This is a genomic window from Sphingobacterium athyrii, from assembly GCF_003071065.1.
Taxonomy (GTDB): Bacteria; Bacteroidota; Bacteroidia; order Sphingobacteriales; family Sphingobacteriaceae; genus Sphingobacterium; species Sphingobacterium athyrii.
In genome coordinates, this window is the sequence record NZ_QCXX01000009.1 from 115,343 (window position 1) to 346,028 (window position 230,686).

Below are 230,686 nucleotides of genomic sequence, written 5' to 3' on the forward strand. Positions count from 1 at the left end.
CAGAACCTTAATAGGGATATACCCCTGTTAACCCCCTGTTATACCCCTGTAAACCCCCTGTAATATCGCCGTTAATAGATAGGCAGGTATTAATCAGTGGTTAACATGCTCTTTCATTATGCAAAATGATCGAAAAAGATTGATGAAATAGATTACATCCATTCGGATGGTCAATTTGTAAGGGGAAATCAATAATCTGAATCCGTAAATATCCGGTTTTACTTTAGGGTCGTGCATTAAACTAACTATTAACGCCACTTAATAAGTGGCGTTAATAGTTAACAATTGTAATAGTTTATTAGCTATTTTATCAGTAGTGTAAGTGTATTCGCTCACTATCTGATTTTACAGCGGTATTAGAGGGTTTCTTTAAGCCATGTAAAGAATTCTCTCTGCCAGACCTGCGCGTTCTGCCCAGACAATACCCAGTGGTTTTCATCAGGGAGATAAACAAGTCTGCTCTTTATTTTTTTCAACTGAGCAAGTTGAAAGGCTGCTAAACCCTGTCCTATTGGAACACGATAATCTTTTCCGCCTTGAAAAATCAGAATAGGCGTATGCCAGTTGTTTGCTTTTTCAATCGGATTAAATTCGGTATAGGATTTTTCATTTTTGTTATCCCAGTATGCTCCGCCTAATTCATGATTTGCAAAGAATAGCTCTTCTGTGGTGCCATACCAACTTCTCATGTCAAATAAACCATTGTGCGCTATGAAAGTTTTAAAACGGTTTTGATGTACGCCAGCCAGTTGGTAAACCGAATAGCCGCCATAACTGGCTCCGATTGCTGCACGGCGAGCTGTGTCAACATATGATTCCTTGGAGATATCATCTATTGCAGCTAAATAATCTCTGATCGGCTGACCGCCCCAGTCTTGGGAGATCGCTTCGTTCCATTTGACTCCCCAGCCCGGCATACCTCTACGGTTTGGTGCGATAACAATGTAGCCTTGGGATGCGATCAACTGTAGGTTCCAGCGAAATGAATAAAACTGGGTGAGTGCCGATTGTGGTCCACCTTCGCAGTAAAGTATTGTTGGATATTTTTTTGCGGGGTCAAAATTTGGCGGATAAATTACCCATGAAAATAAATCTGCGCCATCAGATGATTTTGTAATCCGTTTCTCAATTTTATTTTCAGCAATTGTTGCATACTTGTCATCATTCACCTTGGTGATGGCTGTCAAAGATTTATTTTTGAGATCGAAGCTGAAAATTTCGGTCGCACGTGTAAACTTTGTCAATGTGACGATCAATTTATCCCCAGTTTGCCCTACAATACCTGTAATATCAAAATCTCCGGTAGAAATTTGCTGGATCTTTGGAAGATTTTTCGATTTGACATTCGAAGGTACTTCCAGTTCGAATAATTGTACGGTGCCTTTGATTGCAGCAGTAAAGTAAATCTTACGATTGTCGTTGCTCCAGATAAAACTGTTGATTGTGCCATCCCAATGTGAAGTCAAATTTAAACGGATAGCGTTGTTTTTATCAAATAAGATGATGTCATTTTTATCAGATTCGTAGCCCTCAGTTTTCATGCTGAGCCAAGTCAGACTTTTTCCGTCCGGCGAATAAGCTGGTGCGATGTCATAACCATTCATGCCCTCAGTAAGGTTAGTCGTGGTTCCGGAAGAAATCTCATAGCGGTAGATATCCGTATTCGTGCTTACAGCATAATCTGTTCCGAAGTTTTTCTTGCAAACATATAATACCGCTTTACTGTCAGGAGACCAGATAAAATCTTCTGCACCGCCAAAAGGTGCCTGTGGACTATAATAGGGCTGATCTTTGAGCAGGTCTACCGGTTCTCCTATTTTACCATTGCTATAACTGGCAATAAAAGGATGATTGAATTTACCATCATTGAAGGTATCCCAATGACGGTAATCTAAATTATCATAGATATAGGCATCAGACTTCGGCAATTCTGGATATTTGTCAGTACTGTGGTATTTTTTGATCAATACGGGACGGCTAAAAAGAATATGCGTTCCATCCGGAGAAAATTTAACATTCTCCAAAGCCATCTCACCGGATGTCAGTTGTACTGCTTCGCCTTTGGTCAGATTTTTTTTCCACAAATGACCTTTTGATAGGTAGATCACATCGCCATTTTTTTCGATTTGAACTACCGTTTCCCCTCCCTTTTGATCAGTTAATTGGCCAGTCGTACCATTGGTCAATGAAACTGTAAAAAGATTCTTCTCACTTGCATTGCTTTCCAGGTTGTAATTGGATACACCGTATACCAACGTTTTACCGTCTGAGGAAAGTCCTTCAGCAGATACCCGTCCGAGCTCCCAAAGCTTACTGGGGGTAATAGGTTGTGGGTTTTCTGTAACCATTTTAAAACTGGATTTTCCACCTTTGCTTTCTTGCGCATTGCTAAGGTTGCATGCCATAATCGCTAATGTAAATATTGTAAGTTTATTCATCCGCATAAATTATTTATAAGTGTTGTCCCATCGGTATAAATGAGCTCGTTTCACTCGGTTTGTTTATTCATTATTTCATTTTCCCTTTAAGGCATTCATGCTGCCTTCGGCGGTTTCAATGGTGATGAAGCTATCAGATTTATTCATCGAGTGGATGTTTTAAGCGGTATTCATGAGCTCGCTTTGCTCGGTTATTCACTCTCCAGTGCGATTGAATAAATCATGTATAATGCTGAAAAATATCCCTGCAAGTTACAGATTTTGCGAGTAAATGCTAAGTAAAGCATAAAAATAGCCGCCTTATTTTTGAAAAGGCGGCTATTGGGAGACGTAGGTTTACTTTTTAATTAATATTCGGATAATGACCCAGTAAATTTTCAGATGTTGTCTATTGATCAGCATGGTTGTTGTCAAATTGATACCAGTTAATTTTTGTAGAAACACGCATCAGGATTGCCAAAATGATGAAAATACCAATTGTCCCTGCAATGAGTGAGTAGTCCCGAAGTTGCATAAGTAGGTAGATGAACAGATAAAAAGTACCTAAGATAGCTCCGAACAAAAGGGCCGTTTTAGGATCTTTGGTAATCGCTTTGATAAAACTTCCAATAAGCAATACAGTTGCGATCGATGCAATTAGATAGGCCGGATTAAATCCGATATGCTCTGATAAAGCTAATAGTAATGTGTAAAAGAGTACCATGGCGGCTCCGATCAGTACATATTGAATAATATGTATTCTTTTTTTCTTGATTATTTCGGTGAATAGAAGCGAAGTGAAGGTCAATAAGATGATCAATATACCATATTTAGCAACCCTGGTTGTTTTTTGGTAATTGTTGATGTCTGGCAGAAAATTTATAGTAATCATATCCGAATTCACCAAGATGTCGCTGGGTATAATGGGGCTGGATGCAGTACTCGTAGCAGCTTGTGTAAGTTCAACGTCATCTGTTAAACTTCCCTTGTGCTTTTCGAAACGATAGATTGGAAGGATATCCCCTGACCACTGTTGTGGTAACTTACGACTAAAAGAAGGAATTTCCCAAGATGCTGAGAAATTAGTTTTGTCAATTGTTCGTTTGGTTGGTAAGAATGCGCCGACAAAGCTCGGATTGGCCCAATTCCCTCTAGCGGAAATATTTGTTTGATCACTGAGCGGTACAAAATTCAAAGATTTAGATCCTTTGAGGTTTAGTGTGATTTTGAAGTGGTTTTCATTTTCGTTGGGGCTGACAGAAATGGGGCAAACTAAATTTTGACTGAATAGTTTGAGGTTGTTAAAATCAGGATCAAAAGTCAACTCTTGCCCATTCCAGCTAAGGAGAGGGCGTTTGCCCAGTCCTTTAAAATCTTGTATGCCAAATACAAGCCGGCTTCCTGTCCAATCTATCCTTTCGGCGGGAATTTCCAGTTTTGTTACATCAATTTTATTGAAACGTCCGTCTATCGAAATACTGCTATTATATACTACGGAGTTATAGATGCCACGTGATAATTGTTGTGGGCTGATGTCCGTGGTGATATTAGCGTTTTGGGGGAGGATAAAGATCCATTTTGTCTGTTTGTATTCTAATGTCGTAGCATCATTAATTTTTTCAATTGGCTTCTGAATAGTTTCGCGGTAGGGGATTGCTAAGACCGGGCCGGAAATAACTTGTTCTTGCCCCCAGTTAAGAGCGATGTCTTCGGACACACTTTGTTCTCGCGTTTTGCGTTCCTCAATCAGATCGCTGATTAGTGTCAGCGGTATGAGCAAGAGGAGCGAAAGAAATAGAATGACAAATAACTTTAGGACAGTTGAGTTGCTAATTTTATCAAATAGCGAATTTTGCGCTGTACTGAATGACGTGTTACTATTGTGATTTTCCATGATTTCATTTGTTTAAGTTTATTTGAATATTTTTACTATATAATGCAATTTGGAATTCAGTAAGTTGGTAATGAAGTATATCCTTAAATTCTATATGGTGAAATTTTTGTAAGGATCGCCCCTTGTGAAAAGTTTTTTTGTAATATTTGAAATGTTCTGGAAAAAGGATGCCTCCGATAACGATCATTCCGATCAGATAAAGGCTTATTTTTCCATTTCCCAATAAAAGATATTGCATTGCAATTTCATCTTGTATTTCGGTTCCTGTTTCCGTTATAATATGAAACACATCGTGATTTTCCAATTTAGCCATAACATCAAATCCCTTACTCAAGTAAAAGAGACCTAAACCATGACCGATGCTACCAAGAGGGTAGGCTAGAAATTCTTCTTTGCTAATTCCCCATGCTTTTTTGTTCCATTTAAAAATATTTGCATACACGCTGGAAGACCAGTTGTAGAGGTGCAGCATAAGTTTTAATCGAGTTCCTTTCATTTTTTTTGTTGTTTTAAAAGTACTTTGATTTTCAAAGTGATTGAATAAAAAAATTATTTGTATTGTTGTTTTATTAAATTTTCTAATGCAATAAGATGATTTTCAAATGCTTTTAATCCTTTTGTCGTTCTTTTATATCGGGTATTGGGTTTGCGGTCAACAAAACTTTTTTCCACGACAATATATTCTTCTTTCTCCAATGTTTTAAGGTTAGAAGCTAGATTACCATCGGTTACATCCAACAATTCTTTCAGAGAATTGAAGTCGTATTCTTCATTCGCTGCAAGAACACTCATAATCTGTAAGCGGACTCTGTTTTCAAATACTTTGTCATATAAAGAAAGATCCAATTTCACGATTCGTACTTTTTGTAAACGATAAAACCATAGATGATATGTAGCGCACCAAAACCCAATCCCCATAATAGCAGTCCGTGGTCAGGAAGACATAGTGCCAGTAGTCCTAAGGATATCTCAAGTATGCCTAACCACCTCACCTCAGTAAAGGTATAAATGCTACCAGCAGCCAAAGCTACACCATAGAAAATAAGCAACATCCCTGCAATCAAATGATAATAACCCTGAGCAAGCAGGATTAGCACCAACAGGCCTCCAGTTAGCAATGGGATTGAAACTGCAAATAAAAGAGATTTGCTCGTAATGTTCCAAATAGACTGTCGACTTTTCTTCGCTTTTTTACGTGCCATGAGCCATCCGGTCAATAGTGAGAGAGCAAGAATGAAAATAGCAAGTATTAGAAAGATATTTAATAACGTTAGATCGCCTGTGAATTGATTGTTCAAGGCTTCAGTATTGGTCGTAATGTAGTAGCCAAGTAAAGTGCCTAATAAAGCATAACAGCCAATGAGTACACCTGACAATCCGCTTATAGAAACAAATTTGGAGGATTTTTCCATCAATGATCTAATCTGTCCAAGCTCTTTAAATAAATCTTTCTGTTCCATAAAAGTACTTTGATATTCAAAGTAAATGAATAATAATGAATTATGCAAGAGGAGAATAGAATATTGAAAAAAAATAAAAAAAAGAGTATAAAATACTTGCAAGATATAGGTTTGGTTTCTATCTTTGTGGCATCAAAAGAAATCCTAATGCGGAAGTGGCGTAATTGGTAGCCGCACCAGACTTAGGATCTGGCGCCGCAAGGCGTGGGGGTTCGAGTCCCTTCTTCCGCACTTGATGTCCTCCCGAACTTAAAACCTCGGGAGGATTTTTTTATGAATGCGATATAGCTAAAAAGAGTATGAATATTTCACACGAGAATGTAGATGCAATCAATGCGGTAATCAACGTCGCATTAGCACCTGAAGATTATAATCCTCAAGTCGACAAAGAGATTAAAGCGCAAGCTAAAAAGGCAAAATTACCGGGTTTCCGTCCAGGTCAAGTTCCTGTGGGACATATCAGACGTACCTATGGTAAATCTATCTTATTTGATGAGATCAATAAATTGGTGAACGATAAAATCACGAATTATATTTCAGAAAATAAATTAGAGGTTTTGGGTCAGCCGCTTCCTTTGGAAGACGATGCGCAATATAGCTGGGATTATAAAGACAACTTCAATTTTAAATATGAGATTGGTCTAGCACCTGCTTTTGATTTGCCTTTTACAGCTGAGACTGAGTTTGCTGTTTACGATATCAAAGCTGACCAAGAGACTTTGGCGGATCGTATCAAAAACTTACGTCGTAGCTATGGAAAGATGACCAATCCAGAAGTATCCGAAGAAGGTGATGTATTGTATGCAACCTTAAAACAAGATAAAGAGGAAGGTCTTGAAAAAACAACTTCAATCCGTACGGATATCGTTGAAGATGCGAAAATCAAAAAATCTTTGGTAGGTCTTAAAAAAGACGATACTGTTAAAATTGATGTTAAGAAAGCTTTCAAAACTGAAGATTTAGCACGTATCTTGGGCATTACTGAAGAAGAAGCTACAGCTTTGGATGTAACTAAATTTGAGTTGACTGTTAAAAATATCAACCGTTTAGAAGAGGCTGATCTTAATCAAGAGTTTTTCGATAAATTATTTGCTGAAGGTGAAGTCACTGAAGAAGCCCAATTTACGGAAAAAGTAAAGGAAGAAGTAGAAAACTTATTTAAGCAAAACTCAGATCAAAAACTACGTAATGATATGTATACTTTTGGTATGGAGAAAGTAGACGTTACATTCCCTGAAGAGTTCTTGAAAAGATGGTTGAAAGCTACTAACCCTAGCATTTCTGAGGAGGAGCTTAACGAAGGTTTTGCTGATTTCTTGAATAACTTGAAATGGACAATCATAGAAAACCGTGTTGTTACTGAAAACGGTCTTGAAGTTAAATATGATGAAGTAATCAATTTAGCGAAGGAACGTATTTACGCACAAATTAAAATGTACAATATCAACGAAGAACCTTCTGATGAGCAATTGAACCAATTTGCAATTCAATTGTTGCAAGACAGAGAGCAGGGTAATCGTTTATTCGAAGAAGCTAAAGCTTTAAAAGTATTTGATCACCTAAAAGGTTTGGTGAAATTGAATAGCAGCGATATTGAATTTAAAGAATTCGAAAAATTAGCGTAAGCAATTTTAAACAAAAAAAAGGCTTCCAAATATCTTGGAAGCCTTTTTTTTTGTGTCATCGATCGCTTTTGTTTTATCTTTTTGGATCTCAATTGAATTTGATTGATGGGTTGTAGTATTCTCCAATCACTCACATACTTTGTCGCTAATAGTAAATAGTCCAGATTTGTCACTACTTATATTTTAGTTCTCTACTGTTAGTTTGGTTGGCTTTTCTTTACCTCTGTTTGTGCAGGAACAATGCTGTTATTTTTCTTTCCTATAGGAAACAGCCGCTTTATAAATTCGGAGAACGAGTTGAACTCTTGCCGATATAATAGTCCAAAGGCGCTGATGTATTCCCCGTCATTTGGACTAAGAAGAAAATTTCTTGTATTTAAACGGTTTGATGCCCGAAGGACGAGACGACCGTCTTTGCGTAAATAAAACATTGCCTCTGCATCAGTAGAGACACGGTCTGAGAATACATTCAAGTCAGTTAGGGCCTGACTTCGACGGTCTGAAATACCGCCAGTAAGAACCAGTCTGTCATTAAATAAACGAAGCGAAGCGGATGCATCATTCAGTGACTTGATATTGATGTCAAAGAAGTTGATATTGAGTGATTGCGCGATAATATTATTGATTTGATTGAACGCAATTTCGGTTCCTGCAGATAGTAATGTGTTATTTACCTCTTTTCCAAAATCACTTTGTGTGCCGGGAGTGAAGCTACGCCTTACAATCAAACTAAGTGCTTGCTGGTTAACATTGTTGGCATCAGAAAAATATCCCTGCAACTCATCCTTGACACCTGGGTTTTGTGGGAAATTGATATCAAATGTAATGTCTGGCTGACTCAACTGCCCTTTTAAAATCATATCTGCCTGCGCTAATACACGCTCAGGGTTTTCTTCCCTTCCTGCAGCATTATAGAGTGGCGCTAAGCTTGTTCTTTGTTGGTAAATTGCATTGATATTAATATTTGCCTCAGCTGGGTTACCCGCCCATCGCACGGTACCGCCTTCCTTTAAATCAAAAATTTTGTTGATGTAATCCTGTGCCGTGAAATTAAACTTCCCGCTGTTAATGATAAAGTCACCGAACATTTCAAAATCTCCAAGCGAAGATATCCGCATATTGAGGTTACTATTTCCCTTTCCGGATAATTCACCCATACTAGAAAAAAGGTTGATTTCGGCATTTGGTGTGATCAGCAGATCCATGTTCATTGTTAGCCCGCCAAAATCACGTTTCTTTTGATTTTTCTTGATTTTGGTGGAATCTTTTTCAATGAAATAGATAAAATCACTATCCGAGATTGTACTGGCGCTATTAAAGGGTATATTGATGACAGTATTTTCCTCTGACTTAGCACGTATATTGATATTCATTGCAGATGTCAGACCCTTGAACTGGAAATTTCCGGAAGCATATGCGGTACCATAATAGATGTTATTATCTTTTATGGTTGTATTCAATATCATGAAATTTTTTGCTTCAGCAGTTACATCTATATCAGGATCACTTAGCTTATTGAGGTCAACAACGCCGTCGATTGTAGCCACATTATTTTTCTGATCATATATTTTGAGCCCCGTAAGGAATATTCTATTGTTGGTCACATTGATTTCATCGGAAAGGCGATAAGGCGTCTTTAGGTAATTGATAACCATTGACGCATTGTCAAGCTTTCCGGTTCCGCTAATTTTAGGATTTAGGATATCGCCCGCAATCGCTAAGTCTGCATTTACTTTGCCCTTAATATTTGATACCAAGCTTCGTAGAAATGGTTGAAAAACGAATACGTCTGTATTTACTAAAGTAGCTTTAAGGTCAAGCTTATTACTTTCGCTTAAATGATTGTAAGATCCAGTGAGTTGAATGAGTTTATCACCTTCCTCTATTTTACTATCGAGTTTGACGAGTTGGTTCTCCGGATCGTAATTGGCACTGAGTGCTAATGCGCCAATCGGAATATTGTTGTAAAGGATAGGAGAGGTCGTAATATTGGCGACGACAAATGGGGATTTAAAAACCGAGTTGACTTCGATCTTTCCATTTAAGTTACCTGATAAATTAATCCCGTGGGGCTTCGTAATCCCATTTAGGGAGGTGAGATTGAAGTCCTGGAATTTTAAATTGATTTGATCTGAAATGTTATTTGACAGGATGCCATCTATATGTACTTTTTGCTCGGCATGGCTTAACGTGAGTTTCTCGAAATACCATTTTCCCTTTGAAATTTTCAATTGCGCATCGTTATTTACAAGCCATTGTTCTTTGTTTATCAATATATTAGATGGATAGAAATTGATGAAGGCTGGCTTTGCATGTGCAAATCGAATAACACCATTTAGATCTAAACTATTGCTTGCTTCCAATTCTGACATCTTAATGTTGAACTGTAAGCTGTCATTGACCAAGGTGTTTGAAATATTAACATTCTTGATATATGTGCTATCGGTAAAATTGATCTGATCTATAGACGTTTGTAACTCCATATTGTTTAAATTGGCGTTTTGGTCTATAATCAGATGGGTGAGACGAATACCGTTATATTTGAATTCAGGGGCATAAAAGTTAAAATTTGCAGTTTGCTTCTCGCTGGCAAATTTGGCATTCAACGTTGCCCCACTATCCAGAGAAATATCTTTTCTAAAGAATGTCGCAATGGGTCTGAATGATTTGATATTGACATTAAGGTCAAAATCCTGACGGTTGAACTCGCTCTTTTCAAATCCTATTGCCGGAGCGTAGCGCATGGCGAGAGCCTTAAAATAGGGGACGATCGTATTTAGATCTATTCTCCCCTTGAGATCTATATGTCCAATAGCGGATTGTAGTGTAAGCGACCGCGCCTCTTGATCTCCTTCTGCAAGGAAATTAATATTTTTAATCGCAAATTTACCTTTGGAGGAAGTGAAACTTACACTGTCAGATTTAAATTCCCCTGTAATGTCATTGATGTTGTCTCCAATTAAGCTCGTATGGAATTTAGTATCAATAATATTGATTGAGTCCCCATGGAAGAAATTGAGCTTTTTTAAATTAGCCTGTTGGATATCAGCATCCAGATGATAGTCCGGACGGCTGGACCAATCTATGTCAGTGGTGAACTTTAATCTGAGGTTTGGGTCGTTTACTTCCCCTGAGCCAAGAAATAATTGTTTGTCTATATTTCCATTTACTCGTATTTGCTGATAGGTATATTGCTTAAAATTGAAATTAGTGAGATTGCCGGCGACATTCAGCTTTAGGTGCTTGGGATCGGTACCTACTCCATCAAGCTGTAGGTCGAAGCCCGAACTGCCGAGATCTTTTACCTTTGTTATTTTACCAAGATCAAATGTTGGTGATTGAAACTTACCAGCATATTTGATTTCTTTACGTAGATCCAATGTTCCGTCAGCTGTAACATCGCCGATAGCTGTGGTGAAGCTTCCTTTTGTTTTAAAGTTGTTATACTGACCATTTAGACTGCCTTTGAACGCGAATTTATTGAAAAGGGCAACCACTTCAGGAAGTTTGAAGTTTTTTAAATGGCCAAGCTCGCGGATAACATTTTCAAGATCGCTATATTCAGAGGCAATTAAAACCTTGGGAACAATAAACTCTGTTTTGTCAATATCAGGTAGGCCGATAATTTTGAGATTACCCGCTAACTTCGTGTTTTTCCCGATGGTCAAATCTACCTGTGAAGCATTGATAGCTGAAACGGTACCTTCCAGATCGGATTTTTTAATCTTTACATCAAACTTGACCTGGTGCATGGGCGAAGAAAAGAAAGCGATATCTTCTGAGTGTATGTGCGAGTCGCGCGCCTGTATCTTTACATTGACTTTGTGAATAAAGTCCGAAAAATCCGAAAAATTAGTATAGCTTAATTTTAAATAATTCTTGAATGTGGAACGGTTGGTTGTAAGCATAAGGTCAATCAGTTCAATGCTTTTGGTGCTGACTGAGGCATGGGCCAGGAGCCCTTTGATAACCAAACCTTTTTTCTCGTTAAGATTGAATGTTTTGATATCCGCTGAGATTTGATTGGAATCAATTTTTATATTCTTAAAGTGTGCATTGAGTTTGGATATACCCAGATCGCCAAAGTCCACAACTTTATTGTAGTGTTTTTGTTTGTGATTAACGTAGTTAAAGGAATTGTTATTGATGATGAGTTCTTTAACATCAAAAATTATTTTTTTTGAGCTTTTCTTCTTTTCCTTTTTCGGTGGGTTGAAATACCGGATTAAAAATGAGATGTTGCTGCTGTCCTTAAATTGTTCGAAATTACTTTCCGTATTCTCAATTTTCAATTTGTTGATGACTACTTTATTTAATTCTATCAGTTGCGATAGATTGACACTGGCTTCAATTTTTTCGGACTTTATTATTTTTTTGCCCTCCTGTGTATAGATTTCGAATCCTTCTATAACAAGGGATTTGAAGGGTTTAAAATAGATGCTTTTTAAATTGATTTTGGTATCGAGCTCGTTGGATAAATAGTTGACAGCCTTTTGCGCAACAAAGTTTTGTACGGGCTTTAGCTGTAGCGATAATGCCAATGCAAGCAGTATAATGAATATACTACCCAGGACTATTGACATTATTTTAATTATTTTTTTGATACTTTTGTATTCTAATTTATTACCTCTAGCTATGGCTATTATTTTAGGAATTGAATCCTCTTGTGATGAAACCTCCGCTTCTATTTGTATTAACGGTGAAATTCATTCAAATGTTATTGCGACTCAGGCAATCCACGCAAAATATGGTGGAGTAGTTCCCGAGTTAGCTTCACGTGCCCATCAACAAAACATTATTCCTACGGTGGACGAAGCCATTCGTCAAGCAAAAATAAGCAAAAATCAAATAGATGCAGTGAGTTTTACACGTGGACCTGGATTATTGGGCGCTCTTTTGGTCGGAACTTCTTTTGCTAAATCATTTGCGCTTGCACAGAATGTCCCGTTAATCGATATAAATCACATGCAGGCGCATATTTTGGCCCATTTTATTGAGGAACCAAAGCCAAGTTTTCCTTTTTTGTGCCTTACCGTTTCGGGAGGACATACACAAATTGTCTTGGTAAAAGATTACTTTGAAATGGAGTTATTGGGCGAGACACTTGACGATGCGGCAGGGGAGGCCTTTGATAAAACAGCTAAGGTTTTGAATCTCCCTTACCCCGGTGGGCCACTTATCGATAAATTTGCAAAGGAGGGGAATCCCAGTTCCTACAAATTACCCGAACCGCAGATACCTGGACTCAACTTTAGTTTTTCCGGATTAAAGACAGCTATACTTTACCTTGTTCAAGATCAGCTAAAATTGAATCCTGATTTCTTGACAGAAAATATGGCAGATCTATGTGCCAGTGTGCAATCCCGCATTGTTTCTATCTTATTGAACAAATTGAAAAAGGCTGCGAAACAAACTGGGGTAAAGGATATTGCCATAGCGGGTGGTGTTTCAGCAAATTCAGGACTCAGAAAGGGATTGATCGAAATGGGAGAGCAATATCATTGGAATGTTTTTATCCCAAAATTTGAGTATTGTACAGATAATGCAGCGATGATCGCCATCGCTGGATATTATAAATATCTGAAAGGAGAGTTTGTCGGGCAGGATGTCGCTCCGATGGCTAGGATGCATCTTTAAGAGTAAAGAATTGTTCCTTTAATGAATTGGATTAAGGGAACAATGTCTTGTTTTATAAGGGTGAACTATAGCCATAGGCTTGCGCAGCTGAGCTAAATTTATCTTTCTTGGGTTGATAGAAATTTAATTCATAACCCTCAGCACCCCAAAAGATGCTCACAAAACTAACACCAATTTCTGAACGCAATACGGTGAGAACCTGAAAAGCCTCATTATCAAATTGTCCGCCATCATCGACTCGCCAAGTACTAATGTCATCGTAAGTGGCCGGAAAATCCAGATTAATCAGCTGATCTTCTTTAGCATAGGAGAATACAGCTAGCGCTGAGTCCTGCTGATTTTCAAAAACTGTTAGATTGAACTCAGCTTTGTCTTTCAGTACAGCAATGGTTGTACTTTTATTGATTTTCCTATTGTATTTTTTTTCAAGTTTTTCTTTAATTTCCGGACTTGTTTCATGCTGAACTTTTGTAAAAGGTTCAATTTTATATTCATTCACGAACGACTGATTGACGAGCATTCCGAAATCTCCCGACTTAATTTCATTTTTTATCGTAAACAATGAACCTTCACTATTTGCAAAGTTTTGGGCTGTTTGTCTGCCATTACTCTCTTTATTATCCGTTTTGTTCTGTATAAATTCCAGTGGGCTAACTTGATCTTCGATAATGACATAATTGTATTTTTCGGGACTTTCCATCGCCTGATCCATAGGAAGGGCAATTAGTGAATCTTTTTGTTGATTCAAAAAGCCAAAATAAGGTGAAATCATCTGTTCTTTATTTTCACTCTTAACCGATGGTTTGGATTGGTTTTGACTGTTGTCACAACCATATAATGTTAGTAGAAGAATAGCTAAAAAAAGTGATTTCATAAGCGTGTGCAAAAATTTTATGAAATATAAGGGTTTCGCGCATCATAATGAAAAGATTTAAGCTTTAATGTTATGATGAACTCAAAATTGAATATCTATCGCAAAGAATGGCTGGATGTTATCTTTGCAGGCCGCAACAAAATGTATGGTGCTTATGAATTGCGGAATTTGTCAAATAGAGCAACGAATGTGGGGCTGGCCATCGTTGTTTCTTTTGCGTTCCTTTTGATTGCGGGGTCCTATGGCTATAGCAGATACTTTAAGAAAGCTATACCTGATACAATTACTACAATTGAAGTTCTAACTCCCGAGGATCTCAATGAAATTCAGAAGGAGGCTGACAAAAAAGAGGAGGTGAAAGAAGAGCCTATTTTAATGCAGGAGAAAGCACCGCAACAGATAGCACAGGATCTTTCGAAGTTTGATTTGGTGCGTATGCCCGAGCCGAAGATTACAAAAGCAAGTAAAGTGACAGAGGATGTTGCTACGCAGGATGAGCTGAATAAACCCAATACAATGACTGCTCGTATTACATTAAAGGCGAATGCTGCCGGAACACATATTGCACGAGGTGAATTTGGTTCGTCTAAAAAGGATGGCGGAATTACCGGGCATAAAGAGGGGGCCGTGTCAGGAGGAGGAACAGATGGAAATGCTGACCAGCCTTTTATTACGGTGGAAATCATGCCCACTCCGGTGGGCGGACTGCCAGCTTTCATGAAATGGGTTTCAGAAAATTATGGTTTTCCACAGTCAGCTTTGGATCAAGGAGTATCGGGCGTGATCGAAGTCTCTTTTGTTGTAGAGCGGGACGGATCCTTGACTGATATTGCTGTAAAACGCGATATGAAGTTCGGAACGGGGGAGGCTGCGATCAACCTATTGAAAAAGGCGAGAAAGTGGAAACCAGGTGTTCAGAACGGACGTGCTGTGCGGGTGGCTTATACATTACCTATCCGTTTAAGCGCAGTATCCCAATAATATCTTTCTTAACTTTATTTAACAGATGACGTTTTAAACTTTTGGTGGTCAAAAACACTCTTATAGATAAATAGGTTGAAAAGATGACCTATTAAATTGATAGATTGTTGATTTATAAAAATAGAGAGATGAAAAAATTGATGTTAAGTTTGGCGTTATCCGGATTAATGTTAACAGGTTTCGCGCAGGAGAAAGAGGATCTTAAATCAGATACCAAAGAAATGAGTGCACCAATAAACAGGCATTCGAAAGATAGAAAGCATGATGGCTTAAAAAATAAAAATCCCGAAGAATTGGCTAAGATCAAGACAGATCGCATGGACCAAAAGTTGAAGTTTACAGATCAACAACGTAAAGAGGTGTATGCATTTCATTTGAAGCAAGCACAGGATCATAAAAAAATAGCAGCAGAGCGTAAATTGTATCGCGAAAAAATGAGAAGACAACGTGCTGCTGATCATAAAAAAATGATGGCTTTATTGACTCCGGAGCAACAAAAGACATTGAAGGATTCTTACGCTGAGAACCATAAAATGCACAAAGAGCATTGGAGAAAGGATCGACAAATGCGGAAAGGAGATTTTCAGAAAGGTGTGAACGAGAAAGCAGTTGACGCTGAAGCGAAAACAACATAAGGTTAATAAAAAGAATAGTTTTCATATTAATAATTGGTGAGTGTTAGTTGAAAGGGGGATCATAGATCCCCTTTTCTATGTTGATATCAATCAAGTTAACACAGCATTTGGCTTTATGAATCTTTATTTTTTTGCTGTTCCTTCCATTGTCTAGAAAAGGATTTTTCCGCTAGCTTCGGTAGCTCCCGTTGATCGCCCCAGGTTTTCTTAAAAAACTTTCTAAGGAAAAAGTTCTTGAATTTTCCACCAAAAAAATCAATTAGTTTTCGGCGTTGTATTCCGTATGTGAACCAGCTCCAGACTTTTTGTTCCGTTTTCGTCGATAAGCCCTGTTCCACCGAATCCTTTCGGTTGACAAGAAGCATGCGTTGAATATCGATACCTACAGGACACACTTCAGTGCATTTACCACAGAGGGTGGACGCATAGCTTAAATGTTTAAACTCCTTCATCCCATTTAAATGAGGTGAAATTAAAGACCCAATTGGTCCCTGATAAGTTGTTTCATACGTATGGCCGCCGATATTTTGATAAATAGGACAGACATTTAAACATGCTCCACAGCGGATACAATATAGCCCCTGACGTTGTTCTTTCTGCGCAAGGAGATTACTGCGTCCATTGTCAAGCAGGATAACATACATTTCTTCGGGGCCATCAGATTCATAAGACTGTTTTGGTCCTGTGAGTAGGGTGTTATAAACTGTTAAGTTTTGACCTGTACCGTGAGTGGATAAAAGTGGCCAAAATACTTCTAGATCCTGTAGCGTGGGGATGATTTTCTCTATACCCACCACAGCAATATGTGTTTTTGGAAAAGTGGAGGTCAGACGTGCATTCCCTTCGTTTTCTGTAATCGCTATACTCCCTGTTTCAGCGACTAAAAAATTAGCTCCTGTAATACCTACTTCTGCTGCTAAATATTTGTCTCTTAATAATTCGCGAGCTTTCAGTGTCAAATGTTCTGCGGATGCATCTAAGGGAGTATCAAATTTTTCATGAAAAAGCTTAGCGATGTCTTCCAGGCTTAAATGCATTGCAGGTGTGACAAAATGGTAGGGTTTCTGGTCTAGGAGCTGAATAATATATTCTCCAAGATCAGTCTCAATGGCTTCTATGTTTTTGGATTCCAGAAAATGATTTAATTCAATTTCTTCCGTAGCCATAGATTTAGATTTTACAATCGACCGTGTTCTTTTTCGTTCGATTATTTTATAAATCTCCTCACGCGCTTCGTCGGCATCATTTGCCCAGATTACTTTTCCGCCACGTGCGGTGAAATTTGCCTCAAATTGTAATAGATATCGATCGAGATTTTCCATTACTTTCCATTTGATCAAATTTGCTTTGGTTTTGGAGTTATCGAGGTCCGCAAATTTGCTTTTCCCTTTTTCGAAAGCAATACTGTATTTGTCGATATTGTAATTGATAATATCGCGATGTTTGGTGTCAAATGCTTTCTGTGCACTTTCCTTTAAAAACGTATTTGCCGTACTCTCTGACATCTAATCTGCTGATTTTTCACAAAAAAAGTTGGTCGTTTCCTACCAACTTTTAAATATAGTGTTAATAAATTGTTTCTCGAAAAGCGAGCTTGAAATTTATTCTTTTATATTAATATTTAAGCTCAATTCATCCAATTGTTCTTGGTGAATAGTTGATGGAGCATCAATCATGATATCTCTTCCGGAGTTGTTTTTTGGAAAGGCAATCACGTCACGGATCGTATCTAAGCCAGCTAATAGCGATACAAGTCTGTCAAAGCCAAACGCTAAACCACCGTGTGGAGGAGCGCCATAGGTGAATGCTTCCATCAAGAAACCAAATTGTTTCTGTGCTTCTTCCGGACTAAAGCCCAGGTGTTTAAACATAAGGGATTGCAGCTCTCTGTCATGAATACGGATAGACCCGCCGCCCACTTCTACACCATTTAAGACAAAGTCATAGGCATTTGCTCTCACCTCGCCAGGATTAGTATCCAATAATGGAATATCTTCTGGTTTTGGTGAAGTAAATGGGTGGTGCATCGCATGAAAACGGGCGCTGTCCTCGTCCCATTCCAATAGCGGGAAGTCAATGACCCATAGCGGAGCAAAAGTATCTTTGTCCCGAAGACCGAGTTGGGAAGCAACCTCCAAGCGCAATTCATTCAGTTGTTTACGAACTTTATCCTTGTTGCCAGCCATAATTAATAATAGATCTCCAGGTTTCGCGTGGAACTTGTCTGCAATCGTCGTTAACTGCTCTGGCGAGAAAAACTTGTCTACCGAAGATTTCACTGAGCTATCTTCGTTGACACGTGCATATACTAAGCCTGTCGCGCCGATTTGTGGACGTTTAATAAAGTCTGTTAAAGCGTCCAGTTGTTTTCTGGTATAATGTGCACAATTTTCGGCATTAATACCAACAACCAGTTCCGCTGCATCAAATACAGGGAACCCTTTTTCTTTTGCAACGTCATTTAATTCGACAAACTGCATTCCGAAACGAATGTCAGGTTTGTCCGATCCGTAAAGACGCATGGCATCGGCATAAGTCATACGCGGTACAGATCCAAGATCAATCCCTTTGATCGTTTTGAAAATATGCTTTGCAAGTCCTTCAAAAATATTTAGCACGTCTTCCTGTTCTACAAAAGACATTTCACAGTCGATTTGAGTGAACTCCGGTTGGCGGTCAGCACGTAAGTCCTCATCGCGGAAACACTTAACAATTTGAAAATAGCGATCAAAGCCAGATACCATTAATAATTGTTTAAATGTTTGTGGCGACTGAGGTAGTGCGTAAAATTCGCCTGGATTCATGCGGGATGGTACCACAAAATCCCGCGCTCCTTCAGGCGTGGATTTGATGAGATAAGGTGTTTCTACTTCTAAAAAATTCTGAGCGTCAAGATAACGGCGTACTTCCTGCGAAGTTTTGTGTCTTAAAATAAGATTCTCTCGTACCGGATTCCGACGTAAGTCCAGATATCTGAATTTCATGCGGATATCATCGCCACCATCGGTTTCATCTTCAATTGTAAATGGAGGTAACTTTGCCGCATTTAATATTTCAAGGTTTGAAACCTTGATTTCAATATCTCCCGTAGAGATTTTAGCATTTTTATTGGAACGTTCAATAACCTCTCCGGTTACCTTTATGACATATTCTCTTCCCAGTTCACGGGCACTAGTGCGTAAAGTCGCATCATCATCTGCATTGAACGTTAATTGTGTGATACCATATCGGTCTCTAACATCGATGAAAGTCATACCGCCCAAATCGCGGGATTTCTGAACCCATCCACTTAGGGTAACCGTTTTCCCTAAGTCAGCCAATGTTAATTCTCCACAAGTGTGTGTTCTGTGCATATCTTAATAAAATAAAATTTATGCAAAATTATTGGTTTTACTCGACAATAACGAATTCTACAGTTCTTATTTCAGTCAGGTTCTCCCACTTTCAACCACGCTTTCAATTTTTCATTTTCTAGCGCTCCACTTTCTCCCATTTTTCTAAAAAAAGGGAGTAAAATTATATTTCTAAAGAGGAAAATTTTACAATTCGTTCCCGTTTTATGCAAAAATATACGGAAAAACATAAGGCGATATCTTAATGTGAGATGTACTTAGAATGTTTGTTTAACTGGTTGTAAATAAGGTTTTATAGGGTGATTGAAAAGTGGGTTATGTATTTTCTTGTAGCGATTTTTCGATGTGGAAAACTTTTTTATGTGGGAAAGTGGGGGAAAGTGGGAGAAAGTGTATACTTTTACATTTAAATTAGAATAGGATAATTGACGATATGACTCAGTTGATCGGAGAATTCGAATGCAAGTTAGACGCCAAAGGAAGGATGGTGTTGCCGGCTGCGCTCAAGAGGCAGATGCCTCATGTTGAGCGTGATGGGCTTGTTGTGAATCGCGGTTTTGAGAAACATTTAGTTTTTTATCCACGCGAAGAGTGGGATTTGATGACAGCCAAACTGGCGAAGTTAAATCAATTTGATCCAAAGGTGCGGGCATTTGTGCGTGCTTTTACGCGTGGTGCGACAGAGTTGACATTGGATGCGGCGGGGCGTGTGTTGTTGCCAAAAAGCTTATTGGAATTTGCGGGTATAACAACAGAGTTGGTCTTGGCCTGTCAATTCAATAAAATTGAAGTTTGGTCTAAAGAAGGTTATGATGATCTGATGGGTGATAGTGGGGTTGAAGATATATCGTCTTTGGCGGCAGAGGTAATGGGGGATAATAATTTTGGGATATAATAATATGGAGAATGTGTATCATGTTCCGGTCATGTTGCAGGAATGCATGGATGCTTTGGCGATCAAGCCGAATGGCGTTTATGTGGATGTGACATTTGGCGGTGGTGGCCACTCTCGTGAAATATTGAAAAGATTAGGGCCGGAGGGAAAGCTGTTTGCTTTCGATCAGGATCCTGATGCCTTAGGAAATGTGATTGATGATCCTCGTTTTACGTTGATTCATCAGAATTTTAGGTTTTTAAAAAATAGTCTCCGTTTGTATGGTGTGCGTGAGGTGGATGGGATTTTGGCAGACTTAGGTGTTTCGTCGCATCAATTTGATGCTGCGGATCGCGGTTTCTCCATTCGTTTTGATGCTGATTTAGATATGCGTATGGATCAAGTGGGGGACTTGGATGCAAAAGCGGTATTGGCTACTTATGCGGAAGAAGACCTGCATCGAATTTTCGGTATGTATGGTGAAATCATGAATGCAAAGTCGCTGGCGAAAACAATTGTAACCGCGCGTTTGGCACAACCTATACATACTGTTGCTGAATTGAAGGAAGTTATTCAACGGATGGTTCCAAAAGGGAAAGAACATAAGTATCATGCGCAGGTTTTTCAGGCGCTGCGTATCGAAGTTAACCGCGAACTTGAGGCTTTGCAGGAATTTTTATTGCAAACTGTTGACGTGTTGAAAAGCGAGGGGAGATTGGTGGTGATGTCTTACCACTCTTTAGAGGATCGTTTGGTGAAAAATTTTATGGCCAAAGGGAAGTTTAAAGGCGATGTTGAGAAAGACTTTTTTGGAAATGAAATCAAACCGTTCCATGTGTTAAGCCGTAAAGCAATTACGGCATCGTCACAGGAATTGGCTGAAAATAATAGATCGCGCAGTGCGAAACTGCGTATTGCTGAAAGGTTGGATTTGTCTTAAAAAATGGAGCGAAAAGATGAGCAGGAATACGATAAGACAGAAAGAATTGAGTGAAGAAGTTCAGGAGGAACTACAAGAAACTGTCGAAGAAAAGGCGGAGCAAACAGAAGCGTTTATTAAAACGCTTTTTACCGTTGGAGACCTTTCCTTAAACAAAATATTGGAGTATTTGCCTTTTGGAGCTTTTATCGCCTTTCTGATGCTGTTGTATATCTCCAATCGTCACTTCGCTGAGCGAACTATTCGGAGCATCGATAAAGTGAGCAAGGAAGTCAAAGAATTAGGCTGGGATCATAAGTCGCTGTCGGCAGAACTTATGAAAATGTCCACACAGACAGAGATTGCGAAACGTGTAGACTCCTTAGGTTTGAAAGAGCGGGTGGAGCCACCGATCAAGATTGAAGTTGTAGAGAAAAAAGAAGAAAAATAGAGAGAGTTATGAGTATCAGAAACACGATCCTTGTTCGCGTCTATTTTGCCTTTGGACTTATTGTGCTACTTGCATTTATGGTGTTTGGGAAAATGCTGAAGTTGCAATATGTAGATGGGCAACATTGGAAAGCATTGGCGGATAGTCTTTCTATTCAGGAGCGCGAAGTTGAAGCTGCCCGGGGGAATATCTATTCCAACGATGGTAGTCTGTTGGCGACTTCCGTTCCAGAGTACGAACTTCGTTTTGATGCTATGGCTGTACCTGAAGAGGATAATGATTATTTCAATCTCAAAGTTGATTCTCTGGCGATAAAATTGGCTGATTTTTTTAAGGATAAATCATCCCGGCAATATTTGACATTATTAAAACAGGCGCGAAATAAAAAACAGCGTTACTTGCTGATCAAGCGTAATGTCTCGCATCAGGATTTAAAGAAGGTGAAACAATTTCCTTTGTTTAAGGCCGCTCGCATTGGAAAAGACCGTTATCCAAGTAGTTTGATTACGGATAGACAGAATAAACGGATCTTACCTTTTGTGAACCTTGCGGCTCGGACTATCGGTTACAAAAATGTAAAGGAGAATATCCATGTCGGTTTAGAAGGGGCATATGGTGAGTACATTGATGGGAAAAGTGGTAAGCGATTGATGCAGCGTATTGCTGGTGGGGTTTGGATTCCAGTTAATCGGGATATTGAAGTGGCACCAGTTGATGGTTCTGATATTATATCGACCATTGATGTGAATATGCAGGATATGGCACAGCGTGCTTTGGAAAAACAAATGATCATAAGTAACGCGGATGAAGGTTGTGTTGTGATGATGGAAGTCAAAACCGGGGAAGTGCGTGCCGTTGCAAATTTCATGCGGGATAAAGACGGTGTTTATCGTGAAAAGTTCAATCTTGCGATTGCACAAAGTGCCGATCCGGGGTCAACGTTTAAACTTGCTTCTTATCTGGCATTGATTGATGATAAGAAAATTGATTCAAGTACAACTATAAATATCGGGAATGGTAACTGGCCGATTTACAAGCATACCATTCGTGATTCGCATGCGCCCAAAAAATCTATAGTCTCGGCTAAGCGGGCTTTTGAGGAATCTTCGAATGTTGGGGTTACAAAATTTGTATATCAAGCGTATAAGGATAATCCGGATCAATTCACGTCAAAATTGCATTCGTTTGGATTTGGGAAAACCTTAGATCTACAGATTCCCGGCGAAGGGGTTCCTTTGGTGAAGACTTCGAAAAGTAAATCCTGGAGTGGGTTGTCCTTAGTACAGATGGCCTATGGATACGAAATGAAGATTACTCCTTTGCAGACATTGACATTTTATAATGCGGTGGCTAATAACGGTAAATTGATCGCACCGCTATTTGTGAAAGAGATTAGACATTTAGGGAATACAATTCAGCGTTTCGAGGCAAAGGTTATCAATGAAAAAATTGCATCAGATCATGCATTGGCGGAAGTAAGAGGGATGATGGAAGGGGTGATGACAGAAGGAACGGGAAGGAGTGTTGCAAGTCCATTGTATACTTCAGGGGGTAAGACGGGAACTGCTCAGATGGCGGATGGTTCCAGGGGTTATGGCGCCAGAAGGTACCAGTCATCTTTTGCGGGTTATTTTCCGGCTGAAGATCCGAAATACTCGATTATCGTTGTGATTCGGAATCCGAGAAATGGATATTATGGAGCATCAATTGCGGGACCTGTTTTTAAAGAACTTGCTGATATGGTTTATGCGAATGATATGGAGATGAAAGGGAAAAAAACATTCAAAGCGGTGAATTTGGGCGGAAGAATGCCCTTGACCTTGCAAGGCTCTAGAGAGGCAAGTAAAAAGGTCTATGACAAATTAGGTATTAATACAGTGAATTGGAATATGGTGGCCAGGGGCGAAATAGATACATCAAACCGAGGTGTACCCTTTGTGGATTTGAAATATAAAGAAGGAATTGTTCCCAATGTTGTAGGCATGGGATTGATGGATGCATTATATGTGATGGAGAATGCAGGGTTTAAAGCCCATGTATTTGGAAAGGGAAGAGTGGGGGCACAATCTTTGGCTGCAGGCCAAAAACTTCCATTTGGAACAGCGATAAATTTAGAACTTAAGTAATGATGGATTTAAAAAAAGTATTGCATGCTATCCCTGTTCAGCAGGTGGTAGGAAACCTCGAAGAGGTCGATGTGCACTCTTTGTGCTTTGATTCCAGAAAGGTGGAGTTAGGAAGTTTGTTTATCGCTGTGCGTGGTGTTCAGACCGACGGGCATTTATTTGTGGATAAGGCGATCACTTCGGGAGCAAGGGCAGTTATTGTTGAAGAACTTCCTGCTGAAACTTTGGATTCTGTAGCCTATATTTTAGTTGCAGACTCTGCGTATGCGCTGGGAGTAGCTTCGGCTAATTTCTATGGTAATCCATCGGAGCAGCTTAAATTGGTTGGTGTGACAGGAACCAATGGGAAAACCACTGTGGCGACATTGTTATTCCAATTGTTTACCGAGTTGGGGTATCATGTCGGTTTGCTGTCTACGGTACAGAATCAAATCGGTTCAAAAATAATTCCTGCAACACATACGACACCCGATCCGATCCAGTTGAACCAGTTGTTGCGGAATATGGTGGATGATGGCTGTGACTATGCTTTTATGGAGGTCAGTTCACATGCAGTGGTGCAAGAGCGTATTGCAGGGTTGGTGTTTGCCGGGGCAATATTTACAAATATTACACATGACCATTTGGATTTCCACAAGACTTTTGACAATTATATCAAAGCCAAGAAGAAATTCTTTGATGATTTGGATGCACACGCATTTGCGTTAACCAATGCTGACGATAGAAACGGTCAGATCATGTTGCAAAATACGGTTGCCCATAAAAAAAGTTATGGCTTGCGTTCTGGGGCTGATTTTAAAGCTAAGGTCATTGAAAGCCATTTTGACGGCATGTTGATGAGCATAGATGGGCAAGAAGTGTGGGTCAAATTGATCGGCGACTTTAATGCTTATAATCTATTGGCCGTGTATGCTGCTTCGATTTTATTGGAGCAAGAAACGGTAAAGGTATTGACCGCTTTAAGTACATTGAAAGGAGCAGAAGGCCGTTTTGAAACGATGAAATCTACATCAGGTGTTTTCGGTATCGTGGATTATGCCCATACACCGGATGCTGTAGAAAATGTCTTAAAAACAATAAATTCTTTGCGACGTCCGGAACAAAAAATTATTACAGTGTTGGGTTGTGGTGGTGACCGGGATAAAACGAAGAGACCGGAAATGGCGGAAGCAGCTTTACGTTATAGCGACCGTTTTGTGATTACATCGGACAATCCGCGCACGGAAGATCCCTATCAGATTATCAAAGATATCGAGGCTGGTGTTGGAGCTGATCAAAAGGCGAAAACACTTTCAATAGCTGATCGTAAGGAGGCGATTCGTACAGCCTATCAACTGGCAAATCCGGGTGATATTATTTTGGTTGCTGGAAAAGGACATGAAAAATATCAAGATGTGAATGGTGTAAAACAGCATTTTGATGATAAAGAAATTTTAGAGAACACATTTAACGAAAAATAGAAATATGTTGTACCATCTATTTACGTGGCTTAGCGAATATATTCATATACCTGGAGGCGGGTTGTTCCAATACATCTCCTTTAGGACGTCTATGGCTGTAATCGCTTCATTAATTATTACCACGGTTTTTGGGGGGAAATTGATCCAATTCTTGCATAATAAACAAGTTGGGGAGACAATTCGAGATTTGGGGCTTGAAGGTGAAAAAAAGAAAGCTGGTACACCTACTATGGGAGGTATAATAATCATCGCCGGGATATTGATCCCGACACTATTATTTGCCAAATTGACCAATATCTATGTGATTATCATGATTATAACGACATTGTGGATGGGTGCGATAGGTTTTTTGGATGATTATATCAAAGTCTTTAGACATAATAAAGAAGGATTGGCAGGTAAATTTAAAGTTGTTGGTCAAGTTGGTTTAGGGGCGATAATTGCCTGTACAATGTATTTTCATCCGGATATTGTGGTCAGAAAGGGTGTTGATAAACCGACATCTACTAAACCGGTGGAAGTTGTTATCAATGAGGGGACAGGAGAAAAAACATACGCTGAAAATGTAAAATCTTCTAAAACAAATATCCCGTTTTATAAAAATAATGAATTTGACTACGCCAAGGTTTTCAAGGTGTTTGGCTTGCAAAGCGACTATCTGACTTTTATCGTTTTTTTAGTTGTCGTCATTTTTATCGTTACCGCAGTATCCAATGGTGCTAATATTACCGATGGTATTGATGGGCTGGCAACGAGTACTTCGGCGATCATTGGGGTTACTTTGGCAATTTTGGCTTATGTATCGGGTAACGTAATCTTTTCTGATTACCTCAATATCATGTATATCCCCAATTCGGGAGAACTTGTAATATTTGCTGGGGCATTTGTTGGAGCTTGTGTAGGTTTTCTATGGTACAATACGTATCCTGCACAAGTTTTTATGGGAGATACAGGGAGTCTGGCAATCGGTGGTATTATAGCGGCGTTTGCTATTTTGATTCGTAAAGAGTTATTGATTCCAATTTTGTGTGGTGTGTTTTTGTTGGAAAATCTTTCGGTCATCTTACAGGTTTCCTATTTCAAATACACCAAAAAGAAATATGGTGAAGGAAGAAGGATCTTTTTAATGTCGCCTTTACACCATCACTTCCAAAAGAAGGGTTACCATGAAGCGAAAATTGTCACTCGTTTTGTCATTGTGGGAATAATTTTAGCCATTCTGACAATAGTAACATTAAAAATTAGATAACGATGTCAAATATATCAACAACATATTACCCTCAATCAGGAAGCCTTGTCATCTTAGGTGCGGGCGAAAGCGGCGTGGGAACTGCAATTCTTGGAAAGGAAAAGGGATATGATGTATTTGTGTCCGATAAAGGACTGATAGCGGATCATTATAAAGAGCAATTAAAAGCTGAAGGGATTGCTTACGAAGAGGGTAATCATGACGAAGTTCGGATATTGAATGCAGCACTTGTTGTTAAGAGTCCTGGGATTCCAGAAACAGTGCCATTGGTGGTTGCCTTAAAAGAAAAAGGGATTCCTGTGATAGCAGAAATAGAATTTGCTGCCCAATATACTACGGCCAAGTTAATTTGCATTACAGGGTCTAATGGAAAGTCAACAACAACCATGTTGACTTACGAAATGCTAAAGCATGGTGGTCTTAATGTTGGTTTGGCCGGTAATATTGGAAAGAGCTTCGCGCTTCAAGTAGCGCGTGAAAATTTTGATTGTTACGTGTTGGAAATATCCAGCTTTATGTTGGACGATATGTATCATTTTAGAGCAGATATTGCTGTAATACTTAATATCACTCCGGATCATTTGGATCGTTATGACCATAAAATGGAAAATTATGTGGATTCTAAATTCAGAATGATTCAAAATCAGACGGAGAAGGATTATTTTATATACTGTCTGGATGACCCTGAGACAATAAAAGGTTTGGAAAGACACCATAGTAAAGGGACATACCTGCCTTTTACACAAGAACAGCTTGTTGAATTGGGCGCTTATTTAACGGCCAATAAAACAATGATTATTAATACACCAAATAACGATACATTCACTATGAGAACTGAGGAATTGTCATTGCAAGGGAAGCATAATATTTATAATAGTATGGCTTCTGGATTAATTGCAAAAGTACAGGAGTTGAGAAATCAAGCGATGAAGGAAAGCATGGGATCGTATGTGAATATTCCACATCGTCTTGAACATGTTGCTTGTATCGGAGGAGTCAATTATATCAACGATTCGAAAGCCACCAATGTCAATTCCGTATGGTATGCTTTGGAGAGTTTTTCGACGCCAATCGTATTGTTACTGGGTGGTGTGGATAAGGGAAATGACTATAGCATGCTGACCGATTTGGTAAAGGATAAAGTGCGCGCAATTGTGTGTTTGGGAAAAGATACTGCAGCAATTCATAAAGCTTTTGAACAAGATGTTGAAATCATTGTCAACAGTACTTCCATGCATGATGCTGTTGTCTTGTCTTCACATTTAGCCAAAAAGGGAGATACGGTATTATTGTCTCCAGCCTGTGCGAGCTTTGACTGGTTTAAAAACTATGAAGATCGTGGCGATAAATTTAAAGCAGCTGTAATGGAATTATAATAAATGGTACAACCATAAAAGGGAGAAGGATATGTTACAGAACATAATGTCTAAATTAAAAGGTGATCGCTGGATATGGATCATTGTGATTATCTTATCGGGATGGTCACTTTTGGCCGTATATAGTTCGGTCGGAACCTTGGCCTATAAAGAAGGCAAGGGGACAGAAATGTATCTGTTGAAGCATTTTTCGATCATCGCCATTGGATTTGTTTTGATGTATCTCTCGCATAAGCTGGATTATCGATATTATGCGGGTATTTCTAAAATCTTAATGGGGATCACAATACCTTTATTACTATTTACTTTATTGTTTGGAAGTAGTGTAAATCAAGCCAGCCGTTGGCTGACGATTCCAGGTATTGGGATGACTTTCCAGACATCCGATTTGGCCAAATTATCATTGATTGTTTTCCTGGCACGGATGCTGTCTCGCAAGCAAGAGGAAATCAAAGATGTGAAGAAAGCTTTTCTTCCTATTATGGGATCAGTATGTGGTGTTTTCGTACTGATAGCATGGGCCAACATGTCGACTGCGATTATGTTATTTGGTGTTAGCGTATTGTTGTTGTTAATTGGTCGAATATCCTTTAAACAGATCGCAATTGTTTCTGCAGGTGTGGTTTTGTTGGGAATTATTGTAGTCTCCATCGGACCGAGACGAGCAACGTACTATAGTCGGGTAAAGACATTTTTGGGTGTAGAAAAGCAGGACGAGTCAGCTAGTCCGGTCTCATTTCAGGATGATAAGAACTATCAGGCCAATAACGCCAAGATTGCAATCGCGACGGGAGGACTCTTTGGTAAAGGTCCGGGAAATAGTGTTCAACGAAACGTATTGCCGCATCCCTATTCCGATTTTATCTACGCAATTATCATTGAGGAGTATGGGACAGTTGGTGGGGTAATCCTGCTATTCCTGTATTTGGCTTTTATGTATCGATGTATTCGCATCGTCACGATGAGTCCCAAAGCTTTTGGGACATTCTTGGCCGCAGGCTTAGGATTTAGTTTGACGATACAAGCGCTGGCGAATATGGCGGTAGCAGTAGGGCTAGGACCAGTGACAGGTGTGCCGTTACCGTTAGTGAGTATGGGGGGGACATCCATTTTATTTACAAGTGTCGCCCTGGGGATTATCCTGAGTGTGAGCAGAAATATTGAAGAATTAAAAGGTAAAGAGCAGCTGGACGAAAAGCCGAAACCTAAGAAAGTGGTGATCGGTTCAATTCCGGCCTAAACAATATATTGAGCATGGCAATTCGCGTAATAATAAGTGGGGGTGGTACCGGAGGACATATTTTTCCGGCGATTTCAATTGCAAATGCATTGAAGACAATGGACCCTGCAAATGAAATTTTATTTGTAGGTGCCAATGGTCGTATGGAAATGGATAAGGTGCCTGCTGCAGGTTATACTATTGTTGGACTTGATATTCAAGGAATCAATAGAAAGCAGCTTTGGAAAAATATCCTATTGCCATTCAAATTAATGAAGAGCCTGAATAAGGCAAAAAAAGTAATCCGGGATTTCAAACCGGATGTCGCCGTAGGCGTTGGTGGTTTCGCTTCAGGGCCATTATTGATGATGGCAAATAAATTGGGGGTTCCGACAGTGGTACAAGAGCAGAACTCTTATGCGGGCGTAACAAATAAAAAAGTTGGTGCCAAAGCAGCAAAAATCTGTGTAGCGTACGAGGGTATGGAACAGTTTTTTCCAGCTGATAAAGTATTGTTGACAGGAAATCCCATCCGGAGAGAGTCCGTTGCAATTGAAGGCAAAAGAGCTGCGGCATTGGAATTCTTTGGATTGGATCAACACAAAAAAACAATCTTAGTGTTGGGCGGGAGTTTAGGCGCCAGAACATTGAATGAAAGTGTGGTCGCTTATTTGGATTCGCTCTCCAAAGAGGATGTGCAGGTGATTTGGCAATGTGGAAGTTTTTATATCGACAAACTACGTCTGGAACTTGAAGGAAAACTGCCGACGAATGTGAAGATGATGGCATTTCTTCAAAAAATGGATTATGCCTATGCTGCTGCTGACGTAATTATTAGTCGGGCAGGAGCAGGTACCATTTCCGAACTCTGTGTTGTCGGGAAACCAGTTATTCTGGTTCCTTCACCTAATGTAGCGGAAGACCATCAGACTAAGAATGCAATGGCTTTAGTCAACAAAAATGCTGCGTTGTTGGTGAAGGATATTGATGCTGCACAACAATTAATTCCAGCGGCTTTGAATTTATTCAAGAACCTGGAGCAAGTAACGCAATTGAGTGAGAATATAAAAAAACTGGGCAAGCTGGATGCGGATGTTCAGATTGCAGAGCAAGTATATAAATTGGCAAATAAGAAATAGATGATGAGTATGAATCTAGATGCAATAAAACAAGTTTACTTGATCGGAATAGGCGGAATCGGAATGAGTGGCCTTGCACGCTATTTTAAGCATTTGGGCTGTGAAGTGAATGGATATGACCGTACGGAGACCGAATTGACCAAGACTTTGGCCAAGGAAGGTATTTCGATCACATATCAGGATGAGGTGGGTTCCATTGATCCTATTTTCCATCAGCCAGCGGCTGCTACATTAGTGATATATACACCTGCAATTCCTAAAGATTCAAAGATTAAAGCTTTTTTTGAATCTCAGGGGCACGTGTTATATAAAAGATCACAAGTACTGGGTATCATCAGTGAAAGCCGGTTTACAATTGCGGTAGCAGGTACACATGGTAAAACAACCACGTCTACGATGGTCGCGCACCTGTTGAAAGATTCCGGATATGACTGTTCCGCTTTTTTAGGGGGTATCAGTTCGAACTACGATACCAATGTGCTTTACGGAAACAATAATACAGTGGTGGTCGAAGCAGATGAATTCGATCGTTCATTTTTGACGCTCCATCCGAATATCGCGATCGTGACTTCTTCGGATGCAGATCATTTGGATATTTATGGGGATAAGAGTCATTTACTTGAATCATTCCAGCTGTTTTTGGATAAGGTTGTTGAAGACGGTACGCGTATTATAAAAAAGGGATTGGAATTTAAAGGACAGATCAGCTATTCTGGGCACGAAGTGGCCGACGCATATGCATCCAATGTCCATGTCAGGGAAGGTGAATTTTACTTTGATTATCAAGATGTCCATGGAAAAATTGAGGATATTCATTTGGGTATTCCGGGAATCCACAATGTTGAAAATGCCGTAGCTGCTATTACCGTGGCTCGTTTATTAGGTATTTCAGCGGAGGCAATTAAAAAAGCTTTGACCACATTTAAGGGGGTAAAAAGACGATTTGAATACATTGTCCGTACACCTGAAGTGGTTTATATCGACGATTATGCGCATCACCCTGAAGAATTGCGCGCCTTTTTGACTTCAATGCGCAAATTATATCCGACAAAGAAGCTGAATGTCGTATTTCAACCGCATTTGTTTACGAGAACCAGAGATTTTGTAGATGGATTTGCGGAAGTACTGTCCATGGCGGATAATTTACTCTTGATGGAGATATATCCTGCGCGTGAACTTCCGATTGAGGGGGTTAGTTCAAGCTGGTTATTGGATAAAATTACAGCAAAGCATAAACAGATCGTGACGGCCGAAGAGGTACTGGATTTTGCCCGGAATGAAAAGCCGGATTTGATCGTAACGGTAGGTGCGGGAGATATAGATAAATTGGTGAAACCATTACAAGCTATTTTTGAGCATGCTTAGAAAATTACGTGACATACAATGGAATCGTGTACTTTACTTTACCTTATTTTTTATTGGGGTAATCGTAGTTGTTGTGATTATGACCATTGTTGGTAAACGTGATGAACAACAGCTTTGTAAGGAAGTGAAAATCGTTATAGAGGGTACGGAAGCTTTTATCGATCAAGCGGATATTTCAAAACTGATTGCGCAAAACTATGGAAGTTTTGTTGGAAAGAAAGTCAATGGTATTCCTTTTCAACGTGTAGAAAAGACATTGAAAAAATTGCCTTATGTGTCGAATGCAAGCATTCATGCTGACATGGACGGGACAGTACGGATCAATATAGATCAGCGCGAGGCGGTCATGCGGGTTATCAACAAAAATGGACGTGAGTTTTATGTTGACCCCAAAGGTTTAAAGATACCGACAACATTGAAGTATATTCCGCATATCATGGTGGCGACCGGCAATATTTCCGAAGGGTATAATGAGGCATTGGATACGATTTCAACCCCATTGGTAAAAGATTTGGTGAAAGTCGCGGAATTTATTGGAAAAGATGAATTGTGGAGTAACCAGGTTGTACAGATTTATGTGAACGCGGATCATGATATCGAACTTGTACCCCGTGTCGGAACCCAGCAGTTAATTGTTGGATCGGCCGATTCACTGGAACAAAAATTTGAATTATTAAAAACATTTTATACACAGATCATGCCGAAAGTGGGTATTAACGCTTATGGTGTGGTGAATGTAAAATATGGAGGTCAAATCATCTGTGAGAAACGTGGAAATTGGAGTTTCTCTGATGATCAGACAAAAAAAGTAGCAAATAATACATTATAGTAATACAGCAACAATACAGGAAATTATGAACTCAAAGGCAGCAGAAATTGAAAGAGAGAATCCAATTATCGTGGGACTCGATATTGGTACTACCAAAATTTGTGTTACGGTTGGGAGACGTAGCTCAGGGAACAAAATCGAATTATTAGGTGTGGGCAAAGCCGACTCTGCTGGTGTGAGCAGGGGAGTGGTAGCCAATATCCAAAAGACTGTGGGAAGTATTTTGGAGGCGGTAGAAATTGCCGAAGCACAATCTAATGTCGATATTAAGGTTGTCAATGTGGGGATCGCAGGTCAACACATTAAGAGCATCCAACACCGTGGAATATTTACCAAAACAGATGGTGATGATGAGATCATTCGAAGAGATATCGAACGATTGATCTCGGATATGTATAAACTGGTACTGCCTCCAGGAGAAGAAATTATACATGTTTTACCTCAGGAATTTACGGTAGATAACGAACCCGGTATCCGCGAACCGATCGGTATGGCTGGGCGTCGTATAGAAGCGAATTTTCATATTATTTCGGGAAGAGTTACCGATATTAAGAATATAAAAAAATGTATTGATAATTCGAATCTGGAAGTTGCTGAATTAATCTTGGAACCTTTGGCGTCTTCAGAAGCTGTATTAGATGAAGATGAAAAAAATGCTGGTGTTGTATTAGTTGATATCGGTGGTGGAACAACCGACGTTGCAATCTTCCACGAGGGAATTATCCGTCATACTGCTGTAATCCCATTAGGCGGTAATATTGTGACCGAAGATATTCGTCAAGGCTGTTCTGTATTGCGTTCACAGGCGGAATTACTGAAAACACGATTTGGATCTGCCCTGGCTGATGAAAATAAAGAAAATGAAGTCATTTGTGTGCCCGGATTGAAAGGTCGTGAGCCAAAAGAAATTTCCGTAAAAAACTTAGCCTATATTATTCAGGCGAGAATGGAGGAAATTATCGAACATGTGTATTACGAAATTAAGTCCTCCGGCTATGAAAATAAACTTATCGGCGGCATCGTTATTACTGGTGGTGGGGCTCAATTGAAACATTTGGTACAACTTGTGGAGTATATTACTGGAATCGATTGTCGTGTCGGTTTTCCGAATGAATATCTCTCCAAGAACGAAGTGTTGCCAAAACCGCTCTTTGAAGAATTGAAAAGCCCATTGTATGCAACAAGTATTGGCTTGTTAATCAAAGGTATCCAATCGCACGAAGAAGAAGAAGACAGTCGTAGAGAAGCGCATGCACCAGCGAAGAAAGTGCAGGCGACTACGACTACAAAAGAGGTTTCGGAGCAACAGCAAAAAGAACAAGGATTGCTGTCATGGTTCAAGCGATTTATTAAGGATGGTAACGAGATCGATGACGCAAGTTTTTTAGATAAAAAGTAAGTTTTCCACAATGATTGAAGTTTTCCACAATTTCACAAATGTGGAAAACTTTTGTTGAAATTATATTATTATTACATTACATATAGTGGGTTTGGTTCAATTTGATATCGTGTTCATTATAAGTTAAATAGGGATAAGTTATGTCAATACAGTTTGAAATGTTAAAAGAACAATCTTCAATAATCAAGGTTATTGGGGTTGGTGGTGGTGGCGGCAATGCCGTAAACCACATGTATAAACAAGGAATTAGTGGAGTAGATTTTATCGTGTGTAATACGGATGCGCAAGCGTTGGAATTAAGCCCGATCCCAAATAAAGTTCAATTGGGAATAAGTCTAACCGAAGGTATGGGTGCTGGAGCTGATCCTGATGTAGGTGAAAATTCCGCTATCGAAAGTATTGAAGATATCAAACGCATGTTAGGTACCAATACCAAGATGTTGTTTATTACCGCCGGTATGGGTGGTGGTACAGGTACCGGAGCAAGTCCTGTTTTGGCTAAGGCCGCTAAAGAATTGGGTATTCTTACTGTTGCGATCATTACTACACCATTTACATTTGAAGGTAAACGCCGTCGCTCACAAGCGGAGGAGGGGCTTTCGGAATTGCGTAAATATGTAGACTCTTATCTTGTTATCTCCAACGATCGCTTGCGCGAAATCTTTGGAAATTTAACGATGACAGCAGCTTTCGCAAAAGCAGATGATATATTGACTACTGCTGCAAAAGGTATCGCCGAAATTATCACTATCCCCGGTTATGTAAACGTCGATTTTAAAGATGTTCGCACAGTTATGAATGACAGTGGTGTAGCGATTATGGGTAACGCGATTGCCGAAGGCGAAGATCGTGCATTACGTGCGGTAGAAGGTGCTTTAGCTTCACCATTGTTGAAAGACAATGAGATTGAAGGCGCTCGTTATATCCTGTTGAATATTACCTCTGGAACAAAAGAAGTGACGATGGATGAGGTAGCAATCATTACGGATTATATTCAGGAAAAAGCCGGACTATCTGCTGATTTGATCTGGGGTAACTGTATCGACGAAAACTTTGAAGATGAGCTGTCCGTAACAATCATTGCGACAGGTTTTCAGACTTCAGAAGAGCGCGATAAAGAGCGTGAAAATACAAAAGTATCTATGCCCTTGACACCTGAACCGGTTAATTCTTTTGTGAGACCTGTTTCACAGGTTGCTCCAAAGGAAGCACCAGTTGCCAATAGCTTTGTCACTCCGGTTCAACGTGTGGATACACCAGCTCCTTCAGCAAATACATCGACAACCAATAATTTGCAGTCCGACTTGTTTACTTCTCCGAAAAATGTTGTCCAACAACAGGTTGTTGTCGAAGAACCGCAAGTGATACGCCATGATTTAGGTTTTGACGGCGCTTATGAAGAGGAAACTTCATTTACTGAAAGTGATTTTCAATTAAAAACTTCACCTTCTGTTTTCCAATTTCAGATGCCAACGGTATTTGATTCATATTCAGCTCCGTCTGCATCAGACTATGACGAAAAGCCGACGTTCTCTTCCAGCACAACAAATGAGCAGGTTGAAGTTCCTCAGGTAGAAGAAGAGCAGGTTTCATTTGAAGATCAATTGGTACGCACCAAAGAGCGTATTCTGAGATTGAAAGAATTGAGTATGAAATTGAAATCCTCCAACGGTCTTCATGAGTTGGAAAATGAGCCGGCTTATAAAAGAAAGCAAATGTCACTGGAGGATACGCCGCATTCTTCTCAATCACAGGTGTCTCGCTTTACACTGTCGTTTGAAGATGGAAACACGGAAATTCGTCCAAACAACTCTTTTTTACACGACAATGTAGATTAATCGAATTGAGATAAAATACTAAAAAAGCCATCCGATCAGATGGCTTTTTTAGTATCTTTAAATTCCGATAGAATACAATTATATAAGCTATGACTACAAAATTAAATAACCCTGTATGGGTCATGAGTTCTGCCTTTGATAAATTGTCATTGCCAGAATTGATTCAGACAACAAAAAAAATTGGTGCCGGTGGAATTGACCTTTGTGTTTTTAGAAAGGACGGCACGCGTGAAGACCATACAGCTACGCATTTGGACTATGAAGGATTTACACCAGCTAAAGCTAAAGAGATACTTGAGCTGTTTAATCAGGCGGATCTGAAACTCTCGCTCGGAGCCTTCGAAAATATGATTGGGGGAGATCCAGAACAACGGATCAAAAATCAGAACCATTTATTAAAACTGATTCGGATAGCACATTTGCTGGGAGGTGATGAAAATAATGTTAAAGTCGGGACTTTCGTCGGTTATAATCATGAATTGGGAAACCAGCTGGATGGATTTCAAAAAAATCTGGAAGAATACAAACGTGTATTTGAGCCGATTGTTAATTATGCTGAAAGCCTTGGGGTAACAATACTCTATGAAAATTGTCCAATGGAGGGCTGGCGTTCTTCACGTTATAGCTCTACCTATAATAACCTACCCGCTGTTTTAGCTGCCCGTAAATTGATGTATGCGATGGTGCCTAGTAAGGCGCATGGCGAAATTTATGATCCTTCCCATGATGTTTGGCAAAACACAAACCCAATTGATGTTATTCGCAATACCGATATGAGTCGATTACAGCGTATACATGTGAAGACCACACGCAATTTACAGACGACCGCTCGCATAGATTGGGGTGGGATGTATCCCATGCAACATGTGGATGCTGAACTAGCAAAGAAAGCAAATGTAAGCATTCCTGGGCATGACTGGGATAGGCATCATTACGAAGCAATGCTTCCGGGCTTTGGTGGCTCAGATAGTATGGACTGGCGAGGCTTTGTGGATCTACTCCGGGAACGCGACTTCAAAGGCCCTTTTGAAATAGAAAATGAGGCAAAGAATTCAAAGGATACGGGTGATTTCTCCGCAACGGTACAAGGCTTTACGACTTGTCTTAATTTTTTAGCTCCTATGTTATGGGATTTGGAAGCGGAAGTTGGATACTCTTATAAAAAATCAGACCCGTTAAAAGATCTAAATGTAAAAGATATTCCAGTTGTTACAATGAATGATCTAATCTAAAAAAAAATACACTCCAACAATGTTTTAATTGTTGGAGTGTATTCTGAAAAGCTCAATGAGTTCGGGAATGTTAGAAACATTTAATTTTTCAAATATCCTGCTTTTATAGGTGCTTACAGTTGATGGACTTAGCTCAAGTAAGCCGGAAACTTCAATAATTCCTAAGCCCTTGATCAATTGTTTTGCAACATCCACCTCCCTGTTTGACAGACGTACTAAAGGATTTAACTTTGTGAGTTCCGATTTGCTCTGCGTCAGTTTTTGGACATAGAGATCCTGAACGTTACTTGACATGTATTTGCCACGCTCCTGGATAGCCAGTATAGCGTGACTCAATTCTGCCATTGCAGTAGTTTTATTAAGATAACCTACAGCTCCTGCTTCAATATAACGCAACGCATACAACGACTCATCATAGGATGAGAAAATTAAAATTTTAATAGCAGGCTGGATTTGCAGGATTTCTTCGACAACTCGAATATTATTTCCTCCGGGCATATTGATGTCCAGCAATAATAGGTCGAATTCTTCCAGTTTTAACTTTTCTACCACCTCATCGAAATTTTCGGCTTGGAATATTTCCGCCTTTTTTAGCGTTTCCTTGATAATAACGGAAGCACCTAATCGTACAATGCCATGGTCGTCTGCAATAAGAATCTTCTTCATAGATACTTTATCTTATTCTGGGCTTTAATTACCGTATGAAATTTAAAGTACTATCAATATACAATATATCTTGATATTTTGCCCTAGTTAACGAGCAAATATAGTAAATTAAGTTAATAAAAAACTTCAGCGTACCGTTTTAAGCAGTAATTTTAAAAATAGGACTTAAGTTAGAAAATGCAGGACAATAAATGAACTAGTATAAAAAATTAGTATATTTTAATTAGATTTATGTGACAATTACTAGTTTTGGTAAAATTTTAAAAGATTAAATGGTTTAAATATGGGATTTTTAAAAGAATTTAAAGAGTTCGCAATGCGCGGGAGCGTTGTTGATTTGGCTGTCGGTGTTGTTATCGGTGGGGCATTTGGCAAAATTGTTACATCATTGGTTGACGATATTATCATGCCTCCCATAGGATATTTGACGGGCGGAGTCGACTTTTCCTCGAAGAAAATTATACTTAAAGCTGCTGATGAAGCTGCGAAACAAGCCGAAGTTTCCCTTAACTACGGGAATTTTATCAATGTAGTGATCCAGTTTTTGATTGTAGCATTTTGTATATTCTGTGTTATTAAAGGTTTAAATTCTTTGAAACGTAAAGAGGAAGCTGCTCCGGCGGCACCGGCGGCACCGACAAAAGAAGAAACATTATTGACCGAGATTAGAGATATTCTGAAAACGAAATAAGTCAAATTCTTATTTGATGTGAAATAAAACAGAGCAGGCTTATTGCTCTGTTTTTTATTTTGAGGAATTTCTAAAATGGTTTTTTTAGGCTGTCAATGAATTAATTAGCATAGGCTTCTGACTTAAAGTCTAAATGTTCTCAATATTGTTTGTTTTTGTCTAAAATAAACTTTACTTTTGCATTCCTCTTGGGGAGTTTTGTATTAATTGAAGTAAGAACAAATTAGCATAATAGCGTCATGAAAAGAACATTTCAGCCATCGCAAAGAAAAAGAAGAAACAAACACGGTTTTAGAGAGCGCATGAGCTCTGCAAACGGTAGAAGAGTATTAGCTTCACGTAGAGCTAAAGGTAGAAAACGTCTTACAGTGTCTGACGAATACCGTCACAAAGGTTAATCTTTGACAAAGATCGGTGGCCGCTTATAAGAGCTTTTTCTGATAAGATTAAGTCATCGTATGAGAAATACATTTACAAAAGAGGAACGGTTATGTGCGAAGAAGCGTATTGATACGCTTTTTAAAAGCGGTTCTTCTTTTGTTTTGTACCCTTTTAGAATTGTTTTTGTTCTTGAAAAAAACAACGAGATTGATATTTTCCCCCCCTGTCAGTCTATTATATCCGTTTCCAAACGTCGGTTCAAAAAAGCAGTTGATCGCAATACAATTAAACGTATGATGCGTGAAAGCTATCGTCTTCATAAATCCAATGATTTGATTCCTTTTTTGTTGAAACATAATGTAACTTTGTATTTAGCTATTCAATATGTGGGGAAACAGATCTTAGCATATGATGTGTTTCATACCGCGATGGATAAAATGCTAAAAAAATTACAGGATGAATGTGCCGATGCTTATTTGGAAAAAGGGAATTAAACCTTTCTTTAGTTTTATTTTCTTAGCTATTATTCGTTTCTATCAACTATTTATTTCGCCCTTCCTGGGCGCCAATTGCAGATATACACCAACTTGTTCGCAATATGGTAAGGAAGCTATTTTAAAATATGGACCATTTAAGGGCGGCTGGATGGCTTTGAAGCGAATAGCGCGTTGTAATCCATGGGGTGGCCATGGCCATGACCCCGTACCTTGATTTCAATAAAACAATGAATAATTTAATTTTACAAATTGATACCTCGACCACTGTATGCTCGGTTGCTCTCAGTGAGAATGGACAGACTATAGCTGTGATTGATCTGGACGAACCGAACGCGCATGCTGCGAAATTGACTGTTTTGATTGAACAGATTTTGCATAAAACAGAACGTTCTATGCAAGAACTTAAAGCAATAGCGGTTAGTATGGGCCCCGGATCCTATACAGGACTTCGTATTGGGGTGTCTACAGCAAAAGGTCTTTGTTATGGCTTGGATATACCGCTGATTGCAATTAATACATTAGAAGCATTATTTTTAGGCTACAAGGAACAGTTTGGACTGCAGGAAGGGGAAGCCTTTATTCCCATGTTGGACGCACGTCGAATGGAGGTGTATTCTGCAGTTTATAACCATCAGTGTAAACTGGTGAAACCTACTTCAGCAGAAATTATAGATGCCAACTATTACGACGAACTGTTGAGTTCTTATAGACGCGTCCATCTCTTTGGCTCAGGGGCCGATAAATTTGATGAATTGTTTGCAACAAATGATCGTGTGCATGTACAACTGGAATTTAAAGGTTCTGCTGCATTTTTGTCTAAATTGGCATTTGATAAGTTTCAAAATAAAGAGTTTGAGGACGTTGCCTATTTTGAGCCTTTCTATCTGAAAGACTTTGTGGTTATGACGAAGAAAAAGGTTGGCTCATAACCAACCTTTTCTTTTGAACCAAAGATAGATGGCTAGTGAAATTGCAATCATGATCGCAATCGCTATAGGATAGCCATAATACCACTCAAGCTCAGGCATATTTTTAAAATTCATCCCATATACTCCAGCCACAAACGTAATTGGCATAAAGAAAACAGAGAAAATAGTCAAAATACGCATGATTTCGTTGGTATGGTTCGAGGATATGTTAAAGAACACGTTTAATAATTGTGCTACGTTTTCAGATAAGTTTTCATATAGCGTGGATGTACGTATTTGAAGGTCTTTTAAATCCCGCGTGTAAACATCTTTCTTCGAAGAAGAATGGAAATGTTCAATAACCTCTTTGTAAAGAAAAATAACCTTTCTGGCGACATCTATCTGTCGCTTGATAAAATATAGGTTTTTCAGAACAGGCTGCTGTTTCATACGTTTCAGAAAGATCAGTTCTTCGTAAGAATCAATGCGTGTGGATAATTGTTCCAATGTCTTGCTAAAAGTGAACACCGCAGCTGTCGTAATAAATACAGAAAGTTTTCGGCTATTTTTTGTCTTTACGCTCGTAAATTCAATGTTTTTGAGTTTCTCCAGAAATTCGATGCGGCGCTTATGGACGGTGATCACAAAATCACTTCCATAAAAAATGGTTAAACGATCCGTTACTTCTCCTATACTATCCGAATTCTCTTTAAAATTGTCGGACATGACCCGGAGAATAATAAAGGTGTAATTTTCAAATTCCTCTATTTTAGGAAGATGTTCCGGTTCTTTAGAATCTTTAATGGAGGCTTCATTTAGATTATATCTTTCCTTGATGAATGTAAAGTCTTCCGAGGTAGGTTCAAAGATATCAATCCATTCGTAGTTTGCGATTTCCTTTTCAACAATCGTTTTGATCATAAATCTAATTTTACAATACAAGATACTAAACAATTTTGTTAGCTGCCAATAGCTATAGCAAGGTAAATATCATTCTTATTGTTTAGTAATTGGCTCAGGAAGGCCTATAACTAAAAAAGCCATCAAATGCTATGATGGCTTTCCTTAAATTATTATGGCCTTCTTATTTGTTAGAGGACTTATATTCTTCGTTTAACTGTTTGATAACTTCGTTGGTAATTTCCAATGAAGGATCAGCATACAATACAGTAGGATTCGATTTTGAATAGGTCAACACCAGTTTATAGCCGTTATCTGATGCATGTTTTTTCAAAAACTCAGTGATTTTATTGTACACATTGTTGAACTCCTCTGATTCATCTTTAGCTAGAGATGAAGAGGCAGTTTGATCTAATCGTGCTAGTTCATCTTGTTTGCGGGCCAATTTCTGTTCGGTAGCTTGTCTGTCTGCTGCGGACATTGTAGCTGCATTCTTTTGGTAGTCAGCAACCTCACGTTGAAATGCTGCACTTTTAGCTTGAAGATCAGCCTGTGCTTTTTTTACTTTGTTTTCAAGTTTTGACTTGATGTCTTTAAAGTATTGATATTTTTCAGAAAGCGAGTCTGAATTCAGATAGACAATTTTATCCTTGTTATTACCTTGACTCTCTTTGCTTATGGCGCTTGAATCATTTTTTGAAGGCTCGCTTTGCGTTTTAGCACCCTGGTTACATGATACGATTGTTCCAGCCAATAAAAGACCAAAGGAAACTTTCGATACAATTGAAAATATAGTGTTCATTTTTTTATTATTTGCAAATTAATACTGAAACAAACCTAACATAAAAAAATCGAAATTTTAATTTTTAATCCTAAAAAAGTAAAATTATCGACCATTTGAATGTTTCAGATTATCGGCTTAATACTTCACCGCAGACTTGATAAATCGGCCAAAATTTCGTATTTTTGAATATTACATTTAACAGTTTTTCAATGAGCGAAGAAAAGAAAAATGCATCCACCTACTCGGCCGATAATATTCAGGTATTAGAGGGTTTAGAGGCGGTTCGTAAGCGTCCATCCATGTATATTGGTGATACCGGTGTAAAAGGATTACACCACTTGGTATACGAGGTTGTAGACAATTCAATCGACGAAGCTGTAGCAGGGTACTGTACAGATATCTTTGTTACCATCCATAAAGACAATTCAATTTCTGTTCGGGATAACGGTCGTGGTATCCCTACTGGAATCAACAAAAAAGAGAATAAATCAGCGTTGGAGCTCGTGATGACGGTATTACATGCTGGAGGTAAGTTTGACAAAGATACCTACAAGGTCTCTGGTGGTCTACATGGTGTGGGGGTATCTTGTGTGAACGCATTGTCAACACTTTTGAAAGCTGAGGTACACCGCGATGGAAAAATATACCAACAGGAGTATCAAATCGGTAAGCCTTTATACGATGTTAAAGAAGTTGGGGTTTCGGATAAGACGGGTACAATTGTAACATTCCATCCGGATGCAACAATATTTACACAAACCACGGTATATAATTACGATACCTTGGCCAATCGCCTTCGCGAGCTCGCATTCCTAAACAAAGGCGTTAGCTTAACGTTAGAGGATGAGCGTGAAACGAATGAAGACGGTTCAGAAAAGAAAGAAACTTTTCATTCTGAAGGCGGCCTGAAGGAATTTGTTAAATTCTTGGATGGTACACGTCAGGCATTGATTCCTGAACCTATCTATGTCGAAGGAATTAAACAAGGTATTCCTGTAGAGCTGGCATTACAATATAACGATACCTATTCTGAGAACGTACATTCTTATGTGAATAATATCAATACGATCGAAGGAGGTTCACACGTAGCAGGTTTTCGTAGAGGTTTGACACGTACCTTAAAAGCGTATGCGGATAAGTCAGGTTTACTTAAAAACTTGAAAGTCGAAATTACAGGTGATGATTTCCGTGAAGGTTTGACAGCTGTAATTTCTGTTAAAGTTGCCGAACCTCAATTTGAAGGACAGACGAAAACTAAATTAGGGAACTCCGAGGTAATGGGGGCCGTAGATGTGGCTGTTGGCGAAATTCTAGGTGTTTATTTGGAAGAAAATCCACGTGAAGCCAAAGCGATTGTTCAAAAAGTCGTCATTGCAGCTCAAGCGCGTGCAGCAGCACGTAAAGCACGTGACTTAGTACAACGCAAAACGGTTATGGGCGGCTCTGGACTTCCCGGAAAATTAGCGGATTGTCAAGATAATGACCCAACAAAATGTGAAATTTACTTTGTCGAGGGGGATTCCGCGGGTGGTACAGCCAAATCTGGACGCGATCGTAAACATCAGGCCATTATGCCGCTACGGGGTAAGATCCTGAATGTGGAAAAAGCAATGGAACATAAGATCTATGAGAACGAAGAAATCAAAAATATGTTTACCGCTTTGGGAGTAAGTGTGGGCACAGCTGAAGATGCAAAAGCGTTGAATCTGGAGAAATTGCGTTACCACCGTATCATTATCATGACCGATGCCGATGTGGATGGTTCCCACATTACAACTTTGATTCTGACATTCTATTTTAGATATATGAAAGAATTGATCGAAAGAGGATATGTATACATTGCGACTCCGCCTTTGTATCTTGTGAAGAAAGGTAAAGAACATGAATATGCCTGGAATGAAGACCAACGTATCAACGCCATACAACGCTTGAAAGGAACAGGTAAAGAGGATAGTGTACATGTACAGCGCTATAAAGGTCTTGGTGAGATGAATGCAGAGCAACTTTGGGATACGACAATGAATCCTGATACGCGTACTTTACGTCAAGTAACAATTGAAAATGCAGCTGAATGTGACCGTATTTTCTCGATGTTAATGGGGGATGAAGTAGCACCTCGCCGTGAGTTTATCGAAAAAAATGCACGTTACGCAAAAATTGATATCTAATACCAATTTTATAAAAAAATAAGAGGTCTGATGAAATTTTCATCAGGCCTTTTTTTATTTCAATTTATTTTATAACTTCATACTGATGAATCATTTATCTGCCGGGGTAAATGTTTATCAGCCAACAGATAGCCAATATTAAATAAAACCTATTATGAAATATTGTAGCAAGATTTTGCTCTTTATAGGTTATTTTATTGGAATAACCTGTATGGCGCAAACAAATGAAAAAATCAACCTTGAAGAGTTATTTGAAAGCTTATCGGAAGAATTACCCGAAGATGCCGATGTAAGCGAATTAAGTGAAAAATGGTCCTACTATCTAAAACATCCGATTGACCTCAATAAGACTGACGGGACAGAATTAATCGAATTACAATTTATAGATCCGCTGCTATTGCAGCGTCTGATCAATCATCGTCAGGTTTCCGGTGATTTTATTAACGTCCTGGAACTCCAGTCTATTGATGGTTTCGATGCGAAGATCCTCAACTTACTGCTGCCTTTTATTAAAGTTGGTGAAACCAGTCCATTTACGGGAAGTAAATTCAAAGATTTTTCGCATGAATTTATGCTGCGTTATGGACGGATCCTGGAAAAGCCAAAAGGGTACCAAATTACAGATACAACGAAATCCCGATATCTTGGCGATCGCAACCGATATACTATCCGATACCGGGCGAATCTAAAAGATAAAATTCGTTTGGCAATTAATATGGAGAAAGATGCCGGCGAACCAATTTTTTACGGTGAACAAAAACTGGGATTTGATTTCTATGGATTAAGTCTATATATTAAAGCCATCGGTCCGGTCCGAAATCTTGTCATCGGAGACTACGCATTGCAGTTCGGCCAGGGACTTGGCATGTGGAATGGCTTGAGCTTTGGTAAAGGCGGACTAGTGCAGAATACTGCACGGCAGGGTATGGGGGTAAAACAATATACCTCGTTGAATGAGGTTGATTTTATGCGGGGAATAACAGGAACATTCCGCTTAGATCGCTTTGAGATCACCCCGTATTTTTCCTATCGGGCCATTGACGGCAATGTTGAAGACAATATTGAATCCCGGGTAATTAAGACGATTGCGAAAACAGGACTACATCGAACCCCAACGGAACAGCGTTATCGAAATGCAGCTCATCAAATGACCTACGGACTGAATGTTTTATGGCGGCACAATCGTTTTAAGGCTGGAATAAATTTTAATCAATCTCAATTGGATGTTGTCAAAGTCAAGGGCACGAGCAAAAGACAGCAATATGATTTCGAAGGAGATGTGCTGCAGAATATCAGCCTTTACACAAATTATACCTTTCGTAATGTGCATCTGTTTGGAGAATATGCCAGTAGTGTAGATGGAGGATCCGCCCTGTTAATGGGAGCAATCGCTAGTTTGCACCCACGTTTATCCACCGTAGTCCTTGTTCGGGACTATAAGAAAAACTACCATACTTTTTACGGACAGGGGTTTGGAGAATCGAGTAACACGGCCAATGAAGAGGGAATCTATCTAGGGCTTGTATACCAATTGGGAAGAAAATTAGTTTGGTCCAATTATATCGATGTGTTCCGATTTCCCGAAGCTAAATATCAGGCTGACAGTAGTTCTCTGGGAGCAGACTTCTTTAGCCAGTTTAGTTATATCTGGTATAAGAAAGGGCAGCTTAGTTTAAGGTATCGAAATCGGTTAAAGCAAACTAACTATATGGGGATGGGGCAGACGGAATCAGGATTGGTAAATAGCTCAAAACAACAGCTGAGACTAGAATTTCAATATAAGCTAAACCGTATCTGGACAATTCGGTACCGGGCAGAAGGTAATTTGTTTCAGAAGGAATATGAAGATAATAGCTTAGGTTATATGTTTTATCAGGATATCTTCTGGAAACCTGATATGGGAAAGATACAATTGAATTCGCGCTTAGCTTATTTTCAAACAGACACGTATGATAATCGGATTTATGCTTATGAGAATGATGTCTTATATGCTTCGGGATTTGGCATGTATAATATGAGAGGCTGGCGTACATATCTTAATTTACGATATCGAATAAACCGTCATCTCGATATATGGACAAAGTATGGAATCTATTATTATCCTGACAATGAGAGAATAGGAACGGCGTTGGATGAGATCATCGGAAATCGAAAGTCCGAAATCAAGGTACAATTAAGATGGCAATTATGACTGAATTGAGTTTTTACCAAAAGCTGGAACGAGTTCCTTTACTAAAGATTGCTACTATTTACGTTGTCGGTTTATTTGCCGCCCCAACGCTGAAGTTTTCGTTCTCCAGCTTTCAATACCTGCAAGATAGCTTGATTTTATTATCGGGTATCATCCTATGTTGCTTCCTATTTAAGGGTGGGTTGTTTAAATACTGCTATCTTATAGGATATTATATACTCGTCCTGTTATTTGGCATCTGGCAATTTTGGCGTAGTGACCCGCTTTATATGGAAAACCATTTTTCGCATTTTCAGCTGGACAGTTATGTCGTCGAAATTGTACAGGAACCCAGCACTAAATCAGAAACCACGAGATTCTCGGTTGAAGTATTAGGTGGTTATATGCAGGATAGTTTCATGGCCACAACGGGTAAGCTGATGATTTCATTGAAGGCTACAACGAAAAGGCCATTGCGGTACGCCGATCGGTTGTGGTTGAAAGGGACCATGTCGGCGGTGCCTCCTCCTTTCAATCCGTTTGAATTTGACTACAGGGAATATTTAAAAGGATCAGCTATCTATCATCAAATTTTTTTGCATCCAAGTAATTATATACGGATTGAAAGAGAAGACTCACATTTTCCGGACGTCATGGTTCTGGCTTTGCGGACACGCGAAAGCTTTCTGAAAAAATTAAGGCGCTATTGTAAGAATGAGGAATATTATTCTATTGCAGCAGCTTTACTGTATGGTTTTCGAGGCGAAATAGACGAAGCAAACATAAAGGCATTTACAAACACGGGAACCATACATGTACTTAGTGTTTCTGGAATGCATGTAGCGGTACTTTTCGGGTTTCTATCACTCGTGTTTAGGTATATCCCTTGGCCACTAAGATTGAACTGGGTACCTGTTGTTATTACTTTTTCTATTATTTGGATCTATGCTTTTATTGCTGGTTTAGATCCACCTATCGTCCGGGCTGCCATTATGATAAGTTTTGTCCTATGTGCACGGCATTTTAAACGAAATAGTTCGACTTTAAATGCCTTAGTTGCTGCGGCATCTATTATTCTGCTCTGTGATCCCCGTGCGATTACAAATGTAGGATATCAACTTTCCTTTCTTGCCGTATTGGGCATGCTGTTATTTTTGCCGATCTTTGAGAAGATCGTTATTGTAAAAAATCCTTTCATACGTTTTTTGAGAGATACAGTTGGTATTTCAATCGCTGCGCAGGTGTTAACGACGCCATTGACACTTTATTATTTTGGACAGTTTCCGACTTATTTCTTATTGGCTAATCTACTCGTTGGCCTTCCTTCAACCGTCACGATGTATCTGGGCTTTTTAATGACGATCAACCCCATTGATTGGTTGAATGAGTTGTTTGGTTTTCTTTTGGAGAATTTCATCGCATGTATACTCTATAGCCTGAAGGCCATCGACCGTTTGGCATTTTCAACAATTCAAATTGATATCATTGACGGTAATCTTCTTTTTCTTTCGTATGCTGCTGTTTTTTCTTTGTTATATGCCTATCAATGGAAAGACAGAAAGTATTGCTATCTTGGGTTTCTTTGTGTCGCGGGGATTGTATTTATAACGATCATCCAACAGATAATAGATGAAAATACAGAGCGATTCCGGATATATAATACAAGAAATGAGCTGACAATAGCCTATTTTAAAAATCAACAGGCTATTATTTATAGCACTTTTGATTCGCTAAATCACAAAGCGCTGCAATATGCCTGTGGTCGGGAAATCCGTGTATGGGCATCCGAAGGAAACGTTCGATTTATTCCATTAAAAAGTAAAAGTGTAAGGAATAATTATCTGGTCGAACTTCCATTCGGAAAAATCGTTGTGATGGAATATTTCAGCAACGAATTACCCTCTGCGGAATTATTGGTTGTCAGAAAGAATGCTATTCAAAAGCTACCAGCTGCAGTAAACAAAATTTTACCTAGAGAGGTGATTTTGGATGGATCCAATTCCTTGAAAAAATCGTTACAGGCACGAACTATATTAGATAGTTTGGGGATGAAGAGTTATCTCATAAAAGATAATTTTGCGTATGTTTGGGATAAGGAGAGCTTATGACTTTAGATAGCATATCAATCTTAAGGCAATATTGGGGCTTTGAATCATTTCGGCCATTGCAGGAAGAAATTATTCAATCGGTTATTTCGGGTAAAGATACACTCGCTTTACTGCCAACAGGAGGAGGAAAATCCATTTGTTTTCAGGTGCCAGCTTTGATGATGGAGGGAATCTGCATTGTCGTGACACCGCTGATTGCCCTTATGAAAGATCAGGTAGCACATTTGCGGAAAAATGGTATTCAAGCCGTTGCCATTTATTCGGGGATGAAAAAGAGAGAGGTGGATATTACCCTGGACAATTGTGTTTATGGGAAAATAAAGTTTCTTTACCTTTCGCCCGAACGTTTGTACAGTGATCTTGTCCGGGAGCGGATCCGATTTATGAACGTTAATCTATTTGCTATAGACGAAGCGCATTGTATTTCGCAATGGGGCTATGATTTTAGACCGCCATACCTGGAGCTGGCAAAACTAAAAGAGCTTCATCCAAAAATCCCGTTTTTGGCACTGACTGCAACCGCGACCGAACGAGTGATCACTGACATCCAGCAAAAGTTAAATTTTCCGAAAGAAAATGTCTTTGTCAAAAGCTTTCTTCGAGATAATTTGGCCTATATGGCTATCGAAGAAGAGGACAAAATGGGACGGATGGTGCGTATTATTCATAAATTGGGGGGATCGGGTATCGTATACGTCCGGAATCGACGGGAAACGCAGGAAATAGCACGTATTCTGATCAATAATGGAATAGCATCAGATTACTATCATGCAGGGCTCTCAGGACAGGAACGCGATCAAAAGCAAGACGCATGGATGACTAATGCTATTCGTGTTATCGTTGCCACAAATGCGTTTGGAATGGGCATTGATAAGCCAGATGTTCGTTTTGTTATTCACCTGGATCTGCCGGATTCGTTGGAAGCTTATTATCAGGAAGCCGGTAGGGCGGGTCGGGATGGGAAAAAAGCATATCCTGTTATTCTGTATCAGGAGAATGATAAAAAAAAGCTTGTTGACACCTTGCAGGCTAGTTTTCCCGATATACCTTTCATCCAGCAAACTTATCACTATCTATGTAATCATTTTCAGGTGCCTTATGGAGCAGGTGAGGGGCTTACGCTGGATTTTGATGTAGTCACATTTGCAAAGAAATACCAATTGCCACTGATACCTGTCATGAATGCCATGAAATTTCTGGAACGTGATGGATGGCTAACATTGTCAGAAGCAGTGACGATACCTTCCCGCTTCAAATTTGAAATTGACAGTACGGAATTGTATAAAATCCAGGTACAATATGCGAAATATGATAAATTAATTAAAGCGATTTTACGAACCTATGGCGGTGTCTTCGAAAATTATATCTTGATTAATGAATACGAGTTCGCCAATAAGCTTGGTATTCCGTACGGTCGTGTCGTCGAGCTTTTAAAATCACTTGAAGCATTGGAGATTGCGAGTTATCTGCCTTCTACCGATTCACCACAGCTGACATTTTTACAAAATCGTGTTGATTATAAGCATCTGTATATCGACCATATATTTATTCGCGACCGTCACCGGGTGAAAGAGGGGGAGGTTAATGGAATGATAGATTATATTGAAAAAGCGCATTGTCGTAGTCAGTCACTACTACTTTATTTTGGAGAGAAGAATGCCGGCTTTTGTCAGGTATGTGATTTATGTTTAATACGTTTACACAAGGAAAATCAGCGAGCGCAAATCAAGGAAGAGATCAAGAGCAGCTTGTTGGCAGCACCAAAGAGACTGCATGATCTGGTTGAAAGTTTAACTCTCGGAACCGAAAAAAGAAGAATAGAGATTATCCGTGATCTGCTTGACGCCGAAGTAATTCGTCTGGAGGAAAATCTCTATTCCTGGAATACCTTATTTTGATTATTTTTCAATCGGAAGGTTGAGTTCTTCTCTGCCCCATTCAGACCATGAGCCATCGTATACCCGGATATTGGTATGGCCTGAAATATAGGATGCAAAGGCAAGTATAGAAGCGGTTACACCCGAGCCGCAGGAGAATATATATTCATTACCTGTCGTTTTAAATTGATCAAATTGCTGCTTGAGTTCGTCAGTTGGTTTATAATAGATATCTTTGAGCAATTCTTCAAAAGGTAAGTTTTTGGAATGGGGGATATGACCACCATTAAGTCCTTTTCTTGGTTCTGGTACTAAACCGCTAAATCTTCCTTTACTTCTGGCATCAAAAATAGCGACATTGGCAGCTCTATAATGCGCTAAAATATAGTCCTTGTCGGCATATAGATTTTTCTGAAAATGAGCTTTAAAATTTCCGCCTTTGTCCTGTTGTTTATAACTGTCCGCGAGTTTATATTTGTTTTTTTTCCATGCAGGAACTCCACCATTTAAAATGTACACCCGATCAAATCCCATTACCTTAAACATCCACCACGCACGTGGACTTGAATAGATTCCCCATCTGTCATATAATACGACTGTACTATTTTGATCAATGCCCAGAGCTTGAACTTCTTTTTCAAAGACCTGTTCAGAGACTAAGGTATGTGGCAATTTCGACGCGTGGTCGGAAAACTTTCCCTCGATATCAAAAAACAAAGAATTTGGAAGCAGTTCTAGCTTTGCATCTTTCGATGATTGACCGACTTTATCTATGGTACAGTCTAGTAGGATTACATTTCCATTTTGGATCAATACATCCTGAAGTTCGGATGCACTGATTAAGGCTGATTTGAATAACATAACAATGATCTTATGGATACAAAATTACAAAGCAAACCTATAAAAACAAAGAGGCTGTTCTTTTGGAACAGCCTCTTTTTATGGATCGAAAATACTAATTACTTAGCGTTTTTATCATTTTCCATTTGCTCTTTCAATTGAGCTAATACGTCTAAGTCGCCTAAAGTAGATTTTTCAACAGAATCTTTTACTTTTTTAACAGCTGAAGACTCAGCTTTAGCGTCTTTTTTACGGTTGTTAGACTCTTCTTTGCGAGCTTCTTCTTTCTCTTCTTCCCAGATACGAGAGTGAGAAATTACCAAACGTTTGTTCTCTTTGTTGAACTCGATGATTTTGAATGAAGTAACTTCATCAACTTTCAATGAAGAACCGTCTTCTTTAACAGAGTGTTTAGAAGGGCAGAAACCTTCAACACCATATTGTAAAGCTACGATATCACCTTTGTCACCAACTTTGATCACAGTACCTTCGTGGATAGAACCTTCAGTGAAGATGGTCTCGAAAGTATCCCAAGGGTTTTCTTCCAATTGTTTGTGACCTAAAGATAACTTGCGGTTTTCTTCATCTAATTCTAAAACAACTACATCTAATGTTTCACCAACTTTAGTGAATTCGTTAGGGTGGTTGATTTTTTTAGACCAAGATAAATCAGAGATGTGGATCAAACCGTCGATACCTTCTTCTAACTCAACAAATACACCGAAGTTAGTCATGTTTTTAACAACAGCTGTTTGTTTAGAACCTACAGGGTAACGCTCAGTAATGTTTTTCCAAGGATCTGGAGTCAATTGTTTGATACCCAAGCTCATTTTACGCTCATCGCGATCTAATGTTAAGATTTGTGCTTCGATCTCGTCACCAACTTTTAAGAACTCTTGTGGAGAACGTAGGTTTTGAGACCAAGACATTTCAGAAACGTGGATCAAACCTTCAACACCCGGGATGATTTCTAAGAAAGCACCGTAATCAGCAACTGTTACGATTTTACCTTTAACTTTAGAACCAACTTCTAACGCTGTATCTAAAGATTCCCAAGGATGCTCAGATAATTGTTTCAATCCTAAAGCAATACGTTTTTTCTCATCATCAAAGTCTAATACAACAACGTTAATTGTTTGATCAAGCGCCAAAACTTCTTTTGGATGCTCGATACGACCCCAAGAGATATCTGTGATATGCAACAAACCGTCAACACCACCTAAGTCGATGAATACACCGAAGTCAGTGATATTTTTAACAGTTCCTTCTAATACTTGACCTTTTTCTAATTTAGCAACGATCTCAGATTTTTGGTTTTCTAAGTCGTTTTCAATTAATACTTTGTGTGATACGACAACGTTTTTGAATTCGTGGTTGATTTTAACAACTTTGAATTCCATTGTTTTACCCACATATACATCGTAGTCACGGATAGGTTTGATATCGATTTGAGATCCAGGTAAGAATGCTTCAACACCTTTGATGTCAACGATAAGACCACCTTTAGTACGGCTCTTAACGAAACCAGTAATGATTGCATCATTTTCCAATGCTTCATTGATAGCTTCCCAAGATTTTTGAGTTTTAGCACGTTTACGAGAAAGTACTAATTGACCGTTAGCATCTTCTTGAGATTCTACGAATACGTCAACTTTGTCACCAATTTTTAATTCTGGTAAGTCACGGAATTCGGATAAAGAAACTAAACCGTCAGATTTGAAACCAACATTTAAGACAACGTCTTTGTTGTTGATAGAAACGACAGTACCTTCAATAATTTCACCTTGGTTAACTTGGTTGAAAGTATCTGCGTATTGTGCTTCAAGTTTAGCGCGTTCAGCTTCGCTATAATTTCCGAAACCTTTGTCATTTGCATCCCAGTCAAATTCACCTTCTGGTGTGATCCAAGTGTTTGATTTGATTTCGTCGATTAAGTTTGAATCAGCTTCTGATTCAATTTTTTCAGTGTCTTTCACTACTTTAGTGTCAGCACCTTGTAGCTCTGCGTTTTTCGCTGCTAATTCTTTTTCTGCTTCTTGTTTTTTTGCCATTAATTAATTTTCTCCTTTTTCCTACGTTGTAGGAGTTGCAAAGGTACAAAAAAACTTTTAATGCAAAATTTTATTTTTCTTATTTTATTGAAAGACTTTCAGTTATACCCAAGTCAGGAAGGTTATAGGCAATTTGGTATTAGGAGCTTCATGTGAATACCTTTCATTCATCAGAATAGGAGGACTTTATGTCTCAATGGCAATATAACTTCTTCTTTATAAGGATGCTGTCTTTTTAGATTTTTTGAAGATTATTCACTGTCTTTCTTAAAGGAATTGAAGATCCGGGGTTTGGCGATCACAATGGTTTGCTTAGACAATGCAATGGCCGCATTTAGTTCATAGCCCAACAATAAGATCAGCGTATTCAGGTAAATCCATAGCATGATCACAATCAGGGTGCCTATAGAACCGTATAATTTGTTGTAGGCACCAAAATGATTAATGTAGAATGTAAAAATCGAAAAAGTTAAAATGGCCAATATGGTAGCCATGGAAGCACCTGGACTAAATAACTTCCATCTGTTTGAGGTAGAGGGACCAAACTTATAGATACAGCTTACAGTGAAAAAATAGATAGCAAAAATAATGATCCATCGCGCCAGCTTTAATAGTGTCGCCCACATACTGGATTTAATACCTGTTGTTTCCTTTAGATAGTCGATTGTCACCCCGGCAATCGTGAATATGGTCATGCCTACAGTAAGGGCAAAGATGATTAGAAATGCCAGTGTAAGCGCAATGAGCCTTTTCCTCAACCAAGGTCTTTTCTCCGTCATTAAAGATGCTTTATTGAAGGCATTCATTAAGGAGGCCATGCCATTTGTCGCAAAATAAGCGGCGAACAGAAAACCGAAAGATAAGAGCCCCCCATTTTGGTTCTTGATAATATCTTCTAGGGTGGTTTCGACTACGAGGAATGCGTTTTTGGGAATAACAACCGCTAGGAAGTCCAGTAATTGTTCCTGAAAATTGTTGATCGGAATATAAGGAATTAACGTAAATAGAAAGATGATACCGGGAAATATGGCCAACAGGAAGCTATATGACAATGATGAAGCCTTGCTTACGATTGAATCTCTGGAGAGTTCCTGAAAGAAAAATACCGCCACTGTATAAAGTGGAAGTGAACCGAATCCGGGCAAAACTACCCGTTTACTCCATTCGATTAATCTAAAATAAGGTTCAAAATTTAATAACCATTGGTGGAATTTCCCCATATCAGTTAAAGTATTTACTCATCTTATCCAGAAAGATCTGTGGGGGCATGCATGGTTTGTTTTTTTCCATATTGACAAATACCAATGTTGTTTCGCCTTGATTGAGTAATTCGCCACTTTCGTTGAACAGCTCGTATTCAAAAATAATACGGACTGCCGGTTTCTTACGTATCGTTACCCGGATTGTTATCAGGTCGTCATACTTACCCGGTTTGAGATATTTTGTTTTCATCTCTGTAACAGGGAGCATCACGCCCATTTCTTCCAGTTCTTTATAGGATATTCCTGTACTTCTCAGCATTTCCGTTCGTGCTATCTCATAAAATGCAGCATAATTGCCATAATAGACATAGCCCATCTGGTCTGTTTCTGCATAGCGGACACGAATCTGATGATCAAATACAAACATTATTTTTTGATATTTCTTGCGTCTAAAGCTTGTTGGAACTTGCGCGCATTGATCAGATGTTCTGCTTCTGTCTTCGCAAAATTATGGTATCCGGAGAAATCATCCTTTGCACACATATAGATATAATCGTGTTGTTTAAAGTTTAGGACCGCATCAATGGCTGCAATACTTGGAATAGAAATAGGACCTGGAGGCAAGCCTCTATAGATGTACGTATTGTATGGGTTGTCGGTTCTTAAATGTTTATTTAAGACTCTTCGGATGGTAAAGTCATTGTTCGCAAAGATCACCGTTGGATCAGCCTGTAAAAGCATTCCTTTTTTTAGACGGTTTAAATAGAGACCGGCAATCATAGGCATTTCGTCTTGATGCAATGCCTCGCCTTTGACAATGGAGGCCAATGTGCTGACCTGTTGTGGCGTTAAGTTAAGTGCTTTGGCTTTCGCAATACGATCGGTATTCCAGAATTTTTTCCATTCATCATCGAAACGGGCAATAACCTTCTCTGGGCTCGTGTTCCAGTAAATTTCGTAGGTATTTGGAATGAAAATGGAAATTAAATTTTCCTTGGTAAAACCAAATTTTTGAGCGGTAGCTTCATCATTCAATACCGCAATAAATTGTGCTGAATCTGCTTCAAAACTTTTGTCTAACAAGGCCGCCATATTTTCTTTTAGCCTTACATTAGCAAACCTGAATTTTACGGGTTCCTGATAACCACCTATTAAATTACCGATCAGACGTCGATTGTTCATTCCCGGAGTTAATAAGTAACGGCCAGGCTTTACACTTTGTTCGTATTTTTTATATTGGGCTGCACGTTCAAATGAAGCGATATCATCCAGAAGACTAGAATCTTGAATTGATTTGAGCACATCCTCGTACGTTGCGCCTTCATGAATATAAAGGTATTTCTTTTCTCCAGAAACATTTGAGGCAAAAAAAGCCTTATAAAATGTCCATGCAAAATAACCTCCGATAACGATGACAATTAATGCAATAATTTTTAACCAACTTGGTATTCCTTTTTTATTTTCCATCAGAATGATTTTTTATATCAATAATGAAACTTTCGCATACATCCGAATTATTTTTATGCAAACAATCCAATGTTTGTAAAGGTTTCAAAAATAATTTTAGAAGCCTAAACTATTACTTTTATTTTCCTTTTTCTGGCCTGCTGGAGGTGTTGTATTTGTCGCTTTGGCAGGAGGATTATTTGTTGTTGTTTTTGCCGGAGCAGCGGGTTTCGCCGCAGGAGGATTTGCCGGTGTAGGATTTCCCTGTGGCTTAGGTGTCGTTGTTCCTCCGGACGTACCAGTTGTAGGTGTCGGTGCCGTCAAGGAAAGGGTTACATCTATTTTAGCGCCTAAGCTCGTTAATCCCTTCTCTATACCCGGAGATTGCGCGCTGATCACGGCTGTTGTCGTATCAGTCACATTTGGATCGTAAGTCACCGTTCCCAGACCAAGTCCGGCGCCGGTAAGCGCAAATTTAGCTTCATTTAGCGGAAGTCCGACCAAATTGGGAATTTCAACTTCATTTGCTCCAAGGCCATTTCCAAGGACAAGATCTATTCGTGAACCTTTCGGGATCATGCGCCCATTTCGAATGGACTGCCCCGCAAATTGAGCATCTAGAACAATATCTCTGGCGATATCTGCGACATAGGAGGTATCACCAATTTTAAGATTGTGGTTTTTCAAAATAGCTGTTGCTTCGATCAAAGTTTTATCTTTAATATTTGGGAAAGAGACCTCCGGTGCTACTTGCGTGATAATTGTTAGGTATATTGTGCGACCGGATTTCACGTGAAATCCCTGCTCAGGATCCTGTTCGATCACCAAGCCCGGTTTGGCATCCATCTGGTAAACGGAGTCAATCTGATATTCAAGTCCCGCATCTTCCAAGGCCTGGATGGCTGCGTTGATATGAAGTCCCTTTATTTTTGGAACTGCAATGGATTCATCATGTTTAGTATATATTTTCAGCCCGACATATACCGCAAGAAATAGGCAGATTATCGCAACAAAAGCGGCAATGAGATTTTTTCTGAACGCGGGCGTCTGAAGATATTGTACGACTTTGGACATTACTGTGTTTGATAAAATGAATTCTGCATGGAACCGCAATATTGAAGCCAGTTTTACAGAATGATTAAATAAAATTATTCCTCACAAAATTATTCGTTTTTCCGTGTATAGCAAATTATATTTGCTATTCGAATCGCTAAAATTTATGAAAGCAAAAATAGCATTAATAACTGGAGGTTATACAGGGGAGGCCGAAGTTTCTTTTAAAAGTTCCGCTTTTGTCTATTCTCAACTTGATCATGAGAAATACGATGTATACCCGATTACCATATCAAAAGGAGCATGGTTTTATACAGATAAAGACGGTCAGCAGCATCCTGTTCTGCGCGAGAGCTTTACATTACCACTACATGGAGAAACGATAAATTTTGACCTAGCTTTTATTATGGTACATGGTGTACCGGGGGAGGATGGACGACTACAGAGCTACTTTGATTTGCTGGATATTCCTTATACTTCATGCGATGCACTGACTTCAGCTTTAACAATGAATAAAGGCTATACGAAAGCGATTTTAAGTGATATTCCTGAATTATATCTGGCCAAATCAGTTTTATTATTTGAATCACAGCGGGCGGAAGCAGTCAGCACCGTGGAAAGCAATCTCTCCCTTCCGTATTTTGTGAAACCTAATGCTGGGGGAAGCAGTATCGGGATGACAAAGGTCAAAGAATCGGCTCAGCTACAGGAAGCTATTGATAAGGCTTTTGATGCCGAAAATACAGGAAAACAGGTTATCGTTGAGGAGTTTGTGACCGGACGTGAATTCTCGGAAGGAATTTTTCGAAATGCAAAGGGAGAATTGGTTGTATTGCCTGCAACGGAGGTTCGTACGACACGTGAATTTTTTGACTTTGAAGCGAAATATGTTCCTGGTCTGACGGAGGAAATTACGCCTGCGGACCTGAGCGTGGAACAGCGAGAGCGCGCGGCACGTATTCTGAAGGAAATTTATGTCAGATTGAACTGTAAAGGTATGGTGCGTGTGGATTTCTTTTTGGAAAATGGGACCGACAAGTTTTACTTTATCGAGATCAATACAATTCCCGGGCAGACAGCACAGAGTTTTATCCCGCAGCAGGTGCGTGCCTTTGGTATGAAAGAAGGCGACTTTTATGGTGAATTGATCGAAAGCGCTTTGCAGCGACATTAACGATGACAGATTTTTTTGAAAAAACCGAAACTTTTACCGTTGGCAAGATTCAACGCAAAAGTTTACTACCTTGGTGGATGAAGCTGTTTTGCTGGATAGTTACAATCAATGCTGTTTTTTTGATTCTGTTAATGGTATTGTCTTTGGTCCAGGGCGAGGCGGTTATTATTGGAATGTACCAGTGGCGGTTTGAAATTGTAAATTTCGAAAATCCAATTGCTGTGCTGGGCAATCTATCCATGCTTTTTAAAGTTGTGGTGGCTTATATGTTTTGGTTCGAGAAAGAGAAGGCTATCAGGTATGGGAAGATAGATGTACTGGTGAGTGTTATTTTTTATAGCATTCTTATCTTCGATGGCCTTATACATTCGGGTGCAATCAGGATACCTGTCGAAGGGCTGTTATTAATTCCGTATTATTTTTGGCTGCATAAAAATGAATATCTCTGGATCAATCGGGAGCAAGAATATACAGTATAGAAAAAACGGCTTTCAGATTCTGAAAGCCGTTTTTCTATTATTTTCTGAAATCAAACCTGGACAAATCGGGTTTGATTTTTTTTGTTCGTTTTAGCTCTTCTTGGTAGAGAAGCTGACCGATATTTTTCAAAAATGGATAAGTGACGGTCTCGTATTCGTAAATACCATCGTTGTAAATACCGTTTTCATTCGACTGAACTACTACGGCAAGGAGAAATTCAACGCCATGTTCAAAATCTACAATATAAGCGTTATCAATATTATAACCATAGGAATCGCCATATTTATTAAAAATTCGGATATTAGGATTCAGCACGGTATCTTTTTCACGGCCATAGAACAGCAATTTGCTATAAGTAGGCCAGAATTCTACGGGGTCATATTTTGGAAAGTCCGATTCAAAAGGATAGCGGGACATGTAGTCATAGAGTAGGTTATAATCTTCCTTTTTTAAATTAAATCTATCTTTACTTTTGAATGCTTCCGGAAATAATAATTTTTTTAGGATCAATTGTTGGTCCTCCAACGCATATACATTTAAACCTTCAAAGCTCCATGGTTCATGGATAAGCTGATCCTTATCATTCATGTAGCCCTTCCCCTGCAGAGTATTGGCTAACTTGATATCATAATCCTTGGGGTCGAATTGCGCTTTTTGCTGATAGAGGATATGATCGCCCTGATAGAAAGTGAACGGGTTGGTATGCTTGGCCCAAATTCCCTTGTCACCAATAGCAAGACGGTTGACAATTCGGCTGTATTTTGTGCCATATTTTTTGAGTTTCGCATTTAATTCGGCACGGCCAATGAATTCGAACAATCTATTTTGAGCATCATTGTCACTGGTCAATAATATTTTTTTGACATATTGGGCGATAGATGGCAGCCCGTTGGCCGCAGATTCATCTATGGATACCTTGGTTTGCTTTTCAAAAGCAGAATCTATGCGCAAGGGGGTATCTCTAGTTAATCCTTCAATATGCAAATCATTAATTTTTTCCAATGCTAAGATTGCCGTTGGTAATTTTACGGTGCTTGCTGGATAGAAATACCAATTGGGATTTAGCCGATAACTATAAGACCTGAAATGCGGGACATTGGATTGATCGCGATCAATTTGAGTGTACAAGATCTGGATCTCGTTTTTGGTCGGATGATTTAATATTCGTTGAAATAGATCAGGGCGACTCTGAAGTAATTTTTCCAGGTATATCGTGTCAATCTTTTGAGCGTAGGTGTCCGACATGACTAGTATAAAAATTAACAATAGATATTTGTGCATGCTTATAGAAAGTTGTATTTCAGCTGCTGAATGTTTATAATTCAGTGGAACAGACTTAAGTGGTTGAATCTGATCTTGTTCTATGCTGTTATTTGTTCAATTCTTCGATTGCTTTTAACAATTGATTTTTTGATACCAGTTTTTTTGCTTTTTCATTTTCCTGAGCATAAGGCGCTAAAGTACTTTTTTGAAGCGGTAAGATCGTGTTCATTTTATCTAATTTAAAATGAGAGATTGTTGGACTTGATATATCCGAAGTCATACTATAAAGCTTGATTTTTTTATCAATTTTTGCAGTATCGATCAAAAACAACCAGCAACTATCTTGTGGAATGCCTCTGATCTTATTTCTCTTCACATCTATGCGATAAATCTCTTTCGTTTGATCGGGTGTCACTGTATATTTTTTACCGTTTTCTTTCCACGATATTTCGCTGGGTTTATCACGCGAACGAAATTTTATTTTGGAATTAGCCACAAGCGTACTGTCGTTTTTTAAAACAATAAAAAATGTGAATTTACTACTGTATGTATTATTAAAAGAATAGAACCGAGGGGTATACGAGCCTGGCGTAGTAACATTTCCATAAGGTGTCCGTATAGTCGTTGGTGGAAGGAACTGTGCGAATACTTGTGTTGAAGTCAACAAAGTAAAAAGAAAAAAGCTTATCACATACATGATACGATACTTCATTATCTTATTTAATTGCAGGTTCAGTTTATTCATGGTATAGAACTATTTTCTTGTATACACTTCAAAGGTATAGTCGAACGCATGCTTATCATCGGCCTGATGTGGTTCCGCAGAAATCAGTTCCCATTCTTCCGATGATAGTTCGGGAAAAAACGCATCTCCCTGAATCGTTGTATGTACACGTGTCAAAAGCACTTTGTTTGCTAGCGGTAAGGCCTGTTGATAGATATTTGCACCGCCAATAATAAATACCTCACGTTCGTCGCGGCAATATAAAAGCGCCTCTTGGATACTATTGGCAACATCAATATCTTCCTCCTGAAAATCGGCATTACGTGTGATGACAATATTCCTTCTGTCAGGTAATGCTTTGCCTATGGCATCAAAGGTTTTTCTACCCATCAGGATAGAGTGATCAACGGTATTTCTTTTAAAATATTTAAAGTCATTTGGTAAATGCCAAGGCATCTGGTTATTGATACCAATTGCATTGTTTTCCGATGCAGCTACGATTAATGTGATCGTTGGGTTACTCATTTTTGTGTCGTGATAATTCGTGGTGTAAATTCTTGGTGGTGCGTTGTGTGGGAAAACTTTTAATGGTTTTCCTAGACCGCAACCGGTGCTTTTATATGCGCATGGGATTCATAATTTAGCAGTTCGAAATCTTCGAATTTAAAATCAAAGATATCGTTGACCTCTGGGTTTATCTTCATTTGTGGCAATGGCTTTGGATCACGGCTCAATTGAAGTTCGGTTTGCTCAAAGTGATTGCTGTAGATATGCGCATCACCCAATGTATGGATAAATTCGGCTGCTTCCATATCACAGACTTGGGCCACCATCATGGTTAATAGGGCATAGGATGCGATATTGAAAGGTACACCTAAAAAAATGTCCGCACTACGCTGATAAAGCTGACAGGACAACTGCGGCTTCATAATCCCCTTCTCTGGCTGTGCCGGAGCGACATAAAATTGAAAGAAAGCATGGCAGGGAGGTAAAGCCATATGTTCGATTTCAGCGACATTCCATGCCGATACAATGATACGACGCGAATCCGGTGAATTTTTTAGCTGATTGATAACCTGCGCGATCTGATCAATGTGACGGCCGTCGGGTGTTGGCCAAGAACGCCATTGCGAACCATATACAGGCCCTAGGTTACCCTGTTCATCAGCCCATTCGTCCCAAATACTTACGCCGTTTTCTTTTAAATACTGAATATTGGTTTCGCCTTTCAAAAACCAGATCAGCTCGTGAATAATTGATCTGAGGTGCAGTTTCTTTGTCGTTACTAAAGGGAATCCTTCCTGAAGGTTGAAACGCATCTGATACCCAAAGACACTTTTGGTACCTGTTCCGGTACGGTCTGTCTTTACAACACCATTCGTATATACATGTTTGAGTAAATCTAAATATTGTTTCATCTGTAAATTTTAATTTTTAAACGTTTAATCCCGAATCGTTGAATACGTAGGTTAAACCTTCTGACACGTCCATCCTTTCAAGATAGTCAAAACTAAGGAAAATCCTTATAACGAGAAAGTCAAAACTCAAAATGATAAGAGGGGTTACTGAAAAAAAATGTAATTTTGCAAAATATTATGGAGAATAAAAAAGTAGCTTTTTATACACTTGGGTGTAAACTGAATTATTCGGAGACATCATCCATTGGACGTTTATTTAAGGATGCGGGCTATGATACCACCGCTTTTAATAGCCGTGCGGACGTTTATGTAATCAATACATGTTCTGTAACGGACAACGCGGACAAGAAGTGTAGAAAAGTGGTCAAGGAAGCGCTAAAGCACTCTCCGAATGCCTATATTACTATTGTAGGGTGTTATGCCCAGTTAAAACCAAGAGAAATTGCGGAGATACCGGGCGTGGATATGGTACTGGGGGCTGCAGAGAAATTTAACATCATTGAGCATATCAATGATTTGACCAAGCAGGAAAAAACAATTGTTTTTAATGGGCCTATTGATGAGACCAACCAATTTGTGTCAGCTTATTCCATTGGTGATCGTACACGTACATTTTTAAAAGTTCAGGATGGATGCGATTATTCCTGTACATTCTGTACCATTCCCTTAGCGCGTGGTGGAAGCCGTTCGGGAAAGATTGAAGAGATCGTCAGACAGGCTGAAGAAATTGCCGCTTCAGGTGTAAAAGAGATTGTGTTGACAGGAGTTAATATCGGTGATTTTGGTATCAGGGATGGAAAGCGCGAAGATCGCTTTCTGGATTTGGTGAAAGCACTGGATGAGGTTGAAGGCATCGATCGGATACGTATTTCTTCTATAGAACCTAATCTTCTTTCAAACGATATCATCGAATTTGTAGCGCAATCCAAAAGATTTGTTCCACATTTTCATATGCCATTACAGTCTGGAAGCAACAAAATTCTGGGTTTGATGCGCCGGAGATATAAACGGGAGTTATATACTGAACGGGTAGAATTTATCAAGTCGTTAATGCCCAACTGTTGCATAGGCGTTGACGTGATTGTTGGATTTCCGGGTGAAACACGGGAGGATTTTATAGATACCTATAATTTTCTGAACGATCTGGATATTTCCTATCTGCATGTATTTACCTATTCGGAGCGCGAAAATACCATCGCAGCACAAATGGAGGGAGCTGTACCCGGAGCGCAACGTAGTGATAGAAGCAAGATGTTGCATATTCTTTCGGAGAAGAAACGTCGCGCATTTTATGAAACACAGCTTGGTGCTCAGGGGGATGTCTTATTTGAAGCAGATGAAAAAGATGGTTATATGCATGGTTTTTCCAAAAATTATGTCAAAGTAAGAACCTTATATGATCCATTGCTGGTCAATGAGGTCGTGCCAGTCAAATTTATGGAAGTTACGGATACCTGCGAAGTAGAGGTAGAAGAGGTTCCTGAAACATTGGCACACTAGTTTTTTAAAACTTATATATCAACAAAAAAGGGCGATCTTATAGAAAATTGCCCTTTTTTGTTGATGTATAGCTCCATATTTACAGCTTTCGATTATCCTTGATTTTCTATCAAATCAGCCATATGGCATGCGCGTAATCATATCTTGAAATAAACTATAGGTTGAATTAATGGGTACTACTCTTCGCAGCATTTAACCAGATCACAGTCCCTAGGATCAAAAGAACACCGACCCACTGCACAGATGAAACAGATTCATGAAGGATAAAATAGGACATGCAGGTGGCCACAGGCAATTCTGCTGAACTCAAAATTCCTCCCAACGAGAAACCTGTTTTTGGTAAGCCATAGGCAAACAGCAAGGGAGGGATAACTGTACCAAATAAAGATAGGATCAACCCAAAATGCAGGAAATTAGTATCAAATTGACCGTTGAACAAATAGTTCGGCGGAAATAACGTGAAAACTAATAGGCAGGCACCAGTTACCATAATTGCGCTTTTTTGGATCGGATGGTAATCATTGCCTACACGGCCATTGACGATCATGAATACAGAATAAGCTGTAGCTGCCAAAAGTCCAAATAACAGCCCCGTTAAGTTGAGGTCCTTTAATCCTTTCTCAATTAATCCTGTTGCCAACAATGTCGCAATCAGGACAATACCAATGCCAATTAGGTTGTTCTTTGACGGTTTTACCTTGAAAAAGATAAGCTCAATAACAACACCGATCCATATGTATTGCATGAGTAGGACAATGGCTAAGGAGGCCGGAACCAGCTGTACACATTTGTAATACAAAATACTTACTAAGCCTGTTGAAGTGCCACTGATTAAAATTTTGATCCATGAAGATTTTTTAGTTGAAGATTGAAAGGTTTTGCGGGAAAATAACTTGATGGCAATAAAGATAAGCCAAAGTATGAGCATGCCAAACAATACCTGAATCCCTGTTACCTCACCTAAAGTAAGCCCTTGGCCATATGCTTTTTTAACAAACGTTGATAATATTCCAAAACTGCTCGCACCTAAAAAGACAGCTAACGCACCTTTTAATTTTTCCATTCGCAAATAAATTAGGGGTCAAAGTTACGATTTCTGAACAATTCTTTTTCTGATCCGACGTTCTTGTAAAGGAAAATGGATAACCGAGTTGAAGACATTACTGGAGATCAGTGGGTAGAGCACATTAACGGGATGGAAATAGTCCTTTGAGCATTTTATTAAAAAAAGAGGGAATGGGTAAATTGTTTTTTACGAAAGCAGCGAAAATATTGTATACAAAGGGTTATTTATTTAAGTTTGTTATACCGGAAAATAAATCGAACATAATGATTGTCAAGTCTTATTTTATCTTTTTTTTAAGCGCGCTATTATTCTTGAGCAGTTGTTCAACAAAGAAAAAAGTACTTACATCCCGTTCACACTCCTCGAGCGGCTCGGTGTTGACTGATGCAAGTTCGGCACGTGGAAAAACCTTTTCGGGATCCCGCCTTGATAATTATGCTTCGCTATTGAATGTAAACACAAAAAAGTTAAATCCGCAGCTTTATTCATTTATTGACGACTGGATAGGGATACCACATCGAATGGGGGGACAGACTAAAAATGGCGTGGATTGTTCGGGGTTCGTTAACCTCTTGTACATTGAAGTTTATAAAGGCAACCTGCCACGAACATCACGTGATATGGAGGGCATTGTGAAAAGAAAAAAGCCTGAAAAATTGGAAGAAGGAGATTTGGTTTTTTTCTCTTTTGGCAAAAATGGAATTGACCATGTGGGCGTGTATTTACACAATAACAAATTCGTCCATGTCTCCACGCGCAAGGGAGTTATTATATCAGATCTGACAGATAGCTGGTATGCCAAAACCTTTGTGGATGCGGGTTCTCCAAAGATCTAACGGACAAAATCCATGTAGGTTTTATGTCATATCTTGATATAAACTTTTATACCCTATATAAATCCTTATTTTTGTCAAAATTTTATAGAAATGACAATAAAGAGTAAAAAGATTTTTCTAGGCCTTTGTATTATTGTGCCATTTTTAATGTATTGTGTTTACTACTACAGCAATATGATTAAAAATGCACCGTTCCGTTTTGCTGATTTTGAATCAATTGAATTTAAATATGGCGAACCGAACCACATGGTCAATGAATATAATTCGAAAACGCGTATCTATAAATATTTAGACAAACAAGATTCATTAATTACGGATACTGTCAAGTTCACAAAAGATGATCTATTGTATTTGCATCGCAAGGCAATGGAACTTGGTTTTTGGAATTTGGATACGGATATGACAGGTCCGGAATGGAAGAAAGATTCTACAAATTCGAAAGTACCTCGCTTTTACCTGGAATATAATTACAAAGATAAGTCCAAGCGTGTCACCTTAGATGCGGATTTTGCGGGTAATCCGAGGATGCATGATGCTGCTAAATCTATGATAGACGAAATAAACCGGATGTTGGCAACGGCTCAGGCTAGATAATAACGCTATTTATACTTATTGAGGAGGGAGAAGCAAAGGAGCTTTCTCCCTCTTTTTTTGTTATTGAATGTTGCCTTTTCTTAAAACGAGCTTTTATTGTTTCTATAGATCAGCTATTTCAGAGGTATGGTTGTGCCATCGGCTTGATTAATGGACATTGGGATAACAACCTGATACGGGCTTCTATTTACAAATTCTTTATATACAATTGATCTTGTCTTAATGGAAATAGGGTACTTTAGCGGCAAAACCAACGTTCGATATGAAAACATTTTTTGCATTGGCTATTTCTTTAGCACTAGCCCAGACAGTACAAGCACAGGAACTTGCAAAGGGAAAAGTTTATCTGGATATAAACAAAAATGGAAAATTGGATAAGAATGAAAAAGGAATAGCATCTGTTTCCGTGAGCAACGGTCGCGAAGTTGTCATTACTGATAAAGATGGTAACTATCAACTGCCGGCCGGAAATGATAATATTATTTTTGTTGTTAAACCTTCGGGATATGCAGTACCCTTAGACGAGAATAATCATCCCAAATTCTATTATATCCATAAGGTCAATGGAAGTCCAGCTTCCAAATATCCCGGCGTGGCGCCTACGGGGAAGATTCCATCTGCAATAAACTTCGCTTTATATCAACAAGAAGAACAACCCAATTTTTCGGCCTTTGTCTTTGGCGACCCACAGGCATACACAGAAGAAGAGCTGGGATTTTTTAAAGATGGTATCATCAATGAAATCGCAGATAAATCTGTCGCCAAATTTGGAATCAGTCTAGGAGATTTGGTCGGTGATGACCTTTCTCTTCAACCAAAATATAAATCGGTTATTTCTACCATGGGGCTACCTTGGTATAATGTTATGGGAAATCATGACATGAATTACGATGCCAAAACTGATAGCCTTTCTGATGAGTCTTTTGAGCGTACTTTTGGTCCCAATAATTACTCTTTTAATTACGGGAATGCCCACTTTATTGTATTGGATGATATCATTTATCCTAATCCTCGTACCGGAAAAGGGTATTTAGGTGGTTTTCGGAAAGATCAGTTGGATTTTGTTGAGAATGATCTAAAACAGGTAGATAAAGATAAATTAATTGTCCTATCGTTTCATATTCCACTGTATCATGAAAATTCAAATGTATTCCGCAACGAAGACAGACAGCGTCTTTTTGATATTTTGGCTCCCTTTCAGCATACGCTTTCACTATCGGCACACACGCATTTCCAACGTCAATATTTTTATGGACAGAAAGATGGCTGGAAACAAGCGCATGCGCACCACGAATATAATGTCGGTACGACATCCGGAGACTGGTATTCAGGTGAACTGAATGCAAAGGGAATCCCTGTTTCCACCATGCGTGACGGTACGCCAAAAGGCTACGCAATTTTGAAAATTGAGGGCAATCAATATCGCTTTGACTATAAAGTGGTGGGTCAACCTGCAAGCTATCAGATTGACGTGTATGGCGCATCAGTAGTGCCCGAAAAGTATACAAAACGATACCCGATCTACGCAAATTTTTTCATTGGCAAAGAAGGTGATAAGGTATCCTACAGAATCAACCAAGGGGACTGGAAAGCGATGGAATATGTGAATGAAAGTGATCCCGCATTCTTAAAATCCTTGGCGAAATACGATACGGCTGAGCAATTGATAACGACGCGCCGTCCATCTAATCCCGAAAAATCAAGTCATTTGTGGATGACAAATTTGCCTAAACTTAAAGCCGGGAAATATCAGTTAGAAATTAAAGCAGTTGATATGTTCAACAGGGAACATTTTGCGACGAAAAGTATTGTTGTGGAATAATTAAATACATAGTTTTTATACGATAAAAGGCAATCTTCAGGTTGCCTTTTCTTGTTGTTGAAATCGGCATATCAATATTTTTGGGACAGACTTAGATTGCTATAGGGGGGATTAAGATGCAGAACGTTAAATTTAAGGTTGACCGAAGTTGTTTATTGAACGGTAAATCCAGTGAAATAAATAGTTTAAATAACTATTTGTCGAATTGTTTTAAGTTTAAAGTTCCCTTAAGATGGACTTAACATAACAGTCCTATATTTGTGTAGAGTAATTTTTGATTCATAAAGAGTTAGGGTTAATGTGTAGATCTGTTGTGAAACACGTCTGAAAATTTAGTTTGTTTTTAAAGTGAAAAGGTAATCTCCCCGGATTACCTTTCACTGTTTTTATGGATCTCAGTTTCTTTTTTACAAATTCAATATATTGATCTGTTGTTTCCGGACAAATTGCCTGAAATCATCCGAAGCCGGATTTTCGAATATCTCAAGGTCGAAATATTTTGTGGCCGCAAAGAAGTGATCAAAACATCGGAGACAATACCCTCATAATATTCCCACGTATGTCATTGACAAAGAAATACAGTTCGATAGGTACACCATGTTCGGTTGATGCCAATTGACGCACCATTAAGGGCATGCATTTGTGTATGCCAACCCTAGCTTGTTAATCCATTGAAAAGTCCAGTTGTAAATTTGGGATTGAGAATCCGTTAACAATTCCCGATGTATTTTGCATCCTGCAAATATACAAAAAGCCGCATTTGCGGCTTTTTGTTATTTTGAATTGAGCGGCTCGCGCTCATGTTTATGTCTAAAGAATATTGCAAAAAGTACTGCGATAATCAGTGTATAGATGGCAAAGGCTAGCCAGATGTCATGCCAGTCCTTGAGCATAATATTATTGTTCAGGGTGCCATCAGGCAACAGTGCGATACTTTTCTCTTTTAAGAAATTCAGGAAGTGCATATCATTGATATTCGTATCCAGGTAGTTGGCCAGATCCTGCCCATTCTGAAAGCTTTTTGTGAAATAATGGTCGATAATCCATCCCGATGCAAAACTGCCGAATACTGCTCCGAAACCATTGGTCATCATCATAAATAAGCCTTGAGCAGAACTACGTATACTTGATGTTGTGGATGTCTCAACAAACAAAGAGCCTGAGATATTGAAAAAGTCAAATGCCATTCCATAAACGATACAGGAAAGTACAATCATCCATAGCCCGCCAGCAGGGTCTCCAAATGAGAATAGCCCAAAACGTAATACCCAGGCAAACATAGAGATCAACATGACTTTTTTGATACCAAATCTTTTTAGGAAAAATGGGATTGCTAGAATAAAAAGTGTCTCTGATATCTGCGAAATCGACATGATGATCGTTGAGTATTTCACAACAAAAGATTCCGCAAATTTTGGATAGAATTTAAATTCGTCCAAAAATACATCTCCATATGCGTTGGTCAACTGCAATGCGGCTCCTAAGAACATGGAAAATATAAAGAACAGCGCCATTTTATAGTTCCCAAATAATTTAAATGCCTCTAACCCCAACAATTGTGTCCAAGATGCACTTTCCTGCTGTAATTTTTTCGGTGGGCATTTCGGTAATGTAAAGGCATAGAGACTCAAGGCTAAGGCCGCTGTTCCCGCAATATAAAATTGGTATGCTGTCGCTTTGTTACCTGTCAGATTTGTGATCCACATCGCTACGATAAATCCAACGGTTCCGAAGACACGGATAGGAGGGAATGCTTTGACCAGATCATAGTTGTTTTCATTCAATGCAGTATAGGCAATTGAGTTGGATAGAGCTAATGTCGGCATATAGAAACACATCGCTGCGAGCATCGCATAAAAAAAAGTATTGGGATCATTGACTTGTGGTAGGTAGAAAAGAACAGCAGCATAAGATAAATGAAGGAAAAAATAGAGTCTTTCAGCATTTATCCAGCGGTCAGCAATGATCCCCATCAATGTTGGCATAAATAGCGAAGCTATTCCCATTGTCGCGAAGATAGCGCCGAATTGTGTACCATCCCATTGCTTTGTGCCAAACCAATAGTTAGCTATTGTAATCAACCATGCTCCCCAGACAAAAAACTGAAAGAAGCTCATAATGGTCAATCTTAATTTAATAGACATAAAACGATATTATTTAGAGTTTTTGTTTCGCTTTAATGAGAGAAGTTATTTTCTTTTGGAAATTTCATCCCTAATCAACGCGGCTTGTTCGTAGTTCTCTTCCGTTAATGCCTGGTTGAGCGCCTGCTCCAATTGTTCATCTGTCAACGAAGAAAAAGGGTTGTTAGCGGATTTGGAAGGAGTCTTCTCTTCGACCTCGACCATACTGGGATCTTGAACCTTGTTGGCTTTGTCCAGATTTTCCAAAAATGCGAATTCATGTCCCTCAATAATAATTCCTGCAGATGACATAATAAATTCATAGGCATAAATTGGTGCTTCAAAACGAACGGCCAAAGCAACCGCGTCGGAAGTCCGCGCATCAATTTCGACCATCTTATTGCCGTCAGAACAAATAATCTTTGCATAAAAAATGCCTTCAATCAGATTGTAGATGAGTACTTCAACGAGTTTAATGCCAAAAGATTCTGCAAAAGACTGAAACAGGTCGTGCGTAAGGGGACGGCTTGGAATCATTTTTTCTATCCGAATAGCGATGGCTTGAGCTTCATGGCTACCAATAATGATGGGCAGTCTTCTGTTGCCCTCCACTTCTCCCAATACAAGGGCGTAAGCCCCAGATTGCGTTTGACTATAGGATAAACCAACGATATCTAATCTGATTTTCTTCATTTTAATTCCAAAGCGGTCTACAAACTTAGATAAATTTGCTTTTATATGCAATTATAATTACGTTCCGTGTGAAACAAATTTATCGATCTCCCTTGCTGATGCCGGCCTTTTTAATTGGGGAAATTGCAATTAGTTAAAGGGTAAATAAAAATCCCCAATCATGTTTTGAATGAATGGGGAGGAAAATATGCGGTAAATCCTAATGACCTTTGTAAGCCTTTAGAGCCTGTGTCAATTTGGGGACGATATCAAAGGCATCTCCAACGATACCGTAATCCGCAACTTTAAAGAATGGTGCTTCAGGATCCTTGTTGATCACGACAATTGTTTTTGAAGAGCTAACACCGGCTAAATGTTGAATAGCGCCGGAGATCCCGATGGCAATATAGAGGTTGGGACTTACAACGATACCCGTTTGGCCGACGTGTTCGGAATGTGGGCGCCATCCTGCATCAGACACAGGCTTGGAACATGCCGTGGCTGCGCCAAGGACATCTGCAAGTTCTTCGATCATCCCCCAGTTTTCCGGACCTTTTAGTCCACGGCCAGCAGAAACAACGATTTCTGCCTCCGGGAGGGAAACTTTATCTGTTGCGCGCACAATTTCTTTAACAATTGTCGAGAAGTCCGTGGAAGCAATATTGGCTGTAAAAGGTTCAACAACGGCAGTACCTCCAGTTTCCTTGGTTTCATAAGCATTGGGATTTAAAGCGATCACTTTGATCGCTGCGGTCAATTCCACTGTAGCAAATGCTTTATTTGAAAATGCGGTCTTTTTGACGGTTAATTTTTCACCTTCGATGGTCGGCAGAGCCAAAGCGCTGTCAGCTAGCGCCGCGTGAAGCTTTGCGGCAATACGGGGAGCAAGTCCTTTTCCAGAAAATGAGTTGGAAAGTACAAGCAGATTCGCTCCTGTACTTTTGACAGCTTCTGCGATAATGCTCGCATAAGCCTGATTGACAAAGGAAGAAAGCTGATCTGTATTGACCGTTAGTACCTTTGATGCACCATAGTTGCCCAGTGTAGCAAGTTCATCCTGTGCGACATTGCCAATCGAGATGGCAATAAGGTCGGTGCCAGTATTATCGGCGATGGCTTTCGCATAAGAAACGACTTCAAAAGCAGACTTTTTGAATTTTCCATCGGTATTTTCTACATATACAAGTATTGACATAGTTTTTTCGGAATTTAATGATTAAATAACTTTGGCCTCATCATGTAACAACGAAACCAGTTTCTCAACTTCTGCCGCATCAACGAGTTTTACAGTGCCGCGTGGAGCTGGAGTCTCATAATTAACAATGTGGGAAAGCGTATCAACTGCGGATGGTTCCAACACATCCAATGGTTTGGTCCGTGCGCTCATAATACCGCGCATGTTAGGTATCTTAGGCTCTGCGACTCCTTCCGCTGTACCAATAACAATTGGAAGTTTGGCGGTTAACACCTCTTTACCACCTTCTATTTCACGTTCAATACTGACAGCATCAGCAGCGATATCGATCTTCTTGGCAATGGATACCGATGGTATATTCAGTAATTCTGCAACGATTGCACCAACTTGCGCCCCATTATAATCAATGGATTCCCGTCCAGTTAAAATAAGGTCAAAAGCATTGTCTCTGGCGTAGTTTGCGATTTGATTGGCAACAAACCAAGCATCTCTCGGAATGGCATTAATACGTACTGCATTGTCAGCGCCTATAGCTAATGCTTTGCGAATGGTCGCATCGGTTGATGCATCTCCAACATTGATGACAGTCACTGTACCTTTTCCTCCTTCAGCTAATTCAACTGCCTTTGAAAGGGCAATCTCGTCATAAGGGTTTATAATAAACTGCACCCCAGTTGTATTAAAGGCAGTGTTGTCATTTGTAAAAGTGATCTTCGATGTAGTGTCAGGGACATTACTTATACAAACTAATATTTTCATATACGATTGGTTTTACCCAAACTTACCATATTTTCTCCCAAATAAAAAGCCCTCAACCGCTTAATATTTTGGTTTACCTGGGGTTTTTGTTATTGTATTATTTTGAATTTATAATGATTTTTCGCTTATTATTTTGTTGTATTTGTAATTTATAGTCTGTTTTATAATTTTTTTAATAAATTTTTCTAAATTCTACATGTATTTTTTCAATAAAAACAAACCGTCAGTATAGTGTCATTTTGTATGCTTGCATAGTATTTTTGATGGCATATATTTGTTGTGGAGTTATTGCTCGATAGCGAAGGACCGAGCGAGCACAAAGAAACCTAAAGTGTTAACTAACACTTGCTCTACGTGAAAAATGCAGGGGAAACAGGTGGATCGATCGGATAATTTATAGTATGGAAACGCGGGCATTATAAAATAATTGTTTACAGATGAGCCCAATTTTAGTTAAATTTGAAATAAAAAAGATATGTCAACACGATTGGATCAACTCAACGAATTTTTGAAAGAGAGCCCTGAAGATCCTTTTTTAAAATATGCCATTGCTGCAGAGTACCTGAAACAAAATAATGAGCAGGAAGCTTTAGACAGATTTGAGAAGCTGATCAATAGCCATCCGGACTACGTCGGAACATATTATCATCTGGGAAAATTATACGAAAAACTGGACAAACAGGAGCTTGCGATCAAAACATATAAACAGGGAATTGATATTGCACGTAAAAGCCGCAATTTCCATGCATTGGGCGAGTTACAAGGCGCTTTATCATTTTTGGACGAAGACGAAGATGATGATTTTTAGTTCTTTCTAAATTTTTGGTATCTAATTTGTTATGAATTTTATGGGTGAAACTATTAGATGCTGATTTTTTGAATTTGGAAAGAGATGAAAAGGTTTATTTGGACAGTAGGAGTGATGGTAATGATTGGATTAGGAGGGTGTGATAATCCGAAACAGAGTGTGGCTGCCTATAAAGATAATTTGCAGGAATTAAAAGGAAGAGACAAAGCTGAAATTGTGATCGGAGAATATAAAGGGGTGATGCCCTGTGCGGATTGCGACGGTATAGAGACCCTTATTTCTTTACATAAAGACAATACCTATAAATACTCGTCCAAATATCTTAACAAAAGCGATGATGTTTTTGTGCGCGAGGGAAAGTGGAAATTGGATGAAAATATAATCACGTTGGATGGTGTCGATTATAAATTCAAATTGGGCAATCATATCTTGAGTCAATTGGATCTATCAGGTAATGATATTACGGGTGATATTTCCAAATACTATGTACTGACGAAGAATTGAAATTTGCCGCGGGATATAACATTTATATAAAAACAAAAAAATCCGAAGAGAATTCTCTTCGGATTTTTTTGTTTTTATCTTCCTACAGTTCTATCTACTTTTTGAACAAAGTTCTTTTAAAGTTGACACAACAAAATCCACTTCTTCTTTAGTATTGTTCTTGCAAAAGGAGAATCTCACCGAAGGCCGGTCAGCATTTGTTTTGATTGCCCCAAGCACATGAGAGCCAATATCGGTCCCCGAGCTACAGGCGCTTCCACCGGAACAGGATATGCCTGCTATATCCAAATTGAATAATAACATATCGGCAAGATCACTGCAAGGGAAAGAGACATTCAGTACCGTGTATAAAGATTTTTCCGGTTCGACAACGCCATTGAATTCGATATCCGGAATAGCATTTTGTAACTCTTCAATCATATATGATTTAAGGGCTTGAATATAAGCTTGGTGCTCATCCATGTGCTCATAGGCAAGTTCCAACGCTTTCGCGAGACCAGCTATCCCATAAACATTTTCGGTGCCGCCACGCATATTCCGTTCCTGGGCGCCACCATAAATCAATGGTTTGATTTTGTTATTAGCGTTGATATAGAGGAAACCTACGCCTTTCGGACCGTGAAACTTATGGGCTGCACCAGTAATAAAATCAATTTTAAGCTGACCCAGATCATGCGGATAATGCCCCATGGTCTGTACCGTGTCGGAATGAAATACGGCATTGTATCGCTGACATAATTCCGATATACGTTGGATATCATTGAGGTTGCCGATTTCATTATTGGCGTGCATAATAGAAACAAAAGTACGGGGATTGCTACTTAAGAGCTCTTCCAGTTGATTAAGGTCTAAATTACCTTTACTGTCTACATTGAGTAAATCAAGATGAACTTTTCCCGCCTTCTCAAGCTCTTCCAGCGTATGCAGGACAGCATGGTGTTCTATTGGTGAAGTGATCGCATGCGTGATGCCAAAGTCCGTGATCGAACGTACGATGGCCATATTGTCGGCTTCGGTGCCCCCCGAAGTAAAGAAAATTTCTGCCGGAGATACATGGAGTAGGTTGGCGATCGTTTTCCGTGCTTTTTCTACGATTGTTTTTACTTGTCTTCCGTGACTGTGAATAGAAGATGGATTTCCAAAGTTGTTATCCATGACATCTACCATTACTTTAATAACTTCAGGATCTAAGGCTGTAGTCGCAGCATTGTCAAAATATACTTGCATGGTGCAAAATTACAAATCTCAAAAGTAAATCAAATGCATTAAATGACTTATTTTAATCAGAATTTGGTCGTTTTTTTAGGCCGTGCTGAAATCGTTGCGACAAATTCCGTCTGAACCGAGGGAGAGTCGATCTTTCCCCGTTTTGGAAGAAATATTTTTTTGAACCTACGTAGATTATGGTAAAGGTGCATGTTGCCTACGGATAATTATAATAAGGAATCCAGCCAGAGCGATTGCTAAGCCAATGTACGCAGCGATATCACCAGTTTTGGTATATGTTGTAATTTCCTCGTTTAAATTGATTTCCTGATTCAATGCGGCGGGTACCCACCATTTTGTCTGCTGTACAATATCACCGCGTTGATTGATAAAGCCGGATATCCCAGTATTTGCCGATCGGGCAACCCAGCGTCTATTTTCAATGGCCCTTAGTTTGGCATATTGCAGATGCTGGTCTTTCCCCGAAGTATTGCCCCACCAGCCGTCATTGGTAATGATCGCGATAAACTGAGCTCCTTTTTTAACATATTTCGCCACATAGTCACCCCAGATGGATTCGTAGCAAATGACCGGGGCAGCACCGATACCACTCTGGGCATAGAAAACCGAAGGCTCGGCCTGTTTCCCATACCCGCCTGTCGTGCCACCAAAAGCTTTAAATAAGGGTTTTAAAAAATTCATCGCCGCGCCAAAGGGCATCTGTTCCACACCAGGGACCAATTTGGATTTATGATAAAATTGCAGTTTGGATGAGTAATCGATCAATGTTGCCGCGTTAAAGTTGTCCTGGTAAATATTAGGCGCAATCTCACGTGCGGTCGTTGTCTTCGCATAATTATATAATTGATAACTCTCTATACCCGATAAGACATTACCGTTTTTGTACCGATCCAAAAATTGCAGAATCCGTTGATAGGAATAAGTCTCACGAAGATTTTCTTCATCAAAATCACCATTTTGTGAAAGGGCGGTTTCAGGCCAGATAAAAAACTCCGTGTTTGGTTTCGCTACGGAATTAGAAAGAGAAAACAAGGTGTTCAATTGTTCTTCAGGACTGATCCGAAACTTGATGTAAGGATTCACGTTCGGTTGTACGACCACGACCTGGGCTGGGTTTTGATGCTCCTCGTAGCTGAAATAACGAACCAAAGAATAGGCAGTGGGAACCACTGTGACCAACAGCAGGCAAAAGATAGGGACAAGTCTGTTTTTGAGCTGGTAGATCCCTTTCCGATTGAGGTAAAGCACAAAAACCAAGATATTGACCAACCAAATCCATATAGATCCGCCGTACACACCGGTCATGTCGTACCATTGGATCAATTGATGAAAGTTGGCAAAACCGTTTCCTAAAGTCATCCATGGAAATGCCAGATCCCAGGAGGCGTGTAGAAATTCATAGCTGATCCAGAACCCCATCAATCCAAAAAGGGACAATAGCAGTGAAGTTTTACGCTTTAATCGATAATACAGGAAAAACGCAAGAGCCATTAAAGCTGCCCCCAGGCAAAAAGGGATCAAGCTGATCAGAATTGCCGCAAAAGGAGGCATAACTGCTGAGATGGAATTATATACCCAGTAAATGGATGCCGTATTCCAGACAACAGCCATTAGACCCGCCGTTAGGAAAATCTTCTTTCCTTTTTTTTTAATTGTTTCGCTACGGATGATGTTTTCCAGTGCAATCAATAGGGGTATAAACCCAATAAAGAGCAGTAGGCTGGAATAGGGGATGGGAGGCCACCCCAACCACAATAAAAAGGCACTTAAAAGTGCCAATAAATAGTTATTCTTCACAATACCCACCTATTTTATAAACTGGATAAAACTTCTCTTTTCTTTTGCTCGTATTCGTCCTGAGTGATCAATTGCTTGTCGAAGAGTGTTTTTAGTTTTTTCAGTTTTAATGTAATTTCATCATCTTCCTCCTCTACTATCGGAGCAACCGGAACGGGAGCCGCCGGCGGTGTAACCGGAGCAGATGCCGCAGGTTGTACCGCGGGGGACGGAGGAGTAATGACCGGTGCCGGTGTTGCCGCCGGAGCTGGAGCTTGCTGGCTGGGTTCAGCCTTCTCAACAACGGTCTCCCGGGAACTGCTTGGCGCAATGACGATCTTTTCCTTTTCAGCGGCCAACTCAGCTTTTTTATAGTTTTCAAGAGCAGCCTTGATATATTGGTAAAGTTTTCTTGCCTGAACTTTTGGAATGTAGTCAATACTTAAATTCTCTCCGGTAAAAGGAATGACAGTGACTTTCGAACCAAAGATTTCCTCTTTGAAGGCAATATCCTTAATATCCTGCCAGCCGAAAATTTCAAAATCCGTCGCCAGCCCCAATTTCGTAAATTCGCACATAAAAATGCGCTTGTTGCTGATGGTGATACTGTCCGGTAAAATTGTTACCGCCGGTTTTTTCTGTACGGCAATATAATCTATTTTTTCTCCTGGAGTAAGCATGTCCTGGACCTTAGTAATCAATTTTTCAATGATTTTTATATCCTGTCCGTCCTGTGCAAATTGTTCCATGTTCATGTCAAATACGTTTTAGTAATCAAAGATTGTCAAAATTTATTCCAATCCACCTACACAAAATACAAATTCTCCTTTAATTGGATTGTTTTCAAAGTGTAATTTTAAATCAGTTAATGTTCCGCGGACATTTTCCTCGTACAGCTTACTTAATTCCCTGGAGATAGAGGCTTGCCTTTCTGCTCCGAAAATAGTAATAAACTCTTCTATTGTCTTGAGGATACGGTGTGGTGATTCATAGAAAATCATTGTTCTTTTTTCTTCCGCCAATGCCTTTAATCGCGTTTGGCGTCCCTTTTTCACAGGAAGGAAACCTTCAAAGCAGAAGCGGTCATTAGGCAGGCCTGAGTTGACCAATGCTGGAACAAAAGCGGTTGCACCGGGTAGGCATTGTACCTCTAGTCCCTCTTTGATAGCCGCCCGGACCAATAAAAAACCGGGATCGGAGATCGCTGGTGTCCCAGCATCTGAAATGAGGGCGATGTTTTGCCCTTCTTTCAGAAATTTGATGATTTCAGAAACCGCTTTATGTTCGTTATGCTGATGGTGCGCAAAGACCTTTTTATCTATCCCAAAATGCTTTAAAAGGGGAGCACTTGTCCTTGTATCCTCTGCTAAGATGATGTCTACTTCTTTCAGAATATTGACTGCACGAAAGGTCATGTCCTCCAGATTGCCAATAGGTGTTGGAACTAAATATAACATGGTCAAAGTTAAGTTTTTTTTACTATATAATATGTGCTAAAACATTCTGCCTCTTTTGGAGTTATTTTCTAATATAAATTCACGTATAAATTATGCAATACATTGAAAAAATACAAGCACATCTTGCTGCAGAAGCAGATTATCTATTAGCGTTTGACAAACCTGCGGTTTCTAAAACGATGCTCCATCTTCCCGGAGAGGCATTTATCGATCAGGTATATGGTAGCAGTGACCGCACACCACAGGTTCTACGCAGTTTAGGGCAGCTTTTTGGAACCGGTCGGTTAGCCAATACAGGATATCTGTCCATATTGCCGGTAGATCAGGGAATAGAACACAGTGCCGGAGCTTCCTTTGCGCCTAACCCGCAGTATTTTGATCCGGAGAATATCGTGAAATTGGCATTGGAGGGCAACTGTAACGCGGTAGCATCGACTTTTGGCGTATTGGGTGCAGTATCGCGAAAATACGCCCACAAAATTCCTTTCTTGGTCAAAATCAATCATAACGAATTGTTGACCTATCCCAACCGTGCTGATCAAATCCTGTACGGAACGATACGCGAAGCCTGGAATATGGGGGCGGTAGCCGTTGGAGCGACTATTTATTTCGGTTCGGAAGAATCTGACCGTCAGATCATCGAAGTCGCAAAGGCCTTTGAAGAAGCACATTCACTTGGTATGGCTACTGTATTATGGTGCTATTTGCGAAATTCAGCATTTAAAACAGGAGACAAGGACTATCATCTGGCAGCAGATTTGACTGGTCAAGCCAACCACCTTGGCGTGACGATCAAAGCAGATATCATTAAACAAAAGCTTCCCGAGCTGAACGGTGGCTTTAAAGCCCTTAATATGGGGAAGAGCAGCTACGGTAAATTAGATGAACGGATGTATACGCAGTTGTCATCGGATCATCCGATTGATCTTTGTCGCTACCAGGTGCTCAACTGTTTCGCCGGTAGAGCCGGGCTTATTAATTCGGGCGGGGCGTCCGGGCAGAATGATATACAAGAAGCCGTAAAAACCGCTGTGATTAATAAGAGAGCCGGCGGGACAGGTTTGATATCGGGCCGGAAGGCTTTCCAAAAGCCGATGCAGGAAGGTGTGGAATTGCTCCATGCGATCCAGGATGTCTATTTATGTAAAGAAGTTACGATAGTATAAGATGTGTAGTGGATAATCACTGTAATTATTGCCAAAAAGCGGCAATTTTCACTATCTTTGTTCACTATTTTTTAAATAACACATTTATATTATGTTGCAATTAAATTATATCCGTGAAAACAGGGATACGGTTATCGAAAGATTGGCTGTCAAGCATTTCAAGGAAATTGGATTGGTCGACGAAATCATCAGTTTGGATGAAGACCGCCGTAAGATCCAAGCGGAATCGGACGCACTTTCGGGCGAAGCTAATGCGGCAGCAAAACAGATTGGAGATCTGATGCGCCAAGGAAAAAAAGAAGAAGCTGAAGCCGTTAAATCCCAATCGTCCGGATATAAAGAGCAGGTGAAGCAACTGTTGGATAAATTAGGAGCGATCGAAATCGAGTTAAATGATAAGATTGTACAATTGCCTAATTTACCGCATCAATCCGTTCCTGCAGGTGTAAGTGCCGATGACAATGAGGTGGTTTTAACCAACGGGGAGATTCCCGCTTTATCAGAAGATGCGTTACCACATTGGGAATTGTTAAACAAATATGATATCGTGGATCTAGAGCTCGGCGTAAAAGTTGCCGGAGCGGGATTTCCGATTTATAAAGGCAAAGGGGCGAAATTACAGCGCGCATTGATCAATTTCTTTTTGGATCAGGCAGCCGAACAAGGGTATGAAGAGGTACAGGTGCCCATTTTGGTTAACGAGGACTCAGCTTTTGCTACAGGGCAGTTGCCCGACAAGGAAGGACAGATGTATTATGTCAACAATGATAATCTATATTTGATCCCTACTGCAGAGGTACCGGTAACCAATATTTACAGAGATGTGATTGTCAAGGAAGCACAGTTTCCGATTAAGCATTGTGCTTATACACCATGCTTCCGCCGCGAGGCAGGTTCCTATGGTGCCCATGTGCGCGGTCTGAACCGTCTGCACCAGTTTGATAAAGTAGAGACTGTGCAAATTGTTCATCCTGAAAAATCGTATGCGGTGTTGGAGGAAATGAGCCTGTATGTACAAGGTTTGCTTCAACAATTGGAACTGCCTTATCGCGTGTTGCGTTTATGTGGAGGCGATATGAGCTTCACTTCTGCGTTGACCTATGATATGGAGGTGTATAGTTCTGCGCAAAAACGTTGGTTGGAAGTATCTTCTGTTTCCAATTTTGAAACCTATCAAGCCAATCGCCTGAAAGTGCGTTTCAAAAATTCAGATGGAAAAATGCAATTGGCCCATACATTAAATGGTTCAGCCTTAGCGCTGCCACGTATTGTCGCTGCGATTTTGGAGAATAATCAAACGGACAAAGGTATCCGGATACCATCAGTTTTGGTACCTTATACCAAATTTGAATATATCGATTAAACGAACGAATTAAATAACAAATTTCTAAATTGGGATTTGTGATAGTAAGAGACTCTACCTAAGCAGGTAGAGTCTCTTTTTTGAAATAACTCGATTTAAAACAACTTTAGAATCGTTATAAATTGTCTTTTTTTTGCCTGCAAAAAATATGAAAATATTTGTGTTAATGATTTCTTAATACATTGTTAATGTTTTGTTAAATATAATTGATTCCGTATAAAATTCTGTTTCTAGTATGTTTGCATTGTTTTTATTCTAAAATGAATCTTGTGTTTGAATTTGCAAGATACTGCTGCCTTTGTTGCGGTATTTTTTGTTTTTACGAGTGAATGTTAAAAAACTTGTAAAAGCAACTTAGGCTTTCTATATTTGAAACCGCTAATAAAAATCGCACTAACTATTATATACTGTAAATGCTGAAAAGAGCAAATTTACAGCTGGATATTTATCTAAGGACTGACTCTACATCTACCTAGAGCCCGCTTTCCCAATAATATTTTCAACTGTTATCCCATGAATGGCGGTACGCTATTTTGCGTATTGTTGTTTATTGTCTAAACAATGTCTGTTTAGACAGTTATGTTAACGGATATAGTTTATATCAATATATAGGATTAGAAAAATAATAAAATTAACTAACTAAAACATGAAACAAACATTACTAAGTTTTCTTGTTGGCGGAATGATTCTGACTTCGGTTGCATTCGCACAAGAAAAGAAGATTAGTGGTCGTGTTACATCTGCTGATGGTAAAGCAATACCTGGGGTGACAGTGGTTGTACAAGGAACTAATCAAGCGACACAGACAGATGCTGATGGTAATTATTCTTTGAATGTACCGGCAGGCAAAGTTGTTGTCTTCCGTTCAGTTGGTTTTGACGATAAAACCATTATTGTTAACAACAACAGCACTGTGTTCAATGTATCTTTGTCAGGACAGGATAATGCGCTGGAAGAGGTCGTGGTGACTGGTATGGGCCAATCGCGTCAAAAACGTGCTTTGAGTTATGCTACACAAGAAGTTAAAGGAGAAAAACTGACTGAAGCAGCTAATAGTAATCTAGCGACGGCATTGCAAGGTAAAGTATCGGGGGTTCAGGTGACACCTTCATCAGGTATGCCTGGAGCATCTGCTAATATTACAATCCGTGGTGCACGTTCCTTTACTGGAAATAACTCACCTTTGTACGTCGTTGATGGATTGCCGATTTCATCGACTTCTGATGTATCAACTGGTAATTCTGTTTCAGGTGCGGATTATTCTTCCAGAGGTTTGGACATTGATCCAAACGATATCGAAAGTATCAACATCTTGAAAGGACAAGCAGCATCTGCATTGTATGGTATGCGGGCTTCAAATGGGGTGATCATTATTACAACGAAGAGCGGCAAAGGAAAACAAGGTAAACCACAGATATCCTATAATTCCAATGTTTCTTTTGACAAAGTATCCGTTCTTCCTGATTTTCAAACGACATACGCTCAAGGGGTCAATGGTAAATATGGTGCTAATACTGGTTATTTATCATCAATGTCTTGGGGGCCAAAGATTCCTGAATTAGCAAATGATGCTATTTATGGAGGTAATGTTGATAACAGTTATACCAAGCAATATGGAAAACACGAAGGAATGTATTATGTACCACAACGTGCTAATGCAGGCTTAGATCCTTGGGCTACGCCTCAAGTTTACAACAATGCGAAAGACTTCTTTAATGTAGGCAATACATTCAACAATTCCTTCAATATTGTACAAGGGTTTGAGAAAGGCAGTTATGCGATGTCTTTGGGAGCTACTAATGCTAATGGTATTGTTCCTTCAACAGGGATGGATCGTTACACGGCTAAATTATCAGGTGAGGCTAAATTGTCAGAAAAATGGACAACTGGTTTTACCGGTAACTATGTAAATTCTCATATCTCAAAACAAACAGGTGCAAATAATGGGATTATTGCTACCTTATATGGAGCACCTGCTTCGTATGATTTAAAGGGTATTCCAAGTTCTTATTTGAACAATCCGACCAAACAAAATACATATCGTGGTACAACTGGTTTTGATGGAGTTTATTGGGCTACAGAACATAACAAATTTACGGAAGATACACAACGTTTCTTTGGTAATGGATTTGGTCAATATGCGACTAATTTGGGCGAAAATCAAAAATTAACATTGAAGTATCAAGCTGGGGTTGACTCATATACTTCTAATTATACCGACCTTTGGGGATACGGCCATGCTAATGGTAAAGGGGAAGTAGAAAACTATCATTTTTCTGTTACTGAGTGGAACTCTTTAGGTACGGCAGCATACAACTGGAAGATCAATGATGATTTGGTATTTGATGCCATGGTTGGTAACGAGATTGTAAACCGCAACAGAAGAAGAGATTACGGTTATGGAATGAATTTTAATTTTCCGGGATGGGATAATATCAACAATGCTTCTACCGTAACTGCTGAACAAACCTTACGTCATACACGCACATTTGGTACTTTTGGTAGCTTAGCCTTGGCTTACAGAAACATGTTGTTCTTAAATGCAACAGGTCGTAATGATATTGTTTCTTCTATGCCTAGAAATAACCGTTCATTCTTCTATCCATCTGTCTCAGCAGGCTTCGTATTTACAGAATTAGATGCAGTGAAAAATTCGGTGCTGACTATGGGTAAGTTAAGAGCCTCGTATGCTGAAGTTGGGCAAGCAGGTGATTATTATGAAAATTATTTTGACAAACCTACTTACGGTGGTGGTTTCTCGAGCGGTACACCTATCCTTTACCCAATTAACAGTGATGGTGTTACTTCTTACACTTCATATCCAATTGTTTACGATCCAAATTTGAAACCGCAAAATACACAGGCGTTTGAATTGGGTACTGATTTGACATTCTGGAATGGTTTAATTAATTTGAACTATACCTTCTCCCGTCAGAATGTAAAGGATCAAATTTTTGAAGTGCCTTTGGCTGCTTCTACCGGTTACTCCAGTTTAGTAACTAATGGTGGTAAGATTCATACGAATTCGCATGAGTTGACATTGGCTGTTGCGCCATATCGTTCAGGAGATTTCAAATGGGATTTTGCATTTAACTTTACTAAAATTGACAACTATGTTGATGAGTTAAAAGAAGGTGTAAACAGTATCTTCATGGGGGGGTTCGTTGAGCCACAGGTTCGTGCGGGTATCGGATATAAATTCCCTGTAATTTATGGTGTTTCTTATTTAAGAAATGATGCCGGTCAAATTATTGTAGATAAAGACGGTCTACCTTTAGCTGGTGAAGAGAAAGTAATCGGTAGCGTCTCTCCAGATTTCAACCTAGGTTTCAATACCAACTTTGAATACAAAAAAATAAGACTTTCGGCGGTATTGGATTGGAAACAAGGTGGACAAATGTATCACGGTACTTCAAACACCCTAAATGTATACGGTGTAACACAGAAAACGGCTGATTTTCGTGATGGAAATGGATTCTTATTTGAAGAAGCTGCTGTTAAAGAAGTCGCTCCAGGACAGTATGCATCAAATGATATCATGATTGACGCAAATCCTACTTTTGATGCAAATGGAAAAGTAAATAACGTATCTACTTATGATTACTTTAACCGTCTGAGCAATATTTCTGAGGCTGGTATCCGAGGAACTTCATTTGTGAAATTGCGTGAGATTGCTGTGGGATATCCTGTATATCAAAACTCAAAGATCAAAGTTGACGTAAATGCATTTGCACGTAACATCATTTTATGGTCTGAGCTGAAAGGGTTTGATCCGGAGGTTTCACAAGGTAATACCAATATGTCGGGAGCTTTTGAGCGTTTCTCGCTTCCGGGAACATCGAGCTATGGTTTAGGTGTTAATGTTAAATTCTAGAATTTAGTATCATGAAATTAAAATTAAATATAGTTGGATTATTGGCCTTAGGCGCTTTGGCTTCACCGATAATCTTTACGGCTTGTTCTGAGGATGCAATGGACAAGATCAATGAGAATGTGAACAAACCAAGTGATGTACAGGCGAAGTTTATCTTGACGGATGTAATCACTCGTACTGCATTTTCAAACGTAGGTGGAGATTTTAATACTTATCTTTCTACCTATGTTGAGCATGAAGTAGGAACAGATAATCAATTGTGGAATGCTGAGCATCGTGAGAATGAGCCGCAACGCGCATCTACTTTTAATAATACTTGGGGTAACGTTTATACAACCCTAAAGGATGCACGTATGGTTATCGAAAAATGTTCGACAGGAGGAAATCAAGAAGGGAATTATACAACGTTGGGAATGGGTCAGGTGATGGCAGCATACAATTTAGCGCTATTGACTGATATGTTTGGTGACGTGCCTTATTCAGAAGGTTTTAAGCCATTGGAAATCCGTAATCCAAAACTTGATAAGCAAGAAGAATTATACAAACAGATTAATGCTTATTTAGATGCGGCAATTGAAAACTTGCCAAAAGGGGATACGCATGCATCTGGAAATGTGGGCTCTCAGGATTTGCTGTATCGTGGAAATGTTGCTAAATGGGTGAAATTTGCCCATGGGTTAAAAGCAAGATATGCGATGCGATTGCTGAAAGTAACGTCAGATAAGACTGCCGCATTAAATTTAGTAATCTCTGAGGTAAATAAATCGTTTGAAAATGCTGGCGAACAAGCTGCTTTTAATGAATATGGAGCAAGTAATTTGAATCCACTATTTGATTTTCAATGGTCGAGAGATGGGTTGGCTGCTAGTAAGAGTTTAGCGGATAAGATGATTGATCGTAAAGATCCGCGTTTGGTCCGTGATTTTTTTACGCCACAAAATTCAAACACTGGTGTGTGGACACAAGTAAATGATATCGCATCAAATGCAGCATCGTATAATTTATTGGCACCGAATGGAGAAAATACTCAGGTCAAATATCATTATTTAACATCAACTTTTGTTTTTTCCCAAACTGCTCCTACTCAATTGTTAAGCTATCATGAGTTGTTGTTTTTGAAGGCAGAGGCGATGCAAAGATTAGGTAAAAGTTCGTCAGAAGTAGAGCCAATATTAAAAGCGGCAGTAACGGCGGCTATTGCGAACTCGGAGAACTCTGTGAATGCTGCATTTGTTGCGCCTACAGTATTGGCTAACGGTATAGTAACAGAAACTTCAGCAACGTTGACCGCAAGTGATGCAGGTAATTATTTTGATAAAAATGTAAAACCATTATTTGCCGCAAATCCATTAAAGGAGATTGCTACTCAAAAATACCTAGCGTTCTTTGGTGCATCTGGCGAATCAACAGAAATGTACAATGATATCCGTCGTTGGAAAGCAAATGGTGAGAACCTGATCGAGTTGAAAAACCCGGGTAAATTCCCATTACGTTTACCATACGGTAACGATGATACGACAACGAACCCGAATGTTCAGGCCGCATATGGTGATGGCGCGTACGTTTACACTGAAAATGTTTGGTGGGCAGGCGGTACTCGATAGTACATTTAATTCAATATAACACAAAAAGCGATTTCGAAAGAAGTCGCTTTTTGTGCTTTTATTATTTCTGATTCTCCGTGACCTCGAACTTGGGGAAATTACAATCCGAGTTGTTATTTTAGGTAGGGAGAATGAACTTTAATCTTTGTAACGCCTCCAAAAAGTTTAATGTTTATAAAGTTTGATTTTTGTTTCGTTTATTTCGTTTATATTTGTAGAATAAAATCTTATGTCATGACTATATTTGAAGAAATACAACGTCCTACGAAATCGGAGCAAAAAGTAGCCAATGCTTCTTATACTACATTAGCGGCTGCGTTATTACAGATCCAGTCCGATAATACTGAGATCGAAATAGAAGAGACGAATGATCGGATCAAAATACCATTTAAAGCACTTCGATTTTTGGGAGATATTCTAAAAGCAATGGGAGAGGGAAAGCCCATTTCTATAGTTCCCGTTGCTACAGAGGTAACTACACAAAGGGCCGCTGAGATCCTTGGCTGCTCTAGACCACATCTGGTTAAACTTTTGGAGGGAGGTGAAATTGCTTATACGAAGGTAGGGAAACATCGCCGTATCCGATTTGAAGATGTCTTGCGATATAAGGAAAATATGAAAGAGGAACAAAAGAAACATATCATCGATATGATGAATGCCGATGAAGAAACCGGTTTGTATGATTCATAGTGTTCGGTTCAAGGCTGTTTTAGATACGAATGTCGTGTTTCCCATTGTCATTCGTGATCTACTTTTTTGGCTAGCCTATTATGAGCTTTATACGCCAAAATGGAGTGCACATATTTTTGACGAATGGAAAGATGTTATGCTGCGCAAAGATGTTTCGGTAGTATAAGCTGAAAAAAGGATACAGCGCGCAAATAATGCTTTCCCAGATGCTCTAGTTAAGAACTATGAGGTACTGATTGAACATTTGAATTTGCCAGATCCAAGAGATTGTCATGTACTGGCAGCAGCAACAAAAACGAATGCAAACGTCATTGTTACCAATAATTTAAAGGATTTTCCAGCAGAGTACCTCACATCATTTGGATTGACAGCCAAGAGTGCAGACGACTTCCTGACGGATATTATAGATTTAAATCCTGAACAGGCAATATTGGCATTCAAAGAAATGGTGCTGAACCGTCGTAATCCAGCTATGAATGAATTTGAAGTATTAGATAGCCTCCGTAAATCGGGTCTAACAGATACGGCAAACTATCTCCATGCATTACTTTAAGGATCACGCAAAATAAAAAAATAATCTCCCTATTGAAACTTTATGATTACCCAAAGAGTGATTCGATTCTGAAAGTAGAATATAACTCCGTTAATATAGATGTGATCCTATCCGTTGGTTAGACTAGCTTATCTGACTATTGAAGAGCAAGCTGGCAGATTATTTTTTATCAGCAGTTTCCTTGGGAATATTCACGGGTGATCTTCGGCTCATAGAGAGATTTGATAGGGGCCAAGTTAAGACCATGTTATTACCAAGTTCGAGCTGCAAGCAGGTTCAGAGCACAGTGAGTCCACGTTGAGTCCACCTGTTAATGTGCTTTCACTGTGCCTGCACGTTTTTTACAAATCGAGAGCAGGACGAGCTTGGGGCGAACTTGTCCATAAGCTATTTACAAGAAGGTGTATTGAAATTTGCAAGATTTATAATTATTATTTCACGGATCTCAAATTTCTGATAAGCATCAATGATTATTTACCTATGGATTGGGGGCTTGTTTTTGTGATTGAGCTATTTTTGTACTTTGGTGTCAGGCCCGAAAGGCCAAAAGAGGATTTTATGGAAAAATAGACCGTACTGCGCTGCCAAATATCATAGAACATTAAAAGACAATCACCACAAAATCCCAATAACTCATTTTTAGGTAATCAGAGAAGTGTTTGTCTATATGACCTTAGAAAAAGTGGGGTATGTTATACAGTAGTCTCCATTTTAGATTTGGCAACTTCATCTTTCTTACACGCGCCAAAGCCTTGACCTAGTAGTGCAATCAATATTGAATATCTTTTCATTGGGTAATATAATTTGTTGAAAAGTAAACACGCCGGATATTTTCTTTATTGTGGGAAATTACACAAAAGTGTAGTTAATGAATAGTCTTTTTCGATTAAACATTAATTATATTACATCATATTAACATATTAAAATCAATATTATGAAAAAAGTTAATTTGATGCTTGTACTCGTTATCAGTACTATTTCTTTGTTTGCTCAAAAACCACCCTTGGTGCCAAATTACCCTGTTCCAGATAATCCAGATGTTTATGCAGAAGATAAAGAGTCTTATGACTTTGGTTACAGATTGGGTAAAATGTATGCTCTAAAGAATGATGTGGACAATTACAAATGGGCATGCAATAGTACTGCTGATTCAAGAAACCAATACCCGTCACAGCAATCCTTTTATGAAAATAAATTATTGGGTATTGTTGCAGGGTGGATGGATAATCGAGTTCCAGTTTCTACAAAATCATACATTGACATTAAAAACTTAATGAGACAACCTCATGAATATAAATGGGATTTAAGTTGGCATAGTGTCTATGGAATTCAAATTGCTAGAATTTGGCTACCTTAGATTATAATGAGGTGTCCCGAATACTTTAGTAGGAGCGCTTCCCTTTGAGGTAAAGTTGAAAGGCGCCAGTTAGGCGTCCAAATTAGCTTAAATTAACTGCGAAATATCAAATTCATCGAAGGCAAGAACAACCTATCTCTATATAAGCGACTATGATTATTAATGGCATGCAAAAAGGGCGATAAAGTAGAGATAGTAAGATTGATAATCATATCCTGAGGTGTAAAAATAGAATCAGTGCTTAATTCAACACCACACATGATTGGAAAACTAAACGTATTTTACAAGTATAACCTTCTTTTCGGAATCTTTTTGTTTCTTATAACATTTACATTTAGAACGAATATGATTTATGGTATTGTTAATAGTGTTGGTGTAGCATCTACTATTATAACCATATGGAATTGGTTCATGCTCTTAAGTTTAGCTATTGCAACTCTTCAAACTTTGGCATTTACTTATAAAAATGGAGGGATTCGATACGTGTTTCTAAGTATACTAGTTATAATTTGCTTGATTATTACATTTATAGGAATGTTCCTTATTCCACCAGGAGCAATTCTGTCATAATTTTCGTAAATTTACCCTATGAACCAACTATCCTATTTGCCTCAACACAAACAAAACGAATTAGCTGAAATCGTGAAGGTAATCTGTGATGTGGCGGATCCGGCGAAAATTATTTTGTTTGGCAGTCACGCGTCTGATAAGTGGGTAGAAGATGAATACGAGGAAAGGGGAGCGACTTATTCTTACATCAGTGATTATGATATTCTAGTTGTGATACTTGGCGGTGACAAGGATAAAGAGCATGATATTGCTAGCAAGATTGAGAATAGAACGCTGAAATATAAGAACGATGTAAGTCCTATTGTACATAGTTTTAACTATGTAAACAAAGGGCTAGAGATGGGGCAGTACTTCTTTAGGGATATCATCAAAGAAGGGATTGTTCTTTTTGATTCCGGAGAATTTATCTTTTCAGACGCTAAGCCTTTGAGTAGAGGCGAAGAGAAGGAAGTTGCGCTTCGAAGCTATGAGAAATGGGTGAATAGCGGTTCTCGCTTTTTGAAAATTACAAAGAACTCTTTGAAAGTAGCTTTGGAAGATGGAGATCCTCTGAATGAAATAATTTTTAACTTAAATCAGGCAGCCGAGAAACTTTATGGCGGACTGCTATTAGTGTATACCGGATATAAGCCCAAAACTCATAAACTAAAAGTATATAGGAAATACTCGAAGCATATTGATGAAAACCTAGATCAAATCTTTAAATATCCTATTGACGATAGTGAAGAATATAGATTATTTGATGTTCTGAATAAGGCTTATTTGGACGCTCGTTATCAGGATGATTACTTTATCGATCCTGAGGATTTGAAAAAATTAATAAGTAAAGTTGATAAGCTAGAAAATATAGTTGTTAGGCTCTGTGAAGAGCGTATCTCACAACTTTAAAGATCTAGGGCTTTCTGTCTCTTCTCAACGGCAAATGTTTGGGGATTTTGATCTTGAAATTAAGTATTTCTGTGGGTTGAATTTCTAAAGCTTTACAGACTGCGATTAAGCCACTTACTGACATATTATTAGTTCCGCGAACAATTCGATAAACTTGGCTATAACTAAATCCAGTACGATCTTGGATATCCTCAAGTGTAATTTCCTTTTCGTTTGAAATAGCCCAAAGTCTTTCTCTAATAATTTCTAAGTTTTCCTTGTCTATGTACTGTTCAGCCATAAACAAATAGACATTTAAAATAACAATATTATTATACCAGATTTGGAATAATAATATTGTTATTCTTATATTTGTATTGTCATTCATCGGTACCAGCGTGAGAAACTGAAAACCAAAATGAATGAAGAATATAAACTTAACAGAATACAGAAAATATTTAGATAGGGCCTCCCTTATTTATTTAAGGATATGGCCGCGTAGTTTCTCACGCTCAACCATTGAGCAAGGGAGGTTTCTTTTCTATTTATCATATATCAAGAGTACATTCTTTAAGGATCCGTTGATTCTAAAAAAATGTCCTCCAGAATAGCCTTATGGGATGATAATCATCCATATATTAGCATCCAATTTTTACTAGTGTGCGTAGCGACCATTATGTTATTGACCTTGTTATAGAAATTTTTCACCGCACTAGAGGTACTGATAATCTTATTTTTTATTCGGTGGTTCGAGCTTGTCTCGGACTCGGGTATTGTTTAATATACAATCCAACAGTGTAATAGAACCTGCTTGAACCACCATTAATACCTTAAAAATGATAAATTTTTATAGGGGTGGGAGAGAACTGTCTAAAGGAAAAGATTCCTCCTGCTCACCAGAAATTAAATCAAAAAAAATCAGGGTTCAATTACCTAAGTTACTAGCCAGTTTTCAACTGTATTTTACCCGTATATTTCTAGTACGTGTTAAGCACTACTTAAGCACAGATATAGCACTATTTACGCAATTGTTGCGTAAGCAAATTTATAAAGGAAAAATGTACTATAAAGGTACTTGTCCAGTGCTACAAAAACGCTTGCAGAGTAGCGATCAAAAAATAACTAAGCGGGAGATTTATTCGAGAGGCCTTCGGGCTTTATTCGGGCAGCCTTCGGGCCTGCTCCGTACCTGCGTCGCCCCTTCATCGGGAGTGCTTCGGCTGCTGTTCGGCTGTTCTTCGGGACGTTCCCGAAGCGCAGTCGAAGCGGACTCGAAGCCGAGCCGAAGCGTAGTCGAACATGTCTCGAACAAGCCCCGAAGAGGTCCCGAAGCGTTGCCGAAGAGCACTCGAAGGGCAGCGGAAAGGGCATCTTCTTCAGACTTTTGCCTGACCAACTTCGCTCCAACTTCTGCCTTTCATGCAGTGGGCCATCAGTCTCCCTCGAATTTTCCTTTGATTTTTCCCGAGGGTGACTCGAAGCCCATCCGAAGAAACTCCAAGCAACGCTGGGGGAAAGGCAGAAGTGGGTCAGAAGTTGGTAGGTACTTAAATGGTCTATTCCTCGGCACGAAAGATACTGTTAATTCACCGTTAAGCTACTGGGAGTGTACCGAAAGGGTACCAAAAAGGTACTGGGAATGTACTAAAGAGCTACTAGAGATATACCAAAGAGGTATCAGACAGTTACAAGCTGTCAGTAACTATGTGGTGGGGCTGAGGTGTAAGCTCTGTAATGTATTAGAAAAATGTGCAAAAACCAATTCGACAATTGGAGCAAGTGACTACTCTTTGAAATTAAAAGGTTTTAAGGTTGTGTGCGCACTTAGTAGGTGTGGTGTTGGTGTTTTATCGTTGAAAAGAAGTTAGATGCTCAAAAGGCTTTAAAATACGTTCTTTCTCTATGCTGTTATAAAAACACCTATCGCTTGTTTTTGACATGCGTGTTTTTAGTTCTAGTTTCTATGTTTAGTTTATCGGCTCAAACGCCCCGCAAGGACAGTGGGGCTAATGAGCTCTCAATCAAATCTCTGAAAGTAGGAGACAGTATTCTAGTGTCGCTGTGGCATCTTCCATTGGAAGTAACTAATCATTCTGCGGCTAGAACTAAAATTTCCCTGCGAGAATATTGAAGTAAAAAGCTGATTATTCTTGATTTCTGGGCGGCATGGTATGGCCCTTGCATTAAAGGACTCAATCAGCTGGATAGTATTAAGGTGGCCTTATCCAATGAGCCTATCGAATTTATACCTGTTTCAAATGAAGAGGAAAAGAAGATGTTGAAAAAAATGATCGATAGCCATTGGGGGATATTCTGTATATGGCGATAGTAAGCTTTCTCGGTGCTTTCCGTATCATGTATTACCCCATCTGGCTGGATCCGTGATGGGAAAGTAATGGCCATTACTAATAGAAATTCCCGAAAATTTACTCGGAAAGGATATACTTCTTTATCTGCTCTGTCACGAACGGGATTGCTTGCGCTACGCACGCAGTCAATATTTGGGAACCTATCACACTAATTAATTTTTATCAGAAGGAAATGAAAACATTACAAAAACAAATGGTCTATGATATCGAGGATATCTATTGGCCCCTAACAAATAAGCAGCTGCTCGGGATTGTGCTGGTCTGCCTAAGTGTATTTTTTATTTCAGGAGGTCTCCTGCTCCAGGCAATAGATCCTACAGCTGGCGTATTGGATATCGGTATGCTGTCCGTACTGCTATTCTGTATTTTGGCAGGATTACTCGCGGTCTACTGCTGCTGTTGGCTGCAGGAAATTCTCTGGCAACCTTTTAATTTCTTCCGTCAGGACCTTAGTTATCATTTTAATCAATTAACATCATGGCAACAATGCATTATTTATTTCTAGGTGTTCTTTCTGTCGCTGTTCTCCTTCTTAGCGGTTTTGGCCATCGTCCTGTAGTGGAACATAATGTACCCTCAAGTCCCTATGAGCAGGTAGCTGTGCATTATGGGGCAAGTGAGCTTAGTTCATCTGTGAACTTTCGGGAACGAATCGTGGACATTGCCCGACACGAGATGGCTGTCAAAGAAGCAACCGGCAATAATGATGGCCCACGAGTCGAAGAGTACCTTGCCTATACTGGCTTTGGTAAAGGCCACGCCTGGTGTGCGGCTTTTGTGTCCTGGTGTTACGGCAAGGCTGGCCTTCCTGCTCCACGCAATGCCTGGAGCCCCGCACTTTTTCCCCTGGCCCGTCGCTATACAAAAGAGCAGATACAGGGCGGCGTTATCCGCCGGGCCGATTTATTTGCAATCTATAATCAAAAGCTTGGACGCATAGACCATGTCGGCATCGTTCAGAAAATGGAGCGGAACTGGATCCTAACGGTAGAAGGTAATGTCAATAACGGTGTATTGTCAAAGCGACGGTCACTGGCTACGATCTATGCATTTTCAAATTGGCTGGATTGAAAGAGGGAAGATAATGAATTGCCGATTGATCTATACCATAGGCTTGATGTGCCTGAGCTCCTGCAAGCTTTATCAGCAAGAAGATAGGGCTGAGCTGCAGTCTTCGCGTAATGAATGGCAGTGGAATGAGTTTGCCCAGCGATGGTATACGCTGCAACGGGATTGCCTTTCTCGATCATGGTATTTCTCCTCGGACAGCGGCTTCCGTTTTCATCCGGATAGTGGTTTGACAGCTGAGACAGGGGAATTGTGGATACAGGAGTCAAAAACTAGGATAAATACACAACATCAGAACATGACAGCTGCTATCAAAGGTTCGGCTCAGAATGGATACCGTACAAAGCAAACGAAAAACAGTTCTCTAGATGCTAATTATTGGTGGTTTGTATTATTGCTTTTGATCCCTGTCGTTTTGCTGTGGAATAAAATAAGAAAGCTATATAGCTAGAACCAGCTTATATAGCTGATTTTGTAAGGTCAGATCTAGATGGATCTGACCTTTTTTTGTGATTATTTGATTATAACCGCTCAATATAAGAAAGATGATTGTACTGACAAATGAGCGGCTGGCAATTACATTCATCGATATATACAATAATTAAGTGACGAAAGGCTGCGGAAGCCCCAAATGACAAAATTTTAGCGATTAATTATTTCGATGGACAATTCATAATGTTACTAAGTGTAGAAAATATTTAAAAAATAATCATCTGGTTTTTAGTTGTTTATATTCATTTGTGAATTTATTGTTATCACAAAGTTATGCTAGCATTGTAAAAGTTAAAAAAAGTTATAATTTTGTATTTAACATTTTTTAACAAGCAGAAACAATCTGGTGAAAAATATGTTACTAACTATAATACATATATAAATTATCGGAAAGTATATTACTAACCATAGTATTTTTTTTCAAAAATTAACATTTTTAATAAACGTAAACATATGAAACACAAATTACTCAGTTTTTTCGTGGGTAGTATGATCCTGACTTCTGTTGCGTTCGCGCAAGAGAAGAAAGTAAGTGGTCGAGTAACAGGAGCTGATGGCAAGCCATTGGTTGGAGTGACGATCGCCGTACAAGGGTCTAACGTTGCGACCCAAACTGATGCGAATGGTAACTATTCGCTATCTGTACCAACAGGAAAGATTATTGTTTTTCGCTCCGTTGGATTTGCGGACAAGACTTTAATTGTTAAAGAGGGGCAATCTTCTTTTAATGTGACTTTGGACGGTTCTGATAATGCTTTGAGCGAAGTAGTTGTGACAGGGATGGGTGTCTCTAAAAACACAAAAGGGCTTGGGTATTCAGTATCTAAAGTTAGTGGAGATGATTTAGTTAAATCAGGAGAAGCAAATATTATACAAGGACTTGCTGCAAAAGCGACAGGTGTTCAAGTTACTTCTTCAAGTGGTACTCCGGGTGCATCATCTAAGATTATTTTGAGAGGTCCTGCTTCTTTTTCTGGTGATAATCAACCTTTGATTGTTGTTGATGGTGTTCCATTAGATAATAGTCTTAATAACATTAAAGCGGGGGATGACCCTTATAATCAAAATCTAGCTGGTGTTCAGACAGCAAATAGGGCTTTGGATATTAATCCTGATGATATCGAATCTGTAACTGTCTTAAAGGGACCCGCAGCAGCAGCGATCTATGGTCAAGCCGCAGGTAATGGTGCAATAATCTATACCACGAAAAAGGGGAAATTAGGCTCAGGATTGGGTATTGTCTATTCGACAGGTTTCGAAGCGTCTAAGGTTAATAAATTGCCTGAGATGCAAACTAGTTATGGACAAGGAGAAGGAGGCGTATCAAAGGTTAGTGCTGATAGCTGGGGCCCTAGTTTAGCTGGTAAACAGTCATATGATAACGTAAAAGAATTTTTTCAAACAGGAAGAATTTTTAATAATAATTTGGCGATTACTTCTGGCGGCGAAAAAACGACTTTTAGATTTTCTGTGGGATCTCACAATAATAAGGGAATTGTCCCAAACTCTTCTTTTAATAGATATACAGGCCGTTTGAGTTCAGAGTCAAAATTAAATGATGCAATTACGGTAGGCGCGACATTGAGTTATACGAATTCAAATACAAGGGCTGTTCAGAATGGTAGTAATCTCGCTGGTACCATGCTTGCTTTACTTCGTACTCCTGCTGACTTTAATTTGGCGGATTATATCAATGAAGATGGTTCTCAAAAACAATACTTTCCTAACTATGATAATCCATATTGGTCCACGGAATTTAATCCTTATACGGAGCAAAATAACCGTGTAACTGGGAATGCTTATGCGGATGTGAAATTAAATAACATATTCACAGTTTCTTGGAAAACGGGATTAGATAATTATTCTACCGAAGGAAAGCAAATATATGCGATTGGTTCTCGTGGAGATGATAATGGTCTTGCCTATGGTGAGATTAAGCGTACTAACGTTAATTTTCGCAACATTTATAGTGATTTATTATTGAAGTTTAATACTAAGATTTCAGAAGATTTTTCAGTTTCTGGAATGCTCGGAGGAAACTTTAATTATGCTCAATATACGACAAATTTTGGGAGAGGTAGAAATTTAGCAATGCCAGGCTATTATAATTTTGCTTCCGCTCAAGAATTATACGTTAGTAATTATGAGGAATATAAAAATAGTAAAGCTATATTTTTAGATGCAACTTTTGATTATAAAAGTATTTTGTTCTTAACATTAACAGGCAGAAATGAATGGTCAACTACTTTTGGTAAAGATTCTAAAGGATTTTTCTATCCAAAGGCGGACGTTTCGTATGTTTTCTCTCATTTGTTAGAGAATAATTCTATTCTGAATTATGGTAAAGTAAGATTTGCTTATTCAAATGTAGGTATTTCACCCAATGTTTATTCTGATCGGTCGTATTTCACCGTTCCTACGATTGCGGATGGTATGACAAACGGTTTTTCATTCCCATATGCTGGGCAGGCAGGTTTTGCTAAATCTAATGTGCAGGTTGCAGAGGAATTCCGTCCAGAGAGAAATAAGGGATATGAAGCGGGGCTTGAAATGAAATTTTTTAATAATCGTTTAGGCCTAGACTTCACATATTATCAACAGCATTCGTCAGACTTGCTAATATCCCAACCAATTGATCCTACAAGTGGTTACGCATATTATTATAATAATGTGGGGGCAATGAAAAATACGGGTTATGAAGTTGGTATAACAGGTCATGTTGTTAAGGCGGAAAAATTCAATTGGCATACCACTTTAAATTGGTCTAAAAATGAAAATGAAGTTACTGAATTGGCAGAAGGGGTAGATAAAATGTCTATCGGATCGGCATTTACCGCTCCTCAGTCTTATGCAATTGTAGGACAGCCATTCGGGGTTTTATATGCTCAGAAGTTTAAACGAAATGCCGAAGGTAGAGTATTAATAAACCCTAGCAATGGATTACCTATTTATGAGGACGAGTTAGGAAATGTTGGAAGTCCTATTCCTACATGGTTGATGAATTGGAATAACGAATTTACTTATAAAGATTTTTCATTGTCCTTCTTATGGGATTTTAGGAAAGGTGGTAAAATTTGGGGTGGAACACAGGCTGGACTTTATAATAGAGGAAAAGCTGCAGAAACAGCAGATCGTGAAAGAATGTATAAAATAGATGGTGTATTTGCTTCTGGGCCTGACGAAGGAAAAGAAAATAATAAAGAAATCGATGCATTAACATATTTCAGAAATTACCTAGGTAATAGTAATTCGGAAATTGCGATTCAAAATGGTTCTTGGGCAAGATTAAGATCAGTAGATTTTAGTTATCGTTTTAAAAATTTCTCGAAATCCATTCAATACATTCAAGTTGGTGTGAATTTACGTAATGTATTATTGATTACGGATTATAAGGGGGTCGATCCAGAGACAAGTTTGACAGGTTCAAATCAAAACTTTGCAGGATATGATTTCTTTAATAATCCAGGAACTAAATCTTATTCTCTTAATTTACGTTTTGGATTTTAATTTTAATATAATATGAAAGCAAATTTTAAATTTTTATATATTCTATGTCTCACAGTCTTCGTGGGCTGTAAGACTGGAGATGATCTGTATTTAAGTCCCAATGATCCCGCTGAGGCGAACCTTGCCACTATGTTAACAGCATTAGAGGTGAATACATTTGCGAATGTAGAGGGTGAGTTGTCTAGAATCAGTAGTATTTTGGTACAGCATTCTGCTGGTATAGATGCCCAATATAATGATATTCAAAATTATCGGATTACCGAAGGTGATTTTGATAATTCTTGGGAAGGACTATATACTGGAACAATGTATAATGCGAAATTGTTAATAGATAAAGCAGGAGCTGAAAGCCCTCATTATGCAGGAATTGGCAAGGTATTAATGGCTATTAATCTTGCTATAGCTACAGATTTATGGGGTGATGTGCCTTACTCTGAGGCTTTTAAATTTGATGAAGGAATAAGAGCGCCGAAGTTGGATACCCAAGCAGATATTTATAAATCTATCGACAATTTGTTGGGAGAGGCTATTGCTGATTTCCAAGCGTCAGAAGATGATAATTTATTCTTACCAACAGGAGATGATGTAATGCTTGGTGGAGATGTGAAAAGATGGGAAAAAGCTGCTTATACATTGAGAGCTAGGTATTTACATCGTACTTCCTCTAAGGTTTCGGGTACTGAGGCCAAAGTCTTAGAATACCTTTCTAAGGGTATTTCCTCAAATGCTGAGAATCTAGAGGCTATCCACTCCGCCGAAGGTGGTGCATTAAATCAATGGGGGGCTTTCAGTAAGTCTCGTGGTGGATATTTAGGAGCTAATAAGTTATTTGTAGATAGGATGCTATCAAAAAATGATCCGCGCTTAAGTTATTTATTGTCAAAAACTGAAGAAGGCGTGTATGCTGGGGGAGATATCAAGGATGCAGATATCTCATCAAGTATTTCTGGACTTGGTATATTCTTTGGGATAGATCCAAAAGATCCGGAGCTACCATTATTGGCTGCAAATTATCCTATTGTTACTTATTATGAAGCAAAGTTTATCGAAGCTGAAGTAAAGAAGAAGCAAGGTGCTGATGCAACCACTATATTAAACGATGCAATTAAAGCAAATGTACAGTATGTATCTGCAGGAGAGCAAAATGGTGCTTCAGTTGCGAATTATTCTGCTGCAACATTACAAGATATTATGATGGAGAAATGGGTGGCGATGTATAATCAATCCATTGAGGCTTATAATGATTATAGAAGGACTGGCATACCCGCTTTGGTATCTCGTCCAGAGGCAGTGGGTGCAGAGTTATCTTATACTCCAAAAAGATATCCTTTTCCAAAAACAACAACGTTATATAATCCAAACGCCAAGTTAATCCCAATGGATGTACCAGTTTGGTGGGGAATGTAAGGTTGCAAAATTATTTCTTTTATAAAAGTTCTAAGGGCTGTATCAAAAAAGTTGATACAGCCTTTTATATTTCTATTTTATTCTATATCAATAAATTAAGTATTATTTTCTTTACATTGTATTCTTTTTTTGAAATTTAAGGAAAGTAATTTACTGATTATTAGGTGTTTGTTATTTTTTCTTTAGCTTAATGTTACGATAAAATTATGCATGCATTGCAAATATTAAAAAAAGTTATAAATTTGTATTTAACATTTTTTAACAGTCAGGCTCCCTCACTTGAAAAAAATGTACAACTAACTAGCATATATGAATTATGGAAAAGTTTTAACAATACTAGCCACATTATTATAAAAAAGATAAACATACTTAATTAAACTAACATAAACATATGAAACACAAATTACTCAGTTTTTTACTGGGTGGTGCTATTTTAACGTCGGTAGCATTTGCCCAAGAAAGGAAAATTACAGGAAGAGTTGTATCTACTTCAGGACAAGCTGTATCTGATGCAACAGTTGTTGTTCAGGGCTCTAATGTTGCTACAAAAACCGATGCGAATGGTAATTACTCAATCTCCGTATCTAAAGGGGGAAAAGTCGTTTTTAGATCGATAGGATTTGAGGACCAAATTGTAACGATTAGCGACCAGGCTACTTTATCCGTTACTTTAAGTTCTTCAAATTCCGCGCTGGATGAGGTTGTTGTTGTAGGTTACGGTTCCGCTCGTAAGGTTGGTTCCGTCGTAGGGGCACTTACAAAAGTTAGTGGAAAAGACATAGGCGGTAAACCTACTGCAAATGCTTTAGAAGCCCTTCAAGGAAAAGTTCCCGGATTACAGGTGTTTACCTCAAATGGAGAGCCATCAACAACACAGTCTATTCGTCTTGATGGTGTAGGTTCGCTAAGCGGAGGCAATACTCCTTTATATGTAATGGACGGAATCCCAATTGGAAGTGGATCTATAGTTTCTATGAACCCAGAGGACTTTGAAAGTGTTACAGTATTAAAAGATGCTTCTGCAACTTCAATTTATGGAGCTAGGGCAGCAAATGGTGTAATTTATATTACTACAAAAAAAGGGAAAGCGGGCGATAGGGCAACAATTACTGCGCGCGCGCAGTATGGATGGAGTAATTTGGCTAATAGAAAACCACAAGAGAGATTCATGACCAGAGCTGAACTTCAAGGCTTGTGGTTGGAAACTGGATATAGAACTCAAGCACAGATTGATGAAATCAATAGAACATATCCTAATGATTTTAAATGGGATGAATATTATTATAAAAAAAATGTACCAATTAAACAATATGACCTAAATATATCTGGAGGGTCAGAGAAAACCCAATATTATATTTCAGCTGGTTATATAGATCAAGAAGGGGTGATGTACCGTTCTAATTTTGATCGTATAACATTAAGAAGTAATATTACTTCTAAAATTAATAACTGGACTACAGTGGGCTTAAATTTGGGAGGAGGGTATGATCGCAGACAAACAAACGGCTGGGGCGCCAATAGTACGAACGGTGGTTTATCTATGTTTGTTCTTCCTTGGTTTTCTCCTTATGATGCAGAAGGAAATGAATATTATGATAAAGCTATTCCGGGATGGGGTAGGTATAATCCTAAATATTTGGCTGATATGAATCCAAGTCCGTCAGGTAATCAACAATTTAACCCTACGGCATTTATCGAAGTAAAGCCTCTATCTGGATTGACACTCCGTTCTCAAGCTGGTATGGATTATTATAATAGTCGAACTTCAATTAGAAGACTACCATCATATGACGGAGCGAAAGGTAAAGGTACTGCTACAGAGGAATATTCACAGGGAGTTTATAGAACTATCACAAATACAGTCGAATATAAAAATATTTTCAAAGATGTACATGAATTTATTGTTTTAGGTGGTCAAGAATATTCTGATTATAGGCAAGATGATTTTTCTGGCTCTTCGGGAGGATTGACAGATGATAGATTAATCCTACTTTCCAATGGGACTATTGATAAAGATGTTAAACAATCTATAGATGAATATGCTTTTCAATCATATTTTGGAAGAATTTCATATAATTTCGATCAGAAATACTTTGTTGATGCTACCGTTCGTAGGGACGAATCGTCTCGTTTCGGTAAAAATCTTAAAGGGGCTAATTTTTGGTCAGTGGGAGCAATGTGGAATGCTAAGAAAGAGACATTCTTACAAAATGTAGAATGGGTGAATGATTTAAGAATGCGTTTAAGTACTGGATCTCAGGGAAATTCGGGGCTTGGTAACTATGATGCGTTAGCTACTGTAGGTACAAATACATATGACAATGCTGTCGGCTGGGGAATATCGACACCTGGAAATCCGAACCTGTCTTGGGAGAAACAACTTAAAACAACCTTCGGAGTTTCAGCAAATCTTTTTGGTCGAATTACTCTGGATGCAGATTATTTCCATCGGACAACAAGTAGTTTATTAATGAGTGTACCTTACCCTTATACTTCAGGTTTTGCAGAGGTGCGATCTAATGCTGGAAATCTTGTCAACAATGGATTTAATTTAGGGCTAAGTGCGCAAATATTTAAGTCTGAAGATTACTATTTGACACCTTATATAAACTTTGGGATCGTTAACCAAAAAGTTACGGAGATATTTCAGGGTAAGGATTATTGGGTAGTGCCTAATACCGGGGTGAGCTGGGCTGTGGGGAAACCTGTTGAGTTTTTCTACCCAGTACAGGCGGGCGTTAACCCTGATAATGGCTTAATGCAATGGTATTTACCAGGTGATAATATTTCACAGTCAACACAAGATCCTAATCGAGTTACCACCATTTTTAATTCAACAGCTCTTCAGCAAAGTACTGGCATTAAGAGATATCCCCCATTCAATGGTGGATTTGGTTTTGCTTCAGGCTACAAAGGGATCTATTTAAATGTTGACTTCGCATTTTCTAAAGGGAAGTATTTAATAAACAATGATAGATATTTCTTCGAAAATCCTTACAACTTTGCGGGAAATAATCAGTGGAGAGATGTTTTGGATTATTGGAAGAAACCAGGTGATATCACTAAGTTTCCAAAATATGGACAAGTCAATCAGTTTGATTCTGGTTTAATTGAAGATGCTTCGTTTTTGCGAATGAAAGGCTTAACAATTGGCTATAACTTACCAAAAAGTGTTTTTAGGGGACAAAACTTTTTTAGAAGTGCGAGAGTTTTCTATACGGGGAGGAATCTTTTAACGTTCACTAATTACTCTGGTCCAGATCCAGAAGTTGATTCGAATCTGACATATGGAGCAAATCCAAATACAAAACAATCGGTTATTGGACTTGAATTACAATTTTAATTAGAGAAAAAATGAAAAATTTTAAAAATATATTAGGCATCATTTTATTAGGAACAGTAGTTCAATCTTGTAATATTGATAAATTTCCCCAAGATAAGATTGAATTAAGCCAATCATTTCAAACTGTTGAGGATGCTAAAAATTGGGATAATGCTACTTTTAGTTTTTTTAGAAGCCGTTCTTATGGTATCTATTCTCAGGTGACTGATGTGCAGGCCGATCAATTAAATGCTGTTCAAGACTTTGGGAATGTCTATGGTGATGAGCATCGTTGGACAAATTTTCTTTCAGACAATTATTCAATCAGAGATATTTACAGAAATTACTATTCTGGAATCAATAATTTAAATACAGCAATTAAAGGCTATTCTACAATTGTGCCGAAAAATGATGCTGAAAAGACCCTTTTAAATCAGTATATAGGTGACGCTCATTTCGCTAGAGCATACTATTATTTAAATTTGACATTACGTTTTGCAAAGGCTTATAATGCGAGTTCTGCGGAGAGCGATTTAGCCGTTCCACTAGTATTAGTACCGGATTTAGAGGCAAAACCAGCTCGCGCTACTGTAGACGCTGTTTATAAACAAATCTTGTCGGATATAGCGATAGCAAAAACTAATTTGATGAGTCAAAAAGGAAAACTTGCAGCTACAAGATTCACAATTGATGCAGTAATCGCGCTGGAGGCTCGCGTAAAATTGTATATGAGTGATTGGGGTGGGGCGGCTAATGCTGCAGTACAGTTAATTAAAGAAGGAAAATATCCGTTAACAACTACACAAGAAGCTTTTAGAAAGCTATGGATTGATGATAGTGGCGACGAAGTAATCTTCCAGCCTGTTGTCTCAAGACCGAATGAATTGCCCAATACTATTTCAACAACTTATGGTTATAGTGCAGCAAATAAAGATTATCGACCTGGTTTTATGCCTTCTCTATGGGTGATCAACAGTTTTAGTAATGCTGACTTCAGGAAATCGGTATATTTTAAAGAGGTTACTGTTGGTGGTCAGTCGCTAGACAAACCGCAAAAGGGTATTGTCGTAAATAAGTTTGCTGGATCACTTGTTACAGGCTTAAATATAGATCTGACCACAAACTATGTAACACCTAAAGTCTTTCGTATAGCGGAAATGTATTTGGTCGCCGCCGAATCTTACTTTAAAGCTGGTAATGAGTTCGAGGCCTTGAAATATCTAAATGAGTTAAGAATCGCAAGAGGGCTCACTGCAGTTTCTTCATCAGGTAATTCGTTATTTAAAGACATTAAAGATGAAAGGACGAAAGAACTAATATTTGAAGGGTTCAGACTTGATGATTTGAAACGTTGGGGAGAGGGCTTTCAACGAAGAGATCCTCAATTGCCATTCGCTAGAACAGGTGCGGAATATGCTGACAAGAAAGTGGAAGCAAATAATCTTAAGTTTGTTTGGGGGCTCCCAGCAAATGATGTTACTATAAATCCAAATATTGTTCAAAACCCTGGATGGTAAACCGCTAAATTATAAGACTAACAAAGGCCTCCTAACTAGGGGCCTTTGTTAGTTTTAAACAAAATGTTTTGCTATTTAAATAGAAATGGTTAGTACAAATAGAGTGCAACCAAAATATAATCTCTATCTATTATTACCAAATCATTAATTTTATGTATACAAATTAATAGTCTAACAATTTATTAATACTAACTTAACATTGAGAATCTATTTTTACGGCATTGAAATAAGAGGGCTTATAATATTTAATAAGAACCTATAATCCTCTTAAGATTCATTCATTATATTAGAGATTATTATAATACCAATGAACCATCTGAACGTAAAACTGTTTATACGGATAAGTTCTGATGATATCCATTGCTACAAAAAAGTTATTCAATGAAAAAAGCACTTTTACTCGCAACTCTGATCGGTCCAGCAGTAGCCATGGCGCAAAATAACAATGCGCCTTCAAGTTATGATCCACATGATATCAAAATCACTGGATACCTTCAGACACAGTTTCAAAAGGCTCAATCACCAGGAATAACTTCGTTCTCCGGTGGTGATTTCTCCAAGAATTCCGACAACCGTTTTATGATCCGACGTGGCCGCCTTAAGATCGACCGCGTGGATACTTATTCCAGTATTGTATTTCAGCTCGATGCGACCCAAGACGGGGTTCAATTAATGGATGCTTTTATCCAACTGCGACATCCTAGCCAAAAAGGCCTGAGCCTGACCGCCGGTCTCTTCAACAGACCCTTTGGCTATTCAATCGTTTACTCGTCTGGCTATCGCGATTTCCCGGAACGTGCACGTGTTTTTCAAACTATCATGCCGCGTGAGCGTGATCTTGGTGGGATGGTCAGCTACCACCCCGGAGGTAAAGTGAAATTCTTGAACTTAGACTTGGCACTGGTTAATGGAAGTGGGCACTCGGCCAAAGACTATGATTCCAAGAAGGATCTGATTGGAAACTTGGCTTTTAAATTCGATAGCCTTGCGGATAAAAGATTGCATCTTGGATTTGGCGGTTCATTCTATAAAGGTTCTGTCCGTAACGATACCAAAACATATTACACGGCCATTGCGGACGGTTATACAGCGCATACCAGTGATGATAATGAGGGAAAAGGGATTGGCAGAAATTACTATGGTGCAAACTTACAGGTTGAACTCGACAATAGCTTTGGGAAATCCAGCTTCAAGACAGAATATGTGGCCGGCGACCAGCCCGGTGTTGCAGGAGGGGCGGATATCAAAGGCCCGTATGCAAGCAGAAGTTTTACGACACAGCCAGCCACGGATTTATACCAACGAAAATTTAACGGTTATTACCTTTGGGTTACACAGGAAATCGCAAAAACAGGTGTGACAGCTTTGTTAGCTTACGATGTGTATGACCCTAATACAAAGGCAAGCGGAATGACCATTGGAATGCCAGATAATTTTACCGCTGACGGTGATGTCAAATTCAGTACGCTAGGTTATGGTGTTGCTTATCAGATTAGTAATCGCTTGAAACTTACCGTCTACAATGAACATGTGACCAATGAAAAAACGAGTTTGACCAATTTTTCTGATGATCTGAAAGACAACGTTTTTACAACCCGATTGCTATATAGATGGTAGGGTAAATGAGACGCAATTTGAGACCTAGTTTTGTTATAGCTCGCCCGATTCATTGGGGACGACCATCCCGATATGAATAGTCTCATATGATATTTTTTCGGATGCGGCTCAATGAAGATGCAGTAATACCTAAATACGAAGCCAACATGGCGAGAGGAACACGGTTTGCCAGTCCGGGGTAAAGTTTTAGAAACAGCAAATAGCGTTCGCTAGCGTCGAGATTCATCATGGTATTTGCTGTTTTTAATTTGCTTTCAATCACAAATCCGTATAGCTTAGCCATTAAAAGGGGCCAGATTTTGATCTCTTTTTCTAACAGTAAAAAATTATGGATAGTAAGACTCCATAACTGTGCATCTGTTACGGATTCAATATAGTCATTGGATGGCGTACGGTCCAAAAAACTTTGAAAATCCCCAATAAAGCGACCTTCGTAGATAAAGTAGCGTGTAAAATCGTCACCTTTATTATTATAATAAAGGGAACGAAATACACCGCTTTCAATAAAGGCTATACGATCGGTAACCTTGCCACAGGTAACGAAATAGGTTGCTTTTGGAATGTGCTTCTTCTCAAAGGCTTGCCTGATTAGTCCTTCCTCCCGCTGATCAAGCTGACCAAATTTTCGGATATATGCTAAAAGCTGCTCCATATGTTCGTATTAATTACCTAAGATAATTAATTCTTCTCGTTGCGGACCAGTGGAGAGGTATTTTACCGGGATCTTTAATTCCTCTTCCAAAAAGGAGATAAATAGTTTCAGTTCTTTCGGAACTTGTGCTTGCTGGTTGATTTTGCTGAATGGGATATCCCATCCGTCTAGGAATTTCCAGACAGGTCGTGCGGAATCATCAACAGATGTTGGTGCGGTTAAGTCTCTTGTCTCACTATTTATTTCATAGGCTGTGCAAATTGGCACTTCGGACATACCACTTAAGATGTCAGCCTTTGTTAATACAAGATCGGTCACGCCGTTTAACATAATGGCATATTTTAATGCGGGAAGGTCTAGCCAGCCAACTCTTCGCGGCCGCTTGGTATTGGATCCGAATTCGCCTCCTTTTTCACGCAGTTCATCGGCAAGGGATCCCGTTATTTCCGTTGGAAACAGACCGTTTCCGACACGTGTGCAATAGGCTTTGGTAACACCATAAATCTTATCAATAAGCTTGGGGGATACGCCTAAACTCACACATGCTGCGGATGCGATGGTATTTGAAGAAGTTACATAAGGGTAGCTACCATGATCGATGTCCAATAAAGTAGCCTGAGCTCCTTCGGCCAATACTTTTTTATTGTTGCTGAGTGCTTCATTGATGATAATTTCTGTATCGGCAATCTGTATTTTTTTTAAAAAATTGCATGCTTCCAGAAAATCGTCATATAATTCCTGCATCATCGGCATATCCTGTCCTAGTGCTTGTAGATCAAGGTACTGCCTAGTTAAGATTTGAAGTACCTCTGCTTCGAAATTGTTGGAGAATATGTCTCCAACACGTACATTTTGTCGAAGTATTTTATTGGAATAGGTCGGTGCAATTCCATTTTTAGTTGTTCCGATAGTACGGTATTGTGGCGATTCTTCGAAATACATATCCCAGTACTTATATGTTGGTAATACTAGGTGGGCCTTCGCTGATAAGAGAATTCGGTGGATTAAATCGGCATCAGACAGAGCGGCTTGAAGCTGTTCCACTTCTGCCCGGAATGCCAGGGGATCGATAACTACTCCGGTACCGATAATATTTTTGATGTGGGGATAAAAGATTCCTGAGGGTAGTAATTTCAGCGTAATCCGTTTATCGTTGTGATAAATGCTATGTCCAGCGTTTGCACCGCCATTAAACCGTGCGATGATGTCATAATCACGACTGATCAGATCAATGATTTTTCCTTTCCCTTCGTCTCCCCACTGGAGTCCAATTAAAATATCCATATTGCTGTTGTTGAATTTATGGAACAAAGCTAGGACATAGCGGAACGGGCACAATTGCCATTTGGCAAAAAAACAGGTGCTGGTGTTTATTTCTTGAAAAATTGCCCGACGAAACGATGTGAGTTTTATCCTTGTTTTTGCCCGAGCTGTTTGATTTTTTGCAGCCACTTATGCCGCTTTGTTGCTTCCGAAGTCTTTATAATTCCAAGGTATGTCACTTTTACAGGCGATATACCACAAAATAGTAAAGTCGAATTTTTGAGTTGATTGACACTCGGCCTGCCATAGATAAGGGCATAATACCAACTCGGTTGATCTAACGTGGTGATAATTCGGGCGGATTTTCCTTTGAGCAATTTGTCCCAAAAAAGAGAGTTTTCACGGTATTGGAACGCAAGACCGGGCAGAAAGAGCCTATCAATAAAACCTTTCATCATAGCCGGAAGACCGCCCCACCAAACGGGATGTACCCAAACTAGATGATCTGCCCATTGGATATCTTCCCAGGCCCGCAGGAGATCCGGTTCAAGTTCAGTTCGTCTCTGGTAACCAAACTGGAGATTGGGATTAAAATTCAGATCCGCGATATTGATGGAACGTACTTCTGCACCCGATGCTTCAGCACCTTCTTTATACGCTGCGGCAATACCAAAATTGAAAGATTCGCTATTCGGGTGACCGTTGATGACAAGTATTTTCTTCTTCATGTTATTCTTCTGATAACACAAAGTTAGCCGCACTCATTCCAGATTTATAGGACAAATGTCTAAAAAGTGATTTCATTGCGAATTCTGCTCAAATGGCGTTGTGTGATGCCCAGATAGGAAGCTAAATACTGTAGTGGTATTTGCTGGACAAATTCGGGTTGATCTCGCAGTAAGACCGTATAGCGTTGTAGGGCTGTTTCTTTCTGCAATTGGAAGATGCGTTTTTCGAGTTCCAGATATTGTTGTTCAGCGATCATTTTGAGGTACTTTGTCCAGACTAGACTTTCTGCGGCGAGTTTGTCAATAGCGCTCTTTTTGATGACCCATAATTCGGCGGGAGAGAGCGCCTGCATGGTTTCAACACTTGGTCCACCAGTGATAAAAGAAGAGTAGGCCGCGATTAGGCTGTTGGGAAATCGGAAACAATAGGTGACCTCTTCTGCGCTTGAGGTACTGTAATACGAACGAAAGATTCCGGATACAATGAAGGCGACCTCATTACAGGGTTGGTTTTCTTTGACAAAAAAATCGTTCTTGTTCAGCTTTTTATATTCAAAAAGCTGAACGATCTGGGTAATTTCTTCCTGATCAAAAAGACCCAAAGACTGAAAGTAAGCTGCTATCATAACAATCAAACTTAGCTAAATTTCTCTTTGATAAAGTGCTTATTGTGCAATCAATTCTTTAATCAATACAATTTGCCCAAGATGATAATAACTATGCTCAATCACTCCTTCGATATTCCTAAGATAGGAACCATACTTCTCATCAAAAAAAGGTTTTTCAAAAACTTCGACATCAAGTTGCTCGATTTTCTCTATGAAGCACGCTGCATTTTTTACAAAATCTTGTATGAGTTTATCCCAATCATCCTTGCAAGTTATTTCAGGTAAGTCAAAACTATATTTATCACTAATTTCCAGTTTTCCCGTTTCAAACGCAGTAAGCAGTCCCCTTAAATAATAATTGATATGATAAGTGAGCGCAGCAATTGTATTTAACTCGTTGATCTGCTGGATAGCCTGTTGCCAACTTATATCCGAGAGTTGTTCCTTATAGTTGGTATTTGCAATCCAATGACCGTTTAGTAAAACTTCTCTGAGCCGATTCGCTATAAAGATATTTCTGTTCATAATGTATTATGTAGTTTATAGATCAGTTTATTCCCCGCTAAATTACATACAATTTCCTTATTCTTCATCTTGGATTAATCTCTTGTTAATAAGACTTTTGTTCTTTTGCTCAAAGTCATTGTTACCAAAAGATCATGTTTGCACTAACCGGAAATGAACCCGATTTTGAAGTTTTTTTTGCTAACTACTTATCTTTGGCGCGTAAAAAATCCCCATAGAAATCAGGAATATTGCTGTGATAAATAGCCTCAGCGACTTCTTCGACCGGATAATCTACTTTAACTATGGTCGTATCTATTCCTTCCTCCGTCAGCGTAACTAATACATAGGAAGCCTTTTTGTCTTTTTCCTTGCTTCGTCCGACAGAACCGCAATTGACAAACAGCACTTCTTCGGCCCGCTGGACGTAGGCCTGATGGGTATGACCCATGACCAGGACATCAATACCTCTTCTGTGCAAATCAACTAACAAGTCTCCTTTAGGGGTGGATTCATGAACATATTCATCATTACTATGAAGACTTGCATGTACGAGGAGAATTTTTCTAAAACGATCACCTACCTGAAACGTTAATTCGAGGTTGTAAGGTAATGTGGATAGCCACTTTTTATGCGAAGAGGAAATCTCCTTTTTACTGAGGTTAATGGCAATTTCACGATTTGCGGTCTCTACCGCATCATGGTGTGGCAAGGGGATAATAGGCTCGTCAAAAGCAATTCTTTGATCATGATTTCCTAGTAAACAGGGAATGTTTTTTTCCTGGATTCGATCAATAACTTCATTGCCCCAGGGTGCGAAGTCGACCAGGTCACCCAAACAGTAGATCTGTGTTGCCCCGCTCTTTTTTATGTCTGCCAGTACTTCGTCCAATGCCACTATATTGGCATGTATATCACTTATTATTGCGAGCTGTATCTTCATTTATTCTACAAACTTAACAATTTGATAGGCGAATTTATGATTATAGATTGTTGTTTTAGGGAGAAAATGAAATAAACATTAAATTCATTGATGCGATGACAAATAATAGCATGAAAAATCATTCGCGCTATATTTTTAAAATAAGCATATGTCCGGTACAGTCTATTGACTGGACATATGCTTGCTGAGGAGCAGCTTGGCTATTAAAGGTTCATTCCTCCGGACACCTCGATGCGTTGGCCGTTGATCCATCTGGCTTCTTCAGTACAGAGGAAAGCAACAACACCGCCGATATCGTCAGGCACACCGGCACGTCCTAAAGCTGTTACACTTGCGATATGTGCATTTGTATCCTTGTTATCACGTACATGTCCGCCACCAAAATCTGTTTCAATAGCTCCCGGAGCGACTACATTTGCCGCAATGCCACGAGGTCCCAACTCCTTGGCTAGGTATCTTGTCAGAACTTCGACCGCACCTTTCATCGAACCGTAAGCGGAAGAGCCCGGAAAAGCGAAACGGGCAAGACCCGACGATATATTAATAATACGTCCGCCGTCGTTTATAAAAGGAAGCGCTTTCTGGGTTAGAAAAAAGACGCCTTTATAATGGATATTGTATACTGCGTCAAATTGCTCCTCTGTCGTGTCCATGAAAGGGGCATATAATGCCGTACCTGCATTGTTGATCAAAAAATCAAAATTCGACTGACCCGTTTGTTCTTTTAGATGATCGGTTATTTGCGCTATAAACTGATCAAAGGATTTGGTGTTACCCGCATCGAATTGAAATGCAGCGGCATGCTGCCCTAAGGCCTGAATGGTAGACACCACATGATCTGCTTCTTCTTTGTTGCTATGGTAAGTCAGTAAGACATCGATTCCTTTTTTAGCAAGATTAATTGCCATGTTTCTTCCCAACCCTCGGCTTCCGCCAGTTACTAAAGCGATTTTATTTTTAGCCATTTTTATTTTGTTTTAAAATTTAATAGTACAAATTTCGCTTTTAAAGTATCCGATGCGTTTGTGAAAAGCAAATGAATATTTGCGAAATTCAAATTATAATGGCTTAGAACGGAAATTGTTTGGGGAAAGCTTGGTCTGCTTTTTAAAGAAATTAGAAAAATGCGCTATTTCTTCAAAACCGAGCGAGTAGGCAATCTCGGAAATATTCCAGTCTGTTTGTTTGAGAAGAATTTTTGCCTCCTGTGTGATTCTGGCACTAATTACCTGGGTGGTTGTTTTACCTGTATTGTCTTTCAGAAGTTTATTCAGATGGTTTACATGCACCGCAAGGCGTTCGGCAAAATCATTTGCTGTTCGTAGCTGCAAACGCTGCATTGGAGATTCTACGGGGAACTGTCTTTCCAATAGCTCAATGAAAAGTGAGGTAATTCTAGTGGCAGCGTTATGGGATGGGTTGCTGATGCTTTTCGGTTGTAGTTTCTGTCCATAATGAATAATTTCGAGAACATAGTTCCGTAAAAGATCATATTTATACGCATAATCGGAAGATAGCTCCTTATTCATTTTTTCGAAAATGTGTTCAATCTCAATACGTTGCTCAGGGGAGATCTGAAAAACGGGAAGTCCCCCCGGCTGAAAGATAGGCAGATCATCCAATATAACGCCACTTTTATTTCGTGCTAAAAAATCATCGGTAAAAACGCAAAAATAACCTTGTTGCCGCTCGTCCTTGGGTATCCAATGATAGGGGACCTTGGGTGTCGCAAATACCAAAGCAGACTCTTCTATTTCAATCACTTTATCTGCATATTCAGCGGTGTTCTTTCCCGTGATTAAGCTGATTTTATAATAGGTCCGTTTATTGTAAGGCATGATGGGTTTTTCTTTCAATGTGACAGCAAGTTCTGCATAGCTAAATACATTAAAATGCCCGATCTCCCGTGCTATTTCCTTAGATATCGTTGCGTTGATTTCATGGTAGAACTGTTCAATTGAGGTTGTTTCCATATTGATTAAATTTGCAAGAATCAAATTTAGATTTTTTTATTCATTAACTCAAAATATCCCCGATCTATCGATTTGGATTGCAGCCAATTTTCATTTTAATGTCAATAGTGCAATTATATTTTGCACAATATAATTTTTCAATCTACATTTGTAGTGTTGAAACAAAAACAAAATAAAATATGAAAACGTTATACACAATAGGCGCTACCGCCAAAGGCGGCCGAAACGGTCAGGTAAAAAGTGAAAATGGTGTATTGGACCTCGAGGTTCGGATGCCGAAGGGTCTTGGTGGTGCAAATGATAATTATGCAAATCCAGAGATGCTTTTTGCGGCCGGCTATGCTGCCTGCTTTGACAGTGCTTTGAATTTAGTAATTCGACAAGAAAAGATACAAACAGGTGAGACAACCGTTACCGCCGTGGTGAGCATCGGTCAATTGGAGAATGGTGGTTTTGGACTTGCTGCAGAGTTGCATGCGAATATCCCTGCGGTTAGCTTGGACATAGCGCAGCAGCTGATTGAGAAAGCGCATCAGGTATGTCCGTATTCCAATGCGACCAGAGGTAATATCGAAGTAAAGTTAACAGTATCAAATAACGAATAATATATGGATCATATAGCCACTGTGCTTACGCTACTTGTACTGGTAGAACATCTTTACATTGTGTGGATGGAAATGTTTGCATGGGAGACTGCAGGACGGCGTAGTTTCGGGAAATCGCTTCCCGATGCACTGTTTAAACCCACAAAAGGACTGGCCGCAAATCAAGGCTTATATAATGGCTTTTTGGTCGCTGGTTTGGCCTGGTCGTTTTTTATCAGCGATCCGGACTGGAGCGATAATGTTCGCCTATTCTTTTTGGGTTGTGTCCTTGTCGCGGGTATTTTCGGCGGTTTTACAGCAGGTAAGAAGATATTCTTTGTACAGGGAATTCCTGCATTGTTGGCGATATTATCCGTTCTTTTTTCAAAATAAATAAACAATTAAATGTCATTAATTACAGACTTACAATGGAGACACGCTGTGAAAGCGTATGATCCAACAAAAAAGGTTTCACAAGAAAATATAGATAAGATATTGGAGGCAGCACGCTTTGCGCCAACATCTTCGGGGCTACAACCATTTAAAGTATTGGTGGTCGAAAATCAGGCTTTGAAAGATGAACTGGCAAAAGGGGCCTTAAATCCTGACTGTATGCGAGAATGTTCTCACGTGCTGGTTTTTGCGGCCTGGGATAAATATACAGAAGAGCGCATTGATAAAGTATATGATTTCACAACAGATGAGAGGGAGTTGCCGCGGGGCCGCTTCGGATCTTATACAGATAAATTGAAATCCATTTATCTAAATGAGGCCGCAGAGCATAATTTTGCCCATACTGCCCGACAAACTTATATCGCATTGGGTTTAGCCTTGGCACAAGCAGCCGAATTGCGGGTAGATAGTACTCCGGCGGAGGGCTTTGATAATAAAGTTGTGGATGAGGTGCTGCAGTTGGATAAACTTGGACTGAAAAGTGTATCGTTAATGTATGTCGGTGTTGCTGACGCTTCTCGCGACTGGATCTCTACCATGAAAAAAGTGAGAATGCCAAAATCAGAATTTGTCGTCGAATATAAATAGGACATTCCTTATTCTTCAGACTTTAAGAAAACAATATCTTTGTAAAATGGATGACTTATTAAAATTGGACAAACAGTTGTGTTTTTCCGTATATGTTTTGCATCGGGAGATCATGCAACGTTATCGTGCTATTTTAGAAGAGGTAGATTTGACTTATCCACAATATATTACGATGATGGCGTTATGGGAAAATGACGAACAAACCGTAAACCAGCTTGGGGAAAAGTTGTTTTTGGATAACGGAACCCTTACACCTTTACTGAAACGGCTGGAAGGCAAGTCATTGCTCACCCGTACCCGAAGCAAAACAGATGAACGGGTAGTGAGGATACAGTTAACTACACAAGGAGCGGAACTGAAAGAAAAAGCGAGTTGCATTCCTATGCAGATCTTTGAAGCCTTAAAGCTGGATTATAGCGATATGCAGCAACTTAAAGCGTTAGCCGATAAAATCGTGACGAACGTGGGTAATAGCTAATATTTTAATGTTAGATTTACGAATTGTATTTTAGCTAAATCAATGGCTAGTCAAATTTTATCAGAAGAATGCGTTTAATTGCAGTTGCGGGTTGTTTTATTTTATTGGTACTACTATTTACAGGTTGCCAGGAAAAGAGAAGGGATGCAGAACTATCGAAGTACGTTGCTTATAGTAACCGCGATAGTGCGCAACTTGAACTTAATCTCTTTGAAAGCCGCTTTCATGGGAAATTACGGTTTTATCGCCCGGGTGGTGAGATTGATTCCGGAGAGATTCAGGGGAATATCAAAAAAGATACGCTGGCTGGTGATTATTACTATATTCCCTTTGGCTGGGGGCAGAAAAAAAGAAGACCCTTTGTTTTGCTTAAGAAAGGGTCTCAATATATTTTAGGAACGGGTACCGAACAGGTATATATGGGAATACCACATTATATACCATCAACGATCAGTTTTCAACAGGCTAAGTATGTTTTTACAGCATCTGCCTATTGAGATCTTCGGCTGAAAGGATATCGCTACAAAATATTGTTCAACCTAATATATTGCAGCAGCATGATGGTCTTACCATCTTTGATTTCACCGCTTTCGATCATAGCTAAAGCATCTTGAATATTTAGCTCTAGTATCTCTATATTCTCTTCTTCTTCCTCTAATCCACCACCATCACCGATCTTCATGCCGTTTGTATATTCCGCAATAAAGAAATGTAGAATTTCGGTGACCGAACCGGGCGACATATACGCTTCAAATATCTTTTTTGCTTCCTTGATCTGATAACCTGTTTCTTCTTCTGTTTCCCGACGGATACAATCCTGTGGCGAATCTTGATCCAATAAACCAGCACAGGCTTCGATTAACATTCCAGATTCATTTCCGTTGATATAGGTTGGAATTCTAAATTGTCTGGTCAAAATAACAGTTTGGTATTCTTTATTATATAGCAGTATTACGGCACCATTTCCACGATCATAGGCTTCGCGGCTTTGCTGTTGTACTGTTCCGTCTGGTTTTGTATATTGATAAGTGACTTTTTTTAAGGTATACCAATTATTGGATAAAATTTCTGTTTTTACAATTTCAATGTCTTTGATTGCCATTTTTAGCGTGTTAAGGTCAAGCTATAAAAGTAAGTAATACGTTCCATATAAAATAGGAAAAAGATAGTTCTGCCTGAACCGTTTTAAGACAATAGTGACCTGTCCATATTTTAAGAATAGAGTTATTTTAGGCCGCGAAAATTTATTCCGTAAAGCCTGTAGGAATCGGTAATCTACTTCTGTGTTAATAAAAGAATTGATCCCCCGATGTTGTGAGATTTAATTTTTAAATTTAACAAAGGATAAAAATGCCCTGAATCAATGGATGGGCACGGCATAATATACAAGTGGAATAATATAATGGAAGAAGGGCTATATTACAAGATTATTAAACCTGATGACCCGCTTTCTCATTTTGTAGATAGTTTTTGGTGTCTAAATAATCACTCAGGTGAGATAAAAGAAACGATAGGCCTACCGGATGGACGGGTGGATCTGTTTCTTTTTTGTTCTCCGGCAGATGGTTTCCGGATTCTATTGCTCGGCCTGGGTACACAGCCGCATGAGCAGGCGTCAATTCCAGTGGATTGCGTAATGTTTTGCATTAGTTTAAAGTTACTTGCAGTAGAATATATTTTACATGAGCGCATAGCTGATATTATAAATTCCGGTAAATTATTGAAGGAAGATTTTTGGGGTTTTGGTGAACAGGATCTACAAGATTTTGATCGGTTTGTTGAAAAATCTACCCAATTGTTGCTGTCAATTTTACCAACAGCTATCGATGAGCGTAAACAGAAATTATTTGATCTTATATACAAAAGTAAAGGCTCTATTCCAGTTTCTGAGCTTTCAGAAAAAGTCTGCTGGACAAGTCGACAGATCAATCGTTATTTTAATCAGTGGTTTGGATTATCCCTAAAAGCGTATTCCAACATTTTACGTTTTCGGGCTTCTTTAGATCACATTGTACAGGGCAAGCTTTTTCCTGAGGAGCATTTCTTTGATCAGAATCATTTTATCAAAGAAATCAAGAAATTCGCAGGAGTGGCTCCTAAGGAATTGCTAAAAAATAAAAATGACCGATTTATACTATTATCTTCCCTGACATCAAAATAGTTTTGTCTTAAATATTTTAAGAACACTATGATGTTAATTGAAAACAAAAAAATTGCCATCGTTGGCGGTGGAATGGGTGGTTTGACCCTAGGCCGATTATTACAGATGCGCGGGGCGAATGTACAGGTTTATGAACGCGATATTGACCGCGGGGTACGTGTGCAAGGATCTACACTGGATCTTCATGAAGGAACAGGTCTTGAAGCGATAACACGCGCCGGACTTATTGACGAATTTTATAAATATCATCGTCCGACAGCTAGTAAGCTACGTATCGTGGATAAGAAACTCCATGTTAAATTTGACGATCATGACCATATCACTGCAGTCGCCGAAAACCGACCAGAAATTGATCGCGCTCCACTACGTGATATCTTATTGAATTCGCTGAATACAGATACTGTGGTCTGGGACCGTCATTTTGTTTCAATGGAAAAAAAGGGAGAAGGCTGGAAATTACAATTTAAAAATGGACAAACGGCTTATGCGGATCTCGTTATTGCCGCTGATGGTGCAAATTCTAAAATACGTCCTTATCTCAATGCGCCCAATCCAATTTATTCGGGAATTACATTGGTCGAGGGAAATATTTATGATGCGCAAAAAAATGCGCCTAAATTATTTGAATTTACAAAAGGAGGGAAGGTGATGGCTTTTGGCGATGAACAATTTATTGGGTATGGAACGAAAGGAGATGGATCCATCATGTTTGTTGCCAGTACAAAAGCGCCCGAACATGTTTTTAACGAGCAGCTTAATGATGCTAATCTTAAACAACAGGTTTCCAATTGGCTAAATGTTAATTTTTCGGGCTGGGGAGGAGGCTGGGAGGAGTTTTTTGCTAACGAAAATGTGTGTTTTATACCTCGGCCGCAGTACTATTTTCCGCTCGATCAAAGTTGGATTACGCAGTCTAATCTCACCATGATTGGCGATGCTGCACACCGTATGCCGCCTTTTGCGGGAGAGGGCGCAAATGTTGCCATGCAAGATGCATTTGAACTTGCGGCATGTCTGACGGAAGGCAATTTTGAAAGTTTAGAACTTGCACTTTCCTATTTTGAAAAACAGATGATCCGACGTGGGGCGGAAGCGACAAAGGATACATTGGAAAATAGTGACAGAATGCATTCGGCAACCGCTTTGCAACAGATGTTGGACTTTTTTGGTGAAACCGAGAGTGGAAAATAGAAAAAAGAAATTAATGCTTCGAAAGAATTATCAAGTCTGCTTTTTATGAAATTTGTTGGTGGTCAGCTTTATTGATAACGTTTATTGATCTCTTTCAATATCTTTTTATAATACTTTGTTTTGTCCGATTCGTCAATAACTACTATCTCCACATCATTAGCTTTGAGCAATTGCATTTTGTCCACAGCGATTTGATGCCATTTTTTTGTGGTATAGTAAAATAGCTTATTTTGAATAAAGTCGCTTTTTCTATAAAACTTGTTTCGTGCACGATAGGTCAATAGCCACCAAAGATCGATTTCTACAAAATCCAGTGAGAGCCCCAAGATGTGAATATCTTGCGTAAAGAACAGATCTATCCAAGATTGTAACCGCAGGTCATTTTTTTGCTTTAATCTTTTTATTAAAGAGGCCTTAAATACCGTGTCCGAAGTATAATTAGTGCCATTGACAACATAATCTCTCATTTTTTGGAGCTGCCCGCAATAATGTTCATAGCCGAGATTGATGGAGCTTGGATTGTCACAGTCGCCATGAATATGCCAAAATGTTTTATCTGCTGTTTCATGCCGACGAAAAACACTGTATGTTGTTTCTCTGACGAGACTTGTATTCAGCTTTGAAGCTGATCCTTCTAAGCTGAATTCATAATTTGTTGTAATGATATTTTTGGTCGGAAGGGATCGGATCAATTGGTGTATTTCATTTTGCTTTATTTGGGAGACGCTGTCCGAGATATAGGTTTTAAGTTCCCTCTCATTAAGCTGCTGCATCTTAATTGCATTTAAAAAAATCTCCTCATATAACATCGGGAAAGGTTTTTGCCCATTTTCCAATCCCGCCAGCTGATATTTTGCTTTAATATTGGTCAATAAATCGCTCCAACTGATTCCGGGAGAAATATTATTGATATCATTTCCAACTAAAAGACTGAATTTATCCATTTGCATTAATTCTTATTGAAAATTTTTTGTTCTATTAAATTGTTTCGCGCATATTTTGATTTATGATAGTATGAATTCTACCATGAAAATTATTGACCGGTCTCTAATTTAATAAAAAAGAATGAAGGAGGTCAAGCGGATCTTTACACTTTCTTTTGTTTAGGGTGGCTAACAAGGAATCTCAAATTTTTGCTTTACTTTCGGGAGCTCATCTATTTATCGGAAATCGAATTTCGAAAACGGTGGGGCTGATGAAAAAGGCTAGGCGAACCGATTTCCTAGCCTTCACGGTATAACTCATCCTATGCTATAACGATCAAATAACAAAAGAGTAGCAGAAATGTTTTTATCCGGTCAAGGATTGATGATTTCCGGTCAATGGTCTCACATCAGTCCGATGTGGCTTTTGTTTTTTACATCAGGAATTAAAAAAAAGTCATCCTTTCACTGATATTCGGTAGTTGTTTCATACCGCTTATATACGTGTAACATTTCATTTTTCAGGTGCTATCGAGAGGTAAATTTGTATAGAAATACGAGCTGCAGTATACATTGCCAGCTTTTATTGAATAAAACTAAATCCGGATTTTAATAAAAAGAAGCGCTGAAAATAGAAATAAATCATCAATAATATAAGAAGACATGGATATTGAAAAAAATCAATTGGTAGGAGCTTCCTATCAAGAGACATCTAATAAAGGCAGTGTTATCAGCCCTATTTTTATCATTATGCATTATGATGGTGCATCTAATGCCACTAGTGCGATTCATTGGATGTTGGATCCCAAGAGCAGGGTTTCGGCCCATGTACATATCAGCCGGGACGGTATAGTGACACAATTGGCACCGTTCAATATTAAATGCTGGCATGCGGGACGGAGTTCATGGGCGGGTTTGAAAGATCTGAACAATTATAGCATTGGGATCGAGCTGCAAAATAAAGGAAATGAAGTTTATACGGAGAAGCAGATTACCGCGGCAATTGAAGTCTGTGAGGCAATCGTTGCCCATTATCCGATTCAGGAAATTTTAGGGCACAGTGATATTGCTCCGGGAAGAAAAGAGGATCCGGGAAAACAGTTCCCATGGATAAAGTTTAAATCACTCATAAAAAAGAATTACTATGGAAATACTTGAGATTTTAGAAAAATTGATTATCCCTATCGTTACGGCTATCGGTGGTTACCTTGTTGGACGGCCTAAACAGCAGGCGGAAGTGGAAGCAACAAATGTGGAGAATGCCGGTAAAGTCATTGACAAATGGGAAGGTTACGCAAACCGGCTCGAAAAAGACATTGAACATTTAAGAGCAATTATTGAGGACCTCAATGAGGGACTCAGGCTTGCCAATGACGATCGCATGGCCTGTTCAAAGACCCTGGCGGAGTTACAGGTGAAATATGATGATCTGATGAAGCTTTATAATGAATTGCAGATTGAGTTAAAAAGAGTGAAAAATGAAAAATATACTTGTATTGACCGTAATGCTACTACTCGTTAGTAGCTGCGGTCTATTTAAAAAAACAGTAAAGACAAGTGAATCTCATATGCTTGAGGCAAGGGGAGAAGCGATGGAATTGTCAAAAATAGATTCCGGTAGCAATCATTTGGACGTTGGGCAATCCTATGTCCGAATTCTGAAACAATCTGAAGATCTTATGCAGATCGAGGGTGAGGAAATTGAGATCAGTCCGGATGGAATTGTACGGATAGGTAAAGGGAGGGTCAATAAAAAACTGACGCTTCATGCGGATAGCGGCAATGTATTCCGGAAGTATATTTCCGGACATAGTCAGCAGGTCATTGAAAATGTACTGCGCAAAGATGAAAAATTAAAGTTAGCGGAAAGAAAGACAAGACGAACGGAACGACCAATGGTAACAAGTATGCTATTTTTTATTACTGGGCTACTTGTCCTGGCAAGCCTTATGATCTGGTGGCTGCGAAGAAAAATCCGACGATAAGGTTGAAGATTATTATACCGATCAAAGAAAGTGTTGAGCTCACTAACTGATGATCGGTATAATTTCTGGGAAAATCATCTTATTTAGCATTGAAACGTTTATGAATGAAATAGTAATTTGCCGCCTGTTTGATATCTTTCCTAAAATCACTATATAGGTCAAATTGGTTACATGCACAGATAATAGATTTTTGTAAGGTATCACTATTAATCTTTAAATACGGTCCAAGTTCCTTGTATATTGTGCTCTTTACTTTAGTTTTTAAGTTGTCTAATTTTTCTGGCTGAAAAATACGCAAGACCACCGCGATTGCTTTGTAGCGATGTTGAATATCTTTATAATTGATATATTCACCCATGATCTGTTGTGTGGATATTCCCATAAATTCACAATAACAATCGATGACTTGACTGATTTTGGAAAGATCGGGTTCATAAATTTTGTCAATTGATCTCAATATTTCCGGATGATTTTCTTTTAAGAAGCTCAAAATGAAAGAGTAATATAATGTGTTCATGCGTTGGGAATTGGCCTTGTTATTTCGTTGTATTTTTGCAACAGTTAATTCTTGTTGTGGAAATAGAACTGACATAAGCTCCATTTCCTGTGCTTGTTTTGAAATAATATTCTGATTTCTGATATCGTCCCGGTTTAATCCGACTGATCCGCCTAGCTGTGCATGCGTTGTGATGAAGCGTTCCATATTTATGTTCCTTTAATTATATGCCTATTTTTCTCTATTTTTTGTTAGTCGTTAATCGAAGCCATTAGTGGGGCATTGCCGTCTAATAAATTTCTCGGATATAATCTACCGATGTAAACTTGATGTTAAACAAAGTTAAACAAAATTGTTAATCATTCAAGGGTTTTGAATTTTATTTTGTACAATTTTTTATGTTTTGTTAGTGTTGTTAAACTTATTTGTTTAATTATAAATATCTTATAATCAGTGTTTAGTGTGTTTTATTTGTTTATTTATTTGTTTAGGTTTAATATCTTGTGTAACTTAGCGTCAGATTGTTATGAATTAGTGTAACATTTATTCTTATCCTATAAAAACATGGAAACTTATCCAGATAATAATTTTGAGGTTTTGCGCTTGGAGATGGGGATTACCAATCGGGAATTCGCGGGTTTATTGGGCGTGCGTGAGCAGGTATATTCCCGGATTAAGAAAGGGGAATATCCAATTGGACTTACCATGAAAACACGGATTCAAAATGCCTTTCCACGAGTTCAATACGACTGGCTGCTGTATGGGAAGGGAGAACGAAACAAACCGGATATATTCGTTGAGTCTGATCCAGTTTTGATGGCCAATGTCAGGAATGGAAGATCAATTGGATATTTTTCCAATGATGTTATGTTTATTGATGAAAATAAGAACAATATATTCTTTGAGGTATCACCCGGACGATATCTAATGCAGACCAAGCTGGTTACCGAGAAGGCAAAAGCCGGTTATCTCTCGGGTTTTTCTGATGCTGAATACATGGACGATTTGCCAGCGCATTTTATTACTGTAAATGAATTTCACAAGGGAGCTTACCGTTCTTTTGAAGTCAGTGGTGATAGTATGACCGACGGAACTGACGCCAGTGTTCTTGATGGTGATATTGTCACTGGACGTTTGATTAAACGTGAGCTATGGCAATCGAAATTCCATACCCATAAATATAGATATTGGGTCATCGTCCATCGATACGAAGGAGTAATCATTAAAGAAATTGCACATCACGATGTCACGAATGGAATTCTTACACTCCGTTCACTCAATTCGGACAAAACTATATATCCGGATTTTGATGTCAGTTTGGATGATGTAGATCAGATCTTCAATGTTGTTGATATCAGCCGCTCACTTTAGGATCAGGTTTAATCGGCTCATCTCTCTTGTATATACCCGTTCGTGATCAGTCCACTACTTTCTCACGGATAAGTTGATCACTGCGAAATTAAACCCATGGACAATAGTTTGTTATCTTTTTGACTAAATAATATAGCAAATAAAACTAATTAAATTAGTTTTATTTGCTATATTTGAACATGAATTGAAGGTGGATGAAGATGTTTTTGTATAATGTTTTAGCGTCGAACAGTATATATAATGCGCTATGACATCTCATTGTACATAAAGAACATTGGTTGCTCATTATTCTTGCATGTTCGTTGCCTTCAATTCTTATAAATCCAAGCGATAAATAAAGTATACGTGACAAACTGGTAAACAGCTGAGAGATAAAAATTCCAAGGAATCCTGGATCGTTCTTTCGGTGTAGCTTGTTAGCTGGGAAGCCATTTACTAATCCATCATATGTTTATTTTTAAAGCCAGGTTTTTTTACCTGGCTTTTTATCCTATACATCTTATACGTTTACGATAGGTTTATACATTTATGATCGGTCACCATGTAGGAGAGCAGATAAATGAACTTTTTTCCTCATTAAAAATAGGACTATTATGAGTAGGATATTACTTTGATTTATCGCTCTTCTCTAATAAGGGAATAAATTTCTCATAGCCTTGTGCTTTCATCTGATCTTTTGGGACAAAACGTAAAGAAGCACTATTGATACAATACCGCAATCCCCCTTTTTCGGTCGGCCCATCATTAAAAACATGCCCTAAATGCGCATCACCGGTTTTGCTTCTTACTTCGGTTCTGCTCATCCCAAAAGACTTATCGTTTTTTTCGGCGATTAAACTATCGCTAATCGGCTTGGAAAAGCTGGGCCACCCACAATCTGACTCAAACTTATCCGTCGAAATAAATAAGGGCTCGCCGGTCGTAATGTCAACATAGATACCTTCCTTAAATTCATTCCAGTAGGCATTGTCAAATGCCTTTTCGGTCGCATTGTTTTGCGTAACATCAAATTGTAATGGCGTCAATTCCTTTTTCAAGATTTTTTTATCTACCTTATTGTAACGAGTGGGCGGGTTTGCTTGCCGGGCTTTTTCAAATAAATCCGCCGGAATATGGCAATAGCCTCCCGGATTCTTTCCTAAATAATCCTGATGATAATCTTCAGCAGTATAGAAATTACGTAATGCGGCAATTTCGACGACAAGTTTGGAGTTGTAGTTTTTAGCAAGCCGTTCGATTTCTCCCCGGATTATTTTTTCATCCTCTTTTTTTGTAAAGTAAATTCCGGTTCTATATTGCGTACCTATATCATTCCCTTGTTTATTCAAACTTGTTGGGTCAATCGTTTTAAAGTATAAGTCAATCAACAATTTCAAATCAGCTTTGGTCGGGTCGTAATTGACTTTTACAGTTTCAACAAAACCAGTATTGCCCTTGGATACTTGTTCATAACTGGGGTTGGCTACTGTTCCATTCGCATAACCAACCTCGGTGGCAGTTACGCCTCTTATTTGTTTAAAATAATGTTCTGTTCCCCAAAAGCAACCTCCAGCAAAATAAATCTCCTTGGTTTGACTGTAATCTACGGTGCTTTTTTCCGAAACTGATGCCTCTTTTCCATATTGTGAAAAGCCTATTTTTACTATCGCGAAGCCAAAAAGGACGAGAATAGTAATGGTCGATATAATTTTCATGATCTTTTATTTGTTAGCTGATTGTAGTAAATTGATTCCATATCCAAGAAATAGTATGTCCTTGAGGATAAAAAAGTCCGTCACCGGAACCCCGTCTACGTATCTCAACATATTGGGGCTTGTAAAAAGATAACTGAGGGTCATTGTAAAAATAATGCATACCCCTATACCGGTATATTTCCTCAGTTGATTGAATTTTAAACTTAGTAAAATGAGCAGGGCAACCAAGATTTCAATGACACCGACAATACTGGAGATTGTTTGTGCACTTAGCAGGCGATACAACCAGGAAGAAAGTGGATGATTTGCTATTAATGGCTTTATGGCCATTGCCTCCGTCGCTGTAAACTTGAATATTCCAAGCCAGAGAAGAAGGAGTACAACGCCGAACGTGGACATGTAAAATCCGTATTGCGATGACAATGTCATGGAATTTTTCGTTTGTGTCATGAGATGCATTTTTCTAAAATTTAAATTGTTATTATTGTTTCTCTATTAGTAGCATGCACGTCAAATTCCTGACAAAAAAATCTTGTTATTTCAGTTTTTCTTTTAATTTATCTTTAAATAGTTGTAAATCAGTTTTGTTGAATTTTTCTGGAGCGTCTTGCGTAAATATTTTTTTCATCAGATCTTCCATTACATTTATCTTACGGTTATAGGCGTTGCACCATTTGCAGATCATGAGATGCGCGCTCAGACGTATTTTTTGGAAAGACGTGATGCTGCCGGCATTTCGCTTTTCAATGAGTAGCGTTGCCTGCCTGCAGGGCATGAAGAGAATATGTATGAGTCGCCTTACCATTGTTTACGAAATCATAAAATGTTAAACCAATTAAATTCCAGACACTCCCGAAGTTGCATACGGCCACGTTGAAGGATCTTCCACAGGTTAGTTGCCGTAATGCCAGTTTCCTGACATACTTTGTCCGCTTTTTTTTCTTCCAGGTAATAAAGCTTTACCGGGATAAGCCATTTTAAAGGCAATTTATCTATACACTCGGCCATTACTTTATTGAAATCATTGTTGTCAAGCAGATTTTCGTCTTTTTCATTCCAGTCTTGTAGGATATCATCATTTTTCCACGATCCTTCCTGATCAAAATATCGGTCCAGGGGAACATTGTCTATGTGTCGATATTTTTTGCGGTAAAATTCAGCAACTTTATTTTTGAGAATAGCCATGAGCCAGGTTTTTACACTGCTTCGACCTTCGAAAGAGGAGTAGGATTCAAATGCGGAAATAAATACATTTTGGACAATATCCTCTGCATCCTGTTTGTCAGATAATAAAAAAAGTGCGCTATCGAGAAGGGTATCACTATAGGCATCAATCCATTGCTGTATGTGCGTCGCACGTTTATCCATCTAATCTATGATAATGGTATAAAATTAGAAATAGTTTTTGATACTCTTTATTTTATCCCAATGGATTAAAAACTTTCGAGGGTTCAGTTTCTTAAAAACTGAAAGACAATTACCAGAAGCAATATAAAAAGTAAGCATATCACAATAAGTGATAGATTGTATTGTTTTCTATTTCTGCTTTTGAAAAAGCGGTTCGCTTTCCAGATAAAATATATATAGGCTAAGAATGGGTAAGTAACACTAAAAATCTGGGCCCAATGGGGGCTAATGGTAAACAATAGGAAGCAGAAGATCAACAAATAAGAGCCCGCCAACGATAGGTGGAATATTTTGAAATAGGGAATAAATGCCTTTATATCAAATAGCTTTTTTTCTTCCGGTGAAAGGCTGTTATATCCAGAGAGTGAGGAGTAACCATATACTTATCCGATAATCAGTTCCACTGTCTGTATTTTTTGGGGATTAAAGGAACTCCCTTAGGAAAATAGAGCCCATCGAAATCAAAATAAAAGAAAGTTCCGGTTTCGGAATGTCTGATTTGCAGAAGAGCTTCTAGATTTTTGGATGTACTGATATACCGGTAATCGAAGTGATCATTTCCTAGTACGGGAGCATTTCCCTGTTGGGTGTTAACTAATACCAGTTGTCCTGGATCGTCTGTTGCTGGTATTAAACTAAATTCATTGTTCAGTACAATTGTTCTGTTTTGAGGAATAAGTATTTGGTTTGCCATACCGGGAGGAGGTATCATACTGCCGCGTAGTTCAATTTTCTGGTTGAATAGTTTGGCAATTGCCTCATGCTCATAAACCGTAGTGCCTAACTTTTTAAAACTGGTATTGTAAACTTCAATGGTGTAACTCGATTCGGGTATACCGTATTTCTGACCAAAAGTACGTTGGATTGCGGTTTTGCTTCCAAGCACAAATCCGATCAGGGTCAAAGGCGCATTTACGTTTATTCCGTATACGAGATCAAAGCTTTCAAATTTGGGTAAGGAGTTTACTGGAGTAAAACCATCATTGGCGGCCAAAACATCGTAGGTTTCATCATCTTTTAGCGCCCAGAGATACTGTTTGTCATCCACACTTCCATTGTCCCAGGAATCATGATTTGGTTCGATTTTTTTGTATGATGTTGTAAGTTGTATCGGCGAACCTGCGGAATTTAAGAGAACAGAATTTCCGTTTACTTTAAAGTGATAATAACTGTCTTTGTTGATTCTTAAAAGACCACATGTTCGATCCAGACGTCCAACAAACTGTTCTTCTCCAGAACGTGCATCAATGACCTGGTCTTCACCTTCATTTTTCGCTATGATATAACTTTGAAAATCTCCAACCACATCATAATTACCGGGGCCGTCCACAAAAGCATCGGGAGGGATAAGTTCCGTTCCCGAAACGTTCAATAAACCTAATTTACCTTCGAATTTGAAAGGAACAAACTGGGAATGCTCCTGAGCATAGGCACAGGAGAAAAATAAAAAAATACTAAAAGTGAAAATAAACTTCATTGTAAACTGACTTTTGACATTCGGCGTCGATCGTGCGCACTTTCAAATTTAAATTTACAAAAATAAATCTATTCAACTATTTAAGTTTTTTACTTATGTCGAATGTCGTTGAGATTAGCTTGCGCGGTAGTGACTGGTGTCACACCACGCTACATTTAATGTTCAAAAAGCCATTTTATTCCTACGACCAACATTACGATTACCGCGATGATGTATTTTACCTTAATCACTTGTTGTTTTCTGTATGCAAGGTAAATTCCCAGTGCCATGATCAAGGCAATTGCAATAATTATCCATCCAAATGAGAAACTGTTTCCAAGTTGAATACTTATCATATTTTTATTCTTTTTAATAATGTGTTTGATCGGATTTGCGGGATCGTGCCTTAGTCTTTTTCAAATGTCACGTCCGTTATCTTGTAGTTGAAATTAGTTTTGTCGCGCTCAGCTTCAGGCTTTTCTAATTCATTATAATGTACGGTGCCGGTCATTTTAAACGTAGTATGTGTGTCGAGATTGGTTTTCTCCCCATTTTTATCAATCACATGGAAATTTTTGAGTGTATAGTTCTTTTGGTCCGCCGGAAGTTCAAATAGAACACTGTTGTTTTCTGTTCCAACCGGTAGTATCACGCTGAATGCTGTAAATTTTTCGGAGCTGATCGCATGTGGTTTTACAACAAAATTCATTGCCATTGTCTTTGATTTACCCGATGAAAAGGTAAAGGATGGAGCGTCGAACTCACCAATGAGCTCAATAGTCTTGTTATGGTTGTCGTAGTTGGATTCCATTGCCTTAATTGTATCTACTGATGTACCATTGCATGATAATAAGGATGTTAAACTCAGAGGTGCAAGTAACAAGGCTGGAATTATTCTTTGTATTTTCATAGAATTATGTTTTTATTGATTTTGATTAGTTTATACTCAATATAATTTTATCCGCGTTTTTTTGTTCTTATTTTTCATAAAAGTACAATAGAATCTGTGGCCTTTTATAGCTGGATTTAAATCCGTTGTGAATAAATTTAAATCCGTAAGCTCTTTTGCTTTTTTTGTTTTTGGCGGGATCAGTTTCCTGTGGTAGCTTGGGCCGTCCGCCCAGGTTTTTAGAAAATGGTGTGGAGTAATTTGAACGGGATCCTGTGTTTTTTGTTAATCTTTAGACCTGAAAAAAATCAGGCTCATGATTAGAGAAACTAAAGTGATAAAGGAGAATACGGTTCGTATATTGTTCCAGAATACCCAAGGATCTTCAATGAGAAGGCGTATCCGATGTATCGCATCCGATGAAGCTGTTGAAATATCGAACGAATCCAGTTGGTTGTTTAGGGGAACGTTCTTGGTGCCGGTAATCATAAGTACACCGATAATATAACTTAAGCATGCGGTCAAAATCAAATAAAATTTCGGCGATGACAGGTCAAAATACAATACTGACGAAACAATTAATAACAATGGCGCTCCCAGAAAGCAGCTGTAAAATACAGGATTTAAGATTTCTCTGTTGATGTTTTGCATCGCCATCAAGTAGGACTTATCATTCAATTTATGAAGCCCTAGATTGACAGAGAATGTATAGGCGAAAAATAGGCCTGATATTAATGCAGAACAAGTTGCTGTTGCTGCTAAAATGATTTCATGTAGTTTCATTGCTTTTGAATTTAAATAGATAACGATTTTTTAGTTTTCTCTACGTAAAATTCGGCATCAATAAGCTTTCAGAATAGAATAAAAACGACAATTCTAGATTTTGCCAAACGTGTTAGGAGTTACTCCTGTAAAGGCTTTGAATACCCGGATAAAGTGTGATTGGTCGGCGTATCCATTCGTATAAACGATATCATTTATCTTGCTGAAATCTTTTGTCTCCAGTTGGTTGAGTGAAGACTGAAATTGGACTATTTTCGCAAATTGCTTCGCGGAGATCCCCGTTTCTTTGAGAAATCTTCGTTCGAGTGTTCGAATGTTCAACTTTTCTTTTTCAGCGATTTCTTTGATAGGAATTATCCCTCTGCTGTCAATGATGTATTGGATTACTTCTCTTACCTGGAAATCAAGTTTGTTCCTTTTCTGTTCAAAATAATCGAGCAGTAAGTTTATGGTAATCCTGATCTTTCCCTCCATAGCTGAGGTCAATAGGATTTCTGAAATGATCTTATTGATATCATTTTTGGGCCCATTAGTTAGATAATGGCAGCTGTCATTGATATCTTGGGGATTGATTCCCCAAAAAGCTCGTAAAACAAATGGATAAAATTGAAAAATAATGATTTGAAAATGACCGTTCACGTGGATGGAGATGGGCTTGATCGTTTGGCCATATAAAAAGATTGTTGGCATTTTTTTTCCATGCGGCTGTATGGTTAAACCATTTTCGGTTTGATGGAATAGAAGTCCGGGGTATCCATCCGCAAAGAACGGCAGGACGGTTTCTGGGGTATCTTTGTTTTCGAATACGAGAATATTTTTGACAAACAAGGCAATGGATTGATCTGGAATAATATTTTGGATATCCATCGTGACAACTGTTTCTGTATGAGATTTTAAATAGGCTTAAATATAAAGAGATTTTTACTGATCTGGTAATCCTGGTTAGGTGCTGACCAAAAATAACACTACAAAAGATTCAATGTTTTTACAAGTTCCCTTGCTGCTGCGCTTCCCGCGCGGTTGGCTCCGATCGTGGAGGCCGAAGGACCATAACCAACCAAATGAATTCGAGGCTCCTTAGCAACCATTGTCGCAAGGCGACCGTTCATTAAGATGCCCCCATTTTCTTCTTTAGGTAATACTGCGTCCAAATGTTTCAATGAACTTTTAAATCCGGTGTTCCATAAGATAATATCAGCCCTTTCTTCTCGGCCGTCTTCCCATTTTACGCCAGTCGCTGTAATTTCGCTAAACATAGGAAATCTCGTGAGTACACCTCGTTTTTCCATCGCTTGAATTTCGGTGGAATAGGGAAGGCCCGTGACCGACACGACCGACAACGGCGGCAATCCCTGTCTGACCCGTTCTTCGACCATCGCCACAGCATTGTGACCGGCCATATCATCAAAAGGTCCTTCACGGAACAGAGGCGGTCGTCGGGTGACCCACGTTGTGGTTGTCACTGCTGAAATCTGATCCAGCAACTGGATGGCCGATATTCCGCCGCCGACAATGATAACGTGTTTATTTCGAAAATAGTCCGTTGTTTTGAAGTCTTTTGTATGCAATTGTTCCCCTTGAAATAAATCTGCTCCGGGATAATATGGAATATAAGGGTTCTCCCAGGTACCTGTGGCATTGATAATGCCTTCCGCGGAAAATAGGGTCTCCGCAGTGTCTATGTGAAAACGTTGCCCATGTAGGGAGACCCGATCCACTTTGACTGGACGATATACCTGTAACCCAAACCTCTTTTGATAGCGATCGAAGTAATTTGGAACAGCAATATTTGCCTGTACTTCAGTCTCCTTGTTTGTCAATGTTTCCTCAAAAGACATGCCCGGCAAGTCATGGATTTTGTTTACTGTGCTTAGCGTCAGCGAAGACCATCGAAACTGCCAGGCTCCGCCGGGGGAAGGGGCTTCATCCAGAATAATGAAGTCACGATTAATTTCCAATCCCAGTTTCTTCAGATGGTAAGCTGAAGAAAGACCGGCTTGGCCAGCACCAATTACTGCGATTTTGGTTTTGTAACGAATGTTATTTATCATTTATAGGAGATCGCTAACGCCAGCCTAATTCAGGTGCGACATGTTCTAAAATAGCGGAAAGCACATGGACATTGTAATCCACACCTAAGGTGTTTGGAATTGTTAAGAGAACGGTGTCTGCTTCTTGGATGGCCTCGTCCTGAGCCAGTTCTTTGACAAGTTGATCAGGCTCGGCGGCATAACTGCGGCCAAAAATAGCACGTTTGTCCGCTTCTATAAAGCCAATCTTATCGGCCCGATCCGACTCCTGCCCAAAATAATACTGGTCTAAGTCATCTACCAACGCAAAAATTGACCGGCTCACGGAAACTCTAGGCTCTCCGGGATGCCCGGCCTCTTTCCACGCTGCTTTATATAAACGTATCTGTTCAGCCTGTTGTATATGAAAAGGTTTTCCATTTTCATCATATTTCAATGTCGAACTTTGTAAATGCATTCTGTTGTGAGCCGCCCATACTGCTGTAGCATTCGATGCCGCTCCCCACCAGATGCGGTCACGTAATCCCGCAGCGTGTGGCTCTAGTCTGAGCAGGCCCGGAGGGTTCGGGAACATCGGGTAAGGATTGGGCTCGGCAAAACCTTTCCCTTTAAGTTTTTCCAGAAATTCCAGTGCCTTCCTGCGTCCCATATCAGCATCAGTTTCCCCTTCAACGAGCTCGTAACCAAAATAGCGCCAACCGTCTATCACCTGTTCGGGTGAACCCCTACTAATTCCTAATTGTAACCGACCTTCCGAAATTAAATCTGCTGCTCCCGCATCTTCCACCATGTATAGTGGGTTTTCGTAGCGCATATCAATTACTCCGGTACCTATTTCAATCGTACGGGTCTTGGCGCCAATGGCAGACAGTAAGGGAAAAGGAGATGCCAGCTGGTTCGCAAAGTGATGGACTCGAAAGTAGGCTCCGTCTATGCCTATTTCTTCTGCTGCTACGGCCAGATCGATGGACTGAAGCAAGGTGTCACTTGCTGTCTGCGTACTGTAAGCCGGATGTTTGGACCAATGTCCAAAAGATAAAAATCCTATTTTCTTCATTCGTCGAGATGGGATTTGATGTTTATCAAATTTAATAAATCTACACTGATCTGTGAGCTGGGGTTTGTCCTATGGATGTCAATAAAATCTGCAACTGGAAGAACTATCCCTTAATTGCCATTTGGCAATTAAGGGAGCTTATAAATGTACTAATTTTGTATATGGCTTACCTGATAATAGAATAGCTATGACACCTGAGAAATTATTAAGACAGATTGATTTTATCAAGGAGATTGATAAACTGAAATACATTCCCTATTTACTTGTTTTCTTTACCTGTAAATCAAAAGTATTGGTATACCCCAAAATTTCGCCCGTGGTGATATGCATGGCAAGATAACTAAGCGGGTAAGTGAAATTATCAGAATTGCTTTCCATTCGAAGGTTTAACGCTGAAATTGTATTTTTGATCTCCTGAAAATTGACAGCATGACGAATAAAGGTATCCCTACTTCCATCTCGATAGTATACAAGTAGTTTTGTTGCACTGAGAACTTGCTCATCCATATTATCCAATGAATTTCCTTCTAACAATTTATCAATAGCTCTATTCATGTCAGGTCTTGTGAAATCGCCTTCCGCTGCGATGACCAGTTGATAGCCATAATTGACGGATAGAATAAAATAGGGTGAATAACCCAATTTCTTGAGATTATTCAGGTCTGACTCCCCGTAATTTGAGAAATAATCAACTTGATCGGTATCCAAGGTTAATCTCCTCACCAATGTGTGTCTGAAAGTACTGTGAGTCTTTTGGACCGTTGTCGAATCACTATGCCTGACAAGATTGAGCACTTTTTCAATATCCCTATTTCGAGGGATATATAATTGTATCTCAGCATAATCTGAAAAATCTCTTGAATTCATTTCTAATGATCCCGAGAGGTTAGTGTTCTTGAATAAATTAGCATAATTCAATATGTTCACATAGGACGGTAAAAAATGGCCAATTTCCTCTTTTGCTGAATTCGCCATGACATAAATAGGAAAGTTTTTTGCTTTGGACTGAATGTTTTCCAAATGCAAACCCTTTGTTGTGTCCTTAAGGTTCCAAAGGCTCCCTAAAAAGAGTTGTTGATCCACTGTTTCATCTACAAAGTGCTCTTTGACCATAAAACTCACTGATTTGCGTTCAAAGACTGAGTCCTTAGGTTTGGGAACAATAACCTTCGTTGTGTCTATTGGCGTGGGCGGCTCTATTTCTGGTTTGATCACAGGATCTTTTGTGCAACTTGAAATTAAGCCCAGTCCAAATACGAATAAAAGTAGTGTCCAATTTTTTAGAAGCATTTTTTAATTTATTAGTTATATAAACAAATATGCTTATAAAATATGTAAATGTTTTTGTTTATTTAAAAATTACACATTTGTGTTTAATTTTTCTATTTTAAATTAGTTTGTGGCTTTTGCCGAAACCTGATGAAGGTGCTATTCATATTTTATTTTTATTTAAACGAATATTAAATCAACTGCTGCGAATTGTAAATGTAAAGTGATCGTAGAAATGGTATTGTATACATTTGTCTCAAGATAAGTGTAAAAGTAGTATAGTAGTACATCTAAAAACCAATATAATGGATACAGCGCAACTTAGCAAATTTGAGCACGACAGCACAATTATCGAGAAGTATGTAAAAAGTTCAGCGTTTGGAAGGAATAAAGTCGTTTATGTACCATTTGTGATCGGTATAGGCTTGCTCTGTTTTCTGGCATTGGCGATTTTTGGAGGATTGATCGAAACGATTGGTATCGGTGTTATTACTTTGTTGTCTGCGATTGTTGTTGTCTGTTTTATTTTGGTTGCGGTCATTAATCGTTCTGCAGGTAAAAAGCTTTCTCAGGAAACGCAGATAGCACCTGTCTGTATTGCAAAGAAGGTTTATGGAAATGATATGCAAAATATTTACTATTGTATTTATAGTACTGGTGAAAAGAGGCATGACGGAGTGTTTATAGATACAATTGCCGAAAAAATTTTCGCTATCCCCGGAAATACCGATGATAAAATAGAAAGAGACCTTTTAGAACTATTTAAGATCGATTTTGCCAACCCCGGAGAATTTGCCAAGAAACTTCCCTTAGCGTTTACCAATGGGGTCGAAGTATGGAGACGACAATTTGCGCTGGGTGCATTATCCAAAGATGCACAGCGACAAATAGAAGGTAACGCCGGGCAGTTTGCTGTGGTGGCGATCAGATCAGAAAACCCACGCATATTAACAGAACAGTTTTCTTAAGAAGCCATTTAAATCAATATACTAACGAAGCCACATTTTTTCTAATGTGGCTTTTATTTTTACTGAGAAATTAGAAAAGGTCATTATATTGTTGTTATACAAAATGTATTGGCTGTTCGTGTGAGACGAGATGTGGCTAGGTAAACAGATCGTTATACCGTAAAAAAGGAATTGTCCACACGATTTTATTCTCAGGAGTCTGAACAGTACTTAAGGCCGCTATTTCGAGCCTGGATAAAACAAAAGGATAGACGAAGGAGGATTAAGTCGATACGATTTAAATTCTTGACTATGGCTATTAGTAAACAATGCATTGGGATAGATATCTCAAAAGCGACATTCACAGCATGTCTGTGTCAGTGTTCAGATGATGGAGAATTAGTGTTCTCCAAGACAGTGGATTTCAGTAATGATAGCAAAGGGTTCAACCAGTTTCTGCGTTGGGCCAAAGGAGTCATTGCGAAAGATGCAGCACTTGTTTTTTTGATGGAGGCTACCGGTGTGTATTATGAGAACCTTGCCCACCATCTGCATAAGATTAAGAAAAGGGTTCATGTTGTTCTTCCCAATACGTCAAAGCACTATTTTTCGAGCCTCAATATCAAGACCAAAACGGATGCTGTTGATGCACGGATCCTGAGTCAATTCGGTGTAGAAAGGATCCATAAAGCATGGAGTCCTCCTCCACCAGTCTTATTGCAGCTGAGAAATCTGACCAGATACCATGTCCAGCTACAGGAGCAGAAAACGGCATTAGGTAACATCAAACATAGTAAGGACTGTTCGCATGCTATCCAGATCTTTATACTAAAAAGCAATAAAAAACTTATTTCTGAGATAGATAAGGAGATTGGCAGATGCATCGGGGAAATCAACAGGCTGGTAAAGTCAGACCTGGGGCTCCATAAAAAAATAGAGAAGCTTGCAACAATAAAGGGGATTGGAATGATCACCATGGTTACCATTCTTGCCGAAACAATGGGGTTTGAACAGTTCGGTAGCGCCAAACAACTTGTCAGCTATGCTGGATACGATGTTGTTCAGCGGGAATCTGGGACATCTGTAAAAGGAAAAACCAGGATCTCGAAAAAGGGGAACAGGTATATCAGGAATGCGCTGTATTTTCCGGCTATGGTAGCTTGTAGGCATAATTCTGTGCTAAAGGAAGCTTACACGAGAATCATCCAGAAAAAGCCGTCAAAAATGGTCGGACAGGTTGCCGTACAGAGAAAATTATTAATCTTAATGTATACACTTTGGAAAAATGATACCGTGTTTATAGAAAATTATAAAGTAAGTAGTCCCGATCCGAAAACCGAGACTACACTAGATAGTTCAGAAGCTGAACTTCTTTAGAATACAAAAATACTTTTTTGTCTAAATATTTGGAATTTAAAACAGTACCTTTTTTCTGTTTGTACGATTTGCACTTCATTTTATGCCGTTGGCTTCTGGGATCAGAAGTGTTGCCTCTTCCTTTTGGACAAAATATGCAGTAGATTTTATTCGATACGAATGACTAAATAAAGAAAAGCATCATGTTGTTAAAAGGGAAAAAGAGTTCGTTTACCGAGCTAAATGTGCCTTTCACCGAAAGTGTCTGGGAGAACTTGCTCTCTTTTTGGAAATTAGGTATTAATAATTTAGCTTCTACAGGTATGGCACATCTTTTTAATGCATTGATTCTCTTGTTATTTGTAGCAATTATAGCGTTGTTTTCAAATACCGGGGAAAAGAAAGATAACGAAGTTTTTCATAATGTTTTACAAGTCTATCGTACGGATTCAGTATCTACAGATGGGCCGAGGTATCCAACAGATTTACAGCAGGTATTAAAGAATAAATAGTAAAGATCTGAAAGACAGATCAACAGGATGTTCACTTACGTGAAAACAGTGATTGAAAGGAATTTGAAAGGCTAAGCAAGTTATTTGCGAGCGATAGAATTTAGTGAAATATAATACAATGAAAAGGGTTGAAATATTTAAAACGAATGTCTGCAAATACAGGGAAGCACAACAAATCGTCACGACGCTTCTGGGGTTGTTCTCCGCATATAAAATTAACTTTGATCTTGATGATGATGAAAATATTTTAAGAATAGAGTCTTCTCAGTCGGAGATAGACGCCAGTAGAGTTATGAAGCAAATGTTTGACTGGGGGTATGAATGTGAACGGATCGTGTAATAATTGCGCTGTGGGGATAGCTTGATATGATCTATAACGACAACAGGAAATAAATATTAAAATTGTATTTTATTGATTTTTAAACTTACTTTCGAAGTTATTATAGGCCATTGCCATGTTTTTTTGTCAAGGAGATCTACTGCATGGAATCGGGCTTATTTATAATATAACATTTGAAATGAAGCGTACAATTTTATTTTTTTTAACCTTACTCATCTGTCATTATTGCGCTATTGGACAGACCAAAGACCGTGATTTGACCATCGGTAAATCCACTACTCTACATTCAAATATTTTAAATGAGGACCGAAAGATCAATATTTACCTTCCGGATAATTATGCGGAAAACGATACGATGACCTATCCGGTTGTGTATGTCCTCGATGGTGGTATGGATGAAGATTTTTTTCATATTGCGGGGATCGTTCGTTTTGATACACAACCTTGGATAGCGCGGTTTCCCAATAGTATTGTTGTGGGAATTGAGGGCAATACCCGTAGACGTGATTTTACATTCGCAGTTCCTGATATTGACTTCTTGGAGAAAGAAGGATTTCAAAAAGCTAGCTTTCCAGCCTATGGTGGATCGCAAAAATATATTACGTTTCTTAAAGATGAATTACTGCCTTACATTGGTAAAAACTATAAGACAAAAACACAAAGAACCGTAATCGGTGAGTCTTTGGCAGGCCTTTTCTCGGCAGAGCTCCTGCTTAAACTGCCTGATCTTTTTGATAATTACATTATTATTAGTCCGAGTTTATGGTGGGGGCAACAGGAGCTTTTGAAAAATACCGAAAGGCTATTAAACGCTAACCTAAGAAAAAACGTGCGGGTTTACCTCGGAGTTCCCAATAAGGATGAAGATCTTAGAATGTATCGTGATGCCGCGGCGTTTTACAATATTCTGAGCAACCATAAAAAGATAGAGGTTATTTTTGACTATATGCCCGATGAATTACATTCAACCGTTATCCATCAGGGGGTGTATAATGCGTTCAGGAAATTATATCCAAAAACAGCTTATTCGAAGTAATCTTCGACAACTTGGGTTAAACACTTTTTGTGGGGCCTTAATGTGCTTTGAATTTATCCAACTATTGTTTTATTAGCGGCCTATGTTTTACCTAGCTTGTAAACGCGATTGTTGAATAAATTCTTTTGGCGTCAAATTGAATGCTTTTATGAATGCTTTTGTGAAATAGGATGCCGAGCTAAATCCCACAAGAAATGCCACTTCGTTAATGCGATAATCCGATTCAATCAGTAACGTGCAGGCACGTTTTAGCCTGTAATTTCGTACATAGTCGCCAGGGGAAGTTCCGCTAATCGCTTTCAATTTTCGTTGAAAATTAGAACGGCTGATTTTAAATATATCCACCAGTGATTCTACATTGAATTGTTCGTCTGAAAGATGTTTTTCGATTTCAGCGTTGAGCTGTGTTAAGAATGCATCATCATGGGCATTTGTGGCCAAAGAAGAATAAGAAGATAATGGTGAAGCATGGAAATTCTCCAATAAATATTTCCGGTTTTGTAGTAAGCTGCTGATTTGTGCTTTTAGAAAGGTCATCGAAAAAGGCTTTTCAATAAATACGTCGGCGCCGGAAAGTAATCCTTCAACTTTCGTTGCATTTTGTATTTTGGCAGATAGAAGAATAACAGGTATATGCGAATAATTAATGTCATTTTTTAAACGCTTTACAAATGTAATTCCGTCAATCTCTGGCATCATGATATCGGAGATCACAAGATGATAAACTTTATTGTCTAACATGGTCAGGGCTTTTGACCCACTATCAGCAATATCAATATGATACGATACGGCTAACGAATGGCTAATAAAAGCCGTAATGTCCGGATTATCGTCAACCACTAAAATCTGGGTGAGATTGTATTCCGGCCTGTCAAGTGGAATCGGCTGTTCCTCAATTATCGGACCTGTAGCTTCATGGGCGAGTTGCATGCTCCTGATTGTGAAAATAAACTTAGCACCTCGGGGCAGCATATCTTCAATTTTTATCTCAGCACCCAGCCGGTTCGTCAGATGTTTGACCAAGGATAGTCCGATGCCAGTTCCACTGCGGTCTTTATTTGTGCTAAGCTGGTAAAAGGGATCAAATACAAGCTTTTTAAAGTCATCCGGTATTCCTGGACCGTCATCCGAGACTGTAATCGTAAAAGATTTGTCCGAGTTTCTTTTCAGGTTGATCAAAATATAGGAATGTGCGAATTTCGTCGCATTGGTCAGTAGGTTACTCACAATTTTCATCACAGCATCCAGATCGGTTTCAATAATCAGGTCTTGATCCTGGGGAATTGATAGATCGAAACGGACCCGGTTGCGGTGTACTGATTTTCTGAACCTATCGTAGAGATCTTCTAGCAAATTTTTCAAATTTACAGATTCAGGGCTTAGTGGCGGTCCATTCCCATCCATTTTGCGAAAATCAAGTAACTGATTAATCAACACGGTAAGCCGTTCACAATTTTTCTCTATGATCCGGAGATTGTGCATGGTTTCTTTATCTTCGTTTTCTTGTAGTATTATTTCTTCCAAGGGTGCTGTAATCAGGCTCAAAGGTGTACGGATCTCATGCGCAATGTTAGTGAAAAAGTCAATTTTTGATCGGAAGGATTTCTGTTCCTGTTCAGACTGGAAGGCCATTAAATCGCGAGCTTGCTTACGTTTGTTCGCCATGATATAATATCGTAAACAGACATAGCACAATGCAACGAATAGGAGTGCATACGTTATTTTGGCTGGCAAGGAGAGCCACAGCGGCGGTAGTATTTCAATTTGCACCGCCGCACCTTTTTCATTCCATAAACCGTCATTATTGGATGCCTTTATATGGAAAACATATGTTCCCGGCGAAAGATTGACGTAACTTACACTTTTGGTGTTACCCGCTGAAGTCCACTCATCATCAGCTCCCTCCAGTTTATAGGCATATTGATTCTTGGAGGGGGATGCAAAGCTCAAGCTTACAAAGGAGATATTGAATGAAGAAAATTGGTGGGTTAGTACAATCTTTTCGTTCTTGTTCAATTGAATCTGAATGTCTTTTTCTAAGTTGGGATTATGCTTGTTCAGTAATTGTATCTGTGTAATGAAAACATTTGGTACAGCTTGATTTTTGACTGCGCTAATTTCATCGGGATAGAAGCTTGTAAATCCGTTGATCCCGCCAAAATAAAACCGACCATCGCTGGCTTTGAAAGATGCTTTGAAATTAAACTGGTTCGTTGAGAATCCGTTCTCCGTTGTATAGAGTTTGTAATTTTTGGGATTGTCAGGATGAAAACAGATAATGCCTTTGTTGCTGCTGAGCCAAAGGTTGCCCAGGGCATCATCGAGTATGCCGTAAATCACATTGTTTGGCAAGCCTTGCGCTTGCCCGATATTGCGAAAGCTATCTTTCGTCTTATCATAAATGAATATTCCTTTTCCCTCACTTGAAAATAATAACCGATGTTGGCTATCAACATAAATACTGGTTAGTTTACTTGAAGAAATGGGATCATTTGGCCGGATCAAACTATAATGAACCCAAGCTTGCTTACGGAGGTCAAATTTTATGGGGCCTGATTGGTACGAGGCGAGCCAGATATTGCCCTCATCATCTTCTTTGATGTCATAGATAAACTGGGTGACTTCAGGGATACGGACAAATTTCTTTTTTTGCTGATCATATCGACTGAGCCCGGCCGGTGTTCCTATCAGAAGATCCCCTTTTTTTGTTTTAAACAGCGAAAAGATGCAATCATCGTTAATTGTTTCCGTATTGTTGGCATCATGTCTGAAATTTTGACGTTGACCAGTTGCCAGATTGTAACGATCAAGCCCGCGGGAAAAAGTGCCGATCCAAAGATGATCGCCATCCAGAAGCAGGGCATGGGTATTATGATAAGAAGCTTTTATCGGTTGCGAAATTTGTTTCTTTTTTTTGTCGTAGTAGTTGATGCCTCCATCTTCCGTTGCGATCCAAAGGTTCCCCTTAGTATCTTCACAAAATTGGCTGACAGCTTTTCCGGACAGAAATCCGGGGAGAATATCCGGGAAAAAGGTCTCCACAGAAAGTAATGCGGTATTGAGATAATTTATACCACCAAAATAAGTGCCGATCCAGATGGCATTTTCGCGATCTCTCGCGATGGAATAAACATTCTGGTCACTTAGACCGTGTTTATAATAAGGAATGTCTAATCTTTCGGACGTCCCCGTTTCAGTGTGAAACAGGAAGAGTCCGTCATCTGAACCAACAAGAAGCTGGTTTTCGCGAAATTCTCGCAGGGCACGGATATGCGTGACATAGGGATGGCTGGTATTATTTAGAAAGCGACTGAATTCGTTTGATTGTTTGTTGTAACGAAGCAGGCCCTGCGACCAGGTACCTAACCATAGGTCACCTTTAGGGTCTTCCCACATGGAAAGAATTTCAAATTGAGGATCTCCAACTTCGCTGAAAAGCGGGCCGACGATATCAAAATGTGCCTGCTGATTGTTGAAGCGAAGGAGCCCCAGACGTGTGGCTGCCCAAATAACACCGGAACGATCCTGTAGGATAGCCCAGGTCGCATTCTGCCCCAATCTGGCTCCCTTGAGTTGTAGCTGCGTAATTTTAGTTGTACTTGGGTTATATTTCCAGATGCCCTGGGACATGGTTGCAATCCAAAGACTTCCTTGCCGATCGACATGAAGGGCGTTAATAGCTGAGTTAAACGTTCCTTTGCCGCTTATGCTAAGCTCAATCTTTTGAAAGGCTGCTGTAATCTTGTCCATGATATACAAACCGTCGTCAGTTCCGATATACAAGTGGCTCGGCGATTTTTCAGCTATACTTCGGACAAAATTATTTCCTAATGACTGTTTCTTTTCCGGTTGGTAATGGTAATTTTTGAAGCTATTCCCATCGTAGCGATTCAATCCATCTTTCGTTCCGAACCACATAAATCCTTGCCTGTCCTGGACAATGCAATAGATCGTGTTTTCGGAAAGGCCATCTTCCACCTGCAATTTTCTAAAATGAAAATTTGAATAACGTTGTGCTTGGCAGGTGACCGAACAGACCAGATACAAAAAAACAATACCAAAAATGAGAACCCCTTTCATACCAACTAAAATAAAACTAATAAATGATTCTGTTGATATGGCTGATAACCGATAAATGGTCATTATCGGTTAAAAGATGTATAAACTGGTCAAAAAACGGGAATGACTTATTTTTACCATTTTTTGGATCATATCTGCTATTTTGTTTCTGTAACGCCTGTTACATTTGAAACAGGTTTAAAGCTAAAACCCGGCCATGGGTTCTTGTCTTTGCCTTTTTATAAATAACCAGTTTTATACGCTAATAAATCAAATTATGAAGGGAAAATTTTTCATTCTTTTCTTGTGCTTGCTATCCTTTGCAGTAAAGTCACAAACGAGTAACCTTCAAGGGAGGGTATTGAATGAAACGGGACGGCCGTTGCCGGGTGTAACCGTTACCATAAAAGCATCAGGAACCGCAAAGACGACGGACGAAAATGGCCGTTATACAATTGCTGCCAGTAGCGGGCAGGAGCTGATCTTCTCTTTGATTGGTTTTCATTCCAAAACAATTTTATTTAACGGTGAATCAACTTTAGATATCACGCTTCAGGAAGAAAATAAAGACCTGGAAGAAGTCGTTGTGATTGGGTATCAGACGATCAAAAAATCGGATCTGACGGGCGCCGTTTCTGTCTTTAACCCGAAGGAGATGAAAAACACCACGGTAACAGGGACTGTAGGGGATGCTTTGGCGACATTACCCGGGCTCAGTGTACGCACGGCAGGCAATCCGGGAGCAGAGGGTAAGGTTGAGATCCGTGGTACCGGGACATTTGGGTCAAGCACTCCTTTATATGTCGTCGACGGGGTTGTATCGGGAGCAAACCGGGATTTTAATTTCAATGATATTGAGAGTATCCAGGTACTGAAAGATGCCTCCGCTGCTGCGATCTATGGTTCTAGGGCCGGGAATGGTGTTATCATCATAACAACCAAACAGGGTAAAGAGGGGCAGATGAAAATCGAACTTTCCTCCCGGGCCACCGCACAATGGCTGCCACGTTACAATTTAGCCGACCGAAATCTATGGCTAAGTTTGAATGATCTGGCATTTAGCAATGGCAATAGGCAATCGGCCAACCATTTCGAGGGCAATACTGATTGGCAGGAAGAGGTATTTAAAACAGGCTGGCTGCAGGATCAACAGATTGCTTTCTCAGGTGGAAGCAAAGAAAGCCGTTATTATATTTCGGGTAATTATCAGGCCAACACAGGGACGACGATCGGAACATCCAGTAAACGTTTTACGCTACGCTCCAATATGTCTACTTCACGCAATTTTGGAGAACATGTCAAATTAAGTATCGGCGAAAATATCGTGCTGAGTAATTTTAATGTACATGAACTCAATACCAATCCCATAGTCGATGTCTATCGTATGCTGCCAACCATTCCAATCTACGATGAAAATAACGCCGCCAAAGGAGGATATGGTATTGGTGATGGGAATCGGGATGTCACCTTTGGAACCAATCCTTTCGCCAAAGAGGATTTTGAGCAAACGGAAAATGGCAATCTGCGCACCAGAGGAAATGTATTTACCGAATTGGAATTGTTCAAGTCATTCAAATACCGTTTTAATTTTGGCTTTGACCTGAGTAATGATCGTCACATGTATCTTCGAAAAGAAGGTTTCTGGACCTACAACCAACCTTATGATCCTTCCTCCTTAAATAAAAACCAGGCACAATACCGTGGGTTGGTGTATGATAATACCTTAGAATATGCGAAAAAGTTTGACAAACATGATGTCTCTGCCGTTGCGGGTATCAGTTATCAAACCTCCAATTATGAACAGCTTTGGGGAACGAAAAATAATGTGCTCATGTCGGGAAAAAACTATTTTACCAACTTGGATGCTGCACTGGACAACCCAAAGACTGGCAATTATCAAGATCTCGAAAAATTATTTTCTCTCTTTGGCCGGGTTAATTATGCCTATGATGATAAGTATCTGTTTAGTTTTACCATGCGCCGGGACGAATCATCCAAGTTTAATCCAGATTATCGGGTGGGCTATTTTCCATCTGTCTCCGCAGGCTGGCGTATAAGTAAAGAAGATTTTTTTCAGGTACCTTGGATCAATGATTTAAAGTTGCGCGCCAATTATGGTGTTTTGGGTACTTCCAATATAGGTGTTTGGGACTGGGTTTCTTTCATCAATGTATTTCCGCAGGTCGCTTTTGGAATTGATCAGACCGTTCAAAACGGGATGACCCAAGTTAAACTGGCCAATGCCGATCTCAAATGGGAGAAGGTCGCGCAGTTGAATGCCGGATTTGATGCCCAGCTATTCTCCCATAAGCTCAATCTATCCCTGGATTATTTTATCAAAGAAACCAAAGATGTATTGACACCGATGCAAATCTTGATGGCTACAGGCAACAACGGCGGAAATCCTTATGTGAATGCTGCCTCCCTACGCAATACAGGTATCGAACTTGCAACGCAATGGCGTGATAATATTGGTGAATTTGGTTATCAGATCGGCGTCAATGCATCCTATATCAAGAATAAGATCCTCAAATTAGGATATGACAAAAAGGAGTTTACGCAATGGGATACAAAATCCAAAGTTGGTAGCTCCATCGGTAACTGGTATCTGATCAAAACGGATGGTCTTTTCCGTTCAGACGAAGAAGTACAGGCCTATAAAAATAGCCAAGGACAACTGATTCAGCCGAATGCCAAACCAGGTGATGTTAAATATATTGACTTTAACGATGATGGACAGATTACAGATGCCGATCGGCAGTATTTAGGACGAAGCATACCATTATATCAATTGGGGATGAATCTAGGCCTAGAGTACAAAGGTTTCGATTTTCAGGTACAATTGACAGGAGCATTTGGCTTCAAATCCTTTAATGGGCCACGCAGTGCGTACGACCGTTTTGACGACAATTCAAACTACCGTGCCGATTATGATCCTTGGACTCCAGAAAATCCCAATGCCAAAGACCCGCGTCCTATTTATGCGGATTCCCGAAATGTTCGCGGCGATCAAGACCGATGGTTGGAGAATGGAAATTATGTTAAGGTCAGGCAGCTCGCTTTAGGGTATAACCTGCCGCGTACGTTGTTAGGAAAGACCTTGAAGCAGGTTCGGTTTTATGTTAATGCACAGAACCTGATCACCTTTACCTCCTATCGTGGGCTGGATCCCGAATTTTTGAATGGCAATATTTGGGATCGAAGCTATGATGGTGGCGCATTTCCAAATGCCAAAGGTTTCACTTTCGGAGCCCAAATTACTTTTTAAACCTAATTTTTGAACGCAATGAAAAAGCTACTCTATATTTTATTGGCGGCGAGCCTGATGCAAGCCTGCAAAGTGGATGTGGAAAATCCCAATACCATTACTGTTAAGACCTATTGGAAAACCGAACAGGATGCAGTACGTGGGGTCAACGCAGTGTACAATATGTTCTATAAACCGGGTACCTTTAGCCGCTGGATGTGGTTTCGTTTGGATCTTACCTCAGATGAAGGATTTAGTCAAAGTCCCTGGGCCGAACTTAAAGAATGGACACAGTTTCGGTACAATAACTACAACTTCTGGGAAGGAAATGCCTGGACCTATCGCGATTGCTACGAGGCTATTTTCCGGGCAAATCAAGTGCTGCATTATACCCCAGATATTACATTTGCCAATCCATCTGATCAAGGACCGATTCTTGGACAAGCCTATTTCTTGCGGGGACTATATTACTACTACCTTGCGCTATTATGGGGTGGTACCAATCCCAGCCTTCCAATTGTATTGGAGCCTTCAACCCCGGGAATTCAACCGGAAGGCCATACCGAAGCGGATGTTTATGCGCAGGCAATCGCAGACTTTAGTAAAGCAGCAAGCTTATTGCCCGAAGTATGGGGCAGTTCCGAAAAAGGAAGGGCAACTAAGGGCGCGGCATTGGCTTTTCGGGCAAAATCATATATGCAACTACATCAATGGAATGAAGCAAAGTCAGATTTGGCTTGGCTGGTAACAGGCGCCGGAAAGGGCTATTATAATTTGACAGCCAATTATTTTGATAATTTCGATAAAGCGAAAGAGAATAATGTGGAATCTGTTTTTGAGATCCAATATTCAGACGCCAATCCCTCCCCGGCGGGCGATGGTGATTTAGACGTGGGCCCCAACCTAGGCTTGAACCGTGGACAATTTTTTGCCCCTCCGGGCATTGGTTGGACAGATGGTGAACTTCGGCCCTGGTTAGTTGATGCATTTAAGAAAGAAAAGAATATGGCCAATGGATTTGATATACGGTTGCGGTATACGGCATTTTATAATGGTATGCAGGACGACTTTCCGAATAATAACAAAATCTATCGATTGACAAGTGATGCGGCCCAGTGGAGTAACTGGCCGGGACGTGTCTTTTTTAGAAAATATGGGTCTGATTACTTCCGTGATTTTGATGACTATTACAATCCAACAAATGTGCGGTTAATTCGTTTTTCCGACGTGTTGTTAATGTACGCAGAATGCATTGCAGCCTCAAATGGTTCACTGACGGAGGCTGTCGCGCTTGTCGACCGTGTACGTGAACGTGTAAATATGCCAAAATTAGCTTTAAATTACCCCGGTGCAACTACCGATAAAACCGCATTCCTGAAAAGATTGCAGACCGAAAGGGTATTGGAACTGGCTACAGAAGGACATCGCTGGGCAGATCTAAAACGTTGGGGGTTGGTAGATTCACAAGAAGGACTTGCCGAATTGAAACAAAGGGATGCCGATTTTAATAATTTTACCCTAGGGAAACATCGTTCGCTACCGATTCCCTCAGATGAGGTCAACAATAATCCAAATGTAAAGCAAAACCCAAATTATTAATGGCTAGGCCGTATAAACTTTATAGGAATGAAAAAACTAATTTATATCTGTTTACTGTTGCTATTTTCACTTTATAGTTTCAGCTGCTCAAAATCCGAAAAGAGTGATTTTTTATTTGAACCAGCCGTGCCATTGGGCGATCCATTTATTCTTTTATATGAAGGCACCTATTACGCTTACGGGACAAATGCCGAAAATGGTATCGAAGTGTATACTTCGGATGATCTTCGTTATTGGAGCAAATCCAATACACTGGCATTGAAAGGTGAGGATTCCTGGGGTGGACGTTGGTTCTGGGCGCCAGAAATCTACTATATCAAGGATAAAAAGAAGTTTTATATGTATTACAGCGCTAATGAACATATTTGTGTTGCGACGTCAGATTCCCCGTTGGGACCCTTTCTTCAAGAGCCAAAAACACCCATGCTAGCAAGTGAAAAGGCCATCGACAATAGCCTGTTTATCGACAATGATGGCACAGCCTATCTCTATTTTGTCCGTTTTAATAATGGGTCGGCCGTGTGGTCGGCGCAACTTGCTGCTGACCTGAAAACGATCAATGATAACACCCTGAAACAGCATATCGTGGTATCACAGGAATGGGAAAAAGTGTGGGGACTGGTTAATGAAGGTCCGTTTGTCATTAAACATAATAACCTATATTACATGACCTATTCGGCAAATAGTTACGAAAGTCAGCGTTACGGTATTGGCTTGGCCACGGCAAGTTCCCCCACGGGGCCATGGACAAAATATGCTGGCAACCCAATTCTGCAGCTGCCTGCGGATTTAGTCGGTGTCGGCCATAATGCACTTTTTCTGGATAAGGAAGGGAAGCTCAAAATCGTCTTCCATGCGCATCACAACAAAGATAGTATCCATCCACGGGCCATGTATATTGCAGATGTTAGTTGGACAACGGATGCGGTTCCCCTCATGAAGATATCCAGCGAAATTATCCGTCCGAAAATAAAAAGAAAATAAACCAGCAAAATGTATATAGCCAGAAATGGGTACTCAAAAACAATCATTCGAATGAAAAAACACTTTTTAATTTCCTTATTACTAGCCGCAAACGCATATGCCTTGAGGGCGCAGGAGATGAGCCAGGCGATCCTATTAAAGTCGCCCGGCAATCCGGCCAAACGTTTTGAATTACTTGACAAAGGTGGGCAGACACTGGAATCCACGGAGACCATGCCTGTTGACGTGACGCAGACTGTCGTCAAAAATGAGGGAAAAACTATTGTAAAGGTAGTTTTGACCGCCAAAGAACGTGTGTACTTTAATTTTGAAAAGACATTTAAAATTAAAAAATATACACATGCCGAAAGCGAGTTTCTGATGCCGGGTTTTTGGTACCATAAAAATTTGCGTTCACCGCAGGAAGCCCCTTCTTTTAAATCCAGCGATAGCTGGCAGGTAAGGGAAGATCGCCTTAGTACACCTTTGACCGGCGTTTTCAATGCGGCATCCCATACTTATTATACTGTTATTCGATTAGATAAAATAAACCAGGATGCCTTGACCACACATCAAGGTGGAGAGGTGATTTTAAGTGGTAAAACTGATCTTGGATTTACTGGATTTAAAAATGTGGATGGAGCCTCAGCTTTGGTATTTGGCTTTCCTTATCACGAAGCACCTAAGACTTATCTCCGAAAATTGACCTTAGCTCCCGAGGTTGTTACCTTTGAAAAACTTGAAAAAGGTGAAACAAGACAGCTTTCCTGGGAGATCAACGAAGGTAAAGCCGATAATTATGGTGATTTTGTATCCAAGGTATGGACTTATTCCTACGACAGACAGAAGCCGTCGAAGTTTACGACTGCTTATACTCCGGATCAAGCCAAAGATATTTTAGCAAATTTCTTTAAGGAGAGTTATGTCGGTGAAAAAGAACTAAAATATTATTCAGGAGTACATATGCGGACAGACGATTGTAAAAATACCGGATCTGCAGAAGTCGGATTTGTAGGACGTGTGTTGCTCAATGCATACAATGCGCTTGAATATGGAGAAGCCCATGCACAGACTCCATTGGTCCGTAACGCTACAGCAATATTTGATAGCTACCTGCAACATGGATTTACAGCAAATGGATTTTTCAGGGAGTTTGTTGATTTTACACACAACAGCGAAACACAAGAATTCAGTATTCGGAGACAGTCAGAGGGGATCTTTGCGATACTTAACTACCTCAGTTACGAAAAGAAAAGGAGTAGAGAGCATCCTGAATGGGAACAGCGCGTTAAAAAATTGCTTAGCAACTTCGCCAAGCTCCAGCAGTCGGATGGAAGTTTCCCACGTAAATTTGACGATCAGCTGCAGGTGAAGGATGGCAGCGGTGGTAGTACACCTTCAGCGACAGTGCCTTTGGTTATGGCTTCCGTCTATTTTAAACAGGGCGAATATCTTCAACAGGCGCAAAAATCCGCAAGATATTTAGAGCGGGAAATCATATCTAAATCGGATTACTTTTCGTCCACCTTGGATGCTAATTGTGAAGATAAGGAAGCCTCATTATATGCTTCTACAGCAATGTATTACTTGGCACAGGTAAGTAAAGGAAAAGAGCGGCAACATTATTTGGAGCAGTGCAAGAAAGCAGCTTACTTTTGTCTCACTTGGTACTACACCTGGGATGTGCCTTTTGCCGCTGGACAAATGCTGGGCGATGTCGGTTTTAAATCCCGCGGCTGGGGAAATGTCTCCGTAGAGAACAACCATATTGATGTTTTCATCTTTGAATTCGCTGCTGTTCTTGATTGGCTTGCCAAAGAAACCAAGGAACAGCGGCTCGCTGCTTTTTCGAGTGTGATTAAGAGCTCCATGTTACAGTTGATGCCGGTTAAGGACCATCTTTTCAATATCGCTAAGGTAGGTTATTATCCAGAAGTCGTACAACATACAAATTGGGATTATGGTAAAAATGGAAAAGGATTTTACAACGATATTTTTGCGCCCGGCTGGACCGTCGCTTCACTCTGGGAGTTGCTAAGCCCATCCAGAACGGAAGATTTTTTGGCCGCAGCGCAAAAATAGTAATAGTAATTTTGTAAAGTAGTAGTGTGTTTATATAGAAGCCATGTCGTGAGATGTGGCTTTTTATGTACGAAACCTTGTGGGAATAAAAACGCAATAAGGCCTTTTTTGATGAATTGTCGACTCCTGCTATTGAGGTATAAATGTCCAGTTAATATGTTAAGAAAAAAATATGTATTTTTAGCTATATCAATTCTTACAGCATCATGATCCGCAATGTTTTAAAGAATATTTTTACCATCATTTCGGTGCTAATCGCCCTGAGTTCATGCAAAAATAAAAAAGCTGAAACATTCGATGCTCTTCTTACAGCCAAAGAATCCCGGGCGTTTTCGATGCTCGTGGGCGAGAATGGTCTGGAAACAATCAAACTAAATCAGCTGATAGCACAGGAATATGGTCAGGCTTTACATACCATTGATCAACAGGAGCTGGTATTTGATTCCATTATTAACGATATTAAGAAGGCAGACATTGTTGGGCTAGTAGAAGGAAAAGAAGTTCAGTTAGAAGCTATAAATTACTATAGGTCTTTAAAGGATCTTTTTATGTTTAGTAGAAAAGAAATAGAACAGGAGAAATTAATGCGTAGCGGAACAAAGGAACTGCAATATGCTGCACAGGATCAGCTGCTTGTACTTGCCCGAGAAAAACAAATTCGCTATCAACAGGTCTATAAAAGCAGTGAAAAACTTCATGCCAAAAAGAAACAATTTGAAGCTGAAAATGGGCTTAAATAAGATGTTATTAAACGCCTTTATCTAAATCGAGCATAGCGGCAGTGCCGTTTTGATTAGGCGAAGTGGTCATGTTAACGGTCCGGTTTCGTTTACTTAACTTGAGTACCCTTTCTAGTCTTGGACGATTGAATCGCTGGAGAAGAATTGAATAGACATGCAGAATGATATTAATAACAAAAGTGACAATGATTTCGTAACTCCGTATTTGAACGCAACAAAAGCATTAAAACCCAGGTCTGCACGGTTTTTTTAGGTTATTCGATCGAGCTTTTATATATTAATCAACTGCTCCATTCTTCTTTTAGTATTGCCATAATAAGTTTATCATGAAATTTATTGTCTCTATAGCATGCTTGGCGCATCTTGCCCTCGAATTTGAAACCTGCATTCGTGTATGCTTTCACAGCAGCATAGTTGGGTTCAGAAACAGTAAGCATAATGCGATTGAGGTTCAGTTCTTCAAATCCACTGGCAACAATTAGTTGCGTTACTTGAGAGCCTATACCTTTCCCCCATTGATTGCGGTCTCCTATAAAGATAAAATACTCGCCAAGCTTGTTTGCGGTCGAAATATTACAGATCCCAGCATAGCCAATAAGTGTATTTGAATTAGCGAGAAAAATGCCCCGGTTATAATTTTTTGAATCGTTGACCACAGAGATAAACCATTTATCGATTGCTTCTCTCGTATTTAAAGATTGAAATAAAGAAAGTGAATATTTAATAGCGTCGGGATCGTTGAGCCAGGTATAAAATGATGTGACATCCTGGATTGATAGGGGCTTCAAAATTATTGCTGTGTCCATTTATTTGATATTTTTTCTCGCATTAATAATCAGTTATTAATACTTAAGGAACATTTTTCAATTCTAAATGTAAAAAATAGTTCGATTTCTTACAATAGAAAGTAATGTCGACATGTTTAAAAATAATAGAATATTTTATCTCTTCTCAACATCGGTCGGACTGCTTTGATCAATTCTTTTGTTCAGCGTTAACTTTCTGTAATTTCCACATAAATAACATGATAATGATCAGGAAGGTCGAAAAGATAAAATAACGCCAGGCCAGCCCATTTTGCGTTGTCACTTTCCCGCTTATCGCAACAATGAAGTTGGATAGCGATGTTACAATATAAACCATTCCACCCATTAAACCGCCAGCAGTACCTGCATGTTTTGGGAAAAATAACATGCTAGTGGTAAAAAAGCTTGTAAACAAGACGCCCGAAATCGTATGAATAAAAAATGCAAAACCGACCATAATATATAGATTCTGTTGAAAGATGCCGACCACCATTAAAGCGATAATAAGAAATGCCTGCAATAGAACAGGAGCAATCACACGGGGAACGAAGTCAAGATGCATGCGCTTTTTTGTGATAAACCCACCGATCATCCAAGAAAAACCAAGTATCAAGGTACAGTAGCCAATTGTAACGGATGAAAAATGAAATGCATTTTCGATAATAAAAGGTCCTGTAATATTGAACAGCATAACGATGGAGTAACTAAATCCCAATACCAAAATCCCTAATATAAAACGCCTATTCTGTAACATCATTTTATACAGGTTCAAGTTGTCCCTTAGGTTGATTTTTTTCTTTTCGGCAATGCTTTCCCCACCATAAAGGATTTCAAACAACAATAAGCCACTGGCGTAAAAAGTAAGAAAATAGAAGTTGGCTTGCCAATTGAAAATTTTTTCCAGATAGCCGCCCAGAAATGGCGCAAGTATCGGACCGCAGGACCAGACAATAGTAAAGTAACTCAGGTAATTCTTTAATCGCTCACCGGCATAAAGATCCACGAAAAGCGCACGCGTGGCTACCACCAGAATGGATATCGCCACACCTTGGACAACTCTTAACAGACAAATGAAAAATACGCTGTCTGTATGCGCTATCAATAGGCTGCTTAGTATCAACAGCGTCAAGGCCAGGACCTTGGGGCGATAGCGGCCGATACTGTCAATAATGTTGCCTATAAATAACTGAGAAATACCATAACTGAGTAAATAGCTTGTTAATGTCAATTGAATATCTCGCTCGTGAAGATGTAAACTTTTAGCCATTGCCGGAAACGAAGGCAGGTAGATGTCCGTTACAAACCCAGAAAGTGGCATGGATACAAATGCCATGAACGTAACTAGCTTAATGCGGTGTGCGGATGCTTCTCTCAACATTGTCTTGCTCTTTTTTATGAAACAAAACTAGAGACTTTTTTGATAGCGTTAGTACTATTTGACAAAGTAAAAATTACGAAAATCAAATATTACTTGTTTTTCTGTCTGAATTTAAGTGGGGATGTTCCCGCATTTTTTTTAAAGAAATTGTTGAAATGAGCTGGTTCTTCAAACCCGAGTGTATAGCCGATCTCAGCTACATTCCAATCGGTGTAGATTAATAGATTTTTAGCTTCTTCAAAAATTTTTCTTTTGATAATTTGCGTAGTAGTAAGATTAGTAACCGATTTGACAGAAGCATTGAGGTGGTTGACATGAACATTCAGCTGTCGGGCGAAATCTGCCGCTGTATGTAAGGCCAGCGGATATGCAGGGGAGTCTAGGGGAAACTGTTTATGCAGCAGTTCGTCGAATAAACGGTACATACGGAGGCTTCCGGATTGATCCTGTGGGGCTACATCTTCCACTCGCCATTCCAGTGCAAGGTGGAGAATTGCAGCTAAATTGCTCTTGATCGCGCTGCAGCGCAAAGGATAACCGGAGTTATTCAGACGGAACATATTATCAAAAAAAGTTGTGATTAGGTTTAATTGCTCTGCATCCAGAAAAACAATCGGCTTACTCCATTCTTTGAATAAGGAGGTCTTTTTAAAAGGTTCAAACGTTTGACTACCAGTGAAAAACTCTTGATTGAATAAACAAAAGTAGCCTTCTTGTTCATTTGTGTCACAGACCCAGCTATACGGAATATTCAATGCCGGTAAAAAAAGAGCCGGCCGATCGATATACAACTCATGTGGACCATATTTAAACCAACCTTTCCCCAAGATTAGACTGATCTTATAAAAATCACGTCTATTGTAAGGCGTTTTAAAATCACAGTACTTACGGGGTGATATATTAAAATGTGATTTTCCGAGCTCCACATCTAATATTGTCCCGTCGTTGGCATGCAGATGGCTTAATCGCTTATAATAATCTTGTATGGTCTCTAACGTTTCGCTCATGATTTTGCAAAGTTACAAAAATCAAATGTAATCTTTTTTGTTGATCGTCATGTGTGCCACTTATAAGGAGATTTTAAAAATTGTTATTCAGTTTTACTTTCAAAATGATAGGTTCCCGAACCGATTTCTTTTGTAGTGTCGGGCAGTATTACTTTTGCATTCGTGTTTGCAGGTATAGTGACCTCAAGTTTTAACAATCCGTTTTCTAGTGTCCATGCCGATTTTACCGGACCATATGGGGTTTCTAATGCTGCGGCGGCATTGGTTATTTTACCACCTGGTTTGGGTGCGATGACAATAGCTTTGTAACCCGGTTGTTCGGGGACCGAATTGATGCCCGCAATCGTTCTGTACATCCAGTCCCCAATTGCTCCATATGCATAATGGTTGTAGGAGTTCATATCCGGTGTTTGAAAAGAACCATCCGGCTTAATCCCGTCCCATCGTTCCCATATTGTTGTTGCACCCATTTTGACGGGATAAAGCCATGAAGGATAGCTTTCCTGCATCAGGAGATCGTATGCTACATCATTATGGCCAAATCTGGTCAGCACATGACATAAATAGGGGGTACCCAAAAATCCTGTAGTGAGATGAGTCCCATAATCACGGATGTTCGCTACTAAGCGATTTGCACATGCTGCTCGAAGTTCTTCGGGCAACATATCAAATTGTAGCGCTAGGACGTAAGCCGTTTGTGTTCCAGAAACCAATCGTCCCGTAGCTGTCATATATTCCTTCACAAAAGCGGATTTGATATTTGCCAGCAACGCGCTGTACTTCGCGACATCTTCCTGTTTGCCCAATACTTTAGCTGCATTGATCAATAATTGGGTAGAATGTGCATAGAAAGTCTGGGCAATCAGGTATTTATCTGTAACTGCAGCTCTTCCGTCATTGTCATCGTTAGGACGGTAGAAAAGCCAGTCTCCAAAATGAAAACCGGAGTTCCAAAGATTATTTTTGGCCACGGAAGAGATATAATCAACCCATTTTCGCATACTCTCAAACTGTGTTTCCAGCAACTGCCGATCACCATAAGCCACATACATATCCCATGGAATAATTGTAGCTACATCTGCCCAGCCTGCTGATGCCCCATCATTCACACCCAGTACATTGGGGATCACATGGGGGATTGAACCGTTGGGCTGTTGATCGGCCTTCACATCTTTAAGCCATTTGGTGAAAAATCCCGCAACATCCATATTGTAAGCCGCTGTATTGGCAAAGGCCTGTGCATCACCCGTCCAACCTAGACGCTCATCACGTTGTGGACAATCCGTGGGTACATCTAAAAAGTTTCCCTTCTGTCCCCATTGAATATTATGTTGTAGCTGGTTCAGTAGACTATTGGAAGTAGCAAATTTTCCGGTGGTCTCCATCGCAGAGTATAGCGCGACAGCAGTAAGGTCTTCGGTTGTCAATTCTCCCGGATAGCCCTCGACCTTCACATACCTGAAGCCCTGAAACGTAAAATGAGGTTCAAAGACCTGTTCGGTATTCTCCTTTAAAATATAAATATCCTGTGCCTTTGCAGATCTTAGGTTTGTGGTATAAAAATTACCTTCTTTTGTAAGTACCTCAGCATGGCTCAATGTGATCTTAGTTCCGGCGGTACCCTTGGCTTTAAGCATGACCCAGCCTACCAGGTTTTGTCCGAAATCCACAACGGTCTCGCCCGCTGGTGTTTTAAAGACTTTAAGTGCTTTGAACAGTTCATGCTTTTTGACCGGCGGGCCGCTCATTGCGACAAGTTTTTCCGACCCTTTCTCCATTGTGCCGACCGCATTCCATTTATTATCCTCCTGATAGCCAATATTGTCCCAGCCGCTTATTTCCATTCGGGCATCATAGATTTCACCATCATAAATATCTGATGCCATAATCGGTCCGTAAGCATATTTCCAACTTTTATCGGTTTGGATTGTTTCCATCGTGCCGTCTGTATATTCCATTACAAGCTGCAAGAGCAATCCGCGCGTATCGCCATAAAAATTGTGCTGATTTCCAAAGCCAATCCGTCCCTTATACCAGCCGTTTCCCAGACTAACTCCAAATACGTTGGAACCGCTTTTTAAGATCGTGGTTACATCATAAACCTGGTATTGCAAATGATCCTTGTAACTGGTCCATCCCGGAGCAAAATAGGTATCGCTGACGCGCTGACCATTGATACGCGCTTCGTACAATCCCTTCGCGGTCACATAGGCAATTGCCGATTTAAGCTTTTTATTAACGACAAATTCTTTTCTGAAAAGAGGGCTTCTTGCCGTGGTATCTTTTCCGGCCACTTTGATCCATGTCGCTGTCCAATCCGTGGGGCTAATGCCCATGTGAAAGAACGCGGGTTCAGACCAGGCGGAAGTATTGCCATGATTGTCTTTTACCCGAATTTGCCAAAAATATCTTTTTTTTGATTGTAATGCAGCCCCCTCATATTTAATCAGTACCGACTGATCACTCGATACCGCCGCTTTCCATACCAGATCTTTTCCCGCATTCATCGCGGCTTTATCACGACCTACTCTAATTTCATAAGCGGACTGTAGTGTATTTTTTACCGAAGAACTTATCTTCCAGCTGAACCGGGGACTATCGGTTTCGATTGCCATAGGATTTTTAAGGTGTTCTACTTTAAGGTCAGTTACGCTTAATTTTTGGGCAAAGGTGCTGATGGAAATTATACATATAAATCCTGACATCATAATTTTTTGAAGCAGAGTGTTTATAAATGGTGCCATATTTTAGGATTGAGGGTTAACCGAAGATCCGGAATGATTCACTATTATCACAAATAAATTTGATATAAGTGTCATGTACTATCCTGTTTGTTTTTTTAAAAAATAATTGCGCATCACCATAAAAGAAATTGGTTAGTAAAAAGGAGGCAACTTTCGGCGGTATGTACGGCTTAAATGGGGATATACGGCAGTATTTGATGTTAATAAGGTTATCGATGGGCCTCGCGTTATTCTACTCCAGTTGCTATTGAATTACTTCTAATTTGGCCTTCTTGCACCTCAAAAGAGGCCTGATCAAGCATAAATCCCGATCGGCCTTTAAGTCCTCAAAATTTACAGTATTAAATGTTACTTCTTATTCTATAGTGGGTAAACTTTTGTTTGTCCCTGATGCATAAATTACAAATGTATATTTCCCTTTTTCAATAGAAACATCTTGTTGGCCTTTTCCCTTTGTAAAGGATTTTGTTTCTTGATAAGAACCCGTAGTGTGTACAGATGGATGGAGGCAATTCATCGTAAGCTTGAAATGATATATAGAAACCGGTAAGGGAATCCCTTTTGTTCAGCCGCTTCTTACTTCATTATTTTAGCTTTTTTGCTGCTTTAATATTATAATTTTCTGCCAGCTTCTATTTGCTTTTAGTTTTGACCACAGTATTGCTTTTAGATCTGTTTGATTCGCAAGACCTTCTTTGGTAATGATTGCATTTTAAATTTCGCCTCCCTATTTCCTTCGTTTACCGAGTTTTTATATCCGTTAACCTAAAGCCAGTAGGGCTGGCGACAATTGAGTTGTAGTTTTGAATCAACAAATATGAACAACGGAACGAATATAATAAAATCAAGATATTATGAAAGCATTAGTAAAAACATTCCTGGCGGTAGCAATGATAGCAGTATCTACCTTGGCTATTGCAGCAGATAAAACTTCTCCAAAATCGGAAAAAGCCATAGTTAATCTATTCACGGCAGACATTGCTCTGAACCACTATGTTGCGGTGATCACTGAGGGAGAGTCAACAGATTTAGAGCAATTATTTACAGCAGATTTTAGCCAGAAGATCCAATCAGGAAATGCAACAACAAATGATCGCAAAGAAGTTGTCAAATTCCTGAAAAAGCAGCGCGGCGAGAAGCTCAACTGTAAAGTGAATACCCGGATTATCGAAGAGTCAGCAGACTATATGGTTGCGAAAGTAACGATGCAATTTGAAGATTTTACCAAGACAGACCTCGTGACTTTAATCAATGATCATGGCGCTTGGAGAGTGTCCGGCTCTGTAAATACCTATAAATAGGACAAAGAATCAAAAGCTAGTAGTGAGTCAAGTTAGCTCATAGCCTGACTATTAGTGAATCATAAGTTTATAAGTTTAGTTTAGTGGCCACGTCGTGAGATGTGGCTTTTTGTTTTTTCACCAAGTGAATTGGCTTAATGAGATAACCAATCGGCTAGCACAGTTTCTTACCTGCGAAGCGATTGATCCATTGTCAATTCGCTGGTCTCAGTTGCAAACGCGGGCTTTATAAAGTTTCAATGTTGGTATATGGACTTTGTTGGTATATGTACTTTCCGATTGGGCTTGATCGCATATATATTGAATGTCCACCAGCTGTCTTCGGTTTTAGCATATACCGGACAGCTTGTTTTCGCATTCCGGTTTACAAGTTTTATATGATGAACATCCGCCATTTTTTTATTCCTTTTTAAAGTTAACTACATAAATTGTTTGAAAAGAATATACGCATAAAAATAGTTAGCTTTACTTATGATAGTTGATCACTTAAAAATGAGAGCGGTATATTTTTCGTGCTTGGAGCCATATACCGATGATACCCCACTATTGGAGTTATGTTGGAATGAAATCACAGCATCATATTCCGATCAGCGAAGAGGCTACCATACGTTGGCACATCTGCAACATTTTAGCCAGCAGTTGGATCTTTGTAAACACAAATTGTCAGATTTTCCGACAGCCAATTTGGCCATGATTTATCATGATATAGTATACTTTATGCTGGATGGCACTAATGAAGAAAAAAGTGCATTGGTTGCGGTGGATCATTTACGTAGATTGAACTATCCATCAGATTTGATCGACACCTGTCGGGAGATGATTCTGGCAACAAAAACACATTCAGTGAATAGCAGTTCTGATATCAATTATTTTATTGATGCTGACATGTCTATACTGGGGGCTGATAAGGTATCTTATGCGAAATACGCCGCTGGTATCCGTAAAGAATATGGAGATTCAATTTATTTTGATGCGGGTAGAAAGCGTGTTTTACAAAGTTTTCTTGCCATGGAAAAGATATTTAAAACGGATTTTTTCTACGAAAAATATGAAGAACAGGCCCGTCTTAATATTCAAAGTGAAATCGACGATTTGAGCTGAATTTCTAGCTACTGCTTACCGCCCAAATTCTGCCATTCACCGAGTTTTCTTTTCCATTAGTCTAAAAGAGTATAGACCGGGGCGCAGTAAATTGTCGTTTTGGATTAGCAAACATGAAAGGAAAACATCATGATCTTAACAGCAATCCCAATTAAACCATACTTTATCAAAATCTCTGTTTTTTATTCCGCTATCAATGTTCCCCCTTGCGTTAAAATTTTTTGCTTGTTTTTTTTGATAACAAGTGTAATATCCGATGCATCTTTTTCCGCTATAATATTTCGATAGATAGCATAGGTATAAATCCCGTTGGTAAAAGTGATGACATGATTACCGCCGCTTCCTTCAAAATCCAGTTTGCCGTTACTCAGGATAATGTCAGGTGGCATGTTTTCTTTTCTTCCGATCTTCCACGAAGCATACCTGTATTTTCCGTTGGCTAATTCATCTATTCTGATCAGGTATTTTTCGGACCTTATTGTATAAACTGGGTTTTTGAATTGTTTTAAAGAATTGTGTATGTGTTCTTTTTGTTTTTGAATCAGTGTTTGTCTTAATTTTTTTTCGAATGGACTCTGATAGTTTACTGCTGTTATTTTTCCTGCTTCGCTATCTATCCATAGTGTGCCATTGTCGAGCATGATTCCCCGCCAGCCAACTTCTGTCCATTGTTCTGGTTTTGAATGTGCAATCAGATCCACAAGTGTCTGATCAAAAACCTCATGAAACCTTTGCTTGAATTCCTTCGGATTTTTTATCGCTGGAATGGGGTTTTCCCGCTTCAAGGGATAGTTTATGACCGTTGAAATCTCATCTATGTTTTTTTGTTTGAACAGTGAGATAATATGGCTGATGTTGGCTTTTTTTGACGCATCTGAATCCTGTGCGTGACCAAAGCTATAAACAAATAGCGCTACAATTAAAAAGCTAAATTTCATCTGTTCCTTTGTTATCTGGTATGTAAATGCCTATGAAATTAATAAATTAGATCAGTAATGATCAGTTGAGATTTCCTGTTCGGTTTTATTTATTCCGTAAATAATATTGTCTAAAACGTCCGGATCAATTTTATCAGCGACCAATTTAAAACCCAGGCGTTCCAGCAGCTTTTTGGAAGCTATGTTTTCGCGATGTGTATACGCTTCAATTGCCTCAATTCCCATTTCATGAAAAGCATATTTTAATAGGGCCTTTACAGCTTCACTCATTAATCCTTTACCTTGGAATTGCGGAAGCAATTCGTAACCAAGTTCTGCATATTTTTTGCTCCAGTCAATATTCCATAAGGTTATAGTTCCCACAAATTCATTTTTATCTATTGTTTTAATTGTGAAATAGAATTTATTTTTTCTGACCATTTCAATAAACTGTCTTGTCTCTTCAAGACTTTTATTGAGATCTCTTCCGATGTATTTAGCAATCTGGGGATTGGTCCTGAGATTGTGCATATTTTGCAAGTCGGGCAGTTCGACAGTTTTTAATAGCAATTTCTCTGTTGAGATAGTAGTTTCCATATTCAGCAATAGTTTTATATCTTGTTCAAACAAAAAAGTGTCAATCTGAATGTATGTTAGGATAGTTGATTTAATTGTTATTATATAGATGAAGTTAGTTAATTGGGCTTAATGTTTCTTCTATTTTGTGTTGTTTTTATTTTCAGTAGTCATTTTTGTTCGATACCTTGACAGTTCTTCGCTTTCTGTTTTGTAATTTTCTCCCAAAATAAGCAAAACCGTTTTAGTTTTTTTATATTTGTTTTACTCAATCCTATGGATGTATCAATAGTTCTGCTCGAGCCATGCTAGGGTCTCAATTTTTTGGAAATGCCGGCACGATCCTTTTACTTATTCTAATAGAGATCTATGGTACACGAAATAGGAGAGGGGATAACCAAATACAATAAAGCTTTAGCATTTTACTTTTCAACGAAAGGGATAGTTCTTGCTATTTTGACGACAATATATGAGAAAAGAGCAAGATTTGGCAATCCGTTATTTATATTTTCACTTGAGTGACTATGTATAAACCGAAATATGATCATATGGAAGAAAAAGAGATGCTGTCTGACTTGCGTTTGGGCAGCCAAACTGCCTTTCGTCAGATTTACAGTTTGTACAGTGGTCGTATTTACCTCAATATTCGTAAAATGGTCAAATCCGAACAGGATGCTGCAGAACTTTTACAGGAAGTATTTATAAAAGTATGGGATAAGCGCGAGCTGATTGATATCGAACAGTCTTTTCGGTCTTATTTATTCCAGATTGCAAAATACACGGTATATAACTTTATCCGCAAAAATAATCTGGAGAAACAGATACAAGCCTATCTTAGTCTCCATAATACACAGCTCTATACCCATGTAGAGGAACAATTAAACGAAAAACAGGACGAACAATGGTTGTCGCAAACGATCGAACAGCTTCCGCCTCAACGCAGGCTGATCTATAGACTTTGTAAGATCGAAGGGAAAAGCTACGCCGAGGTGAGTACCTTGTTAAGGATATCTACTTCAACAATCAACGATCATATCGTAAAAGCTACAAAATATATCAAAGAAAGGCATGGTGTTTTGGATAAGTCAACGCTATTGATAGCTTCTTTTATACTCCTCCAGCAGCATCAATAGCTACCGTTTTCTTTAGGCTGAAAAAAAGTAAAATAAAATTACGATCGGAGCAGATGATGTCTGCTTTTGAAGTGTATTAGCTAAAAAGAAGATAACCAATTGTGGAAAAAAAATTACTTCAATATACTTTGAGGCAGTATATACGAGGGGAGCTTAGTGAGGAAAATTCCCGTGCTTTTCTTTCCTATATAAAATCTGGTGAAGATCGGATACTGCTGCAGGAACTGATACAGGATGTTTTGGACGACCCGGTCGATCAGGGATTGCTTCACGACCCTGAACTATTGGCGATATTGAACAACACCTGGGAGCAATTGCACCGTCAGATAAATAAACCCAAAACGAAACCAATGTGGTCTCGAAAAACTATCGGTGCCGTTGCCGCCACAGTCATTGGGATCTTGTTTGTTGGCTGGTGGACTTTTAGTGGGGTACAGCATAAAGTGCCGCGGCAGTCTACAGCAGAAGTCATATCGCCCGGAAAACAATCGGCTACCTTGACCCTGGCCAATGGCAAACAGATTCATTTGCAGGAAACGATGGATGGACAGATTGCGGATGAAATGGGTATAAAGATCTCTAAAAGTAATGATGGACAGTTGATCTACGAAGTCGGGAAAGATATAGACGATGATACCGGCTACCATATATTATCAACAACCAAAGGTGAAACTTATCGTATTAAGCTACCTGATGGTACGCAGGTGTGGCTCAATGCTGCTTCCGCCCTTAAATATCCAATACGCTTTGCTCTGAAGGGAAAAAGAGAAGTGGAATTGACTGGCGAAGCCTATTTCGAAGTAGCGAAGGATACCAGACATCCCTTTGTTGTACACACTGCGGGTCAACAGATAGAAGTGCTGGGTACCCACTTTAATGTGAACAGTTATTCTGACGAACCGGCACTGCGGACCACACTGTTGGAAGGTCGGGTCGAAGTCTCTTCCCATCATCAAAAACTACGTTTGCTACCAGGACAACAGTCAAGTCTCAGCTCCAATGGAGTACTAAAATTACAACAAGTGGATACCGCGCCAATCGTTGCCTGGATAAATCATGAATTTATGTTTGACGATGATGGTATCGAAAGTGTCATGCGTAAGATAGCGCGTTGGTATAAAGTCGACGTGATCTTTCAGGGGAAAAAAACAACAGAGAAGTTCGGTGGCGGCATTTCTCGTTTTGATGATGTCAGGCAAGTCTTAAATCTGCTGGAAAAAACGGGAGCAGTCCATTTTCGGATCGAGGGGAAAACCCTCTATGTTCTTCCATAAGTATTCGTTAAATATTCGATTATAACTCATACCCTAAAAATAATATGATGAAAAAACATAGACAAAACGAATAGCGATCCCTGTGGGATACAAGAAAGCAACCAAGATCCCGGGGGACTCGGTTGCTGTTTGGGACAATTAATTTTTAACTATCCAATCTGCAGTATGTTTATGTTTTGGACGACTCGAACATACTGCGAATCAAACCTTGCAAATGTATCAAAATTATATCAGAAAAAAGGAGATAGCTTATCTGCTATTCCGTAAACTATGGCTTATTATGCGATTGACGACCATAATTATCTTGGTTACTTTTATGCAGGTTAGTGCTTCAACCTTTGCACAGAAGGTAACATTGGAATATTCCAATATGAGCCTTAAAAAAATCTTTAAGGAATTAAAGTCACAGACAGGATACAATTTCCTTTATACAGAACGGCAAATGTCAGTAGCCCAACCCGTCAATATAAAAGTAAAGGAACGGATGTTATCGGACGTACTGGTTCAGATCTTTAAAGACCAGCCCCTGTCGTATCAATTGGACAATAAGACAGTTGTCATCCGTGACCGGCCACAAGCAACGACGATACCGTCATCGGCGCCCTCCGCGGCAGGATCAAATCAGGAAACGATCAAAGGACGGGTAACCAATGAACGCGGTGAAGCACTTGCCAACGTTTCTGTACGCGTCAAAGGGAATGAATCTGCCGGAACCTCTACCGCTACCGATGGTAGCTTTACGATCCGTAATCTTTCTCCGAAAGCGACCTTGATTTTCTCTTCTGTCGGATATGATCAATTGAGTATGGATCTCGCTTCCATGCGTGCAGAAGATCTGGCGCAGTTGCAGGTCGTAATGAAAAGTAGCAATAGCCAACTGGAAGAAGTTATTGTGATCGGATATGGTACCACCACCCGGCAACGATTGGTTGGTGCTGTCGATCAGATCGGTGCTAAGACCTTTCAAGACAGACCGGTTGGCAACGTGACACAGGCCCTACAGGGAGCTTCGCCAAGTTTGACCATTCAGCAGAAAAGCATGGATCCAAACGATAATGCAATGAACATCAATATTCGCGGGATATCAACGGTAAATAGCAATGCGCCTCTCGTGGTGATTGATGGAATCATTACCGAAGGTGGAACGTTGAACAAGATCAATCCAGACGATATCGAGACGGTATCGGTACTCAAGGATGCGGGATCTACAGCTATCTATGGTTCACGTTCGGCCAACGGTGTCATCTTGGTAACGACAAAAAGGGGACGGCAAAATCAGAAACCTAGCGTTAACATCGGAACACAATGGGGGGTACAACAGCCCAAGATCTTGTTTTCTCCCGTTAAAGGCTATGAAAATGCGACGCTACGCAACCTTGCGCTCACCAATTCAGGAATGGATCCTCAGTTTTCACCCGAAGCGATCGCGGATCTGTACGCACATCAGGATATTGAACAATGGAATTTACCTGAGATCATGAAAAATTCCTTCCAGCAAAAATATAATATCAGTGTCTCCGGTGGTGGTGAAAAGAGTTCATATCTATTTTCGGGGGGCTTTTATAATCAACCAAGCAACTTTGTGGGACAGAATTTCGGGATAAAACGCTACAATCTGCGGACTAACCTCAGTACGGAGATCGGTCGTTTTAAACTGACCTCGATTTTAGCTTATACACGTAATAATAATTTAGGAAATACAGCCGGAAGTGCCATTATAAATGCTTCCCGTCTACCTTCGTATTATTACTATCGGATGCGGGCCGATAATGGCAAATACCTGGTCAATAATGCCCTGACGGATCAGAATCCGTTGGCTGAACTTAACGAAGGTGGTTATGTCAAAAATGACAATGATTATTTTAACATCAACTTGAATCTGGAAGCGAAACTGCTCGATGGTTTAAAATTGCGTGGTATCTTTGGTGCCGATATTTACGCCGACCATCGTTTTATTCGACGTATTCAGGTACCCCTCTATTCTGACCCAAATGCACTGCAGCCACAGGTCTATGTCAATTCGGATCGCAATACCGAGGACTTCAATGAAAAAGCTTCCCTGTTGAATTTCCAGTTGTTGCTCGATTATGACAAAAACTTTGGGAGCCATCACGTCTCGGGTTTGATCGGCGCATCCAATGAGTCCTATACACGTAGGCAAAACGAACTTAAAATGAAATTTACCGATCCTGTGCTGGGGACACCGACCACCGGAACGGTTATCGATCCTGCAACTGCACGAGTTACACCCAATGGTACTTTACAAAATAGCATCAATTCAATCTTCGGCCGTGCCGGATATGATTTTGAAAGTAAGTATTTTGCAGAATTCAGTTTCCGTTACGATGGCTCTTCCAAGTTCTCGAAAGCAAACCGCTGGGGCTTCTTCCCTTCTGGATCATTAGGCTGGCGCGCCTCAGATGAGCAATTTATGAACTGGTACAAGGATCATGTCGGAAGTCTGAAGATCAGGTCAACCTATGGTGTACTGGGAAATCAGGCCGTGGATGATTATTCCTATTACTTCACTTATGAATCCTACCCGAACAGTTATGGATTTAATAATAAACCCGTCGCCGCTGCTGGGTTTAATTATGCCAGCCTGGATTTGCGCTGGGAGAAAACCTATAATTTTAATATTGGGCTTGATGCGACTTTCTTTCAGGATAAGCTGACCGCCAGTTTTGATTACTTTAAAAAACGGACAGTCGATATTCTGATGGCACCACAGATCCCCTCTACCTTTGGGACTTCATTAAAAAACCAGAATCTGGGCGAAATGAACAATGAAGGCTGGGAGATCAACCTGACTTATCACGCAACCACAGGAGCGTTTCAACATCAGATCAATGCCAATATGGGGGACAGTCATAACAAGATCGTTTCGATGCCCGGAGATGACCGGATCTCAACCGTGGATAATATTACCAAACTGACACGTGTCGGTCTTCCCTATAATTCCTATTACGGTTACAAAATGGCCGGACTTTTTCAGAATATCTCCGACATAGAAACCTCGGCTCTGCCAAGTGGCATCACTGCAGCTGATTTGCGCCCCGGAGATGTCAAGTATGTCGACCGAAATAACGACGGCATCATCGATGCGCGGGACCGATTTGTCCTGGGCAATGGTTTTCCCCGCTTTACATTTGGGCTGACCTACAATCTTAGCTACAAAGATTTTGACTTTAGCATGTTCTGGCAAGGGGTGGGCAAGCGTGATATGATGATCCGGGGTGAACTGATTGAACCGTTTCATCAGAATTATTCGTATGCCATTTATCAGCATCAACTCGATTACTGGACACCGACAAATATCGATGGACAGTGGCCTCGGCTTACCGCAAATGGGTCTACAGCATCGACCAACAACTTTGGGAAAGATTCCGATCTCTACCTTTTCAACGGAAAGTATGCACGGCTGAAAAACCTGCAGATAGGATATAGTCTTCCAAAAGGAGTTGTTTCAAAATTAGGGCTACAGCGCGTACGCTTTTTTGTCAACGCCCAAAATTTGCTGACCTTAAGCAAAAACTCCTGGATAGACCCCGAATCTTCTGAATTTGATTCCAACATGGGCGGGTCTGCCAATAGCGCCCGTAACTATCCAACGTTGAAATATTATGGGGGCGGATTAAATATTCAATTCTAATTTTTGATGTGATGAAACGATATAAATTACTTATAGGAGGCCTAAGTTTGGTGGCTGCTGTGCATTTCACTTCCTGTAATAAGCTGGATACCTTGCCAACAGACCGTTTTACCGATGAAAACTTTTGGGATTACCCTGAAAATGCGGAAAAAATGGTCAATATGGCCTATAATCAACTATTTTCTGCAGACCGTTTATGGAATGATGAAGCCCTCAGTGATAATATTTTTGAGGGTAGGTCTAATACAGATCAACGCGCCATCCGTAATGGCACTGCGGACCCGACATTAGGGCGTTTCGGCTCGGAATGGTCAGATCTCTATGGGGGCATCAAAACCTGCCATGTTTATCTTGAAAATGTAGATCGCGTACCGGGGCTGGATGCAGCACTAAAACAACGACGTATAGCAGAGGTTCGGTTTATTCGCGCTTCGCTCTATTTTAGGCTGGTCAATTTTTACGGTGATGTCCCTTTTTTTACCAAGGATATAACCCTGGAGGAGTCCAAGACGATACCAAGGACACCTAAAGCCACCGTCATGGCCTTTATTCATCAGGAATTGGATGAATGTATGACGGATCTGCCCAGCAAAGATGCGCTACCCGCTGATGATAGAGGCCGGATTACAAAAGGTGCGGCTTCGGCTTTTCAGGCACGGGCCTACCTGTATGAGAGCAACTGGAACAAAGTGCTGGAGTATTGCGAAAATCTGATAAAGAAACAGGCGGAATTTGGAACATATGCCCTTTTCGATAGCTATCCCGACTTGTTTACAGCAGCAAAAGAGTACAATTCGGAGGTTATTCTGGACTATGCCTATGTGCCGCAGCTGAAAACCTGGAATAAACTCTACGATGCCGCGCCGATCTCGGCCCAAGCTCGTCTGAATGGTTATGCACCTTTGCAGAGCCTCGTGGATAATTATATCACCCTAGATGGAAATACAATCGCTACAGATCCCAATTATAGCAGTGACAATCCGTATGTTAATCGGGATCCCAGAATGGCCGCAACGATTGTTTTCCATGGCGGTCAATGGACCGACTTTGATGGAACGGTGCGTAAGATTTTTATCAAACCGGAGTCTGGAGGGACAGATAAAGAGCGTCTTGACGAATACCAGGGAGCAAGTGCCAATGCATCACCCACAGGGTATTATGTCAAGAAATATTATGATCAGACAGCGACCGTAAAATATGATGCCGGGCTCAATATCATTATGTTCAGATATGCTGATATCTTATTGATGTATGCCGAAGCGAAAGAAGCGCTTGGACAGCTCGATGCTGCAATATGGGATATGACGATCAAACCTATCCGCAAACGGGCCGGCTTCGAAGCAGCGAAAGCATTGGATTTTCCGACATCCGGTGACCTGAAAACAATTGTCCGAAATGAACGGCGTAGCGAGCTTGCGCTTGAAGGTTTACGTTACTATGATATCCTGCGTTGGAAAGCTGGTAAAACCTATCTGGATGGTCAGGTATTGGGGGCTAAATATGGCGGCAACAATAGCTATATCAAATTGGATATTCGACGCTTTGATGAGAGCCGGGATTATTTATGGTCAGTTCCAAGGACACAGATTGATCTGAATAAAAATCTATTGCCCAATAATCAAGGTTATTCAAACTAAAATTTAATTGAAACAAACCGTCACCGACCATACAGAAAGAAAAAATGTACGTTTTGAACGATAAAATTAAAGAAAAAGACATGAAATGGTATTTTAAAGTTATAGCAATGATCGTATTGGCTGCGGGCATCGTTTCCTGCAAAAAAGATGATATGAAATATTCGGATGCGGATGTATCCGCTGTGGAGAATTTATATGCGCCTGCGGACGGGAAATCAGTCAAATTGTTGAGTTCCAGTTCTGCTGCCTTATATTTTGAATGGGAGTCCGCATTGGTAGCTGACGGGGGAGCTGCCCAATATGAAGTCGTTTTTGATAAAGTGGATGGCGATTTCAGCAAACCCTTATATACGGTTACCTCGGACAATAACGGGAACTCAAACGGAGCAAACATCAGTCATAAAATATTAAATCAGGTTGCTGCCAAAGCGGGAATCGAGCCGGGCACGAGTGGCGATGTCAGCTGGTCCGTCTATTCAATCCGAGGGATGAAACGGGTGCTGGGTAAAGTGAAAAAAGTGTTGAACATAAAAAGCCTGGAAGGATTTGCAGATATTCCGGACGAACTGTTTATTACCGGAGAAGGAACAGAGGGTGGCGAAGCAATTACGCAGGCATTACCGTTTAAACTCATCGGCAACGGTGAGTATGAAATCTTTACCAAATTGGATGCAGGTAAGAAATATACGTTTACGGACCGAAAATCAGCAGATGGCCGGATTTTCTATTCCGAAGATCAAACAAAATTAAAGGAAAGTGAAGTAGGAAGTAATACTGTGACCAAAACAGCCATATACCGCATTCGGATTGATTTTAATGTTGCGACAATTACCTATGCGGAAATCAAAAGTATGGGTGTTTATTTCTCACCTTCAGGAACAGTTGTACTTGACCTGCCCTATCAGGGTAAGGGGATCTGGTCAGCGACCGGCATTATCAATTTTAAGCAGGAAAGTTGGGGGCGCGACCAGCGCTATAAGTTCCAGATGGAAACCGTCAAGGCAGGGAAAGCAGAGACAGTACAACTAGGCCCCACAGAACCTGGACTTGATGTTGCGCCGAGCGGATCCGATCCAAGCTATTTCTTCGTTCGTATTCTGCCCAACCTCTCGCAATGGGATGACAAGTGGAAATTTGTGGATGCAGTCGATGGACATCCGACAAAAATCTCGATGATCCTACAGGGGGACAAAGATTATACACATGCGGTGGTTCCAAATTAAGGAGGGGAATGATGAAAAAAATAGTAATGTTGTCATCCATGCTGCTGTTGCTGTTTGGATGTACAAAAGTCGAGGATACATACCCATACGACGATACGATTCAGGAATCTTGGACAGCAATTGCGACGCAGGTATCCGATAAAATGATCACGGGGTTTTGGAATGAAGCGGGGTATTTTAACAACGCCATCAATCAATCCGATCTCGGATTTCAATACTGGCCCAATGCCCACGCCATGGACGTCGTTATCGATACCTATTTACGAACCAAGGACGCGAAGTATAGTGCCTATTTTAGCAAGTGGTTTGAGGGTGTTAAAGTCAAAAACGGTAATAATTATTACAATGTATTCTACGATGATATGGAATGGAATGCCTTGACCATGTTGCGGTTATATGAAGTTACCAAAGAACAGAAATATCGGGATGCAGTACTGCTTCTATGGGCAGATATCATCAAGGGCTGGAATGAACAATTTGCCGGTGGAGGATTAGCATGGCGGAAAGATATGTTATATAGTAAAAATGCCTGTTCCAACGGACCGGCTAGTATTCTTGCAGCTAGACTTTACAATCTAACGAAAGATGAAAGTTATCTGACATGGGCCAAAAAGATCTATGAATGGCAGAAGGCAACACTTTACAATCCATCTTCAGGGGCTGTATATGATAATATCAATGGTGAGACCGATGCTGTCGATCAGACAACACTGACTTATAATCAAGGAACTTTTCTGGGGACCGCCGTTGAACTTTTTAAGATTACCAAAGATCAGATCTACTTAGTCGATGCACAAAAAATTAGTTATTATACCATTACCCGCTGTACCGATATTGGAAATAATATTCTACGTGATGAAGGCAGTGGTGATGGCGCATTGTTTAAGGGGATTTTTATCCGGTATTTTGTGGATTATTTGGATCTTGAAGGGATCAACGCAGATTACCGTGCTAAATTTGAAAAGTTTTTGGTCAACAATGGGAAAATAGCCTGGACCAAGGGGACCAGTCTGCCGACTTTATTTTTTGGTTCTTCCTGGTCTCAGCCGCCAGTTGGAAACAGTGAAATTACAGCCTATACAAGTGCTGCAATGCTGTTTGAGGGCCTGGCACGCTATCAAACGAAATTAAAATAATAGATTGTATACGATAGCCATTAGGTTGCCCGTCAGCTCCTGATGGCTACATTAAAATAATAAATGCTGATGAAACAAATAAACCGGATAACGACAACAGTACTCTTGACAGGCCTGTGCTATATGATGGGACAGGCACAGGTGAAGAAAGGTCAATTTTCTGATCACGCCCAGAAGACCCTGGATGTGATCTATGATAAATACGGGAATACACAAAATAAATTATTGACTGAAAAGTACCCCTTTGACCATAATTTTAAAGCAGACTACCTGAATAATAACACGCAGGCAGAACAGCAAAAAAAATACGCCTATCTCTGGCCTTTCTCGGGTAGTTTTTCGGCGGTCAATGCGCTGATGGAACAGTCAAAAGATAAAGCAGCCTATCAGAAAATATTGGACCAGAAGGTACTCGTAGGGCTCAGTGAATATCGGGACGAAAAGCGTAAACCAGTGGGGTATGCCTCCTATATCAATTCAGCTCCTGCGTCGGATCGTTTTTACGATGATAACATCTGGTTGGGCATTGATTTTACAGATAGCTACATACAGACCAAAAAGACAGATTATCTTCAACATGCAAAGGAGATCTGGACCTTTGTAAAAAGTGGTGAAGATGACAGGCTTGGTGGCGGTATTTACTGGTGTGAACAGAAGAAAGAATCCAAAAATAGCTGTTCGAATGCTCCTGCAGCGGTATTTGCCCTAAAACTGTTTGAAGCGACCAAACAGAAAGATTATTTACGTGAAGGCCAACGTCTGTATGAATGGACAAAAGCAGCGTTGCAGGACCCAAATGATAAGCTTTATTGGGACAATATGCATCTTGATGGTAAAGTTGACAAAGCCAAGTATTCTTATAATTCTGGTCAGATGCTGCAGGCCGCGGCATTGCTCTATCAGTTGACCAAAGAAAAGAAATACCTGGACGATGCGCAGCAGCTTGCTGAAGCTTGCCTGGGCTATTTTTTTGAAACAAGAGCGGGAAAAGATTTTCCGGTCTTAAAAAACAGTAATCTATGGTTCCACGCTGTGATGATGCGCGGCTATATCAGCCTATTCGAGCAGGACGGAAATCGAAAATATATCGATATTTTTGCTCAGAATCTTGATCTCGCATGGCTTCGGATGCGGGATCAGGATGGACTTTTTGATACCGATTGGACTCTGGAGAATCCTAAAAAATCAAAATGGCTGTTAGATCAATGTGCTTTCGTGGAGATGTACGGGCGTTTGGCGAAATTCGGGTATTAGAGAATCCCTAACAAGCTTCTAAGGAATGAAATGAGAACTCGGTACAGGACCGAGTTCTTCGTTTACCGTTTCCGTCTTTACGATTGTTGATCCATATTATTTTTTGGCTATCGCACGCTCAGGATTTTATTTCAGTCTTATAGATAGGGAGGCTGTAGCAAGGGAAAGTATTCGTACATTATTTCTTACTAAAATTGAAACGTCGTGCAATGCTAAATCCCCAGCGGAATTGACCTTTACCCCAAGAGCTATTTGTTTCGCTGATAAATTGCGATTCTTGAATCGCAGTAGCATTTGTAAAATTGAGGTGGAATATATGTCCTCCGGTGTCCATCTCTAGACCAACACCCAATGCATTATAATAGCGCTGACCACTCACTTCCTCGCGATATTTTTTATTTGATGACTTACGGAAAGGAAATATATAGTCTGCAACAAGTGCTATCCGATTACTGATTTTGGCCCGACCACCAATCCCAAGTGCAAAGAGATCATTTTGGTCATTGTAGGCAGTATAATTCCGATGAAGATAAGAAGGGACAACAGTCAGTGATAAATTCGAACTGAATTTTCGCGCAATGATCAGCTGTGTTACGTAGCTTAGCCGGTCACTGAACCCGGTGAAACTTGCTGCCGACTGCTTATCCTCGGCTGCTCCCATGGCTGATACCGTCGTACTTCCAAAAAATGCAATGGACACCGGTATCCTGTTGTCGACTGTCTGTTCGATAAACCGGTACTTGATATTTCCTTCATAGAGCTGTCTGACTTCCGTAGCTCCTTTTGCTCTGGCGATCGCTATGTTCAGGTTATCGAGTAGGCCATAGTCGAAGCCGATTCTTATATCGGTTGAATTGTCTAGCCCAAAAAAATTCTTTGCGCCACCGGCACTACCGGCGATATCACCAAAACGATGATCGACCCTAAAGTCCATTTCATGACGATGAATAGTTTCGGTTGTCTTAAGATTGATCAGGTTGCCCGATTTAAAGGTTGCCGTAACTTTTTCATTTTTTGGACCTTCTACAGCAATTAATTTTTCAAGATCTTCCTGAGCAGATGTCGTTACCCAAACAAAACACAGGATTATAAATAGTATATTTCTCATTTGCAACAAATTCGTGTCGTTATTGTTTGTATAGCGCATCTACACTGATTTTCACTACTTCTGCAATTTTTTTTCCGACGATGGAGGGAATCGTGATTCTGTGATCTGCCAGCCTGATCTGAAAGCTTGTATTGGCCTTTATTATTCCGCTCTTTACATTGAATATCACCGCGGTTGTGTAAATTTTAGTCACCCCGTGAACCTGCAAATTGCCCTTTACGTTAAGGGTGTAATTACCATCATGGACTAATTTTTCGACCCCCTCGATTTTTCCTTTAAATTCTGCTGAGGGATATTTATCGCTTTCCATGTAATTTTCGTTAAAATGCTCCTGCATAAGCTTTTTGTCGAATTGGAAAGAGGTATTTTTTACCCGAAAGATAATATCTCCGGTTTTGATGTTCATGGCAGATGCCGCTAGCGTGCTCTTCGCTTCGATGTCTTCCAAAGGAGCATTGCTATAAAAAGTGATACTTGTTTCTTTTGAAACTAGGGACGATGTTTTTTGTGCGAATGCCGCGATACCACCAAATATCATAAAGAAGAATATGCTATAAATGTTGATCTTATTCATAAGTAGAATATTAATTCTCAGGTGTATTTCGTTTAATCCAGGCGTCCAGTAGCTCGATCTCCTTGACTGTAAGTGAACCGCCTATAGGCATGGATTTGGTGACCAATACAGCATTGTTGATTCTTGTACTATTGTCTTTGACCGATGAATATCCGCTAAATGTCCACTTTGCGCTGGCGCCGCGCCCTGGTGCATGACAGGAGCTGCATTTTGTTTCAAAGAGCGCTTTTGCAAAATTGATGTACGACACATTTGCAGCCGTCACGGTTTCCTCTTCATCATCGGGACTGAGTTCTTGCGCCTGCTTCTTGGTACACGCTGTCAATGCAATGGCAACTACAGTCATTGACAACACAACGATAGGACGACTCGTCCGACCGTAGGTAGTTGGAGTTTTTAGTTTTTTTAACATAGGTTCAATTCGATTAGGAGTGGATTAGCTTGTTGGAGCGATTGCCGTATTATCGTTCAGGATAGGCCATATACCAACACGTGGAAAACTGATTCCTTTATTATCTCCCCGCTGCTGATCCTGTCCAAAATAGTATAATGGCCAACCTTTGTAAGTCAATTGTTTCTTCCCAAAAACGGTTATGACGGCGATATCTGCCGTTCGTACTAACGAAGGCAGTGAACCGGTTTCTTTTTGATAGATTGGCCAAATGGCGTCATTGCTGAAATCTGCCTCCGTATAATTGTTCTTGTTGAACTTGTCCGGTTTAAAAGCATATAGCGTTCTTCCTTTGTCGTCAGTCAGATAGATTGTTTTACCCGTTCCCTCGCTGTAATCACTCAAATAATTTTTACCGTCATGGCCGACGAGCTGTGCATTGGCTATCATAAGTAAATAGTCAGGTTTTGCGACATACCAGATTTTATTTACGGCATCACCTTTTGCCTGACCAGATTGACCGTCGCCAGCATAGTAATATAAGGGCCAGCCTTTGTAGGTACTCTGTTTGGAACCATCTTCGCGGGTGATTTCACCAAGTAGACTTTTATCGATTTTGACATCTGTGCTTGTTTCACTGCTATAATAAATAGGCCAGGTTGCCAGGCAGTTGCCATTGCAGGTAGATGTCCCTTTAGTGTCGTTTGAGAAGAAATAAAGTGTTTTACCATTTGCATCCGTTAGGACATTGCCAAATTGCGTATTGGAAGATATCTGTATACCTTTGTTTTTGATTTCTGGATCTGGGCTACCTTCGTCATTTTTTGAGCATGCCGAAAACAAGCTCACTGTGACCATGGCTATAAAGCCTGTTACCACCTGCTTTTTGTTTGATTTCATAATTGTATGTTTTAAAATGTTGTCTTGATATTACGAGGACTGAAAGGAAAAAGTTGCCTGTAAATGGCGCGAAAAAAATATATTTTTTACAGGCAACCTTTTGTATAATGCGTTCGTATTAGTCTTAATACTATATTTATCAAAAGAAAGAAAGTAATATCGAGTGGCGATAACAGAAGTTGACGAAAAATCTATCCATATTATTAAAGGATGTATCGATGGGGACCGTAGGGCTCAAAAAGATCTATATACCGCCTATTATGCGATGGCCCTTGGGATATGTCTACGTTACTCGAATAATAGAGAGGATGCCATAGGTATATTAAATGAAGGTTTTTTCAAAGTATTTAAAAATATCGGTAAATACGATTATCAGAAACCTTTTTCCGTGTGGATAAAAAAGATCATGACGAATACAGCAATTGATTTTTATCGGGCCAAGATAAGACAGGGGATACACGTAGATGTTGCAATGTATGAACAGACGATCGTCTATGACGACACGGTCAGCCAGAAATTAAACTATGAAGATCTACTGGCCATGGTACATCAGCTTCCACCAGCATATAGGGCAGTTTTCAATCTCTATGCCATCGATGGTTATGGTCATGAAGAGATCAGTGACATGCTGGGTATTGCCATTGGAACATCAAAATCCAATCTGCATAAAGCCCGTGGCCGGCTTGCTGAAATGGTCAAAATTCAACGTGCAATGTGTGGTAAAACTGAGGAGAAAACATGATGGAAAAGGATAAGAATAAGATTGATGAGATTTTTAAGGAGGGTCTCAGTGATGCGAAATTCGAATTTAATGAATCACATTGGCAGGACATTGAATTTCGGTTAAACAGGGCGAGTCGATCGAAGAAGAAAAAGATAGTCCTTTTAGCAACACTGGTGACAGCTATGGCCGCGGTTTTGGTGTTATTTTTTATCTGGAATTCAGAAGAGGTACTTTGGGACAAACCATCTGATAAAATAAGTGAGTCGGCTAATGCGCATAACCGGGAGACCGCGGATAAAGAACCACTTCGCCCTTTTGAGTCTCCTTTTATTCGCCCTCAGCAGGAGCAGCAATGGATTTCGTTAAAGCCAAAAGAATTAAGGACATCTAAGCTAGAAAGAATAGCTGAAGGAACATCGGAGCAGCCTGTCCAAGTTGTTGAAATTGCCGATGCAAGGCAGACCATGGCACGGGGAACTAGTTTAAGTGCGGCTTTTTCAATTCCAACAATGGAATACAAGGTTAAAACACTACCGAGCTTCAAGTTGAAAGCAGATCCTGTTGAAGCTATCGGCGATCGTTTGGCGGCGATTTATCAACCCCAAGGTGGCGAGGAAATAGTTTCCTCTCAAAAAGATCGATCTGTTGTCAGCTTTTTGGCCGGACCCGATTTAACAAGTGTCAGGGGTGCTGGTAAATCTTCTCTCAGTGAAAATATTGGTTTGGCTTATTCCTACTCGGTGACCAGAGGGCTGAGTGTTTCTGTCGGAGCTACCTATGCGAAAAAAAACTATAAATCCGCGTATAAATTTTATGTACCATCAAACCCGCCTGAGCTGACACAATTACCAAGCAATGTCAGTGCGGTCTGTGATGTTATTGATGTGCCTCTGACGGCGAGTTATACTGTGTTGAAAAGTAAAAAAGTAAAATTCAATGTCAGCGCTGGACTGTCAAGTTATTTTATGCTCAAAGAAAAATACACATTTGATTACGAGGGCGGAGGTGGTTATGGAGGAAATAATAAAACTGCGGTCTATGAAGTCAGCGGTGAAAATCAGCATATTTTTGGTGTGGCTGATTTTTCGATATCTATTGAAAAGAAAATCAACGACAAGATCAATGTCGGTGTAAAGCCATTTGTTAAGCTGCCTCTAACGGGGATTGGCTATGGCAATGTAGATTTGGAGTCAAAAGGGGTAGCCTTTACGTTGGGAGTGAGTCTGTAATCTTAGCATTCGTCACCCAACTGCTGGCATTCAGCATTTTTTTGATCTGACTCTGACGATATCTTACTTCATTGCCAATTTCATTTTGCCATTGCTTCTTGAGGGAAAGAGCATTTTAAATCGAATGTGGATTTCTAATTAGAACAAAGCCGATGTTGGGGGCGTTGACCTGAACCAAGTGATCAGTCTAAGTATGAATGAATTTTGCTAAATACAGTCTTATTTAGTGAAAAGAAAACTGTATTTATACGCCCTTAGGGTATTTATACCTCTTCTCCGATTATAGATACCTGTGTTGATATCCTTACTGTCTGATGGCATAATGTTTGAAATTTACTCATCGTTTATAAAAAATGAATATACACATTAACACATCAACGTATGAAAAAATTAATTCAAACATTAGGACTGGGTATGTTTATCTTAACAGTTTTCATTGGCTTTACTTCATGTAGCAAAGATGACGATCCTGCGGACAATGATCTTTTTATTGGAAAATACGAAGGTACTATCTCGTTCGATGATCTAAATGACAATGGTAACGATGTATCTGCTGCGGAGGGAACAGTTACGGTGACTAAAGTAGGTAACTCCTATAATTTCGCATTTGGAAATAGTATTCCTAATCTTAACGGAGTTGATTTCGAGAAAAAAGATAATGTCTTGATCAATATCGGTTCGGCAGGTACAGGACTTATCCGAATAGATGCTGGTAAATTAACCATTGGTTATACCAAAGATGGTAAGGCATGGTCAGCCGATTGTCAGCGCAAATAATATCGGAATATAAAATATTTTTACCGGGTTGCCCAATCTTTTTTTGACAACCCTTTTTTATGAAATACTTTTTTACATCCTTTCATTCCTTTCTTTGAGTGCATTAAAAGCCCAATGGCCAAAAGATCTCCTATCATGATTGTTATCCGATGTTTGTCACACTTTCTTGTGTTTCTTGTAAGGAACTAAAAATTATATTATTTTTAAGGAGTATCATTGATAAATCCTAACAACAACCATATGGAAATGGAATCACTTTCCGGATATGTTAAAGAAGAACGGTTTATAGATCTGTACAAGGCAAATATCTTTGCCCTTTTCTTATTTATTCCAATTATTCTGTTGTATACCTTACCATTTTATTTTATTTGGGAACGCAATGAAAATCCGTTTGTTTTTATCAAAAATATGTTAGAAATAACGTCGTTATCTTCTGCGTTGATAGGTGTCCTCATAGTGGTCATTGGGGTAGTGGTGCATGAACTAATTCATGGGATAACTTGGTCATGTTATACCAAAAATGGGTTCAGATCGATCAAATTCGGTGTTTTATTGAAGATGTTAACACCTTATTGCCATTGCAAGGAGCCACTTCGTATCCGACAGTATATCATAGGTGCATTGATGCCATCGATTATCCTAGGGATCATTCCTATTATCTATGCATGGTACAGTGGAAATATTCATATACTGCTGTTTGCTATTTTTTTTACCGTTTCTGCTGCCGGTGATTTTATGATTGTTCACTTGATATGGCGAGAAGATATGCGAAGCCTAGTTCTTGACCACTCTTCTGAGGCGGGATGTTTCATCTATAAAAAAGAAGATTAATCGATAGATTGAGCTTATTACTGTTCATTGCATATAGCCGATTGACAAAAGTTAAAAGCTGGTCGAGTTACGTAAGCCAACGATGCAGGCAACTTTAAAATCTCAGCTAGCAAAGAAAAAGCATGCGCACCCACCTCCTGTGATGGTTGTGTAATTTTTTGATCAACTGAACATTTTCAATTGGTTTCGGAGAGGGTACTGTAGAAAATTCTGTCGTTTATCAAAATCCGGGATAATCATTTGTCAGTGGAAGTGCCCTACTGATCATTACGTCCGAAATCGTATTTATGTAATCTCATTATTACATAAATACGAATATATCCCCGTTTTTGACCTATATCCCCCTCAATTTTCATCGAAAAGGGATATATTTTTGTTTATGATAATCAAGAGCTATTGTCTTAAGAAACATAAATTAATGATGAAAAAACTTTTATTTGTCTGCCTTAGTTTGCTTACAAATTATTTCGTTGCGCATAGCCAACAGCCAATACCATCTGGGTATAGTTTGGTCTGGTCTGACGAATTCAATGACGAAGGTTCTCTCGATACAAACAAATGGAGCTATGAGGAAGGCTTCAAACGTAATCGTGAAGAACAATGGTACCAAAAAGATAATGCATTCTGTCGAAATGGTGTGTTGATTATTGAGGCCAAGAGAGAAGAACGTGAACATCCTGGCTTTCAACCGGAAAGTACTGATTGGATTAGTTCCCGTAAAAAGATAAAGTATACCTCAGCGTCAATAAATACCTTGGGCAAACAAAAGTGGCAATATGGCATTTTTGAGATTCGGGCACGTATTCCTATAGGCGAAGGACTTTGGCCCGCTTTCTGGACTTTAGGTACCACCAAGGAATGGCCTTCCAATGGCGAAATAGATATCATGGAATATTACCGCGGCAATATATTGGCCAATATCGCAATAGGGACCGACCAACGTTGGAAAGCGCATTGGTTTAGTAAGACACAAGCCGTCAAAGAACTAGGCGGGAAAGCTTGGGCCGATCAATTCCATATCTGGCGGATGGCCTGGGATGAAAAGGAAATTGCTCTTTACGTGGATGATATCGAGATGATACGCGTTACATCGGATCAATTGGTCAATCGCGATGGTACAGGGTTTAATCCATTTACACAGCCACATTACTTGCTCTTGAATTTGGCGCTGGGTGGTATTAACGGCGGCACGATCGATACGAAGTTACTTCCGGCAAAGTACGAAATAGATTATGTACGTGTTTATCAAAAACCGAAGTCTGAAGTCTTTTCTGACTTTCGACCCGGCGCAACATGGAAAGATCAGTCCGGTGATGTGATCAATGCACATGGAGGCGGAATCCTTTATCAAAACGGAAGGTATTATTGGTACGGTGAGAAACGTGGGGGAAGCACATCGCAGGGGGTCAATGTCTATTCCTCAGATGATCTATACAATTGGAGGTTTGAAAGACTGGCGCTGACTCCGAGTGCTGATTCGACGAGTGATATTGCATGGGGGTGCATCATCGAAAGACCAAAAGTCATCTATCATCATAAGCTAAAGAAGTATGTTATGTGGTTCCACCTCGAGTTAAAAGGACAAGGCTATGTAGCAGCTAGGGCTGCAGTTGCTGTCAGTGATTCGCCCGTTGGCCCATTTCATTTTGTCCACAGCTTTCGGCCCAATAATAATATGTCCCGGGATATGGGGTTATTTGTGGATACGGACGGTAAAGCTTATCAAGTCTATTCATCAGACGAAAATTATGCCCTACGTATGGTTCAATTGACCGATGATTACCTCCATGTAACCTCCAAAGATTCCTTATTATTCCGAAATCATAGAGAAGCTCCTGCTTTATTTAAGTATAGAAACAACTATTATTTGGTTACCAGTGGATGTACCGGTTGGGCTCCAAACCGTGCAGAGCTCCACGGAGCAACAAACCTTTTTGGACCCTGGAAGTCTCTCGGGGATCCCATGGTTGGTGCTAACTCGGCGTTCACTTTTGGGGGGCAGTCTACATTTATACTCCCTGTTGCAGGAAAAAAGGATGCTTTTATTTTCATGGCCGACCGTTGGAATCCCAGGAACCTTACGGACAGTAGGTATATTTGGTTACCCATCGACCTAGTAAACGACAAAACACAAATAAACTGGAGAGATAAGTGGGATCTGACTCATTTTTCAAATAATTCATAATAACTGCAAATGCAATTACTGAACAGATTAGTACTCCTAGTGCTGAATAGCCTCGTGCTCCAGGCTGACCTGTATGCACAGTCGAGTGTGACATTAACACGTGATGACAATAATCTACATCGACAAGATACTGTTATCCGAAAAGGGATTCCTTGGCTGGATGAAACTATAACCGAAGAAAATCGGCTCCCTATGCACACTGATTTTGTCACCTTTCGAAATGCATCCGAAATTATCAACAATGATTGGCGCGAATCTTCAGCCTATTTAAGCTTGAATGGCTCATGGAAATTTAAATGGGCAAACAGTCCTTCACAATTGCCAGCTCACTTCGAGGCATTGAACCATGATGACCATAATTGGGACAATTTTCAGGTGCCTGCTAACTGGGAACTTAATGGATACGGTTTTCCGATGTATACAACTTCGGGTTTTGAGTTCACTTATCTGATTGGAAAACCAAATCCACCTGTAGTACCAATGGAATTTAATCCAACAGCTGTGTATCGACGTAAAGTGATACTAGCCGATGACTGGCAGGAAAAGCCCGTTATTCTACATATTGGGGCGGCCAAGTCAAATTTATCTGTTTGGGTGAACGGTGAATACGTTGGCTATGGAGAAGATAGCAAATTACCTTCCGAATTTGACATTACAAAATACTTAAAAAGAGGAGAAAATCTGATTACGATGCGCGTGATGCGATGGGGAGTAGCAAATTATCTGGAAGATCAAGATATGTGGCGTTTGAGTGGTGTGACGCGCGACTGCTACCTGATAATGCGCGAATCGGTACACCTGAACGATATTCAATTGTCCCCCACGCTTAATGATTCATTTGACAACGGCGTATTGAACACCAAGCTAATCTTAAATAAGATTAGCCAGGAAGATTTGACTGCGGAGATTATACTGACTAGGAATGAACAGCTTGTAGCAAGTGAATCTGTGAAAATATCGGGTAAAGAAGCGTGTGCGGGACTGGCCGTGGACAGACCGGCACTTTGGTCTGCAGAAGCCCCGAATTTATACCAGGTAATTATCCGGTTGAAAGACAGCCGCGGAAGAGTGGTTGAAGTTATAACCCAGCGCGTAGGTTTTCGCAAGATAGAGATTAAAAATGGTCAATTGCTTGTCAATGGTCAGGCAGTACTTATTAAAGGGATAAATAGACATGAAACAGACCCAGTCACTGGACATGTGATCTCAAAAGAAAACATGTTGCGAGATGTGCGGTTAATGAAAAAATTCAATATTAATGCTGTCCGTACGAGCCATTATCCCAATGCAACGTATTGGTTACAGCTTTGTGATCAATACGGACTTTACGTTATCGATGAGGCCAATATAGAGTCCCATGGTATGGGGTATGACCTGTCCTATACCATGGCGAATAGGCCGACATGGGAAAAGGCTCATGTCGAACGAGTTGAACGCCTTATCCAGCGCGACCGCAATCATCCTAGTGTGATCATTTGGAGCATGGGAAATGAAGCCGGGAATGGGTACAACTTTTATCGGGCATATCTTCGCATGAAAGAATTGGACCAAAGCCGTCCTGTACAGTACGAAAGGGCTGTGAACAATTATGGCGAAATGCGATTTGATTGGAATACGGATCTGATCGTTCCGATGTATGCAAGTCCGTCGGCTATGAAGAATTATGCGATGAAGAATCCTAAACCCCAGCGGCCTTTCATTCAATGCGAATATGCTCATGCCATGGGGAATTCATTGGGTAACTTCAAGGAATATTGGGATATTATTCGAGCAAATAAAGGAATATTCCAGGGAGGCTTTATCTGGGATTTTGTGGACCAGTGTTTTGTTAAAATAAACAATAAAGGCGATACTGTGTATACTTACGGTGGTGACTATGAACCCAAAGAAGCCATCACAGACTGGAATTATGCATCCAAGGGGATTTTTTATGCCGATAGAACCCCTTATCCCCATGCTTGGGAAATGAAGAAAGTTTACCAAGATATTCACAGTAGCTTATTGGGCGACCAACGTATAAAGATTTACAATGAACGCTTTTTCACCGGATTGGAAAATGTTGAACTCCAATGGGACCTTATTGTAAACGGAAAGAAAGTCCAGTCTGGTCTGGTCAAGAGCCTGCATGTTTCTCCGCAGCAGTTTACCTCGTTGGCTATTCCTTATCAGACAGCTACTCAAGGTGAGAAATTTCTAAATTTGACATATCGATTGAAAGAAGCGGAACCATTGCTTCCCAAAGGACATATTGTCGCGACTGAGCAGTTGTCTTTAGGAGGAGTTTTCAAACCGAATACGACCATTTTAGCTAAAGGGAATATCAAAGCAGAGCAAAGAGATGGAAATCTTGTTATTGAGGGAAACCAGCTGCTGATCAAGTTTGATCTTAAATCTGGATGGCTGACACATTATAACTATAAGGGGCAGAATTTTACCGATGAACAAGCTTTTTTTAAGGCTAATTTCTGGCGGGCTCCGAATGACAATGATTTTGGTGCAAATACACCTGAAAAGCTAAAATCCTGGAAACAGGTTACAGATGCGATTGAATTGGAAAAAATTTCATCAGAACTTGTTGGTAATCTAGTTTGCGTTTGCGCTACGTATAAGATGCCACAGGTATTTGGTTTATTGGAGATGAAATATTGCGTGAATCAATCGGGTGAAATGCGCGTTTCCCAAATATTCAAGGCTGACACGACCCAGAAGGTGGCCTTTCTGCCACGTTTTGGTATGCAATGGATCATGCCTGCCGGATTTGAAGACTTGGTTTATTACGGAAGGGGCCCGCAGGAGAATTATATTGACCGAAATTTTTCCTCACATGTAGGACTATATAAACAAACTGTAGAACAACAGTATTTTCCATATGTTATGCCACAGGAGACGGGTAACAAGACCGATGTCAGATGGGCGGAAATAAAGAATAAGCGAGGTCGTGGACTGCTTGTTACTGCAGACTCGACTTTTAGTATTAGCGCTTTGCATTATTTTGACAGCGATTTGGATGATGGCCCAAAAAGACAACAGCGTCATGCGGCCGATCTGGTCAAAAGGAAGCAAACACAGCTCAACATAGACCTCAGGCAGATGGGCGTTGGCGGAATAAACAGTTGGGGAGCGTGGCCACTTTCTGAATATACATTGCCCTATAAGGATTATTCCTTTTCTTTTGTGATAAAACCCATAGAGTAATTTCTTTATTTTACTCTATGCCTCATATGCGAGAGTATTTGCGCAGATAGGTTTTGGAAAGGCTATTCAGATCAATAGAAACTGGTCGTTTCATTTGGGCGATTTAAAATACATGAGGCAAGTTGATATTTTATTTCATTAGCCTTCCTCGTGTAATTTTTAGGAGGTGGTTTACTGCAACGTATTACTATGTTTAAGATAAATGTTATTTTCGTATAAACGAAAGAAATATGAGTATAGCATTGATACTGAATAGCGGCCGGGCCGAAGAATGGAAGCTCGAAATCAATAAGCATTTACCTGAAACAAGAGTCGAGATCTATCCGGATATCCAAAACTATGATGAGGTCGAGTTTGCGCTTTGCTGGAAGCCTGAGGCAGGTTATTATGCTCATTTTCCTAATTTAAAAGTTATCCAATCTGGAGGAGCCGGAATAGATCATTTATTCCCGAAATCTATACCATCACATATTCATACCTGTAGGATTGTAGATCCAATGCTAAAAAGCGATATGTTTGAACATGTTTTGACCTGTGTGATGCATTCGATGAAGAATTTTTCGGCTTATGCTAGAGAACAGAGAAAAAAACATTGGCATCCCCTAGTGTATAAATCCATTGGTCAAACGTATATAACGGTTTTAGGATTAGGTGAAATAGGAGGGTATGTTGCCGAAAGATTGGTTGAGCTAGGTTTCAAGGTCAATGGTTGGTCCAATTCTCCAAAAAATATACAGGGAGTCATTTCTTTTACAGGTATTGAGGGCCTTAGCTCAGCAGTTGAGCAGACGGATTTTATTGTGAATGTTTTACCATTGACTGATGCCACCAGCGGAATTTTGAATCATCAGTTTTTCTCCTTATGTCCGAAGGGAACTGTTTTACTTAACGTTGGTAGGGGCGACCATCTTGTGGATGACGATTTAATAGAAGCGATAGACAAAGGACAGATTGCCGATGCTTACCTCGATGTGTTTCAACAAGAACCATTACCCCAAGAGCATCCATTCTGGAATTGCAGCTCTATTTTTATAACACCTCATGTTGCAAGTAGGACAAACATTGGCTCTTCGGTCTTGCAAGTGGTGGATAATTATAGAAGAATGGCTGCTGGGCAACCTTTGCTCAATGAAGTTTCCTTAAAAAAGGGCTATTAAAAACCCTTGCTGCCATAGAGGTTTCACCTCTCCATTTCGTTTATTCACCTTGCCGTAGTGTTGTCTCTACTTTGCGTACGCCCCTCGGAAGATTATTATTTTTGATATGAAGTAGAGGTCCAAATACTGCCATACGCAAATATGCCATAAAATCGAGTGCTTCCACATATTCACCTCTTCCAATTTTTGTTAGCCCATAGTGCATCCAGGTCCAAAATCTGTCTTCGATCCATTGGAAGTCAGGAACCGGAAATTGTGCTTTGGTCGTGTCTCTCACTTTTTGTAAAATATTGTCGATATCTAATAAAATAATAGGATCTTCAATCCTGACGCAAAATTCCTCAAGAGTGATAAACTTAATATCTACGTGTAATAGGGGAGAGTCATATAAACAGATTAACAACTTTTTTCGCCAACATGTTCACCTGTAAAAGCTGATAATAGATTTCGGAAGCGGTTAGCATACTCGACCATCCGTGATCTGTTGGCGTTCAGATCCTCTTCGGTGATGATCACTAAGTCTAGATCAGACCATTTATCAATTTGACTGGTTCGCTAGGAGCCAGAGACTGCTAATCCAATGATATTCCGATCTCTTTTTAAAACCTGAACAACATTTTTTGCAAATGCTTTCTGCATAAATACCTGTTTTGAATACCAATATAATGCTTTTTTGTCTGTGATTATAATACATATGACTTGGAATCCCGCTCAAAATAATGAGATGATAGGAGCTATTATAATCAATAAACATTGAATTTAAGTTTGTTGATCGCCATGCTTTTTTTATATTTAAGTGTCATAAAAACAATTATAATCTATCTATGAAAAATATCTACTTGACCCTTTTCGGATTTTTTTTGTTTATTCATGTGGTTTGGTGTCAGTCATCTATTGCTTATTTAGGTATAAACCAAGGGCTTTCTAATGATCTTGTCACAACAATTTTTCAGGATCGAGACGGTTTTATATGGTTTGGAACATCAAATGGTTTGAATCGTTACGATGGATACGAATTTAAAGTTTTTAAAAATGATCCTTTGTCTAAAAATACACTCTCTGATAACCGTATAACAGCTATTACAGAAAGTAAATTTGCAAATCTGTATGTAGCGACGAAAAGCGGGCTTGTTGTGATCGATCCAAATCGTACCAATTATCAGCAAGTATTGTTACAGTTGCCAGATGGAAACACGCCCATAAATTTTGCAGTTCATCAAGTTGAGCAAGATGGCCGTGGTCAGGTATTTGCACAAGGAGGAGCTAAGGGGCTCTTAAAAATTCAGGAAACAAAAGATTATAATATAGCACAACTTATACCTTTGAAATATGACGGCCAAAGCTTGTCCAATTACCGTGTTAATACGATTTGCAAAGCAGCTGGTGTTGGAATCTGGGCGATAATCGAAAATCTTGGTTTGGCTTATTATGATTCTGAAAAGGATACTTTTTCGCTGACCGAAAAAGGAAACTTTCAATCGGCGGCTATGGTAGCAGATCCGACAGGAAATATTTGGTTTTCCAATAGGGGACAAATTGTTTGTTACAATACAAACGCAAGATCTTTTACATATTACAATTTTGGTCCTTACCGAAAACCTATCGTGAACCTTTATTATGGAAAGGATAAAAAGTTATGGATATGCACGGACGGTATGGGCATTCAGAAACTCGATATCAATACTGGGAAGTTTGGGGATCAAGTAGGATTTGATCAACAGCAATTGACCAGTAAGTCTATTTTTGCAGTACTTGAAGATAAAGATAATCGTATTTGGATCGGAACATTAAGGGGAGGAATCAATATTATAGATCCACTTAGAAGAAGGTTTAAAACATCAAAAATCAATCCCAATAGCCGACTGGTAAATACTTCCGATTTTACTTTATCGTTTGAAGAAGCAGATCAAAATCATATATGGATCGGTACAGATGGCGATGGATTATACAAATGGAATAAGACCAGAGGTGTAATAGAAAATTATCCCTTTTCATCGAATTTAGATCTCAGGCATACTTTTGTTACAGCACTTGTCCAAGATCGGGTTGGATCAACTCTGGATCGGAACCTATGATATGGGTATCTTAAAGTTAAACACGAGAACCGGTGTGACGAAACATTATACCTGTTATTTTCCAAACACCAAATATATTAATAACACCGTATGGCGTCTATTTAAGGATAGAAAGGGAGTTCTTTGGGCTTCCACTCTTAGTGGTGGAAATGTCTATTTTCTAGATAAGGTTACAGATCAATTTAAACCGCTTGATTTGCCGATAAACGATGTGTTAACTTTTTATGAAGACAAGAATAATGTTTTATGGATGGGATCATGGAATTTCTTATTCAAGTTAGATTTGAGGACAATGGAATACAAAAATTACCGCATAGGTACTCCAATCCGTTTTATACAACAAACAGAAAATGGATTTCTTTGGCTTGGTACGGAGGGCGCAGGACTTTTACATCTGAATTTAAGCACCATGAATTATAGGCGTTATACGGAAAAGGATGGGCTTGTCAGCAATACACTATTGAATGCCCTACAGGATACGCAGGGGAATATCTGGATATCATCACTTGATGGACTTTCTAAAATGGATGTGCGAAAAAAAGCATTTCAAAATTTTTACCAATCGGATGGTTTGCAAAGTAATCAGTTTAACTATAACGCAGCAATAAAATTAAGAGATGGTCAATTGATTTTTGGAGGCATTCGTGGCTTCAATATATTCAACCCGCTGGAGATATTCTTTCAGACAAAGTATCCGCCTTTAAAATTCACTGAATTAAGTATTGATAACATCCCTTTTGGTCGGGCTGAAAATCAAAAGGGAGTTTCGTTGAATACTGTTAAAAGCCTCAAAATACCTTATGACAGTGCGACTTTATCTTTTTCGTTTGCCGCGTTGGACTTTACTTTTTCGGATCGGATTAATTATGCTTATTATCTCGAAGGTTGGGATAAGGACTGGAATTATGTCAATAAGCAAAGGGCTGCTTATTATTCAAACCTCAAGGAAGGCAGGTATACATTGCGTATCAAATCGACAAATGCAAATGGAGAATGGAATCAGGATGAACGAACAATTAGCATTCAAATTTTGCCGCCTTGGTATAGAAATACCTGGGCTTATTTAGGATATATGTCGCTCTTAATTGGTGCCATATATCTTTACAATAAATACCGAGAAAATAAGGCATTATTGTTAGTGAAATTGAAAACAGCTGAATTTGAACGGGAAAAGGAACACGAATTAACCGAAGAGAAATTAACATTTTTCACCCATATTGTCCATGAAATTAGGACGCCGTTGACACTAATCGTTAATCCGATTAAAGATATTATCAGCAACACAAAAAAAAATAAGGAAGAATTGGACGAATTGAAATCCATTTATACGCATTCAAAGCGATTATTAAATCTTGCTGACAAACTTCTTTTGTTCAGAAAAACCGACGGGAATTTCGACGAACTTTCTTATACAGTATTTGATGTTGTCTACCTATTTCGAGAGGTTTTTGAATCGTTCAGGCAATTGGCAAATTATAGGAATATTACCTATCTATTTGAATCCGCTATTGAAAGACAGATCATTAAAGCTGATTACCAAAAATTGGAAATTTGTTTTGTTAATTTACTGCAAAACGCACTTAAATATACAGCTGAAGGTGGATCTATATCCGTAAAAATAGATAGTCCGGATCAAGAGTTGAGATTTGATATCATTGACTCGGGACAAGGCCTACCTACTCAGCTGACTGACGAGATATTTAAACCTTTTAAACGGAATTTTAGATTATTTAATAAAAGTGAAGAAGGTTTTGGAATCGGATTATTTTTTGTTAAAAAGTTCATAGCGCTTCATCAGGGTAAATTGGAGTATTCTGCCAACGCAAATGCTGGGGTGACTTTTTCTATAACAATACCGCTTGATGATTTGATGCACGTGGATATGTCATATAAACAACTTGATACACAAAAAACAACTGTTGAATATGCTCCCACTGTTCAAGAAAATGATTTGGGTGAGGTTTTGGGACCATTATCTATAAAAAAGAGGCAAGTTGACGAATTGTATAGTACCATATTACGTGACAAAATACTTGTCGTTGATGATAACGAAGACATGCTCCGTTATATTAGCAATATTTTTTCGGATAAATACCATGTTATAAATGCGGATAGTGCAGAAAGCGCAATGAGTGTGTTAGAGAAGTTAGAACCTTCCATTGTTATAAGTGATGTGATGATGGCGGGTGATTCGGGTATTGACCTCTGCAAACAGATAAAGAATAGTACGCGTCTCAGTCATATCCCCATTATTTTATTGACTGCCAGTTCATCATTTGATGTTAAATTAAAAGGTATTGAAGTAGGAGCTGATGATTATGTAAATAAGCCATTCGATAAAGAACTGCTTCTGACACGCGTTGAAAGTTTAATAGAGAACAAAAATAGACTACATGCTTATTTTTACAGTGAAATCACATTGAAGTCAAATGACTATAAAGTTCCCGTTGCCTTCAAAGATTTTTTGCAACAGGCAATTGAGATTGTCGAAATGCACCTGTTAGATGAAGCTTTTACTGTAAAGACGCTAGCTGAAGCGTTAGGAATGAGCCACTCAAATATGTATAGGCGTATAAAATCGATATCAGGTAAATCCGCTAACGAATTTATACGTTATATTAGGATGCGTCGGGCAGCACAGCTACTCATCGCTAATAAAACGAATATTAATGAGACTGCCTATAGTGTTGGCTTTAAAGATATCAAACACTTCAGGCAGCATTTTGCTAAAATATTCGGATGTTCACCATCTGAGTATCGGAAACGTTATAATCATTTGGGAAAAGCTGGGCAATAGGTAACGGCAATGATTAAATGGCGTGTATGGAAAGAAAAAACAGAAAAATAGTTGCCTGTAATAAAGCAACTATTTTTCTGTTTCGATAAAGAAACCTGTTTTGTGCTATTAAGTTCCGCTGTGGCTGGTCATACCATCTTTTCGCATCGCTTCGATTATTAGACAATTGTAGACGTAGTCCCAGCTTGAGGTAACTTCCGAGTTTTGATTTAAGCCATAGGGCCACCAGTGCATAGTATCGCCATTAATAACCGCAGATTCATCGGTATTGATCGATTTTAGCATCCTGTTAGCGTTGGTCAAACTATACTTACCGTTTACAATAGCTTGCGACCACCAGTTTGTCGTACCGGTTCCAAAAGTATGGTTCATCTCATGCAACATCGTGCGTATATTTTGATAGCTTTCATTAGCGCCAAATCGCATCCATCCCTCATTGTTGGCATCGGCAGTAGGGACTCCTGGATCGTAGTTGAGATAAATATGTTTGGTAGCGGAGGTATATTCATTCGTATACCATAGCGCACTGTCGAGGGCCACTTGCAGCCGTTGATAAGCAGCAAGCTGTTGGGCTGTAGGATTATTCACTTTATTGAATGTGTAGGTTACTTTACCTTTGGCGATCGTACGGAAAGAAATGTCAGGTCCATAACTTACGCCGGTTTCGTTGATTGCATATGCCCGAAGATGGTAGTCTGTACTTGGAGTAAGGTTATGAATACCAATTCGAAACTTGCCCGTACCTTTTGATCCGTTCACAAGCTTATGATCACTTATCAATGGTTTTTCCATAGTTCCCCAACATATTCCTCGTTCGGTAACTGCACCACCACCACTGCTAATAATATTCACATCATAATAAATTATTGATGAGCCGATGATAAAGACTGGATTGGTGCCAAAGGTAACAGATTGTATATCAGCAGTTGTTAATTCCTCTTGCATGCCATAAGAAATGCCACCCTTATTTTTGGCATAAGGCCGAATATAATATGTTTGGGAGGGATTTAATGCGGATAAGGCTACGCTAAATTCACCTGATCCTTTGCTAGAGCTGGCTTCTATAGGATTATTGTCGATTGTAGGATTGGGAGTAATGCTCCAGCAGATACCACGGCTTGTCACTAGAGCCCCGCCTTTGTTGACTACTTTGCCTGTAATCAGAGCCCCAGTCGTTGTGACATTGGAGAAGGCTAATTTCCCCAACTCAGCAAGTGCGATGCCGTCTGTTTTTTCCGGAGGCATCAAAGCACTTATTTCGGCGGGAGTTTTTTTACAGCCTGAAAAACTACAGGCTGTAATCAACAAATAAAAAACTGATTTATTCATGTCTATAGGTTATAATTTTTCGAAAATCATATTACCCGAAACTTTAAAATAGGAGCCATCGGAAGCAGTTCCATTCATGTTTCCAAGAAAGCCCAAGGTTACCGATCCTGCTTCGATTACCGTAAACTCAAGAATGGCCTGGTTTCCCGATATCGTTTTATAGCTGATGGCTGTGTTTAAGTCTGCTTGATCAGGTAGTCTGTTACCTTTTGCGGCGAGAAGATTAACTACCCCCGCACTCCCTTTGTCAATTTTTGAGACAGTAAAACGATATTTGCCGGGCTGAAGGTTGGTGGTTTGGTAAATCTTGCCATTTACTATAGGAGCTAAGTTAGGAGAAGGAGAAGCCCATTGCCACCAGCCAGCTTCCAAAGATAAACAAGCCTTTTTATCCCTGATCTCTATCCCGCCATAGTATTTTACTTCGGAGGTTCTGTAGTTTTTTGCTGCCTCGTTGACCAGCCAATAAGCTGGAGTGCCCCATCGATCGCCGCCCATTTCCAATGTCTCGAAAGGAAAGTTCATATTTTTAAGATACACCTCCTTAGGCAATATATTTGCAGAATAATTTGTGTAGAATGTATCGATACTTAGCGAATCTGGAACAAATAACGTACGGTAACGAAATGGTTTTCCGGGTAAAAAGTTTGCAAGCACACTTTTGCCAAATTTAATGGAGTCCCGCTGGACGACCAATTTTCCTGCTGTATTTGTATATTCAACTTCTGTAAATTGGGCACCACTTGTTAGATCGATACCCCCCCAATTGACCGTCGTTTTCTGATCTCCAGCAAAATAGTCGGCGCTATAGCTTGGTCTATTAATAAGCCCCGAACTGAACCTCTCACCATAAGATACGCCTGTTCTAAACACACTCAACGATTTATTGCCTTGCGCATCAAAGGTAATAAGTTCGAAATTGTGTACGCCCTCACTTATTTTCAATGATAGCTTCAGGGTATCTACTCCTGTAGTCCGATTAATTTTAAGCTCTGTGGAATCTTTTCTATTATCCCAATATATTTTGAGCCGTTCTACTTTCGGATCAGCCATAAATAATCCGGTAATATAAACTCGCTCATTGCCTGAATATATCTTCACTGAATCGATTTTCCCGGTATAGGCTATTTCACCACCTTCTAGGTACTTTTTATAGTCATCACTTTTTGAACAGCAAAGTAAAAAAAGCATGGTTACACTTAGCATGGTTGCTATAAAGATTGTTTTAATATGTTGTATTTTCATAATAGTCTAATTGATAATGAAATAGATCGTATTAACGTGGATCGCCATACACCTGTAATTCGGCGATTGACATAAACGATGACCCCTGCCAATTTTTAATGGTTTTGATCCGGAGATAACGAGCCTTTGGTGCACTCACATCAAAGTCAAAACTTAAACCCGAATTAGCGAGCTGATAATCTTCGTCGGTTTGTTGTCCCATAGGTAATCCAGAAGGTTTTTTACTTTCAAATGTACCCAAGAGTGTCCAGTTATTCCAGCTACCGTCTGATGGTGGATTGTCAGACCCCCACACTTCAAAGAATCGTACATTTCCGCCATAGTAATACATCCGACCATTATTGGTATATTCCGGATAGTCCCAAATGACGATCCTGCTCATTTTGGCCATGATACCGGTATCGAATGTAACCCATTGTGGACCGTTGACGGTGACATCTGTTAAAGAAATATTGGGCCAGTTCCAATTATCCCCGTCCCACATTTTGGATAGGCCTGTGGAGGCATATTGTTGCTTGGTATCCGTAGGCAAGGTAACAGCCGTGTACCGCGATTTTGGTAATGCTGTTTCAAAGAGCGGGGTTAATGTAGTGACAAGTGTATCGGTAAAGTTCATGTATTTGTCCCTGACTGTAATAGCAAATTGTTTGGGATTTGGTTGGAATCCACGAATGGTGCGTGAGATTTGTTTGGCCGAAGTATAGATGTTATCTACTGAAGGTACCCACTCACCGAGTGAATCCACCATAACCATGACCGTCAAATTTTTCTCGGTTTCATTTTCAGCAGTAATCCGGATGCCTCCAAAAGCAGGAATCGCCTCCAAACTTCGAAAAGTAGCCCAGATCGGATTTTCTTGGGGAACTACAGCTACTTCAATAGGGGCAGAACTAATCTCACTTCTATTCACGGCATACAACTTAATCTGATGAGGATTTGTATCTGCAAAACCTTCGACTAGCAGCGTGTTGTTGTAGTAGGAAGATTTTACTTCCATTTCCTTTCCGGATTTTAACTGATAAACCGCTTTGATATACAACAGATCCTGATCCTTCGGTAGGGTATATGTAATTCTTGCCGCGCCAGGTAAATTTTCTACCTTGATATTGCTGACTTGTCCTGGTGCGTTACTGTTGATGACTGGTGCAACCTGGATTTCTTCTTTACAACTATGGAATAGGATGCAGATGAAAAATATGGACTGCATCAGTTTTCTATTTATATTCATTTTCTAATGACTTTAAGGGTAAATTAAATGGACTACCAACCTATATTTTGAATCAATGAAGGATTTACAGTTAATTCGCCTTGGGCTATGGGCCAGAAATAATCTCTGGGAGCCACAAACGTTTGTTGAAATAGTGTCCTTACCTGATAGTAGTCGTTGCTGACCTCTTGGTTTACGCTCCAACCGGTGATATTCTGATTGAAATATCTAACCGCTAATTTCCAGCGTCTCAAATCCCAATAACGTTTTCCCTCAAAGGCTAATTCGATCATTCGTTCACGTTGAATGATCTCACGAAGGCCATCTTTGGTAGTAGGTTTGTCAGGGTTTGAAGAAAACTGGCTCCAAGAAGATAGGACTCCAGGGATTCCGGCACGCTCACGTATACGGTCTAAATATGTATAGACCTCACTTGAGGGACCGTTTGCTTCATTTAATGCTTCAGCATATATCAAATAAATATCACTTAATCGTGTGTTTGGCCAAGGATAATATTTATAGCTGACACCATTGCTGCTAAATGCCTGTTCCCAATTGACTAGTTTTTTAAGAAAATATCCCGTTTCATTAATCCAACCATGGTTATTTGCTCCGGCAGGTTGATTTAATTTCGCCTGCACATAATAGGTGTCTTCGTCCGACAAGCTTTTGGTATCAAATTTAAACCAGATCCCGCCATCAAAACCTAGATCAGCATAAAAACGCGGCTCTCGGTCAAAATTTAGACGCGCCGTTGTATATCCCTCCTTAATGTAATAACGATCTGCTGCCGTCGCCACACGTAGGCTTGATTTGTCGTTAAAGTCCAAGGTTTTGTCTTCATTGATAGGTACGCCATTTTTTGTATAAAACATTTCTGCTATTTTCAGGGGCGCACTCAAATGCTGTCTTGCAGTTCCTACTACCGCCTCTGGCGTTAATAAAGGCATTGCATCCCGTTGTATATTCCATGCCTGATGATTGGGATTTGCCCATATATGTTCGGAAGACCAGCGTTCATTGAATCCTAGATTGATACCAAGTACCTTGGCTGTCACGTCGCTCATTTTAAACTGTCCATATTCTGCTTTATTGAAGGGGAAAAATCGTATGCCTGCAGCATCAGCAGTTTCAATGGCAACTTTGGCTGCTTCAGCGGCTCTAGTCCATTTTGAAGCATCATAAGACGGTTTAAATAGTTGTTCACCTTTTGTATTGCGCATGGACTGGTAATCTGCATTTCCATTGAACAGTGGGCTCGCAGCTGTCAACAATACCTCTGCCTTGATCGCCTGGATAATTGGTTTGGTCACTCGTCCTAGTTCCGCTGTTTGGTTGGGAATAACCAATGGAACAGCCTTCTGTGCCGCAGAGTCAAGTAAAGTGACGATGTAATTGACGACCTCGTCGACTGGGCGTTGTTCCACCCGGACAGCGGACTGGTTTGCATCAAGTGATATATTTTTTTCGACAATAGGAATTGGACCATATTGGCGGAATAATAGATAATGGTAATATGCTTTTAAAAACAATACTTCGCCTATCCATCTCGAGCGGTCATCGCTAGATAGATCAGGTACTTTGGATAGATCAGCTACGTTTTCTAAAAAGATATTACAATCTCGAATTGCAATCCATAAGCCACTTCTCCAGGAGTCTACCAGTGGTTGATTGACATTTTGCCCACCTCGTGCTATACGCCAGTTATTGGCCGGATAAATTTCACGCTGTGCAACTGGGAGCCATACTTCGTCGCCTGCAAGAAAACCAATATTGCTTTGTGCGTCCGAATTATTAGGCAGCCATGAGTAGCAGGTAAATAGAAATTTTTCTGCTTCATTACGCAAGGAAAATGCGTTGTCGATCGTCGCAACGTTATCTGGAACGACATCGATATAATCTTTACAGGCAGAAACTCCAAAAGCACTAAACAAAATGTATGCAATATAGGTTGCTGTCTTTTTCATATTTTTATTTTTCATTATTTCTTATGTGTGATAAACATTAAAAGCTCAGTTGTAAACCAATGTTATATACGGCCTGAATCGGATATCCGATTCCTTTTCCGCCCATTTCGACATCCCACATCTTGAATGAACTCAATGCAAATAAATTCATACCGTTGGCATATATCCGTAAATTTTTTGCTTTAAGACGTTTCATTAAGCTATCTTTAAAGGTATAGCCCATTTCCACCGTTTTCAACCGTAGAAAAGCACCATTGCGCATCCACCATGTGCTTCGCTGATTATTGTTGTCAATGACATTCTCACTCAGTCGTGGCCAAAAGGCATATAGGTTTCGGTTTTCTTCGCTCCAATAACTATCAGCAATAGCTTGCAAAAGACCATTTTGGGAACCACCATTTAAGTAGAAAGGGGAAATATTTTCAGGATTGATAAAAAACGAAGACCTTGCAGATCCTTGGAAGTAGAAGCTGAAATCCAAGCCCTTTCCACCTATCGTACCACCAAAACCATAGATCAATTCGGGGGTTGTTGGATATCCTATTGCGACACGGTCTAGATCTGTAATCTGTCCGTCGCCATTGATGTCACGGTATTTGATGTCCCCACCTAGGTAGTCTAATCCCGGTTTTCCAAACTGGACTGGTGAATTCAATACTTCCTGATCATCTACAAACAATCGTTCAGCGATATAGCCAAATTCTTGTGATGCGGAAGTTCCTACGGTATATCGACTTGCTTCTTTATAGGCAGGTTCGTCGACAATTAGTTTTTTACTTACTGCATAAGTCATTGTACCACGACCTTGAATGTACCAGCTGTCTCCAAAATTTTTATTGTAGTTTAGCGTTACATCCACACCTTTACTTTCAGCTTTGTTGGTATTGGCAACGATTGCAGCTCTGAGTCCCATGGTACTGGGGATATAAGATCGTCCGGTGAGGATATTGCTCCGGATTTGTTTGTATACATCTACATTTAATTCAAGTTCTTTAAAGAGTCCCAGTTCCAGCCCAAGGTTTGTCTGACGTGATCTTTCCCATGTGATATCTTGGTTTGCATAGCGGCGTATAGAGATCGTTGGCCTACTATAGCCCGAAAGCTCACCAAAAGCTATCGGAAATGCATTCATATCCACATCCGATAAATAGAAAAAGCGATCTTGTGAACGACCGATTTGATCGTTACCAGCAAACCCATGTGTGGCACGAATCTTTAGTTTTGAAATAATATCTCTTACAGGTTCCAAAAAAGATTCATTGGATATATTATAGCTAAGCCCGAATGACGGAAAAAAACCTAAGCGGCGATTTTTCGCGAACCTTTCGGAGCCATTATAGCCAAAGTTGAATTCGGCAATATATCTGTCATCATAATTGTAGGAAAATCGCCCCGACAGACCAACATTGCGTGAAGGGAGCGACGACTGGAGGTTTCCAGCATTTCCACTCAATGAATTTTGAACCAGCCCGATCACCGTGGCCCCCACGTTGTGCTTACCAAATCCATGGTTATAATTGGCGATCGCATGAGCATAAAACATAGAGTTTACTTCTTTTGCAGATTCTGAATAATCTAGGTATTCTGTACCAACTGTTCCTATCGAGCCTAAAGAACCATCATTCATGACACGAATATTCAAATCTCCACTAGCATCCGCCGATGCGGTATAATAAAATGGATTGTACTTACGACTTACTTCAAAATAAGCATAACGTTTGACGTAGGTCATTGCCGTCAGACTCAGCCCGGGAATCAAGGCATTCAGGTTTTGGTTGATTTGAATCTGGGGCATGATCGTAGACGTATTGAATTCCTGGTAGCCACGCACCATTTCTGCGTAGGGGTTTACAAATAGTCCCCCATTTCTATTTAAAGCATTACCAAATAAGGGATGATTCATATAGGGCATATAGGATGAGGGATAAATAGCCGGAAACATCACTGGGTTTGACCAGATAGCACGCCTGAATGTCGCCGCCCCTCCATTGATACGGCTCCCATTTTCATCTGTACTACCAATAGGTCCGTTATAGTCATCAAACTGTGCATATACACGTACAATACCTACCGTCGTAGGGGTAAAGTTAATGTCGAGATTGGAGCGAACAGAGTAATTTTTTAATTTGATATTATTGTTGAAATTGTTGATTCCATTCATTTTTAGAATACCATTATCGATATTATAGGTACCGGATAGGTAGTATTTTGCTTTAGCACCACCGCCGCTGATATTCAGGTTGTTTCGCTGATTGATCGTGTAATCTTTAATAAGTTGGTCGATCCAATTGTTATTGGGATAGAGTAGTGGATTGTCACCGGCTCTGGTATGGTCAATTTTAGTCTGCCAGTAAGGAAGTCCTTGTCCGCTAGCAGCATCAGCCGGCCTGGTCAGATAAGCTTCATTTGCCATTTCCATATAACGGATATTATCTGCAAACTTAAAATTTCTAGTATTTGTTGAAATATTACTTTCCGTACGGAATTCAAATTTTGTAGCACCTTCCTTACCCAGTTTTGTCGTGATCAGCACTACACCATTCGCCCCTCGTGCACCATACATTGCAGCTGCATTGGCATCACGAAGCACTGAAAAACTAGCAATATCGTCAGGCTGCAAACGGGCCATATCCGTAGGTGAGGATTCGATATTGTCAATAAGGATCAGCGGATCTTGTTTTCCTGTGCCAAAACTTCCAAGTCCCCTGATAAAGAAATTTGCATTGTCCGACCCGGGTTCGCCACTACGTTGAAAAGCAATCATACCAGCCACCCTTCCAGCGAGCATGGTTGTAAGGTTACTGGTTGGGCCCTTTAATTCCTTGGGGTTGATGGTAGTTACAGCTCCTACCATGGAGGTCCTTTTCTCACGTTGTCCAAAACCAGTCACTACGACATCATCGATAACGTTTTCGTTGAGCTTGATTTCAGTGTCTAGGATAATAGTGTTGTTGGCTTCTGTTTTTTTTCCGACCAAGGAAATTTCTTGGCGTGCATAGCCAACACTACTAAATATCAGCGTTGCTGTTTTGTTGGCAGTAAGTGCATATTTTCCGTTACCATCTGTAGACACACGCAAGTTACTTCCTGAGACGCTAACAGTGACCCCCGATACAGCCTTCCCATCACTTGCTGAGTAAACCTTTCCTTCTACACGAACTTGTTGGGCCAAAGTTGCGCAACAAGTTGCCGTCATCAGAAATATAAAAATTTCTAGACGAGATTTAATCTTCTTCCATCTTTTCATTAATAAGAGTTTTGGTTATAAATTGAGTTATGTTGATTACAATTATCGACACAATCAATTAGATAATTCGAGGGGATTTAAAGCAAAATAAGGGGGTGAAATAGTCACCAAAGTCCTCTAGGGAATTTCATTGAAGCTGTTTTAATCAAAAATATTGCTTCTAAAAATTGGGTAATGATCAAGAAGTTAGTTAAGTACAACTCTTCACTTAAGAGATGAATAATTCGGATTCGGTGTCTTCACAACAGCAGATCTCGTGACTTTGGTGCGCAAAAGTAATGCCGGGTAATTATTCAAGTCAATTCTCGTAAATGAAATCCAATAGCTAGTGCTAGATGTTACTTTCCTGTTGCCTTTTGTCTTTATTATTTTGTATTTTCAATTGTTTGACGACAGATGGCGGTTGTTTTTGTAACTTCATCATCAATTTGGGTAAATGGTATTTACCGCATTGAGTTAACTCATACAAATAAACTCCTGTTTTGAGGTTAATTTATCCAAAACCAAGCGATCGTTAAACCACTCGCGAACCGCTCTAACCTTACCTCGCTAACAAGTACTTATTTTAGTAGGTCTTATCTTTTCTATCTTATTTTCTTACGTATACAAGCAGCTTGCGAAGAGTGCATTGTACGCGTGCGAACAAAATGTTTCTAAACTGTTCGAATCCGCACATCTCCTTTTTCAGAAAAATCCTTGAAAAAGCCATTATTCGACCTAGAAGCCATAAATGGACTTATTTCGGCTCATGGTATAGTATTTGGCATGCAGGTGATAAAACGTTTCAAAGATCATTGGCCTAAAGTCCATAGGTTACATGCATATTAGATAGGAGTTTTGAATTAAGAGGTAAGAACAATATAACTAACAAAATAAAGACATTATGAAAGCATTCGTAAAGGCACTTGTGGCAGCAACCTTAATCGCCATATCTGCATGGGCTATGGCAGCAGAAGGACCTGGCTCTAGATCAAAGAAAGAAAGCGTAAATCTTTCCACAGCAGATTTCGCCCTTGATCACTATGTTGCGGTAACGACGAAGGGTGAATCAGCGGGCGTAGAGCAGTTGTTTGCCGGAGATTTTAGTCAAAAGATACAGGCCTCCAGTGTATTGACCTACGGGCGTAATGCAGTGATTCGATCATTGAAAAATCAAAATGGAGAAATTCTTAACTGCAAAGTGAATATCAAGATCGTCGAAAAATCGGCAGATTATATGATTGCAAAAATTACACTGAAATTTGAACACTTTAGCATGACTGACCTTGCGACCTTTGCCTACGAGAATGACAGTTGGAAGGTTTTCAAATCAATTCATTCATATAAATAAGAGCCATCCCTTACAGATATATAAGCTGTTTAGCCACGTCGTGAGATGTGGCTTCTATTTTTATTGTCGAGCTTTGTCTTCTTCAAGCCTAAGTATAAAATCTAAATATGTCTTTTTCTTTGAGAAATAGATATCATCCAGTAATCTTTTATATTCAGCAATCGCTTGGAGCAAAATTTGCAGGTTTTCCTCTTTGTATTGATCTACATTAAAGTACAACAAGTCGGTATTGATGTATTTATTGAGTGTTGACAATAAGGCTGTGTCCATTGGGGGCTGTATGTTTTCCTGTAGTGATAATAGCTCGGATAATCTCTTTTTGAAAGATACTTCCCTTCTTTTGAGATCGCTCACTCTAGCTTCAATTTCTCCAAATGGCAGAGTCTGAAAGAAAAATGCCGTGTTTTCGTTCATATCATCGTACATGGTTTGAGATTCATCAAATGTTTTGTGAAAAGCTGCAAAATCGTAATATTTCTGATCAAATTCTTCCTTACGATCCTGTACGATGGATAGTTGTAGAAAGTAATGATGTATTTGATAATTATAGCTATCTACCTGACGCGTTATATCCTGGATGTCATTCTCAATTTTTAGCAAGAGTTCATCGGCATCGATATCCCGATATTTTTTTCCATCATAATCGAAGGTTTTTAATTTGATGTCCCCCTTTTGTATGGCTTCCACGATATGTTTATCACTTTTTAGACCGTTGAGTTCATAGAATGACTCAATTTTACGATCTGCAAACAATTCCTCAAATGTCAGCTCTTCATGTTCATCAGCAGTAGCTAAGTCTCCCTTTAGAAGAGGATTGTTGTAATCATAGAAATCGTTAAATTTTGCATTGATTGTATATCTGTTGATCTGAGTTTCAAGATTATCTTTGAATTCACTAAGGTTCAAAGTTGCCGGTACCTGCTGATATTGAATATGCGAAAATAACTTCTCAGAAATTTGATCAGCTATTGCAGCACCATTTGAAAGTAAAGCAATAGCAGGTTCATTGGAAACATCGTTTTTTATGATATCAAGTTTCCACAAGGCTTTCACGCGTTCTTCATCGGTCGGATGGGAAGCCCATTGGTTTTCGAGATTCAATTTTGATTTATCATATTTTTTTAATGTTGCTAATTCGATCTGTGGGAAACCTCCCTGAACTCGATACCTAGATCTTTCCGCAAGAAGAAGCATCACGCAATTCTGTTCGTGATAAATATTGTTGCTCCGGATATTTTCGCTGATTTTTCCTTCGTAAAAATTGAAAATATAATTTAAAGCATGATTTGCAAAACCCAGACGCAGCAATGAGTCTGCCAAGGCTTTAGAACCTGCAACGTGAGCTGCAATTTCATCCGCATGAAATTCCATTTCCCGAGACAATGCCAGATAATTTAGGTTAACATATTTATACAAGTATTTCAGGATGTTTTGAATCTGTTGGATGATAAAGACCGATATGCCGATAAAAATAGCCGAATAGCCACTTACACTTCCCCATTTTTCAAAAGTATTATCCAGCGATTCATTTTTGTAAAGCATATTGTAGATAATTTGATTGACATGATAAACATAACTGCCAACTTTCATACTTTTCTGTGAAAAATGTCCGAATTCATGTGCAAGAATAGCTTTTAATTCCTGTTGAGTTACAGCATTGATCAATCCTACACCAATCTGTAGATTCTTTCTTATAGGAAGAAACATGCTCCAAAAGCTGGAATCATAAAATACTGAAGCATTCACATCGTGAGATAGAAATACTTTTTTTGGGAAGCTGGTGTCGACTTCGCTAACAATCTGATGGATCAACAAAAATAGTTCAGGTTCATCATGCTCGGTAATTTCGGTGAGATGATCGGTATCTACTTTTGTCGAAGCAAATATGAATTTTATAAGAAAAAATAAGACGGTAAGACCGGAGGCGAACAAACCTATACAGGCAATAGCTGTTAAGAACATCGGTTTGGAGGTAAAGATTAATAAACCTAAAAGGGTAAAACCAATTGTTATTCCTATTGCAAATAAGAGCAGGAAAATATAGGTAAAAGCAAAAACGAAAATAGATAGGATTGTTTTGCGTGCATGTTTTTTAAAACTTGCTGATACTAGTACTTTCATAAAACGGTTAACAGTGATAATTTTTGTTAAATGACTGATATAAAAATAAAAAATATATCCATTTATTCCTAGTGACCCTTCAACAGCAGACTTCGCTTTAGAGTATTACATTGCAGCAACTATCTAGGGAGAGTCGTTAGGTGTAGAACAACTTTTTGCCGAAGATTTCAGCCAAAAGGTTCAAGCTTCCAATGCAAAGACCAACAGCTGTGAAGCGGTTGTTAAATACTTGGAAAAAACAAAAGGGTAAACGCTTGGATTGCAGAGTAAATGCCAATATTATCAAAGAGTCAACTTACTATATGGTAGCCAAGGTGACAATGAAGTTTGAAAACTTTACAAAAACTGATCTAGAGACTTTGACGCGAGAAGGCGATAGCTGGAAAGTATCCAGTTCAGTCAACGTTTATAAGTAAGAGCCATCTCAAGTAAATATATATGCAGTAGAGCCACATTGAAAGATGTGGCTTTTATTTTTACTGAGAAATTAGAAAAGGTCATTATATTGTTGTTATACAAAATGTATTGGCTGTTCGTGTGAGACGAGATGTGGCTAGGTAAACAGATCGTTATACCGTAAAAAAGGAATTGTCCACACGATTTTATTCTCAGGAGTCTGAACAGTACTTAAGGCCGCTATTTCGAGCCTGGATAAAACAAAAGGATAGACGAAGGAGGATTAAGTCGATACGATTTAAATTCTTGACTATGGCTATTAGTAAACAATGCATTGGGATAGATATCTCAAAAGCGACATTCACAGCATGTCTGTGTCAGTGTTCAGATGATGGAGAATTAGTGTTCTCCAAGACAGTGGATTTCAGTAATGATAGCAAAGGGTTCAACCAGTTTCTGCGTTGGGCCAAAGGAGTCATTGCGAAAGATGCAGCACTTGTTTTTTTGATGGAGGCTACCGGTGTGTATTATGAGAACCTTGCCCACCATCTGCATAAGATTAAGAAAAGGGTTCATGTTGTTCTTCCCAATACGTCAAAGCACTATTTTTCGAGCCTCAATATCAAGACCAAAACGGATGCTGTTGATGCACGGATCCTGAGTCAATTCGGTGTAGAAAGGATCCATAAAGCATGGAGTCCTCCTCCACCAGTCTTATTGCAGCTGAGAAATCTGACCAGATACCATGTCCAGCTACAGGAGCAGAAAACGGCATTAGGTAACATCAAACATAGTAAGGACTGTTCGCATGCTATCCAGATCTTTATACTAAAAAGCAATAAAAAACTTATTTCTGAGATAGATAAGGAGATTGGCAGATGCATCGGGGAAATCAACAGGCTGGTAAAGTCAGACCTGGGGCTCCATAAAAAAATAGAGAAGCTTGCAACAATAAAGGGGATTGGAATGATCACCATGGTTACCATTCTTGCCGAAACAATGGGGTTTGAACAGTTCGGTAGCGCCAAACAACTTGTCAGCTATGCTGGATACGATGTTGTTCAGCGGGAATCTGGGACATCTGTAAAAGGAAAAACCAGGATCTCGAAAAAGGGGAACAGGTATATCAGGAATGCGCTGTATTTTCCGGCTATGGTAGCTTGTAGGCATAATTCTGTGCTAAAGGAAGCTTACACGAGAATCATCCAGAAAAAGCCGTCAAAAATGGTCGGACAGGTTGCCGTACAGAGAAAATTATTAATCTTAATGTATACACTTTGGAAAAATGATACCGTGTTTATAGAAAATTATAAAGTAAGTAGTCCCGATCCGAAAACCGAGACTACACTAGATAGTTCAGAAGCTGAACTTCTTTAGAATACAAAAATACTTTTTTGTCTAAATATTTGGAATTTAAAACAGTACCTTTTATTTTTATTGCATCGACTTCATTCAAGCAGTGAATATTGATCGAGTACAATACGCTTATCCGCTTGGCAGTGTAACCTTATACTTTCCAGTTATATATAGCTGAATTAGGCCGGCAATTTTCATTAAAGCCTTTTCCTAAAAACTTAAAAATTATAGTCTATTCCAAAGCTTATGTACCGGGGCAAGAGCCGGTATTCGGTGGTGGAACGCGAAATGTCTGTGAGCATGGCGTTTCTGAAAGAGCGGGTGTTAAAAATGTTTTTGGCTGTTATGTCAAAGCGGGTCTTGTATCTTTTGAGGTCGTAAAATACTGAAAAGTCCGAAAAATAATAAGTTTGTTTTTTTTGTTGGGGCATGGACCCAAAACGATAAGATTCGTTCTTGAGGCTCAACTGCAGATTTTCGCCAAAGCGCAAAAATAGATTTAAAAAAGCTTGGCTATTTGTCAAGGTATTTTTCTCACCTTCCATTCGGTAGTTGTTGGTTTGTAGGCTATATCCTGTATACATATTGAAGCAGGATTTCCACGAACTTCTGAACAAAAGCCCATAGTCGTATCTGTTTGTACGGATTTTCCTACGGCCCAAGCCGACGACCACGTTTTCATAATCAACTGTATTGAAGCCCACATCCAACTTTAAATTTCCATTTAGAGATTTTACAAAATAGTTCAGCTCGGCCTTAGCATAGGTCAGCGTTTTGTCTTTGAGTAAGCGCTGTTGCACGAGGTTAAAATTGGGGTTGAGGTCGCTTTCCGTTCCAATATAGTCAAACAGGATCTGATGCCCGATCCAGAGGTTGGTAAAAAACCGGTCGCTCATATTACCGTAGGTGTATTGAAGCGTTCCGCCCGAACTGCTCAAGGTTGCCATGTTATCCATTCCTTTAATAAAATTGCGCACGCCCGTGGTGTAATAGTTGGGTATCAGGTCAGTAAGTTTGGTGTTCTGCTGTTGAAAAAACAAATCAGTTTCCAGCCGTCCTTTGTGGTGTATGGCCCATTTTCCTGATAGGCCGGGCGAAAGTTGCAGATTGCTTTTGTGTTTTTGTTCCTCAAAATTAATCAGCCGGCTGTCTGCCAGGCCTAATTGCAGGCGGGGAGTTATTTCCCAGCTGCGGTGCTTAACCGTGTATTTAGAAATAATGTTAGTCTGAAACAAACGGAGGGTCATTTCATTGGCAAATTTTGGTGGATACACTACCGTTTTGTACTCCGCTTCGGGGTCGGGCAGTAGCCGAAACAGGGTGTTGAGCTCTTGATTTTGATAGGTTGAGCTCAATCCCAGCTCGAAGAAATTGCCGTTTTGTTGCCGGCTTACATAATGCGTAGTAGCCCCCAGATAGCGCAGATTGTTGTCTATATGCTGTTGCACCTCGTTCACCGAGTTAGATCCGAAGAGGTCTTCGTAATAATATTGATTGATACTGTAATCAACCGGCGACTGCTGGTCGATGAAGCGGACGGAGCTGACCAGCGCTTTGCGCTCCGATAGCTTGTAGCTGTATGATAGGTTGTGGTTGGTGAGGTAACCTTTGTTTTTGGTGGTTTCTAAGCTGGATATGTTGTTAAAAATCAAAGTTCCCAGCTCATTGCTGTTCAGAGAACCCAGTGTACCGGTATAGTTCAGTGTGGTATGAGGGGTGGGCTCGTATTGCAGTTCCACTTTGGTAAAATAATTGTTGATTTTGCGCGCAAATTCATAGTTTTCGTTCGTGGTAAATTGAATGTCTTCCAAGTTATACTCCTGTACGGTATTGCGGTAAAACGATTTTTTTGTTGGATTGGCAAAACCCAGCCATTTGATTTTGAATGCAGCTATCGGATTTAAAATGGTATTTAATGAGATAAGCTTGTCGTTGTTGAAATTCGTGCGCCGATAATCGAAGTTGGACAGATTGGGTGTATTGTCAATCAGGGTAGGCGTGCTTACATCTAACCCAATTTGTCCGGGTTCATTTGTCGAACCGGACTGTATAAGGTGGTTGATGCTGCTTACGGCATCGTAGCCATTGTTATTGCCACTGGCCAAGAGGTAATATTTGTTGCGCTTCCCAAAATTCATGAGGTTAGCGCTGGCTTGATAATACTTTGGGCCAATTGGTGAGCCCTGCAGCCCCACTGAACCCAGCCACTGGTTTTTGCTTTCCGCTTTCAGTTGCAGGTTAAGGGCGACCTTGTCCGAGTTTTCGATACCTTTTAATTGTTTGTTATTGGAGTAACGCTGCAGTACCTGAATTTTTTCCAGTGACTGCACACTCATATTTTGCGTAAGCAGGCGGTATCCCTTCTCAAAAAAATCGTCACCTTCAACCATGACCTTTTCCACCTCTTTGTTGCCGATCTTGATACTGCCATCGGTACCTACGTTGATCCCCGGAATTTTGCGCAGCAAATCTTCTACGTTGCGCTCATCGCCCTGCAAAAAAGAGCTTACCGCCAGTTCAAGAGTATCCCGGCCCCGTAAGTAAGGCTGTTTGGCGTGTACAATGACCTCCTGTAACCTCTGCACACCACCGGGTTGCATTTGCGCATCAATAAGGGTGTCGGCTTGGGTAGGCGCAATAGCTAGGCTAAGCGGTTCAGAGCCAAGTGATTTAAACTGCAAAATGAATTTTCCGCTTTGTGCAGTTTGCAAGCGGTAATTTCCCTGGCCATCACTAAAGGTGTAGGTCAGCATTCGGGAATCGGCCGCAAGACGCAAATCAATACGCACACCGCCCAAAGCTTCACCTTTGACGCTCACCTTGCCATGTATGGCGACCTGTGCCTGTGCAAAAAAAGGCAATAGGCATAGTCCAAGCCATCCTATTAAAAGCTTAATTTTTTTCCCACTCATATACTTGTTCTACACTGCCACGAACTTTTTTGCGTTCTACGGTTACGCCTTCCATCAAAGGCATTTTGCTCATCATCATGCGCATCCGCTCCTCGGTTTCGAGATCTTCTTTTTTTATGTAGTCCTCTAAGCTGAGTTTAGGCAGCGCATTTATGTATTTTTCGTTAACGGGCACATCGCTTGCGTATGGATATTCAATTTCTTTAAGCAGCCAATAGTGTGGGTTGCCCCCTTCATTATATAGCATGACGATAAGACCGGGCAGGCCACCAAATTTGTAAGGCCCGGCAGGTACCGGAATATCGTTGGTATAGTAGGCTATTAGGGGCGTACCCCGGTAAACGGCGGTAGCCTTGTGACATATATGTTTGCCCAGCGTATCTACATCGGTGTAATTGGTATTCCACACGAGAGGCGGAAACTCATCGCTAACGAGGTAGTTGCTGCCTTTGAGCGAACGCGTTTCAACCAGTTGAGGGACATTATTTTTTTGGATAACGATGTTCCGGTAGATTTTGCCCATATCTAGCGTCACCGACATGCTGCCGCTTAGTTCCCCATCATCCCCATTGTTGGCGCCATGGGGCTTGGGTTGTGGTAGCGAATCGCGAACGGACGTTTTTATCCCGTCCTGAAAATAAACCTCTTCCCGAAAAGTAGCGGCAGGCGATGGCAGGTATTCGTACACCGCCTTAAGTTTTTGGCCATAAGAAACTGTCGCGGCCAATAAGAATACAAAGAATAGAGAATATTTGTTCATGATCGTTGGATTGGAAAAAGCGAGGCCTAGGCCCCGCTTAAATTTTAACATTTGTAATTCGAATAAAATAGGGTACAGACTATATCCCTAGTTCGCCACTTGCAAGCATATGTCTATAAATCGTTCTACAGTTGTCGAAGAATCCTGAACAGGAACTTTCCACATAGGTTTGCGAAGTGTAGGTGCCTACCACCTGACCGCTGCCATTGTAAACATTTAGGGTATAAACACATTTTGTCAACATGCTTTTGCTTTCCTTTGACGCTTCGGAAACTTTAGCCTTAGCATTGCTTTCGGCTAGCTTTTCAGTGGTTGTTTTCACATTTGCATTTTCTTTAGAAGCTTTTGCACCTGTTCCGGCAAATGCTGCAGTTGATAACGCAGCTACTGCGACCAAACTCATTACTAATTTTTTCATTTTTTTACTTTTTTTTGTTAAACCATCATGCTTTTTTGGGAGCATGTTTTAATTCTCTGGTAGTAAAAGTAGGGCAAGGAAATGAAATGATTTCGACCGTTTGGTATTCGCGGGAGCTGATCTATTATTCGCACTTATTTATTCGATTTTTAGTCTTGTATACTTGGCGACGCCTTTTGCTTTATTGAGAGAAAGTCGCGATCAAGTCGTTAAATACTTAAAAAAGTAAAAAGGTGAGAAGTTAAACTGTGTGGTCAGCACCGATATTTTCGAAGAGTCAGCCGATTATATGGTAGCCAAAGTGACCCTAAAATTTAAAGAGTTTACCAGGACTGTTCTAGTGACTTTGGTCCGTGACGGGGATAGCTGGGCAGTATCCAGTTCAGTCAACTCATAATAAATAGGAGCCGTTTAAATAAATATATAAATGTTGTAAAACCATATCAAGGTATGTGGCTTCTATGTTCTCAATTAATTGTAAAGATCAAGTTTTTTGGATAATTTTAGCTGGTATCGAAGAATATGTTGATTTGATGAGTGGTTAAAAAAATATAACCCTGAATAAATATTTGTAATATTTAGGTTAGTAGTGCTTTTTTTGAAAGTACCCTGATCGGAAATGTAAAACTCTGGTCACGGCTCTTTAGTACAAGTTATCGGGTTACGAACGAGTTTGAAGTCGATCTCTTTTGGAATTCACTCGGAGTAACTCCAAATGCTGCCTTAAAGCAGGTTGCAAAGTAACGCGGGTCAGAAAAACCAGTTTCAAAGGCTACTTCACTCACTGAAATCGAGCGATCTTTTTGCATGATCTGGCATGCATGTTTTAACCGTATATTTTTAATAAATTCGCTCGGCGAGACATTCAAAAGAACTTTTGTCTTTCGATAAAGTGTTGATTTGGATAGGCCCAGTATATCGCCGAGTTTGATTACATCAAAGTGGTCGTCCGAAAGATGTTTTTCGATAACTTGAATCATCTTCTGTACAAATTTTTCATCTAAAGGCGTATGGTCGAGTGCCGCGATATTAATCTGTGTATTACTCTGAAACACAAGTTGTCGACAGCGTTTGTTGATGATAAAACTTTGGATTCTGGCTTCCAAGACCTTAATCTCAAAAGGTTTGCTAATGTATCCATCTGCACCCGCTTGATAACATTCAATACGATCTTCAATACTGTTTTTGGCAGTCAGGAGCAAAATAGGAATATGGTTAAATTCTGAATTTGATTTGATGGTTTTGCACAAATTAAGTCCATCGAGTTCGGGCATCATAATATCGCTCACGATAATATCTATTTCAGTATTCTCGAGGACCTCCAAAGCTCGCAAACCGTTATGGGCAATATGTACCTGATAATTTTGGGCTAAGATTCTGGCCATAGTTGAGCGAAGTTCTTCATTATCTTCTACCAGCAAGAGGTTAAGTTTTGGCTGTATTGTACTTTTTGGTAAACTTTCATCAATCGCATCGGAATGGATAGTAGTCGCTTTTAGTTCGTCGACAAAAGGCTGTTCCATCACTTGGATCCCTTTGCTATGGTAGTGCAATTTATCCACCGGAATCGTGACGTGAAACATACTGCCGACATGGAGTTGACTCTCCACCCGGATTTCACCATCATGTGCTTCTATCAATTGTTTGGTTACAGAAAGGCCTATACCATTGCTTTCGAGATGTTTTGTAGAGTTATTGGTGTAAAAGGCAGTAAAAATTTTCTCCATATCTTCGGGGTATATTCCTATGCCATTGTCACGAACATAAATGAAGAGTCTACTTGAACCTTTGTCTTCCGCTACATGATATGAAAGTGAAATCTTTCCCCCTTGTTCGGTATATTTAAATGCATTGGATAGGAGATTGAATAGAATTTTATCAATTTTATCAACGTCATAGTAAAGACATTCGGGACAGTCTCCATGTTGAATTTCAAAATCGATGTTTTTCTTTTTGGCAATGGGACCAAAATGCATGGCACCTAATTGAGTCACAAACGAAGGAAAATTGGATGCACTGATTTGCAGTTTCATGCTGTTGCTTTCCATTCTTCTGAAATCTAAGATTTGTTGGAGCAACCGTTTCAGTCGACTTAAATTAAGGCGCATTTTATCAAATTGCTCTAAATTATTTTTTGTAGTCATCTGAACATCATCAACTAAACAGGAGATAATGGTCAGCGGCGTGAGTAAGTCGTGTGAAATATTGGTAAAATAGCTGAGCTTGGACTGTGCAAGTTCCTTGGTTTTCTCTTTTTCAATTTGGGCAATTTTTAGGTCACCACTCAATTTTAAGCGCTTAAAAGAATAATTAATAAAAAAGAATACGATGCCCCCGACAATACAGGCATAAATAAAATAGGCGAAGTTGCTTTCATAAAATGAAGGTTTCTTTATTATTTGAATTTGCGTAAGTGTGGTATTCCACTTGTTGTAGAGGTCGGTTGATTTGACTAAAAACCTATAGTTTCCTTTACTTAAATTGTTGTATGTTGCAAAGATACGGTCTCTGGGGGCATAGATCCATTCTTTATCTACGCCTTCCAATTTATACGCATAACGGATTTTTCCTTCCTGCGTAAAAGGTAGGGTGGAGAAGGATATTTCAATATTTTGATCTTCGGGATTCAGTATCAATTTAGTATGGTCATTGCTGAATACCTCGTCTTTTGATTCTAGGATAATAGACTTATTATTTATTTTGATGTCCGAAATAAGAACCTTTTCTTTAAAATTAGGTATGATACTATGATCATTGAGTTGAACAATCCCATTGTAACCACCAAAATAAATGGTATTGGCATTTTTGTCCACAGCAAAGGCCCGTTTTGAAAACATGTTGACCTGAAGGCTGTCAGAAGTGGAGAATTCACAGATGTCATTATTTGAACGGTTGATTTTGTAGATATTACGAGTTGTTGATAGCCAAGTATAGCGACCCAGACAAATAATATCAAGAAGTTGATTTTTTTCAAATAAGGTCGTGTTTGCGATTTCCTTTACTTGTTTATTGGCGAGTTGATATTGGAGCAGCCTATTATCTTTGGTCCCGATCCATAAATTACCATCAAGATCGACATCCATCGTTTCAATCTGGTCAGTTTTCAATCCGGAAGTTTCTTTACCAATATGCGCAAGCTGGACGGTCAAATTTCGACTGTCCATACAATAAATCCCATTTTCTTTGGTTGCGATCCAAATATGGTTTTGATTATCTTGAGCAACAGCGACAGGCTGATCCTTAATCTTTGGGATGATCGCCATATTTTCTGATTCCGATTTTTTCAAGAGCAAACCCTGTGTCGTGGCGATCCAGAGTCTTTTTTGTCGATCTGTGAAGAAAAAGGAGGGTATTCCTTGATGGTCGATCTGCTGAGCTAGATTTATCTTCCGTAAGAATTTGATATTATTGTCTGTCTTCTGAAAAACATTGATTGAGGATTCATAGGCAGAACCTACCCACAACTCTTGCCCAAAATCTGTGGCACAGGTCACAGCGCGTATTGAAATAAGATCTCTAAAATTGGAGTTGCTATAAGTATTTAGTTGATTTGTTGTTGGTGACAGACTTCCAAAACCAAATCGTTCGAGATTAAACCACAGGGTGCCCAAGTGATCTCGATAGAGCATATTTAAATTGGGAGCAATGCTGTATAAGGATTTTATTTGCTGAAAGTTATGGTTTTTAAGGGTTGGTTTGTCAAAGCTGAACATTGATACGCCCTTGCCACCGACAGCAAGCCATAATGTACCATATCTATCTTGGTAGATATCGTTGAATATGTTGGTCGTATTGTCAAAGTAGCGAGATAGGTCAATTTCCTGCAATCGGCCATTTTGATATTGAAGTGTCGATATGCCTGAAAAGGAGAGAACCCAGATGTAATGGCGGCTTCGATCCTGAATGATATTGTAAAATAAATCTTCTTTACCAATTTGACGGCGCTTATTTTTAATCTCAATTTCCTTGTAGGGGTCTTTTGGGTTTTGTGGGTTGAATAAATAAATTCCGTCTCCCCAAGTACATATCCAAAGTTGTCTGTGATCATCTTCCATCAATTTGAAAGGATTGTTGCGTTGACCAAGTTTGGGGTAGGCGTGTAACTTGTTATTATTGAGGCTAAGCTTAAATAAGCCATCTCCCCAAACGCCAATCCACATCTGAGCCTGGCTATCCTGAAATAGGGTATTAATCGTTTTGCCTGGCATCCTATTGTTCAGGATACGCGAACTTTGTACATCTGTCAATGGCTTTAATGTACTGTCGTAGATAAAAATGCCATCATCCGTACCGATCCAAAGCCTCTTTGAACGGTCAACCATCATTGTGTTGACACGAAGGGTTGCTAAGCGTGGATCATTTAGCGGGAAGATTTTATAATTGCGCTTATCTAATACATAAACACCTTTTTCACCCCCCAAAATCAATTTGTTTTCCAGTTCTATAAGTGTTCGAATAGCTTGTTGGGTGGTTGCTTTCCCCGCAGCATCTCTCAGTTTAAAATTGAGGATATTATAGGCGTCATAGCGACTTAAACCCTGGGTAGATGCAAACCAGATGTATCCTTCTCGATCCTGTATCGTCTGATTGATTGTTAGTGAGGGAAGCTCATAATTTTTTGGCACAGGGTCAAGCCCCATCTGTTGGCTATATACAGCAGTTACTACGGTTAGATATAGATGCAAAAATGCGATTACTTGCCGGATAGATGCGCTCATCTTAATAATCTTTTATTCGACCTGTCCAATCCAGTTTTGGTAAAATTCTTACCCAACCATAGCTGCTGCGCTCGATCTCCTAGAGTTAACGTTAGCCTACGGTATCATTTAGCTTCAATACATCCGTATTGTATAGCGAATAAAGGGGGACCAACTGAAGATTTTTAGGTTTATATTGATTAAATATACAAATATTTTTTAAATAAGTGTATATTGTACGTTTATTTTTAGAGTAAAGCCACTAAACCTGATCATTTAGCCTTTTAGGCCTAAAATGATCCCATTTTAGGTCATGATTAGTCTTTATTCAAACATCTTCCAAAACGATTTGAAGTAGTTTTGTTTGTCCCGGTAGGGAATCAAACATTATAAATCTTAATAGACATGCGTATCAATTTTATTTTATGCCTATTGCTTATAGGACATTTTTCTTTTGGACAGAAACTGAAAAAAGAAGCGGTCCTTTCTCAGCTCAAAAGTGCAAACCAGTATTGGCAATCTCATCACAAACCGGAGGTTTGGGCATTTTGGGATCAGGCGGCCTACCATACTGGAAATATGGAATTTTATAAGATTTCCAATTCCAAAAGTGAGCTGAAATATTCTGAGGACTGGGCAAGGTTCAATGATTGGAAAGGCGCTAAATCAACCAACAAACAACATTGGAAATATAGCTACGGTGAGACAGATGAGTATGTTCTTTTTGGAGATTGGCAGATCTGTTTCCAGACCTATATTGATCTTTATAATTTGTCGCCAAGTCCCGAAAAGATTGCTCGAGCTAAAGAAGTTATGGACTATCAGATCCATTCAGCCAATACTGATTATTGGTGGTGGGCTGATGGCCTGTATATGGTGATGCCTGTCATGACCAAAATGTACCAATTGACTAAAGATCCGCTTTATCTTGATAAAATGTATACCTATTTGCAATACGCAGATAGTATTATGTTTGATAAGGAAGATAAGTTGTACTATCGTGACGCAAAATATGTTTATCCGAAACACAAAAGCCTCCACGGCAAGAAGGATTTTTGGGCGCGTGGTGATGGTTGGGTATTTGCTGCCTTGGCTAAGGTCCTCCAAGATCTACCCAAGCAGGATAGACATTATAGTTATTACCGTGAAAGATTCAAAGAAATGGCGGTTGCAATCGTAAGCTGTCAGCAAGCAGAAGGTTTTTGGACGCGAAGTATGTTGGATCCGGACCATGCTCCTGGTAGGGAGACGAGTGGTACGGCCTTTTTTACCTATGGTTTACTTTGGGGTATCAACGAAGGAGTACTCACTGATCCGAAGTTTGCTCAGGCTGCGCTTAAGGGCTGGAACTACCTTAGTCAAATCGCTCTGCAGGCGGACGGAAAAATCGGATACGTGCAACCTATCGGTGAGAAAGCTATCCCCGGGCAAGTTGTTGATGCCAATTCTACAGCGCCGTTTGGTGTAGGGGCATTCTTATTGGCCGGAACAGAAATGTATCGTTATCTGGATAAAAAATGAGTTAACCATGAATATGAAAAATCAGATTTTATTTTCCTTCCTGCTGCTGTTGGCAGTTCAGTCTGTTCAGGGCCAAATTGCAAAAAAGAAACCCACGGGTAATCACGAGACCAGTAGAACTTTTTGGCTTCAAGAAATGGACCGTATGCTGCGTCCGGTGTTACGGAGTCTAGCACATGACAGTCTTCGATTAAATATGCCTCAGATGACATCGACGCAGGTGGATAACAAGGAGCATCGTATCAAAGTGCAGTATGTCGAAGTATTGGGAAGAGTATTGTCAGGTATAGCGCCCTGGCTTTCTTTGGATGGTGGTTCAGTAGCAGAAAGAAAGCTGCGCGATCAATATAGAGTCTGGACTGTTCAAGCGCTGAAAAATGCGTTAGATAGCAATGCCCGGGATTTTATGCGTTTTGATCTAGGGGGGCAACAGCTTGTTGATGCTTCCTTTATTGCTTTAGGTTTTATGCGTAGTCCATGGTTGTGGGAGCATATTGATGATCAAACAAAAAAGAATTTGATCGCATCGATAAAAATCACGCGTCAGTTTCGGCCGGCCTATTCAAATTGGTTGCTTTTTTCGGCGATGAATGAAGCTTTTTTAGCTAAATATTCAACGGAGTGGGATGTGATGCGAGTCGATTATGCCTTGCAGCAATTAGAGCAATGGTATGTTGGCGATGGTATGTATATGGATGGTCCGCATTATGCCTTTGATTACTACAATAGTTATGTTATTCATCCTTTTTTGGCGGGCATCATGGATATGATCCAATTGAAAACCAAAAACTACGACAGCATGTTTGCGAAGATCAGGCTCCGTAACGAACGCTATGCTATTATCCAGGAACGCTTAATCAATGCAGACGGTAGTTTTCCGCCAACGGGGAGATCTGTAATTTATCGCGCTGCGGCCTTTCATCATTTGGCGGATATGGCATTCAAAAAGCGCCTTCCGAAAGAACTAACAACTGGCCAGGTTCGTGGAGCATTGTCTGCTGTATTGAAAAAGACGACAGAAAACCCTGGTACTTATCAAAATGGCTGGTTGACATTAGGTATGTATGGCAGTCAACCTGGCCTTGGTGATCCCTATAACAATCAAGGAAGCCCTTACCTCTGCTCAGTGATTTTCTTGCCTTTGGGACTGTCAGATGAGGATCCATTCTGGACAAGCGAAGCGACAGACTGGAGTGCCAAACGTATCTGGTTAGGACAGGATTGGAACAAAGACCATAGCAAAGCTATTCAATAACATCGTACCTATGAAACAAGTTTCACAAAGCCAATTAAAAAGTAAATGAAAAGATATCGTAGTCAAATTATAAAAATAGGGATGCTCTGCTGTGCATGCCTGTTATTTCTTTTTCAGGTGCGGGGACAAAAAATTAAGGAAACAATAGTCGGAAGCGGGTGGGCAAAGAATACGGTTAATACCGCCGTATTTCGCAAGAACTCCTTAACCAGCAACCGTAAATATCAGTATGTAGCCTATTATGACGACGACGGTTATGTGGTATTAGGTCGACGTCTACTATCAGGAAAAGTTTGGCAGCTGCGTCGTACGGCTTATACCGGTCATGCCAAAGATGCGCATAATGTGATCAGTATCATGGTGGATCAGGCTGGATATCTTCACGTATGCTGGGATCAGCATGATAGTCGGTTGAGGTATGCACGTTCTCTTCATCCAAATAGCCTCGTCCTTGGTTACGAGCAGGTTATGGTAGGTCGAGATGAGACATTAGTGACTTATCCCGAGTTTTTAAAACTCCCCAATGGTCAGTTGTTATTTTTATATCGGGATGGCGGATCAGGCAATGGTAATCTCGTGGTGAATAGCTATGATAGCAAACAACAAAAATGGAAACGTATCCATAGCAATTTGATCGATGGTGAGGGAAAAAGAAATGCGTATTGGCAAAGTTATGTCGATAATCGCGGCACGATACATTTATCTTGGGTGTGGCGGGAAAGTCCGGATGTGGCGAGCAACCATGATATGGCTTATGCCTGCTCCAAAGATGGGGGATTAACCTGGGAGCGAAGTAATGGTATAAGGTATGATCTGCCGATGAAGGCTTCTACCGTAGAATATGCAGCTCGTATTCCGCAGCACCACGAATTGATTAATCAAACATCCATTGCAGCCGATGAAAGGGGGAACCCTTTTATAGCAAGTTATTGGCGCGATCCGGAATCACAGATTCCGCAATATAAAGTAATTTATTTGCAGGATGGAGAATGGAAAGTCCGATCTTTTGATTTTAGAAAAACTCCATTCAGCTTAAGTGGTGGTGGAACAAAAGAAATTCCAATCGCTAGACCGCAGTTGTTGGTTCGAGGGAGAGGCGATAGGGTCGCTTTGACGTTGATCTTTCGGGATCAGGAAAGGGGATTTCGACCTTCTATCTTGACCTTGTGGGGGATGCAACGCGAGGCCAATGACATTGTTGATCTTCGTGATGAATCTGTAGGGGCTTGGGAGCCGACCTACGATACCGAGTTGTGGCGAAATAAGCGCAAGATTGCGCTATTTGTACAGGCTACGGTACAAAAAGATGGCGAAGGATTAGCTGAAACGGCTCCGACAGCAGTAAAAGTGCTCGAATGGTGCGACAAATCCGCAAAAAAATGAGGGAGATAAAAAACATGAAAATAAAACAGGGTATACTTCGAATTCTGGTATTTCTCGGCGTTTATATTGCTTTCGCAACAAGCATACAGGCACAAAAAAAAACGATTTTCGAACCGCAAAATCTAGATTTTAAAAAAAGCCCTTATACTGGACTGACACGCCAGCATTGGATGGATGCAGCATCCTATTTGCTGGAAGGTGCATTTTCTGTTGTCCAAGATATAAATAGCCCGATGTTATTTCCCAAGCAACCGGGGAGGAGTTACCCGAGAGATGGGGTGCATAACGAAACGGAACGCTTAGAGGGGCTGTGTCGTACACTCTTCATCGCTGTGCCACTATTAAAGAAAAATCCTGACCATAAGATTCGTGGTATTCGCGTAGCGGATTATTATCGTCATCAACTGGAACAGCTATTGGATGGGACCACTGAAAGTTATATTGCTCCACTTCCCGAAAAAGGAGGACCTAGTCAAAAGTTAGTAGAATTTGGCGGTTTGGCGGTTGCGCTAATGGCAGCTCCAGAAGTGTTATGGGATCCTTTGCCGGAAGAGACAAAAGATAAACTTGCACAAACCATGCTCAGTTATGGTAATGGACCAACGATACAGATGAACTGGCGCTTTTTCAATATCATGATTATGAGCTTTTTTAAAAGTAGAGGCTATGCTGTCCGAGAAGATTATCTCAAGGACTTGTTAGAAAAATGCTTAAAGGACTATAGTGGCGATGGCTGGTATAATGATAGTCCTTACTATGATTATTACAGCATGTGGGCCTTTCAGCTTTATGGATCGCTCTGGGCCAATAACTATGGTGCGACGATGTATCCTGAACTTGCCGCTCAATTCAAGTCCAATCTACAGGATGTGGTGAAAAGCTACCCTTATTTATTTAGTCGTCATGGCGAAATGATTATGTGGGGGCGCAGTATTTCTTATCGGATGGGGGCTGCGGTACCCTTCCCATTATTGGGGCTATGGGATGATCCGTCCATCAATTATGGTTGGATGCGAAGAATTGCATCGGGTACCTTATTGCAGTTTTTAAAAAATCCCGATTTTCTTTCAGATGGTATTCCAAACCTTGGTTTTTACGGTGCTTTTGATCCTGCTGTGCAAGAATATAGTTGTCGGGGCAGTGCATATTGGTTCGGAAAATTCTTTTTAGGTCTATTGGTTCCGGAAAACAGCAGTTTTTGGACTGCCTCAGAAAATCTTGGCGCTTGGGATCGTCAAATTCCGGCCGCTAAGGTGTTGAATACCTATGTTGACGGTGCTGAGATATTAATAACTGATTATGATAGGATAGGTGCTTCCGAAATTCGTTCTTGGAATGCAAGTAAGGTCGTTGGCTATTATCAGGGAACGGAAAATTACAATAAGCTCTCCTATAACAGTGCGTTTCCTTGGCAGGCCGATGGAAAGAACGGTGAAATCTCAATGAATTACGCGTTTCAAATCGGACCGAATACCTGGGAATCACTTCGCATGTATCAGTTTAAGGGATATGAACAGGGGATTTATCGCCGCATGTCGACATTAGCCTCGGACACGACGGTACATCTAGCTTTATCGGAGCGGACATTGGCAAATGGAATTTTAAGATGTGACCAGTTACTTTCCGATAAACCCTTGGGCTTTCGGTTAGGTCATTATGCGCTTCCAAAATGGAAGGATAAGCCCATTGCAGTGCGTACACTTCAATATAAAGGGCAAGAAGCGATGATTTTAGATAATGGTGCGTATCAATTGGCTATGGTGCGGCTGTTGGGTTGGGAGGGAATGGAAAATAGAAATTGTCATGGGCTCCATCCTGTGGCGGAGGAGAGTGCGTTATTGAATTGTTTTGCAAGAGAAGGAAATCCCGGAGCACAATGGTATGTCACTTTGCAGCTGTGGAAGAAATCGGGGGAAAAATGGACAAATGAAGAGCTGTTCCCTGAATTGAAAGCGACGGATAAAAAAGTTGAGATCCGTTGGCGGAATGGCGAGAAGCAAATATTTCATACTTGGACACGATAAACACTACATTGTTGTCAGGAAGGGGCTGTTCATTTTGGACTGCCCCTTTTTATTTTAACCTTACAGGTACTCTTCTACTGCCTGATTTTAACTAATCGGAGCGCGAGAGCTTGGCTCTGCTTGTTAACAAATTCTTTTTGAAGATCTTGTTTGAAGTCCGCGCTATGGAGACTGTATTCCTTCGATAGGATCAGTTCAGATATATTCAATAACGGCTTTTTTCAGCATTTTGAAGGGAATTTCAACTCAATTGAACCAAAATCAAACACGTTGATCTCCCGTCCGAGCTACTTTTGTTTCTAGTTCAACAACATCGGTTGACGAAATTATTTGCTTGCTTATCCAGAAGATGTGCGCGCTATTTTTTGGAGGGGACAAGAACACCAATTATAAACAAGATAGTCTATGAATTCAAATTGAGAAGAATATCCTTTGGACATTCTGGCATTGCTAGGTTGATTCCAGAAGCACTTAGAAAATAATATGCTAACCAAATCAATTATTAAATAAACCATGTTAAATCATTACTATAACAGATTTACAAAAAAAGGTCTTTTGTTGAATAGCCTTTTTTTGATTGCCCTGTCCAGTTATGGGCAGAGTGCAAATGTGAGAGGGGTTATTAAAGATACCACAGGCAAAGGAATTGTAGGTGTTACCATCCGTGTAAAAGGTGGGGTTGAAACAGTTCAGACCGACTCACAGGGAAATTTCTCAATCCAAGCGTCTCCTGGAAGCACGTTAATTATCACATCAGTTGGATTTCAAGAGAAACAAATTACAGTTGGGCAGCAAGCCAATTTGGACATTGCCCTTGTGCCTGCCGAAAATGTCTTGGAGGAGCTTGTTGTGGTAGGCTATGGTAGTCAGAAAAGATCGGATATAACTGGTTCGGTTGCTTCAGTTCCCAAAGATCGTCTTTCAAAGATCCCTGTGAATAATGTGATGCAGGCGATTCAGGGGGCAGTATCTAATGTAACCGTTTCTCAAGCATCATCGATTCCTGGAGACGCTCCTTCTGCACAGGTGCGTGGTAGAAACTCTATTAATGCAAATTCCGAGCCTTATATCGTGGTAGATGGAATTCCATTGTCACGTACTGATGGTTCAATCAATGATATTAATCCCAATGATATTGAATCGGTAGAGGTGCTGAAAGATCCGTCTGCGGTAGCTATTTATGGGGTAAATGGTTCGAATGGCGTGATCTTGATTACTACAAAAAGAGGAATTTCGGGTAAGCCTTCGATTCGCTATAGTGGCTATGGCGGTGTGGAAAATGTTGCGCATATCCTTGAACCTGTATCTGGCGAAGAATTGTTAAAACGTTACGCGGAATATGCACGAATTACAAACACAAGTTTATACAATGGGGGGCCAGTACGCAACCAATATGAATATGATAATTATGCAAACGGTGTAACTACAGATTGGTTGGATGCTGTAATGCAGACTGGGGTTGTGCAAAATCACAATGTAAGTTTGTCCGGCGGAAGTGAAAATGCGAAGTATTTTGTATCGGGCGATTATTTAAATCAAAAGGGAGTTTTGTTAGGATACAATTATAAACGTTACTCCTTCCGGACAAATACCGATTTTAAGGCAACCAAATATTTGTCTTTAGGAACGTCTTCATTTATTGTAGCCCACAATAGAGATGGTGGACGGGCGAATATGTTACAGGCTGCGGCCATGAGCCCCTATGCTAGAATGTATAACGAAGATGGTTCTTTAACACAATACCCGATGTATTCAGAGCAATTATGGTCTAATCCATTATTGCCAACAACTTTGGATCCACAACGTCGGCAATTTAACATTTCGTTGAATGGCTATGCGGAATTAAATTTTGGTGAATTATATAAGCCCTTAGCCGGATTGAAATATAAATTGAATGCAGGTTATTCCTATGTTCCTGTCAGAAACAATGAATATGAAGGGGAATCGGTCTATAATTTCGCTGGTCTCGGACGTATTACCAATAGGGAAACACAGTCCTATACCATAGAGAATATATTGACTTATAACAAGGACTTTGGTAAGCACCATATTGACTTCACAGGGCTATATGCCGCAAAGAGCAAATATTGGCAAGAAGCGATAGCAACAGGGGAGGTGTTTCCTAACGATGCATTAGGATGGGGCAATCTAGGGGCTGCTTCAACGCAAAAAGTCTCGTCTACGGCAGATTTATACCGTTCTATTTCACAAATGGGTCGATTAAATTATGCTTATGATAGCCGCTATATGTTGACATTGACTGTCCGTCGGGACGGTGCATCTGTTTTCGGAAGAAACAATAAATATGGTGCATTTCCATCGGCTGCAGCAGCATGGAATATTCATAACGAATCTTTTATGCGGAATACAAAACACATTGTCAGCAATTTAAAATGGCGTATTTCTTATGGTCTTTCTGGAAATGAGGCTATCGGAATTTATCAGACCCAATTCCTGATGAATTCGAATCCGATGGCGATGAACGGTCTATCGACGACTGCCTTAAATATTCGTACGTTGATGGGTAATGATAACCTGCAGTGGGAAAAAACGAAAGGGTTGAATACGGGTATCGACTTTAGATTATTGAATAACCGGATCTCTGGTAGTATTGACGTATACAAATCCAGTACTTACGATATGCTATTAAAACAGCTTTTGCCAAAGCTAACCGGATTTGTGGATGTATATTCCAATATGGGCAAACTGCAAAATACAGGCGTAGATTTGACCTTAAATACCAAAAATATCGTAAAGGATCAATTTAACTGGTCCAGTACATTGGTCTTCTCCCGGAATAAAAATAAGATCACCGAAGTATATGGCAATGGTAAAGAGGATTTGGGCAATAGATGGTTTATTGGTCAGCCTATAGGTGTCATTTACGATTATACGAAAGTTGGCATCTGGCAAGAGGATGAGATTGCGTCGGGGGCGAATAAAGGTTGGGATGATGCTGCGCAAGCCGGAGATCTTAAATTGGCCGATCTAAATGCTGATGGAAAAATTGATGACGGTGATCGATCTGTTTTGGGGCAGACTGTACCGCAGTGGACTGCCGGTTTGACCAACACGTTTAGCTATAAAGCGTTTACACTTAATGTCTTTATCAATACAGTGCAAGGGGCATTGCGTAATAATCCGCAGATTGGCGGGGCGTCGGATGAGATGGGACGTCGCAGTACACCAGCAGCACTGGGATATTGGACACCGGAAAACAAAAGCAACGAATGGCGCTCTTTAGGGAATCACTCGAATATCCATGGTTATGGCTTTCCCTCAAACGCCAGTTTTACCCGTTTGAAAGATGTGACCTTAAGTTATACAATGCCGCAGCAGCTTGTCGAAAAGATTGGTGTTCAGGGCTTGACAGTATATGCAAGTGGTCGCAATTTGTATACTTGGACCAATTGGTTAGGTTGGGATCCAGAAGCCCGCGATATCACCCGTGGATCCACGAACGATGCAATTAACTATCCAATGGTGAGGACGTATGTTTTAGGTGTTAACCTGAGTTTTTAACGATCTCCCATCATTTTTCAAAATCAATTATATACACATGAAAAAGACGATAAACAATTATACCACCTTATTATCCATGTTGGCTATGTTATCCGTAGGAGCCAGCTCTTGTGGTAAAGGCTATTTGGACGAGAAACCGTATTCAAGTTACGATGCAACGAATGTTGACCCGACGACAGTGGAGAACAGATTGTTAGGCTTACATTACAATTTTGCCCAGCTCTGGGGTTATAGTGGTAGGCAGGGGTTCCTTTCCTGTTGGCAGATTGGGACAGATATTACAAGTGCAGGGTCGACGGAGAGTGTTGAAAATCCGTTTTACCAATATGCCGACCTAAACTCAGAAAATGCAGGCGTAAGTTTTTTATGGGAAAAATGTTACGCTTTTATTAACAATGCGAACCTTGTGATTGACGGCGTGGGCGATAGTAATGCGAAAGCATCTGCCGAGGCAAGATTTTTCCGGGCCTATGCTTATAATATGCTTGTTACCCTTTGGGGCGATGTGCCTTTGCTGACGAGTTCGATCAAGGTACCGTCATTTAATTATACACGGACCGCTGTTGCTGAAATCGACAAGGTTATTGCCGAAGATTTGGATTATGCCATTAAAGAACTTCCAGATCTTGGAAAGGCCAATGCGCCTAGTCGCATCAATAAAGATATAGCAAGACAGCTCGCTGCGGAGGCTTTTTTACGTATAGGAATGCGTGATGCAAGCTATTTCGCTAAGGCAGAAGCAATGGCAACGGCTATTATCGACGTTGGTAATTATAAATTAATCGAAGCACGTTATGGAAAATATTTGTCCGAAGGTGGCGATTATTTTAGAGATATGTTTCGACAAGGTAATATGCGTCGTGGACAAGGAAATACTGAGGCAATTTGGACTTTTGAAGCGGAGCTTAATCGAGAAGTAAATGGTGGTACAATTGATAACCCCCAGCACCGAAGAATATGGCAGCCTGCATATCATAAATGGGATGGTATGATCAATGCTGATTCGCTTGGCGGAAGAGGAAATGGCCGTTTAAGGTTAAGTAATTTTATGAAGTATACGGTATGGAAAGATCTCAAGGGTGATATTCGCAATAGTAACTTTAACATTCGACGGACGACGAATTATAATCGTCCAAATTTCAGTGCAGAAATTGGTGTCGATGCGGATGGATATCGGGTAGCAAAAGGTACAGGAACTAAAAATATAATCATCAAAACAGGGGATAAAGTGGTCCCTTTCCGTACCGATAGTTTGGAAGTGTGGTATCCATTTCCAACAAAATGGGGCGGTTATGATCCACTGGATGATTTTGGTTATGCTTTGGTAAAAGATTGGCCTGTGATGAGATTCGGTGAAACCTATTTGTTGCGCGCAGAAGCTCGATTGCGGCAGGGCAATACAGTTGGTGCTGCCGAGGATATCAATAAACTACGTGATCGTTCATTTAGAGTAGCACGTGCAGAATCGGGCAATAATCAATTAGGAAAAGTGGCAGCGAGTGAGATAACGATTGATTTTATTCTAGATGAACGTGCCCGGGAGCTGATAGCAGAAGAAAACCGTCGAATGACTTTAGTCAGAATGAATAAACTAAAAGAACGGATTTTACGAAATGGGGATACAGGGCCTGCAAATAAGATAACAACTGGTTTTCAGGATTACAATGTTTTACTGCCTATTCCATTAAGTGAGATTCAACTGAATAATAAAGACGGCGATAATCTAAAGCAAAATCCGGGGTATAAATAATCTTCATCAGGATATTGTTTGATCAATATGATCCAAGCACCGATATTTTCGAGGAATCGGCAGATTATAAGGTTGCTAAGATAACCTTGAAATTTTAAAATTTTACCAAGACTGATTTGGTGAAGTTGGTGCGCGGAGGTAATGGCTGGATAGTAACCAGTTCAGTCAACTCGTATAAATAGCATTCAATAACTAGGAACAGTCTGATCAGAACAAAAGCTGACCACTAGTGAATCATATGTTTATTTAGGGCCACGTCGTGAGATGTGGCTTTTATTTTTACTGAGAAATTAGAAAAGGTCATTATATTGTTGTTATACAAAATGTATTGGCTGTTCGTGTGAGACGAGATGTGGCTAGGTAAACAGATCGTTATACCGTAAAAAAGGAATTGTCCACACGATTTTATTCTCAGGAGTCTGAACAGTACTTAAGGCCGCTATTTCGAGCCTGGATAAAACAAAAGGATAGACGAAGGAGGATTAAGTCGATACGATTTAAATTCTTGACTATGGCTATTAGTAAACAATGCATTGGGATAGATATCTCAAAAGCGACATTCACAGCATGTCTGTGTCAGTGTTCAGATGATGGAGAATTAGTGTTCTCCAAGACAGTGGATTTCAGTAATGATAGCAAAGGGTTCAACCAGTTTCTGCGTTGGGCCAAAGGAGTCATTGCGAAAGATGCAGCACTTGTTTTTTTGATGGAGGCTACCGGTGTGTATTATGAGAACCTTGCCCACCATCTGCATAAGATTAAGAAAAGGGTTCATGTTGTTCTTCCCAATACGTCAAAGCACTATTTTTCGAGCCTCAATATCAAGACCAAAACGGATGCTGTTGATGCACGGATCCTGAGTCAATTCGGTGTAGAAAGGATCCATAAAGCATGGAGTCCTCCTCCACCAGTCTTATTGCAGCTGAGAAATCTGACCAGATACCATGTCCAGCTACAGGAGCAGAAAACGGCATTAGGTAACATCAAACATAGTAAGGACTGTTCGCATGCTATCCAGATCTTTATACTAAAAAGCAATAAAAAACTTATTTCTGAGATAGATAAGGAGATTGGCAGATGCATCGGGGAAATCAACAGGCTGGTAAAGTCAGACCTGGGGCTCCATAAAAAAATAGAGAAGCTTGCAACAATAAAGGGGATTGGAATGATCACCATGGTTACCATTCTTGCCGAAACAATGGGGTTTGAACAGTTCGGTAGCGCCAAACAACTTGTCAGCTATGCTGGATACGATGTTGTTCAGCGGGAATCTGGGACATCTGTAAAAGGAAAAACCAGGATCTCGAAAAAGGGGAACAGGTATATCAGGAATGCGCTGTATTTTCCGGCTATGGTAGCTTGTAGGCATAATTCTGTGCTAAAGGAAGCTTACACGAGAATCATCCAGAAAAAGCCGTCAAAAATGGTCGGACAGGTTGCCGTACAGAGAAAATTATTAATCTTAATGTATACACTTTGGAAAAATGATACCGTGTTTATAGAAAATTATAAAGTAAGTAGTCCCGATCCGAAAACCGAGACTACACTAGATAGTTCAGAAGCTGAACTTCTTTAGAATACAAAAATACTTTTTTGTCTAAATATTTGGAATTTAAAACAGTACCTTTTATTTGTTTCAATACTTTTTATTTAGCACGTTATCTTATCCTAAATAATTTTGTCAGGGATTTGATTTAACTGTGCAACTATATAGTCCAAAACCCTCACCTTCATCTCCAAATAATTTTTCTTGCCACCTATGCGGAATGACTTTGATGAGATTCCAAAGGTTTAAAGCTTTATAATCCATTTTCAGTTCTGCCTGTAAAATAAGAAGTTCTAATTTGTTGACTGATATCGGTGCTCACACGCTCAAAAATAATAAAAATTGGCAGCGATTAGGGGCAGGCAACACTTTTTTGCACATACACTATATGATCGTTTGTAAACTAATTAAGCTTATCAGAAACATTTTAAAGATTCTGTTATCACAGCTGAAAAATTATAAAGAGCTTAAACTTAATGAAAGGAGGAATATGTCGGTTCCCTAAAAAAATAAATACAATCAGACTCAAAAAGACAGAGGTATTTTGATCAGATCAAGAAATAAGAGTATTGTTTTTCAAGCTGAATAAAACAATACTACCAACCCCTGAGGAGCCAAGATTTTGAGTGATATAAAATTTGCCTCTAAACTATTGACCCTATAAATAAAAAAAAGTAGGATTTTTAAATGTCTAACCCATAAAAATAAACCAAATTATATTTTAAAATGATGAAAAAAATAGTTCCATTTATATTAATCACAGTTTTCTTTTTTACTGCATGCAAAAAAGATTTGCACCCGGTAGATCCAAATACAGTACATACCCCTGACGGTTTTAGTAGTGATAGAACAAGAAATTTAAATATTGTTTATTTTGTACCCAATGATTTAGATACGTTACCAGACTATCAACGAAGGCTCAGTGATATCATGTTGTGGGTCAGACAATTTTATAAAGATGAGATGACCCGAAATGGATATGCAAATAAAACTTTTGGAATGTTTGTTAATAGTGACAGTCTTGTCAAGATTATAACAATCAGGGGCAGCAAGCCCAAGAGCGCCTATCCCTATGAGGGCGGGAGTGGGGCTGTAGCGGAGGAGGTTAATGCATGGTTTGAAACTCATCCCTCTGATAAGACGAGCGATCATACCCTTATTATAATTCCTAGATATGAATTTAGACAAGATGGTACAGCCACCGGTGGGCCGTTTTATGGGACAGGGAAGTGGTGTTATGCATTAGACTATGAGGATTTTAATATCGCCAATATCGGTTTGGCCAATAATCAATTTACAGGTTGGTTTGGTGGTTTAGCTCACGAACTGGGTCACGGGTTAAATCTTCCTCACAATTCAGAGAAAGTTTCGGAGAAATTAACACTCGGTACCGCCCTGATGGGGTATGGCAATTTTAGTTTGGGTAAGGAGGGAACAATGCTAACTGCTGCAGACGCAGCAATTTTGAATGCAAATCAAATTTTCAATAAAGATAGTAAAACTTATTACGGAGCCGCGAACGCGGAAATAGATCGCATTCACGCCCAATATGATGCTGCAAAAGAAGCTATTGTTGTGTCAGGCAAGTTTCATTCATCAAATAAGATTAATAGTATTGCATATTATAATGATCCCGAAGGAGGAGGCGACTATAACGCGATAACATGGGAATCAAAAACAATTGGTATAGATAGCTTTTATGTTGAAATGAAAACTTCGGATTTACAATACAAAGGAGACTCATTGTACGATTTAAGGCTAAGATTTATCCATGAGAATGGTATAATTTCCACCTTTACTTATAACTATAAATTCATAAATAATATACCGATAATAAATTTTAGTACCCGTTCGGAACTAAGCAAACAAGGTTGGCAAGTGCATTCTTTTAGTTCTGAAGAAATAGCTGAAGAAGATGGAGCAGCATCAAATCTCATTGATGGCAGTTCTTCGAGCTATTGGCATTCTCGTTGGTCGACCAACGAAACTGCTTTTCCTCATGAATTAGTCATAGATGTAGGAGCAATCAAAACAGCCCATGGACTCAGCTACACACATCGCAATGGATTGTCGCGTGCAGTTAAAAATATAGAAGTTTCCTATAGTAACGATGGGGTTAGCTTTAACCAAGTTGGAAATTACGAGGTTCCAAATCTCAATGGACCACAGTATTTGGATTTTATGGCACCAATGTCATTTAGGTTTCTTAAAATAAAAGCCATTGATGCTTGGGACGGAGAACAGTTTGCAGCAATTGCTGAGCTAGGTCTTTATTGATAAAGTGTTAAGTTTTTATAGCATCAATGTTGATTCTTTCCATCAACATTGATGCTACTATATTACTGTAAATCAGATTTTTTTCCGGAAAACTCAATTTCTCTCACAGCCACGATACTGTTTTCAGGTTGAATTCCTTCGATTACAAGGCGCATGTAACGAACCCCTAGCTGTTTTATGCTCTTGGAATTGTAATCTTGCCCCGACGAGGATAAATGGCTGTTTACTGGTGACCAATTAAATCCATCAGTAGATGATTGTAACGAATAGAGATACCAATCACTATCCTTTCCCCAATAAATACGATAAGTATCTAAATCATATTTCTCTCCCAGATCTATTGAAATCGTAATAGGGAGTTTTAGCTTATCTGCTCGCCAAAAACTAGTAAGGTCTCTATCAATTATTACCTTTAGTGAATCGACTGGGATTCCGTCAGTTTTAATGGAGGCAGTTGAAAAGTTTAATCTTTCTCTTTTGTGCGTTAATGTGTCGGCATTTATATTTTCAGTGAGCGTATTGTCATACTCATTCACCCAGGCATACCGCTTCCCGTCGGGAACCTGATCCTTATTTTGGGGAATACTTTCTATCATACCTGTTGCGGATTGTAATCCCTGACTACTTGCTTCAATAACAATTTGACCTGCTTCGGGAGTTGTACGTATAAGTGCATATGCAATGCCGCCTTCAGTGAATTGTGGTGAAACTCCCGTCCGAACGTTATTTCCACCTATCAAACGACCTTTTCCTGAGACAACAAGCTTAATTGGTATTGCATCTGCTCGGTCTGGTGAACTAACTAAGTTTCCTTGTTCATCACAAATTTTAATATAAATTGGAATCATGTCCGACCCTCCAGCATGAGGGACGATACCTTGATCAGCGAATTCTATTTGCAGATGGTGGGTTGACGTGGCAGTTGAAACACGATGGGTACAAACAACTTTTCCGTCTAATATTCCCTCCGCTTTCAGTTCTCCTGATTCGTAATCTGCTAGCTCAAAACGAAAATACGGGCTACCTCCCTTTTTGTAAATAAATGGCGCTGTTACCGAATTGTTTTCTCTGTTTTTTTCGCCCACAAGTTTGTTATTTCGAAAGAGTCTGACGGTGTCACAATTTGAGAATACGATGATATTAGCATCCAGATCTTTCCTTGCATTGTGACTTGCGATATGTACAACGGGACCATAAGTGGGATTTTTGGCATCCTGCATCGCTTTCATTTGATAATAGCCGAATTTCGGGTATCGATCCAAATCGACAACTCCACTGAACGCAGTGACCGGATCATAACCGCGGGTATAATCGTTGAAACTCCAAAGGAAATATCCACTTATACGAGGATTTGCATCGAGACCAGCATGATCCCAATAGCCTCCTAGAGATTCTTCTTTTTCCCCGTTGAGTGCATTCTGTCGTAATATTGATTGGTTAATTAATCCTTTATCGCCATAAAGTCTTGAAGCACGGAGCCCATTTTCTTTACTTGGGTCTGCAAACCATGCATCGCCCCATTCCCTTGTCAATGAAGGGTTTTTGGGGAATGGGTCAGTTCCATCAGGATCAACTACCTTATAAAATACATCGTAGAAAGGCTGGCTTCTACTATTGAGATCATCGACTGTAAAAAGTTGATCACCGGGCAACTCATCGTGTGCGATCTTTACCGCCTTCATCATCCAGGATGCTGGAGTAGGAGACTCGTTGAGCGATGTTTCCCATAAAAAAATAGAAGGATGATTACGGTCTCTCCTGATCATTTTGCGAATATCACGATATGTACGTTCGATAAATAAATCATCTTCATTAAAATATTGCCAACCCGGTTGGCATTCGATCACCAATAGACCTAGAGAATCACAAGCATCAAGAAATGCTGGCGATGGTGGATAGTGCGCGGCTCTTACCGCATTGAATCCTCCTTTCTTCAGTAGCATAACATCGCGGTATTGCATCGAATTGCTTGCCGCATCTCCTACATAAGGAAATGCTTGGTGCCTATTGGCACCCCGGAGGTAAAGTTTATCGCCGTTTAAATAAAATCCATCGGCTTTACCGGTAGGAGAACGAAAGCTGAATCTCCTTATACCTATCCATGTATTTACCTCATCAATTAAAATATCGTTGTCATAAATGCGTGAAACCAGTTGGTATCGGAATGGATGATCGGGAGACCATAACTGCGGATTAAAAACCTCGAGCTTTTGGACAAAAGTAGAATCACCGGGAGAGATATTTGTTCTGCTATTGGTCTCTGAAACGATTTTTCCGGTATTATCTAATAGTATTGTCTCCAAACGCAATTTGGATATCAAATGGGTATTGCTGTTTACGATATGCGTTCGGCAGTTAACTGTTGCCTTTTCTTTAGTAACCGCCGGAAAGCTTACCAGAATTCCACCTCCAGCAATGATATCCGTTTCCATAGGATCCGAAATATAGGTTTTATCGGTAATGATCATTTTTACTTCCCGATAGATCCCTCCATAATAATTAAAATCTAGTTTCTGCATAGGCTTGCCGGGGGGCGTTGAACCATCATCCTTATTGCTGACGCGTATTGCGAGCACGTTATCTTTATCATATTGGATGTACGGCGTTATATCAACCACAAAGCCTAGGTATCCGCCAGCATGTTCTGCAATTTTTTTTCCGTTAAGAAAGATTGTACAATTAGTTTGGACGCCTTCAAATTGAAGTACGGTTCTTTTATTTTGCAGTCCGCCGGAAAGACGAAAATAACGGCGATACCATCCCGTACCTTGAAATACGCTGCCGCCGTTGTGTTTCGGCTCCAAACGCATAACATGCGGAATACTTACCGCTTCCCATTTGCTGTCATCATAATCTATCTCCATCGCCTGGTCCATATCTCCTCGATAAAATGCCCAGTTGGTATTCATATCAAGTCGTGTTCTTGCAGACTGTTTTTTCATTGCAAACAGCGGAGAACATATACCCCATAATATTAAGGCAGGCAAGATGTACTTTGTTTTTTTCATGTAAAAAATATAGTTCCACTTTGGTTTCTGCTAAAAGCTGTCAGAAAGGCAATTTGTTAGTGGCGAAAAATGTAAGATTAGTCTATTTTTCTTGGTAAAAAATTAGCCATCAGCACTAAATATTTTAAGCTGATGGCTACGATTTACTAATTTGGATAACCTGGATTTTGTGTTAGATTACGATTTACATCAGTTTCTTTTCGGGGGATTGGCCAGAGATAATCTCTTTCACTCGAAAAAGTCCGAGATTCAGCCTCCACATGTTCACCCGTAAGCACTAAAGCTCCGTTCGTTGGATCGACGGTACCTAGTCGTGTACCGTATACTTTTCCTTCACGCACTTGTGGTCCTATTTTCCAACGTTTTATATCAAACCAACGTAAACCTTCCAATGCAAGTTCAACGCGGCGTTCTCTTCTTACCAATTCGCGTAAAGTTGTTTGATTAGCATAAATAGATCTATCAACTTTGGGCATTCCGGCCCTTTGTCTTAAGGCATCAATAGCGTCATACACACTGTTGTCTATGCTTGCACTTTCTATTTTTGCTTCAGCATATGTCAGCAATATCTCCGCATAGCGTATGAGAATCATATTTAAACCCGTATTCCATAAATCCGGATAGTCAGATAGATTAGACGTGTATTTTTTATATAAATAGCCCGTTTTAGAATTATTACTTCCGTTATAGTAGTCTCCAGAACTTCGTTCAATTGGATTATAATATTTCCCTTCGTAGAACTGTCCCGGATAGACGATAGATGCTGTAAGCCGAGGATCCCTACCTTTATAAGGATCGTTTTTGTTATAATTGGCACCTGGATCATCGATCGTTTTTCCATTGGCCATTTCATAAGCGTCTACCAAAGATTGCGTCGGATCAATCGAGCCCCATCCACCAAAAGTTGAGGATGGCATAATGCCAATGTTTCCGTTGGAATAGTCATTTTCCTTATATTGTATGTCAAGGATAATCTCATTGTTATTCTCATTCTGTATTCGGAAAAGGTCTTGATAGGAGGAGAAAAGGGAGTAGCCCATTTCCATGACTTGCTTGCTGGTAATGATACAATCTGCGTATTTACCGCTATACAGCTCTAAACGTGCTTTGAGCGACAAGGCCGCTCCTCGG

Annotated in this window: 182 protein-coding genes, 1 tRNA gene and 1 pseudogene (1 of these 184 only partly in view); 104 read left to right on the plus strand and 80 right to left on the minus strand. The window is 39.7% G+C overall.

What is annotated here, in order from left to right:
- Nucleotides 1-356: 356 nt before the first annotated feature.
- The 5 genes from DCO56_RS25295 to DCO56_RS25315 form a co-directional block, all read right to left on the minus strand.
- Nucleotides 357-2,438: a S9 family peptidase gene (locus tag DCO56_RS25295; RefSeq protein WP_108636482.1), complete on the minus strand. Its 2,082-nt coding sequence runs from the start codon at nucleotides 2,436-2,438 to the stop codon at nucleotides 357-359.
- A gap of 388 nt (nucleotides 2,439-2,826) precedes the next feature.
- A complete protein-coding gene (gene creD, locus DCO56_RS25300) occupies nucleotides 2,827-4,311 on the minus strand; it encodes a cell envelope integrity protein CreD (protein ID WP_108636483.1) in 1,485 nt (494 codons plus the stop codon).
- Between the two features lie 4 nt (nucleotides 4,312-4,315).
- Complete coding sequence (locus tag DCO56_RS25305; RefSeq protein ID WP_108636484.1) at nucleotides 4,316-4,807, minus strand: hypothetical protein; 492 nt, start codon at nucleotides 4,805-4,807, stop codon at nucleotides 4,316-4,318.
- Between the two features lie 53 nt (nucleotides 4,808-4,860).
- Nucleotides 4,861-5,163: a winged helix-turn-helix domain-containing protein gene (locus DCO56_RS25310; protein ID WP_108636485.1), complete on the minus strand. Its 303-nt coding sequence runs from the start codon at nucleotides 5,161-5,163 to the stop codon at nucleotides 4,861-4,863.
- On the minus strand, nucleotides 5,160-5,771 hold the full coding sequence (locus DCO56_RS25315) for a hypothetical protein (RefSeq protein WP_108636486.1): 612 nt from the start codon (nucleotides 5,769-5,771) through the stop codon (nucleotides 5,160-5,162). The genes DCO56_RS25310 and DCO56_RS25315 overlap by 4 nt, the downstream gene beginning before the upstream one ends.
- A gap of 149 nt (nucleotides 5,772-5,920) precedes the next feature.
- On the opposite strand from DCO56_RS25315, the gene DCO56_RS25320 reads away from it, so the two are divergent.
- Both DCO56_RS25320 and DCO56_RS25325 read left to right on the plus strand, forming a co-directional pair.
- Nucleotides 5,921-6,002 (plus strand) — tRNA-Leu (locus DCO56_RS25320).
- 68 nt (nucleotides 6,003-6,070) lie between these two features.
- Nucleotides 6,071-7,396, plus strand: coding sequence for a trigger factor (locus DCO56_RS25325; protein ID WP_108636487.1), 1,326 nt, complete (start codon nucleotides 6,071-6,073; stop codon nucleotides 7,394-7,396).
- A 197-nt stretch (nucleotides 7,397-7,593) separates the two neighbouring features.
- On the opposite strand, the gene DCO56_RS25330 is transcribed toward DCO56_RS25325, so the two are convergent.
- Nucleotides 7,594-11,979 (minus strand): translocation/assembly module TamB domain-containing protein, encoded by a 4,386-nt coding sequence (locus tag DCO56_RS25330; protein ID WP_108636488.1) that lies wholly within the window; start codon nucleotides 11,977-11,979, stop codon nucleotides 7,594-7,596.
- 52 nt (nucleotides 11,980-12,031) lie between these two features.
- On the opposite strand from DCO56_RS25330, the gene tsaD reads away from it, so the two are divergent.
- Entirely contained in the window at nucleotides 12,032-13,033 is a 1,002-nt protein-coding gene (tsaD, locus tag DCO56_RS25335; protein WP_108636489.1) for a tRNA (adenosine(37)-N6)-threonylcarbamoyltransferase complex transferase subunit TsaD, read from the plus strand.
- Nucleotides 13,034-13,085: 52 nt separating this feature from the next.
- On the opposite strand, the gene DCO56_RS25340 is transcribed toward tsaD, so the two are convergent.
- Nucleotides 13,086-13,907, minus strand: a complete 822-nt coding sequence (locus tag DCO56_RS25340; protein ID WP_108636490.1) for a hypothetical protein — start codon at nucleotides 13,905-13,907, stop codon at nucleotides 13,086-13,088.
- Between the two features lie 72 nt (nucleotides 13,908-13,979).
- Between DCO56_RS25340 and DCO56_RS25345 the strand changes: the two genes are divergently transcribed.
- Both DCO56_RS25345 and DCO56_RS25350 read left to right on the plus strand, forming a co-directional pair.
- Nucleotides 13,980-14,888, plus strand: a complete 909-nt coding sequence (locus DCO56_RS25345; protein WP_108636491.1) for an energy transducer TonB — start codon at nucleotides 13,980-13,982, stop codon at nucleotides 14,886-14,888.
- Between the two features lie 128 nt (nucleotides 14,889-15,016).
- Nucleotides 15,017-15,523, plus strand: a complete 507-nt coding sequence (locus tag DCO56_RS25350) for a hypothetical protein (protein ID WP_108636492.1) — start codon at nucleotides 15,017-15,019, stop codon at nucleotides 15,521-15,523.
- Between the two features lie 113 nt (nucleotides 15,524-15,636).
- On the opposite strand, the gene DCO56_RS25355 is transcribed toward DCO56_RS25350, so the two are convergent.
- Complete coding sequence (locus DCO56_RS25355) at nucleotides 15,637-17,028, minus strand: LutB/LldF family L-lactate oxidation iron-sulfur protein (protein ID WP_108636493.1); 1,392 nt, start codon at nucleotides 17,026-17,028, stop codon at nucleotides 15,637-15,639.
- A 96-nt stretch (nucleotides 17,029-17,124) separates the two neighbouring features.
- Nucleotides 17,125-18,876 (minus strand): aspartate--tRNA ligase, encoded by a 1,752-nt coding sequence (gene aspS / locus DCO56_RS25360; protein ID WP_108636494.1) that lies wholly within the window; start codon nucleotides 18,874-18,876, stop codon nucleotides 17,125-17,127.
- Between the two features lie 433 nt (nucleotides 18,877-19,309).
- Here aspS and mraZ point away from each other — a divergent pair, with 433 nt between their 5' ends.
- The 14 genes from mraZ (at nucleotide 19,310) to DCO56_RS25430 (ending at nucleotide 36,352) form a co-directional block, all read left to right on the plus strand.
- Nucleotides 19,310-19,771: a division/cell wall cluster transcriptional repressor MraZ gene (gene mraZ, locus DCO56_RS25365; protein WP_108636495.1), complete on the plus strand. Its 462-nt coding sequence runs from the start codon at nucleotides 19,310-19,312 to the stop codon at nucleotides 19,769-19,771.
- Between the two features lie 4 nt (nucleotides 19,772-19,775).
- The gene (rsmH, locus tag DCO56_RS25370; protein ID WP_108636496.1) at nucleotides 19,776-20,690 is read left to right on the plus strand and encodes a 16S rRNA (cytosine(1402)-N(4))-methyltransferase RsmH; all 915 of its coding nucleotides are present in this window, start codon (nucleotides 19,776-19,778) and stop codon (nucleotides 20,688-20,690) included.
- A gap of 16 nt (nucleotides 20,691-20,706) precedes the next feature.
- Entirely contained in the window at nucleotides 20,707-21,120 is a 414-nt protein-coding gene (locus DCO56_RS25375; protein ID WP_108636497.1) for an FtsL-like putative cell division protein, read from the plus strand.
- 8 nt (nucleotides 21,121-21,128) lie between these two features.
- On the plus strand, nucleotides 21,129-23,246 hold the full coding sequence (locus tag DCO56_RS25380) for a penicillin-binding protein (RefSeq protein WP_108636498.1): 2,118 nt from the start codon (nucleotides 21,129-21,131) through the stop codon (nucleotides 23,244-23,246).
- Entirely contained in the window at nucleotides 23,246-24,706 is a 1,461-nt protein-coding gene (locus tag DCO56_RS25385; RefSeq protein ID WP_108636499.1) for a UDP-N-acetylmuramoyl-L-alanyl-D-glutamate--2,6-diaminopimelate ligase, read from the plus strand. Before DCO56_RS25380 ends, DCO56_RS25385 begins: the two co-directional genes overlap by 1 nt.
- 4 nt (nucleotides 24,707-24,710) lie before the next feature.
- The gene (gene mraY / locus DCO56_RS25390) at nucleotides 24,711-25,955 is read left to right on the plus strand and encodes a phospho-N-acetylmuramoyl-pentapeptide-transferase (RefSeq protein ID WP_108636500.1); all 1,245 of its coding nucleotides are present in this window, start codon (nucleotides 24,711-24,713) and stop codon (nucleotides 25,953-25,955) included.
- 2 nt (nucleotides 25,956-25,957) lie between these two features.
- Nucleotides 25,958-27,331, plus strand: coding sequence for a UDP-N-acetylmuramoyl-L-alanine--D-glutamate ligase (gene murD / locus DCO56_RS25395; RefSeq protein WP_108636501.1), 1,374 nt, complete (start codon nucleotides 25,958-25,960; stop codon nucleotides 27,329-27,331).
- A gap of 31 nt (nucleotides 27,332-27,362) precedes the next feature.
- The gene (locus tag DCO56_RS25400) at nucleotides 27,363-28,571 is read left to right on the plus strand and encodes an FtsW/RodA/SpoVE family cell cycle protein (protein ID WP_108636502.1); all 1,209 of its coding nucleotides are present in this window, start codon (nucleotides 27,363-27,365) and stop codon (nucleotides 28,569-28,571) included.
- Between the two features lie 14 nt (nucleotides 28,572-28,585).
- A complete protein-coding gene (murG, locus tag DCO56_RS25405; protein ID WP_108636503.1) occupies nucleotides 28,586-29,689 on the plus strand; it encodes an undecaprenyldiphospho-muramoylpentapeptide beta-N-acetylglucosaminyltransferase in 1,104 nt (367 codons plus the stop codon).
- 9 nt (nucleotides 29,690-29,698) lie between these two features.
- On the plus strand, nucleotides 29,699-31,054 hold the full coding sequence (gene murC, locus DCO56_RS25410; RefSeq protein ID WP_108636652.1) for a UDP-N-acetylmuramate--L-alanine ligase: 1,356 nt from the start codon (nucleotides 29,699-29,701) through the stop codon (nucleotides 31,052-31,054).
- A complete protein-coding gene (locus tag DCO56_RS25415; protein WP_108636504.1) occupies nucleotides 31,047-31,883 on the plus strand; it encodes a cell division protein FtsQ/DivIB in 837 nt (278 codons plus the stop codon). Before murC ends, DCO56_RS25415 begins: the two co-directional genes overlap by 8 nt.
- A gap of 25 nt (nucleotides 31,884-31,908) precedes the next feature.
- Nucleotides 31,909-33,282 carry a cell division protein FtsA gene (ftsA, locus tag DCO56_RS25420; protein ID WP_104384261.1) on the plus strand — a complete coding sequence of 458 codons (1,374 nt, stop codon included), beginning with the start codon at nucleotides 31,909-31,911 and terminating at the stop codon, nucleotides 33,280-33,282.
- Nucleotides 33,283-33,422: 140 nt separating this feature from the next.
- A complete protein-coding gene (gene ftsZ / locus DCO56_RS25425; RefSeq protein WP_108636505.1) occupies nucleotides 33,423-35,120 on the plus strand; it encodes a cell division protein FtsZ in 1,698 nt (565 codons plus the stop codon).
- Nucleotides 35,121-35,209: 89 nt separating this feature from the next.
- Complete coding sequence (locus DCO56_RS25430; protein WP_108636506.1) at nucleotides 35,210-36,352, plus strand: sugar phosphate isomerase/epimerase family protein; 1,143 nt, start codon at nucleotides 35,210-35,212, stop codon at nucleotides 36,350-36,352.
- A gap of 24 nt (nucleotides 36,353-36,376) precedes the next feature.
- On the opposite strand, the gene DCO56_RS25435 is transcribed toward DCO56_RS25430, so the two are convergent.
- Entirely contained in the window at nucleotides 36,377-37,018 is a 642-nt protein-coding gene (locus tag DCO56_RS25435) for a response regulator (protein ID WP_108636507.1), read from the minus strand.
- 283 nt (nucleotides 37,019-37,301) lie between these two features.
- On the opposite strand from DCO56_RS25435, the gene mscL reads away from it, so the two are divergent.
- The 5 genes from mscL to tsaB all read left to right on the plus strand — a co-directional run bounded on the left by mscL (nucleotide 37,302) and on the right by tsaB (nucleotide 39,516).
- A complete protein-coding gene (mscL, locus tag DCO56_RS25440; protein WP_108636508.1) occupies nucleotides 37,302-37,709 on the plus strand; it encodes a large-conductance mechanosensitive channel protein MscL in 408 nt (135 codons plus the stop codon).
- Between the two features lie 239 nt (nucleotides 37,710-37,948).
- Nucleotides 37,949-38,107 (plus strand): 50S ribosomal protein L34, encoded by a 159-nt coding sequence (rpmH, locus tag DCO56_RS25445; RefSeq protein ID WP_075991291.1) that lies wholly within the window; start codon nucleotides 37,949-37,951, stop codon nucleotides 38,105-38,107.
- A gap of 60 nt (nucleotides 38,108-38,167) precedes the next feature.
- Nucleotides 38,168-38,584: a ribonuclease P protein component gene (locus tag DCO56_RS25450; RefSeq protein WP_108636509.1), complete on the plus strand. Its 417-nt coding sequence runs from the start codon at nucleotides 38,168-38,170 to the stop codon at nucleotides 38,582-38,584.
- Nucleotides 38,547-38,801, plus strand: coding sequence for a membrane protein insertion efficiency factor YidD (gene yidD, locus DCO56_RS25455; protein WP_108636510.1), 255 nt, complete (start codon nucleotides 38,547-38,549; stop codon nucleotides 38,799-38,801). The genes DCO56_RS25450 and yidD overlap by 38 nt, the downstream gene beginning before the upstream one ends.
- 13 nt (nucleotides 38,802-38,814) lie before the next feature.
- Nucleotides 38,815-39,516 (plus strand): tRNA (adenosine(37)-N6)-threonylcarbamoyltransferase complex dimerization subunit type 1 TsaB, encoded by a 702-nt coding sequence (gene tsaB, locus DCO56_RS25460; protein WP_108636653.1) that lies wholly within the window; start codon nucleotides 38,815-38,817, stop codon nucleotides 39,514-39,516.
- On the opposite strand, the gene DCO56_RS25465 is transcribed toward tsaB, so the two are convergent.
- Together DCO56_RS25465 and DCO56_RS25470 are read right to left on the minus strand one after the other, a co-directional pair.
- On the minus strand, nucleotides 39,511-40,416 hold the full coding sequence (locus DCO56_RS25465; protein ID WP_108636511.1) for a CorA family divalent cation transporter: 906 nt from the start codon (nucleotides 40,414-40,416) through the stop codon (nucleotides 39,511-39,513). The two genes, tsaB and DCO56_RS25465, sit on opposite strands and share 6 nt — an antisense overlap.
- 163 nt (nucleotides 40,417-40,579) lie before the next feature.
- Nucleotides 40,580-41,197, minus strand: coding sequence for an OmpH/Skp family outer membrane protein (locus tag DCO56_RS25470; RefSeq protein ID WP_108636512.1), 618 nt, complete (start codon nucleotides 41,195-41,197; stop codon nucleotides 40,580-40,582).
- 191 nt (nucleotides 41,198-41,388) lie between these two features.
- Here DCO56_RS25470 and gyrB point away from each other — a divergent pair, with 191 nt between their 5' ends.
- From gyrB to DCO56_RS25490, 4 genes are all read left to right on the plus strand, one after another.
- Complete coding sequence (gyrB, locus tag DCO56_RS25475) at nucleotides 41,389-43,347, plus strand: DNA topoisomerase (ATP-hydrolyzing) subunit B (protein WP_108636513.1); 1,959 nt, start codon at nucleotides 41,389-41,391, stop codon at nucleotides 43,345-43,347.
- A 154-nt stretch (nucleotides 43,348-43,501) separates the two neighbouring features.
- Nucleotides 43,502-45,538 (plus strand): ComEA family DNA-binding protein, encoded by a 2,037-nt coding sequence (locus DCO56_RS25480; protein ID WP_108636514.1) that lies wholly within the window; start codon nucleotides 43,502-43,504, stop codon nucleotides 45,536-45,538.
- A complete protein-coding gene (locus DCO56_RS25485) occupies nucleotides 45,535-47,625 on the plus strand; it encodes a ComEC/Rec2 family competence protein (RefSeq protein WP_181390677.1) in 2,091 nt (696 codons plus the stop codon). The genes DCO56_RS25480 and DCO56_RS25485 overlap by 4 nt, the downstream gene beginning before the upstream one ends.
- The gene (locus DCO56_RS25490) at nucleotides 47,622-49,523 is read left to right on the plus strand and encodes a RecQ family ATP-dependent DNA helicase (protein WP_108636516.1); all 1,902 of its coding nucleotides are present in this window, start codon (nucleotides 47,622-47,624) and stop codon (nucleotides 49,521-49,523) included. Before DCO56_RS25485 ends, DCO56_RS25490 begins: the two co-directional genes overlap by 4 nt.
- On the opposite strand, the gene DCO56_RS25495 is transcribed toward DCO56_RS25490, so the two are convergent.
- The 6 genes from DCO56_RS25495 to DCO56_RS25520 all read right to left on the minus strand — a co-directional run bounded on the left by DCO56_RS25495 (nucleotide 49,524) and on the right by DCO56_RS25520 (nucleotide 56,115).
- Nucleotides 49,524-50,363 carry a sulfurtransferase gene (locus tag DCO56_RS25495; RefSeq protein ID WP_108636517.1) on the minus strand — a complete coding sequence of 280 codons (840 nt, stop codon included), beginning with the start codon at nucleotides 50,361-50,363 and terminating at the stop codon, nucleotides 49,524-49,526.
- Between the two features lie 98 nt (nucleotides 50,364-50,461).
- Complete coding sequence (gene rpsA, locus DCO56_RS25500) at nucleotides 50,462-52,393, minus strand: 30S ribosomal protein S1 (RefSeq protein WP_108636518.1); 1,932 nt, start codon at nucleotides 52,391-52,393, stop codon at nucleotides 50,462-50,464.
- A 251-nt stretch (nucleotides 52,394-52,644) separates the two neighbouring features.
- Entirely contained in the window at nucleotides 52,645-53,613 is a 969-nt protein-coding gene (locus DCO56_RS25505) for a YihY/virulence factor BrkB family protein (RefSeq protein WP_108636519.1), read from the minus strand.
- 1 nt (nucleotide 53,614) lies between these two features.
- Complete coding sequence (locus DCO56_RS25510) at nucleotides 53,615-54,022, minus strand: acyl-CoA thioesterase (RefSeq protein ID WP_104384277.1); 408 nt, start codon at nucleotides 54,020-54,022, stop codon at nucleotides 53,615-53,617.
- Complete coding sequence (mltG, locus tag DCO56_RS25515; RefSeq protein ID WP_108636520.1) at nucleotides 54,022-55,062, minus strand: endolytic transglycosylase MltG; 1,041 nt, start codon at nucleotides 55,060-55,062, stop codon at nucleotides 54,022-54,024. The genes DCO56_RS25510 and mltG overlap by 1 nt, the downstream gene beginning before the upstream one ends.
- Before the next feature lie 96 nt (nucleotides 55,063-55,158).
- Entirely contained in the window at nucleotides 55,159-56,115 is a 957-nt protein-coding gene (locus tag DCO56_RS25520) for a PASTA domain-containing protein (protein WP_108636521.1), read from the minus strand.
- Between the two features lie 145 nt (nucleotides 56,116-56,260).
- On the opposite strand from DCO56_RS25520, the gene DCO56_RS25525 reads away from it, so the two are divergent.
- Both DCO56_RS25525 and DCO56_RS25530 read left to right on the plus strand, forming a co-directional pair.
- Nucleotides 56,261-57,268, plus strand: a complete 1,008-nt coding sequence (locus DCO56_RS25525; RefSeq protein WP_108636522.1) for a D-alanine--D-alanine ligase — start codon at nucleotides 56,261-56,263, stop codon at nucleotides 57,266-57,268.
- 2 nt (nucleotides 57,269-57,270) lie between these two features.
- Complete coding sequence (locus tag DCO56_RS25530) at nucleotides 57,271-57,747, plus strand: hypothetical protein (protein ID WP_108636523.1); 477 nt, start codon at nucleotides 57,271-57,273, stop codon at nucleotides 57,745-57,747.
- 37 nt (nucleotides 57,748-57,784) lie between these two features.
- On the opposite strand, the gene DCO56_RS25535 is transcribed toward DCO56_RS25530, so the two are convergent.
- The 4 genes from DCO56_RS25535 to DCO56_RS25550 all read right to left on the minus strand — a co-directional run bounded on the left by DCO56_RS25535 (nucleotide 57,785) and on the right by DCO56_RS25550 (nucleotide 61,153).
- On the minus strand, nucleotides 57,785-58,993 hold the full coding sequence (locus DCO56_RS25535) for a serine hydrolase (RefSeq protein ID WP_245935915.1): 1,209 nt from the start codon (nucleotides 58,991-58,993) through the stop codon (nucleotides 57,785-57,787).
- 124 nt (nucleotides 58,994-59,117) lie between these two features.
- Nucleotides 59,118-59,756 (minus strand): hypothetical protein, encoded by a 639-nt coding sequence (locus DCO56_RS25540; RefSeq protein ID WP_108636525.1) that lies wholly within the window; start codon nucleotides 59,754-59,756, stop codon nucleotides 59,118-59,120.
- A gap of 9 nt (nucleotides 59,757-59,765) precedes the next feature.
- Nucleotides 59,766-60,260 carry a dihydrofolate reductase gene (locus DCO56_RS25545; protein WP_108636526.1) on the minus strand — a complete coding sequence of 165 codons (495 nt, stop codon included), beginning with the start codon at nucleotides 60,258-60,260 and terminating at the stop codon, nucleotides 59,766-59,768.
- Nucleotides 60,261-60,331: 71 nt separating this feature from the next.
- Nucleotides 60,332-61,153 (minus strand): thymidylate synthase, encoded by an 822-nt coding sequence (locus DCO56_RS25550; RefSeq protein ID WP_108636527.1) that lies wholly within the window; start codon nucleotides 61,151-61,153, stop codon nucleotides 60,332-60,334.
- A 177-nt stretch (nucleotides 61,154-61,330) separates the two neighbouring features.
- Here DCO56_RS25550 and mtaB point away from each other — a divergent pair, with 177 nt between their 5' ends.
- Nucleotides 61,331-62,653 carry a tRNA (N(6)-L-threonylcarbamoyladenosine(37)-C(2))-methylthiotransferase MtaB gene (gene mtaB, locus DCO56_RS25555; protein ID WP_108636528.1) on the plus strand — a complete coding sequence of 441 codons (1,323 nt, stop codon included), beginning with the start codon at nucleotides 61,331-61,333 and terminating at the stop codon, nucleotides 62,651-62,653.
- Nucleotides 62,654-62,819: 166 nt separating this feature from the next.
- Here the strand turns inward: mtaB and DCO56_RS25560 are convergent, their stop codons facing one another.
- Nucleotides 62,820-63,716 carry an EamA family transporter gene (locus tag DCO56_RS25560; RefSeq protein WP_108636529.1) on the minus strand — a complete coding sequence of 299 codons (897 nt, stop codon included), beginning with the start codon at nucleotides 63,714-63,716 and terminating at the stop codon, nucleotides 62,820-62,822.
- Nucleotides 63,717-63,982: 266 nt separating this feature from the next.
- Here DCO56_RS25560 and DCO56_RS25565 point away from each other — a divergent pair, with 266 nt between their 5' ends.
- The 3 genes from DCO56_RS25565 to DCO56_RS25575 all read left to right on the plus strand — a co-directional run bounded on the left by DCO56_RS25565 (nucleotide 63,983) and on the right by DCO56_RS25575 (nucleotide 66,971).
- Nucleotides 63,983-64,555 (plus strand): C40 family peptidase, encoded by a 573-nt coding sequence (locus DCO56_RS25565; protein WP_108636654.1) that lies wholly within the window; start codon nucleotides 63,983-63,985, stop codon nucleotides 64,553-64,555.
- A gap of 90 nt (nucleotides 64,556-64,645) precedes the next feature.
- Nucleotides 64,646-65,149 (plus strand): hypothetical protein, encoded by a 504-nt coding sequence (locus tag DCO56_RS25570; RefSeq protein ID WP_245935916.1) that lies wholly within the window; start codon nucleotides 64,646-64,648, stop codon nucleotides 65,147-65,149.
- Nucleotides 65,150-65,411: 262 nt separating this feature from the next.
- Nucleotides 65,412-66,971, plus strand: a complete 1,560-nt coding sequence (locus tag DCO56_RS25575; RefSeq protein WP_108636530.1) for a calcineurin-like phosphoesterase C-terminal domain-containing protein — start codon at nucleotides 65,412-65,414, stop codon at nucleotides 66,969-66,971.
- 773 nt (nucleotides 66,972-67,744) lie between these two features.
- Here DCO56_RS25575 and DCO56_RS25580 read toward each other — a convergent pair.
- From DCO56_RS25580 to DCO56_RS25595, 4 genes are all read right to left on the minus strand, one after another.
- The gene (locus DCO56_RS25580) at nucleotides 67,745-69,115 is read right to left on the minus strand and encodes a nucleoside permease (RefSeq protein ID WP_108636531.1); all 1,371 of its coding nucleotides are present in this window, start codon (nucleotides 69,113-69,115) and stop codon (nucleotides 67,745-67,747) included.
- A gap of 45 nt (nucleotides 69,116-69,160) precedes the next feature.
- A complete protein-coding gene (locus DCO56_RS25585) occupies nucleotides 69,161-69,787 on the minus strand; it encodes a bifunctional nuclease family protein (protein ID WP_104384289.1) in 627 nt (208 codons plus the stop codon).
- A gap of 199 nt (nucleotides 69,788-69,986) precedes the next feature.
- A complete protein-coding gene (locus tag DCO56_RS25590) occupies nucleotides 69,987-70,961 on the minus strand; it encodes an electron transfer flavoprotein subunit alpha/FixB family protein (protein ID WP_108636532.1) in 975 nt (324 codons plus the stop codon).
- Between the two features lie 21 nt (nucleotides 70,962-70,982).
- Nucleotides 70,983-71,720, minus strand: a complete 738-nt coding sequence (locus tag DCO56_RS25595; RefSeq protein ID WP_108636533.1) for an electron transfer flavoprotein subunit beta/FixA family protein — start codon at nucleotides 71,718-71,720, stop codon at nucleotides 70,983-70,985.
- A gap of 475 nt (nucleotides 71,721-72,195) precedes the next feature.
- On the opposite strand from DCO56_RS25595, the gene DCO56_RS25600 reads away from it, so the two are divergent.
- Nucleotides 72,196-72,528 carry a tetratricopeptide repeat protein gene (locus DCO56_RS25600; protein ID WP_108636534.1) on the plus strand — a complete coding sequence of 111 codons (333 nt, stop codon included), beginning with the start codon at nucleotides 72,196-72,198 and terminating at the stop codon, nucleotides 72,526-72,528.
- Nucleotides 72,529-72,612: 84 nt separating this feature from the next.
- Nucleotides 72,613-73,032, plus strand: coding sequence for a copper resistance protein NlpE (locus tag DCO56_RS25605; RefSeq protein ID WP_108636535.1), 420 nt, complete (start codon nucleotides 72,613-72,615; stop codon nucleotides 73,030-73,032).
- 90 nt (nucleotides 73,033-73,122) lie between these two features.
- On the opposite strand, the gene DCO56_RS25610 is transcribed toward DCO56_RS25605, so the two are convergent.
- The 4 genes from DCO56_RS25610 to rsmI form a co-directional block, all read right to left on the minus strand.
- Nucleotides 73,123-74,259: a cysteine desulfurase family protein gene (locus DCO56_RS25610; protein ID WP_108636536.1), complete on the minus strand. Its 1,137-nt coding sequence runs from the start codon at nucleotides 74,257-74,259 to the stop codon at nucleotides 73,123-73,125.
- 174 nt (nucleotides 74,260-74,433) lie between these two features.
- Entirely contained in the window at nucleotides 74,434-76,056 is a 1,623-nt protein-coding gene (gene lnt, locus DCO56_RS25615; protein ID WP_108636656.1) for an apolipoprotein N-acyltransferase, read from the minus strand.
- A 14-nt stretch (nucleotides 76,057-76,070) separates the two neighbouring features.
- Complete coding sequence (locus DCO56_RS25620; RefSeq protein WP_108636537.1) at nucleotides 76,071-76,790, minus strand: PH domain-containing protein; 720 nt, start codon at nucleotides 76,788-76,790, stop codon at nucleotides 76,071-76,073.
- 36 nt (nucleotides 76,791-76,826) lie between these two features.
- Nucleotides 76,827-77,492: a 16S rRNA (cytidine(1402)-2'-O)-methyltransferase gene (rsmI, locus tag DCO56_RS25625; protein ID WP_108636538.1), complete on the minus strand. Its 666-nt coding sequence runs from the start codon at nucleotides 77,490-77,492 to the stop codon at nucleotides 76,827-76,829.
- A gap of 92 nt (nucleotides 77,493-77,584) precedes the next feature.
- Here rsmI and DCO56_RS25630 point away from each other — a divergent pair, with 92 nt between their 5' ends.
- From DCO56_RS25630 to DCO56_RS25670, 9 genes are all read left to right on the plus strand, one after another.
- Complete coding sequence (locus DCO56_RS25630) at nucleotides 77,585-78,658, plus strand: class I fructose-bisphosphate aldolase (RefSeq protein ID WP_108636539.1); 1,074 nt, start codon at nucleotides 77,585-77,587, stop codon at nucleotides 78,656-78,658.
- Nucleotides 78,659-78,749: 91 nt separating this feature from the next.
- Nucleotides 78,750-80,021, plus strand: a complete 1,272-nt coding sequence (serS, locus tag DCO56_RS25635; protein WP_108636540.1) for a serine--tRNA ligase — start codon at nucleotides 78,750-78,752, stop codon at nucleotides 80,019-80,021.
- Nucleotides 80,022-80,667: 646 nt separating this feature from the next.
- Nucleotides 80,668-83,895 (plus strand): SusC/RagA family TonB-linked outer membrane protein, encoded by a 3,228-nt coding sequence (locus DCO56_RS25640; RefSeq protein ID WP_108636541.1) that lies wholly within the window; start codon nucleotides 80,668-80,670, stop codon nucleotides 83,893-83,895.
- Between the two features lie 11 nt (nucleotides 83,896-83,906).
- The gene (locus DCO56_RS25645; protein ID WP_108636542.1) at nucleotides 83,907-85,499 is read left to right on the plus strand and encodes a SusD/RagB family nutrient-binding outer membrane lipoprotein; all 1,593 of its coding nucleotides are present in this window, start codon (nucleotides 83,907-83,909) and stop codon (nucleotides 85,497-85,499) included.
- A gap of 234 nt (nucleotides 85,500-85,733) precedes the next feature.
- Nucleotides 85,734-86,189 carry a helix-turn-helix domain-containing protein gene (locus DCO56_RS25650; protein WP_108636543.1) on the plus strand — a complete coding sequence of 152 codons (456 nt, stop codon included), beginning with the start codon at nucleotides 85,734-85,736 and terminating at the stop codon, nucleotides 86,187-86,189.
- Nucleotides 86,179-86,355 carry a PIN domain-containing protein gene (locus DCO56_RS29605; RefSeq protein ID WP_219929448.1) on the plus strand — a complete coding sequence of 59 codons (177 nt, stop codon included), beginning with the start codon at nucleotides 86,179-86,181 and terminating at the stop codon, nucleotides 86,353-86,355. The genes DCO56_RS25650 and DCO56_RS29605 overlap by 11 nt, the downstream gene beginning before the upstream one ends.
- 84 nt (nucleotides 86,356-86,439) lie before the next feature.
- A complete protein-coding gene (locus tag DCO56_RS29610; RefSeq protein ID WP_219929449.1) occupies nucleotides 86,440-86,742 on the plus strand; it encodes a VapC50 family PIN domain-containing toxin in 303 nt (100 codons plus the stop codon).
- A 934-nt stretch (nucleotides 86,743-87,676) separates the two neighbouring features.
- Complete coding sequence (locus DCO56_RS25660; RefSeq protein ID WP_108636544.1) at nucleotides 87,677-88,099, plus strand: hypothetical protein; 423 nt, start codon at nucleotides 87,677-87,679, stop codon at nucleotides 88,097-88,099.
- A gap of 588 nt (nucleotides 88,100-88,687) precedes the next feature.
- A complete protein-coding gene (locus tag DCO56_RS25670; protein WP_108636546.1) occupies nucleotides 88,688-89,557 on the plus strand; it encodes a HEPN domain-containing protein in 870 nt (289 codons plus the stop codon).
- Nucleotides 89,558-89,561: 4 nt separating this feature from the next.
- On the opposite strand, the gene DCO56_RS25675 is transcribed toward DCO56_RS25670, so the two are convergent.
- A complete protein-coding gene (locus DCO56_RS25675) occupies nucleotides 89,562-89,924 on the minus strand; it encodes a helix-turn-helix domain-containing protein (RefSeq protein ID WP_245935917.1) in 363 nt (120 codons plus the stop codon).
- A gap of 670 nt (nucleotides 89,925-90,594) precedes the next feature.
- On the opposite strand from DCO56_RS25675, the gene DCO56_RS25680 reads away from it, so the two are divergent.
- The 9 genes from DCO56_RS25680 to DCO56_RS25725 all read left to right on the plus strand — a co-directional run bounded on the left by DCO56_RS25680 (nucleotide 90,595) and on the right by DCO56_RS25725 (nucleotide 104,835).
- On the plus strand, nucleotides 90,595-91,404 hold the full coding sequence (locus DCO56_RS25680) for a hypothetical protein (protein ID WP_181390678.1): 810 nt from the start codon (nucleotides 90,595-90,597) through the stop codon (nucleotides 91,402-91,404).
- A gap of 673 nt (nucleotides 91,405-92,077) precedes the next feature.
- Nucleotides 92,078-92,410, plus strand: a complete 333-nt coding sequence (locus DCO56_RS25690; RefSeq protein WP_108636549.1) for a hypothetical protein — start codon at nucleotides 92,078-92,080, stop codon at nucleotides 92,408-92,410.
- A complete protein-coding gene (locus DCO56_RS25695; RefSeq protein ID WP_245935918.1) occupies nucleotides 92,383-92,976 on the plus strand; it encodes a CHAP domain-containing protein in 594 nt (197 codons plus the stop codon). The genes DCO56_RS25690 and DCO56_RS25695 overlap by 28 nt, the downstream gene beginning before the upstream one ends.
- Complete coding sequence (locus DCO56_RS25700; RefSeq protein ID WP_108636550.1) at nucleotides 92,951-93,424, plus strand: hypothetical protein; 474 nt, start codon at nucleotides 92,951-92,953, stop codon at nucleotides 93,422-93,424. Before DCO56_RS25695 ends, DCO56_RS25700 begins: the two co-directional genes overlap by 26 nt.
- A gap of 494 nt (nucleotides 93,425-93,918) precedes the next feature.
- Nucleotides 93,919-96,972, plus strand: a complete 3,054-nt coding sequence (locus tag DCO56_RS25705) for a SusC/RagA family TonB-linked outer membrane protein (RefSeq protein WP_108636551.1) — start codon at nucleotides 93,919-93,921, stop codon at nucleotides 96,970-96,972.
- Nucleotides 96,973-96,984: 12 nt separating this feature from the next.
- A complete protein-coding gene (locus DCO56_RS25710; RefSeq protein ID WP_108636552.1) occupies nucleotides 96,985-98,379 on the plus strand; it encodes a SusD/RagB family nutrient-binding outer membrane lipoprotein in 1,395 nt (464 codons plus the stop codon).
- A 391-nt stretch (nucleotides 98,380-98,770) separates the two neighbouring features.
- Complete coding sequence (locus DCO56_RS25715) at nucleotides 98,771-101,722, plus strand: SusC/RagA family TonB-linked outer membrane protein (RefSeq protein WP_108636553.1); 2,952 nt, start codon at nucleotides 98,771-98,773, stop codon at nucleotides 101,720-101,722.
- 11 nt (nucleotides 101,723-101,733) lie between these two features.
- Nucleotides 101,734-103,218 (plus strand): RagB/SusD family nutrient uptake outer membrane protein, encoded by a 1,485-nt coding sequence (locus tag DCO56_RS25720; protein WP_108636554.1) that lies wholly within the window; start codon nucleotides 101,734-101,736, stop codon nucleotides 103,216-103,218.
- 381 nt (nucleotides 103,219-103,599) lie between these two features.
- On the plus strand, nucleotides 103,600-104,835 hold the full coding sequence (locus DCO56_RS25725) for a porin (protein ID WP_108636555.1): 1,236 nt from the start codon (nucleotides 103,600-103,602) through the stop codon (nucleotides 104,833-104,835).
- 82 nt (nucleotides 104,836-104,917) lie between these two features.
- On the opposite strand, the gene DCO56_RS25730 is transcribed toward DCO56_RS25725, so the two are convergent.
- From DCO56_RS25730 to DCO56_RS25765, 8 genes are all read right to left on the minus strand, one after another.
- A complete protein-coding gene (locus DCO56_RS25730) occupies nucleotides 104,918-105,487 on the minus strand; it encodes a Crp/Fnr family transcriptional regulator (protein ID WP_108636556.1) in 570 nt (189 codons plus the stop codon).
- 9 nt (nucleotides 105,488-105,496) lie between these two features.
- On the minus strand, nucleotides 105,497-106,771 hold the full coding sequence (locus tag DCO56_RS25735) for an adenylosuccinate synthase (protein ID WP_108636557.1): 1,275 nt from the start codon (nucleotides 106,769-106,771) through the stop codon (nucleotides 105,497-105,499).
- Nucleotides 106,772-106,896: 125 nt separating this feature from the next.
- Nucleotides 106,897-107,478, minus strand: a complete 582-nt coding sequence (locus tag DCO56_RS25740; protein ID WP_108636558.1) for an NAD(P)H-dependent oxidoreductase — start codon at nucleotides 107,476-107,478, stop codon at nucleotides 106,897-106,899.
- A 59-nt stretch (nucleotides 107,479-107,537) separates the two neighbouring features.
- Entirely contained in the window at nucleotides 107,538-108,104 is a 567-nt protein-coding gene (locus tag DCO56_RS25745) for a Crp/Fnr family transcriptional regulator (RefSeq protein WP_108636559.1), read from the minus strand.
- A gap of 39 nt (nucleotides 108,105-108,143) precedes the next feature.
- Nucleotides 108,144-108,611, minus strand: coding sequence for a DinB family protein (locus DCO56_RS25750; protein WP_108636560.1), 468 nt, complete (start codon nucleotides 108,609-108,611; stop codon nucleotides 108,144-108,146).
- Nucleotides 108,612-108,795: 184 nt separating this feature from the next.
- Entirely contained in the window at nucleotides 108,796-109,533 is a 738-nt protein-coding gene (locus DCO56_RS25755) for a metallophosphoesterase family protein (RefSeq protein ID WP_108636561.1), read from the minus strand.
- A gap of 203 nt (nucleotides 109,534-109,736) precedes the next feature.
- Nucleotides 109,737-110,498, minus strand: a complete 762-nt coding sequence (locus tag DCO56_RS25760) for an SDR family NAD(P)-dependent oxidoreductase (protein WP_108636562.1) — start codon at nucleotides 110,496-110,498, stop codon at nucleotides 109,737-109,739.
- A 93-nt stretch (nucleotides 110,499-110,591) separates the two neighbouring features.
- Nucleotides 110,592-111,506 carry a helix-turn-helix domain-containing protein gene (locus tag DCO56_RS25765; protein ID WP_108636563.1) on the minus strand — a complete coding sequence of 305 codons (915 nt, stop codon included), beginning with the start codon at nucleotides 111,504-111,506 and terminating at the stop codon, nucleotides 110,592-110,594.
- Between the two features lie 179 nt (nucleotides 111,507-111,685).
- Between DCO56_RS25765 and DCO56_RS25770 the strand changes: the two genes are divergently transcribed.
- The 5 genes from DCO56_RS25770 (at nucleotide 111,686) to DCO56_RS25790 (ending at nucleotide 114,106) form a co-directional block, all read left to right on the plus strand.
- Complete coding sequence (locus DCO56_RS25770; RefSeq protein WP_108636564.1) at nucleotides 111,686-112,111, plus strand: organic hydroperoxide resistance protein; 426 nt, start codon at nucleotides 111,686-111,688, stop codon at nucleotides 112,109-112,111.
- Between the two features lie 3 nt (nucleotides 112,112-112,114).
- On the plus strand, nucleotides 112,115-112,483 hold the full coding sequence (locus DCO56_RS25775; RefSeq protein ID WP_108636565.1) for a DUF1304 domain-containing protein: 369 nt from the start codon (nucleotides 112,115-112,117) through the stop codon (nucleotides 112,481-112,483).
- Between the two features lie 12 nt (nucleotides 112,484-112,495).
- A complete protein-coding gene (locus tag DCO56_RS25780) occupies nucleotides 112,496-113,131 on the plus strand; it encodes a nitroreductase family protein (protein ID WP_108636566.1) in 636 nt (211 codons plus the stop codon).
- Nucleotides 113,132-113,177: 46 nt separating this feature from the next.
- Nucleotides 113,178-113,609, plus strand: a complete 432-nt coding sequence (locus DCO56_RS25785; protein ID WP_108636567.1) for a MarR family winged helix-turn-helix transcriptional regulator — start codon at nucleotides 113,178-113,180, stop codon at nucleotides 113,607-113,609.
- A gap of 68 nt (nucleotides 113,610-113,677) precedes the next feature.
- Complete coding sequence (locus DCO56_RS25790) at nucleotides 113,678-114,106, plus strand: hypothetical protein (protein WP_108636568.1); 429 nt, start codon at nucleotides 113,678-113,680, stop codon at nucleotides 114,104-114,106.
- A 23-nt stretch (nucleotides 114,107-114,129) separates the two neighbouring features.
- On the opposite strand, the gene nudK is transcribed toward DCO56_RS25790, so the two are convergent.
- Complete coding sequence (nudK, locus tag DCO56_RS25795) at nucleotides 114,130-114,711, minus strand: GDP-mannose pyrophosphatase NudK (protein ID WP_108636569.1); 582 nt, start codon at nucleotides 114,709-114,711, stop codon at nucleotides 114,130-114,132.
- 300 nt (nucleotides 114,712-115,011) lie between these two features.
- On the opposite strand from nudK, the gene DCO56_RS25800 reads away from it, so the two are divergent.
- Both DCO56_RS25800 and DCO56_RS25805 read left to right on the plus strand, forming a co-directional pair.
- On the plus strand, nucleotides 115,012-115,770 hold the full coding sequence (locus tag DCO56_RS25800) for a helix-turn-helix domain-containing protein (RefSeq protein WP_108636659.1): 759 nt from the start codon (nucleotides 115,012-115,014) through the stop codon (nucleotides 115,768-115,770).
- A 27-nt stretch (nucleotides 115,771-115,797) separates the two neighbouring features.
- Complete coding sequence (locus tag DCO56_RS25805; protein ID WP_245935919.1) at nucleotides 115,798-116,961, plus strand: FAD-dependent oxidoreductase; 1,164 nt, start codon at nucleotides 115,798-115,800, stop codon at nucleotides 116,959-116,961.
- A gap of 68 nt (nucleotides 116,962-117,029) precedes the next feature.
- On the opposite strand, the gene DCO56_RS25810 is transcribed toward DCO56_RS25805, so the two are convergent.
- A complete protein-coding gene (locus tag DCO56_RS25810) occupies nucleotides 117,030-117,905 on the minus strand; it encodes an SIR2 family protein (protein WP_108636660.1) in 876 nt (291 codons plus the stop codon).
- A 642-nt stretch (nucleotides 117,906-118,547) separates the two neighbouring features.
- On the opposite strand from DCO56_RS25810, the gene DCO56_RS25815 reads away from it, so the two are divergent.
- The 3 genes from DCO56_RS25815 to DCO56_RS25825 are packed head-to-tail and all read left to right on the plus strand — an operon-like array spanning nucleotide 118,548 to nucleotide 119,869.
- A complete protein-coding gene (locus tag DCO56_RS25815; RefSeq protein WP_108636571.1) occupies nucleotides 118,548-119,042 on the plus strand; it encodes an N-acetylmuramoyl-L-alanine amidase in 495 nt (164 codons plus the stop codon).
- Nucleotides 119,029-119,406 carry a hypothetical protein gene (locus DCO56_RS25820; protein ID WP_108636572.1) on the plus strand — a complete coding sequence of 126 codons (378 nt, stop codon included), beginning with the start codon at nucleotides 119,029-119,031 and terminating at the stop codon, nucleotides 119,404-119,406. The genes DCO56_RS25815 and DCO56_RS25820 overlap by 14 nt, the downstream gene beginning before the upstream one ends.
- A complete protein-coding gene (locus DCO56_RS25825; RefSeq protein WP_146191139.1) occupies nucleotides 119,363-119,869 on the plus strand; it encodes a hypothetical protein in 507 nt (168 codons plus the stop codon). Before DCO56_RS25820 ends, DCO56_RS25825 begins: the two co-directional genes overlap by 44 nt.
- A 79-nt stretch (nucleotides 119,870-119,948) precedes the next feature.
- Here DCO56_RS25825 and DCO56_RS25830 read toward each other — a convergent pair whose 3' ends face one another.
- A complete protein-coding gene (locus tag DCO56_RS25830; protein WP_108636574.1) occupies nucleotides 119,949-120,572 on the minus strand; it encodes a hypothetical protein in 624 nt (207 codons plus the stop codon).
- A gap of 357 nt (nucleotides 120,573-120,929) precedes the next feature.
- On the opposite strand from DCO56_RS25830, the gene DCO56_RS25835 reads away from it, so the two are divergent.
- Nucleotides 120,930-121,736, plus strand: coding sequence for a hypothetical protein (locus DCO56_RS25835; RefSeq protein WP_108636575.1), 807 nt, complete (start codon nucleotides 120,930-120,932; stop codon nucleotides 121,734-121,736).
- Nucleotides 121,737-122,341: 605 nt separating this feature from the next.
- Here the strand turns inward: DCO56_RS25835 and msrB are convergent.
- The 12 genes and pseudogenes from msrB to DCO56_RS25900 all read right to left on the minus strand — a co-directional run bounded on the left by msrB (nucleotide 122,342) and on the right by DCO56_RS25900 (nucleotide 132,342).
- A complete protein-coding gene (gene msrB, locus DCO56_RS30125; protein ID WP_108636576.1) occupies nucleotides 122,342-123,430 on the minus strand; it encodes a peptide-methionine (R)-S-oxide reductase MsrB in 1,089 nt (362 codons plus the stop codon).
- A gap of 6 nt (nucleotides 123,431-123,436) precedes the next feature.
- Nucleotides 123,437-123,880: a DUF417 family protein gene (locus tag DCO56_RS25845; protein WP_108636661.1), complete on the minus strand. Its 444-nt coding sequence runs from the start codon at nucleotides 123,878-123,880 to the stop codon at nucleotides 123,437-123,439.
- A gap of 85 nt (nucleotides 123,881-123,965) precedes the next feature.
- Nucleotides 123,966-124,235 carry a hypothetical protein gene (locus DCO56_RS25850; protein WP_108636577.1) on the minus strand — a complete coding sequence of 90 codons (270 nt, stop codon included), beginning with the start codon at nucleotides 124,233-124,235 and terminating at the stop codon, nucleotides 123,966-123,968.
- Between the two features lie 11 nt (nucleotides 124,236-124,246).
- Nucleotides 124,247-124,798: a sigma-70 family RNA polymerase sigma factor gene (locus DCO56_RS25855; RefSeq protein WP_108636578.1), complete on the minus strand. Its 552-nt coding sequence runs from the start codon at nucleotides 124,796-124,798 to the stop codon at nucleotides 124,247-124,249.
- Nucleotides 124,799-124,881: 83 nt separating this feature from the next.
- Nucleotides 124,882-125,199: pseudogene (locus tag DCO56_RS30130) on the minus strand (DUF3784 domain-containing protein); the annotation flags it as partial.
- Between the two features lie 32 nt (nucleotides 125,200-125,231).
- Complete coding sequence (locus DCO56_RS25865; RefSeq protein WP_108636580.1) at nucleotides 125,232-126,314, minus strand: hypothetical protein; 1,083 nt, start codon at nucleotides 126,312-126,314, stop codon at nucleotides 125,232-125,234.
- Nucleotides 126,315-126,699: 385 nt separating this feature from the next.
- Complete coding sequence (locus DCO56_RS25875) at nucleotides 126,700-127,203, minus strand: hypothetical protein (protein ID WP_108636582.1); 504 nt, start codon at nucleotides 127,201-127,203, stop codon at nucleotides 126,700-126,702.
- Between the two features lie 264 nt (nucleotides 127,204-127,467).
- A complete protein-coding gene (locus DCO56_RS25880) occupies nucleotides 127,468-127,965 on the minus strand; it encodes an anthrone oxygenase family protein (RefSeq protein ID WP_108636583.1) in 498 nt (165 codons plus the stop codon).
- A gap of 93 nt (nucleotides 127,966-128,058) precedes the next feature.
- Complete coding sequence (locus DCO56_RS25885; RefSeq protein ID WP_108636584.1) at nucleotides 128,059-128,832, minus strand: helix-turn-helix domain-containing protein; 774 nt, start codon at nucleotides 128,830-128,832, stop codon at nucleotides 128,059-128,061.
- A gap of 98 nt (nucleotides 128,833-128,930) precedes the next feature.
- A complete protein-coding gene (locus DCO56_RS25890) occupies nucleotides 128,931-130,016 on the minus strand; it encodes an NAD(P)-binding domain-containing protein (RefSeq protein ID WP_108636585.1) in 1,086 nt (361 codons plus the stop codon).
- 13 nt (nucleotides 130,017-130,029) lie between these two features.
- Nucleotides 130,030-131,052, minus strand: coding sequence for an LLM class flavin-dependent oxidoreductase (locus DCO56_RS25895; RefSeq protein WP_108636586.1), 1,023 nt, complete (start codon nucleotides 131,050-131,052; stop codon nucleotides 130,030-130,032).
- Between the two features lie 255 nt (nucleotides 131,053-131,307).
- Nucleotides 131,308-132,342 (minus strand): hypothetical protein, encoded by a 1,035-nt coding sequence (locus DCO56_RS25900; protein ID WP_108636587.1) that lies wholly within the window; start codon nucleotides 132,340-132,342, stop codon nucleotides 131,308-131,310.
- A gap of 284 nt (nucleotides 132,343-132,626) precedes the next feature.
- Between DCO56_RS25900 and DCO56_RS25905 the strand changes: the two genes are divergently transcribed.
- From DCO56_RS25905 to DCO56_RS25925, 5 genes are all read left to right on the plus strand, one after another.
- Nucleotides 132,627-133,289: a hypothetical protein gene (locus DCO56_RS25905; RefSeq protein ID WP_108636588.1), complete on the plus strand. Its 663-nt coding sequence runs from the start codon at nucleotides 132,627-132,629 to the stop codon at nucleotides 133,287-133,289.
- Nucleotides 133,290-133,580: 291 nt separating this feature from the next.
- Nucleotides 133,581-134,645: an IS110 family RNA-guided transposase gene (locus tag DCO56_RS25910; protein ID WP_108634995.1), complete on the plus strand. Its 1,065-nt coding sequence runs from the start codon at nucleotides 133,581-133,583 to the stop codon at nucleotides 134,643-134,645.
- Nucleotides 134,646-134,827: 182 nt separating this feature from the next.
- Entirely contained in the window at nucleotides 134,828-135,136 is a 309-nt protein-coding gene (locus DCO56_RS25915; RefSeq protein WP_108636589.1) for a hypothetical protein, read from the plus strand.
- A gap of 118 nt (nucleotides 135,137-135,254) precedes the next feature.
- Nucleotides 135,255-135,476 (plus strand): methyltransferase type 11, encoded by a 222-nt coding sequence (locus DCO56_RS25920; protein ID WP_108636590.1) that lies wholly within the window; start codon nucleotides 135,255-135,257, stop codon nucleotides 135,474-135,476.
- Nucleotides 135,477-135,654: 178 nt separating this feature from the next.
- The gene (locus tag DCO56_RS25925; RefSeq protein WP_108636662.1) at nucleotides 135,655-136,512 is read left to right on the plus strand and encodes an alpha/beta hydrolase; all 858 of its coding nucleotides are present in this window, start codon (nucleotides 135,655-135,657) and stop codon (nucleotides 136,510-136,512) included.
- Between the two features lie 87 nt (nucleotides 136,513-136,599).
- On the opposite strand, the gene DCO56_RS25930 is transcribed toward DCO56_RS25925, so the two are convergent.
- Entirely contained in the window at nucleotides 136,600-140,592 is a 3,993-nt protein-coding gene (locus DCO56_RS25930) for a hybrid sensor histidine kinase/response regulator transcription factor (RefSeq protein ID WP_108636663.1), read from the minus strand.
- Between the two features lie 256 nt (nucleotides 140,593-140,848).
- On the opposite strand from DCO56_RS25930, the gene DCO56_RS25935 reads away from it, so the two are divergent.
- The 5 genes from DCO56_RS25935 to DCO56_RS25955 all read left to right on the plus strand — a co-directional run bounded on the left by DCO56_RS25935 (nucleotide 140,849) and on the right by DCO56_RS25955 (nucleotide 149,202).
- Complete coding sequence (locus DCO56_RS25935) at nucleotides 140,849-143,839, plus strand: SusC/RagA family TonB-linked outer membrane protein (protein ID WP_108636591.1); 2,991 nt, start codon at nucleotides 140,849-140,851, stop codon at nucleotides 143,837-143,839.
- An 18-nt stretch (nucleotides 143,840-143,857) separates the two neighbouring features.
- Nucleotides 143,858-145,417, plus strand: a complete 1,560-nt coding sequence (locus DCO56_RS25940; RefSeq protein WP_108636592.1) for a RagB/SusD family nutrient uptake outer membrane protein — start codon at nucleotides 143,858-143,860, stop codon at nucleotides 145,415-145,417.
- Nucleotides 145,418-145,444: 27 nt separating this feature from the next.
- Nucleotides 145,445-146,401: a glycoside hydrolase family 43 protein gene (locus tag DCO56_RS25945; protein WP_108636593.1), complete on the plus strand. Its 957-nt coding sequence runs from the start codon at nucleotides 145,445-145,447 to the stop codon at nucleotides 146,399-146,401.
- 51 nt (nucleotides 146,402-146,452) lie between these two features.
- The gene (locus tag DCO56_RS25950; RefSeq protein ID WP_108636664.1) at nucleotides 146,453-148,462 is read left to right on the plus strand and encodes a hypothetical protein; all 2,010 of its coding nucleotides are present in this window, start codon (nucleotides 146,453-146,455) and stop codon (nucleotides 148,460-148,462) included.
- Between the two features lie 206 nt (nucleotides 148,463-148,668).
- On the plus strand, nucleotides 148,669-149,202 hold the full coding sequence (locus DCO56_RS25955) for a hypothetical protein (RefSeq protein WP_108636594.1): 534 nt from the start codon (nucleotides 148,669-148,671) through the stop codon (nucleotides 149,200-149,202).
- A gap of 7 nt (nucleotides 149,203-149,209) precedes the next feature.
- Here the strand turns inward: DCO56_RS25955 and DCO56_RS30135 are convergent, their stop codons facing one another.
- The 5 genes from DCO56_RS30135 to DCO56_RS25975 all read right to left on the minus strand — a co-directional run bounded on the left by DCO56_RS30135 (nucleotide 149,210) and on the right by DCO56_RS25975 (nucleotide 155,137).
- Nucleotides 149,210-149,407: a glycosyl-4,4'-diaponeurosporenoate acyltransferase CrtO family protein gene (locus tag DCO56_RS30135; RefSeq protein ID WP_219929459.1), complete on the minus strand. Its 198-nt coding sequence runs from the start codon at nucleotides 149,405-149,407 to the stop codon at nucleotides 149,210-149,212.
- Nucleotides 149,408-149,483: 76 nt separating this feature from the next.
- Nucleotides 149,484-150,008, minus strand: coding sequence for a GNAT family N-acetyltransferase (locus DCO56_RS25960; RefSeq protein WP_108636595.1), 525 nt, complete (start codon nucleotides 150,006-150,008; stop codon nucleotides 149,484-149,486).
- 169 nt (nucleotides 150,009-150,177) lie between these two features.
- On the minus strand, nucleotides 150,178-151,386 hold the full coding sequence (locus DCO56_RS25965; protein ID WP_108636596.1) for an MFS transporter: 1,209 nt from the start codon (nucleotides 151,384-151,386) through the stop codon (nucleotides 150,178-150,180).
- 89 nt (nucleotides 151,387-151,475) lie between these two features.
- Complete coding sequence (locus DCO56_RS25970) at nucleotides 151,476-152,393, minus strand: helix-turn-helix domain-containing protein (protein ID WP_108636597.1); 918 nt, start codon at nucleotides 152,391-152,393, stop codon at nucleotides 151,476-151,478.
- Nucleotides 152,394-152,476: 83 nt separating this feature from the next.
- Nucleotides 152,477-155,137 (minus strand): family 78 glycoside hydrolase catalytic domain, encoded by a 2,661-nt coding sequence (locus DCO56_RS25975; protein WP_483881777.1) that lies wholly within the window; start codon nucleotides 155,135-155,137, stop codon nucleotides 152,477-152,479.
- Nucleotides 155,138-155,991: 854 nt separating this feature from the next.
- Here DCO56_RS25975 and DCO56_RS25980 point away from each other — a divergent pair.
- Together DCO56_RS25980 and DCO56_RS25985 are read left to right on the plus strand one after the other, a co-directional pair.
- Nucleotides 155,992-156,438, plus strand: coding sequence for a nuclear transport factor 2 family protein (locus tag DCO56_RS25980; protein WP_108636599.1), 447 nt, complete (start codon nucleotides 155,992-155,994; stop codon nucleotides 156,436-156,438).
- Nucleotides 156,439-156,909: 471 nt separating this feature from the next.
- Nucleotides 156,910-157,539 (plus strand): HD domain-containing protein, encoded by a 630-nt coding sequence (locus DCO56_RS25985; protein WP_146191141.1) that lies wholly within the window; start codon nucleotides 156,910-156,912, stop codon nucleotides 157,537-157,539.
- A 182-nt stretch (nucleotides 157,540-157,721) separates the two neighbouring features.
- Here DCO56_RS25985 and DCO56_RS25990 read toward each other — a convergent pair whose 3' ends face one another.
- Both DCO56_RS25990 and DCO56_RS25995 read right to left on the minus strand, forming a co-directional pair.
- A complete protein-coding gene (locus tag DCO56_RS25990) occupies nucleotides 157,722-158,477 on the minus strand; it encodes a hypothetical protein (protein ID WP_219929451.1) in 756 nt (251 codons plus the stop codon).
- Nucleotides 158,478-158,528: 51 nt separating this feature from the next.
- The gene (locus DCO56_RS25995) at nucleotides 158,529-159,053 is read right to left on the minus strand and encodes a GNAT family N-acetyltransferase (protein ID WP_108636601.1); all 525 of its coding nucleotides are present in this window, start codon (nucleotides 159,051-159,053) and stop codon (nucleotides 158,529-158,531) included.
- A 527-nt stretch (nucleotides 159,054-159,580) separates the two neighbouring features.
- Here DCO56_RS25995 and DCO56_RS26000 point away from each other — a divergent pair.
- From DCO56_RS26000 to DCO56_RS26030, 7 genes are all read left to right on the plus strand, one after another.
- Entirely contained in the window at nucleotides 159,581-160,165 is a 585-nt protein-coding gene (locus DCO56_RS26000; RefSeq protein WP_245935921.1) for an RNA polymerase sigma factor, read from the plus strand.
- Nucleotides 160,166-160,266: 101 nt separating this feature from the next.
- Nucleotides 160,267-161,439, plus strand: a complete 1,173-nt coding sequence (locus tag DCO56_RS26005; RefSeq protein ID WP_108636603.1) for a FecR family protein — start codon at nucleotides 160,267-160,269, stop codon at nucleotides 161,437-161,439.
- Between the two features lie 214 nt (nucleotides 161,440-161,653).
- Complete coding sequence (locus DCO56_RS26010) at nucleotides 161,654-165,091, plus strand: TonB-dependent receptor (protein ID WP_245935922.1); 3,438 nt, start codon at nucleotides 161,654-161,656, stop codon at nucleotides 165,089-165,091.
- A gap of 11 nt (nucleotides 165,092-165,102) precedes the next feature.
- Entirely contained in the window at nucleotides 165,103-166,728 is a 1,626-nt protein-coding gene (locus tag DCO56_RS26015) for a RagB/SusD family nutrient uptake outer membrane protein (RefSeq protein ID WP_108636604.1), read from the plus strand.
- Between the two features lie 53 nt (nucleotides 166,729-166,781).
- Nucleotides 166,782-167,951, plus strand: coding sequence for a SusE domain-containing protein (locus DCO56_RS26020; protein ID WP_181390679.1), 1,170 nt, complete (start codon nucleotides 166,782-166,784; stop codon nucleotides 167,949-167,951).
- An 8-nt stretch (nucleotides 167,952-167,959) separates the two neighbouring features.
- Entirely contained in the window at nucleotides 167,960-169,087 is a 1,128-nt protein-coding gene (locus tag DCO56_RS26025) for a glycoside hydrolase family 76 protein (RefSeq protein WP_219929452.1), read from the plus strand.
- 69 nt (nucleotides 169,088-169,156) lie between these two features.
- Nucleotides 169,157-170,341 (plus strand): glycoside hydrolase family 76 protein, encoded by a 1,185-nt coding sequence (locus DCO56_RS26030; RefSeq protein ID WP_108636667.1) that lies wholly within the window; start codon nucleotides 169,157-169,159, stop codon nucleotides 170,339-170,341.
- Nucleotides 170,342-170,519: 178 nt separating this feature from the next.
- On the opposite strand, the gene DCO56_RS26035 is transcribed toward DCO56_RS26030, so the two are convergent.
- The 4 genes from DCO56_RS26035 to DCO56_RS26050 are packed head-to-tail and all read right to left on the minus strand — an operon-like array spanning nucleotide 170,520 to nucleotide 173,314.
- Nucleotides 170,520-171,449 carry a DUF5777 family beta-barrel protein gene (locus DCO56_RS26035; protein ID WP_108636668.1) on the minus strand — a complete coding sequence of 310 codons (930 nt, stop codon included), beginning with the start codon at nucleotides 171,447-171,449 and terminating at the stop codon, nucleotides 170,520-170,522.
- 19 nt (nucleotides 171,450-171,468) lie between these two features.
- Complete coding sequence (locus DCO56_RS26040; protein WP_108636607.1) at nucleotides 171,469-172,023, minus strand: YceI family protein; 555 nt, start codon at nucleotides 172,021-172,023, stop codon at nucleotides 171,469-171,471.
- A gap of 10 nt (nucleotides 172,024-172,033) precedes the next feature.
- Nucleotides 172,034-172,435, minus strand: coding sequence for a c-type cytochrome (locus tag DCO56_RS26045; protein ID WP_108636608.1), 402 nt, complete (start codon nucleotides 172,433-172,435; stop codon nucleotides 172,034-172,036).
- 24 nt (nucleotides 172,436-172,459) lie between these two features.
- Nucleotides 172,460-173,314, minus strand: coding sequence for a hypothetical protein (locus tag DCO56_RS26050; RefSeq protein ID WP_245935923.1), 855 nt, complete (start codon nucleotides 173,312-173,314; stop codon nucleotides 172,460-172,462).
- 163 nt (nucleotides 173,315-173,477) lie between these two features.
- Here DCO56_RS26050 and DCO56_RS26055 point away from each other — a divergent pair, with 163 nt between their 5' ends.
- The 7 genes from DCO56_RS26055 (at nucleotide 173,478) to DCO56_RS26085 (ending at nucleotide 183,412) form a co-directional block, all read left to right on the plus strand.
- Entirely contained in the window at nucleotides 173,478-174,056 is a 579-nt protein-coding gene (locus tag DCO56_RS26055; protein ID WP_219929453.1) for an RNA polymerase sigma factor, read from the plus strand.
- On the plus strand, nucleotides 174,053-175,267 hold the full coding sequence (locus tag DCO56_RS26060) for a hypothetical protein (protein ID WP_108636609.1): 1,215 nt from the start codon (nucleotides 174,053-174,055) through the stop codon (nucleotides 175,265-175,267). Before DCO56_RS26055 ends, DCO56_RS26060 begins: the two co-directional genes overlap by 4 nt.
- A gap of 381 nt (nucleotides 175,268-175,648) precedes the next feature.
- Nucleotides 175,649-176,044, plus strand: coding sequence for a hypothetical protein (locus DCO56_RS26065; RefSeq protein WP_108636610.1), 396 nt, complete (start codon nucleotides 175,649-175,651; stop codon nucleotides 176,042-176,044).
- Nucleotides 176,045-176,284: 240 nt separating this feature from the next.
- Complete coding sequence (locus DCO56_RS26070) at nucleotides 176,285-176,875, plus strand: DUF3267 domain-containing protein (RefSeq protein WP_108636611.1); 591 nt, start codon at nucleotides 176,285-176,287, stop codon at nucleotides 176,873-176,875.
- A 418-nt stretch (nucleotides 176,876-177,293) separates the two neighbouring features.
- Nucleotides 177,294-179,060, plus strand: a complete 1,767-nt coding sequence (locus tag DCO56_RS29800; protein WP_245935924.1) for a family 43 glycosylhydrolase — start codon at nucleotides 177,294-177,296, stop codon at nucleotides 179,058-179,060.
- A 9-nt stretch (nucleotides 179,061-179,069) separates the two neighbouring features.
- Nucleotides 179,070-182,255: a beta-galactosidase, LacZ type gene (gene lacZ, locus DCO56_RS26080; protein WP_108636613.1), complete on the plus strand. Its 3,186-nt coding sequence runs from the start codon at nucleotides 179,070-179,072 to the stop codon at nucleotides 182,253-182,255.
- 230 nt (nucleotides 182,256-182,485) lie between these two features.
- Entirely contained in the window at nucleotides 182,486-183,412 is a 927-nt protein-coding gene (locus DCO56_RS26085) for a 2-hydroxyacid dehydrogenase (protein WP_108636614.1), read from the plus strand.
- 40 nt (nucleotides 183,413-183,452) lie between these two features.
- Here the strand turns inward: DCO56_RS26085 and DCO56_RS26090 are convergent, their stop codons facing one another.
- Nucleotides 183,453-183,689, minus strand: coding sequence for a hypothetical protein (locus DCO56_RS26090; protein ID WP_146191142.1), 237 nt, complete (start codon nucleotides 183,687-183,689; stop codon nucleotides 183,453-183,455).
- 547 nt (nucleotides 183,690-184,236) lie between these two features.
- Between DCO56_RS26090 and DCO56_RS26095 the strand changes: the two genes are divergently transcribed.
- Together DCO56_RS26095 and DCO56_RS26100 are read left to right on the plus strand one after the other, a co-directional pair.
- Nucleotides 184,237-185,487, plus strand: coding sequence for a ligand-binding sensor domain-containing protein (locus tag DCO56_RS26095; RefSeq protein ID WP_108636616.1), 1,251 nt, complete (start codon nucleotides 184,237-184,239; stop codon nucleotides 185,485-185,487).
- Nucleotides 185,432-188,284, plus strand: a complete 2,853-nt coding sequence (locus tag DCO56_RS26100) for a hybrid sensor histidine kinase/response regulator transcription factor (RefSeq protein ID WP_146191143.1) — start codon at nucleotides 185,432-185,434, stop codon at nucleotides 188,282-188,284. The genes DCO56_RS26095 and DCO56_RS26100 overlap by 56 nt, the downstream gene beginning before the upstream one ends.
- Before the next feature lie 108 nt (nucleotides 188,285-188,392).
- Here the strand turns inward: DCO56_RS26100 and DCO56_RS26105 are convergent, their stop codons facing one another.
- The 5 genes from DCO56_RS26105 to DCO56_RS26125 are packed head-to-tail and all read right to left on the minus strand — an operon-like array spanning nucleotide 188,393 to nucleotide 197,279.
- Entirely contained in the window at nucleotides 188,393-189,613 is a 1,221-nt protein-coding gene (locus DCO56_RS26105; protein WP_108636618.1) for a hypothetical protein, read from the minus strand.
- Between the two features lie 9 nt (nucleotides 189,614-189,622).
- The gene (locus tag DCO56_RS26110) at nucleotides 189,623-190,858 is read right to left on the minus strand and encodes a DUF4998 domain-containing protein (RefSeq protein WP_108636619.1); all 1,236 of its coding nucleotides are present in this window, start codon (nucleotides 190,856-190,858) and stop codon (nucleotides 189,623-189,625) included.
- Between the two features lie 31 nt (nucleotides 190,859-190,889).
- Nucleotides 190,890-192,086 (minus strand): DUF5000 domain-containing lipoprotein, encoded by a 1,197-nt coding sequence (locus tag DCO56_RS26115; protein ID WP_108636620.1) that lies wholly within the window; start codon nucleotides 192,084-192,086, stop codon nucleotides 190,890-190,892.
- A 32-nt stretch (nucleotides 192,087-192,118) separates the two neighbouring features.
- Nucleotides 192,119-194,032, minus strand: coding sequence for a RagB/SusD family nutrient uptake outer membrane protein (locus tag DCO56_RS26120; RefSeq protein WP_108636671.1), 1,914 nt, complete (start codon nucleotides 194,030-194,032; stop codon nucleotides 192,119-192,121).
- 37 nt (nucleotides 194,033-194,069) lie between these two features.
- The gene (locus tag DCO56_RS26125; protein ID WP_108636621.1) at nucleotides 194,070-197,279 is read right to left on the minus strand and encodes a SusC/RagA family TonB-linked outer membrane protein; all 3,210 of its coding nucleotides are present in this window, start codon (nucleotides 197,277-197,279) and stop codon (nucleotides 194,070-194,072) included.
- 883 nt (nucleotides 197,280-198,162) lie between these two features.
- On the opposite strand from DCO56_RS26125, the gene DCO56_RS26130 reads away from it, so the two are divergent.
- Nucleotides 198,163-198,609 carry a nuclear transport factor 2 family protein gene (locus tag DCO56_RS26130; protein WP_108636622.1) on the plus strand — a complete coding sequence of 149 codons (447 nt, stop codon included), beginning with the start codon at nucleotides 198,163-198,165 and terminating at the stop codon, nucleotides 198,607-198,609.
- Between the two features lie 60 nt (nucleotides 198,610-198,669).
- Here the strand turns inward: DCO56_RS26130 and DCO56_RS26135 are convergent, their stop codons facing one another.
- Nucleotides 198,670-200,730, minus strand: a complete 2,061-nt coding sequence (locus DCO56_RS26135) for a M48 family metallopeptidase (protein ID WP_108636623.1) — start codon at nucleotides 200,728-200,730, stop codon at nucleotides 198,670-198,672.
- 191 nt (nucleotides 200,731-200,921) lie between these two features.
- Here DCO56_RS26135 and DCO56_RS26140 point away from each other — a divergent pair, with 191 nt between their 5' ends.
- Both DCO56_RS26140 and DCO56_RS26145 read left to right on the plus strand, forming a co-directional pair.
- Nucleotides 200,922-201,146, plus strand: coding sequence for a hypothetical protein (locus DCO56_RS26140; RefSeq protein ID WP_108636624.1), 225 nt, complete (start codon nucleotides 200,922-200,924; stop codon nucleotides 201,144-201,146).
- Nucleotides 201,147-201,438: 292 nt separating this feature from the next.
- A complete protein-coding gene (locus tag DCO56_RS26145; protein ID WP_108634995.1) occupies nucleotides 201,439-202,503 on the plus strand; it encodes an IS110 family RNA-guided transposase in 1,065 nt (354 codons plus the stop codon).
- A 197-nt stretch (nucleotides 202,504-202,700) separates the two neighbouring features.
- On the opposite strand, the gene DCO56_RS26150 is transcribed toward DCO56_RS26145, so the two are convergent.
- The 4 genes from DCO56_RS26150 to DCO56_RS26165 all read right to left on the minus strand — a co-directional run bounded on the left by DCO56_RS26150 (nucleotide 202,701) and on the right by DCO56_RS26165 (nucleotide 211,290).
- A complete protein-coding gene (locus DCO56_RS26150; RefSeq protein WP_108636625.1) occupies nucleotides 202,701-205,394 on the minus strand; it encodes a hypothetical protein in 2,694 nt (897 codons plus the stop codon).
- Nucleotides 205,375-206,205, minus strand: coding sequence for a GLPGLI family protein (locus DCO56_RS26155; RefSeq protein WP_108636626.1), 831 nt, complete (start codon nucleotides 206,203-206,205; stop codon nucleotides 205,375-205,377). Before DCO56_RS26155 ends, DCO56_RS26150 begins: the two co-directional genes overlap by 20 nt.
- 28 nt (nucleotides 206,206-206,233) lie before the next feature.
- Entirely contained in the window at nucleotides 206,234-206,572 is a 339-nt protein-coding gene (locus DCO56_RS26160; RefSeq protein ID WP_146191144.1) for a hypothetical protein, read from the minus strand.
- 653 nt (nucleotides 206,573-207,225) lie between these two features.
- Nucleotides 207,226-211,290 carry a hybrid sensor histidine kinase/response regulator transcription factor gene (locus DCO56_RS26165; RefSeq protein WP_108636628.1) on the minus strand — a complete coding sequence of 1,355 codons (4,065 nt, stop codon included), beginning with the start codon at nucleotides 211,288-211,290 and terminating at the stop codon, nucleotides 207,226-207,228.
- A 384-nt stretch (nucleotides 211,291-211,674) separates the two neighbouring features.
- Between DCO56_RS26165 and DCO56_RS26170 the strand changes: the two genes are divergently transcribed.
- From DCO56_RS26170 to DCO56_RS26205, 8 genes are all read left to right on the plus strand, one after another.
- Nucleotides 211,675-212,790: a glycoside hydrolase family 88/105 protein gene (locus tag DCO56_RS26170; protein WP_108636629.1), complete on the plus strand. Its 1,116-nt coding sequence runs from the start codon at nucleotides 211,675-211,677 to the stop codon at nucleotides 212,788-212,790.
- A gap of 13 nt (nucleotides 212,791-212,803) precedes the next feature.
- A complete protein-coding gene (locus tag DCO56_RS26175) occupies nucleotides 212,804-214,045 on the plus strand; it encodes a DUF2264 domain-containing protein (RefSeq protein WP_108636672.1) in 1,242 nt (413 codons plus the stop codon).
- A gap of 45 nt (nucleotides 214,046-214,090) precedes the next feature.
- On the plus strand, nucleotides 214,091-215,428 hold the full coding sequence (locus DCO56_RS26180; RefSeq protein ID WP_219929454.1) for a BNR repeat-containing protein: 1,338 nt from the start codon (nucleotides 214,091-214,093) through the stop codon (nucleotides 215,426-215,428).
- 14 nt (nucleotides 215,429-215,442) lie between these two features.
- On the plus strand, nucleotides 215,443-217,452 hold the full coding sequence (locus DCO56_RS26185; protein WP_181390680.1) for a DUF2264 domain-containing protein: 2,010 nt from the start codon (nucleotides 215,443-215,445) through the stop codon (nucleotides 217,450-217,452).
- 513 nt (nucleotides 217,453-217,965) lie between these two features.
- Nucleotides 217,966-220,974, plus strand: coding sequence for a SusC/RagA family TonB-linked outer membrane protein (locus tag DCO56_RS26190; protein WP_108636632.1), 3,009 nt, complete (start codon nucleotides 217,966-217,968; stop codon nucleotides 220,972-220,974).
- Nucleotides 220,975-221,011: 37 nt separating this feature from the next.
- Nucleotides 221,012-222,724, plus strand: coding sequence for a RagB/SusD family nutrient uptake outer membrane protein (locus DCO56_RS26195; protein ID WP_219929455.1), 1,713 nt, complete (start codon nucleotides 221,012-221,014; stop codon nucleotides 222,722-222,724).
- 511 nt (nucleotides 222,725-223,235) lie between these two features.
- Nucleotides 223,236-224,300 carry an IS110 family RNA-guided transposase gene (locus DCO56_RS26200; protein ID WP_108634995.1) on the plus strand — a complete coding sequence of 355 codons (1,065 nt, stop codon included), beginning with the start codon at nucleotides 223,236-223,238 and terminating at the stop codon, nucleotides 224,298-224,300.
- Between the two features lie 696 nt (nucleotides 224,301-224,996).
- Nucleotides 224,997-226,547: a discoidin domain-containing protein gene (locus DCO56_RS26205; protein WP_108636633.1), complete on the plus strand. Its 1,551-nt coding sequence runs from the start codon at nucleotides 224,997-224,999 to the stop codon at nucleotides 226,545-226,547.
- Between the two features lie 62 nt (nucleotides 226,548-226,609).
- Here DCO56_RS26205 and DCO56_RS26210 read toward each other — a convergent pair whose 3' ends face one another.
- Complete coding sequence (locus tag DCO56_RS26210) at nucleotides 226,610-229,555, minus strand: glycoside hydrolase family 2 TIM barrel-domain containing protein (RefSeq protein ID WP_108636634.1); 2,946 nt, start codon at nucleotides 229,553-229,555, stop codon at nucleotides 226,610-226,612.
- 146 nt (nucleotides 229,556-229,701) lie between these two features.
- A protein-coding gene (locus DCO56_RS26215) for a RagB/SusD family nutrient uptake outer membrane protein (protein ID WP_108636635.1) crosses the window boundary here: on the minus strand, nucleotides 229,702-230,686 show its 3' portion. 602 nt of this gene lie beyond the right edge of the window; 985 of the gene's 1,587 nt are visible here — the last part of the coding sequence; its start codon lies beyond the right edge, outside the window; it ends in the stop codon at nucleotides 229,702-229,704.

Excerpts from the sequence above, each read along its gene's own strand:
- DCO56_RS25435 (WP_108636507.1), bottom strand. The coding sequence starts at position 37,018 with ATGAAGAAGATTCTTATTGCAGACGACCATGGCATTGTACGATTAGGT.
- DCO56_RS25710 (WP_108636552.1), top strand. The coding sequence starts at position 96,985 with ATGAAAGCAAATTTTAAATTTTTATATATTCTATGTCTCACAGTCTTC.
- DCO56_RS25355 (WP_108636493.1), bottom strand. The coding sequence starts at position 17,028 with ATGTCAGAGAGTACGGCAAATACGTTTTTAAAGGAAAGTGCACAGAAA.
- DCO56_RS25375 (WP_108636497.1), top strand. The coding sequence starts at position 20,707 with ATGAGCAGGAATACGATAAGACAGAAAGAATTGAGTGAAGAAGTTCAG.
- DCO56_RS25940 (WP_108636592.1), top strand. The coding sequence starts at position 143,858 with ATGAAAAAGCTACTCTATATTTTATTGGCGGCGAGCCTGATGCAAGCC.
- DCO56_RS25295 (WP_108636482.1), bottom strand. The coding sequence starts at position 2,438 with ATGAATAAACTTACAATATTTACATTAGCGATTATGGCATGCAACCTT.
- DCO56_RS25820 (WP_108636572.1), top strand. The coding sequence starts at position 119,029 with ATGGAAATACTTGAGATTTTAGAAAAATTGATTATCCCTATCGTTACG.
- DCO56_RS25585 (WP_104384289.1), bottom strand. The coding sequence starts at position 69,787 with ATGAAGAAAATCAGATTAGATATCGTTGGTTTATCCTATAGTCAAACG.
- ftsA (WP_104384261.1), top strand. The coding sequence starts at position 31,909 with ATGAACTCAAAGGCAGCAGAAATTGAAAGAGAGAATCCAATTATCGTG.
- DCO56_RS25960 (WP_108636595.1), bottom strand. The coding sequence starts at position 150,008 with ATGGACACAGCAATAATTTTGAAGCCCCTATCAATCCAGGATGTCACA.
- DCO56_RS25830 (WP_108636574.1), bottom strand. The coding sequence starts at position 120,572 with ATGGAACGCTTCATCACAACGCATGCACAGCTAGGCGGATCAGTCGGA.
- DCO56_RS25345 (WP_108636491.1), top strand. The coding sequence starts at position 13,980 with ATGATGAACTCAAAATTGAATATCTATCGCAAAGAATGGCTGGATGTT.
- DCO56_RS25540 (WP_108636525.1), bottom strand. The coding sequence starts at position 59,756 with ATGAATAAACTGAACCTGCAATTAAATAAGATAATGAAGTATCGTATC.
- DCO56_RS26165 (WP_108636628.1), bottom strand. The coding sequence starts at position 211,290 with ATGAGCGCATCTATCCGGCAAGTAATCGCATTTTTGCATCTATATCTA.
- DCO56_RS29605 (WP_219929448.1), top strand. The coding sequence starts at position 86,179 with ATGATTCATAGTGTTCGGTTCAAGGCTGTTTTAGATACGAATGTCGTG.
- msrB (WP_108636576.1), bottom strand. The coding sequence starts at position 123,430 with ATGAAAATTATATCGACCATTACTATTCTCGTCCTTTTTGGCTTCGCG.
- DCO56_RS25560 (WP_108636529.1), bottom strand. The coding sequence starts at position 63,716 with ATGGAAAAATTAAAAGGTGCGTTAGCTGTCTTTTTAGGTGCGAGCAGT.
- DCO56_RS25760 (WP_108636562.1), bottom strand. The coding sequence starts at position 110,498 with ATGGCTAAAAATAAAATCGCTTTAGTAACTGGCGGAAGCCGAGGGTTG.
- DCO56_RS25550 (WP_108636527.1), bottom strand. The coding sequence starts at position 61,153 with ATGAAACAATATTTAGATTTACTCAAACATGTATATACGAATGGTGTT.
- DCO56_RS25930 (WP_108636663.1), bottom strand. The coding sequence starts at position 140,592 with ATGAAAGGGGTTCTCATTTTTGGTATTGTTTTTTTGTATCTGGTCTGT.
- DCO56_RS25755 (WP_108636561.1), bottom strand. The coding sequence starts at position 109,533 with ATGAAGATACAGCTCGCAATAATAAGTGATATACATGCCAATATAGTG.
- mtaB (WP_108636528.1), top strand. The coding sequence starts at position 61,331 with ATGGAGAATAAAAAAGTAGCTTTTTATACACTTGGGTGTAAACTGAAT.
- DCO56_RS26210 (WP_108636634.1), bottom strand. The coding sequence starts at position 229,555 with ATGAAAAAAACAAAGTACATCTTGCCTGCCTTAATATTATGGGGTATA.
- DCO56_RS25705 (WP_108636551.1), top strand. The coding sequence starts at position 93,919 with ATGAAACACAAATTACTCAGTTTTTTCGTGGGTAGTATGATCCTGACT.
- DCO56_RS25890 (WP_108636585.1), bottom strand. The coding sequence starts at position 130,016 with ATGATAAATAACATTCGTTACAAAACCAAAATCGCAGTAATTGGTGCT.
- DCO56_RS25925 (WP_108636662.1), top strand. The coding sequence starts at position 135,655 with ATGAAGCGTACAATTTTATTTTTTTTAACCTTACTCATCTGTCATTAT.
- aspS (WP_108636494.1), bottom strand. The coding sequence starts at position 18,876 with ATGCACAGAACACACACTTGTGGAGAATTAACATTGGCTGACTTAGGG.
- DCO56_RS25645 (WP_108636542.1), top strand. The coding sequence starts at position 83,907 with ATGAAATTAAAATTAAATATAGTTGGATTATTGGCCTTAGGCGCTTTG.
- serS (WP_108636540.1), top strand. The coding sequence starts at position 78,750 with ATGTTGCAATTAAATTATATCCGTGAAAACAGGGATACGGTTATCGAA.
- DCO56_RS25485 (WP_181390677.1), top strand. The coding sequence starts at position 45,535 with ATGACTGAATTGAGTTTTTACCAAAAGCTGGAACGAGTTCCTTTACTA.
- DCO56_RS26170 (WP_108636629.1), top strand. The coding sequence starts at position 211,675 with ATGCGTATCAATTTTATTTTATGCCTATTGCTTATAGGACATTTTTCT.
- DCO56_RS25845 (WP_108636661.1), bottom strand. The coding sequence starts at position 123,880 with ATGACACAAACGAAAAATTCCATGACATTGTCATCGCAATACGGATTT.
- DCO56_RS25725 (WP_108636555.1), top strand. The coding sequence starts at position 103,600 with ATGAAAAAAGCACTTTTACTCGCAACTCTGATCGGTCCAGCAGTAGCC.
- DCO56_RS25340 (WP_108636490.1), bottom strand. The coding sequence starts at position 13,907 with ATGAAATCACTTTTTTTAGCTATTCTTCTACTAACATTATATGGTTGT.
- DCO56_RS25650 (WP_108636543.1), top strand. The coding sequence starts at position 85,734 with ATGACTATATTTGAAGAAATACAACGTCCTACGAAATCGGAGCAAAAA.
- DCO56_RS26160 (WP_146191144.1), bottom strand. The coding sequence starts at position 206,572 with ATGAAAAAATTAGTAATGAGTTTGGTCGCAGTAGCTGCGTTATCAACT.
- DCO56_RS26135 (WP_108636623.1), bottom strand. The coding sequence starts at position 200,730 with ATGAAAGTACTAGTATCAGCAAGTTTTAAAAAACATGCACGCAAAACA.
- murG (WP_108636503.1), top strand. The coding sequence starts at position 28,586 with ATGGCAATTCGCGTAATAATAAGTGGGGGTGGTACCGGAGGACATATT.
- DCO56_RS29800 (WP_245935924.1), top strand. The coding sequence starts at position 177,294 with ATGATGAAAAAACTTTTATTTGTCTGCCTTAGTTTGCTTACAAATTAT.
- DCO56_RS25745 (WP_108636559.1), bottom strand. The coding sequence starts at position 108,104 with ATGATAGCAGCTTACTTTCAGTCTTTGGGTCTTTTTGATCAGGAAGAA.
- DCO56_RS26035 (WP_108636668.1), bottom strand. The coding sequence starts at position 171,449 with ATGAGAAATATACTATTTATAATCCTGTGTTTTGTTTGGGTAACGACA.
- murC (WP_108636652.1), top strand. The coding sequence starts at position 29,699 with ATGAATCTAGATGCAATAAAACAAGTTTACTTGATCGGAATAGGCGGA.
- yidD (WP_108636510.1), top strand. The coding sequence starts at position 38,547 with ATGAATGTGCCGATGCTTATTTGGAAAAAGGGAATTAAACCTTTCTTT.
- DCO56_RS25535 (WP_245935915.1), bottom strand. The coding sequence starts at position 58,993 with ATGTCGGACACCTACGCTCAAAAGATTGACACGATATACCTGGAAAAA.
- DCO56_RS26030 (WP_108636667.1), top strand. The coding sequence starts at position 169,157 with ATGAAACAAATAAACCGGATAACGACAACAGTACTCTTGACAGGCCTG.
- DCO56_RS25950 (WP_108636664.1), top strand. The coding sequence starts at position 146,453 with ATGAAAAAACACTTTTTAATTTCCTTATTACTAGCCGCAAACGCATAT.
- DCO56_RS25945 (WP_108636593.1), top strand. The coding sequence starts at position 145,445 with ATGAAAAAACTAATTTATATCTGTTTACTGTTGCTATTTTCACTTTAT.
- DCO56_RS25815 (WP_108636571.1), top strand. The coding sequence starts at position 118,548 with ATGGATATTGAAAAAAATCAATTGGTAGGAGCTTCCTATCAAGAGACA.
- DCO56_RS25595 (WP_108636533.1), bottom strand. The coding sequence starts at position 71,720 with ATGAAAATATTAGTTTGTATAAGTAATGTCCCTGACACTACATCGAAG.
- DCO56_RS25380 (WP_108636498.1), top strand. The coding sequence starts at position 21,129 with ATGAGTATCAGAAACACGATCCTTGTTCGCGTCTATTTTGCCTTTGGA.
- DCO56_RS25920 (WP_108636590.1), top strand. The coding sequence starts at position 135,255 with ATGAAAAGGGTTGAAATATTTAAAACGAATGTCTGCAAATACAGGGAA.
- DCO56_RS25675 (WP_245935917.1), bottom strand. The coding sequence starts at position 89,924 with ATGAATGACAATACAAATATAAGAATAACAATATTATTATTCCAAATC.
- DCO56_RS25490 (WP_108636516.1), top strand. The coding sequence starts at position 47,622 with ATGACTTTAGATAGCATATCAATCTTAAGGCAATATTGGGGCTTTGAA.
- DCO56_RS25315 (WP_108636486.1), bottom strand. The coding sequence starts at position 5,771 with ATGGAACAGAAAGATTTATTTAAAGAGCTTGGACAGATTAGATCATTG.
- DCO56_RS25590 (WP_108636532.1), bottom strand. The coding sequence starts at position 70,961 with ATGTCAATACTTGTATATGTAGAAAATACCGATGGAAAATTCAAAAAG.
- DCO56_RS25995 (WP_108636601.1), bottom strand. The coding sequence starts at position 159,053 with ATGGAAACTACTATCTCAACAGAGAAATTGCTATTAAAAACTGTCGAA.
- DCO56_RS25305 (WP_108636484.1), bottom strand. The coding sequence starts at position 4,807 with ATGAAAGGAACTCGATTAAAACTTATGCTGCACCTCTACAACTGGTCT.
- DCO56_RS25855 (WP_108636578.1), bottom strand. The coding sequence starts at position 124,798 with ATGGATAAACGTGCGACGCACATACAGCAATGGATTGATGCCTATAGT.
- DCO56_RS26050 (WP_245935923.1), bottom strand. The coding sequence starts at position 173,314 with ATGAAATCAAACAAAAAGCAGGTGGTAACAGGCTTTATAGCCATGGTC.
- DCO56_RS25700 (WP_108636550.1), top strand. The coding sequence starts at position 92,951 with ATGCATTTTCAAATTGGCTGGATTGAAAGAGGGAAGATAATGAATTGC.
- DCO56_RS26130 (WP_108636622.1), top strand. The coding sequence starts at position 198,163 with ATGAAAGCATTCGTAAAGGCACTTGTGGCAGCAACCTTAATCGCCATA.
- DCO56_RS25780 (WP_108636566.1), top strand. The coding sequence starts at position 112,496 with ATGTCATTAATTACAGACTTACAATGGAGACACGCTGTGAAAGCGTAT.
- DCO56_RS25915 (WP_108636589.1), top strand. The coding sequence starts at position 134,828 with ATGTTGTTAAAAGGGAAAAAGAGTTCGTTTACCGAGCTAAATGTGCCT.
- DCO56_RS25690 (WP_108636549.1), top strand. The coding sequence starts at position 92,078 with ATGAAAACATTACAAAAACAAATGGTCTATGATATCGAGGATATCTAT.
- DCO56_RS25750 (WP_108636560.1), bottom strand. The coding sequence starts at position 108,611 with ATGAACAGAAATATCTTTATAGCGAATCGGCTCAGAGAAGTTTTACTA.
- DCO56_RS26105 (WP_108636618.1), bottom strand. The coding sequence starts at position 189,613 with ATGAATAAATCAGTTTTTTATTTGTTGATTACAGCCTGTAGTTTTTCA.
- DCO56_RS25770 (WP_108636564.1), top strand. The coding sequence starts at position 111,686 with ATGAAAACGTTATACACAATAGGCGCTACCGCCAAAGGCGGCCGAAAC.
- DCO56_RS25775 (WP_108636565.1), top strand. The coding sequence starts at position 112,115 with ATGGATCATATAGCCACTGTGCTTACGCTACTTGTACTGGTAGAACAT.
- DCO56_RS25910 (WP_108634995.1), top strand. The coding sequence starts at position 133,581 with ATGGCTATTAGTAAACAATGCATTGGGATAGATATCTCAAAAGCGACA.
- DCO56_RS25720 (WP_108636554.1), top strand. The coding sequence starts at position 101,734 with ATGAAAAATTTTAAAAATATATTAGGCATCATTTTATTAGGAACAGTA.
- DCO56_RS26150 (WP_108636625.1), bottom strand. The coding sequence starts at position 205,394 with ATGAGTGGGAAAAAAATTAAGCTTTTAATAGGATGGCTTGGACTATGC.
- DCO56_RS25900 (WP_108636587.1), bottom strand. The coding sequence starts at position 132,342 with ATGCTTCTAAAAAATTGGACACTACTTTTATTCGTATTTGGACTGGGC.
- DCO56_RS26185 (WP_181390680.1), top strand. The coding sequence starts at position 215,443 with ATGAAAATAAAACAGGGTATACTTCGAATTCTGGTATTTCTCGGCGTT.
- DCO56_RS25385 (WP_108636499.1), top strand. The coding sequence starts at position 23,246 with ATGATGGATTTAAAAAAAGTATTGCATGCTATCCCTGTTCAGCAGGTG.
- DCO56_RS25640 (WP_108636541.1), top strand. The coding sequence starts at position 80,668 with ATGAAACAAACATTACTAAGTTTTCTTGTTGGCGGAATGATTCTGACT.
- DCO56_RS26145 (WP_108634995.1), top strand. The coding sequence starts at position 201,439 with ATGGCTATTAGTAAACAATGCATTGGGATAGATATCTCAAAAGCGACA.
- DCO56_RS25430 (WP_108636506.1), top strand. The coding sequence starts at position 35,210 with ATGACTACAAAATTAAATAACCCTGTATGGGTCATGAGTTCTGCCTTT.
- tsaB (WP_108636653.1), top strand. The coding sequence starts at position 38,815 with ATGAATAATTTAATTTTACAAATTGATACCTCGACCACTGTATGCTCG.
- tsaD (WP_108636489.1), top strand. The coding sequence starts at position 12,032 with ATGGCTATTATTTTAGGAATTGAATCCTCTTGTGATGAAACCTCCGCT.
- DCO56_RS25525 (WP_108636522.1), top strand. The coding sequence starts at position 56,261 with ATGAAAGCAAAAATAGCATTAATAACTGGAGGTTATACAGGGGAGGCC.
- DCO56_RS25670 (WP_108636546.1), top strand. The coding sequence starts at position 88,688 with ATGAACCAACTATCCTATTTGCCTCAACACAAACAAAACGAATTAGCT.
- rsmI (WP_108636538.1), bottom strand. The coding sequence starts at position 77,492 with ATGTTATATTTAGTTCCAACACCTATTGGCAATCTGGAGGACATGACC.
- ftsZ (WP_108636505.1), top strand. The coding sequence starts at position 33,423 with ATGTCAATACAGTTTGAAATGTTAAAAGAACAATCTTCAATAATCAAG.
- DCO56_RS25605 (WP_108636535.1), top strand. The coding sequence starts at position 72,613 with ATGAAAAGGTTTATTTGGACAGTAGGAGTGATGGTAATGATTGGATTA.
- DCO56_RS25715 (WP_108636553.1), top strand. The coding sequence starts at position 98,771 with ATGAAACACAAATTACTCAGTTTTTTACTGGGTGGTGCTATTTTAACG.
- DCO56_RS25505 (WP_108636519.1), bottom strand. The coding sequence starts at position 53,613 with ATGGGGAAATTCCACCAATGGTTATTAAATTTTGAACCTTATTTTAGA.
- DCO56_RS25740 (WP_108636558.1), bottom strand. The coding sequence starts at position 107,478 with ATGAAGAAGAAAATACTTGTCATCAACGGTCACCCGAATAGCGAATCT.
- DCO56_RS25600 (WP_108636534.1), top strand. The coding sequence starts at position 72,196 with ATGTCAACACGATTGGATCAACTCAACGAATTTTTGAAAGAGAGCCCT.
- rsmH (WP_108636496.1), top strand. The coding sequence starts at position 19,776 with ATGGAGAATGTGTATCATGTTCCGGTCATGTTGCAGGAATGCATGGAT.
- rpmH (WP_075991291.1), top strand. The coding sequence starts at position 37,949 with ATGAAAAGAACATTTCAGCCATCGCAAAGAAAAAGAAGAAACAAACAC.
- DCO56_RS25875 (WP_108636582.1), bottom strand. The coding sequence starts at position 127,203 with ATGAAAATACAAAGAATAATTCCAGCCTTGTTACTTGCACCTCTGAGT.
- DCO56_RS26025 (WP_219929452.1), top strand. The coding sequence starts at position 167,960 with ATGATGAAAAAAATAGTAATGTTGTCATCCATGCTGCTGTTGCTGTTT.
- mraZ (WP_108636495.1), top strand. The coding sequence starts at position 19,310 with ATGACTCAGTTGATCGGAGAATTCGAATGCAAGTTAGACGCCAAAGGA.
- DCO56_RS25660 (WP_108636544.1), top strand. The coding sequence starts at position 87,677 with ATGAAAAAAGTTAATTTGATGCTTGTACTCGTTATCAGTACTATTTCT.
- DCO56_RS25990 (WP_219929451.1), bottom strand. The coding sequence starts at position 158,477 with ATGAAATTTAGCTTTTTAATTGTAGCGCTATTTGTTTATAGCTTTGGT.
- DCO56_RS25465 (WP_108636511.1), bottom strand. The coding sequence starts at position 40,416 with ATGATCAAAACGATTGTTGAAAAGGAAATCGCAAACTACGAATGGATT.
- murD (WP_108636501.1), top strand. The coding sequence starts at position 25,958 with ATGTCAAATATATCAACAACATATTACCCTCAATCAGGAAGCCTTGTC.
- DCO56_RS25325 (WP_108636487.1), top strand. The coding sequence starts at position 6,071 with ATGAATATTTCACACGAGAATGTAGATGCAATCAATGCGGTAATCAAC.
- DCO56_RS26195 (WP_219929455.1), top strand. The coding sequence starts at position 221,012 with ATGAAAAAGACGATAAACAATTATACCACCTTATTATCCATGTTGGCT.
- DCO56_RS25680 (WP_181390678.1), top strand. The coding sequence starts at position 90,595 with ATGTACTATAAAGGTACTTGTCCAGTGCTACAAAAACGCTTGCAGAGT.
- DCO56_RS26060 (WP_108636609.1), top strand. The coding sequence starts at position 174,053 with ATGATGGAAAAGGATAAGAATAAGATTGATGAGATTTTTAAGGAGGGT.
- DCO56_RS25865 (WP_108636580.1), bottom strand. The coding sequence starts at position 126,314 with ATGAAGTTTATTTTCACTTTTAGTATTTTTTTATTTTTCTCCTGTGCC.
- DCO56_RS25955 (WP_108636594.1), top strand. The coding sequence starts at position 148,669 with ATGATCCGCAATGTTTTAAAGAATATTTTTACCATCATTTCGGTGCTA.
- DCO56_RS26015 (WP_108636604.1), top strand. The coding sequence starts at position 165,103 with ATGAAACGATATAAATTACTTATAGGAGGCCTAAGTTTGGTGGCTGCT.
- gyrB (WP_108636513.1), top strand. The coding sequence starts at position 41,389 with ATGAGCGAAGAAAAGAAAAATGCATCCACCTACTCGGCCGATAATATT.
- creD (WP_108636483.1), bottom strand. The coding sequence starts at position 4,311 with ATGGAAAATCACAATAGTAACACGTCATTCAGTACAGCGCAAAATTCG.
- DCO56_RS25735 (WP_108636557.1), bottom strand. The coding sequence starts at position 106,771 with ATGGATATTTTAATTGGACTCCAGTGGGGAGACGAAGGGAAAGGAAAA.
- DCO56_RS26065 (WP_108636610.1), top strand. The coding sequence starts at position 175,649 with ATGAAAAAATTAATTCAAACATTAGGACTGGGTATGTTTATCTTAACA.
- DCO56_RS25835 (WP_108636575.1), top strand. The coding sequence starts at position 120,930 with ATGGAAACTTATCCAGATAATAATTTTGAGGTTTTGCGCTTGGAGATG.
- DCO56_RS25895 (WP_108636586.1), bottom strand. The coding sequence starts at position 131,052 with ATGAAGAAAATAGGATTTTTATCTTTTGGACATTGGTCCAAACATCCG.
- DCO56_RS25630 (WP_108636539.1), top strand. The coding sequence starts at position 77,585 with ATGCAATACATTGAAAAAATACAAGCACATCTTGCTGCAGAAGCAGAT.
- mraY (WP_108636500.1), top strand. The coding sequence starts at position 24,711 with ATGTTGTACCATCTATTTACGTGGCTTAGCGAATATATTCATATACCT.
- DCO56_RS25785 (WP_108636567.1), top strand. The coding sequence starts at position 113,178 with ATGGATGACTTATTAAAATTGGACAAACAGTTGTGTTTTTCCGTATAT.
- rpsA (WP_108636518.1), bottom strand. The coding sequence starts at position 52,393 with ATGGCAAAAAAACAAGAAGCAGAAAAAGAATTAGCAGCGAAAAACGCA.
- DCO56_RS25985 (WP_146191141.1), top strand. The coding sequence starts at position 156,910 with ATGATAGTTGATCACTTAAAAATGAGAGCGGTATATTTTTCGTGCTTG.
- DCO56_RS25800 (WP_108636659.1), top strand. The coding sequence starts at position 115,012 with ATGGAAGAAGGGCTATATTACAAGATTATTAAACCTGATGACCCGCTT.
- DCO56_RS25765 (WP_108636563.1), bottom strand. The coding sequence starts at position 111,506 with ATGGAAACAACCTCAATTGAACAGTTCTACCATGAAATCAACGCAACG.
- DCO56_RS26010 (WP_245935922.1), top strand. The coding sequence starts at position 161,654 with ATGTATCAAAATTATATCAGAAAAAAGGAGATAGCTTATCTGCTATTC.
- DCO56_RS25805 (WP_245935919.1), top strand. The coding sequence starts at position 115,798 with ATGATGTTAATTGAAAACAAAAAAATTGCCATCGTTGGCGGTGGAATG.
- DCO56_RS26045 (WP_108636608.1), bottom strand. The coding sequence starts at position 172,435 with ATGTTAAAAAAACTAAAAACTCCAACTACCTACGGTCGGACGAGTCGT.
- DCO56_RS25510 (WP_104384277.1), bottom strand. The coding sequence starts at position 54,022 with ATGTTTGTATTTGATCATCAGATTCGTGTCCGCTATGCAGAAACAGAC.
- DCO56_RS25810 (WP_108636660.1), bottom strand. The coding sequence starts at position 117,905 with ATGGATAAATTCAGTCTTTTAGTTGGAAATGATATCAATAATATTTCT.
- DCO56_RS25495 (WP_108636517.1), bottom strand. The coding sequence starts at position 50,363 with ATGTTATTCAAATCAGCCTTAATCAGTGCATCCGAACTTCAGGATGTA.
- DCO56_RS25520 (WP_108636521.1), bottom strand. The coding sequence starts at position 56,115 with ATGTCCAAAGTCGTACAATATCTTCAGACGCCCGCGTTCAGAAAAAAT.
- DCO56_RS26115 (WP_108636620.1), bottom strand. The coding sequence starts at position 192,086 with ATGAATATAAATAGAAAACTGATGCAGTCCATATTTTTCATCTGCATC.
- DCO56_RS26125 (WP_108636621.1), bottom strand. The coding sequence starts at position 197,279 with ATGAAAAGATGGAAGAAGATTAAATCTCGTCTAGAAATTTTTATATTT.
- DCO56_RS25580 (WP_108636531.1), bottom strand. The coding sequence starts at position 69,115 with ATGTCTATTAAATTAAGATTGACCATTATGAGCTTCTTTCAGTTTTTT.
- nudK (WP_108636569.1), bottom strand. The coding sequence starts at position 114,711 with ATGGCAATCAAAGACATTGAAATTGTAAAAACAGAAATTTTATCCAAT.
- DCO56_RS26190 (WP_108636632.1), top strand. The coding sequence starts at position 217,966 with ATGTTAAATCATTACTATAACAGATTTACAAAAAAAGGTCTTTTGTTG.
- DCO56_RS25905 (WP_108636588.1), top strand. The coding sequence starts at position 132,627 with ATGGATACAGCGCAACTTAGCAAATTTGAGCACGACAGCACAATTATC.
- DCO56_RS25970 (WP_108636597.1), bottom strand. The coding sequence starts at position 152,393 with ATGAGCGAAACGTTAGAGACCATACAAGATTATTATAAGCGATTAAGC.
- DCO56_RS26070 (WP_108636611.1), top strand. The coding sequence starts at position 176,285 with ATGGAAATGGAATCACTTTCCGGATATGTTAAAGAAGAACGGTTTATA.
- DCO56_RS25825 (WP_146191139.1), top strand. The coding sequence starts at position 119,363 with ATGAAAAATATACTTGTATTGACCGTAATGCTACTACTCGTTAGTAGC.
- DCO56_RS25330 (WP_108636488.1), bottom strand. The coding sequence starts at position 11,979 with ATGTCAATAGTCCTGGGTAGTATATTCATTATACTGCTTGCATTGGCA.
- DCO56_RS26095 (WP_108636616.1), top strand. The coding sequence starts at position 184,237 with ATGAAAAATATCTACTTGACCCTTTTCGGATTTTTTTTGTTTATTCAT.
- DCO56_RS25935 (WP_108636591.1), top strand. The coding sequence starts at position 140,849 with ATGAAGGGAAAATTTTTCATTCTTTTCTTGTGCTTGCTATCCTTTGCA.
- DCO56_RS25545 (WP_108636526.1), bottom strand. The coding sequence starts at position 60,260 with ATGAGTAACCCAACGATCACATTAATCGTAGCTGCATCGGAAAACAAT.
- DCO56_RS25350 (WP_108636492.1), top strand. The coding sequence starts at position 15,017 with ATGAAAAAATTGATGTTAAGTTTGGCGTTATCCGGATTAATGTTAACA.
- DCO56_RS25565 (WP_108636654.1), top strand. The coding sequence starts at position 63,983 with ATGATTGTCAAGTCTTATTTTATCTTTTTTTTAAGCGCGCTATTATTC.
- DCO56_RS26175 (WP_108636672.1), top strand. The coding sequence starts at position 212,804 with ATGAAAAATCAGATTTTATTTTCCTTCCTGCTGCTGTTGGCAGTTCAG.
- lacZ (WP_108636613.1), top strand. The coding sequence starts at position 179,070 with ATGCAATTACTGAACAGATTAGTACTCCTAGTGCTGAATAGCCTCGTG.
- mscL (WP_108636508.1), top strand. The coding sequence starts at position 37,302 with ATGGGATTTTTAAAAGAATTTAAAGAGTTCGCAATGCGCGGGAGCGTT.
- DCO56_RS25530 (WP_108636523.1), top strand. The coding sequence starts at position 57,271 with ATGACAGATTTTTTTGAAAAAACCGAAACTTTTACCGTTGGCAAGATT.
- DCO56_RS25575 (WP_108636530.1), top strand. The coding sequence starts at position 65,412 with ATGAAAACATTTTTTGCATTGGCTATTTCTTTAGCACTAGCCCAGACA.
- DCO56_RS25480 (WP_108636514.1), top strand. The coding sequence starts at position 43,502 with ATGAAATATTGTAGCAAGATTTTGCTCTTTATAGGTTATTTTATTGGA.
- DCO56_RS26085 (WP_108636614.1), top strand. The coding sequence starts at position 182,486 with ATGAGTATAGCATTGATACTGAATAGCGGCCGGGCCGAAGAATGGAAG.
- DCO56_RS25415 (WP_108636504.1), top strand. The coding sequence starts at position 31,047 with ATGCTTAGAAAATTACGTGACATACAATGGAATCGTGTACTTTACTTT.
- DCO56_RS25730 (WP_108636556.1), bottom strand. The coding sequence starts at position 105,487 with ATGGAGCAGCTTTTAGCATATATCCGAAAATTTGGTCAGCTTGATCAG.
- DCO56_RS25790 (WP_108636568.1), top strand. The coding sequence starts at position 113,678 with ATGCGTTTAATTGCAGTTGCGGGTTGTTTTATTTTATTGGTACTACTA.
- DCO56_RS25400 (WP_108636502.1), top strand. The coding sequence starts at position 27,363 with ATGTTACAGAACATAATGTCTAAATTAAAAGGTGATCGCTGGATATGG.
- DCO56_RS26180 (WP_219929454.1), top strand. The coding sequence starts at position 214,091 with ATGAAAAGATATCGTAGTCAAATTATAAAAATAGGGATGCTCTGCTGT.
- DCO56_RS25850 (WP_108636577.1), bottom strand. The coding sequence starts at position 124,235 with ATGGTAAGGCGACTCATACATATTCTCTTCATGCCCTGCAGGCAGGCA.
- DCO56_RS25880 (WP_108636583.1), bottom strand. The coding sequence starts at position 127,965 with ATGAAACTACATGAAATCATTTTAGCAGCAACAGCAACTTGTTCTGCA.
- DCO56_RS26000 (WP_245935921.1), top strand. The coding sequence starts at position 159,581 with ATGGAAGAAAAAGAGATGCTGTCTGACTTGCGTTTGGGCAGCCAAACT.
- DCO56_RS25980 (WP_108636599.1), top strand. The coding sequence starts at position 155,992 with ATGAAAGCATTAGTAAAAACATTCCTGGCGGTAGCAATGATAGCAGTA.
- DCO56_RS26110 (WP_108636619.1), bottom strand. The coding sequence starts at position 190,858 with ATGAAAATACAACATATTAAAACAATCTTTATAGCAACCATGCTAAGT.
- DCO56_RS25965 (WP_108636596.1), bottom strand. The coding sequence starts at position 151,386 with ATGTTGAGAGAAGCATCCGCACACCGCATTAAGCTAGTTACGTTCATG.
- mltG (WP_108636520.1), bottom strand. The coding sequence starts at position 55,062 with ATGGAAAATAAAAAAGGAATACCAAGTTGGTTAAAAATTATTGCATTA.
- DCO56_RS25570 (WP_245935916.1), top strand. The coding sequence starts at position 64,646 with ATGACAATAAAGAGTAAAAAGATTTTTCTAGGCCTTTGTATTATTGTG.
- DCO56_RS25450 (WP_108636509.1), top strand. The coding sequence starts at position 38,168 with ATGAGAAATACATTTACAAAAGAGGAACGGTTATGTGCGAAGAAGCGT.
- DCO56_RS25885 (WP_108636584.1), bottom strand. The coding sequence starts at position 128,832 with ATGGATATCCAAAATATTATTCCAGATCAATCCATTGCCTTGTTTGTC.
- DCO56_RS25470 (WP_108636512.1), bottom strand. The coding sequence starts at position 41,197 with ATGAACACTATATTTTCAATTGTATCGAAAGTTTCCTTTGGTCTTTTA.
- DCO56_RS26120 (WP_108636671.1), bottom strand. The coding sequence starts at position 194,032 with ATGAAAAAGACAGCAACCTATATTGCATACATTTTGTTTAGTGCTTTT.
- DCO56_RS25695 (WP_245935918.1), top strand. The coding sequence starts at position 92,383 with ATGGCAACAATGCATTATTTATTTCTAGGTGTTCTTTCTGTCGCTGTT.
- DCO56_RS26040 (WP_108636607.1), bottom strand. The coding sequence starts at position 172,023 with ATGAATAAGATCAACATTTATAGCATATTCTTCTTTATGATATTTGGT.
- DCO56_RS26200 (WP_108634995.1), top strand. The coding sequence starts at position 223,236 with ATGGCTATTAGTAAACAATGCATTGGGATAGATATCTCAAAAGCGACA.
- DCO56_RS26205 (WP_108636633.1), top strand. The coding sequence starts at position 224,997 with ATGATGAAAAAAATAGTTCCATTTATATTAATCACAGTTTTCTTTTTT.
- DCO56_RS25975 (WP_483881777.1), bottom strand. The coding sequence starts at position 155,137 with ATGGCACCATTTATAAACACTCTGCTTCAAAAAATTATGATGTCAGGA.
- DCO56_RS25620 (WP_108636537.1), bottom strand. The coding sequence starts at position 76,790 with ATGAACATGGAACAATTTGCACAGGACGGACAGGATATAAAAATCATT.
- DCO56_RS26155 (WP_108636626.1), bottom strand. The coding sequence starts at position 206,205 with ATGTTAAAATTTAAGCGGGGCCTAGGCCTCGCTTTTTCCAATCCAACG.
- DCO56_RS25610 (WP_108636536.1), bottom strand. The coding sequence starts at position 74,259 with ATGCAAGTATATTTTGACAATGCTGCGACTACAGCCTTAGATCCTGAA.
- DCO56_RS26140 (WP_108636624.1), top strand. The coding sequence starts at position 200,922 with ATGCAAAGACCAACAGCTGTGAAGCGGTTGTTAAATACTTGGAAAAAA.